Origin of the sequence: Spirosoma arboris, assembly GCF_009754945.1 — a bacterium.
Classification (GTDB): Bacteria; Bacteroidota; Bacteroidia; order Cytophagales; family Spirosomataceae; genus Spirosoma; species Spirosoma arboris.
The window spans coordinates 54,739-217,412 of record NZ_WPIN01000015.1 but is presented as its reverse complement, the minus strand read 5'-3'; the positions used below and the strand labels follow the sequence as shown (position 1 = coordinate 217,412).

General features: G+C 45.7%; 168 protein-coding genes (1 of these 168 running past the window's edge). 91 read left to right on the top strand and 77 right to left on the bottom strand.

The features are described from left to right. From GO755_RS30705 to GO755_RS30690, 4 genes are all read left to right on the top strand, one after another. Positions 1-1,066 (top strand): restriction endonuclease subunit S (locus GO755_RS30705; RefSeq protein ID WP_198174989.1); only part of this gene is annotated, 1,066 nt, incomplete at its 5' end. Then, the gene (locus GO755_RS30700; RefSeq protein ID WP_157589259.1) at positions 1,063-3,030 is read left to right on the top strand and encodes an AAA family ATPase; all 1,968 of its coding nucleotides are present in this window, start codon (positions 1,063-1,065) and stop codon (positions 3,028-3,030) included. The genes GO755_RS30705 and GO755_RS30700, both read left to right, overlap by 4 nt. Next, positions 3,027-4,097, top strand: coding sequence for an HNH endonuclease signature motif containing protein (locus tag GO755_RS30695; RefSeq protein ID WP_157589258.1), 1,071 nt, complete (start codon positions 3,027-3,029; stop codon positions 4,095-4,097). The genes GO755_RS30700 and GO755_RS30695 overlap by 4 nt, the downstream gene beginning before the upstream one ends. A gap of 124 nt (positions 4,098-4,221) precedes the next feature. Beyond that, positions 4,222-5,205, top strand: a complete 984-nt coding sequence (locus GO755_RS30690; protein WP_157589257.1) for an SGNH/GDSL hydrolase family protein — start codon at positions 4,222-4,224, stop codon at positions 5,203-5,205. A gap of 87 nt (positions 5,206-5,292) precedes the next feature. Here GO755_RS30690 and frr read toward each other — a convergent pair whose 3' ends face one another. From frr to dusB, 6 genes are all read right to left on the bottom strand, one after another. Further along, positions 5,293-5,853, bottom strand: coding sequence for a ribosome recycling factor (gene frr, locus GO755_RS30685; RefSeq protein ID WP_157589256.1), 561 nt, complete (start codon positions 5,851-5,853; stop codon positions 5,293-5,295). A 92-nt stretch (positions 5,854-5,945) separates the two neighbouring features. Then, on the bottom strand, positions 5,946-6,677 hold the full coding sequence (gene pyrH, locus GO755_RS30680; RefSeq protein ID WP_157589255.1) for a UMP kinase: 732 nt from the start codon (positions 6,675-6,677) through the stop codon (positions 5,946-5,948). Positions 6,678-6,741: 64 nt separating this feature from the next. Continuing rightward, a complete protein-coding gene (locus GO755_RS30675) occupies positions 6,742-7,695 on the bottom strand; it encodes a TIM barrel protein (protein WP_157589254.1) in 954 nt (317 codons plus the stop codon). Positions 7,696-7,713: 18 nt separating this feature from the next. Further along, positions 7,714-8,220 (bottom strand): acetyl-CoA carboxylase biotin carboxyl carrier protein subunit, encoded by a 507-nt coding sequence (locus tag GO755_RS30670; RefSeq protein WP_157589267.1) that lies wholly within the window; start codon positions 8,218-8,220, stop codon positions 7,714-7,716. Between the two features lie 106 nt (positions 8,221-8,326). Next, positions 8,327-9,235 (bottom strand): DMT family transporter, encoded by a 909-nt coding sequence (locus GO755_RS30665; protein WP_157589253.1) that lies wholly within the window; start codon positions 9,233-9,235, stop codon positions 8,327-8,329. 37 nt (positions 9,236-9,272) lie between these two features. Further along, positions 9,273-10,262, bottom strand: a complete 990-nt coding sequence (gene dusB / locus GO755_RS30660) for a tRNA dihydrouridine synthase DusB (RefSeq protein ID WP_157589252.1) — start codon at positions 10,260-10,262, stop codon at positions 9,273-9,275. A 1,640-nt stretch (positions 10,263-11,902) separates the two neighbouring features. On the opposite strand from dusB, the gene GO755_RS30655 reads away from it, so the two are divergent. Further along, a complete protein-coding gene (locus GO755_RS30655; RefSeq protein ID WP_157589251.1) occupies positions 11,903-12,529 on the top strand; it encodes a glycoside hydrolase family 19 protein in 627 nt (208 codons plus the stop codon). A 1,331-nt stretch (positions 12,530-13,860) separates the two neighbouring features. Here the strand turns inward: GO755_RS30655 and GO755_RS30650 are convergent. From GO755_RS30650 to GO755_RS30640, 3 genes are read right to left on the bottom strand one after another with little or no spacing between them, the layout of a single operon-like run. Next, positions 13,861-14,124 carry a hypothetical protein gene (locus GO755_RS30650; protein ID WP_157589250.1) on the bottom strand — a complete coding sequence of 88 codons (264 nt, stop codon included), beginning with the start codon at positions 14,122-14,124 and terminating at the stop codon, positions 13,861-13,863. Between the two features lie 42 nt (positions 14,125-14,166). Continuing rightward, positions 14,167-14,592 carry a hypothetical protein gene (locus GO755_RS30645; protein ID WP_157589249.1) on the bottom strand — a complete coding sequence of 142 codons (426 nt, stop codon included), beginning with the start codon at positions 14,590-14,592 and terminating at the stop codon, positions 14,167-14,169. A 37-nt stretch (positions 14,593-14,629) separates the two neighbouring features. Beyond that, entirely contained in the window at positions 14,630-15,460 is an 831-nt protein-coding gene (locus tag GO755_RS30640; RefSeq protein ID WP_157589248.1) for an XRE family transcriptional regulator, read from the bottom strand. Between the two features lie 113 nt (positions 15,461-15,573). On the opposite strand from GO755_RS30640, the gene GO755_RS30635 reads away from it, so the two are divergent. The 25 genes from GO755_RS30635 (at position 15,574) to GO755_RS30515 (ending at position 30,286) form a co-directional block, all read left to right on the top strand. After that, the gene (locus GO755_RS30635) at positions 15,574-15,813 is read left to right on the top strand and encodes a hypothetical protein (protein WP_157589247.1); all 240 of its coding nucleotides are present in this window, start codon (positions 15,574-15,576) and stop codon (positions 15,811-15,813) included. Continuing rightward, positions 15,813-16,004, top strand: coding sequence for a hypothetical protein (locus GO755_RS30630; RefSeq protein WP_157589246.1), 192 nt, complete (start codon positions 15,813-15,815; stop codon positions 16,002-16,004). The genes GO755_RS30635 and GO755_RS30630 overlap by 1 nt, the downstream gene beginning before the upstream one ends. Positions 16,005-16,006: 2 nt before the next feature. Further along, entirely contained in the window at positions 16,007-16,306 is a 300-nt protein-coding gene (locus tag GO755_RS30625) for a hypothetical protein (protein WP_157589245.1), read from the top strand. 357 nt (positions 16,307-16,663) lie between these two features. Then, positions 16,664-17,269, top strand: coding sequence for a hypothetical protein (locus GO755_RS30620; protein WP_157589244.1), 606 nt, complete (start codon positions 16,664-16,666; stop codon positions 17,267-17,269). Then, positions 17,257-17,577: a hypothetical protein gene (locus GO755_RS30615; protein ID WP_157589243.1), complete on the top strand. Its 321-nt coding sequence runs from the start codon at positions 17,257-17,259 to the stop codon at positions 17,575-17,577. The genes GO755_RS30620 and GO755_RS30615 overlap by 13 nt, the downstream gene beginning before the upstream one ends. A 39-nt stretch (positions 17,578-17,616) precedes the next feature. Then, the gene (locus tag GO755_RS30610) at positions 17,617-18,096 is read left to right on the top strand and encodes a hypothetical protein (RefSeq protein ID WP_157589242.1); all 480 of its coding nucleotides are present in this window, start codon (positions 17,617-17,619) and stop codon (positions 18,094-18,096) included. Continuing rightward, complete coding sequence (locus GO755_RS30605; RefSeq protein ID WP_157589241.1) at positions 18,096-19,253, top strand: PD-(D/E)XK nuclease-like domain-containing protein; 1,158 nt, start codon at positions 18,096-18,098, stop codon at positions 19,251-19,253. Before GO755_RS30610 ends, GO755_RS30605 begins: the two co-directional genes overlap by 1 nt. Positions 19,254-19,263: 10 nt before the next feature. Next, on the top strand, positions 19,264-20,040 hold the full coding sequence (locus GO755_RS30600; RefSeq protein ID WP_157589240.1) for a 3'-5' exonuclease: 777 nt from the start codon (positions 19,264-19,266) through the stop codon (positions 20,038-20,040). A gap of 30 nt (positions 20,041-20,070) precedes the next feature. Then, the gene (locus GO755_RS30595) at positions 20,071-20,841 is read left to right on the top strand and encodes a hypothetical protein (RefSeq protein WP_157589239.1); all 771 of its coding nucleotides are present in this window, start codon (positions 20,071-20,073) and stop codon (positions 20,839-20,841) included. Beyond that, entirely contained in the window at positions 20,841-21,179 is a 339-nt protein-coding gene (locus GO755_RS30590) for a hypothetical protein (RefSeq protein WP_157589238.1), read from the top strand. Before GO755_RS30595 ends, GO755_RS30590 begins: the two co-directional genes overlap by 1 nt. Before the next feature lie 93 nt (positions 21,180-21,272). Next, positions 21,273-22,298: a MarR family transcriptional regulator gene (locus GO755_RS30585; RefSeq protein WP_157589237.1), complete on the top strand. Its 1,026-nt coding sequence runs from the start codon at positions 21,273-21,275 to the stop codon at positions 22,296-22,298. Beyond that, positions 22,264-22,926 (top strand): hypothetical protein, encoded by a 663-nt coding sequence (locus GO755_RS30580; RefSeq protein ID WP_198174988.1) that lies wholly within the window; start codon positions 22,264-22,266, stop codon positions 22,924-22,926. The genes GO755_RS30585 and GO755_RS30580 overlap by 35 nt, the downstream gene beginning before the upstream one ends. Next, positions 22,901-23,248 (top strand): hypothetical protein, encoded by a 348-nt coding sequence (locus tag GO755_RS30575; protein WP_157589235.1) that lies wholly within the window; start codon positions 22,901-22,903, stop codon positions 23,246-23,248. Before GO755_RS30580 ends, GO755_RS30575 begins: the two co-directional genes overlap by 26 nt. A 1-nt stretch (position 23,249) precedes the next feature. Then, complete coding sequence (locus tag GO755_RS30570) at positions 23,250-23,831, top strand: hypothetical protein (RefSeq protein ID WP_157589234.1); 582 nt, start codon at positions 23,250-23,252, stop codon at positions 23,829-23,831. Between the two features lie 30 nt (positions 23,832-23,861). Continuing rightward, positions 23,862-24,053, top strand: coding sequence for a hypothetical protein (locus GO755_RS30565; protein WP_157589233.1), 192 nt, complete (start codon positions 23,862-23,864; stop codon positions 24,051-24,053). Positions 24,054-24,084: 31 nt separating this feature from the next. Further along, positions 24,085-24,837 (top strand): TIR domain-containing protein, encoded by a 753-nt coding sequence (locus GO755_RS41060; RefSeq protein WP_198174987.1) that lies wholly within the window; start codon positions 24,085-24,087, stop codon positions 24,835-24,837. Then, on the top strand, positions 24,837-25,031 hold the full coding sequence (locus tag GO755_RS30555) for a hypothetical protein (RefSeq protein WP_157589232.1): 195 nt from the start codon (positions 24,837-24,839) through the stop codon (positions 25,029-25,031). The genes GO755_RS41060 and GO755_RS30555 overlap by 1 nt, the downstream gene beginning before the upstream one ends. Beyond that, on the top strand, positions 25,015-25,314 hold the full coding sequence (locus GO755_RS30550) for a hypothetical protein (RefSeq protein ID WP_198174986.1): 300 nt from the start codon (positions 25,015-25,017) through the stop codon (positions 25,312-25,314). The genes GO755_RS30555 and GO755_RS30550 overlap by 17 nt, the downstream gene beginning before the upstream one ends. Before the next feature lie 4 nt (positions 25,315-25,318). Continuing rightward, complete coding sequence (locus tag GO755_RS30545; protein ID WP_157589230.1) at positions 25,319-25,615, top strand: hypothetical protein; 297 nt, start codon at positions 25,319-25,321, stop codon at positions 25,613-25,615. A 7-nt stretch (positions 25,616-25,622) separates the two neighbouring features. Further along, positions 25,623-25,952, top strand: a complete 330-nt coding sequence (locus tag GO755_RS30540) for a LytTR family DNA-binding domain-containing protein (protein WP_157589229.1) — start codon at positions 25,623-25,625, stop codon at positions 25,950-25,952. Positions 25,953-25,999: 47 nt separating this feature from the next. Next, complete coding sequence (locus tag GO755_RS30535; protein WP_157589228.1) at positions 26,000-26,551, top strand: terminase small subunit; 552 nt, start codon at positions 26,000-26,002, stop codon at positions 26,549-26,551. Next, the gene (locus tag GO755_RS30530; protein WP_198174985.1) at positions 26,548-27,891 is read left to right on the top strand and encodes a phage terminase large subunit; all 1,344 of its coding nucleotides are present in this window, start codon (positions 26,548-26,550) and stop codon (positions 27,889-27,891) included. The genes GO755_RS30535 and GO755_RS30530 overlap by 4 nt, the downstream gene beginning before the upstream one ends. A 12-nt stretch (positions 27,892-27,903) precedes the next feature. Further along, positions 27,904-29,313: a phage portal protein gene (locus GO755_RS30525; protein ID WP_157589227.1), complete on the top strand. Its 1,410-nt coding sequence runs from the start codon at positions 27,904-27,906 to the stop codon at positions 29,311-29,313. Further along, positions 29,310-29,501: a hypothetical protein gene (locus GO755_RS30520; protein ID WP_157589226.1), complete on the top strand. Its 192-nt coding sequence runs from the start codon at positions 29,310-29,312 to the stop codon at positions 29,499-29,501. Before GO755_RS30525 ends, GO755_RS30520 begins: the two co-directional genes overlap by 4 nt. Then, complete coding sequence (locus GO755_RS30515) at positions 29,498-30,286, top strand: phage minor head protein (protein WP_157589225.1); 789 nt, start codon at positions 29,498-29,500, stop codon at positions 30,284-30,286. Before GO755_RS30520 ends, GO755_RS30515 begins: the two co-directional genes overlap by 4 nt. Before the next feature lie 131 nt (positions 30,287-30,417). On the opposite strand, the gene GO755_RS30510 is transcribed toward GO755_RS30515, so the two are convergent. Then, a complete protein-coding gene (locus GO755_RS30510) occupies positions 30,418-32,328 on the bottom strand; it encodes an NACHT domain-containing protein (RefSeq protein ID WP_157589224.1) in 1,911 nt (636 codons plus the stop codon). Positions 32,329-32,620: 292 nt separating this feature from the next. Here GO755_RS30510 and GO755_RS30505 point away from each other — a divergent pair, with 292 nt between their 5' ends. Continuing rightward, positions 32,621-32,881: a hypothetical protein gene (locus GO755_RS30505; protein WP_157589223.1), complete on the top strand. Its 261-nt coding sequence runs from the start codon at positions 32,621-32,623 to the stop codon at positions 32,879-32,881. A gap of 2 nt (positions 32,882-32,883) precedes the next feature. Here GO755_RS30505 and GO755_RS30500 read toward each other — a convergent pair whose 3' ends face one another. Next, entirely contained in the window at positions 32,884-33,375 is a 492-nt protein-coding gene (locus GO755_RS30500) for a hypothetical protein (protein WP_157589222.1), read from the bottom strand. A 185-nt stretch (positions 33,376-33,560) separates the two neighbouring features. Between GO755_RS30500 and GO755_RS30495 the strand changes: the two genes are divergently transcribed. From GO755_RS30495 to GO755_RS30445, 11 genes are all read left to right on the top strand, one after another. Continuing rightward, positions 33,561-34,280 carry an HK97 family phage prohead protease gene (locus tag GO755_RS30495; protein WP_157589221.1) on the top strand — a complete coding sequence of 240 codons (720 nt, stop codon included), beginning with the start codon at positions 33,561-33,563 and terminating at the stop codon, positions 34,278-34,280. 17 nt (positions 34,281-34,297) lie between these two features. Then, positions 34,298-35,701 (top strand): phage major capsid protein, encoded by a 1,404-nt coding sequence (locus GO755_RS30490; protein WP_157589220.1) that lies wholly within the window; start codon positions 34,298-34,300, stop codon positions 35,699-35,701. Between the two features lie 93 nt (positions 35,702-35,794). Then, on the top strand, positions 35,795-36,049 hold the full coding sequence (locus GO755_RS30485) for a hypothetical protein (RefSeq protein WP_157589219.1): 255 nt from the start codon (positions 35,795-35,797) through the stop codon (positions 36,047-36,049). After that, a complete protein-coding gene (locus tag GO755_RS30480) occupies positions 36,050-36,538 on the top strand; it encodes a hypothetical protein (RefSeq protein ID WP_157589218.1) in 489 nt (162 codons plus the stop codon). After that, on the top strand, positions 36,538-36,855 hold the full coding sequence (locus GO755_RS30475) for a hypothetical protein (RefSeq protein WP_157589217.1): 318 nt from the start codon (positions 36,538-36,540) through the stop codon (positions 36,853-36,855). Before GO755_RS30480 ends, GO755_RS30475 begins: the two co-directional genes overlap by 1 nt. Beyond that, positions 36,852-37,271, top strand: a complete 420-nt coding sequence (locus GO755_RS30470) for an HK97 gp10 family phage protein (RefSeq protein ID WP_157589216.1) — start codon at positions 36,852-36,854, stop codon at positions 37,269-37,271. Before GO755_RS30475 ends, GO755_RS30470 begins: the two co-directional genes overlap by 4 nt. Next, positions 37,268-37,699 (top strand): hypothetical protein, encoded by a 432-nt coding sequence (locus tag GO755_RS30465; protein ID WP_157589215.1) that lies wholly within the window; start codon positions 37,268-37,270, stop codon positions 37,697-37,699. Before GO755_RS30470 ends, GO755_RS30465 begins: the two co-directional genes overlap by 4 nt. Before the next feature lies 1 nt (position 37,700). After that, positions 37,701-38,147 (top strand): hypothetical protein, encoded by a 447-nt coding sequence (locus GO755_RS30460; RefSeq protein WP_157589214.1) that lies wholly within the window; start codon positions 37,701-37,703, stop codon positions 38,145-38,147. 46 nt (positions 38,148-38,193) lie between these two features. Further along, complete coding sequence (locus GO755_RS30455) at positions 38,194-38,679, top strand: hypothetical protein (RefSeq protein ID WP_157589213.1); 486 nt, start codon at positions 38,194-38,196, stop codon at positions 38,677-38,679. A gap of 122 nt (positions 38,680-38,801) precedes the next feature. Then, positions 38,802-38,957 carry a hypothetical protein gene (locus GO755_RS30450; protein WP_157589212.1) on the top strand — a complete coding sequence of 52 codons (156 nt, stop codon included), beginning with the start codon at positions 38,802-38,804 and terminating at the stop codon, positions 38,955-38,957. Positions 38,958-38,964: 7 nt separating this feature from the next. Beyond that, on the top strand, positions 38,965-39,225 hold the full coding sequence (locus GO755_RS30445; RefSeq protein ID WP_157589211.1) for a hypothetical protein: 261 nt from the start codon (positions 38,965-38,967) through the stop codon (positions 39,223-39,225). Positions 39,226-39,230: 5 nt separating this feature from the next. Here the strand turns inward: GO755_RS30445 and GO755_RS30440 are convergent, their stop codons facing one another. The 5 genes from GO755_RS30440 to GO755_RS30420 form a co-directional block, all read right to left on the bottom strand. Further along, on the bottom strand, positions 39,231-40,295 hold the full coding sequence (locus GO755_RS30440) for a DUF5677 domain-containing protein (protein WP_157589210.1): 1,065 nt from the start codon (positions 40,293-40,295) through the stop codon (positions 39,231-39,233). Between the two features lie 45 nt (positions 40,296-40,340). After that, positions 40,341-41,096, bottom strand: coding sequence for a hypothetical protein (locus GO755_RS30435; RefSeq protein ID WP_157589209.1), 756 nt, complete (start codon positions 41,094-41,096; stop codon positions 40,341-40,343). 105 nt (positions 41,097-41,201) lie between these two features. Further along, entirely contained in the window at positions 41,202-41,687 is a 486-nt protein-coding gene (locus GO755_RS30430; protein WP_157589208.1) for a YbjN domain-containing protein, read from the bottom strand. Next, entirely contained in the window at positions 41,677-42,144 is a 468-nt protein-coding gene (locus GO755_RS30425) for a hypothetical protein (RefSeq protein WP_157589207.1), read from the bottom strand. Before GO755_RS30425 ends, GO755_RS30430 begins: the two co-directional genes overlap by 11 nt. A 9-nt stretch (positions 42,145-42,153) precedes the next feature. Next, on the bottom strand, positions 42,154-42,711 hold the full coding sequence (locus GO755_RS30420; protein ID WP_157589206.1) for a hypothetical protein: 558 nt from the start codon (positions 42,709-42,711) through the stop codon (positions 42,154-42,156). A gap of 275 nt (positions 42,712-42,986) precedes the next feature. Between GO755_RS30420 and GO755_RS30415 the strand changes: the two genes are divergently transcribed. The 5 genes from GO755_RS30415 to GO755_RS30395 all read left to right on the top strand — a co-directional run bounded on the left by GO755_RS30415 (position 42,987) and on the right by GO755_RS30395 (position 46,645). Beyond that, positions 42,987-43,193 (top strand): helix-turn-helix domain-containing protein, encoded by a 207-nt coding sequence (locus GO755_RS30415; protein ID WP_157589205.1) that lies wholly within the window; start codon positions 42,987-42,989, stop codon positions 43,191-43,193. Positions 43,194-43,343: 150 nt separating this feature from the next. Continuing rightward, on the top strand, positions 43,344-43,838 hold the full coding sequence (locus GO755_RS30410; protein ID WP_157589204.1) for a hypothetical protein: 495 nt from the start codon (positions 43,344-43,346) through the stop codon (positions 43,836-43,838). A gap of 4 nt (positions 43,839-43,842) precedes the next feature. Further along, positions 43,843-44,253: a hypothetical protein gene (locus GO755_RS30405; RefSeq protein WP_157589203.1), complete on the top strand. Its 411-nt coding sequence runs from the start codon at positions 43,843-43,845 to the stop codon at positions 44,251-44,253. Positions 44,254-44,661: 408 nt separating this feature from the next. Then, positions 44,662-44,952, top strand: coding sequence for a hypothetical protein (locus tag GO755_RS30400; RefSeq protein WP_157589202.1), 291 nt, complete (start codon positions 44,662-44,664; stop codon positions 44,950-44,952). Between the two features lie 583 nt (positions 44,953-45,535). Continuing rightward, entirely contained in the window at positions 45,536-46,645 is a 1,110-nt protein-coding gene (locus GO755_RS30395; RefSeq protein WP_157589201.1) for a hypothetical protein, read from the top strand. A 121-nt stretch (positions 46,646-46,766) separates the two neighbouring features. Here GO755_RS30395 and GO755_RS30390 read toward each other — a convergent pair whose 3' ends face one another. Continuing rightward, complete coding sequence (locus GO755_RS30390; protein ID WP_157589200.1) at positions 46,767-47,072, bottom strand: hypothetical protein; 306 nt, start codon at positions 47,070-47,072, stop codon at positions 46,767-46,769. A 108-nt stretch (positions 47,073-47,180) separates the two neighbouring features. Between GO755_RS30390 and GO755_RS30385 the strand changes: the two genes are divergently transcribed. From GO755_RS30385 to GO755_RS30345, 9 genes are all read left to right on the top strand, one after another. Next, positions 47,181-50,276 (top strand): tape measure protein, encoded by a 3,096-nt coding sequence (locus GO755_RS30385; protein ID WP_157589199.1) that lies wholly within the window; start codon positions 47,181-47,183, stop codon positions 50,274-50,276. Beyond that, entirely contained in the window at positions 50,273-52,627 is a 2,355-nt protein-coding gene (locus tag GO755_RS30380; protein ID WP_157589198.1) for a hypothetical protein, read from the top strand. The genes GO755_RS30385 and GO755_RS30380 overlap by 4 nt, the downstream gene beginning before the upstream one ends. Next, positions 52,624-54,189, top strand: a complete 1,566-nt coding sequence (locus GO755_RS30375; RefSeq protein WP_157589197.1) for a hypothetical protein — start codon at positions 52,624-52,626, stop codon at positions 54,187-54,189. Before GO755_RS30380 ends, GO755_RS30375 begins: the two co-directional genes overlap by 4 nt. Before the next feature lie 5 nt (positions 54,190-54,194). After that, positions 54,195-54,491 carry a hypothetical protein gene (locus tag GO755_RS30370; RefSeq protein WP_157589196.1) on the top strand — a complete coding sequence of 99 codons (297 nt, stop codon included), beginning with the start codon at positions 54,195-54,197 and terminating at the stop codon, positions 54,489-54,491. 5 nt (positions 54,492-54,496) lie between these two features. Next, positions 54,497-58,447 carry a hypothetical protein gene (locus GO755_RS30365; protein ID WP_157589195.1) on the top strand — a complete coding sequence of 1,317 codons (3,951 nt, stop codon included), beginning with the start codon at positions 54,497-54,499 and terminating at the stop codon, positions 58,445-58,447. Between the two features lie 8 nt (positions 58,448-58,455). Next, positions 58,456-59,094, top strand: a complete 639-nt coding sequence (locus GO755_RS30360) for a hypothetical protein (RefSeq protein ID WP_157589194.1) — start codon at positions 58,456-58,458, stop codon at positions 59,092-59,094. 50 nt (positions 59,095-59,144) lie between these two features. After that, positions 59,145-59,597, top strand: coding sequence for a hypothetical protein (locus tag GO755_RS30355; RefSeq protein WP_157589193.1), 453 nt, complete (start codon positions 59,145-59,147; stop codon positions 59,595-59,597). A 9-nt stretch (positions 59,598-59,606) separates the two neighbouring features. Further along, a complete protein-coding gene (locus GO755_RS30350) occupies positions 59,607-61,655 on the top strand; it encodes a hypothetical protein (RefSeq protein ID WP_157589192.1) in 2,049 nt (682 codons plus the stop codon). A 134-nt stretch (positions 61,656-61,789) separates the two neighbouring features. Then, positions 61,790-62,041: a hypothetical protein gene (locus tag GO755_RS30345; RefSeq protein WP_157589191.1), complete on the top strand. Its 252-nt coding sequence runs from the start codon at positions 61,790-61,792 to the stop codon at positions 62,039-62,041. Positions 62,042-62,157: 116 nt separating this feature from the next. On the opposite strand, the gene GO755_RS30340 is transcribed toward GO755_RS30345, so the two are convergent. Further along, entirely contained in the window at positions 62,158-63,285 is a 1,128-nt protein-coding gene (locus tag GO755_RS30340; protein WP_157589190.1) for an acyltransferase family protein, read from the bottom strand. A 311-nt stretch (positions 63,286-63,596) separates the two neighbouring features. Here GO755_RS30340 and GO755_RS30335 point away from each other — a divergent pair, with 311 nt between their 5' ends. Genes GO755_RS30335 through GO755_RS30320 form a run of 4 tightly spaced genes read left to right on the top strand, consistent with a single transcriptional unit; the run spans position 63,597 to position 65,317 of the window. Beyond that, positions 63,597-63,962: a hypothetical protein gene (locus GO755_RS30335; protein WP_157589189.1), complete on the top strand. Its 366-nt coding sequence runs from the start codon at positions 63,597-63,599 to the stop codon at positions 63,960-63,962. 5 nt (positions 63,963-63,967) lie between these two features. Then, on the top strand, positions 63,968-64,435 hold the full coding sequence (locus GO755_RS30330; protein ID WP_157589188.1) for a hypothetical protein: 468 nt from the start codon (positions 63,968-63,970) through the stop codon (positions 64,433-64,435). Further along, the gene (locus GO755_RS30325) at positions 64,425-64,865 is read left to right on the top strand and encodes a hypothetical protein (protein WP_157589187.1); all 441 of its coding nucleotides are present in this window, start codon (positions 64,425-64,427) and stop codon (positions 64,863-64,865) included. The genes GO755_RS30330 and GO755_RS30325 overlap by 11 nt, the downstream gene beginning before the upstream one ends. Beyond that, a complete protein-coding gene (locus GO755_RS30320; protein WP_157589186.1) occupies positions 64,865-65,317 on the top strand; it encodes a lysozyme in 453 nt (150 codons plus the stop codon). Before GO755_RS30325 ends, GO755_RS30320 begins: the two co-directional genes overlap by 1 nt. A gap of 61 nt (positions 65,318-65,378) precedes the next feature. Here the strand turns inward: GO755_RS30320 and GO755_RS30315 are convergent, their stop codons facing one another. Next, positions 65,379-66,032 (bottom strand): hypothetical protein, encoded by a 654-nt coding sequence (locus GO755_RS30315; RefSeq protein ID WP_157589185.1) that lies wholly within the window; start codon positions 66,030-66,032, stop codon positions 65,379-65,381. Positions 66,033-66,290: 258 nt separating this feature from the next. Beyond that, on the bottom strand, positions 66,291-67,694 hold the full coding sequence (locus GO755_RS30305) for a tyrosine-type recombinase/integrase (RefSeq protein WP_157589183.1): 1,404 nt from the start codon (positions 67,692-67,694) through the stop codon (positions 66,291-66,293). 252 nt (positions 67,695-67,946) lie between these two features. On the opposite strand from GO755_RS30305, the gene GO755_RS30300 reads away from it, so the two are divergent. The 4 genes from GO755_RS30300 (at position 67,947) to GO755_RS30285 (ending at position 70,890) form a co-directional block, all read left to right on the top strand. After that, positions 67,947-68,825 carry a CPBP family intramembrane glutamic endopeptidase gene (locus tag GO755_RS30300; protein ID WP_157589182.1) on the top strand — a complete coding sequence of 293 codons (879 nt, stop codon included), beginning with the start codon at positions 67,947-67,949 and terminating at the stop codon, positions 68,823-68,825. A 33-nt stretch (positions 68,826-68,858) separates the two neighbouring features. After that, complete coding sequence (locus GO755_RS30295) at positions 68,859-69,077, top strand: putative signal transducing protein (protein WP_157589181.1); 219 nt, start codon at positions 68,859-68,861, stop codon at positions 69,075-69,077. After that, positions 69,058-69,891, top strand: coding sequence for a phosphatidate cytidylyltransferase (locus GO755_RS30290; RefSeq protein WP_157589180.1), 834 nt, complete (start codon positions 69,058-69,060; stop codon positions 69,889-69,891). Before GO755_RS30295 ends, GO755_RS30290 begins: the two co-directional genes overlap by 20 nt. A gap of 267 nt (positions 69,892-70,158) precedes the next feature. Next, the gene (locus tag GO755_RS30285) at positions 70,159-70,890 is read left to right on the top strand and encodes a carboxypeptidase-like regulatory domain-containing protein (RefSeq protein WP_157589179.1); all 732 of its coding nucleotides are present in this window, start codon (positions 70,159-70,161) and stop codon (positions 70,888-70,890) included. Positions 70,891-70,905: 15 nt separating this feature from the next. On the opposite strand, the gene GO755_RS30280 is transcribed toward GO755_RS30285, so the two are convergent. Next, the gene (locus GO755_RS30280) at positions 70,906-71,682 is read right to left on the bottom strand and encodes a UDP-2,3-diacylglucosamine diphosphatase (RefSeq protein ID WP_157589178.1); all 777 of its coding nucleotides are present in this window, start codon (positions 71,680-71,682) and stop codon (positions 70,906-70,908) included. 287 nt (positions 71,683-71,969) lie between these two features. On the opposite strand from GO755_RS30280, the gene GO755_RS30275 reads away from it, so the two are divergent. Continuing rightward, positions 71,970-72,734 (top strand): hypothetical protein, encoded by a 765-nt coding sequence (locus GO755_RS30275; RefSeq protein WP_157589177.1) that lies wholly within the window; start codon positions 71,970-71,972, stop codon positions 72,732-72,734. A gap of 121 nt (positions 72,735-72,855) precedes the next feature. On the opposite strand, the gene GO755_RS30270 is transcribed toward GO755_RS30275, so the two are convergent. The 13 genes from GO755_RS30270 to GO755_RS30210 all read right to left on the bottom strand — a co-directional run bounded on the left by GO755_RS30270 (position 72,856) and on the right by GO755_RS30210 (position 87,005). Beyond that, a complete protein-coding gene (locus tag GO755_RS30270) occupies positions 72,856-73,299 on the bottom strand; it encodes a transposase (RefSeq protein WP_227687139.1) in 444 nt (147 codons plus the stop codon). Positions 73,300-73,601: 302 nt separating this feature from the next. Continuing rightward, positions 73,602-74,597: a biotin synthase BioB gene (gene bioB / locus GO755_RS30265; RefSeq protein ID WP_157589176.1), complete on the bottom strand. Its 996-nt coding sequence runs from the start codon at positions 74,595-74,597 to the stop codon at positions 73,602-73,604. A gap of 124 nt (positions 74,598-74,721) precedes the next feature. Further along, complete coding sequence (locus GO755_RS30260) at positions 74,722-76,674, bottom strand: pyrroloquinoline quinone-dependent dehydrogenase (RefSeq protein ID WP_157589175.1); 1,953 nt, start codon at positions 76,672-76,674, stop codon at positions 74,722-74,724. A gap of 119 nt (positions 76,675-76,793) precedes the next feature. Beyond that, positions 76,794-78,020, bottom strand: a complete 1,227-nt coding sequence (locus GO755_RS30255) for an acyltransferase family protein (RefSeq protein WP_157589174.1) — start codon at positions 78,018-78,020, stop codon at positions 76,794-76,796. Positions 78,021-78,129: 109 nt separating this feature from the next. Beyond that, on the bottom strand, positions 78,130-79,338 hold the full coding sequence (locus tag GO755_RS30250; protein ID WP_157589173.1) for a helix-turn-helix domain-containing protein: 1,209 nt from the start codon (positions 79,336-79,338) through the stop codon (positions 78,130-78,132). A gap of 111 nt (positions 79,339-79,449) precedes the next feature. Then, positions 79,450-81,216 (bottom strand): signal peptide peptidase SppA, encoded by a 1,767-nt coding sequence (gene sppA, locus GO755_RS30245; RefSeq protein ID WP_157589172.1) that lies wholly within the window; start codon positions 81,214-81,216, stop codon positions 79,450-79,452. A 116-nt stretch (positions 81,217-81,332) separates the two neighbouring features. After that, a complete protein-coding gene (locus tag GO755_RS30240) occupies positions 81,333-81,935 on the bottom strand; it encodes an inorganic pyrophosphatase (protein ID WP_157589171.1) in 603 nt (200 codons plus the stop codon). 52 nt (positions 81,936-81,987) lie between these two features. Beyond that, positions 81,988-82,983, bottom strand: coding sequence for a glycosyltransferase family 2 protein (locus GO755_RS30235; RefSeq protein ID WP_157589170.1), 996 nt, complete (start codon positions 82,981-82,983; stop codon positions 81,988-81,990). 68 nt (positions 82,984-83,051) lie between these two features. After that, positions 83,052-83,744 (bottom strand): tRNA1(Val) (adenine(37)-N6)-methyltransferase, encoded by a 693-nt coding sequence (locus GO755_RS30230; protein ID WP_394351054.1) that lies wholly within the window; start codon positions 83,742-83,744, stop codon positions 83,052-83,054. Between the two features lie 121 nt (positions 83,745-83,865). Further along, positions 83,866-84,504 (bottom strand): ribonuclease H1 domain-containing protein, encoded by a 639-nt coding sequence (locus tag GO755_RS30225; protein ID WP_157589168.1) that lies wholly within the window; start codon positions 84,502-84,504, stop codon positions 83,866-83,868. A gap of 53 nt (positions 84,505-84,557) precedes the next feature. Continuing rightward, entirely contained in the window at positions 84,558-85,805 is a 1,248-nt protein-coding gene (gene pepT / locus GO755_RS30220; RefSeq protein WP_157589167.1) for a peptidase T, read from the bottom strand. A gap of 93 nt (positions 85,806-85,898) precedes the next feature. Continuing rightward, a complete protein-coding gene (locus tag GO755_RS30215; protein ID WP_157589166.1) occupies positions 85,899-86,363 on the bottom strand; it encodes a pyrophosphohydrolase domain-containing protein in 465 nt (154 codons plus the stop codon). An 81-nt stretch (positions 86,364-86,444) separates the two neighbouring features. Beyond that, entirely contained in the window at positions 86,445-87,005 is a 561-nt protein-coding gene (locus GO755_RS30210; protein WP_157589165.1) for a hypothetical protein, read from the bottom strand. A gap of 304 nt (positions 87,006-87,309) precedes the next feature. Here GO755_RS30210 and GO755_RS30205 point away from each other — a divergent pair, with 304 nt between their 5' ends. Beyond that, positions 87,310-87,993: an SDR family NAD(P)-dependent oxidoreductase gene (locus GO755_RS30205; RefSeq protein ID WP_157589164.1), complete on the top strand. Its 684-nt coding sequence runs from the start codon at positions 87,310-87,312 to the stop codon at positions 87,991-87,993. A 15-nt stretch (positions 87,994-88,008) separates the two neighbouring features. On the opposite strand, the gene GO755_RS30200 is transcribed toward GO755_RS30205, so the two are convergent. The 6 genes from GO755_RS30200 to aroQ all read right to left on the bottom strand — a co-directional run bounded on the left by GO755_RS30200 (position 88,009) and on the right by aroQ (position 95,214). Beyond that, on the bottom strand, positions 88,009-89,181 hold the full coding sequence (locus GO755_RS30200; protein ID WP_317165978.1) for a M28 family metallopeptidase: 1,173 nt from the start codon (positions 89,179-89,181) through the stop codon (positions 88,009-88,011). A gap of 149 nt (positions 89,182-89,330) precedes the next feature. Next, entirely contained in the window at positions 89,331-91,520 is a 2,190-nt protein-coding gene (locus tag GO755_RS30195; protein WP_157589163.1) for a glutamine synthetase III family protein, read from the bottom strand. A gap of 130 nt (positions 91,521-91,650) precedes the next feature. Then, positions 91,651-92,685 carry a glutamine synthetase beta-grasp domain-containing protein gene (locus tag GO755_RS30190; protein ID WP_157589162.1) on the bottom strand — a complete coding sequence of 345 codons (1,035 nt, stop codon included), beginning with the start codon at positions 92,683-92,685 and terminating at the stop codon, positions 91,651-91,653. Positions 92,686-93,069: 384 nt separating this feature from the next. Further along, positions 93,070-93,645 (bottom strand): MarC family protein, encoded by a 576-nt coding sequence (locus GO755_RS30185; protein ID WP_157589161.1) that lies wholly within the window; start codon positions 93,643-93,645, stop codon positions 93,070-93,072. Positions 93,646-93,669: 24 nt separating this feature from the next. Further along, positions 93,670-94,680: an aminotransferase class V-fold PLP-dependent enzyme gene (locus tag GO755_RS30180; RefSeq protein WP_157589160.1), complete on the bottom strand. Its 1,011-nt coding sequence runs from the start codon at positions 94,678-94,680 to the stop codon at positions 93,670-93,672. Positions 94,681-94,785: 105 nt separating this feature from the next. Beyond that, positions 94,786-95,214 (bottom strand): type II 3-dehydroquinate dehydratase, encoded by a 429-nt coding sequence (gene aroQ / locus GO755_RS30175; protein WP_157589159.1) that lies wholly within the window; start codon positions 95,212-95,214, stop codon positions 94,786-94,788. Positions 95,215-95,302: 88 nt separating this feature from the next. Here aroQ and xerD point away from each other — a divergent pair, with 88 nt between their 5' ends. After that, positions 95,303-96,217 carry a site-specific tyrosine recombinase XerD gene (gene xerD, locus GO755_RS30170; RefSeq protein ID WP_157589158.1) on the top strand — a complete coding sequence of 305 codons (915 nt, stop codon included), beginning with the start codon at positions 95,303-95,305 and terminating at the stop codon, positions 96,215-96,217. Positions 96,218-96,414: 197 nt separating this feature from the next. Here the strand turns inward: xerD and GO755_RS30165 are convergent, their stop codons facing one another. Further along, positions 96,415-96,951: a hypothetical protein gene (locus GO755_RS30165; protein ID WP_157589157.1), complete on the bottom strand. Its 537-nt coding sequence runs from the start codon at positions 96,949-96,951 to the stop codon at positions 96,415-96,417. Positions 96,952-97,043: 92 nt separating this feature from the next. On the opposite strand from GO755_RS30165, the gene GO755_RS30160 reads away from it, so the two are divergent. After that, positions 97,044-98,252 (top strand): aminotransferase class V-fold PLP-dependent enzyme, encoded by a 1,209-nt coding sequence (locus GO755_RS30160; protein ID WP_157589156.1) that lies wholly within the window; start codon positions 97,044-97,046, stop codon positions 98,250-98,252. Between the two features lie 72 nt (positions 98,253-98,324). Here GO755_RS30160 and GO755_RS30155 read toward each other — a convergent pair whose 3' ends face one another. The 3 genes from GO755_RS30155 to GO755_RS30145 are packed head-to-tail and all read right to left on the bottom strand — an operon-like array spanning position 98,325 to position 99,450. Next, on the bottom strand, positions 98,325-98,714 hold the full coding sequence (locus GO755_RS30155; RefSeq protein WP_157589155.1) for a VOC family protein: 390 nt from the start codon (positions 98,712-98,714) through the stop codon (positions 98,325-98,327). 5 nt (positions 98,715-98,719) lie between these two features. After that, a complete protein-coding gene (locus GO755_RS30150) occupies positions 98,720-98,911 on the bottom strand; it encodes a hypothetical protein (protein ID WP_157589154.1) in 192 nt (63 codons plus the stop codon). A 32-nt stretch (positions 98,912-98,943) separates the two neighbouring features. Continuing rightward, a complete protein-coding gene (locus GO755_RS30145; protein WP_157589264.1) occupies positions 98,944-99,450 on the bottom strand; it encodes a SixA phosphatase family protein in 507 nt (168 codons plus the stop codon). Positions 99,451-99,620: 170 nt separating this feature from the next. Between GO755_RS30145 and asnS the strand changes: the two genes are divergently transcribed. Next, positions 99,621-101,060, top strand: coding sequence for an asparagine--tRNA ligase (asnS, locus tag GO755_RS30140; protein ID WP_157589153.1), 1,440 nt, complete (start codon positions 99,621-99,623; stop codon positions 101,058-101,060). Positions 101,061-101,132: 72 nt separating this feature from the next. After that, positions 101,133-102,215, top strand: a complete 1,083-nt coding sequence (locus tag GO755_RS30135; protein ID WP_157589152.1) for a complex I subunit 1/NuoH family protein — start codon at positions 101,133-101,135, stop codon at positions 102,213-102,215. Between the two features lie 18 nt (positions 102,216-102,233). On the opposite strand, the gene GO755_RS30130 is transcribed toward GO755_RS30135, so the two are convergent. Beyond that, entirely contained in the window at positions 102,234-103,346 is a 1,113-nt protein-coding gene (locus GO755_RS30130; protein WP_157589151.1) for a BamA/TamA family outer membrane protein, read from the bottom strand. Between the two features lie 232 nt (positions 103,347-103,578). Here GO755_RS30130 and GO755_RS30125 point away from each other — a divergent pair, with 232 nt between their 5' ends. Next, complete coding sequence (locus GO755_RS30125) at positions 103,579-104,235, top strand: phosphatase PAP2-related protein (protein WP_157589150.1); 657 nt, start codon at positions 103,579-103,581, stop codon at positions 104,233-104,235. 72 nt (positions 104,236-104,307) lie between these two features. Here GO755_RS30125 and GO755_RS30120 read toward each other — a convergent pair whose 3' ends face one another. Further along, complete coding sequence (locus GO755_RS30120) at positions 104,308-105,399, bottom strand: BamA/TamA family outer membrane protein (RefSeq protein ID WP_157589149.1); 1,092 nt, start codon at positions 105,397-105,399, stop codon at positions 104,308-104,310. A 230-nt stretch (positions 105,400-105,629) separates the two neighbouring features. Here GO755_RS30120 and GO755_RS30115 point away from each other — a divergent pair, with 230 nt between their 5' ends. From GO755_RS30115 to GO755_RS30105, 3 genes are all read left to right on the top strand, one after another. Next, complete coding sequence (locus GO755_RS30115; protein WP_157589148.1) at positions 105,630-106,445, top strand: phytanoyl-CoA dioxygenase family protein; 816 nt, start codon at positions 105,630-105,632, stop codon at positions 106,443-106,445. A 108-nt stretch (positions 106,446-106,553) separates the two neighbouring features. Further along, positions 106,554-107,327, top strand: coding sequence for an SDR family NAD(P)-dependent oxidoreductase (locus GO755_RS30110; RefSeq protein WP_157589147.1), 774 nt, complete (start codon positions 106,554-106,556; stop codon positions 107,325-107,327). A 196-nt stretch (positions 107,328-107,523) separates the two neighbouring features. After that, the gene (locus tag GO755_RS30105; protein ID WP_157589146.1) at positions 107,524-108,990 is read left to right on the top strand and encodes a DEAD/DEAH box helicase; all 1,467 of its coding nucleotides are present in this window, start codon (positions 107,524-107,526) and stop codon (positions 108,988-108,990) included. Between the two features lie 132 nt (positions 108,991-109,122). Here GO755_RS30105 and GO755_RS30100 read toward each other — a convergent pair whose 3' ends face one another. Next, positions 109,123-109,788, bottom strand: coding sequence for an SGNH/GDSL hydrolase family protein (locus GO755_RS30100; protein ID WP_157589145.1), 666 nt, complete (start codon positions 109,786-109,788; stop codon positions 109,123-109,125). A gap of 178 nt (positions 109,789-109,966) precedes the next feature. On the opposite strand from GO755_RS30100, the gene GO755_RS30095 reads away from it, so the two are divergent. Continuing rightward, positions 109,967-110,320: a single-stranded DNA-binding protein gene (locus GO755_RS30095; protein WP_157589144.1), complete on the top strand. Its 354-nt coding sequence runs from the start codon at positions 109,967-109,969 to the stop codon at positions 110,318-110,320. A 117-nt stretch (positions 110,321-110,437) separates the two neighbouring features. On the opposite strand, the gene GO755_RS30090 is transcribed toward GO755_RS30095, so the two are convergent. Together GO755_RS30090 and GO755_RS30085 are read right to left on the bottom strand one after the other, a co-directional pair. Further along, on the bottom strand, positions 110,438-111,391 hold the full coding sequence (locus tag GO755_RS30090) for an acetyl-CoA carboxylase carboxyltransferase subunit alpha (protein ID WP_157589143.1): 954 nt from the start codon (positions 111,389-111,391) through the stop codon (positions 110,438-110,440). 96 nt (positions 111,392-111,487) lie between these two features. Further along, complete coding sequence (locus tag GO755_RS30085) at positions 111,488-112,918, bottom strand: MBL fold metallo-hydrolase RNA specificity domain-containing protein (RefSeq protein ID WP_157589142.1); 1,431 nt, start codon at positions 112,916-112,918, stop codon at positions 111,488-111,490. 134 nt (positions 112,919-113,052) lie between these two features. Here GO755_RS30085 and dacB point away from each other — a divergent pair, with 134 nt between their 5' ends. Further along, entirely contained in the window at positions 113,053-114,600 is a 1,548-nt protein-coding gene (dacB, locus tag GO755_RS30080) for a D-alanyl-D-alanine carboxypeptidase/D-alanyl-D-alanine endopeptidase (RefSeq protein ID WP_157589141.1), read from the top strand. An 80-nt stretch (positions 114,601-114,680) separates the two neighbouring features. On the opposite strand, the gene GO755_RS30075 is transcribed toward dacB, so the two are convergent. The 4 genes from GO755_RS30075 to GO755_RS30060 form a co-directional block, all read right to left on the bottom strand. After that, entirely contained in the window at positions 114,681-115,145 is a 465-nt protein-coding gene (locus GO755_RS30075) for a response regulator (protein ID WP_157589140.1), read from the bottom strand. Further along, a complete protein-coding gene (locus GO755_RS30070) occupies positions 115,099-116,544 on the bottom strand; it encodes a sensor histidine kinase (RefSeq protein ID WP_157589139.1) in 1,446 nt (481 codons plus the stop codon). Before GO755_RS30070 ends, GO755_RS30075 begins: the two co-directional genes overlap by 47 nt. A 132-nt stretch (positions 116,545-116,676) precedes the next feature. Next, the gene (gene hslV / locus GO755_RS30065; RefSeq protein WP_157589138.1) at positions 116,677-117,216 is read right to left on the bottom strand and encodes an ATP-dependent protease subunit HslV; all 540 of its coding nucleotides are present in this window, start codon (positions 117,214-117,216) and stop codon (positions 116,677-116,679) included. A gap of 106 nt (positions 117,217-117,322) precedes the next feature. Then, positions 117,323-117,796: an Lrp/AsnC ligand binding domain-containing protein gene (locus GO755_RS30060; protein WP_157589137.1), complete on the bottom strand. Its 474-nt coding sequence runs from the start codon at positions 117,794-117,796 to the stop codon at positions 117,323-117,325. A gap of 490 nt (positions 117,797-118,286) precedes the next feature. Here GO755_RS30060 and lepA point away from each other — a divergent pair, with 490 nt between their 5' ends. Further along, positions 118,287-120,074 carry a translation elongation factor 4 gene (gene lepA, locus GO755_RS30055; protein ID WP_317165977.1) on the top strand — a complete coding sequence of 596 codons (1,788 nt, stop codon included), beginning with the start codon at positions 118,287-118,289 and terminating at the stop codon, positions 120,072-120,074. Positions 120,075-120,117: 43 nt separating this feature from the next. Here the strand turns inward: lepA and GO755_RS30050 are convergent, their stop codons facing one another. Continuing rightward, complete coding sequence (locus tag GO755_RS30050) at positions 120,118-120,699, bottom strand: hypothetical protein (protein ID WP_157589136.1); 582 nt, start codon at positions 120,697-120,699, stop codon at positions 120,118-120,120. Positions 120,700-120,916: 217 nt separating this feature from the next. Here GO755_RS30050 and GO755_RS30045 point away from each other — a divergent pair, with 217 nt between their 5' ends. Then, positions 120,917-121,849: a sterol desaturase family protein gene (locus GO755_RS30045; RefSeq protein ID WP_157589135.1), complete on the top strand. Its 933-nt coding sequence runs from the start codon at positions 120,917-120,919 to the stop codon at positions 121,847-121,849. An 8-nt stretch (positions 121,850-121,857) separates the two neighbouring features. Here the strand turns inward: GO755_RS30045 and GO755_RS30040 are convergent, their stop codons facing one another. The 3 genes from GO755_RS30040 to GO755_RS30030 form a co-directional block, all read right to left on the bottom strand. Then, positions 121,858-123,621, bottom strand: a complete 1,764-nt coding sequence (locus GO755_RS30040; protein ID WP_157589134.1) for an ABC transporter ATP-binding protein — start codon at positions 123,619-123,621, stop codon at positions 121,858-121,860. Next, positions 123,605-125,359, bottom strand: a complete 1,755-nt coding sequence (locus GO755_RS30035; RefSeq protein ID WP_157589133.1) for an ABC transporter ATP-binding protein — start codon at positions 125,357-125,359, stop codon at positions 123,605-123,607. The genes GO755_RS30040 and GO755_RS30035 overlap by 17 nt, the downstream gene beginning before the upstream one ends. Positions 125,360-125,617: 258 nt before the next feature. Continuing rightward, a complete protein-coding gene (locus GO755_RS30030) occupies positions 125,618-127,054 on the bottom strand; it encodes a BamA/TamA family outer membrane protein (protein WP_157589132.1) in 1,437 nt (478 codons plus the stop codon). 123 nt (positions 127,055-127,177) lie between these two features. Between GO755_RS30030 and GO755_RS30025 the strand changes: the two genes are divergently transcribed. Together GO755_RS30025 and GO755_RS30020 are read left to right on the top strand one after the other, a co-directional pair. Next, complete coding sequence (locus GO755_RS30025; RefSeq protein ID WP_157589131.1) at positions 127,178-128,707, top strand: MFS transporter; 1,530 nt, start codon at positions 127,178-127,180, stop codon at positions 128,705-128,707. A 98-nt stretch (positions 128,708-128,805) separates the two neighbouring features. Further along, the gene (locus tag GO755_RS30020) at positions 128,806-129,753 is read left to right on the top strand and encodes a carbohydrate kinase family protein (protein WP_157589130.1); all 948 of its coding nucleotides are present in this window, start codon (positions 128,806-128,808) and stop codon (positions 129,751-129,753) included. A 90-nt stretch (positions 129,754-129,843) separates the two neighbouring features. On the opposite strand, the gene GO755_RS30015 is transcribed toward GO755_RS30020, so the two are convergent. From GO755_RS30015 to lgt, 4 genes are all read right to left on the bottom strand, one after another. Further along, entirely contained in the window at positions 129,844-130,476 is a 633-nt protein-coding gene (locus tag GO755_RS30015) for a transposase (protein ID WP_317165979.1), read from the bottom strand. Between the two features lie 93 nt (positions 130,477-130,569). Then, on the bottom strand, positions 130,570-132,204 hold the full coding sequence (locus tag GO755_RS30010; RefSeq protein WP_157589128.1) for a M1 family metallopeptidase: 1,635 nt from the start codon (positions 132,202-132,204) through the stop codon (positions 130,570-130,572). A gap of 4 nt (positions 132,205-132,208) precedes the next feature. Beyond that, positions 132,209-134,311, bottom strand: a complete 2,103-nt coding sequence (locus GO755_RS30005; protein ID WP_157589263.1) for a S9 family peptidase — start codon at positions 134,309-134,311, stop codon at positions 132,209-132,211. Between the two features lie 257 nt (positions 134,312-134,568). Beyond that, positions 134,569-135,414, bottom strand: coding sequence for a prolipoprotein diacylglyceryl transferase (gene lgt / locus GO755_RS30000; protein WP_157589127.1), 846 nt, complete (start codon positions 135,412-135,414; stop codon positions 134,569-134,571). A 166-nt stretch (positions 135,415-135,580) separates the two neighbouring features. Between lgt and yidD the strand changes: the two genes are divergently transcribed. Continuing rightward, the gene (gene yidD / locus GO755_RS29995) at positions 135,581-135,790 is read left to right on the top strand and encodes a membrane protein insertion efficiency factor YidD (RefSeq protein ID WP_157589262.1); all 210 of its coding nucleotides are present in this window, start codon (positions 135,581-135,583) and stop codon (positions 135,788-135,790) included. Positions 135,791-135,916: 126 nt separating this feature from the next. Beyond that, complete coding sequence (locus GO755_RS29990; protein ID WP_157589126.1) at positions 135,917-136,291, top strand: co-chaperone GroES; 375 nt, start codon at positions 135,917-135,919, stop codon at positions 136,289-136,291. 104 nt (positions 136,292-136,395) lie between these two features. Here the strand turns inward: GO755_RS29990 and GO755_RS29985 are convergent, their stop codons facing one another. The 5 genes from GO755_RS29985 to GO755_RS29965 form a co-directional block, all read right to left on the bottom strand. Further along, positions 136,396-137,109, bottom strand: coding sequence for a hypothetical protein (locus GO755_RS29985; protein ID WP_157589125.1), 714 nt, complete (start codon positions 137,107-137,109; stop codon positions 136,396-136,398). 58 nt (positions 137,110-137,167) lie between these two features. After that, positions 137,168-137,896, bottom strand: a complete 729-nt coding sequence (locus GO755_RS29980) for a hypothetical protein (RefSeq protein WP_157589124.1) — start codon at positions 137,894-137,896, stop codon at positions 137,168-137,170. Between the two features lie 9 nt (positions 137,897-137,905). Continuing rightward, positions 137,906-139,861, bottom strand: coding sequence for a sialate O-acetylesterase (locus tag GO755_RS29975; protein WP_157589123.1), 1,956 nt, complete (start codon positions 139,859-139,861; stop codon positions 137,906-137,908). 100 nt (positions 139,862-139,961) lie between these two features. Then, complete coding sequence (locus GO755_RS29970; RefSeq protein ID WP_157589122.1) at positions 139,962-140,834, bottom strand: hypothetical protein; 873 nt, start codon at positions 140,832-140,834, stop codon at positions 139,962-139,964. Between the two features lie 260 nt (positions 140,835-141,094). Next, positions 141,095-141,616, bottom strand: a complete 522-nt coding sequence (locus GO755_RS29965) for a DUF2911 domain-containing protein (RefSeq protein WP_157589121.1) — start codon at positions 141,614-141,616, stop codon at positions 141,095-141,097. 163 nt (positions 141,617-141,779) lie between these two features. Here GO755_RS29965 and GO755_RS29960 point away from each other — a divergent pair, with 163 nt between their 5' ends. Next, the gene (locus tag GO755_RS29960; protein WP_157589120.1) at positions 141,780-143,585 is read left to right on the top strand and encodes an acyl-CoA dehydrogenase; all 1,806 of its coding nucleotides are present in this window, start codon (positions 141,780-141,782) and stop codon (positions 143,583-143,585) included. Positions 143,586-143,592: 7 nt separating this feature from the next. Here GO755_RS29960 and GO755_RS29955 read toward each other — a convergent pair whose 3' ends face one another. From GO755_RS29955 to miaE, 6 genes are all read right to left on the bottom strand, one after another. Then, positions 143,593-143,973: a helix-turn-helix domain-containing protein gene (locus GO755_RS29955; RefSeq protein WP_157589119.1), complete on the bottom strand. Its 381-nt coding sequence runs from the start codon at positions 143,971-143,973 to the stop codon at positions 143,593-143,595. 360 nt (positions 143,974-144,333) lie between these two features. Beyond that, positions 144,334-144,645 (bottom strand): type II toxin-antitoxin system HigB family toxin, encoded by a 312-nt coding sequence (locus GO755_RS29950; RefSeq protein WP_227687138.1) that lies wholly within the window; start codon positions 144,643-144,645, stop codon positions 144,334-144,336. 100 nt (positions 144,646-144,745) lie between these two features. Then, on the bottom strand, positions 144,746-147,895 hold the full coding sequence (locus tag GO755_RS29945; RefSeq protein ID WP_157589118.1) for a PD-(D/E)XK nuclease family protein: 3,150 nt from the start codon (positions 147,893-147,895) through the stop codon (positions 144,746-144,748). Between the two features lie 53 nt (positions 147,896-147,948). After that, positions 147,949-148,788 (bottom strand): zeta toxin family protein, encoded by an 840-nt coding sequence (locus tag GO755_RS29940; RefSeq protein ID WP_157589117.1) that lies wholly within the window; start codon positions 148,786-148,788, stop codon positions 147,949-147,951. 6 nt (positions 148,789-148,794) lie between these two features. Further along, positions 148,795-149,106, bottom strand: coding sequence for a hypothetical protein (locus tag GO755_RS29935; RefSeq protein WP_157589116.1), 312 nt, complete (start codon positions 149,104-149,106; stop codon positions 148,795-148,797). 51 nt (positions 149,107-149,157) lie between these two features. Further along, complete coding sequence (gene miaE / locus GO755_RS29930; RefSeq protein WP_157589115.1) at positions 149,158-149,754, bottom strand: tRNA-(ms[2]io[6]A)-hydroxylase; 597 nt, start codon at positions 149,752-149,754, stop codon at positions 149,158-149,160. Positions 149,755-149,884: 130 nt separating this feature from the next. Here miaE and msrA point away from each other — a divergent pair, with 130 nt between their 5' ends. From msrA to GO755_RS29890, 8 genes are all read left to right on the top strand, one after another. Continuing rightward, the gene (gene msrA, locus GO755_RS29925) at positions 149,885-150,556 is read left to right on the top strand and encodes a peptide-methionine (S)-S-oxide reductase MsrA (protein WP_157589114.1); all 672 of its coding nucleotides are present in this window, start codon (positions 149,885-149,887) and stop codon (positions 150,554-150,556) included. Between the two features lie 216 nt (positions 150,557-150,772). After that, the gene (locus tag GO755_RS29920) at positions 150,773-151,468 is read left to right on the top strand and encodes a hypothetical protein (RefSeq protein WP_157589113.1); all 696 of its coding nucleotides are present in this window, start codon (positions 150,773-150,775) and stop codon (positions 151,466-151,468) included. A 68-nt stretch (positions 151,469-151,536) separates the two neighbouring features. Continuing rightward, positions 151,537-152,550, top strand: coding sequence for a hypothetical protein (locus tag GO755_RS29915; protein WP_157589112.1), 1,014 nt, complete (start codon positions 151,537-151,539; stop codon positions 152,548-152,550). Positions 152,551-152,682: 132 nt separating this feature from the next. Further along, positions 152,683-153,729: a hypothetical protein gene (locus GO755_RS29910; RefSeq protein ID WP_157589111.1), complete on the top strand. Its 1,047-nt coding sequence runs from the start codon at positions 152,683-152,685 to the stop codon at positions 153,727-153,729. A gap of 92 nt (positions 153,730-153,821) precedes the next feature. After that, on the top strand, positions 153,822-154,325 hold the full coding sequence (locus GO755_RS29905; protein WP_157589110.1) for a hypothetical protein: 504 nt from the start codon (positions 153,822-153,824) through the stop codon (positions 154,323-154,325). Between the two features lie 69 nt (positions 154,326-154,394). Then, positions 154,395-155,090 carry a hypothetical protein gene (locus GO755_RS29900; protein WP_157589109.1) on the top strand — a complete coding sequence of 232 codons (696 nt, stop codon included), beginning with the start codon at positions 154,395-154,397 and terminating at the stop codon, positions 155,088-155,090. Further along, on the top strand, positions 155,077-156,726 hold the full coding sequence (locus GO755_RS29895; protein WP_227687137.1) for a S8 family peptidase: 1,650 nt from the start codon (positions 155,077-155,079) through the stop codon (positions 156,724-156,726). Before GO755_RS29900 ends, GO755_RS29895 begins: the two co-directional genes overlap by 14 nt. A 41-nt stretch (positions 156,727-156,767) precedes the next feature. Next, positions 156,768-157,286: an O-acetyl-ADP-ribose deacetylase gene (locus GO755_RS29890; RefSeq protein WP_157589107.1), complete on the top strand. Its 519-nt coding sequence runs from the start codon at positions 156,768-156,770 to the stop codon at positions 157,284-157,286. 34 nt (positions 157,287-157,320) lie between these two features. Here GO755_RS29890 and GO755_RS29885 read toward each other — a convergent pair whose 3' ends face one another. The 5 genes from GO755_RS29885 to GO755_RS29865 all read right to left on the bottom strand — a co-directional run. Further along, positions 157,321-157,653 carry a hypothetical protein gene (locus GO755_RS29885; RefSeq protein ID WP_157589106.1) on the bottom strand — a complete coding sequence of 111 codons (333 nt, stop codon included), beginning with the start codon at positions 157,651-157,653 and terminating at the stop codon, positions 157,321-157,323. A 394-nt stretch (positions 157,654-158,047) separates the two neighbouring features. Then, on the bottom strand, positions 158,048-158,785 hold the full coding sequence (locus tag GO755_RS29880) for a LytR/AlgR family response regulator transcription factor (RefSeq protein ID WP_157589105.1): 738 nt from the start codon (positions 158,783-158,785) through the stop codon (positions 158,048-158,050). Then, positions 158,782-161,904 (bottom strand): sensor histidine kinase, encoded by a 3,123-nt coding sequence (locus GO755_RS29875; protein WP_157589104.1) that lies wholly within the window; start codon positions 161,902-161,904, stop codon positions 158,782-158,784. The genes GO755_RS29880 and GO755_RS29875 overlap by 4 nt, the downstream gene beginning before the upstream one ends. Before the next feature lie 142 nt (positions 161,905-162,046). Beyond that, the gene (locus tag GO755_RS29870; RefSeq protein ID WP_157589103.1) at positions 162,047-162,451 is read right to left on the bottom strand and encodes a hypothetical protein; all 405 of its coding nucleotides are present in this window, start codon (positions 162,449-162,451) and stop codon (positions 162,047-162,049) included. Positions 162,452-162,533: 82 nt separating this feature from the next. Next, a protein-coding gene (locus GO755_RS29865; protein WP_157589102.1) for an NUDIX hydrolase crosses the window boundary here: on the bottom strand, positions 162,534-162,674 show its end. The gene runs 396 nt beyond the window's last position; the window shows 141 of its 537 coding nt (coding positions 397-537); its start codon lies beyond the right edge, outside the window; it ends in the stop codon at positions 162,534-162,536.

Genomic DNA, 162,674 nt, shown 5'->3' with positions numbered 1-162,674 from the left:
TAAAGAACTTTCAAAAGCTACATTTGAAAAGTTTACAATCCCTTTTCCTGAAGACCTCACTACCCAACGTCGAATTGCCCAAATATTGAGTCTAACAGAGAGTCTAATCAGGGCCCGGCAGCGCACTCTTGTAGCATTAGACGATTTACTCAAAAGTACATTTTATGAATTCTTTGGCGACCCGGTTCGGAATGAAAAAGGTTGGAAGGTTAAAAAAATTGGCGAAATCATCATAGATATTGTGGCAGGAAATAGTTATGGTGGCAAGGAAAGGCTTTTAAATGAAAATGAGCTAGGCGTTCTTAAAATAAGCGCTGTAACATCTGGAACTTTTAAACCAACAGAGTTTAAAGCTATTTCTAAAGCTATTATTAAAAATCCCGTTATATTTCCCAAAAAAGGAGATTTACTTTTCAGTCGAGCCAATACTAGGGAATTAGTAGGTGCAACTTGCATTGTAGATAAAGATTACGACAATCTTTTCCTTCCTGATAAGTTGTGGCGTGTAGACATTAATAAGAGCGAATGTAATCCGTATTACCTGAAGTATCTTCTGTCAGATGAGAATTTAAGGACAAAGCTAACAGACACAGCAACCGGCACGAGCGGTTCTATGCTTAATATTTCAATGAAAAAGTTTAGGGACTTCAATGCCCCTATAGCACCTCTCGCCCTTCAAACTCAATTCGCGGCAGTAGTCGAGCGAGTGACTAACCTGAGAGTACAACAACAGACATCATTCGCAAGCTTGCAATTACTGTATCAAAGCTTACTACAAGCGGCCTTCCAGGGGAAACTTGATGTGAGCAAAGTAAACGAAGTCGTTCCACGCCCGACTTCTACAAATAGTCAAGGCACTTCTGAAGAATTAATTTGGCAGAAACTCCGCTCTCAAGTTAATAACCAGTCTATTACTTTAGAAGATTTACAAAATGTATTTCCCAATGCAGATTATCCCAAACTACGCGAATTGGTTTTTAACGCCATTGACTCAGGCCATCTAACTCAAACATACGACACTAAAGAACGGGTGGTAAAGTTAAACGCAGGGACACCTCGTACATGAAGCTACTTCGCCTACACTTGCTCAGCCCATTTCGAGGCCTTCCTATTGGTTTCAATGTAACGTTCTATGCTCCCACTACGGCAAATATACTCGCCAATGAGCTTGAGCCGATTTGTATAGTCGGATTGAACGGTTCGGGCAAATCAAACCTCCTTGAAGTAATAGCCGAATTGTTTTATTACTTAGAAAACTATCAACGAGCGGCTGACAAATTGGCTTCGAATCCAACTACTCAAACATATTATGACCCAAAAGTACGGGCTCAATTCGAGGAGAACATCATACAGGAAAGGGACAGCGATAACGCGCATGAAGCTGGTTTGGAGGAGTATAAAACATCGTTTGGTTTTATCGTAGAATATGCATTTGATCCAGCTACGTGGGCTGTCGTACTTGAAGATGCCCTGCGTCGTTCCGAAGACTGGATTCGTTCCCGATTCGATAGTTCTTATATCCAACTCAGATTTACGGACTCACTGAACGCACAGCAACGTATAAATCCCAAACTTCATATTCGCAAAAATCCAGGTGAGTTACCAAATTGGGATGTATTGGAGCACCACCATGAATCAACTTCTCCAGTATTCCAGACGCCATTTATGCCACTGCCTCGGCATATTGTTGGTTATTCATCGGGACTTAACGAGCTATTATCAAATCCGTTTATTCGGATGAATATGCATTATGTCGATGAAAACCTGCTCGACGATAAAAAGTCAGAATCTGTTTCATCTCTCGTTAACTTGGCCTTAAACAGGTTGCTTTTTGTTGATTATGAATCCAACAAAGCGGTTGTACTGTCCAATTACCTGTTCCCCTTTAAAGAATACAGCATTAGCCAAAACCAACGAGAAGCGTACCCTCGTTTGGAAACGCTTAACCAACTGCTTAACGTTAGTTATCTTGAGAGCTTCCGCATAACGTTGCGTATACCTGCCCGAATTAGTTTGAATAATAATTTAGACAGAGTAGTTCAGAAATTGCGCCGATGCGCAACCCTTTCTAATGAGAAAATATTAGATGATGGGCGTACTGAAATCCGCATGGATTTTAAACTAGACGCACCGCCCCAAACATCAGCTAACTTCTTGGCCAATCATACAGATGCAGTGCGACAAGCGTTTCGGGATCATTTTAGTGAGCCCGGCGAATTATTTCAAGGACTGTATTTGTTGCAGCTGCTCAACGTGCGGCTATATAGTGATGCATTACGTAAACGAGTCAAAAATCCTCAGTCTGGCGATAATTTGTCGGATTTATTACCAAAATATGAAGAGCAACAACTTTTATTTTCAATAGGAGATATTGCGTTTCGTAAAACTGGAGTGACTAAGCCTGTTTACTACCAGCAATTGTCCGACGGAGAACACCAACTGTTGCACGTAATGGGCTCCCTCATGCTACTAAATGCGCCTGGTACATTGTTTCTTTTTGACGAACCAGAAACGCATTTTAACCCTGAATGGCGTAGTCGGTTCGTCAGTCTACTTAATGAAGTAGTTCATGACCCTGAATGGGACTATTACGACTCTGAGGAGGATATTGATCAGTACACTGAATTTGAGCGCGAACATCCTCAACGTGAACAAGAAGTTCTATTGACGACGCATTCACCATTTATTGTTTCAGACTGTAAGCCAGAGAAAGTGTTTGTAGCTGAACGAAACCCAAACGGCGAAACAATATTCCACCGAGCATCTGATGAAGACTTTAGCGTTACTGGCTCATTTAATACGTTAGGAGCATCTGAAAGTTTGATTTTAGAAGAAATATTCAATTGGCGTAACAGCGTATCAGATATGATTAAGAAACGTATCGAAGCTATTAAAGCTAATGCAGAAACACTAGATGCGCTACGAGCGGGACGGAAGGAACTATTGACATTTGGCGAGTCAATTGAAAAGTTTGATGCTCTTAATTACCTCAATAAGCGCGAAAAAATACTGCTCAGCCAGACATCATGATCTACGCATACAAGTATTTAGAACCCCATCCTATCGAGCAGTTCCACGAAAATATCACCTATTTTTTCGAACGTTTGTTTGTGCTCAACCCACCTACTTTTGATACTAATGAGCTACTGAATCCAGATTTTACTACTCTTGTTCGGAACTCTCCAGTAACATTATTTAGGCGACTAGAAGCAATTACTCATTCCTATCATTATGCGCTTGATAACGATGAACGTATTATTGTTCAAAATGCCTTCAGGTCTAATAATGATATTGAAGCTATTTGTCAGTGTATTAGTCTTCCTTATAAGTATTCCGATTTGCCTGCTGGGATTCGGGAAGAAATAAAGGACTTTTTTGATCCGCTATGGACAGGGTATCCACAAAATATGCAGGTGGAAGCCTCATTTGGTACGGTAAAAGCACATTTTGATGCGTTTCTAAACTACACTCATCAACAAGCGCTAGTTTGTCCATTCTGCGGTATAACAACATTACAACCTTCGGGTGGAGCGTATAGGGATGCTTATGATCATTTCATCCCAAAGGGGCTTTATCCATTCAATTCGGTTAATTTTCATAATCTGGTTCCTGCCTGCCACATATGTAATAGCCCTGCCAAACACGATACAGATGTACCATTTGACGCAGCTGGTGGCCGTCGTTATATGACATATCCGTTCACAGGAAAAACACCTCATATAGTTGAAGCACACATTGTTTGTCGAACCGATTATGAACTTTCGTCAGATACATCACTTGGCAAAACAAAGTCAATGTGGAGTATTGTACTAACGGAATCTGGTAATACAACTCCAGAAATGGATGGGTGGGACGCTGTTTATAACATCCGGCAACGCTACAAAGATCATATAGGACAGTATGAAAACGAATGGTGGCGCGATATTTTCAAAAAATATAAACGTCAACGTTGGGTTTCTTTTGAGGATTTCAAAACTGATATGCTCGATGATTGGGATAATTTTACAACTACACCAATGGCTATCTTACGAAAAGCGTATTACAGTCATTTGTTTAGCATTCCTGATGTAGAGATGCTGTTTAACCAAACAGTATAAATTACCCTTCGCTTCTCCAAAACTTAAAATCAACTAGAGTGAAATATCTGCACAAAGGTCTTATGCTCTGAACAGAAATCTCGTAACTCATTCATTTTCTTAAACTTACGAGCACTCTCACTTCATGAAACAGAATTCACACCAACAGAAAACCCACTCAGCGATATCACACCTAAGTCGACGGTCATTTTTACACGATGTTGGTATCTTGACAGCCAGTGGGCTTTTACTAGATGCATGCAAATCACAAAACGAAGCATCTTTAATAGCAACGGGAACTCCTATTGCCTGTTATGGTGATAGTCTCACGGATGGGTTTGGTGGGGCAAAAATTTCGGCTCTTCTGGCTACTGCTTTCCCTGGTCGTGTCGTTGAAAATTACGGAATTAGTGGCCAGACAGCTCAGCAAATTGCCGCCCGTCAAGGTGGCCAGCCTTTATTACTCACACTTGACGGGGATGCCTTCGCCGGAACAGCTTCGGTAAAAGTAATCAACCTTTCGGCCCGTGTTTTATCGACACCCGACTCCAATAATACGTCTACATTGACAGGCACGCTAGGCGGAATAAAGTGCACATTAACCCGCACGGCAACGGGAGTGGTTCCAAATCAGATAGAAACCTACACAATTTCTCCAGCCGTATCGACTACCCAGGCCATAACTGCCAATACCCAGTTTTATCTAGACAGCGCTGAAAAAACGAAGTCGTATATTCAGACGCTGTGGCTCGGCCGAAACAATCTGCCAAATATGACAGGAGTAGATGCCCTGATTGACAGTTGTGTAGCGTACCTAAGTAGTCCGCGACGATTTGCGGTGATTGGAGTTTTGAATGCTGTGGGCGAAAGCACTGTCACCAATAATACTATTCTATCCATGAATGCGCTACTGGCCAAAAATTACCCCGCTAATTTTATACCGTCAACTCCTCCAACAGTGGCTGAAATGGCAGCGCTGAATTATACTGCAACTGCACAGGATATGAACGATATAGCTTCTGGTGCCATTCCGAGAGGTATGCGCTATGATGGCCTCCACCTCAATACAACCGGTTATCAGTTAATTGCTAATCGAATTATAATACTCATTAAAGCCAATAATTGGTAACGAAATTGGTCTGCACAAAAAACAAAACCGATCTTTTCGGGATCGGTTTGAGTACTGCCAGACTCATAAAAGAAGTCTTCCAAAAGTTTACACCACCAGAATATCCTTTTCCTTCGCTACAAATATTTCGTCGATACGCGCAATGAAAGCATCGGTGAGTTTCTGAACACGCTCTTCGCCCATCTTTACGGCGTCTTCCGACACACCATCTTTAGTGAGTTTACGAATGTCGTCGTTGGTGTCTTTACGGATATTCCGAACATTGATTTTGGCGGTTTCGACTTCCTGTTTCACCTTTTTAACCAGGTCCCGCCGACGTTCTTCGGTCAATGGAGGAATGCTTAACCGAATCTGCTCACCATCGTTGTTCGGATTAAGGCCAAGATTCGAATTACGAATCGCCTTTTCCACTTCACCAATCATCTTTTTTTCGAATGGCTTGATCGAAATAGTGCGGGCATCGGGGGTGTTAATCGACGCGACTGTATGCAAAGGCGATAACATTCCGTAGTATTCAACCTGAATGCCATCGAGCATGCTTGCATTAGCCTTCCCGGCACGAATTTTAGTCAGTTCGATAGCTAAGTGCTTGAGCGCCTTTTCCATCGTGTCTTTTGCATCGTCGAGAAATAACTCGATTTCTTCCATGTGTGTATATTTCAGGTTTCAGGGTCAAAGTTTCAGGTTTCAGACCAATACAAAAACTTGAAACCTTGAACCTGAAACATTTTTTAAACAGGTTATGGTAATTTCATTGTAATGAGCGTACCCTGGTTATCGTCTCCTTCAATCAGCTTGAGCAGGCTGCCTTGTTTATTCATATTAAACACGATGATAGGCAGGTTATTTTCCTGGCAAAGTGTAAAGGCTGTCAGGTCCATAACACTCAGTTTCTTTTCGTAAACGTCATCGAAGGTAATGCTCGTATATCGCGTTGCTGTTTTATCCTTCATCGGGTCGGCCGTGTAGACTCCGTCTACTTTCGTCCCTTTCAGCACTACGTCGGCCTCTACTTCAATGGCCCGTAAAGCCGCCGTTGAGTCGGTAGTAAAATAGGGATTGCCCGTTCCGGCTGCGAAGATGACCACACGCCCTTTTTCGAGGTGACGCACTGCCCGCCGACGGACATAAGGTTCGCAAACCTGTTCCATCTTAATGGCCGACATAACGCGCGTATACATTTTATGCTTTTCGAGTGAACTCTGGATGGCCATCGCATTGATAACCGTTGCGAGCATACCCATGTAATCACCTTGCACACGGTCTATTCCGGATCGTTCGCCTGAGACTCCCCGGAAGATGTTGCCCCCGCCGATGACAATAGCCACCTGTACGCCCAAATCAACTACTTGTTTTATTTCCTTGCTATATTGTTCGAGCACTACTGGATCAATATTATAACCATTTGGCCCAGCCAGAGCCTCCCCGCTCAGCTTGAGCAGGATACGCTTATACTTTGTCTGCGATGTCATGTAGGGAAATTTTGCGGGCAAAGATAGGTAAAAAGGGAGGAAGGAAGAAAGCGTAAAAAGCGGCTTATGCCGATTTCCACAATTCTTTGAGCCGGCTGAGGTCCCGTTTCATAGCCGAAAACAACTCATTTTTCGGAATCGACAGTTGAGTAGCACCATGTTCGGCCCCGCCCATCGGATACTCAATATGCAGAGATACAGGCACCTGGAGATTGGCTTTCTTCAGAAGTTGGAAGTAGGTTGTAAAGTCAACCATCCCTTCACCCAGTGGTACGTCCTGCACAACCCATTTGGCTCCTTTTTTCTCCCAGCGAAAATCTTTTATTGGAATGGTTTTGATATGGGGGGCTAACAAACGTACCCCATTGGGCCACGACATTCCCCCTTCAACAGTGGCATGTCGGATATCATACTGAATACCCATATACTTTGGATCGGCAGTTTTTAGGATCTCCCAAAGCTCCCACACCGACGCGCCCACCAATAGGCCCGCGTGATTTTGGTAGCAACCCGTCAGGTTGAGGCTTTTATTTAGTTCGCCCAGCGCCCGAAGTTGTCCCTGGAACTGTTGAATTGAATCCGGGATGGATCGTTTATCGTCGTATGAATACCATTTCATCCGGTAGGCCTGAAACCCGAGTTTAGCCGCTGTTTTTACTAGTCGGCTATCCGTCGTATTTGTCGCATCGCCAACAGCGGTGGTCATCAGTTTAGGTGAAAGGCCGGCTTTTTTTAGAGCTTCGACCGCTTTGGGCAAATCATCTTCTACGCGCTCTGGCAATACATGACCATCTGGGCGAACGGTTAAATCAACGCCATCGAACCCCATCGTAGCCGCAGCATCGGCCATATCGACGTAGTTCAGAAACTGTAGGTGTTTTGAGAAAATATGAATGTCAGGCAAGCCAGTTTCTGTGGAATCAGTTGACTGAACCAGGGCAGTTGGCAGCAAAGGGGCTGCACCGGCAACCAGAGTGGCCTGTTTTAGAAAATCGCGACGAGAAGGCAAAGAGTCCATATTCGTCTAAATACTAATCTAGGCAAATTCTACCAATACCTGTCCTTTTTCGACCCGGTCGCCTTTACCTATGCGGATCGTTTTTATGGTTGCATCACCCGGCGCTTTCAGCATATTTTCCATCTTCATCGCTTCCAGAATCAGCAAACTATCTCCTTTAGCAACCACATCGCCTGGCTGCACGCTAATGCCCACAATCAGACCTGGCATTGGCGCTTTTAGCTCATTAATTTTCGCGCTGGCCAGGGTACTCATGCCCATTTTTTCGAGCAGTAGGTCGAAACGATCTTTAAGCTTCACCTGATGAATATGGCCGTTTATCTTCAGGCTAACCGTTTTCTCGATCGCATTTAGGTCCAGTACTTCGGCTGTATACGAACGGTCCTGGTGAAGAATATGAAACGTTCGATCTGACAGTTTGACTAAATCCCAGGCAAATGCCTCCCCGTTGAGTGTTTGACCTTCGGCAGAAAAGTCGATTGAGAAAGGAGCTGATTTTGAGTCGGTAAGGGTTGCGGTGTACATGCGATTTCTTTTTGTCATGCTGACGAAGGAAGCATCTTCGAACGGTTAGTATGAATTGTCTTATCCGAAGATGCTTCCTTCGTCAGCATGACAAAAAAAGACGAAACTACGATTTATTTACCAACCAAATTCCAGCTAAACATACGCCCATGCCGGCGAACTGTACCATATAGATCGTTTCGCCATCTAAAAACCCCCATAGTAGCGCAACAATAGGAATTAAATACGTGACAGAAGCCGCAAACAAAGGCGATGACAATTGCATAACCCGGTTAAAAAAGATGGACATTAACCCCGAACCAAACACGCCGAGCGTAACAAGGGCTCCCACCGACCAGCTATTTTCCCCATTGATAACACGGCTCAAAAAGTCCGTTGGCATGAGTGTAAGGAGAGCGATGGGCCCAGCAAAGGCAAACAACCAGGCTGTCGATACTAACGCAGGCAGGTGACTTAGGTAACGCCCAATTAGGTTTGTATTCAGGCCATAACAAATGGTAGCCAATACGACTAGCAACGCATATTCATTAATCTGAAAAGAACCTGTTGCACTGAAAAATACCAGCAACAACGAGCCCGCTAAGCCGAGTAAAATGCCAGCAACTTGCCGAATCTTAAGCGATTGGCCGAAAAAAATACCCCCAAGAATCAGCGTAAACAAAGGACTAAGTGAATTCAATGCGCCTGCCAGCGAGCTGTTAAGGTGCGCGCCTGCTTCAGCGAATAGAAAGGCCGGGATGACGAATCCAACCACGCCTGATGCCAACAAGGCGACCCACCGATGTCGAACGGCCACCCGAACATCGGCCTGACGACTTTGCCTCGCCAGAAAAGGTGTGAAGAAGAAAAGTGCAAATACTAATCGTCCGGCAGCTACTTGCTCTGGCGGAAACGCAACCAGGCTACGCTTTATCAGAATGAAAGAACTCCCCCATACCAAAGCAAGAGAGCAAAGCAACGCCCACGCCAAGAGGGGACGTTTTTGAGGAATTACGACGGGTTCTTCAATGGTCATTAGCAGACGTTAAGAGAACTCAGTTGACCCGAATTGGTTAAACTAATTCGACAACATAGCTTTCCTGAATTTCATCCAGAATAGCACTCACTCCGCTATAGGAATCGGTGGTTACTAAGCGCATCCGATAAGGTTTGAAATCAGGTAATCCTTTAAAATAATTGGCGTAATGACGGCGCATCTCGAATAGTCCTACAATTTCCCCTTTCCAGCGAATTGAGAAATCGAGATGCTGACGACAAACTGCTACCCGATCGGCAATTGTTGGTGGTGCCAAGTGTTGACCCGTCTGGACGAAGTGTTTGATTTCATTAAAAATCCACGGGTGTCCAATACTCGCCCGCCCAATCATAACGCCATCAACCCCATAGCGATTCTTGTATTCCAGTGCCTTTTCGGGAGAGTCAATATCACCGTTACCAAAAATTGGAATCTGAATGCGTGAATTTTCCTTAATACGCCCAATGAGCGTCCAGTCTGCCTCGCCCTTGTACATCTGTACACGTGTGCGTCCGTGAACGGTCAGCGCTTTAATACCAATATCCTGCAAACGTTCGGCAACTTCACCTATATTCTTTGTGCTTTCATCCCAACCAAGCCGCGTCTTCACCGTTACAGGCAGATGAGTGGCTTTTACAACGGCCTCGGTCATGCGAACCATTTTTGGAATGTCCTGCAACAAAGCAGCACCTGCACCTCGGCAGGCTACATTTTTGACCGGACAACCATAATTAATATCGATCAGATCAGGGTTGGCACGCGTGGCAATACGAGCACACTCCCCCATTGTTTCCACATCAGAGCCAAAGAGTTGAATACCGATAGGGCGCTCATATTCAAAGATATCCAGCTTTTGAACACTCTTGGCGGCATCACGAATCAGCCCCTCCGATGAAATAAATTCGGTATACATCAGGTCGGCTCCATTGGCTTTGCAAACTGCCCGAAATGGGGGGTCGCTCACGTCCTCCATCGGCGCCAGTAGTAGCGGAAAATCTGGAAGTTGTATCGTACCAATATTGATCATTGTCTATTAATGGGCTCTCAAACCCAACTCTATTTTCTATTATTTATGCAGAACTGTCATCTTAGCCCTTCGCAAAGGATGCATAAATTACGATTTGCCTGCCAGTTTGGTTCCGTTGTTCTATAAGGCAACGTGAGCAGAAATCATTCTTCATAACTCGTTAAGATTTTTTTTAACTTCAGATAATTCGCCAAATGCAATGCCGCAACAAAAATCCCGGTTAATAGCCACCAACCGGGATTACGAACTCGATAATTGCTTATGATCTTATCTAATAAAATTGTTTACGCGCAAAGCCACTTATCCCGACATCATAAGACTGCTTTCCGCAAGCCAGGTATTGACATTTGTGCCTTAACCAGCATAATTGGCACACTGTAGTATTGACTTATAATAAGTGGAAAATTGCTTTCACAACCATCCAGAGCAGATAGCCTGAAATGGAAAATACTACTGTCCAGGGGCCAGGGATAGCCAGCGACTTCTTTTTGATTTCCATGACGTTTAGGCAGCTAGTTTTCGGGATTGTCTTCTTTGCACTGGAATTGTAAAGGTTTCATCAATCCTGAGCCAGGTGCGCAAACGAGAACGTAATGGACGAGATGGGAAAGAGCTACTCACGCAGTTCACTGTAGGCGGAATGAGCTGGCAAGTGGAATTACTGTAGTGGAATTTATGAAGCGCACTGCGCTTACTAATAGAAAATGAACAGGCTCTGTAGTGCCAGCCACCATAACCTGCCCATAACGAGCCTGTGGTACTGACGGGGACTGTGCAGCAGTGGCCGCTAGCGCAGGTAAAGAAGAAAGAGTTATTAAGGTTCATAACGTTATAGATTTTCTTCTAAAACTGACAAAATTGAAAATGGATTTTTTTGGTCCGAATCTTTACTGAGCGGTCTGTAAAGCCCTGGAATCCAAAGACCTGACTCGATAAAATTGTTGCCCACAGGCATCGCAGTGGTACGCTTTAACGGGTATAAGCTTCATCGCCTTATCTCGTCTTATTCGATCCGGTCTCGGATTGCCACATTTCGGACAGCCCTTTTTAGAGAAAAAGTATCGTAGCAGATACAAAACAGGTATGACGCTAATACAGAAGAGGATGAGTTGGAGTGTCATGAGTATAGAGGGAGTTACTGATTGGATTGTAGAAGTCTCGAATGGTCACTGTCCCTAATATGCATTAATGCCATGTGATTAGGCATTATTTATTTCTAGGTAGGGTAAGTACTACTGCTGGCGTCAACCGGAGACAAAAAAAGCCCCACCAGCAAAGCTAGTGGGGCTTAAGCACTCACGTATTTTTTAATAACTAGCTATTAAGTAGCACACCCTCTGGTGTATTGTCAAGGCCACGAACAAAAGGTGCAATTAATACTAATCATTGTCCAATTAATAAGTTGACAGAGAAAGTCATCAGGTCATTTCCGAGTAAGGAATCCTATAATTTTCACCAGCAGATATACTCATTTCTATGTGCCTGTTTCTAGGTGCCATTGCCCGGTTGGCGCGAAACGAGTCCATCAATAGCTGGCAAATGTGGCAACTTTCAGTTGGGCTATACTATGTCCATATAGGTCAAAGTCGGGTAAATTAAGTTCGTATTGAGCTTAGGGTAACATACACACTATCAATCCCATGAAGCTACTAACGACCTCCATCCTGACTAAATGTGGTGTCTCTGCCAGCGTAGCAGAAAGCTATGTTGTGCCCCTGAATGTACAGTTGCCAAAATACCAGATCAATACCCTAAATCGGGCAGCACATTTCTTCTCCCAGATAACTAAAGAATCGGGCGGGTTCACCATTATGGTGGAGAATATGAACTATTCACCGCAGCGATTAATGCAGGTTTGGAAGAATCGATTTCCGACAATGGAAATCGCGCAGCAATTTGCCCATAACCCTGAAAAATTGGGCAATTTTGTGTACGCCAACCGACTGGGGAACGGGCCATCAGCTTCGGGGGATGGCTATCGGTACCGGGGGCGCGGTCTTATTCAATGCACAGGAAAAGATAAATATATTGACTTGACCAAGCTCTTTGGTTTTAACTACATTGCGCACCCCGAGTATATGGAAAGGCCGCAGGATGCTTTATTATCCGCCTTGTGGTTCTGGCAAACAAGAGGACTGAATGCAGTAGCTGATGGCGATGATGTAGAGAAAGTTACCCTTGTTGTCAATGGCGGTACTACTGGACTGAAGGAGCGCAGTGAATTACTAACAAAATGTAAGGCGGCATTAGCTCCAGTGTTTGCCTAAAAATCGATAACCGCACAATCCAAACTGTGCCAGAATCGTATATGTGCTATTAAACAAAACTAAACGACTATGGAGGGAAAGTCCATAGTCGTTTAGTTTGATAAAAAGTTTAAGGTGGTAAGATTAATTATAATGCAGGATCAAGTGCTCCCTAAAGCTGGGTCCAGTTAATTCATAAATCGAACAGACAAAGAAGGGGTATTCATAGGTTGTGTCAAAAATCCAGGTTGTGTAGTGGATTGTCATAGTATAATTCGCTTTGATTCAATGGGGACGATTTTAATCTCATTTATAGTAGTCTCAGTCAGCTTGGTTTTAGGGGGTTTTATTTCGGGCAATGCTTCTATTCCTGTCCAGGGTGATTGTAAAGCTGCCTGCTCCTTTACCTGTTCAAGCACTTCATCAAGTAAGGGAAAGTACTGGTCAATAAGACCTTCCCGGAATCGTTCAGCCAGTAAGGGAGGGGCTAGATAAGGGAATTCTTTTAAGCCACTCGGTTGCCTGTTTTTTTATGCGCTCAAACTCCTGAAGAATCTCCTCATTAAGGGGTTCGCACTGTGGATGCTCCGCCACCCACTTACCCCAGACTACAGCTACAAAACTAATTGCTAATGCTTATATTTACAGGAAATATGTTATAATACAAATTATGGAATATAAATCACTAACAATCAATTACTTATATAAAAATGGTAAAAATATTACTGAAATATAGATGAAAATTAGGAGCAAAATTTGGCAATTGTAAGGATTATTTTGGCCAATCCTTACAATAGATATGTGATTCTGTTGGTTACCCAATCTTATAAAAAAAACGCCGACAATTAAGGCAGCGAAAGGCTCTAAGTGTAAAAAACGGAGAAAAAACTTTTACGAGTTTAGGGCGCCTAATTCGCTCTGGATGTCGATCTCCACAGGCTGGACATATTTCCTTAAATGTTACTTTTCGATATAGGTAAATTACTATAAACAGAGCAGAAGCAATTATACCTATTATTACCCAATTAATCTCCATAAGTTACAAGTTAGATTAAAGGGGCAATTTACATTGGTGTACAGGCTTTAGGTCATTAAAAAACGATGAATTGATTATATGGAGGATTGAGTAACAATACTTATAACATTAATTAGAAATTATTAATATATAATTAGAGAGCGAAAAGGCAACCTGACCTTTGTCTTACATTGATAGAATTTTGTCCGTAACTTATTAATTGATATTTAGGTATATACAAACATGGCAACATACGACGAATCTATTAATAGGTAAATAAAGCGCTTCACTCTCAATCCTTACTTTAAACCTCCTCATCAGTCCAGGGAGGTGGGGGTTATTCTAGTGCTTTCAATTTTACTTCTATTGCTGCCAATTCAGTTTTAAGCAAATTGGCAGCCTCAAATGAAGGATCATCTTGATTTGATAGTTGCACAAAATTTTGCATTATTAGATAGTAGTCCTTTTGTCGCAACAACTCAATTTTCTGCCTTTCGACTGTCGGTAGGTCTTTTGTTAATAGATGATAAATAGCATGTTGGTGAGAGAGCCCGTTGGCTAGGTCGCTTAAAACTGTGGCTAAGGTGTCTTTGTCTAACATGTCATTAGTGGTTAGTTTAATTGTCGGCTGGTTATGGTTTAATTATTTAACGGGTAAAACTTCAATTGCTTCCATTGAATCATTGAAATTCACCAAGGCTTTTTCTACATTAAATCCACCAAAGCTGTTCTTCGCTCGGTAGGTAACCAGGCAGGAAACATAAATTCCCTTCTCACCGACATGCATTGCACGGTGATCTATCTCCTCAAAACTATCTGGATCTTTCAGGCTTTTTTTTATTGCACGCTCTGCCTTAATAAAACTAGTTTCAACATCACTATTAATTTTTCGATTGGCTTCATTAACGGCATTTAGGCTATCAGATTTTGCCTGCTCTTTCGGGTCTAGTTTAGGGGGTGGTTCTTCTAAGTAAGTCCCAATGGCGCCAATAGCCAAGAATATAATAATGGCCGTATACCACCACTTCCATTTCTTTTTAGTAATAGTAGGGGGTAAGTTTTCATCCATGTTTACAAAGGTTTAGGGGGTGATAAAGCATGGTAAACTAACGACGTTTTCTCTTCTGTTGCACTGATACAACATTGTATAATTCATAGACTTCACTTAGTCTATAAAATGAATCTGGATATAGTTCTTTATTGGGATTTAATGATTCACAATATATTATTCCCCTTTTTACATCATGATCAACAATACGTTTTACAACAATTCCTTCGTGATGAACGATTACAAAGTCAGGGTATTCGTGAATGTGAAGTTTACTACGCCAGAAGTCGCGGGGTAGCATTCGCCCGTCAATAATATCTCCTTCACAGATCGCATCACGACTACCGTCATTCATACTATCCCCTCTTACACCAAACGCCTTATAAGCGCCTTGGTGAATGTGATCGACTGTTATAACATGCTTTGGTAGTTCTTCTATATATTCTTTGTCTTTCCATCCCGCTAAATAACCGGCATAGGCGTGCTGTTCAACAAGTGGCACAAACATCCAATATCGGCCATCTTTCAACTTCTGGAACTGCATTCCATTTGCAGTTACTAAAATAGATTCATCATCACTGGGCTCTAATGCCGAGGCTTCACTTGAACTACCATTAGTGGTAGAGTCATTTATTGTAAAACTAGGTGCTTCTAACGGACTTCCCTTGTCACCATATCGCAACCAATCAATCTCTGATTGATCTAATATGCCCTTAAGGCTAAGCAAGTAGTTGCATATAAGATCTATCGTCGTATCATTAGGACTATTCTCACCATCTACAATTCTGCCAATAGTGGACTGATGTAATTTTGTTCCTTTGGCAATGGAATAACGACTAAGGTGCTTATTTTCAAGTAATTGCTTTAATCTATCTCCAAAGGTTTCCATCAACGATATGGGCTGAGTCAATTATATAAAATAATTTTATGCAACTACTTGCTTTTGCAACTAGTTGCACGCTATATTTGTAACACGATAACAACACAATTATAACACAAAAGATGGACGCAAGCACACATATGAACGGATTGGCGGACATAAGCCTACCTGAACGGTTAATGCGGGCCTATAAACGGGTAAGTCCAAACCTGCGGGCATTAGCTCGTAGAGACTTCTGTGAGTATCATGGCATTACAGACGATACCTTTCGAGCAAAGCGAACTGGCAAGGAAGGGTATGTGGCCACGGAACAAGAATGTGAATGGATGGAAGCCTATAAACCTGAAGTCGTACACAGCTAATGGCCACTCAACACACCTCCACTACAGAGCCCTCAGCAGCCAAAGTAGGCGAAACCATCGAAGCCATTCGCACGGCAGCGAAAGCGCTATCCGCTGCCATCAAACAAGCCAATCAGGATGGTATCAACGTGAGTCTGGAAAAGGCTCCCGACGATGCGCCTGGTTTGATACAAATCATTTACTCGGTATAGCCATGTTAGTCGCCATTGATGAAACCTTACTGGCAAACGTTACCAGTGCCCTCGAATCGGCAGCCAAGGAATTAGCCCTTTCAAGAAAGCGCGAAGAAAGCCTGCGTAAGGAATTGGAGCGCAGTCGACTCATGACGGAGGAACAGACGCAGGAATACCTGCAACGGGATGCCCAAACGCTTCGCTACTACCGTCAGCTGGGACTGGACTCGATCAAGATTGGACAATATCGCTGGTACGTGAAAGGCGTTGTTGACGACTGGCTAAAATCGGGGACCATCAATCGCCATAAAAAAACTTAACGATACCGCCCCGTGCATTCGGGGCATGGTGTGGATAGAAGCGATTAGGACCGGGGGTATTGCTCCCGGTTCTTCTAATCCCGCCAAAAACGCAGTAGTAAGATAGGGTTTAGGTAAACGTTGGTAAAGGCCGGGACTACTGGTTCCGGCTCTTCCAAAATCCAGCAAACAGATGAAGGATTTTTTGAGAGCGGGTTTGCGGGTTTTGGTGGTGTTAGGCGTCTTCGCCCTGATGTGTTTAGCTGCCCTCCTGTGGACTTATCTCCTCCTTGGCTAAGGAGCCTATAAAGACAAAACCCGCTCAAAACTTGAGCGGGTCTGTGAGTAATCAATAACAATTTTTTCAAACGTAAAGCTATGGAAAAACTCTTTGTAAAAGACAAGCCCACGCTCGAAGGCTTTCCAAAGCACCTACTACCCCTATCGGTAGCGCAGGTGCTTTTGGATGAAGGCTTTCATGTGCTCACTCGGCTGGATGATCGCCGGGTGTGGCTGGAATGCAGCCTGATTGAGATGGGCGAAGGAACGGCGGAGCGCCCTGATTTAGGCATGGAGCATCATACGCTCACGCTGGAAGTCGGCATATTCGGCATGCACCTGATGAAGCACGTTTTACCCTTCGGTCGACTGCCGCTGTCGGGTGTGGTGTACTCAGGCAAAACGCCCGGTAACGCCCGTTTTATGAAGGAGCTACTAGCGCACTGCGTCTGTACGGGTTCGTATGTTTCGGTCAATGAGGAGGCTGTAGCGGTCACGGTTCAGACCTCCCTGGAAGAGGTGTTTGATTGTCAGGTGGAGGTTATTGCCAACTGGCACCCCGTTAAAAAGCAAATCAGCGTCTTTGTCAAACACCCCCATGCGGAGAGCTTCACGCTGGAATTTCCTGACTCAATCAACGCCGTTGATACCTGCATAGCTACGGCCTCCGCTACGCTTAACCGCTTTGTACCATGCCACGACTAGAAAATCATTTTCGTTCGCAACAACAGGTCGTGGCAAAGATCCAGCAACGAGCGAATCCACGCGGGGCCCTCACGCATGCTACACCTAAACGCGTCATCATGCCCTTTTCGGAACGCATGCGAATCATGCTGCGCAAAGGCTCGATTGGCGTTGGCCTGGTTCTACTGGTTGGCATTTTTGTGGTCGGCAGGCTGCTGGCCGGTGGTCTGGCATCGGGCAGGCTGATGCACACGATTTGGGTAGGCCTGGTTTGCCTGCCTTTGATTTACCTCTCTGGCCGGTGGATGGCCAATGATTCCCGCAAATAAGCTGGCCGGTTCTGGCCATAAACTCCCCTAAAAACAATCATGACTACAGACACAACGTCGCTCCAACTGAGCGACACACAGGAATTACCGGCTCAAAAAAATCAGAACCTAGCGGTAATGACCCTTGATCTGACCATGCCCCTGCCCGATCTGGGTTCGGCGGATGTGATGCCAATTGATTTGATGTCCGACTACTGGACGCCCGAAGTGCCGGGTGAATCCAAGCGAGTCGTGTTTGTCAAACTCGACACCTCACCGGTTCGGGATGTGAATGACCCCGAAATTACGCACCAACTCGCCTGCGCCTATTTTCTGGAAAAGACCGATAAAGGCGAAATCCGGCAGATCCGTAACGGCTCCAAACGCCTGGTAGGTGCCCTGGAGACGGTTTTGGAACAGGGTATGGTCGGCCAGGGTACACCCCTACTGGTTACGTTTCTGGGTAAAAAACAGAATCGTACAAACTCGTTCAAAAGTGACAACTGGTCCATTAAGCCGCTTAAACTCAATATCGGCTAATGGAAACGGCAAACCTATTTGATACCCTGGAAGGGGCTGACATTGGGTCTGAAATCAATCCGCTGGGGTACGATCCAGCGGATTATTCAGATCTGGAAACCGTCATTCGGCACCTGCGCACCCGACGAAAAATTCAAGGGGTGGACCTGCCTAAACTGGCTGTAAACGGGGAGGTCATTCGGGACTCGTTCGAAAAGTATCTGCTTAGTAAGCACCTGGGTAGTTCTGCCCTCAAGGAGATCCACAAAACACCCCTGCACTTTTGGTGTGCCCTGCATGAGCCAAAAATCAAACAGCAGAAGAAAGCGTTTGATTTAGGGAGTTGGTGCCACATGGCCTTTTTAGAGCCAACAAGATTCGAGCGCGTTGTTACCGAACCGCAGGCGAACATGGCCACGCTGGCCGGGGTGGATAAGCTCCTGAAATTCTGGGAGAAAAAGCTGGAGAACGTTCGGCTTGCCTCGGGTGATAAGATGGTTACTTATTGTAAAAGGCTTGCCAAGCGCGCCAAGTGGAATACCGAAAAACTCGACGGCAAAAAGGCGCTCATTCGCTACTACCGGGAACGGTCGGGCTTCTCGATTGTCGACGGGAACACGATGGCCATTATCCGGCTCATCCGACGTCACTACTACGCCTACGGGGGTGGTATCCTGCCCGAACTAATGAAGGGAGCGCCGTCGGAGTGTTCGTTTTACGGCACGGATTCAGAAACCGGCCTGCCCGTTAAGGTTCGCCCGGATGCCTTCCAACTCGCTGAAAACGTGGGAGCAAACATCATCATTTCGTTTAAAACCACTTCCGCTGACAGTATTTCGAAGTTCGCCTATGATGCGGCCAAGTATCGCTACCAGATGGCCGAAGCGATGTATTTGGATGTGGTGAGCCAGGTATCAGGCCGCAAGTTTACCGGCGTGATAACCGTCATGTTGCAAACCGTGGCTCCTTACCTGCCCGCCGTGTTTTGGTGGGATGCTGAACACCTCGCTGCGGGCAAGTACATGTACCGAACGGCCCTGCAATCGGTAAAATCCTGCTACGAGAAGGGATTGTTTCCGGGCTTTGACGCCCATGCGGCACACCCCGATGATATGGGAATTATCCCCTTGAGTTTGCCCGAATGGTCACTTCGTGAACTAACGCCCGTTGGCGCTTAATCAAATTCTCATGCTCCAACTAAAACGACCTATAGTCTTTTTCGACCTGGAATGCACAGGCCTCGACAAAGAGAATGACCGCATCGTTCAGATTGCGCTCTATAAACTCATGCCCGATTTTACCGCTGGTTCGATGTGGTCTTACCTGATCAATCCCCAGATGCCAATTCCGGCCAAGTCGACCGAAATCCACGGCATTACCGATGAGATGGTAAAGGATAAGCCGTTGTTCCGGGACATCGCCGGTGAAGTATTTGACTACTTTGTTGGCTGCGATGTCGGTGGTTACAACTCGAACGCGTTCGATGTACCGTTCCTCTTTAACGAGTTCATGCGGGCGGGTTTTCAGTGGAATGCCTCCAGTTTTAACATGATCGATGTCGGCAACCTGTTCAAGATCAAAGAGACGCGTACGCTGTCAGCTGCTGTACTGTTTTACTGCCATCGGGAAATGCAAAACGCTCATGATGCAGCGGTCGACATCACGGAAACAGTGAACGTGTTTCTAGCGCAGCTGATGCATTATGCGGACCTGCCCGGTACCGTGGAGGAATTAGCGCTGTATACGAATTATGGCCAGAAGCTAGCGGATCTGTCGGGTAAATTCTATTACGATGCCGACAACCAGCTGCGCTACAATTTCGGCAAATGGAAAGGTGAATTGGTAAGCGAACACCTTGATTTTGCCCAGTGGATGTACTACAAGGCCACCTTTCCGACGGATACCAACGAGATTCTAGCGGAGGTACTGAACGTGTTTACAAGCGAATCAGACGAGTGGGATTAAGCAAGTAATCAATAAAAAACCCCTAAAATCATGGTAGGAACAATTCGGGAAATGTGCACCTATACGCACCATTTCACTAAAGCAGAACAGGAAGAAAACAATCAGGCAATGGCGCATGCCCGTATAGCCATTACTGAATTGGAGGATGAGAAAAAAGCGGTCATGAGCCAGTATAAGGCCAAGATTGACGCTAAAACGGGTGACATGAATTTGCTGGCTCGGTACATGATCGACAAGTATACGACCCGCAGTAAGTATGCGCTGAAGCAGAAAAACTTCACGACGATGATGTGGGAATGGGTCGATGAGGATACGGGCGAAATCCTCAAGAAAGAACCGCTCATGGGCAAGGATCGGCAACAGGATATTCCTTTTCCTGAACCTGAAAAGACGAAAGCGGAGCCACCGTTTAACGAATCGACGGGTGAGGTTGCTACGCCCGTTGGCGGAGATGTGCCACTAACTGAAACACCTCCCCTGCCACCGCTGGAAACGATCCTGAATCGGGACCGGCCTGCGCTGCCGTTCGATGTTGTTGTCACGCCTACAGAAGTGGAGGATTTGAATAATGGCGATGATGGCCGCGTGCCTGATAGTGTGCAGGATATTCTTTTATTGAAAGAGGCATTTGGTTTGCCATCGGGCGAAACGTCAACCGATGAAACGACCTCAACTGAAGACGAGGAAGTGGAGAAAAGCGATAACGAGGGCGCTGATTTTGATGCGGATAAATACAACCCGGAAGACGATCAGAAGAAACCAGAACCCCCTAAACGTGGTCCAGGTCGGCCCCGAAAATAATGGAAACGATTCGGGAAAAATTACAAAAGCTCCTAGTGGCAAATGAACAGATCATGGACAATCAGCCCAGCGATGATCTGTATCTGGAGTGGGCTGAATTGGCCAAGGCGGTGAGTGATCTAATGAATGGGTTTGTGAAAGTACTGGATAGTGCCGAAGCCTGCCGGGACTTACAGAAGTCCTATTTCAAGTCCCGAAAGTTAGGCCATACCTATGATGCCAGTAAGCTATTGGATGACTCCAAAAAAGCCGAAAAAGCACTGGATGATCTGATAAAACACTGGAGCAATCAAATCACGCCACCGCTTCAAGGGTCGCAAATCAGTCTATTTGAATAGTGCACCGGGCGTGACGTATAAACACGCCCGGTAGTTACTCTGAGTCCATTAAATAGTACAAAAATGCCTGGTCTGTGGATTGATGATACAATTATGAAACTGAAGCGCACACCAGCTGAGCGTCAGTTGTTGGCGCGTATTTGCTACCGGGCTGGTATTGCTAAGGATGAACTATGTCGTGACAGTAATAAGGAGTTGTCGCTGGCTATTGACATTCATGCGCAGAGCGTTTCGGATCTGGTTCGAAAGTTAGAAAAAGACGGATTGATAAAGACTCAGATTGATGATAAAAAGGCGAACGCTAGGACTATTTCCCCTATAAGTCAAATCCTTATACCCTATAAGGAAAATGCTGATAGGTCTAAGGAAATTCCTGATAGTAAGTCTAAGGATTTTCCTTATAGCCCCCCTAAACCAGAGTCTGACCTATCAGGAAATTCCTTAGACCCTATAAGTCAAATCCTTATACCCTCTAAGGAAATTCCTTATAGCTTATATAAGGATAAAAACCTTTTAAAACCTTCTGAAAACCTTTCTAAAAAAAAGGCGGTGTTTTCGGTCAGCGCTAACGCGCAGACTTTTTATTGGTCAGTTCTTTCGATTCCGTTTTCCGAGTACGACGCCTGGTTGTTGGAGTGGACAACCTTTTGTACCAAACAGCAAAAAAAACAAAAGCCCCCCAAGTTGCGCGAAGCCCCCCCGCCCAAACTTGTCACCCAGATCAAGAACTTAATCGAAAGCCGAGTCGAAGGCTACTACTGGACCGGCAAGGATGGCAAAGCGGCTCAGCAACTGGCCGACAAGCTGCGAAACGCGATTACCAGCAAACGAAAATCTGAAGGGGATATCACCCCATGCACTGATGAGGATATCATCAACTCGCTGATTGTCCTACTTGATCAATCAGCCAAGCTAAAGGAGTATTACCAATTCACGGATGTGCCAACCCTGAACAGCAAATTCAATGAAATACTTACCCAACTCCGAATCCCAAGAACCCAGCAGGCCCCAGGAAAGCCAATCGCTCCAGCTCATGCAACCCCAGAGCAGCGGATTAGCAAAGTGGACGCCCTCTTCAAACGAATTGATCAACGTACTGGCAATGGCGGTGGGGGGTGATCCCGAAGCCAAAGAGTTGATGACCACGCATTGCAATGCCCTGACACCCGTTGTGGCTATGCATCCCGAGAAGCCGCAGCTGTCGGTTATGCGCAAAGAAGATCCGGCCATGTGTCAAAAGGCACTAGGGCTGGCCATTATGCGCATGACGGAGCTGATCAACGTCACCAACACACTGACTCTGGATCAGGCCGATGATCTGATTGCCCGCATCAGTGGCACGTATTACTACCTGCGACTCGATGAGATTTTGTATGTCCTTGAGAAGGGCATCAATGGCAAATACGGGCGAACGTTCAACACCTTAGATGCCAGTGTGGTGATGGAGTGGATCGAAAAGTACGATGTCAATGAGCGGACGCAAAAGGCGATTGAACTGGCCAGATCGACTCAGGAGGAAAAAACAAAATCGCTTTCCAAAGAGGAATTGGCCGAATTCTACAAGAAGGCAGGCATTCCGAATCAGAATCCGTTTGTCGATAACAGCCACATTCGAACGGCTAAAAAAGTAGCTACAGCCGATCAGGATTACCGCAATTTTCGGGCTCAGTATTACCAGAAAATGAAAGAAGCCCAGGCACAACAAACCACTGAACCAATCCATGAAGACAACGCTGACCCTGCCTGAACCCACACTGAGCCTGAATGTCCTGCGCAAACTCAGTAAGCACGAATACAAAGCTTTGCGCGATCGGTATTTCTGGATTTTCAAAGAGCAGCCGCATTGTCTCCACTCTGGACCTGTCAAGCTGACCTTAGTGCGAATGAGTGTCGGTGAACTGGACTATGATAACCTGGTCGGAGGAGCCAAACCAGCCATTGATGCGCTGGTGAATGCGGGTATCATTCGAGGGGATAAAATGAAGGATATCGCCGAACGGGACTATCAGCAGGCGAAGGTTAAAGCAGGTCAGCAAAGCACGATCATTATCATTGAAAACTTATTGTAAAATGGACGCTAGATACTATAAAAACCTCGTGAAGTATGCCAAAATATGTTTACCTCCCAATTCAACTTTAGATCCTCGTGAGTTAGTTGCGGAAGCCTATTTGGCAGTCAATACAACTGATGATAAGGTGTTGAAAAAGGCTATTAGCACCGCTAGTTATAAGTACCGTAGTGAGGCAGGGCTTTACTTCGTTTCGCTTGAAAAAGCCGGACGGAGACATACTGCTGTCCAGGACAATACACAGGTGTGCAAAGTCTGTAGCCATGAGAAAAGCCTAAATGACTTTACCCTATACACTTTTGAAGACAGCCCCCGTAGGTATCACGCTGCAACTTGTAAAGTTTGCCAGTCAAAAAGGTCAAGAGCGGCTATAAAGAAAAGAGAATTGACTGATGCTGATTATCGTGAAAAAAATCGTCAGGCTAAATTCGAAAGGAGTAAAAAACGCAAACGTGACCCCGAAAAACGCCGTGAGGAATGGGCGAAGATCAAAGCAGATCCGGTCAAACTTGAGGATTTTTATCGTAGACAGAAGGAAGGTCGGGAAAGGAAGAAGCAAAGCCGCAATGGGTCTGGAGTCTAATCAATCACTATTGCCTTAATCCATAAAACCATGAACCTCCACCACCATCTGTCAACCGTTCATTGTCAATGTCTCATCGCGTTCTCTGTACTCATTCTGCTCATTCGCAATTACCGTAAACCTGTTCACCGTCGGATTCGACTTCGAGTCGTGGCTGGGTTCTGTGTTGGGGTTGTGCTGGGATTGTGGCAGGTTATCAGGGAGATAAAACTTATCGACTAGCACTATTAACTAACTTTTAACTCACAATTCAATGTCTAAAATTTATGTAGCGTCATCCTGGCGCAATGACATCCAACCATTAGTGGTTGAGGCTCTTCGGGCTGAAGGTCATGAGGTATATGACTTCAAGAATCCCGCACCAGATAATAAAGGATTTTCGTGGTCTGAGGTTGACCCGGCGTGGCAGCAGTGGACTACACCAGCCTACCGTGAGGCACTGGCTCACCCGATTTCACAGGCTGGCTTTGAGTCAGACTTTTTTGCAATGGCTGCTGCTGACGTGTGCGTGTTGGTATTGCCCTGCAATCGGTCGGCACACACTGAGGCCGGTTTTATGAAAGGTGAAGGAAAGCCGACGTATGTGTATCTACCGGAGCCGATGGAACCGGAATTGATGTACAAAATATTTGACTTGGTGACCGATGATCTTGAAGAGATCAAGGTGGCTTTGATTGATGGCTTGTGGCATTACCAAGGTAAAGCGTATGGAGGGTATAAATTCAATAACTACAAACGTGGTGAGTTTTCAATTATTTATGATCATCCTAACCTTACTCCTGCTCTTGCTCGTAGGGTTATGTTTGCCAACTATCCTAGCATTTGGAGGCAACCGTTTGGTTTTACTGAAAACTGGGAGATTTGGAAAGAGGAGTTTATCTGTGCGTTGGTAGCTCATCGTGAGCAACATGATATAAAGAACATTGACTGGACTGACATGCGCTCAATGTTCGAAGATGGCACCCACGCCATTGATGCGTTTGAGGCCTGTTACCTTGAGAGTTAATGAATCGCTACACCTACCACGGCGACCGCATGACTGACCCAACCCTGAAAAGTCAGTTATGTACCGCTGTGATGAATGGAGAGAAGTGCATCAGGGGAACGAACGGCAACATGCTGGTTCAGTTTGACAATGGCCGTGTGGCTAATGTGATTGGGAGATTATTAAGGAAAATCAAAAATGATACATCTAACTGAAGGTCCCGTCATTCAGGAATGGTCTCGACCTAAACGGAAGGTTTGTGATCAGTGCAAGTGGTGTCATGCCAGTAAACTCTATTCAATGCGTTCATCTGATATACTATTCGCTCATTGTACACACGAAGATGGAGGTAGTGATTTGTTCAAACGGATGAAGGAAAAGAATCCTGAGTTTTGGAAACGTGGGGACGATTTAGAGCATGATGATAATAATGTTTTTACACCTGATTGGTGTCCAATTGAAAAGCTTTCTAATCAGCAAAAACAGCCTAATCTTTAAGCTAATGGAATTCACAGGCATCCTTGCCGACATCTACGCGTTCATTTTTCTGGTAACTACCTGGGTCATTATCATTCTGGGTGCCTATGTAGTTTGGAGCTGGTTCATCTTCGAAGTGCTGGGTAGATACGTCTTTAACTTCTTCCGGGTATACCGCTACTTCGTTGCCTACATCTGGTTTCACCGGGAATTCAAAGAGTGGTATGAAGACTTTCGATTAAAGGCACAGGCACAAAAAGAGCAGGAACAAAAGGAGTTCGTTGAACGCGTTAAAACTTGGTTCACAAACGACAATAATTAATAATCAAATGGAACGAATCAAATTACCCGGTTTACCTCCGATTGCTTTAGCGAGTATTCTATACATTGCTGGAGATGGTCCTTATACAAAAATCTATACCATAGATGGACGTATCAAGATTACCTCAATGAACATCAGTCGGGTGCATTTACTGATTCCTAGCTTCATTCGGATTCATAAATGCTATGCAGTTAATCCGACGTATATTCAAAGCATTGAGCCGCCTGTTAAGAAATTTCAGGGGTCATTACGGGTTTACAAAGTCGAAAAGGAGCTAGTGATTTCCAGACGTCGGACAAATGCGATTAAGCTTCTTTTAGAACGGTTCCGTATATAAGGAAGCGTTACGGTATCTTAGCCGCCTACCGTGACTTACCGTGACCCGTGAATGCTTCCCAAAAGAAGTTTGTTGCTGCGTACTGCAACCATCTGAATGGTGCTCAGGCTGCCCGTGATGCGGGTTACTCTAAACGCAGAGCCAAACAAACTGCCTCCGAATTACTTGCCAATAAAGAAGTTAAAGACGCTATCGAAGCAGTCCTGGATAATCAGGCCATGCCTCCAGCTGAAGCCGTTCGTCGTCTTACCGATATGGGTAGGGCGACGATTGCGCATTTTATACGGATTAGTCCCGTGGTAACCGAAGTGCCTTCTAAAAAAGAAGAATCGGAGGAGGACGATGATGATCAGGAAACTGAAACTACCCCACTTTCTTCCATGCGGGCAGTACTCGATCTAACGACTGAAGAAGCTCAGGAATACTACCATTTGATTAAGAAAGTCAAAGAGGGAAGGTATGGCCTTGAAGTTGAGCTTCACGATGCGAAAGACGCTATCGTGAAGCTTTTGGAGGTTCAGGGTAAGATTAAGCCGACTGGGGATACTACTAATGTGACCATCAACATTGTTCGTCCTTCTAAATCTGACAAGGCGTGACTACCAGCGAATTTGTCCTGACAGCCAAGCAGGATATTGCCTTAGACTATTTGCTCGATGACCACACAACCGAAGTGTTGTTTGGCGGTGGTGCAGGTGGTGGCAAATCCGCATTTGGCTGTTTGTGGTTAATTCAGTGTTCAAATGCCTATCCTGGCACCCGCTGGCTGATGGGTCGATCTGAGCTAAAGATTTTAAAGGAAACAACCCTGAATACCTTCTTTGAGATCTGCGGTCGACTTGGTATCCGCTCGGGCCTTCATTACAATTTCAATCAGCAGTCAGGTGTTATCAAGTGGAAGAACGGCTCAGAGATCTTATTGAAAGACCTGAAGCTATATCCATCAGACCCAAACTTTGACAGCCTGGGTTCACTCGAAATAACCGGCGCCTTTATCGACGAGTGCAACCAGATCGTTGAAAAAGCCTGGAACATTGTCAAGTCCCGTATCCGCTACAAACTTGATTTGTTTGGCCTAATCCCTAAGATGCTAGGCAGCTGCAATCCGGCTAAAAACTTCGTCTATTCCCGTTTTTTTAAACCCAATCGGGAAAACAAAATGCCGATTGATCGGGCGTTTGTTCAGTCGCTGGTCACTGATAATCCACACATTAGTGAGCACTACGTCAAGAATCTACAAACGCTTGATCGGGCTAGTAAGGAGCGATTGTTTAACGGAAACTGGGAATACGACGATGATCCATCTGCTCTGATTGCGTTTGATGCCATTGTTGAGCTATGGCGAACAAGTCCTGATAAAAAAGGAAATTTTATCACCTGCGACGTTGCCCGGTATGGTTCAGATCATACCATCATCGCTGTTTGGGCAGACTGGCATATTATAGAATGGTACACCATACCAAAATCATCTATCACCGACGTAGCCGATAAAATTAAGGTATTGATGAAGTTACACAATATCCTTGCCCGAAATGTGGTGGCCGATGAAGATGGTGTTGGCGGTGGTGTAGTGGATATTCTGAAATGCCGGGGCTTTGTCAATAATGCCAAACCGATGGAAGAGCGAGTACCTACCCTGGGTATGCAAACACCGAACTATTCTAACCTAAAAAGTCAATGCTACTTCCGAATAGCTGACCGCATCAATCGGCATGTGGTCAGTATTGATCCTGATTGTATGACCCTGGAACAGCGGGAACGTCTTGTTGAAGATCTGGAGCAGGTCAAACAGAAAGACATGGATAAGGATGGCAAAAAGATGGTTGTCCCCAAAGACCAGGTAAAAGAGATCTTAGGCCGTTCCCCTGACAGTTCGGATACCCTGATGATGCGCGAATACTTCGAACTAAAACCGGCCAAAACCTGGGTTGTGGCCTGACCCACCGTAACGATGCTAGATAAATTTCGCTACAAACTGGCCACGGCGTTGGCCCCTGGTATGGGGCAAGCCCTAACCGCTGGCCGGTTGAATTACCTTATTACGGGTCGAGCGGTCACGGTGCTGCCTGCCGACTCGTTGACCTACATGCGGGCCTACGTTGAGAACGACATCATCTTTGCCGTTCAGAACTGGAAGGCCAAGAAGATCGGCGCGTGTCCACCGGTATTGTTCCAGGTGAAGGACAAAAAGAAGTTTCACCGGTATCTGGAGCTTCGAAAGAAAAAGGATGATCCCAGCGCCCAGCGACAGGCCAAAGAGCTAAAAGAGCAGGCCTTAGATCCAGTGGATAGTCACAGGATTCTTGACATCATCAACAAGCCCAATCCCAAACAGAACCGGGCTCAGTTCCTGTATAGCCTGTCGACCATGTACGACGTATTAGGGACTACGTTTGTGTACGGAAACCGCAGTAGCTCCGCAGTCAACAATGGACAGATTCAGGAGCTTTGGCGTATGCAGGAATACGGCATGCAGGTAGAGGGTTCGGGGCCAATGACGATGCCGACCCAGTTTCGATGCGTGTACGTCAAAGATCCGATACCCGCCGATAAGATGCTGACCTTACAGCGTTTCAATCCACTGGCTGAAGCGAACTCGTTGTTTGACTGGGGTATGTCCTTACTGGAACCATTACGGTTGTCGGTTATCACCAAACACCAGTCGGCCAATGAAGCCGAAAACGAATCCTATCAGAACCGGGGACCACGCAAGCTTATCTTTCCCAAGGAAGGCGCTACCCTGGATGAATTTGATCTGGAGCAAATTCAAAAGGTGCAGGACAACCTGGACAAGAAGCTGGCCAAGGGTAGCTATAATAAAGTGGTAGCCAATTCGGTCGCTTTGGATGGAATTGATATTGGTAGTTCGCTGGTCGATCTGAATGTCAATGAAAGCTATGATACCATGCTCGAAAAGGTCTGTGCTGTTTATGGAGTTCGTAAGGAAACAATGGCATCCGGCAAGCAGTCGACATTCAATAATCTGACCGAAGCTCGCAAGTATTCCCTGACCGATGGAGTGATTCCCGATCTGAACTTGATCTATGATAAGGTCTATAATGGCTTTCTGGTAAGCTCGTTTAACACCGACAAAGAAACCTTTCACGTTGAACCGGATCTGGACTTTTATCATGAATTGCAGGAAGATCAGAAAGCCAAAGCTGAATATCTGTCCATGCTGCCAGTGACGTCCAATCAACTCCTCGAAGCGTTTGGCTATGAGCCTGACGCAAATCCGCTGATGAACATACCTATGATACCCAGTGGCCGTATTCCCATTACTGATTTTGCTGCTGACCCAAATCAGGATGATCCTACCCAGAATGATGGAACGTATCAAGACCCAAAGAAAAAGCCATGATGACCCCACTGTATAATAAACCCACCCGCGAAGTCCTGCATGAAGGACTCATTGACCTGGACTGTTCAGTTCGGGAGTTCACACTTCAGCCTGGTAAGAAGGCGGTAAAAGTGTTGCACCGTCGGATTAATCCTGACCGGGCGGCTAGTCGTGCGCTGATGTGTTGTGGTACAAATCCTAGAAAATGAACTTACAGGAACAACGTCGCTACGCCCTAGCCTTCCTGCGCTGGTACAAACGCCATGAACGGCGGGCGTATCGGCTTGTTCAGGAATGGCTATCAGGCATTAAGGAAAACTTACTGGCCATGCTGGAGCGCATTGGCCTTACTGGGACTATCTTCAACATCAATGACCTGGTTCAGATTGGCTCTGTTCGTGAACTACTAACACGCATCTATCAGCATACACTCCCCGAAGCAGCCAAACGAGAATTTGAACGTTTACGCGAATTAATCCCCCAACGCACTGGTCGCACCATTACCGCCGACGTTGGTTTCTTTTCGCGGGTCTGGCAGAATACCACAACTCGCCTATTATCTCAAGCAGATACGGCCTCACGCATTACCCAGATTGCCGAAACCACGCGCAATCAGATCCGGCGTGTACTAGTCCAGGCCAATGCTGAAAACGTGGATAATCGGGAAGCGGCCAGACGAATCAGTACTGTGTTGGGTGGTAAAGGTGTCCGAACCCGCTCTAGACTCATTGCCCGAACAGAAACAACGCGCGTGGCTTCACTTGGCCATGAGGCAGGCGCTATGTCTACTAGCCTTCAGTTGAACAAAGTCTGGATTGCCACAGCGGATACTCGTACGCGGGAACATCATAGGCAGATGATTGGCAAAAAACCTGTCCCAAAAGATAGTTATTTCGTTGTAGGTGGCGTAAAAATGAAGTTTCCAGGTGATCCAGCAGGAGGAGCAAAAGAATGCTGCAATTGTCGCTGCTGTGTGACATATATCCCCGTGTAAATAGGGATAGATTCAGCATAGGTAAGGACCTTAAATATGGCCCTATTTACACTCCTAAATTATCTTTTATTATCCGTAACTCATAGAACATACGGTATCAGTAAAATAAGGTTAAGTTTCAATTTTCAAGATCAATTATGCGCATTTATATATTTATAAGATACTTCGTTCACTAAAAGTGAGTAGGGTAGATAATTTCTTTCGCCTAATGAAACATTTTTTCCAGCGAATGAATATATAAAAGTATCATAACTCGATCCTACACCAGTATATTTGTATAATTTAGAAAATCTTTTTATGGATTTTTTCACAACAACCTCTTCTAATAAGTTAAAAATCAAGCTATTAATATCTTCTAATTCAAAAGGATTAAATTTTTGCAAATTTTCTGAACTGTTTATTATAAAATGAATATTAGCCAATGCAACAAAAAAAATAGGCTTATCATTATAGTCAGGCTTCTCAATTAATAGTCTTGAAAAAAGAATCTTAAAAAATACGGGAGAATAGGAGGGCTTTTTAATCTTATGTAATAAAAGTACACCTAGATACATATTCGGATCAGATGAAATTGCAACCGCAATTGCAATTTCATTAGCAATATTTTTCAATAAATCAAAATTTGATGGAATTTCAGGCAAACCTACAATATATTTAGCAGCCAAAAATTCTTGGATTGATTTATGAGCAAATTCATATGACTCTATTCCAGATTGTATAAATAATCCATTGTGACTTTCTATCTCATTAATAACTTTTCTCATTTGCGAAACCGGCAAATTAAAGTCTTGGCATATAGCCCTATAAGCACTTTCTAAATCATATCTATTAAAAATAGCGGTATTGAATCTAGTGGTTAAAATATAAGATAACTTGGACAAAAATTCTATTTTCCTATCAACTTCGAATGAAGCATAGCTCGAAATTCTTTCAATATCTCTTTGTGAGTCCCAGTCTTCTAATAATAATTGAACTACCCTATTGTATACGGATTTAGGCTTTGCTGGTATTTTTTTATACCGCTCATAGATAGCACATAAGTGCGCAAGAGTAAGGGGTCGAATAACTGTATCGAAAAATGGGGACCCCATGATTTGACTATATAGATCTTCTGCCTCTTGCTTGTCAATTAGCCAACGTTCTGCAAATAATTTAATCTGATCCTTCGAAAGAGAGCAAACTTCATATGTTGCAGAGTTACTTATATTTATGTCAAAATCGCCAGTTCTAGAAGTAAGTACAAACTTTGAATTATCTAAACTAAGAGACAATTCTTCTAAATCTTTTTTTATAATCTGCTTAACTTTAGGATTGGGAATTTCATCGTATCCATCTAAAATAATTAACAGCTTTGCTTCTTCTATAAAATCAACAATTATTCTTTTCAAAATTTGCCGATATTTACTGTCGAATACACTTTGATTCACACTGAAACTATTTTCACTATTCACAATTATACCCAACTCATTTTTCAGAATAGAATATAAATTATAATCATTTATGTCGGATATTTTTTTAGGTATTCTAAGCTCTCTAAATCTTATAACAACTGGGCATGTAAATATATTTTCATACAGTTTTTCATTCAAAACTCTATAGCACAAAAATTTCATTAATGTAGTTTTTCCCGCGCCTGGACCTCCAAGTACTACAGTATTATATTTAATATTCTCTAAAAGAGAATTAAAAGGCAGCTTCGAGTCTTCTAAATTCTCAATCCTTAATCTTTTTGGAGAAACATAATAATCTAAACCAACATAAACTTGATTTAAAGATTTTGATTCTGGGGCATCTTTAAAAGAAACATTATTACACCAATTATTAGCTTTTTTTACATTGAATACAATCTGTTTTATAATAGTTTCTTCGCTTGACTCTAAACTAAATACAAGGTCTGAACCGCTGCGTCTAAGCAACTCATTTTCATCATCTATAAAATCTTTAACCTTTTTAAATGCTATATCAGCTAAATTATGAAGTACATATTCAGCAATTATACCTTTATAATCTAATGATTTAATAATACTCAATATTGAATCCATAAACAATAATTTTTACTATCGATTAAGTTCATTAAGCCAAACAACTTCACGCCCTTAAATTATGTCCTTTGATAAGATAGATTTATTTACTACCAATGAATGGCGACTAGCAAATACTGTTTTTTTTCGTTCTTCCACAACGGGAAAAACACCTTTTTTTTTGTGATAGTAATTTATATGAAGTATCTGTCTATTAGTCATTTAATGCCCCGTTCTGAAAGATTAGCGATTTCTACCTATTAACACTTGTTGGGATTCTGTAACTTCAAGCCAGTACAACACCCGTAACTTGATGATTTGCATTCCGATTCTTCCCCTGGACACGACTGCCCGTGAGCTGGTCGATTTCTGTCTTTCCTTTCAGACGGTAGCTGGTTTCATTCAAGTATTTGAAGAGAAATGGCAGCAACTCGGCGGTGAAAAGCAATACATGGGTGCTGCCTATGAATCCACGGAGCAACTTTATACTAGCCTGCTAAATCGTGGTCGACGTTTTAAAGATCGGGAAGTGTTTTATTCTGCCCGTTCCCGGCATTATTCCCAGGAGTCGTAGCGCTATTTTACGGCTGTTATAATATACTGGGCCGGGGGATCCCCCGGGGTCGTATAGATATAGATTAAGGTATCCTTAGTATAGGTCCCTGAGGCAAAACTATTAGCAAACGTAATAATGCCATTTTTTGAATTAACCGTGAAAAGATTTTTCTGTGGGTTAAAATGGGCAGTTTGATATAGAAAGTCATTTTCCAGGTCGGAATCAGTAATGGGTGTTGATTTATCGATCTGTTTCAAGAATGAGTCAATCCCGATTTTTTTATCATCTGTTGCCGCCCGTTCAACGAAGATTCGACCCGCTACGTAAGGGGCATAAGTCGTATCGGAATAAGTTTTCCAGTTAAATACCCACTTTTTTACTTTGTAGGTACCCACGAGTGCGCTCACGTAATCAGGCTCAGGATCTGGTTTTGACTGACAACCGATAAACGCCCAGCCAAACAGGTACATCAATACTAAAAGCTTTCGAATTGGCTGGATAGATGTAAACATACAATTAGAATCTGGAATTTCCGCCAGGCGTAAAGTTGGCAAATAGAATTAGAAAATCACTACAAGTCAGCGGCACAGACTGCGAAACAAAAAAAATATTTCTCCATCATTAACACGCGTTTATAGATAACCGTTAGTTCATCTCTGAACTTCACAGCCATCATTTCGTACCCTCCGTAACTGCTGTGAAGTTTAAGAACCTAAACATTAGTGTTAAGGATATTGACACCGTTACTGGTGTCACGACTGGCTACCTGTCACATTGGTACAACAAAGATTCTGATGGGGATTTTACGGTCAAGGGAAAAACCTTCGTCAAGACCGTTTCCGAAGGTGGTCCTAAAGGTTCAGGCCGCATCAAGCACCTGCTTAATCACAGCTTCAAAAGTCCACTTGGTGTCTTTCAGGATCTATACGAAGACAATACAGGTCTGGGTTACAAGTCTCAACTCCTCAAAAACCACGAGGGCGTTTTTATTCCTGATTCTGATTTAGTGATTGCCTGTTTTGTTAACAAATATGGCCTTGAGCATTCCATTGGCTACAAAACGGTAAATGAGCAAAAAACAGCAGACGGCAATATGCTCTCTGAGGTGATGCTGTATGAAGGATCTACGCTAACCGGCTATGGAGCAAATCCGCTCACGCCAATGACCGGACTCAAAGGTCAGTTTGATGACAATGAGTTGGATGAGGAGGATGCCAAAGCGCTTTATAAGCATCTCGAATCGATCCTGCACCGGGATAACTGGCAGGATTCCACCTATGAATTTTTTCAATCCAAGTACGATGAGTTAGGCAAGCTCCTGGAAAAACACAAACGCACCACTCAGCCGCCGAAAGACACTGAGCCGGACTACAAAGGATTTGCCGAGCGAATGAAGTCCCAATTTACTCTCAATTAAAATTCTGTAACACGACCATGAAAACACAACTTGTGTTGTTAGTGCTCACCCTTGTTCTGTTCACGCTGTTCAATCAGAATGGGCAGGCAATGGCGTTTTCCTACGCCACTACCTTAAATCCCAATCGGGGGTGGGCGGCTAATCTGTATGAACGCGCCAAAATCTGGTTTGACAAGTCGCTTGAGGATGTCGAAAAAACCTTCAATGAAGGCATCAAAGACATGAAAGAGCAGGTCAAAGGCTGGAAAGAGGACTTTGAGAAAGCGACTGATAAAAAGGCTACCAAAGAGGAATTGGAGACCTTAAAGAAAGAGTGGGAAGATAGGGCGGAAAAACAGCAAAAGCACTTGGATGAACTGCAAGCTGCCAAAGACCGCATCAAAGATTCCCAGACCGAAAAGAAGTCCTTAATGCAGCAAATTGAGGAAAAGGCTACGGCTAATGATTTCGTCAAAAATGCATGGAACCTACCCGCTGGCCACGAAAAGAAGGGAATTGAAATTGACTTAAAAACGGTCTCGATCAACTCTACCAGCTACTCGCTGACAGGAACTAACTCGTTTTTACTGCGTGGTCTGGAAATGGAACCAGGCGTGGCCAAAGATCCGACGACTCCATTTTTCATCCGTAACTTAATCAGTGTAGGTGCTACGTCCGAAAACACGGTTTCGTGGAACGAACGGGTAATGGTTGAAGGTGGTGCTGGCCAGGTTGCGGAAGGTGCCACGTTCCCCCAATGGTCAGGCAAGTGGGCTAAAAAGTTTGCCAACACCAAGAAAACGGCGGTTTACACCAAAATCACCGAAGAGATGTTGGAAGACGTTGATTTTGTTCTATCTGAAATTCAGGATGAATTAATCGACGGTCCAGCGGGTATGAACAACCAGTTGGAAAACGAAATTTTGTCAGGTGATGGTACAGGCGAACACCACACGGGTATTCTGACTCAATCGACTGCCTTTGCGCTCCCATCTGGCTTTGAAACGCTGGCCGCTCCCAATAACTTCGACCTGATTCAGGCAATGGCCTTGCAGATTGAGTTGGCCAACTACATGCCTACGCACGTCATTTTAGGTTCTTCAGCTTTTGCCAACATGAACCTCTACAAAGACACCCAGGGCCGGTATTTGATCCCTCCTTTTGTATCAGCAACGGGCATGCTCATCGCTGGACTTCAGGTCATCAAAACGAATCGTTTTGGCTCAGATACGGTACTGGTGTGTAACCCACAACTCGTGAAATTCCGTATCAAACGAAATCTGACGCTTCGTTTCTTCGAGCAAAACGAAGACGATGCGCTGACTGACCGGACAACCATCACGGCTTCGCTACGGGGTGTATTGTTCGTGAAGACGCCGGATCTGAAAGGACTGGTTAAGTCTACCTTCTCAGCGGGCAAAAACCTGATTAAAACGGCCTAATACCGGGCAATCCAGATCATACCTAACCAAAGCCCAACGCACGTCACGTTGGGCTTTGGTGGCGAAAATCATTCATTTTTTACCCGATTAGCTATGAAAACGCTCATTGCAAACCAACCCCTCTCCGGTGATTACGGCTATGTAGGAACGGATGAGACCTTCCAGGCTGAAGACGACGTGGCCAAGTCGCTACTGGAGCGAAAGCTGGCTACGTTGTCAGACGAGCAACTCGAAGCAGTAGCTGAGTCTGATGAAGATCCGGACGCTGAGAAGAAAGACGACAAGGGCGCTGCCAGTCGTAAAACCAAAGACGACAAAACCGTTTCGACGGCTAATCTCACTGAATAGATGAAATCAGGCTTAATCATTCGCGTTCAGAGTCGGGAAGTGGCCAACTTTGATCTTATCAATAAGATCAAGGCGTTGCTATTTCTGGATCTGAACCTGAACGATTACAATGATTTACTATTGGATTGTCGTGACCGGGCGATTGATGATGTGGAACGGTTTACGGGTCTTTCCATTGGGCCACAGGTCCGTAAGGTTTCCTACTCGATCCTGACTGAAACGACGGATTTGCCCTATGGCCCTTACTTGTCGACGGTCTCCGTTTCGGCAGGTGGCTCAGTGGATGCCGATGGCCGCTTAACGGCGGATTGGCCTACTGGGGGCAACATCGTCTTTAAGTGTGGCTATGACTTTGATTCCATTCCAGCGGTTTTGCTTGATGCTGTGGCCCGCGCTGCGGCTGAGTATTCAGGCTTGAATTCAAGCCTGAAAGCCGGTGGCTGGAAAGACTCCATTCGACGGTATCGAACCTTTAACTGGGCAAGCTGATGATTCCACGGGATCGGATTCAAATCGTTCGCTCTGTTCGGGCTTCAGATAATGCTGGAGGTTCTACCAAGTCCGGTGAAACGGAACTGCTGAATGGACTGGCCGAAGTGAAGGAGTTAAAATCTCCGTCTCGACCGGATTTGATTCAGCAAAAACTTAGCCTGGTCATTCAGGCTAAATTCTGGAAACGGGCGGGTTTGGTGTTACTGGCTGGGGATACGCTTATCTGGAATAATCGACGCTTCACCCTTCAGGGGCCTGATGTAGCTGAAGATTTCAAGAACGTAGTTCGTGTGGTTACTGCGATTCAGCAATGAGTAAAGTACACGGCCTTGATGAGCTGATTCGGGATCTGAAACGACTACCCAAAGAAGCGGAAACCGGAGCCATTCAGATTACCGAAACCTATGGACGGTTGACGGAATTCCAGGCGGTTGAGAAGGTGGCAGTCGATCACGGAAAATTGAGACAGTCCGGTTTTTACGAATCAACAAACCGGGGCTTTGGCGCAAAGATTACGTTTTCCGTGCCCTATGCCCCATTTGTAGAATTTGGAACGGGTGGCTTAGTCTCAATACCCGAGGGTTGGGAGGAGTTAGCTGGCCAGTTTAAAGGGGCTGGCAAACGGGAAGTCAACCTACCGGCAAGGCCATTTTTGATTCCCACGTTTCTGATAAATGGAGATCTGTATTACAAGGCACTGGATGCCATGTTAGCCCGGTTGGTACAATGAAAGATGCTGGTTTCCCACTTCAAAAAGCCTACTTCTCCCTGCTAACCGGGTTGGTGTATGGGGACATTGAACTGGGTTTTTATAGTGTAAAAGCGCCAGATGATGCTCAGAAACCTTACGTCATAATTGGCCCCTGGATCGGTCGGCCTGACAATTCAAAGTACACGTTTGGTCAGAACGGGGAGATTATACTGGATGTCGTTACGGAGTTTTTCGGTAACGATTGGAGTCGGCAGCCTGCTGCGGAGATAACTGACTTGATCACCGAACGGCTACTGCCTGAACCAACATCAACTATCCTGGACGTGAACGGCTTTGATGTGGTGTTAACGCTGATTGGTCCTGTTCAGGACATTGACCTTACCACTGAACGTGGCACCCTGGTACGAAAACTTATTACCGTAACACATTCCTTAAATCAACTGTAAGATGGCAGGCAAGTTCAATGCTTCAAACATAAAAATTCAAATCGGAGTCGATCCGGTTTCTCCAGCTACAACTATCTCCGTTTGGAAGGGTGTTTCCGAAGAAAATACCGTCACGTTTGATATAGGTGTAGCCAAAATTGATACCACGACCAAATATAATAACCGTTTTGCTAGCTCTTTGCCTGGCCTAATTGAAGGTACTATTTCGGGTGAAGCAGCGGTGAATAATGCCACATCATCAACGATGTACAGCAGCGGTGATGTACTGACTATGATCCTATCAGGTGTTACGAAAACCTTTCGTATTGGCACCGCCAATGATGATGATCCATATGAGGTGTTCCAGGGCTATTTCACCAAGTTCACCAAGAAAGCGGACAAAGAGTCGATGGCTATCTACACCTTCGAGATTGCCATGACGACGGCTCCCGTTCCATTTGCGTCTTAATCGCCAACCTTTCTAATGTCAGGCTAACCACCTGGCCGTTTTTACTATGCAAACATATGCCTCTATCGATCAGCAGAAGCTGACGTTTGGAAATTATGCTACCCGTCGGTTCTGTCGGTTGCAGGGTTGCACCAATGACGCCACGACCATTTTACAGGAGTTTGCCGGTCCTAACCGGGGAGACGCCCTGTTCCATATTGTCAAAGCTGGTCTTGAAGCCCAGTACGCCATTGACAAGCAGCCATTCACATTTGACGATGCGGATGTAAGTGATTTTGTTGATAAGGTCGAAGGCGATACAGCCAAGCAAAATGAAGTCGTCTATGCGTTCATTGGTTCGGTCATCAACAAACCAGCAACAGAGGTGCCTGCCTGGATTGAAGAGGTAAAAGCCGAAGCGGAACGACTGGCCGCTGAAGAACAAAAAAAGGCTTCTCAAGCCCAAACTCCCGACGAACCAAAAAACGTCAAAGCGGGCAAGGTGGATTCAACTACGAAGACATCGAGTCCCGCGCCTACGGCTACGGTTTAACCGCCTTTCAGTTCTGGTTTGAATTCAGTTACGGCCAGACCATTGTTTGGCTCAATCAGCAGTCAAAACGGGAAGCCGATCTATACCTGGCCAACGTCCGACGTGACCGAAAACATGCCTTCATGATTATCAGCTCACTGGCTTCTGAAATGCCAGACATGGGGGAATGGTGGCCAATCGATGAGGAGGAAATCAAGGCCGCTGAACGAAGTAGACAGGGTGAAAGTGTATCTGCATCTGAGTTTGTACGCGCTTTTGGCGCTGCCTTTCGACAATAATAAAAAGATGAAACAAAAAATCTCACCCATTCCCTCGTTCGAAGTAGTGCCTGATCTATTGGAATGGGTGAGGCAAATTATAGACTTAAAGGGAAATGGATTTTTTACCGCTTATCAATATAACCTCATCCTTTACCAAAAGAAAGGTGAGGCATACGAAGCAATAGAAAAAGTTTTTGAACAGTTTTACGGGAAAAGGCGCTTTTCGGACAGGGAGGTGTTTTTCGTCAAGCTCTCTCAGTGGAAGAAAAGACAAAATAAGTTTTGATAAAGTTATTCTTCTTTAACTTCTGAATTATGAAAAGCTAACAAAGTCTTATCATATATTTTTCTAAACACTAGAGTATTTAAAATGTATTCGTGTTTCACAGAGGCAAAATATAGAATATGATTATTTACCTCATGAAAAATCGCCAAAGTAAGTTGAATAGGATCTATAATTCCTTTTAAGTCGGTGGATTGTTGAGTGATGCGTGGCAGGATAATGGTATTATTTTCCACATAATCGGTTAGCGGCAAAAAGCCAGAATGGGCATATTGAGAAGCCCAAATATAAAACACTCGATAGCGCCCCCAACCCAACAAATCCTCAATCCCTCTAAGAGTAGCTTTTTGTTTGCCAGGAAATAAATCATCTGCCCAGCCATAGTCATTATCAATAAACTCCTTCCCATGCAGTTCCTTAAGTTGTTGTTGCTGAGTAGTTATAGTATCAATAATTCGTTGTTCTAATGGCGGAAACTTAAGCTCTTCCACGTGCTTTGAAAAGCTCTCGGCCTTCTTTTTTTGGCTTCGGATGGAATGATTAATAAATTTAGCAGTGAGGTTATTGTCGTTAAGAGAGATTAAAAGAGTTAATGTTGCGGCATGTTCATAAAAAGACCTCCAAAGTATTAAGGCTCCATCATTATAGCCATTTAGTAACATTACACCGATTTGATCTCCCATTCTCATTAGATGAGCATATAGAGCAATTACTATGCTTTCCGTTTCTGTCAATTGAGCTTCTTTAACTTTATCCTGTAGCTTTTTATTTAACAGGTATACTGTATTAAGATATGAGAAAAAACCCTTAAAAGGTTCTCGATTAAGCTCAGAAATTTGGCGTTGATTTTCTACATGAACATCAATAAATTTATCATACTTTATTGTATATATTTTTTGGTAAGCTTCGGCAATTATATCTTCATAGGCTTCGGCTATTTCATTAAATTTACTCTCTAACTTCTTTTCAAACTCATCTTCTGAAAGATCTGAAGTTTCACGGGCGCTTTGAATCGCTTTATCAAACTGTTCTCCTGCATTTTCAACAAGTAAACCTACCAAAGAAAGTCCCATATCTCTCTATTTTTAAAACTTGCAAGAAAAAGATGTAAAGCTTTACTATGTCTTGTCTAACAAGTCATTTGCAAAGTCAATAGGGGCCATAGGATTATCAAGAAGTCCTTTTACGCCCTCTTTTATAATTGCCTTAAATGCCTCCGCCTTGACCTCAACAAATAATTTTATGCCAGCCTTTTTTATGCGTGCCCAAATATTAGCCAGCTTTTTTCGTACTTCTCCTTTCGGGAGCTGCGTTTGGGTGTCTTGTAGCTCCTGAACACTCTCAATGATTGATTCAACTTCCTGCTTCTTTTCCCCATTCAGTGAATTGTCGTTAACAAACGAATGAAGTAGCTTGATTGTATCCGTGCAGAGTTGATCAATCTTTAGTTGAGTAGCTGTAGGATAGCTATGCGTGTTATCGTCACTTTCTATTACGAAGGCTTCTAAAAACTCTTCTTCATAGCCCTGTAAAATAGTATCCTTGTCGAGTGCGAATTGCTCAATATATCCATTTACTAAACGCATCCAATCCTTAAAATACACTTCCAATTGACCTTCAGTCATTGATCCTGTACCTTCTGAAGCGTCAGAATTTGTTTTAGGCATATATACCGCCCTAAAAAATGGTTGTTCACCTTTATTATCAAATTCTCTAACTATAAAAAAATATGGTAAATAGTTATCCACGGGTTTAAAGCTGAAATAAGCATCCTTGACATCTGATTCTTCTATATTTTCATTTAAAATCTGAAGTAACTTTCGTCTGGCTTTGAGCATATCCAAGGGCCAGTGTCTTTTATCCTTGTCGGCCATTACTAAATCGTTTTGAGTAAATATAAGTATCACATTATCAAAGATGATTCATGTAGTCATGAGGATTGAAGCATAAAAAAGGACCTTCGTAATAAAGGTCCTTTTTTATGCTTCTGGTAAACTTTTAGTTGGGGCAGTGAATAAGCTATCTGCCCTTTCTATTGCTCCCTTTACGTCAATTTTCTCGTATATAAGATTGTTGAATGTGTCAAGGGTATCATCCATGAGGTTAATACTCCAATTTATTATCTCAGAGATAACACTTTCCTCAAGTTTGTCTCCTCCTATAATAGTACTTGTTCTGCACCTAATTTCATTCCCCTTGGTAATATCAAAATTACCTAGTATCAAATTTGCATTATAGTGATTGCATAAAGCCAAAATTTGATCACGTTTTGCTTTGCCTTTAGGTACTACTATAGGGTGATAGATGATAATTGTCAGTATATCATTGCTTGGATTGATTGTAGCATAGCAATTATAGTTTGCCTTATCTGTCTTAAAGCCGAAGGAAATAATTTGCAGGTTAGAGCCTAGTATATTATATACCCATTGCCTCTGATCAAAAAAATACAATAATTTATCGAACATGACTTAAATCTTTCAAGCGATTAGTGTATACGTCTCCCTCTGCGCTCAATGCTCCAAAAATTCCCATAGAATCTACGTGAAGGGTATTGTAAGTTTCAATGCCTACGGCAGGTAGGTCTGCCATTGGGGACAATGCTAGCACAGCTTTCTCTTTGCGCTTAGCGCTGCCTCTTTTAAGCCAAGGATGCATTCCGGTAGTGGCCCTGCAAGTGTCCAAGAGAAAAGAGGCAGTGCCTAATATAAAAGCTGTAGGCTCAGGCTCGAATTTTATGTATTCGCTTTGTGCTGGACTAGCCTGAAACTGAGAATGAAAGCTGGCAAAATACTCTTTAGCGCTAGGGCCGCTAAATTGCATTGCATCGATAGCTTTCAATTCTTTGTCGATAACATCCTTAGGCGTCTCAGCAAAGTACTTGTCTACTTGCGCCAATAAACTGATTAAGGTCTCGTCAAACATATCAAGCTATTATTTAGGTAGTGGAAATTCTGTATTAAACTTAAAGGAAGTCAAGATGGTATTATCAAGCTCTAAAAGACAAACAATATAAATCGGACTTAAATTCGTAAAAGCATCATGTTGAGAAGCAAAGTCAAATTTCGTTATCTCCCTAATGCCTATACTGCTATCAAGCGCACGTATTGCCTTGTAAGGGAAAATTCCTTTAGACTTTAAAAATTCAATGAAGGCGCCTACAGGCCAACGCTCACTTGCTTCATAGTTAGCTTTGAATTTCTCCACTAGCTCCATAAATGCAAGCATGTGTATACGATTACCTACTAAATCGAAGAAATTCTCTTCTGTTAATTTAAGCTCCGCTTCAAATATATAATACTTCCTTCTATATGTGGCCTTTCCATACGAATGAGCCATGCCCTTGTTATTATCCCAGAAGTAATAACCACTACCCAAAAACTTATGTTTGGCTGGATCATCTGGCTCATGAGTTGACCAAAAGGGGCCGCTAGCCTCTATTTCCTCTATTTTTCCCTCTTTCTTACAGGTGTGATAGCCTATTATGCGCATGAACTTCTACAGAACGATACTTTTGAGATCAAAAGTGCAATCTAAATATATTTTACCTAATAGGCCATGTCATACTCTACCTTACAATACGGCATAGTTCGTACTAAATGCAATTTTCTTGCCTAAAATTAAAGCTAGAACGAGGCTTTGGAGATGCTACAGCAACGCAGCTAAAACATGTAGATACACGTAATTTTGCCGTTAGGTAAAGTGAGGAAAAGCAAGGGAGGTCTATACAAATGAAAAGTTTATATTTGTACAAACTTTTCAAAGTTATGGCAATAACCACCTTAGCGGAAAAAATTAAGGCCGCTCGAAAGTCCAAAAACCTAACCCAGACAGAGTTGGGGGAGCGATTGGGTGTAACAAAGGGGACGATAGCTTCTTATGAGGCTGGTCGAAATAATTTTACTGTTGAAACATTGCAGAAAATATCTAACGCTCTGGGTGTAACAATTTCAATTGATATAAATCCAGAGTAATAAAAAATTTACCCCTAAAGTTTTGGTATATATATACTTTTGGTTAGATTTGTGTTGTCAATCAGGTGATTGACACGTCATGAAAAACCCCGCGCTGGCAACTTGGCAGGAGACAGCAACGGGGAGACGTTCATCAAACAGTTAGTTAAAATGAACACGGTACAAATGTACGCGGGTAAGGGGAATAATGTACCTCCTACTCCACAAGCGGCCAAAAATGGCCCTCAAGTCCCCATTTTAGTGGACTATCGGCAGTTGCCCGAAAAGCCTATTTGCTTCCAGCCCCTGGCTGGCATAATCGACCCCGATTACCTACGCCAGTTCCAGCTAACACCTCAGGAACGCCAGCGGGCTACCCTGCTGACCGTAGCTACGAGTACGATGGCTCACTTGATACCCTTGCAAACGGTTGTGCTGGCCGTCACACTCAACCCAGTTCAGTACGCCGATGCTGAGGGAAAGGTGGTAGCCATTGCCCTCGAATCAAAACCGCAGGAATTGGTATTTGGTCGCGTCGTGGCCATTGATGTCGCTTGTATCAAACTGGGTTTTGAGTGCCCTGTCAATTCGGGCGTGACCATTGCCCGTGTAAGCATTGGCTTTTTGTGTCTGGTTCGCTACATCGTCACTAAAACTGTCATCTAGGACTATGGAAGCGAACCCAAATCTCATGGTTCCCAAACCCGGCCAATCCTGGGTGGATTATTTTTTGGACAAGCTTGTATACGATGGGGATATGACCCCAAAGGAACGTAAGCTGGCAGGCATAGTCAATGTCCCTGATGACAGCATGTCGCCACCAATCAACTACTCAGAACGGGCTATGCTGGTCGTCATTGGGGTTGAACCCATTGACTTCCCAACCTTACTGGGCAAGGTTGTACTGATTACCACCTTGCAGGAGCCAAAAAGCTACTTCATTGGCCGGGTGGCCGCAGTTGACGAGCAGGTCATTCGGCTCACGCGCGATAATGCTACATGGCCCCAGCGTGAAACGGAGCGTAAGGATATTTTGCTGATGTGTCGGTGTGTATATATGACGGGTGTTCCTGTTCTGTAAGGCCATGAAAAAGCAGATTCAAACCCCACTAATCAGTGATGGCTTTATTAGGGAATTAAACTGGAAGCAATTCATTGTAAGTAGTGATTCATTGGCCCCTTTGATGTGGAGAGGTTATGATTTAACCTGCATTCCTGTGCCGCCTAATAGCCTCCCGGAAGTAGGTGACTTGGTTGTCGTCGAATGCCGAATTGCGGGGCGCAAATATTGCTCATACCGAGTTGGTTTTTTCGAAAGCGCCGATAATCGAGTACTTACACTCATTTATGACGAGCAATTTAAAGAGTCAATTGGCGATTGGGTAATCCCTTTTCGTCAGGTTAAGCGGATTTACGTAGTTGATAGGATTTGTAGAGTCTACGCTAGAATGAATAAGTTCTATCCAGCCATAGCCAAAAGGTACTATCCATGAACACAACCCACACCAATACCCAACCTACGGGCGCCACAACTACCACGTACCGCGCTCTGACCAGTCAACTAGTAACCGATGTAGCCGTTGATTCCGGTGAACCCCAACAGGCGGTTTATGATCGCATTTTTACGCGGTTGTTATTCCTGTACGGCATTGACGTATATATGTATCCGCGAGGGAGAAACGAAAGCCTTTTAGTGGTGGCCGAACGCCATGATGTGATTGACAAAGTGTATGCGCTGGCCTATGCAGAAAAGCTGTATTTTCAGAGTTACGAGGAATGATGAGCAATGAGAACATTGATAAGTCCAGTAGTATTACTGGGCTTATCAAGCTTATTCGCAGGCTCCCAGAATATGAAGCGTGGAAACGGGCGGTCTTTATTCGAGATCGGTTTCAATGCCAACACTGTGGGGCTAGGAATGGCCAAAAGCGAGTAATTGAGGCTGACCATATTATAAGCTTCGCAAAGCTGGTGAGGGAAAATGGAATCTCTACAGTGGAGGAGGCTAAAGATTGCTTTGCGCTTTGGGAGGTGAGTAATGGCCGCTGCTTGTGCCATTCTTGCCATGAGCAGACGGATACGTATCCAATGAATTTTAGGCGAAAAAAGGTGAGATCGCGATAAGCCAAAATAAATTGTCAATAATAATGCCAGCAGCTAGATTTTTTTCACAAGAGGACGCCTCCTTAATAGTTGATACTTACCGAGGCGGAGGGAGTATCAACTCCTTGGCCTCCCTTTTTGAGTGCGATGATCGTGTAATTAAGCGAATACTCAAGAAGAATAATATTTCCATTCGGCCACTAAGTAGGCTTTACGGAAACGAAAAGGAAATTATCTCTCGATATTTAGATGGGGAGTCAATGGAATCTCTTGCAAAGTACTACCAAATAGACCCACGCTACGTAAGAAGGGCTATTCAGGAAGGTGCAGTTGTACAGAGAAATAAATTTGAAAGAACCCGGAAAAAGAAATTAGATGAATCTTTTTTTGACATTATAGACTCAGAGGTTAAAGCCTATTTTTTGGGCTTCATGTATGCTGATGGATATAATAACCAAAGGGAAGGTAGGATTGTATTGTCATTGCAAATGCGAGACCTGCCCATTTTGGAAAGGTTTCGAGAAATCTTGGGTTATGAGGGGGATGTAATCATAAGAGAACGACTTAATCTTGCCACATTAAGAATAGGGAGTAGGAGACTCTCTGAAAGTCTAGCATCTTTGGGTTGTCGGCAAGCAAAGTCACTTACACTTACCTTTCCTGAATGGCTGCCCGAAAAACAACTACCTCACTTTATTCGTGGCTATATTGATGGAGATGGTTGCTATTATGCAGGTGTCCAAGGTGAGGGTAATTTTAAGGGGGCTTATGTAGGTGCCCTAGGCTCTGTATTGTTTATTGAAAAACTTACTGAAATTATATCGAAAAAATGCGGAGTGAATGCTAAAATTAGGCCACACCATACTTCCGTGGGAGTGCGTAATATGATTGTAGGTGGGGCTGGACAATTTGAAAAGGTGGTTAACTACCTATATGAAGGAGCCACAATTTACCTAGAAAGAAAAAAAGTAAAGGCCTTCTCGGTGCATCCTCTTGGTCGCGCAGGAGTCAATAACCCGGCTGCCACACTTAATGAACAACAGGTAATCGAAATCAAGGCTCGCTTACTTAGTAAAGAAAATATAAAGTTGCTAGCTAGTGAATATGGCGTATCCCTAGCAGCCATACACAAGATTAAGCGAGGTAGAGCATGGGCATCGGTGACAGATATTACTTTTGATCCAAATAACAAAGAGCGCCCTACTGGCTCTAGTAATCCAATGTCAAAACTCATTGAGTCCGACATTCCGCAAATTCGCAAATCATTACTAGAGGGAATATCCATGAATCAAATCGCAGCCCAGCACTTAGTTAGTGAAGCTGCAATACGGCTTATTAGGGATGGAAAGACATGGGGCCATATTCCATAGCCTTAAAATGCAAAGAATAAGGGGCTTTATTTTATGGAGTAAAGCCCCTTATTCTTTGCCCACCTATTACATGTAGATACATGATTTGAGTAAGTTGCTGTAACTGTTTTAATTAGTTAACTTAAAGATTGTTTGCTTTACGTAGGCTATCAATGTAGGCTTCTGAGTGAGCTTTGCCAAGTAATTTATACCCTTTATCTATTAACTCCCTGTAAGTAAAGTCCTCATTTTTCACTCCATGAATTGCATTATCGGCGACAGCCTGACCACAAAGTTCATGATTTAGTGAATCGGTTGCCTTGGTTGAGCCTTCACGAACGTCAGCCCACATAGTTTCACTATTATACCTTTTATCCAATGGGCTACTACAGCTAAATAGGATTAGGGTTGAGGTTGATATTGCAACAATCTTAATTACTTCTTTCATAATGCCAATATAACCATTTGGCTGAATACCTTACCGTAGGGTTATATTTTGAGTCTATTGGTAATAGTAGTTTCGTAGGCATTCACCAGCCTAGTGCAACTACCTACCTTGGAGCGTAAATTAACCGTTGAGATGGGTTTTAGCCCCACCGGGCTTGAGTCCGGTGTAGGGAAGGCTATTTCCAAGCTGCAAGAGCTAGGAAGTTTTGCGATCCAATTTGGCGATAAGTTTACTAGTGCTATTGCGGGGGCAACCAGTTCAGCTTCAGCATCAATAAGTCGTTTTGCGACCCAATCCAACGCATCTCTAACTAGTTTTTACGAAAAGCAAGATGCATCCCGCAAAATATTCTCCGCTGGTTGGGGTCGGTTGGCGGATGATGTAGCTAAAGCGGGTAAGCGATTAACCGTTGGACTCACCCTTCCCCTTACACTGCTCGGAGGACAAATACTTCAATCCTATGCGGAGATAGACTCTCTAAATCGAGGGTTGGTATCAGTAATGGGGTCGGCCAGCTTAGCTGGTAACGAATTCAAGGCTTTACGATCTGTTAGTGCCTTACCTGGCTTGGGGTTACAAGAAGCTGTAGCAGGTAGTGTAAGACTCCAAGCCGTTGGATTCTCGGCAGATAATGCACGAAAAGCACTCCTTCAATTCGGAAATGCGATAGCTCTGACTGGGGGCGGTAAATCAGAATTAAATAGTGTTACCGTTCAGCTTGGGCAGCTAGCCGCAAAGGGAAAGGTTCTTAGTCAAGATTTACGGCCAATTATTGAGGCTGCCCCTTCTATTGCTCCTGCCCTTCTAAAGATTTTTAAGTCGGTAGACCCAGAGATTATCTCTGAAAAGCTAAAGATAGCAGGTAAGGATTCGACATATTTTATCAACCTACTGACATCTGAGTTGTCAAAGTTACCTCGCATAATAGGTGGCCCCAAAAATGCGCTAGAAAATCTAAGTGATTCATTAACAATAGCTAAATATAATTTTGGGCAGGCAGCCGATAAGGCAATTGATCTTACGGGGAAAATTAATAGCCTTGGCGATTTTATTACCTCACTGTCGAATGATTTTTCCAACCTAACCCCACAAACACAGGGGGCTATTTTGGTTGTAACTTCTCTTGTTGCTGCCATTGGACCACTCACTTTAGGACTAGGCACTGTTGTTAAATTACTTCCTACGATTGCCACTGGATTTGGCGCACTATTCAGTCCTATAACTGCTGTAGTAGCAGTATTGGCTGCGGTGGGTGTAGCCACTTACAGTATCATTAAATTTAATTTGGCAGTTGTATCTTCCTATAGTTCAGCAAGGCTTCTATCAGAAGCTCACACTTCATTAGCCCAGTCGATAGGTGCAGAAACGGGTCGCCTGAGTGCCTTACTTGCAGTTGCTCGTGACGAAAAACACTCTAAGCTAGATAGAAAAAAGGCTATTGCTGACATAAATGCTATTTCGCCTGAATATCTGGGAAATATCAGTTTAGAGACAATAAATACCAAGAATGCTACGCAAGCTATTCGTGAGTATACGAAATCACTAACTCTAAAATCACAAGCTGACTATTATGCTGCAAAACTTTCCGAATCGGCAGCAAAGCTAACCAAAGAGAAGCAGACGCCCTTAGAGGATCGCACTACCGCGCTTGATGGGTTTGCGGCTCGCGCAAGCAGTATTGGTGCTTATTTCGGCTATTATGAAGAGTCCGAAAAAAAGCTTCGCAAAAAGCAAAGCGAATTAAGTAGTCAAGCTATTTCGGACGCCCAAAAAGAGTACGATTTTAACAAAAGGAATCTTGACGTTGCTATTGAACAGCAGGTAAAGCTAACTAAGGGTAAGACAACACCAACTGCTATTGATTTTGTAAGTATTGGTGGTCAATCATCTATTGCTAAGCTTAAGGATGACGTAAAGGCAGCTAAAGAGGCTGTTGAGAGTTTCAGGTCGGACAATCCAAATAAAGCAGTGCCGACAGAACTGCTGGATAGATATAAGATTCTTTCTAGCAGGCTTGAGGATGCCACCAGTGACACTAAAAAGCATACGGCTGCCGTAAAAGAGTCGTCGTCAGCTTTAGAAATCTTACAGCGAGTAAGCGAAAATACAGCAAAGAAAATTCAAGATCAGCGAGCACTAAAGGGGTTCGTATCAGCGGAAGACGTGCACCTACTTGAAAGGACAGATGCGCAAATTGCCCGTATTACTGGGAGTCTTGAAAAACTGGATAAGGCCCAATCAATAAAACCTAAAGTGGATTTTTTCACTGCCGAAGGGTCCGAAAAGTTTAGGGACATAGCAGGCCTTGTAGTAGCTCCACTTCAGCGCCTACCCGGCTTGGCTGCCCGATTTAATGATGTGCTGAAATACCGCACGATTGACCAGTATACCGAAAGCATTGAAAAACTAAAGTCCAGTATCTCAAAAGACCTCTTTAGTTGGTTAGCAATACCACGAAGTACGATGGATTCGCTGGCTGAGTACATCGCTCTATTGAACAAAAATAGTCGTGCTACAAACGAAAAAACTGGTTTAGCTGAAATTCGCGCCGACAATCTGGCAGGCGGCACTATGCCCAATGTAGTAGCAGTGCAGAGTATGATTGATCAAGTTCGAGCCGGAAAAGATGCAATAAATCTTTCTGTGCAGGAACTAGCTGCTGCTATGAGCACGGGTAAAGCTACACTTGCGCAAGGTGGAGTTGAATTACTTTCCGGTATCGGTAGTGCTATTGGTCAAGGGCAAAATCCACTAAAGGCTGCCTTGAAAACCATTCTGGATATTCTTGGGAATTATATCATTCAACTAGGCACAGCCTTGCTCCTATCAAGTGCCGCATTGCTTGCAGCAGCACCATTGACGTTCGGAATTACACTTGCACCAGGTCTAGGGCAACAGGTTGCAGGCGGGCTTCTTATTGCAGGTGGAGCCGCCGTAAAGGCCATTCCCTTTGCCGATGGTGGCACGGTTGAAAAACCTACTTACTCCCTAACCGGTGAATACGTAGGGGCTAGTCGCAACCCGGAATTTATTGCACCAGCTTCGAAGGCTGGAGGAATCATTGCGCAAAGTTTAGTTAAAATGGGAGCGGTCGGTGGTGGAGGCAATTTCTCTGTTGAAAAAGTCATTTCTGGTTCAGAATTACGGTTAATCATTCGCCGGTCAGAGGCTGCTGACATCGCCCTTGGAGGGGGCCTGTCATGAGTTATTCGACAAATTTCTTCTTTAGCTACTATAAGGTTTTGACCGCGGGTACTATTCCTGCTCAGTTTCGAATCAGCTTCAAACGTCGGGACTATACAGGCGAAGCTATCGAGATCTTACCAGGTGGAGAACCCTTAGTCATCGAGGCCGTCGATTCGCCCGATAATCCGCTCTCGTCGATGTGGCCACTCAAGTTCACATTTGAACTAGTCTGTCAGGAGTACTGGCAAGCGGAAAGTTTTTATACCGAAGATGAGCGGGAGTTGCTGGTTCTAATTGAGATCGATGAAGGGTCTGGTTTTGCCGTTGAACACTTCGGCTGGATTACTGCGGTGGATTTCAAAATGGACCACTCCTCAAAACCATTTAAGGTTTCCGTCGTCGCTTCAGATGGCCTGGCATCGCTAAAAACGCGTTCACTGTTGGATGCGAATGGCAAACGTTTACAGGGATACGTTAGCCTGTCAACCATTCTTCGTTCAGCCTTTTCGAATGCCGGGTTTGATCAACCACTAACGACGGGGGTTAACCTGTTTGAACAGACAGAGGTAGGGCTGGACCGGATTGATAACAAAGCCAATCCGGCTACCGATCCACTGTATCAGGCGCTGGTCAATTCGGAAACCTTAGTGACTGATTCAGGTGACACGCAGTTCGGCTGGGATGCCCTGAAGCGTGTTGTTGATCTGTTTGGTTGTCGGCTTTCCCAGACTAAGGGACAATGGTGGGTCATTCGGGCTGACGAAGCTGCGGGCGGATGGGACCTGTGGAATAATACTTCCACTGAGACCATTCACACACGTACCTATACGAGTAATTTGGTTAGCGATGCCCCCGGTTCACACACCTCCCGAAATTTGATTCTTGATGTTGGAAAAGGACTTCCAGCCCAAATTTTAGCGGGTGGGCCGGTTGACTTGTTGCCAATACCTAAAAAGGCGATCAAGCTGGAGCAGTCGTATGGCCGTTATCAGTCCCGATTGCCTAACGCCGATTTTTCGCAGGTCGATAGCACGTTTCTGCCCGTCGGCTGGCGTCGCAATAACATCAGCGAAGCGGATGGATTTCGGGCGGGATCAGGCACGGAACTAGATCCGTATCGCCTTGTTCTCTACGGAGCCGGTGACGAGAAACTAACGGCTGATTCGCCTTACATCGGCATTCGGGTGGACTATGACCAGAATTCACCGGAGTTCAGTCAGTCGATTACGCGCACCATAACGGGCGAATTCCAGCTCCATAATGCGAAGTCCGCCAAAATCGTGGTGTTTGCCTTCACCCCTGAAGGGGGTTATATCGGGCAGGCGAGTGGTGCCTGGAAGATGAACCCTTCTAAAAAAGAGCAGGTAGGTATTTTGATTGACCACTCGCAGATGGTGGCCAATGTCATGCAGACCAAGCCAGGTTGGGCGGAGATTTCCATTAAAATGGACCCGATTGACCGGGTGTTCTCCTTTCTTTTTTATCTGTGTCAGGCCGAAGCGCTCACTAAGCCCAACGGCTTACCTGAACAGGGGCCACCTAGACCCTACATCGAATACCGAAACATTCGCATGGAGGTCGCCAAGGCAGGTCAGAACATCACCGGTACTAGTCAGGTCGTAGCCTTGCCCAATCAAAAGCCGACGGACACAACCCTATCCCTTACCCTGGGTGATGTCGCTTATTCGACTACGCCTTATGATCGGTTGAATACGTTGTTTCGACGGTCAGCCAATCCACCTGCCCCGCAAACCAACTATTACTACGCTGACGCTGATGTGCTGGTTAGCAATCCGACTGGACATAACGTTGGCAAGTCGGCATTGTCTTGGCTGATTCAGAAATATGCTCGTCAGATGATGCAGTTGGCCCCCACATTTGAGGGCCAAATCATTGGCCGTTTTCCGGCAGGGATACATACGGTTCTACGGCTACTGGATTTTGGGGAAATGATCGACGGGGTGTTTGTGCCGTACCTACTCCAGTTAACGCGCTGGAAATGGCGCACTAAAATGGACATCCATGAAGTGACTGCGGTACGCATCAACTCAACGGATACCGTAGGCCTGCCCATACCGAAAGCCTACTGGCAAACGCCCGATGGTGAAGTGCCGATGAATGTGGATGACAGCGGCAATCCCGTGAATCCAGCCTTGAGCCAGGGGAGTCTTTCCGAGCGGGATCAGTTTCTAAAAAATCTGTCTCTGTCGGGCATTAAACCAAACGTTACGCTTCAACCCAATGTAGCCGGTTTTTCGAATCTAACGGGCAAATCCGTGGTGACCCTTTCGGGCTACATCGGCGACGAATTCAAGGGGAAAGTGCTGGCCCAATTACTCAAAAATCCTAACCTATCGCACTTTGTATGAGCATCGTCTTACCTACCGCTAATTTCCGAATCGGCACGGCTCCCTATCCAGCTGCGGGGTGGACGTTTGCCGTTCTGGGGCCAATTCCTGACGGGGAGACCGAAGCTTTACAGCGGCAACAGATTGGCAATCCCGTATTCGTGGCTGACTATGACAACAATCCGTTCATGAGCGATGTAGTCTATAAATTTTTAGCGTCGCACCCAGACTACCAGTCCGATGCGGTACTGGTTCGCGGGTATTTCGATGAGAACGAAGGGTTTCATGCGTTGTCCGATGAGGAAGCGGATAGCGGCTCGGATGGAAGTCTCTCAAGGATTATTGACGCAGCCTCGTCAACGGAGCTTCGAACGGCTTTAGTTAGTCTTTTTGAAGCAGCCATGGCCAACTCGGTTACGAAACGAATTATTTGTGAGTATATAAGTACCTGCGATACCACAACTCCACCCACGCAGACCTATATTTTCACTAATCCAATCGATTACGAAGCAGTTGCCACGGTGGCGGTAGACTCCATCGACGTGGAAATATTGGATGAAGACTGGGAGGGTACCAGTGGCGATTCCATTGATGTAGAGATTCTTGATTCGGAGTGGGAAGGCGAAGTAGCTAATCCCGTTCCGACCGTAAATAATCATCAGCCTGACCAGTTAATCACCGCTAGCGGGGATCAATACTATGATCTGAATGCAGACTTGTTCGCCGATCCAGATGATACCCAAAGTCTTCTCGTGCGTCGTCAGGATAAGGCCACGAGCGTTGTTTCGGCCCTGCCTGTCGGCATTTCCTTCGGGTTTGATGCCACGACAGGACTACGACGGATCACGGTGCTCAGTACAGTGGTTGACCAAATACTACGCATGTTCGTCACCGACACGGATTCAGTGGAACAAACCATTTGGGACATTCACCAGCTGACTATTAACCGGGCGCAGATCAGAATCATGCCGGATGTTTCGGATCAGACCCACAGCAACGATTTCAGCGTCAACTTCTTTGATGAGGATTCAAATCCAAGTCCAGGTTATGCTTTTATCGGTGGAACGGGTACATGGGGCTGGTCGGCGGGTCAACTCTGCCAGACCGCAACGGCAAGTTCCTCCGATATGCGGATGGTGCAGTTTACCAGCAACGGTTCACAGAACTCACTCGATGCTGACCGCGCCCTGGGTCTTATCAAGCCCACTGCCTTTACCTCCGATTCCCGTCTAGGCATTGGCCTTCGCTTTGGGAGCGGGGCCAGCGACGGCTATGCGCTGGTCATTACGGACAATACCAGCGTTCAATTACTTCACAGTGGAGTCTCCTTTGGTCCCTCGAAGGCCTTTGTTAGCGCCCTGAATGTGTGGTATTTCGTTCGGATGCTCTACGAAGAAACGGGCAGCTCGACCGCTCGAATTTCGGCCAAAATCTGGAATGCGTTGCAGGCCGAACCCGAAAGCTGGCCCATCGTCTGGGAAGATCAGCCCCGCCAATCAGGCTATCCGGTTATGATCGCTGGCTACAACGGCGCTAAAGGCTGCATTGGTCCCTGGTATGATTCAAAAACCTTAGCTCCCTAACGACCATGGACGCCTATAAAAAATTCCCTCAACCTGATGGCACCTTTCGCTACTGGAAATACGATGGATCGGCTCTCAATTGTGACGAATCCCTGGATGTGTTCAATGCGCTGGATTATGATCAAAAGGTAGCTCAGACTACATCCACTGAACCGGCTTTAGCGGATGGATTTGATCATTATCAACTGCGCGACTGCTCGGGTACGGGCACCACGCTCGGCAATTTCTCGCTTGATCCAACGGATGGTGTAATCGAAGGCGGTGACCCAGAACCTGGCCAGACCAATGATTCCTTGAACTAACAACCATGAAAAAGCTACTTCTTCTTTGGCTTACTTTAATTAGCGCAACCAATCTACTTCCTGCGCAAAATTTAGTCTATCAACCCGTCAACACGACAGTTAACGGGGCCATTATCAAAAAAACGGTTCTTCGGGATAAACGAATTTACCCCCTGAATCAAACCGGGGACATAGCCTTTTTGACGGCGGTTAATACGGGCACCTTGCCCATAACTCCCTACCCAAGTTTGGGGGCGATTGTCGGAAAATACACCTACAGTTTTTCCGATAGCCGAACCGACTTTCAAAACCATCCGGTCATCTCCGCGCCTGCGCCGGTCCTCACGGACAGCGTTCGAAATGTCCCTCGTTTGCTCGGCAACTATTACGCCCTGGCCCCGCAAACGGCATTAGGCACGGCGCTGTACAAGCGATTCCCGCCGATTGCTCCCCATACTTCCAAGATTATTATCTATCCGGGAACGCTGTTTTCGGACATGAATGATAATGGCCTGCTCAGCAGGGGATGGACGCGAACATCAGAATCAGCCCACTGGAATGATGGCGATACCTATCCGACACAGTTCAAACGGGCGCTGGAAATGGCAAACTATCAGGCAGCTTACAATGCTGCGCAGAGTTTGCCCAATTCGGACCCCCGTAAGCAAAAACTCCTGGATTGGGCAGGCAATCCGGGCAGTGGGTTTGAAGGGCAACACCTCTTTATTGATGATGAAGAAACCTGTAAACTCTACGCCCAGTTCTGGTATGCCACGTTTCAGCAGCCCGATTGGAAGGGCGGAGGGGTGGATTATTTCAGTGTCAATCATGAAGTTTATACCCCCCGAAATAACGGGATTTCCTATTACCAGCAATGGTATAATCAGGTTGGGTGGATAACCAAGGAGCTGATTCGACTTGACCCTAACATGAAGTCGGGTATGTCCGACTTTGGGAATTTAACCCATTTGGCGCCGTATTTCTTCGATGATTTGGATACGACGGGCTACCCAAAATACATGTCCTATTGGACTATCCATGAGCCGTACCGGGGTAGTTCCCAAAGTACCCCCATGGGTGCACCTTCGGACTTGGGACAGCTTGTTAAAGACGGCAAAGCGTTTGTTGGCGTCGGCTCCTATGTGCAGCATACCTGGGATGAGGAGAGTTTATTTGAGAAGAATTCAAACGGTACCTATAAAAAGAATGGTTCGGGCGGCCTGATCTGGCGAACCGATGTTCGAACCACTACCATCACAGGCCAATCCACCGTCCTCTACAATGAGGATGCGTATAAATCGCAGTTAAAGTTCTATGGAATCTTCGCCCGCTACTGTACCAATCAATACTTCCGGGCAGGTGGGGTACATTTGCCCCGCTCCGATGTACGTCAGGCAGGGTTTGGCGCCGTCAGGTTCCTGCGTCAATTCCGACTCGATACCGAAACCGAATCAGGTCTAACCCCCGCTGGAACAGGCACCACAGAAGCTCAGTTTTCTACGCTCAATTCCCGTCCATTGAATCCCGACTGGACTGAAGCGGATGCGATTGGGATGTATTTGTTTAACGATTATTTGCGGGGCTGGAGTGAAACGCGGCCAAAGGCAGCACTCGGCGCTAACAACGGGGGCAAATCGCTGGCCAGCGTGGAGATGTACACGAAGGGTTTCCACCGGGCTAGTCTTTTGAACTGGATTTTTGACACGCCCTGGACGCTGGTACAACCCAAACTCTGGATCAAACAACAGGGCATCGTTTCGGCTACAAACCCCGATGAGCAGTTTTATCGAAAACCCATTATTGTTGGAGGAATTGCGACTAAGGACGGGCATCCTGCACTATGGCTGTATTGGTGGTGGCCCTGTCAGGATGTGGATCGGTATACCGATGTGACGTTTTGGGTCAATAAAGGGGCAGGGCCAGTTACACCCGGTTATGAATTTAGAATCAAAGGCCGAAAAGCGGGACTGGAGTGGTTTCGGCTTACGGATGCCGCTGCGGGTCTTGCGCCCAATGATCTTTATTTTCAATTCAAGTCGTTACTGGCGGAAACCATCACCTGGCGGGGCGATTACCGGGAGGCCAAAATTACGTCGCCACCAACACCACCCACAGTCGTCAAATCCGAACTGTCGATGGTGGCCAGTACGTCGACCATCTCCTGTAATTATACCCTGGCCGCAACGAGTCTAAGCGTTACCTGTGGTAGTTCGTTTACCCTAGCCTCCACTGTGTCCGGCACAGCCGCCACGGGCCTTGGCTTTAGTTGGGCACGGTCAGGCTTTTCCGCCCTGGGGCAGACTGTAGCCACTGTGGCACCAACTACCAACGGACCCTACGCGTACACGGTCACCGCTACCAAAACGGGCTGTTCCCCCAAAACAGCCATTGCAACTATAACTGTTTCCGGTTGTACAGGGAGCACAACGGCCATTATTGGCAACTCCATTGCGGAAAACCTGGCAGGTGATTTTTCCTATGAACCCATTGCGGCCAGTACCATTCCGGGGAGCTATACCGTGGCTCAGGAGTCGGACACGGTTAAGTTGATTCTGAATCTAAAAGTCGGTAGTTACGGCAACAACGGCCTCGCAGGTGGGATTCAGGGTATTTGGGATAAAACGATTAATCGCAATCAGATTGCCAATCCGCGCTATGCTGATGGGCGCAAATCGGATGAGGGTAGAGAAGAGGGAACCTTAGATTTGGGGTCAGGATTTCAAATCGCACCCTACCGAAATCCAGCACCGTGGGTATACAATGGGTTTGAAATGACCATTGGTGATCAGCCCTTAGAAATTGGCGATATCAACGCCCAATCATCGAACCTATTAACCTACGGCCGGGGTACTGTGAATGGCAAAACCATCGACTATACCAAAGTCGATATGGCTCAGTGGAATGGTCCCAACACCCACGAAACCGATGGACAAAGCCTCAAACTTGGCGATATATTAGAAAAGTGGGTGAATCAAACCGGCAACTGGACCAGGGCTTGGTACCGCATAAAATTGGATCGGAATTCCTCGAATGGCGGCGATAACTTTCAACAATACCCTAGGTATCATGAATTCCCCGCTGGTCATGCCAATGGCAGTTTAGGCACCTGGCATTGGTACGATGGGGACTTTCCGTACACAGGAGCTGCATCGCGATCGGTTGTCTTACCGGAAAATTCGGGCCAAACGCAGGGATCGCACTACATCACTGAAAACTGGGTTGCCTGCATTGGCTCGGATGGGCGTGGCATCGGAATTATCATGCCAACACCCAGTATAAAAATTGGCCAGTATGATGGCCTCTACAACCTGCCCAATGGCGAGGGATTTGGCCGCTCGTACCTGTCATGGCAGCCGCAATTGATCATTGACAAAAACATTGACCTGAAATTTTCCCTAGTCTATGTGACGGGCACCCTCGCTGAAATCCGAAAAGCGGCCTATGACTTAACGAAAAGCCGTCGATCCTTAACGCCTGAATATCGATTCAACCAAGCAGGTAGGCAGCTCTGGAGCTTAAAAAACGCAACTGATGGCGGCTATCAATCAGCGCGTAGTAACTGGGATATTACCTGGCAAAATGGAGGCCAACTCTATTCGCCAGCGGGGGCATGGGATGCGGTTAGTCATAAAAAAGTCTACATGCGTTACCGGTACGTGACCTATTCCCGTAGCAATCCGGGCATGACGTTAAAATGGCGTCGGGCCCGACAAGCGGATTTTTCACAGGACCCACCCAGTACGATCTATTCCTGGATTTATCCAGATGGCCACAACGTATCCTACGATTATTATTATACGATTGCGCTGCAAGCCGATGGGGATTGGCACACTGCCGAATGGGATTTGACCAGCAAAGCCGAGTGGAAAGGCATTATTAACGAGCTCCAGTTTATTACGGATGGCACAGGGGCCATTGGGGAGCGGATTCAAATCGAGTGGATTTCGGGTAGTTCGTCGGGACCAGTTCAAAACTAAATAGCATTATGTCAAACATCGCACCGCAAACCGTTCGCATCAAGAGCCATATTACGGGTAATCTGCTTTATCTCTGTAAAACCAGTCGGGATATTGACGAATACCCCCGAACCCTTGAGGGGCGAACGGCCCTAGCCAATGCCATAAAAAACGGCACCTACCCACATCAACTAACAGTGGACAATGGGGCTATAATTGATACCAATACTGTACCCCCGTTGGTAAAACCCGATGCACCAGCGACTACTTATCCAGCCTTCTCCGTCCACCTTCAGGCAGAGGGGGCCACGGGCGCGGGTACCTGGTCGGGTTCACCGGGTGATGGCGTTACGCGTGGAGCCATTTCGGATACGTCGGGCAATCTCACCTACACCGTGAATAATACGCTGGGTGCTAATCTGTCGGGCTTCAAGCTAACCCACCGCTATCAGACCAATTTGGAAGTAACTGGCGTAGGTGCCTACCGGATAAATGGAGGAGATTGGGTCAATTTTAATATGACAGGTAACACGGGTACCCAAAAGACTCAGATACTGGCCACCAACATCGCATTGATTTCGGGCAATAATACGATTGATTTTAAATGGGTTAGTGGAACGGTCTGGTTTCAGGACTGGATCGAAGTGGTACGGGATGCCACTTCCTGATGACCTTCAAGACTTCTAGTAATACCCTCCTACCGTAACAAAATAATATCATGAGAAAGCTGCTCTTATTTCTGTTAATTCTGCCCGCCCTTAGTCTGGCTCAAGGCGTTTCGGGCCTACCCGACTGGCAAATCTACAAGGGCAATCCGTACGTGTCTCCCAAACTCGTCATTTCACCATTGGACACAGCCACCTATACGGCTGTAGCTTATAAGGATACTCGGAGTAAGCCCCTGGCCGATTCGCTCCAACCGCAGATAATTCGAGGCCTGGGATCAGTACAGGTAAAATGGAACAAAACGTCTGATTTGCCAGAAACGGCTTATGTGGAGATAAATCGGGATGGCATAACGGGCTATAGTGCGAATTTGTATACCGTAAAACGGGCCACTTTCACCACCTCCCCAACGGCTTTAACGGTAGTTTCTACGGCTCCCTATAGCTATCCACCCATTACCATACTGAGTGTTTGGCAAGACTTAATGACTTTACTTTTTAATTAATCCATCGCAATGAAAAAGCTACTCTCTCTTTTTTTAAGTCTGGTAACGCTTTCCAGCTTCGCGCAAACGATAAACGATCCAGCTGCGCAAATCAATTACAAATTAAAGTACCTCAACAGCCAGTATAGTCTTTACCCACGCGCTGATTCACTGAAAGTAGCCTCCGTGAATTCCACGACGACCAACTTACAAAGTCAGCTCAATACGCTCTATACGACTAAATTCAATACTCAGGATCAGATTACGTATGCGGCTGGTGTTGGAGCAATACTGAACACGCACGCCACGAGTATTTCAGCTAACACAACAAAACTGGCCGGAATTGCCGATGGCGCGACCGCTAACAGTCCTGATGCGACGTTGCTAAACAGAAATAACCATCTTGGCACACAACCATTCAACACCATTTCTGGCACTGCTACCCCTGCGCAACTGGCCACAGGTACACCGTTAGCCGGCAAGTATCCTGATGGCACAGGAGCGTGGTTGCCCCTTCCGTCTGGCGCATTAGACACTAAGCGAAATCTGGCAGTTGGTCGAAATGCGAACAATCCACCGATCGAGGATTTCGACCGGGCGGACGGGACAGCAGTAAACAATCTCGTTAGCATTTCAGGGCATACCATCTCGGCTCCGCTTGGTGGGGCAATCGTCACAGGGGGCAAAATGGTTACGTCCAGCAACGTATACGTAGGTATGTCGTGGACGGAAGCGACCGCTCCGATTTTGCGCGTAGCCGGGGTATGCTCATTCGATGGAACCAACACTGGGAGTAATCCCAGACCTGTAATTATGTTCAATGGTGGGCCAAATAATACCTCGTTATTAAAACTTGTTCACTGTGAAGTGAACAATGGCTCCATCACGCTCAAGGTGACTAACAACGGCGTTGCGGGAACGGACTTGACAGCCTATTCAGGTAGTGTTACTGAGCGCTCAGGCCAGTCGACAACGCAGAAGTTCCTGCGGAGTTTCGCAACCAACGAGCGTATTCCGATCAGTCTGGAGTACAAAAAGGGAGTGTCTGTCGATGGAGCTGACGATATAATATCAGTCTTCATGCCGGATGGACGAATCCTGGACTTTACCGGTGATATTCGGGTACGAGATGTGATGAATAGCTGTACACATGGCACCTGGCAGCTTACTGCCAGCGGTTGCGCATGGCATGTGATTCAGTTAGGCGAGACCAGGGCGACAACACTACGTGCTCTGGGAAATGCCGCAAGCTTTCGCCAAACGGCCACACTCAATGGGGAAACCAACTTTTTGTCACCCCCTCAGTATAAATATTTTATGCCCACTGGTACAGGCTATTATACAGTTGTACAGGCATCAAGTAGCTACCAACCCAGTACCAGTACATCTACGCTAATTGGCAACCTGACCATTGTAGCCACGGACAATTTAGGCCGGGTCTTACGATCTGAATTTTTTGTCAACTCTCAATACAATGATCGACCTGTCATTCAAAACTTGACGACCGGAGGAGGCTCCTTCTCTGGCTTGCAGATAAGCAAGGTTATGTTGGTCAAGGACAACTCGGCAACCGGCACCAAACAGCTTGAAGTATACGTCAATACGTATAATAGTACGACTGACAGGATTCTAATTATCTGGCGTGGAAGTGGAGTAGTCGTGCAAAATCCCGTCACGGGCGGAGATGCCACGGCTAACCCTTTGGGGGATTTCAGAGACCGGGTCATAGCAGGTACGACAGCGGGCACCTGGCGTGAACAGAATGTGATTGACCCTAAGTTTAGCGTTACGACCTATTCAGGCGCTACAGCAACCAGCTTTGAATTAGGCACAACAGGCAGAACACTAATCCTGGCGGGCGTTCATGCAGGTAGTGCGACGCTGACCTATACCCTGAATGATGCACGGGCTAACCTTCAGGACGAGATTACCATACTACGCCCAACGGGATCAACGGGGAGTGCTTCGATTGCCAATGCGTCCGATAGCGTCGTACTCACCACTCTCTCGGCGGGTACATCGGGTACTTTTAGGTATTCGGGCGGGAAGTTGATTCTCGTCAGTAAAAATACGCTGTAACCCTTGCAAATGTCACACGAAACGAGTCCTGATTGCCTGGGTATGATAGCCATACTTTGACTAATCCAATAGCAGTCAAAGTATGGCTATACAGGACATATACTAACCGTAACTCAACATCTAAGAGCGTATCAATGGATTACTTACTTGACTTATTCGGACGCGATGCGCTCCTGGTATTTGTCGTTTTTGTTGGCTCTGTTATCCGGGCTGGCAAAGGCGAACGAGTACCAGCCATTCAGGGACTTCTATCGGCCTTTGCTCCCTTCTTTGTGGTCATGTGCCTGCTGTATCTACTGGAATGGGGCGTGAGTTTACTGGGGCTGGAACTACCTGCCAAACCCATGATTGCCTTTGGTGGTCTGTTTGGTTGGATACCTGAGTAACAGCAGGCTATCTACAAGGCTGGTTGGAACGCTAAAAATCCCCAGCCGTGGCCACGGCTGGGGATTTTTAGACTTGTCAAAAAACTATAAAACCGAATCTGGTAGAGTCCTTCGTGTTAAGAGCTTACTTTTTCCAGTTTTAAGGTGCGTTCATTTAGGTAGGTAATGTATTTGCGACCCCATTTGATGGCGTTTTGTTCAATTAATTTATAGCTCAGATAGGCCAGGGGAATAGTAAAGGCAAAACCTAACAAGGTAAGTACAATGAATAACTTAAGGTGATTGGCCGCAAGGCTCGGGAAATGAGCTGATATGAAAATAAAGCACTGGTTAATAACCAGGAAGTGAATCAGATAACTTGAATAGCTGATCTGACCTAGAAAAACAGTTGCCCGGTTCACAAAGATTTTCCAAGGGATAGCTGAGAGTAGCAGGGCTAACACCATAAACAAAAAGCTATAAGCAAGATGCTTTTGAATCACAATCGGTTTGATAACAACCAAGCCCCCCATCGCTATAAGCGTAATGGCTATCCCGGCAACGTTAGTAACTCTGTTTGAAAGAAAGGATAGCGAATGAGTCTTGATGATTCGGAACAGGAGCATGCCAAATGAGAAGGCACCTAACTGGTTGGGTAACCAACGATACCAAAATTGCTGTTGTGTTTTTGGGTCAACATTGGCAAACAGAACAGGATTTAAAATATGACTTAGCACACTGTTCGCAACAGGAAGCAGAAAGACAGTGATGACTACAAATATGGCAAGTCGGATATTGGTGTTGATGTAGTAGTACAATAAAGGGACACAGAGGTAAAATAGAATTTCACAACTAATTGACCATCCTCCCGGCACAACTGAACTAGAAGTTAAGGGATGAAGAACATTAACTAGAAAGATATGAAACGGATAGTGCCACAGTTCTGGTCCTTCACGCCACCCCCTGGACCCCATTCCATAAACCAATGTATAGATGATAATTCCAAACCAATAAACAGGTATGATGCGAAAGAAACGACGAATGAAAAAGTCACGTATTTGATTTTCACGCCCTTCACTTCGGGATAAGGTGTAAAAAATAGTAAAGGCGCTAATAACGAAGAATAATTGTACCCCCAGACCAAAGACATCTGTAACTCTTCGTAAAAGCCCTGAAATTCCTACAATACTAGCTGCGTGTGTAATGATAACACCCGCAATTGCAAAACCTCGTAGGGAGTCGATATACGTAAAGCGTTCCTTCATTTTTTTAGAATTAAAAAAGAGCCTCTAAAATAAGTTCTAAAAATACAAAAAGCTAAATCGACAAAAGAGGCCAAATTTCTATTGATGAGGTCAAAGTTGCCTTCAGAATCATAACTGAAGTGGGTTTCTAGTAGAATAAGCCTTTGAAAAGGTAATCAGCCTGGATGATAATGACTCCAAATGACACATAAGCTGACAAAGAAGCTAACAAAATGAATTTATTAACCGGAGATACAAGTACCCTAAAAATCCCCGCCAGCAGTCGTAAACCGGGACAAAGTATCTTTTAAAACCACTCAACCGTAACTAGAATGAAAGAAGCTTATCGTTTATACCAGTCTGTTCCGGCAGACGTACTAATTGCCATGTGCCTATTTTTAGGTGCTATGGCCCGGTTGGCGCGAAACGAGTCTATTAGTGCATGGGCTGCCGGTCGGGAGTTCTATTACTCATTGATTGTTGGAGCAAGTCTAACCGGCTTCGTTATTTGGCTGGCCGAATGGGATTTAAAGTCAGGCTGGTGGATTGCTCTGGCCGCACCAATGGCCTGCTCAGTTGTGGTGGAAATTTTCCATAAGAAAGCCGAACAGATCCGAGATATGGATCTGAAAGAAACCGTCATTTTCATTTTTGATGAAATCAAAAAACGTCTTACCAAAACAAGTCCAACTCCGTAACTTTTATGAAATTCCTTGTTGATCTCATCTTGCTGGTCACTGCCCTGGGCTCCGTGTTTTACGTGGCAGGACTGGCCGAAGTACCCAAGCGGGTACGCTTCTCTGTGCTGGCCATTGGGCCTTCGTTTATGCTCACGTTTCTACTTCATTTAAGTTGGGAGCGTCATTTGGACTATGGCCTATCCGCTATTGGTTTGTCTATTATTGCCTCAACTGTATTTGGCTTTCACTTTACCAACACAGCCCCACTGACTAAGGAAGTTCGAACCCAGCTTATTAAACGGTTCGCGGTCATTTTTGCCCTTTCGGCCATCTCAGTCGCCATTGTCACTGCCTTGATTGTTCGACTCGATCGACAACCTGCTGAGCCAGCCAAGCAGACCACAAGTACAATCTCGTCCACTGTAACGATTGCTGATTCAACCCAGCAGGCTATTTCTGAATTTAACCGACTCGGCAAACATGAAAAATGAACGGATTGGGTTGCTACTCGTCAACCTGCTGTTAGCACTGGCTAGTGTGTTTTTTTTCTCGCCTGCACCAGCTCAACAACTGCCTACTTTTTTCAATCCAGATCCGGCTTATTGGTATGGGCAATACCTGGTAGAGCAGGCCCGCGCCGATGGACTGGAGCGGTCGGGCAAAACGGCCATTACTGGCCTTCAGGCATCGCTTAAACTGGCCAATCAGCGACTCGCCAAACAGGATACAACGATTGCGATTCTGACTACCGATCGCAACACGGAAACTGAGCGGGCGAACCAGGCCGAAAAACAACTGGCCATTTGTGAAGCCGACAAACCCAAAACGTGGGCGGGTAAACAACTAGCTCACCTCGGTACTGGCCTAAAGTGGGTTGGCGGAGCAACGCTAGTCTATCTGGGACTTAAAACGGCGCTTTAATGAACGATTATAAAATTTCATCGGTCGGTATCGCCTTCATCAAAAACGAAGAGGGTTGCCGGTTGAAATCCTATCAGGATAGTGTAGGTGTGTGGACGATTGGGTATGGCCACACCGGATCTGATGTCAAGCCAAATCAGTTTATCACGGCGGCCAAGGCAGAAGAATTACTGAGAGATGATCTGGTAAAGTGTGAATCATCCATTCAGAACAGAGTCAAAGCGCATCTAACGTCAAATCAGGTTGATGCGCTCTGTAGCTTCATTTTCAATGTTGGCGTAGGTGGATTTGAATCGTCTACGCTGCTTCGGATCATAAACAAAGATCCAAACAACGAGGCTATCACCGGCCAATTTGCCAGATGGAACAAAGGGACTGCCAATAAAAAGAAGGTAGTCTTATCTGTCTTAACGGCCAGACGTAAACGAGAGTCTGAACTGTATTTTAAATAAACGATTAGGTTGGAAGCGTTAAACGCCCGGTCAGTGATGAACCGGGCGTTTTTATTTTTAATCATAGCCTTTCACAGAATTTGACAGCTTCTTTACATTCTAGGTCTATATGCTCATGTGGACCAAAGTCCTCACCGATATGCCATACAAATCTATATTCACTTTGGTATTCATAAGATGAAGGCTTTAAAAAAAATAGAATATCGTTTGCTGTAGCCATATGTAAAGCCAATTTTGGTGATGGTGGCCAAGAGATTCCTTCATTAAGAAGTTCTTCTACTAATCCAGAATTATTGTATTCATACGATTTAGTAGCATCATAAACGCAAGGACCTTGTAACGAGGCTATAAAACCCTGTAGACTGTTTGCTATTTCAATGGCAAAACTAAAAGGATCTTTTATTCTAAATCGCGAATCGGTACCAAACTCCTTTCCAATAGAATCGCTATTTTTTGTACTAGTACTTAATATATAAGCAGAGTCGGGTACCGTAGTTAATAATGAAAAATAATTATTTTGTTCAATTCCTACCAAAGCACCGCTTCCCTCTGAAATATCCCCCCTAACTTCATCAGGATAATCTCTAAATTTTTTAAAAGAACCTAGTCTTAAATATCCATCTTCGAAAAATTTATCAATATATTTTTTATCCATATACCTATACAGATAGGGTGTATAAGCACGGAAATTTTCAGCATAATCAATATTAAACATGAAGCTTTTAATTAGGGGATTATTAAAAGTTGCCGATTAAATAGTGGATAAGCAGACAATCGCTGTATTTACTGGTTTTCAAGTAAACTGCGTCAATGTTATGTCTAATTATAATGCAGGATCAAGTGCATTCTAAATTGAGGGCCAGTTAGGTTAAAAACCGAACACACGAAGAAGGGATGTTCATAAGTCTTATCAAAAATCCAGGTGGTATAGTGGATAGCCATGGTACACTATGGTGGGTTTACTGGAGCACTGTTACTCTTTCTTCCTGAACACTACCTGCATTGGTTGAGAAATGTCCTGTTCCTCCCAATTCTTGGTATAAATTTCTGTCGTCTTTAGGCTTTGGTGGCCCATCATGAGCTGAATGTCATACAGCGTTAAGCTGGCTTCTTCTTTCATAATACGAAGGGCTAAGTCAGCAAACGAGTGCCGGGAACTATGCATGCGGAGCGGCTTGGATAGATTAGCACCTATTTCGATTTCTTTGAGTGCTCCATTAATTGACTTATTCCAGTGATTCAGCGTCGTGCTAAACTTTCGCCGTACTTCAAACGAGGCTTTTTTATACTGCTCATGGGTCAACAGCCTAGCGTATTCTTTTGAATTATTCAGTAAAGGCAGGACATAGTCAGTCGCTTTGGCTTCTGGATTCCACCAACGTTTCAGTAATAATCTCCCCTCTTCGAGTACTGGCGTACTAATCAGGTGGCCAGTCTTCTGCATTTGATAGCGTAAATGGACCGGCTCTCCATCCCGGTTTAATTCGAACTCGCAGTAGCGAAGCTTAATCACATCTGAAATTCTGGCACCGGCCAATACCCTGGCTAACATCCATATTTGAAAGGCGATTTCATACGTGATTACTTTTCGCTTTGACTCAATGGGGGCAATCTTAATTTCATTTATTAATGTTTCTGTCAGTTTGGTTTTTGGCGTCTTTATTTCAACTAACGCTTCTATTTCTGTCCAGGGCGATTGTAAAGCTGCCTGCTTTTGTGAAAGCCCTTTTTTGATAAGAACCAGTTCATGCAGATTATTCAACCTGCCCATGATCTCATTGATGGTTGAAGGCATTCGCTTGTCCCCGCGTTTATTCCAGGCTTTATTCTTTAAATGGTCACGGAACTCTCGGACAACGATGGGAGTAACACTTTGCAGGTAGGTGACCTCTGCTTTATCGCCCAGGAAGTTTTTAAACAGGGTTCGGGCGCTCAGTTTACAGGCATAGGTTGCGTAAGCCTGCTCTTTGACCTGTTCAAGTACTTCATCAAGCAAAGGAAAGTATTGATCAATAACCCCTTCCCGGAATCGTTCGGCCAGGAGCGAGGGCGTCAAATAAGGGAATTCTTTAAGCCACTCACCAACCTGTTTTTTTATGCGCTCATATTCCTGTAGGATCTCATCGTTCAAGGGTTCGCGCTTTGGATGCTTAACCACCCACTTGCCCCAAACCACCTTCCGGTCAGTGTTAGGATTCTTCTCTTTCTCCTTTTTCAGTAGTTCAGCATCCCAGTATCTGGAAGCATTCTCTATCTTTACTGAAGTGAGCACTCGTCCAGGTTTTTGGCCTTTCTGATGAAGACGCACCATAACCTGCGACCGACCGGACCGGTCAGGCTTGCTATTTAGTTCTACGTTATAGGTCAATCGAGCCATTGCCTACAAAGATAACTCTGACTGAAACGTTACTGAAATATTTTTAATGAAATTACCGAAAATGAATAGAAATCAGATACAATTGAAAGGGAGCAATACACAGCGAAAACGGCGATTTTTAGTTAAATTCGTGTGTTTTGCAAATATCACATACAAAACTAATCGCTAGTGCATATATTTACAGGAAATATGCAACCAGTCCACTTCCAAGAAGCGTCCCATTCACGCCCACCTACAATCGGAGGGCTGACCATGCTTGTTGGTTTTATACTTATAGGGGGCGTTGTAAGTACTTATCTTTTACTCGGCATTCTGGGCTTGAGTAAAGGAATGGACTTTACCGAAATCCAGGCATACCTGAAAGAACTGGCCATTAACCCCACTGGCGCGCCTACCAACTGGTATGAGCTTATGCTACTTCAGGCAATTAATCACCTTGGTACATTTTTTCTCCCAGCTCTGGTTTATTGGTATACCATCGAACGTCGAACATGGGGCCAATTCAACCCCCGACCTGTTTCGGCAGTAGCCGGTTTTAGTTTAGTGGCTCTTATCGTCATTGCTTTTATGCCCTTCGATGGTCTGATTATCGAATGGAATCAGAATTTGCACCTTCCCGAAACCTTAGCTCCCATTGAGCAATGGATGCGCGATCAGGAACAAAAACTGGCAGGTCTTACTAAGTATCTAACCTCCTTTCAAACAACGGGTCAACTGCTGGTAGCGGTTGTTGTAATTGCTATTATTCCTGCTATTGGCGAAGAAACCCTGTTCCGGGGAATCCTACAACGCAATTTTAGCTATTGGACAGGTAATGCTCATGTGGGCATTTGGCTGGCGGCTGCCCTATTTAGTGCTATACATGTACAGTTTCTGGGTTTTTTCCCCCGAATGCTACTTGGTGCATTATTCGGTTATCTCTATTTATGGTCCGGCAATCTGTGGGTTTCAATTCTGGCTCACTTCGTTAATAATGGATTTACGGTATTGATGGTCTATTTGCACCAGACAGAAATAACCTCTATGGATATTGAAAGCACTGAGTCAGTGCCAATTCTGGGATCAATGATGGCTTTCGGGATTACAGCGGGGCTATTATATTATTTTAAGCAGATTAATCGACCTACGTAGAACCTGCAAGTCGGTCTCTACACAAAAAACGCAATGACGGAAACCTGGGAATCAATTTATACTTCACCCCTGCCCCATCGGGCCGAACTGGCGAAAGCCCTATTGCAGGAACATGATATTCCGGCCGTAGTTATTAATAAACAAAGTAGCAGTTACCCCAGTATAGGAGGGGGAAAGAGCGAGGTTCATGTGCTGGCCAAAGACGCGGTTCTGGCCAAAGTAATCCTGGAAAATGAAGCAACGTTTAGCTAACTTATCGAACCTGCAGCAGCGAGTCATTGCGGCTGTAGCGGGTGTTCCTTTTATTCTGTTTATGATCTGGTATGATGCCTGGACGTTTGCACTGCTGTTCTGCGTGGTCAGTGCACTCACCCAGCGCGAATTTTACCGTCTACTCGGTCTCGATGGTTTTGAACCACTTACAGCCTATGGCACGGTCGTTGGCTGTATGATCTGTATACTAGCCTATTTTGTTGAAACCGATCAGATCGGCACTGGCAGTTACTTTCTTATTTGCCCAGCCTCATCGATGATTTTCCTGATTAAGCTCTACAAAAAGAAAGACATGAAGCCATTTACCAATATCGGCTTTACGTTTCTGGGAATTATTTATGTGGCTATGCCCTTTGCCTTATTGATCATTTTAGCCTTACAAGGAGGCACTTATCACCCGGCTATTATTACAGGTTGCCTGCTGTTGCTGTGGGCCAGTGATATTGGGGCTTATTTTGCAGGCACTAAATTCGGTCGTCGGAAGCTTTTTGAGCGGGTTTCACCCAAGAAATCGTGGGAAGGCAGTATTGGCGGGGCAGCAGCGGCTGGCCTGATAGCGTTGGGCTTAACATTTTGGGCGCCCGAACTGCGACCCTGGCAATGGTATTGCGTTGGTGGCATCATTGTCGTGACGGGTACCTATGGCGATCTGGTCGAGTCGTTGTTTAAGCGAAGCATCGCGATTAAGGACTCAGGCAGTAGTATTCCGGGGCATGGAGGTTTTCTGGATCGCTTCGACGGTCTATTGTTGGCGGCACCGTTTATTATCACCTTTCTAAAACTGTTTGCGTGATTCTGGGAACAGGTTTATCCTGTTTGAATACTAGCGTTTTACGGCTTTTTAGCAGCCTGTTTCATTCCTACATCATTCCCGATTAGTCTCTCAAAAGTTAGATTATACTGTCTTAAATTACCTTAAATAGAATCTCCACAGGGTTATCTTCCAGTCATAATGCTTAAATTTGACAGGGTATCCGCTCTAATTCTTTCTTAAAATTCGGGTAGTCGAAACCATATACTGCCTTTTACTCGTTTACTTTGTAGTTTAGATTGTAGGTCTATGAAGAAGTCGTTGACGTTATTGATATCTATTCTGGTGTTGTCTGCCTTGGCGGGGCTCTTTACGACCGTACGGGCGCAAGGGCAGGACCGACAGATAACGTTTACAGGTTTTATCACGGGTGGTAAAACGAACGATGCGTTGCCTGGCGCCTACATTTATATTCCGAAAGCGGGAAAAGGGGTTTTAGCTGCTCCCAATGGCTATTTTGCGTTGCCAGTTTTTCCGGGTGACAGTGTCATTTTCAGCTATGTTGGCTTCCGTACGCAATACCACATTATTCCCCGCCGAATAACTGACCTTACGTATTCAGCCGTAGTAGCGTTGCAGGAAGATGTTAAAACGCTGGCCGAAGTGAAGGTTTATCCGTATGCAACGGAAGAATTGTTCAAGGAGGCTTTCGTCAATCTGAAACTCCCCGACGAGAAAGAGCGGGAGAACTTAGCCAAAAATATGGACCCAGTGGCGATTATGCGTCAGGCAGCTACCATGCCAATGGGTGCACTGGCCAATCACCAAAACTTTGTTAACCAACAGTTCTTTGGCCGAGAGTCCATTATTGGCCGTAGCGCAACGCCCACTTTTGCCTTCACCAATCCCTTCGCCTGGGCCAACTTTATCCGCTCAGTTAAGCGTGGAGACCTGAAAAATAAAGAGTGGCGCAGTGAAATCAACAAAGCCCCTCGTGAAAACGTATCCCGAAAGGATATTTTACAGGACGCTAACAATTAATGCTTCGAATAGTTTCTACTTCCATTCCTGAAGCGCCATTGTCGTTCCATCAAAAACACCATACGTTTTTGCGAACACCCATTCGCCGAGGTTAATATATCGGCTGGTAGGTGTTACGGCAAGATCAAGTGGTATGTGGCGATGGCCAAAAATATAATAATCGTGGTGCGTTCCGGCTTCTACCTCCTGGCAGTATTGCCAAAGCCATTCCTTTTTTTCACCCAGAAAGTGCTCTTCTCCTCTTTTTAGGTTGCTAATGCGGCTCCGACGCGACCATGCGTGAGCCATGCCAATACCTAGATCAGGATGTAACCAGCGAAACAATTGCCGGGCTAATCCACTTTCAAAGACCGTTTTCAGGCGTTTGTAAACGAAATCACCGGGACCAAGGCCATCTCCGTGGCCAATAAAAAATCGTTTCTCACCGATGATATAGCGACGTGGTTCCCGATAGACAGGAATTCCCATTTCCTGCGTGAAGTAATCGTTCATCCACATATCATGATTACCCGTGAAGAGTATGATACGGATACCCGCATCGGTAAACTCAGCGAGTTTTCCCTGTAATCGAACGAATCCTTTAGGAATGCTACGCTTGTATTCGAACCAGAAATCGAATACGTCACCGACCAGAAAAATCACCTCGGCATCTGCCCGGATTGTGTCAAGCCAGCTAACAATAATTCGCTCTCGGTCGCGGCTCTCTTTATGCGAGGGAGTCCCTAAATGAAAATCAGAAGCGAAATAAGCTTTTCGACCAGAAGCAAGGGGAATGGATTCGATTTCGGACATAGATACAGTTTATTCAGCCGCAAAACTACATAACGAAAGCTGATCTTTTTAACCTGATTACCTACTCTGAAGCAAACGAAAACCCGCCGGTAGCCTCTCAAGACTATCTGCTCTCTTAAATCTTGTCGTTCACTTGGTCAGCATTAAGATCTGCTTAAATCATTCAAAAATTGTACTGTTGCCTAATTCAAGGATGCTGTAGACCCTTTTCAAATCATGCAAAAACATCGGACGGACTAAAATGGTATTTAAGAAAACGCTAATTTTGGCTTTTCTCCAAATAGACCATGAAAATCAAATCGCTACTACTGGCCTTTCCCGTACTTTGTTTAGCCTGCAGTAACCCCGGTTCTGACACTGCTGATCCAGCCAGCCAAATGGATGCCAGTCCTATTCTGGCCAAAAGACCCGCAGGTGTCACTGCACTCTCTGTCGATTTCGGTTACGACGAACCTTGTAATATTTTGGGCGAAGAGTATGTTCGCAGCACATTTAATTTAGGCGAGAAAACAGAATTAGAAGAAGCCCACGAGCACAACGGTTGTGAATTTGCCTGGGAAGGCAATAAAGTTCTTGTTTCTTTTGGTGGCGCCAAACCTTATCCGTCTGTTTATCAGGCTGAATATCTTTTCAATAAGATGTATCAGAACAAGCCAGCTATGGCCTCAGCGCCAGTGGTTGAAGCTCCTGAATCCGAAACGGTCAATAGCTCAGAAGGAACCAGCCCAGAAGCAATCGTAAGTGATGAAGAGGCTACCGAACATCACTCAACCGACGACAACCAACCAAAGCATGGTGGTATAACGGCGGCAACTCCTCATCTTACAGAACCAGCCGTTAGTTCAGGTCATTACGAGGCTGTTCCAAACGTGGGCGATAAAGCGGTTTGGGATGCCACCACCGGTGCCATGCACGCTCTTTACAACAACCACATTATTAATGTAACGGTTGAAACAAAAGGCAAAGCCGAAGTGAAGAAAGAACAAGCACAAAGCTTAGTCGAAGTGCTGATCGAAAAAATTGCCGAGAAAGAATATATACGGCGATTATAATTGATAATGAATTTTCCTAAAAAAAGGGGAGTCGAAAATAGCTGTGCCACGGTTTAAAACCGTGGCACAGCTATTTTCGACTCCCCTTTTTTTAGGCTCTTGGTGCTTCCCGTCTCAATGATTAATATAACTGAACAGCAATGTCTTCAGGAAGTAATCCACTCGAAAACTGGATAAAATTTATCCAATCAGCATCAATAAGTTGGTAGGCTATATCCTTTGAGCACAATGTGCCATTCCGGAAATTAGCATAGTCAGGAAAAGAAGAATACGGCCAATCCTTTAGTACTTGAACAAGGCTAGCCTGCACAGGATTCTGATGAATGTAATTTAGGCAACTCAAACTATAGTCAATTTTTGTTTCATGGCAACCAACGAGTTTTGCTTTTGTATTCTGTGCAAATAATGATCCTGTACGGTTTTCCTGTTTATTGATCGCCTGTGCGTAACTACTCAATAATTGCCTAAAACCATCACTTAATTCAGTCTGAGTGATGAGTTGGCCCTGCTTCGTCAATACGGAATCTGATGTCGCCTGTAGAAGAAAGTGAAAATGATTAGGCATTAAACAATAGGCAAGTAGGTTGCATTTAGGCCTAACATATTGTCGAACTTTCCTGAGAAAGAAAATATAATTCTCCGGCTTAAAGAAAATATGTTGCTGATTATTCCCCCTGTTATAAACATGATAAAGTTTATCTTCTCTGAATTGCACGCCTACAAATAGTTATGAGTTTAATACAAAGTAGCGATTGATATACCCGTATACCCGTGCCACGGTTTGGAACCGTGGCACGGGTATACGGGTATATCAATCGCTACTTTGACGTACTTCCTAAATAAAAGTCAACTTATTTTAGTTACATCTCAAACCGGTATCTGCTCGAACACAACGGCAGGTTGCGTCGCGTCTTTGAATGCTTTACGCGGCCGGATATTTAGTGTCTGAAATAATTGTTGGTCGGTATCAACGTCGGGGTTGGGCGTTGTCAGTAATTTGTCGCCAGCGAAAATCGAGTTGGCACCTGCCAGGAAGCACAGGGCTTGCTCTTCAGTATTCATTCGAACCCGCCCGGCCGAAAGCCGAACCATTGCCTTCGGCATGATGATACGAGCCGTGGCAATCATCCGAATCATTTCCCAGACCGATACTCGTGGCTGGTCTTCCAATGGCGTTCCTTCTACCGGAACAAGCGCATTTACTGGAACCGACTCTGGGTGTTGTGGTAAGGTCGCCAGCGTGTGCAGCATGCCAATTCGGTCCTGATCGGACTCACCCATGCCGATAATCCCACCCGAACACACTGAGATTCCAGCTTTGCGGGCATGACCAAGGGTGTCTAGACGATCGTCGTAAGTGCGAGTACTGATGATGTCTCCGTAGAATTCTTCACTCGTATCAAGATTATGATTATAGGCATACAAGCCAGCGTCTTTTAGCTTCTGGGCCTGACTTTCGGTAAGCATGCCCAGTGTACAGCAAACTTCGAGGCCCATTTCGTTTACACCCTGTACCATATCAAGTACCTTATCGAAATCACTATTGTCACGCACTTCACGCCAGGCGGCACCCATGCAGAAACGTGTGCTACCAGTATCTTTAGCGCGTTGTGCAGCCGTCAATACTTCGTTGACCTCCATCAGTTTGTGCACTTTGACGGCAGTATGGTAGCGTGCTGCCTGTGGACAATAGGCACAGTCTTCGGGACAACCGCCCGTCTTGACCGAAAGTAGCGTACAAACCTGCACCTCCTGCGGGTCGTGGTGCTGGCGATGTACGGTGGCGGCCCGATACATCAGATCTAAAACGGGTGAATTATAAATTTCGGCGATTTCAGCACGGGTCCAATCGGTACGAAGCATAGCGCTGGGTAAATGGTTAATGTAGTAAGTGGGTCAAAAATAGAACCGGGTGAGCAGAAACAAAAACATCCAGCCTGGAAATTGGCTGGATGCACACCCATGTAAAGCGGGATTCTCGTTAAAATCAAGGTAACCGATATGCTACCATGTAATCGCCCAGTTTCGTGCCCAGTTTACCGTGTCCACCAGCAGCAATCACAACGTATTGTTGCCCATTTACCTGGTATGTCATCGGCGTAGCCTGTCCTCCTGCAGGGAGTGCGACTTCCCATTGAAGACTGCCATCCTGGGTTTTAAAAGCTCGCAAATGGCCATCTAAACTGGCTGCAACAAATACAAGCTCACCGGCAGTAGTAATTGCTCCTCCGAAATTTAACGAACCCCATTGTTTAGCTTGCGGGTATTTTGCAATATCCATCATGTAGCCTAAAGGCACCTCCCATTCCAGCGTTCCTTTTCGGAGATTAATAGCCGCCAGCGTTCCCCAGGGCGGTGGGGTTTGCATCTGAATACCCCGCTCATCTCTCATGAACATATAACTTCGTTTTAGTACGTAGGGCGTTCCTGACTGCATCCCCGTTTCTGCGCGCAGTAAATCCTGATCATTTTTCACCGATTCGGCTAACTTCTCCCGGGCCAACAACCGAATAACAGCTGCCATGCGGTTAACATTGGTGATCAGCAGGCCCGATCCTGGATCATAGCACATACCACCCCAGTGAATCCCCCCCACGTTACCCGGTGTCATGAGACTTCCCTGAAGTGACGGCGGTGTATAAATTCCTTCGTAGAGAAGGCCATCCATCCGCTTTTGGGCAACAGCTTTATCGGCAGGAGTCATGCCCCAGGCTTCTGCTTTTTGCAGGCCAAGTGCTGGTAGTGTTGCCGGAAAGGGTTGCGTAGGGAACGCTTCTTCGCCCGGAACCGTCGATTTAGGTACAGGTCGCTCCTCAACTGGCAACAACGGCACGCCTGTTTCCCGATTCAGAATAAATACAAAGCCCATCTTGGTGCCAACAGCTACTGCAGGCACGGTTTTGCCATTGAGTGTAAACGGAAGCAACAACGGTTGTGAGGCATTGTCATAATCCCACAAATCGTGGTGAACCGTCTGAAAACTCCAGACGACTTTCCCCGTCGAAGCTCGAATGGCGACGATTGAACTGGCGAATAAATTCTTTCCCAGTCGTTCGCCCCCGTAATAATCCGGGCTGGGGCTAGTAGTTGGGATAAACACTAAATCCCGCTCGGGGTCGGCAGAAATAATAGACCAGGCATTAGCAGCTCCTGTTTGATTGGCATTTGGCCCTTTCCAGGTCTCGAAACCAGCATCTCCTTTTACACGGGGAATAGGGTCCCAGCTCCAGCGCAATGCTCCTGTTACCGCATCATAAGCCCGTACCACTCCCCGATCGTAATTGAATCGCTGATTATCGCCCATTGACGAACCGACAACGATGGTATTGCCAATGACGGCCGGTGGAGACGTAACGCTGATATTACCAACTCCCGACCGTAAATCCACACTTCCCGTTTTTCCGAAGGTCGAAATGGGCTTACCGGTAAGCGCATCTAGGGCAATTAGTCGGCCGTCGATAGTAGCCACGAAAATACGTTTGGAAGCTCCCGTTGAAGCGCTTTTATCATTGGGTAAAGGCCAGACCGAAACCCCTCTCGACGTAAGTTCTGATAAATCCTGGCGCAAGTAAACGTCGGGGTTATAATCCCATTTTTTCTGACCGGTAGCTGCATCAATCGCAAAAACCCGTGAAGTGGGTGTGCTAAAAAAAAGCGTTCCATCAACCATAATGGGCGTCGCTTCGAAAGCGGCTTTTTCTTCTGCAGAGGTGCCTTTATATTGTTCTAATTCGCCCGTTCGGAACGTCCAGGCTACAGCTAATTGCTTTACGTTTGTTGGATTAATTTGCGTGAGGGGCGAAAACCGCATACCACCCACATCATTCCCGTAGGCTGGCCATTCGACCGTATTGGCAGGTTGCTTTGAGATTGTCTGCGCACATACCGCAGCAGATAGATTAAACCAGAGTGCTATCAGGCTAATAAGTTGACTTTTCATAAGAATTTCATCTAAAAAATTTCGCGTTCTCGCCTGGCTCCTACAACAGGAGAGTGGCTTTTTCATACTGTGGGGAGCGTTGAAAATCATGAATTTTTCATTGCTAATTAACCCCTTGATCAGGCAGGTACAGAATCTGGTTTCTTCTCTTGCTTTGCTTTGAGGCCAAGGAAAATCCGTGTTAGTTTAAACGGACGGATTAGCAGCAGATAAACGACTACGCAGACGACTAATGAAGAAAGGCTTATCGTCAGAAATCCATCATAAACGCCTAAGCTGGTTTTTGTCAACACGTAGTAGCCAATTAGCAAAATAACAGTCTGATGGATGATGTAAAACGGATATACGGCTTCGTTCAGTTGGGGTAAAATCGGATGGTTCTTATTTAGGTATCGATATCCGTAGGCAATCGTCGCCAGTACCGAAAACCAGGTCAGACCAAGCCCGTTAAAACTGAACAGGGTTATGACCAGTCGGGAATTATCAAATTCCTCCTGATTGACAAAGAAGCGAAAACTGTAAAGAATAACCGTGCAGATAATCGTCGCGACCAGAAAATACCGTCGTTGATCGGCAATGGTTTGCCAGAAACTCCGCCGACTAATAAGCAAATACCCTAGCCAGAAGAGAATTAGGTTCTTCATAAAATAGGCCCAGTCGTTCACCAATGCATGAGTTTCGTTTGGAAATAAGCCCCCCAGAGCCACATCGTTAAGCAATAGAAGGCCAACGAGCCACAATGCCCCGCCTGGACGGGCAATGAGTCGCCCGATTTTATCCGTAAACCGTTGTCCAGCCTCACTTTTAAGCCACTTGAATAGCGGGATGCTCAATAATGAATAGAAGAAAAGATAACAGATAAACCACAGGTGATGCCAGCTAAACGCTCCCCCTGCTCCCCCATCCTGGTATGGCTGAAACTTGAGTACTTCAGGATAAAACTCAGCATAACTCCCTGAAAATCGCCCTCGGAATAACCACTCGACGTAAATCTGAGGAGGTACGATGACGAACATACCAAATACCAGCGGCACAAATAACCTTCGGACTCGTTCGCCAGCATACGTACCATAGGAGCGTTTTTTCAGGGCGAAGAATGTACCAGCACCGGAAATAAAAAACAGGAGCGGCATTCGCCAGCGGTGGAGCCAGCGCATGACGTATTCCATGGGCATGCTATGTTCAGCGCTTTTGATATGAAAACCCCAGGAGACGTAAATCATACCAGTATGGTAAAAAAACAGCGTCAGAATGGCAATGATACGAAGCCAGTCGAGGTCGTATCGACGCTGGCTAAGAGCAGGTAGCACGGGGCTAGAGGTTCGTTGAAGCAATGTCGGCTGCATAAGCTTGCGATTTAGTTTATGCAGCAAAATTGGCCCTGCTACTCTCCAGATGCCCTATGTCCCGGTAATAACGAAGTTCGTGCCGACCGGGAAGAACCTATTTTAGAGCCTATGCCTTCTGCCGGAATGCCGTACCACCCAAATCTTTTGCTCGATATTGTGCCGGGGTTTGATTTGTGATTCTCTTAAAAGCTGTATGAAAAGCAGACGGGGAATTGTAGCCGACACGCTCTGCAATTTCATCAATTTTTAAGTGAGCCATCGTAGTGTCTGTTAGTAGCCGCTGTGCTTCGGCAATTCGGTAAGTCGCCAGCCAATCGAAGAAGTTCTGCCCCAACCGATCATTGAGTAGCTGCGACAAGTGGTGCGGACTGGTATTTAGCCGACTGGCGAGTTTAGGTAATGATACATCACTATCGAGATAAGGTTTTTCTACGTCAAGCAAGCGGGCAAGTTTAGCCAAAACAGCATCTTCAACTTCTTCCGATAGAGCCGATTTTTCGTATTTCTTTTTGGGTTCGACCGATGAATCTGGTTCGATAACGTTCGGTTCAGCAGGGGGTTCATCCCGAAAAAAATCAGATCGGCTCATCACTAAAAAACTGTTCGTGTAAATCGTGATCGCGATGTAGGTAGCCAGCAAATAATCGCCAACATCATTAACGAACTGCGGCTTGACCAGGACAATCAGGAATGGTACGAGGGCAAATAACCAGCTCGGTAAACGAAGGGATTTTAATTTGACAGATGAGCGTAGTGTTGCGTCCTGACGGCTTGCTTTCCGAATAGCCAGCAACGCCAGAATAGCGTAAATAAAACAACTAATAAGTGTCATCTCGCTAATCAAATCACGTAGCCCCGTAAAATCATCCTCCCAATAGACATGTTGCCGTATAAATGGCAATTCGGGATGCTGTGAATTGATATAAGAGTTGTATTTGAACTCAATAGGCTGAAACATCCAGGTCACTGAATTAACCAGCCAGATACCAAATGGCACTAAATGCCAACCCCAGCGATGTGGTAATCGCTGCCAGAGCCGACTGAAAACGAAAAAGTAGAACAACGGCCCCAGCAAAAAATTGAATGGCTCAGAAAAATCTCCTGTCCATAATATCCGGAATGTATAGTTTGTGTAGTTCAGAAATATCTCTCCGCTGATCGCCGATAAGACCAGCATAAACAACCCATGACACCGATTAGAGACATTCTTCCCGCGCTCACCAGTCAGGAAGAAAATACCCAGAAACAGGCCCTGCGCTACACCCAGAAAAATGATGAGAGCGAACAGATCAAGATGAATGGGAAGCGTTTGCATTAAAGGCGGCCGTTGCGTTACGCAAGATAAAAAAAAGACCCATACGCCGGGCCGCGGTAGCGGTTTAAGGATCGTATGGGTCTAACTAACTACTAGTAATCCAACTTTAATCTATCGAATCGTAATCTCAAAAGGCATTCGCATTTGAATCCCTTCCAGGGTTTTAAGCTTTTTCAGATACTTTACATAAGGAGCCAGTTCACCAAGTTGTGCCTGAATCCGGCTTTCTTCATCACCACCAAACGAGCTCATTACCTGTTCGAAGAATGGTTTCTTACGAGGCTGGTATCTTAGTTTATAATCACCTTCTTTCAGTTTAGCCGATTGCGCAGCTAACTCAATAGCATCGTCCAAACCACCCAGTTTATCGACCAGACCAATAGCTTTGCCCTGGCTCCCCGTCCATACACGTCCTCCCGCAATAGCCCGAACACTATCGACAGGCAATTTACGACCTGCCGCAGCCTTACTCGTGAATTGGGCATAAATCCGCTCAGTTGATCGTTGCATGGTCTGCTTCTGAAAAGGCGTCATTTCGTGCGTACCCGTCGGGAAATCGGAATTTTCGTTGGTTTTCACACGGTCGTAGGTAATCCCGAGTTTATCTTTAAAGAAGGTTTCGGTATTAAATAACAGCGAGAATACGCCAATAGAACCCGTAATCGTGTTGGGCTGGGCCACAATCTTGTTGCAACCCATGAGCATATAATAACCACCAGAAGCGGCATAATCGGACATCGAGCCGATAACGGGCTTAGCTTTCTTAGCCAGCTCAACTTCGCGATACATCACATCCGATGCTAGGGCACTACCTCCACCCGAATTAACCCGAAGCACAATCGCTTTCACTTTATCATCTAGTCGGGCTTTCCGTAATTCTTCGACAATCGTTTCGGAGCCAATGCTATTATCTCCGCTTTTGCCCGAGTGAATATCGCCTGAAGCTACAATGACGGCAATGCGATTTTTGCCACTGCTTTCAGCATCGTCAGTCTCTGATTTTTCGTACTTACTCAGTGAAATGTAGTTGATTTTCTTTTTCTCATCAACGCCCAATTGCTTCCGAATCACCCCTTCCAGCTCGTCCTGATACCCAACATTGGTAATAAGTTTGGTACGCAGAGCGTCTTCGGGTGTCTGAATGGTCAGTTTATCGGCATAGCGTTTCAACGAATCTACCCGAAGTCCACGGCTTTGAGCCACTCGCACCAGCATGTGGTCGTTGATCGAGTTCAAAAATGAGGTAACCTGGCGTTTGTTCGGTTCACTCATATTCTCGCGAATGAATGGTTCGACCGCACTTTTAAACTCCCCTACCCGAAAAATTTCCGGCTTGAGTCCTAGCTTATCGAGTGTGCCTTTAAAGAACGACAACTCGGCATTCAAGCCGTTCCATTCCAGTTCACCAACTGGGTTCAGGTAAATCTTATCGGCAACTGATGCGAGGTAGTAGCCTTTTTCGTTCATGCCCTCGGCATAGGCATACACAAATTTCTTCGACTGTTTAAAATCGATCAGGGCATTACGAATCTCTTCTATTGTCGCCCATCCTGCCGCTGGGTCTTCAGACTGGAGGTAGATGCCGCTAATGTTATCGTCCTCTTTAGCATCTTTTAAGGTCTGTTTCAACTCAATCAGACCAAGGGCATCGCCCGTTCCCTGAATCGGCCCAAAACCCTCAAAGGGATTTTCACTACTCCGCTCTTCAATGGGCTTATCTAAATTTATTTTGAGTACAGAATTCGCCTTTACATCTGTTTTCTGATCACTGGACGACGACAACGCTGCTGCGAAACCGATTAGTAACAGAAAGCCAACAAACGAAAACAGTACCAAGCCAACTAAAGTAGCCAGAACATATTTAAGAAACTGTCGCATGTATTAAAATAAATTGGAGAACCTTGTTAACAGGTTATTACAAATATAGCCCGGAAGTAAATTCCCAGGCTATAAAAGTGTTGAATGCGTAAAACAGCGGACAAGTGGTCCCCTTATTACATCAATTTATAATCATTGATGGACGTTTGAATAACCTCCCAGGCTTCGGCTTGCCCATAGATATTTGCCAGTTCCATAACGGCAGGTTCTTCGGGCAGATTTTTATAGGTAAGGAAGTAGTGTCGTAGCCGTTTTACCACTGCTTCGGGCAGTTGGCCGAGTTCAGTATATTGTCCATACATAGCGTCACCTTTCAGAACGGCGATAATTTTATCGTCAGCCTCGCCTTTGTCGATAAGCCGAAAACCACCGATTGGGATAGCCTGTAGAATCAGGTCACCGTGGGTAATCTCGCGCTCCGTCAATACGCATATGTCCAGTGGGTCACCGTCGCCCATTTCCACAACCCGTCCTGACTTATCACTCGCTAATTTGGCAATTTGATCACCACAATACGTCTGAGGGATAAAGCCATACAGCGCAGGAAGCACATTGGAATATTGTTGGGGACGATCTATTTTGAGATAACCCGTTGTTTTATCAATCTCATATTTAACAGTATCGGTCGGTACAATCTCAATAAAGACTGTTACTTGTTTGGGCGCTAATTCGCCTATCGGAATACCATGCCAGGGGTGCGCCTTAAAATTACTCTTCATTGCTTTTTACTAGAGAGGTTGTGATTTTAATTTATTTATAAATGAACATCGATTATGCCACCACTTTTTGCTCTGAAAAACCGACCCGCTCGGCAATCTGTAAATCGCCACTTTTACCCAGTGATTGGCGAACCAGCATTTCTCCCAGAAAACCCGCAAGGAACAACTGAACGCCCAGAATAATAGCTACTAAACCGAAGTAAAACAGTGGATTATCGGTAGCGTTCCGAAATTTAACACCCTGCGCAATATTAATCAGTTTTTCAACGATCAGCCATATGGCCAATACCGTACCTACAAAGAACGACAATGTACCAAACGTACCAAAAAAGTGCATCGGCCGCTTACTGAATTTTTGAACAAACGCGATCACCAGTACATCCAGAAAACCATTGACAAAGCGTTCGAGACCAAATTTAGTCGTGCCGTATTTGCGCGCCCGGTGCTGAACAACCTTCTCCCCGATCCTACTAAATCCATTCCAGTTCGCCACAATAGGCAGATTTCGGTGCATGTCGCCATACAACGTCGGCGCTATAGTTTTCACGACTTTCTGCCGGTATGCTTTTAGGCCGCAGTTGAAATCATGCAAGGGCACGCCCGAAATCCAGCGCGAAACAGAGTTAAAGAGTTTGGTCGGTAATGTCTTCGTAATGGGATCGTAGCGTTTCTGCTTCCAACCTGACACAAGGTCGTATTTTCCCTCCGTAATCATTCGATATAGTTCCGGTATTTCATCGGGACTATCCTGCAAATCGGCATCCATTGTAATGACAACTTGCCCACGAGCGGCCTGAAAGCCCGTTTGTAGAGCCGCTGTTTTGCCATAATTTCGATTAAACCGAATACCACGTACAGTTGAATTCGCAGTCGCCAGTCGTTCGATAACAGCCCACGAATCGTCGGTACTGCCGTCGTCAATGAACAGGATTTCATACGTAAAATGATGTTCTGTAACCACTCGTACAATCCAGTCGTGCAGCTCAGGCAGCGACTCATCTTCATTGTAGAGCGGAATCAGAACGGTCAGTTGAAGCAATTCTGGCATATAGTTGACTAAAACACACCAGCATAACAGCAAAGTGCGTAAAGATTATTACAAAGGTCGCAGAGTTTTCAGAAAATCAGGTAAAAATCGCGAAGCAAAGCCCGAAATTCTGCTGTGTACGTTTCTCTAGATCCATTTCCTCCAGGCGGATTCTGTGGATTAGTTTCGTAAATAGCCAGTGTTTCATCTATAGTTTGACTACCTCCGAACGAAAAACCCGTTATCACCCGAAAAATAGGTTTTTGCCTGTTGTGTTTGAGAAAAAGCCGTTTAACCGGTTTCAAACCCAGATTTTGCGCCAATTCCGTTAGTTTCTCTGTTTCGTAAGGTGGCAATAATACCCACCACTGCCCGTCTGGTTTCATCAACCGGACAACGGCCTCTATCAGTTCCGAGAAAGGTAATTCGTCGGTATGTAGCGCGCGATTGACGGCCGCATCGGGTGAGCGAAGGTTGTTTGTGTAAAAAGGCGGATTAGTCAGGATCCGGTCGTAAAGCCCCTCTTTGGGGATGAGGTAAAACTCCTGAATACGCTGATGAATTACGCTAACCCGCTCCGCAAACGGGCTGGCAATTACATTCTCACTCGCCTGCCCAAAAGCAGCCTCGTCGACTTCAACTGCATCGATCTCAGCCATCGTGTTACGCTGAGCGGCCATGAGTGCCAGCAAACCCGTGCCTGTGCCAATATCCAAAACGCGCCCACCTGTACCTACATCGGCATAAGCACCTAGAACACACGCATCGGTGCAAACCTTCATGGCCGTGCGATCCTGCCGAATGGTGAATTGCTTGAAAGAAAACAAGATATATATAGTGTATGGTGTATGATATAGGGTGTATTATCTTTCATATATCATACACCCTATATCATACATATTTTTACTTTCTGCCAAAATCTGCCGGATTTTCACCCCAGACGGTGGTTTCCCATTTCAGGACCGGGTTAGCGAAACGGTGCGTCTTAAGCCAGGTTTCGGCTCGGTCGAGTAGTTCGAAGAGTTCGGCATTGCGGGATGTCTCTTCGAGTTTGGTATTTGCTTTCTTCTTCTGAACCCAGCCAATGGCTGTTCTTGAATCGGAGTAAACCGGAATATTGCTATTTTTTTGATGTAGCAACGCCAGCGCATGAACAATGGCCAGAAACTCACCTATATTGTTGGTTCCATCGGCGAAAGGGCCTTTCAGAAATAGTTTTTGCTTCGTAGCCAGGTAGATTCCCTGGTATTCCATATCGCCAGTAGCGGTATTCCAGGCGGCATCAACTACCAGACTATCCTGAATGGGCGAACCCACCAGACCATCTAATTTACCCTGTTTCCCAGCGGGTTTCGTCGTCTGGCCAATATGAACATGCGGTTTGTCCTTGAAGGCTTTTAGTGCGGCTGGCTTGCTGTCGAATGACTTGAACAGGGGCTTAGCGAACCCATCAGTCTGTAGCTTGGCTTCATCCCAACTATCATAAACGCCTGGCTTTCGTCCCTGCCAGACAACGTAAAATTTCGGCTTTTTCTCGGGCATATGTCAGTCTCTTTCAGCAAACATATCAATAATCACTAGGAAGTAGCCAACGCTTAGCTCCGCTCTTCCCATACCTGCGCTACGTTCACAATTACATCAACGGCTTTCTGCATATCCTGCACCGATACCCATTCCAGACGAGAATGAAACGCATGCTCACCCGCAAAAATATTGGGGCAGGGCAAACCCATAAACGACAACCGCGATCCATCTGTACCACCCCGAATACTACGTCGTTCGGCTGATAACCCCGCCCGCCGAATGGCTTCGAGAGCATTATCCACTACCGAGGGATGCTGGTCAAGCACATCTTTCATGTTCCGATATTGCTCTTTCACAACCAGTTGCGCCGATGAGCCGGGATAGTTGCCCAACACATCATCGAGTTGGTTTTGCAGGTAGGTTTCTTTTTCCTGTAAACCAATTTCAGTAAAGTCCCGGATGATGAATTCCAGAACTGTCTGATCCTGATTACCTTCCATACGAGTCGGATGCACAAAGCCCTCTTTAGCTTCCGTCGTTTCGGGAGAAAGCGCATTTTTTGGCAAAGCTGCTACTAAATCAGCGGCAATTTTCAGCGCATTTTCGAGCTTGCCCTTCGCAAAGCCCGGATGAGTGCTCACTCCCTGAATGGTGATCTTAACAGCATCTGCAGAGAAGGTTTCATCTTCCAGTGTGCCCAGTGCTTCGCCATCGATGGTATAGCCAAAATCGGCCCCTAATTTCTTAATATCTACTTTTTCTGTACCGCGCCCTACTTCTTCATCAGGGGTGAAAAGCAATCGGATACGACCGTGTTTTATTTCGGGATGGGTTAACAGGTAATTGGCAGCATCCATAATTTCGGCTACTCCAGCTTTGTTGTCGGCCCCAAGCAAGGTAGTTCCGCTAGCGGTTATGATGTCATTACCAATCTGATGAGACAAATCAGGATGGTCGGCAACCCGAATGATCTGCGATGCATCATCAGGCAACACAATATAGGAGCCGTTCCAGTTCTGATGAATCATCGGCTTCACGCCTGCGCCGGTCACATCAGGGGATGTATCGACGTGTGAGCAAAAACAAATAGTGGGCACATTTGTCTTGTCGGTATTGGCTGGAATGGTAGCATAGACATAACCCCATTCATCGAGTTCAGCATCCGAAATACCCATGTCGAGCAGTTCCTGAACCAGTACGCGACTGAGGTCTTTCTGTTTTTCGGTGCTGGGATTCGACGTCGATTGCGGATCTGATTGGGTGTCAATCTGAACATAGCGCAGAAAGCGGTCAACGGCTGAGTAGGTGTAGTTTTCCATTTTTTTAAACGCAAAGGCGCAAAGAAAAACGCAGAGAGCGCAACGATAAAAGCAAATGTTCTTTGCATATATCTTCGCGCTCTCCGCGTTAATTTATCCCAAAATTCCCGCCAGATCAGCCGGGGAGTAATTTACACTTTTGAGTGTCTTGTGATCAGCGTCGCGAAACACCAGAAATTTACCGTCCGATTCAATGAAATGACAGGGAAATCCTTTGGCCTGATATTCGGCTACTGTCGCTTCAGCTTCGGCAATCGTCAGACAGGCTTTACTCATGTTTGAGCGTTGTACTTCGTCAAAAAGAGCTTTGAATTTATCGCCCAATCCAAACTCAAGCACTGCTCCAGATAACACGTACTGTAAGTCGCAGAGTGCATCAGCTACGGCTACAATATCACCTTCTGTAATGGCTTCGCGCAATTCATCGAGTTCTTCAGCCAATAACGACACACGTAGCTGACAACGAGCTGCTGAAGGGATTTGGGGAGTTTCTAAAACAGGAGCATGAAAGGTGCGGTGAAATTCCGCAACCTGATTAAGAGAATCTGGTTGTTGCATGATCAAAAATGATGAATGATGAATGATAGATGATGAATGACAGCCTTGAAAATCATTCATCATTTATCATTCATCATTCGTTTAATTTTCCTCTTCGCTGGTGAACGAATACAACGTGGTATCGAGCGAGAGGGTGTTTGATTTAAAGTGGCTGACGAAATCTTCGATCACTTCGTCGGTGATTTCTTCGACATTCAGGCAGACATCCAGCGCAATTCCGTAATCAGATTGAGTATCGACTTCAACATGCTCCTGTACCTTGACAGTCTCCGTCTCTTCAATTTCCTCAATAATTTCGGTTAGCGCCGTTTCGGCTTCTTCCTCCAACTCAGGAGCGATTTTGTAGCTGGGTTTGCGCTCTTCAGGCGGTACATATTCAGGATAGGTTTTCTGAACCTGCTCGACCGCCATTTCATAGACTAAACTACTATGATGCAACCGAAGCGTGTAAACCAGTGTATCGAAGATAACTTCTTCTCCCTGGTACTGACCTGGAAACTGAATATGCACACATTCTCCTTCATCCAGCGTATCCAAATCGTCGTCTTCAACAATAACGAACGATTTACCTTCCTGCTTACACTCCTCTTTGAGTGCACTGATTTCCTCCGGGTCGAACCCTTCGTTTTTATAGTTAGCCATGCGACAAAAGTAAGAGTTAATAGACAATGAACAATGTAGAATTGATGAACTAGCCTTGGGCAGAAATTTCTATAGCTAGCCAACCGGCTCAAGCTCGATTTGTTAAAAGTTGGCCTGATGAAGTCTATACCCTATCGATAATGTGAGCTTCCCTCAACCAGAAGCTATTGATTCAAAAAAGGAACTAGCATTCTTCAAATTTAGGTTCTATAGGCTCCTTTGAGGTGATAATTAAACCATTTCGCTTAAAGGAATCTAGTTTACTAAAACATTAACTCAGTTCTTAACTCCAACTTTTGACGTCATGAAATCTGTACTTATAACAGGCGCTTCGGGCAATTTAGGCGCTAGCCTTGTCGATGAATTACACAAAAATGGCTATCACATTATTGCCACACTGGGTTCAGAAAAAGATCAGGGGATTTTCAGCCATCTGCCTAATGTGGAAAGTCATGTGGTGAACCTTCTGGAATCGGATAGTATAGCCGACTTTCTGAGCAAGATTGACGGTAAGCCCATTCAGGCAGCGGCCTTACTGGTTGGTGGCTTTACGGCAGGCGGTATCCATGAAACTGATGTAGCTATGCTTGACAAGATGTACCGACTCAACTTCATAACCGCTTTCAATCTTGTTAAACCTCTTTTGACAACATTCGAGGCACAGGGTGGAGGTCAGTTTATATTCATAGGAGCACGCCCAGCGATTGCACCAGAAGCAGGGAAAAATTTAGTTGCCTATGCCCTTAGCAAATCGCTGATTTTTGAGTTGGCTAGTCTGGTCAATGCTCATGGGAAAGATAAACAGATTTCAGCAACTGTTATTGTTCCTAGTACGATTGATACGCCAATCAATCGGGAAGCCATGCCCGATGCTGACCCAACGAAATGGGTTAAGCCAGAGGATATTAGCAAAACGATTGCCTTTGTTTTGTCAGATACCGGCAGAACGATCAACGAACCCGTTTTGAAGTTATACAATCAAGCTTAATAGCACATTGTAATTCTACCTGGCGAGCTGGTTTGCCAACCATTCCTTCACAACGGCCTCACCGAGGTCGACTGCCGTAGCGATGGGTTCCGGGTCGACATTTGCCAATATGTCGTCAGGCTGATGAATATGGGGCATTCGTCCGTCGGCATCTAATGCACACAACGCCAGAACCGGAATGCGATTTCGCACAAACCACACACTATCGAAGTCGGCGGTATGCCAGCGACCAACCTGCGCCCGTTCTCGAAACGACTCTGTTTCAATTAGTTGGCGAGCCAGGCGCGTAGGTTCGTTATTGTACTTAATTAGTTCGGCAGTACCCGTTTGCTCAATAATCGTTAGCTTCCCGGCGCCAAGGGTATCGAAATTAATAACCAAGGTTTGAGATTTCTTCCACTCCCGTTTATGGGCCTCGACGTAAGCATGGGCGCCAATCATACCCACCTCTTCGGCGCTGGTTAGTACTACTTCTAAATCCAGATCAGGTAAATTCGCCTGTCGGAGTCGGTCGGCGGTAGCTAGTGCCGCTGCTACACCTGTTGCATTATCGCTCGCTCCATTTGTATAGCCCTTCAGCCAGTAGCCTATCGTACCGATAATGGCTTGCAGAACGAAATACCCGATCAGTCCATACCGTATATAAGTCAGGTAAGGCAACGCAATTTTGAATACTTCGAGCGTAGCCAGGGAAGCCGCTAATAGCATCAACCACAGCGAAATAAGTAATGAGACCCGAAAATTAGCCTGCTGTTTTGGACTATAGAGTAATGATACTGGAGCCGTATCGTAGTGCGCTATTAGAATCACTTTTCGCCGATTCTCTTTTGCGCCGTTGGACCGCCAATTGCCTATGACATTATGTGCAGTATGCTGGATCGGAAATCGGACAATGAATGAATAACGCCAGTTAAAGTATTTCCAGGCCATCCAGAAAAAATACCAGACAAACCCCACTGCAACACCCGTAACTGGAATTAGAGCCAAGCCAGTAACTAAACCACCAATTAACCAATACACAATGGTCGTATAGGTTTTGGGCGTCTGAAACGGCTCCGCCCGAACAGCAGCCCCCTTATCTGTCAGATACGTTTGGAGTAGCCGAGCCGCTTCAGCCCCCTGCGGAGTAGCAGTTCCTCGATGTGGCAAAGCAGAAAGGTCGCGAAGAATATCTGAACCGGGATTCACAGGATTTTATTGGTTAAACTGAAAAAATTATCCGAACCGGGATTACACTGATTTAGGGATTAATCTGATTTTGTTTATTGCTTCAAAGAAGCACACACATTAAAAGCAAAATCAGATTAATCCCTAAATCAGTGTAATCCCGGTTCGGACTACTTAACAAACAACAACTCGCGGTATTTTACCAGTGGCCAGTCTTCATCGTCCACTACCTCTTCGAGTTTATCGACCTCATAGCGAATCAACTCAAAATGGTCTTTCACTTCGGTTGCGTAGAGTTTAGCCCGTTCGCCTGTATCGGTCACGTTGTTTGCCTTTTTTCTCGATTCGATCATGGCCTCTACTCCTTTCTTGATGACGAGCACCCGCGTCGAAATTTCGCGTAGAATATCTTTGATCGGTTCAGCTTCGGCAGTCATGCCTAACTCAACCAGATTACGAGCAGTTTCGGCCAGTTTGTTCTGGTATTTTAAGGCAGTCGATACAACGTGATTCATGGCTAGATCGCCCATTACGCGCGACTCGATCTGTACATTTTTGATGTACTTCTCCAGTTCGATTTCGTAGCGTGATTCTACTTCGGCATGGTTCATCACTCCCGTCCGCTCAAACAAGGCCAGCGACTCGGGTTTCACAAAAATGCCTAAGGCATCTGGTGATGATTTGATATTTGACAAACCCCGACGAGCAGCTTCCTCCACCCACTCGTCAGAATAGCCGTTACCTTCAAATAGAATCCGTTTCGAGTTCGCGTAGTATTCTTTCAGAATATCAACAATGGCCAGCTCTTTCTTTTCGCCTTTTGCCAGCCGTGCATCAAGGTCCGTTTTGAATCGGTTCAACTGATCCGCCACGATCGCATTCAGGACGGTCATCGTCGAAGCCGAGTTAGCTGAGCTACCTACCGCACGAAATTCAAACTTGTTTCCTGTAAAGGCAAAAGGTGACGTGCGGTTACGATCCGTATTGTCACGCATCAGGCTGGGAATTCGGTTCAGTCCAAGTTTGTAGTACACGTTATCCCCTTTGTTTACTGTCACCTCAGACTTGGTTTCGAGGTCGTTGAGTGCCATGGTTAGTGATTCGCCCAGAAAAACAGAAACGATAGCGGGTGGTGCTTCGTTGGCACCAAGTCGGTGTTCATTGCCTGCCGATGCGATAGTGGCACGTAGTAAATCGGCATTATCGTGAACTGCTTTGACGACGTTCACCAGGAATGTCAGAAACCGCAGGCTCTCTTTTGGCTTGGTACTGGGTGCCAGCAGGTTAACGCCCGTGTTAGTACCCATCGACCAGTTGTTGTGCTTGCCAGAGCCGTTGACCCCCGCAAAGGGCTTTTCGTGAAAGAGTACTTTCAGGTTATGCTTCTCCGATATCTTCTCCATCAAATCCATCAGAAGCGCGTTATGATCGACAGCCAGATTGACTTCTTCGAAGGTTGGGGCCACCTCAAACTGGCCGGGCGCAACTTCATTATGGCGCGTCCGAACTGGCATGCCTAATTTCATCGACTCAAACTCAAAGTCTACCATGAAGGCATTAACGCGTGGCGGAATTGAGCCAAAATAGTGATCTTCCAACTGTTGTCCACGAGCAGGTGCATGCCCAAATACAGTCCGACCTGCCAGCACCAAATCAGGTCGGGCATAGAACAGCGCCCGATCGACTACAAAGTATTCTTGTTCTGGTCCGAGCGTTGGGATTACTTTCGTGATGTTCCGGTCGAAATACTGGCAAACGGCTGTAGCTGCTTTATCTAAGGCATTGAGTGCTTTCAGCAAGGGCGTTTTATAATCTAGTGCTTCGCCCGTGTACGAAATAAAAACCGACGGAATACAGAGTGTTTTTCCACCCGCCCCATTGTCCATCAAAAACGCGGGCGACGATGGGTCCCAGCCGGTATAACCCCGAGCCTCAAAGGTGTTTCGCAGTCCACCGTTCGGAAACGACGATGCATCCGGCTCCTGTTGTACCAATGCACTCCCTTTGAATTTCTCAACCGCTTTGCCATCGAGTGTAATATCGAAAAAGGCATCGTGCTTTTCAGCAGTTTCGCCCGTTAGTGGTTGAAACCAGTGCGTGTAGTGCGTGGCTCCTTTCGATGTTGCCCACGACTTCATGGCACTCGCCACTTCGTCGGCAATGCCCCGATCAATCTGCCCATTGGTGCTGATGGCCTCGGTAACTTTTAAATAGGCTTCGGGCGAGAGTAGTGCCCGCATGACTTCATTATTGAATGTATAACTGCCGAAAAAATCACCAACACGTTCAGTAGGAGCAGCTACCGGCATAGCCTGACGACTTTGGGCAATTTCAAGCGCTTTAAAACGAAAATTAGACATCGAATGACTTTAAGGTTTTAGGTTTAAAAATTTAGCCAAACTTACATGCCTTCAGCACGGATTACAATTGATAGCATAAAAAAGCCCAACTACTTACGTAGTCGGGCTTTGTACAAATAGATATGTTGGCTTATGCCGCTACAACATCAGCCGATTTAACGGTTTTGATGATAATTGCAGCCACTTTATATGGATCGGCAGCCGAGTTTGGACGACGGTCTTCCAACCAGCCTTTCCAGCCGCGTTCTACCGTAGCAATTGGGATACGGATCGAAGCACCACGGTCAGAGATACCGAAAGAGAATTGGTCAATTGACTGAGTTTCGTGCTTACCCGTCAGGCGCATTTCGTTATCGGCACCATACACGTCGATGTGTGCTTTGATAACTTCTGGCGTTTTGCCAAATGCTTGACAGATTTCCGTATAAACATCTTTGCTACCCGATGTACGCAGGGCTGTGTTCGAGAAGTTAGCATGCATACCCGAACCATTCCAGTCGGTATCGCCCAGCGGTTTGCAATGCCAGTTGATCGAAATACCATATTTCTCACCAATACGCTCCAGCAAGTAGCGAGCTACCCAGATCTGATCACCAGCAGCTTTAGCGCCTTTCGCGAAAATCTGGAATTCCCACTGACCAGTTGCCACCTCAGCATTGATACCTTCTACATTCAGGCCAGCGTCAAGGCAAACATCAAGGTGTTCTTCAATGATATAGCGACCATAGGCATTTTGAGCGCCTACCGAGCAATAATAGGGGCCTTGTGGGCGTGTTGGGAAGCCTTCAGCTGGGAAGCCAAGTGGCTTGTCAATTTTCATGTCCCACAGGAAGTACTCCTGTTCAAAGCCAAACCAGAAATCGTTATCGTCGTCTTCAATCGTAGCACGACCGTTGGTTACGTGAGGAGTACCATCGGAATTCAGTACTTCACACATGACGAGGTAACCATTTTTGCGCTGTGGATCAGGGCAGATGAAAACTGGTTTCAGCAGACAGTCTGACTTACCACCTTCAGCCTGTTCGGTTGAAGATCCATCAAACGACCACACCGAGCAGTCTTCAAGGTTGCCTGAGAAATCATCCTCAATTTTAGTTTTGGAACGTAGGCTTTGAGTGGGCTTGTAGCCATCGAGCCAAATGTACTCTAACTTCGCTTTTGCCATGATGTACAGTGGATTGTTTTGAATAGGGGTTTTGTCAATAGACTTCCGGCAAATATAATACGGCTTTACAATAAAATATAAATGTTAATATGCCCTCTGACCATACTTTTTACTGTTTTTCAGGAAATATTATAATTTAAATTCGTCCGATCCAATAAAATACAACATTTTCAGAAAAAATTTATCACTTTATAATTTTAAGCAGCTATAACCAAAAAAAGTGTATAAAAGTGATTACTAGCTTTATAAACGCGGTTTCTTCATGAGAAAGTAGGTATTTCTCATCAAAATACCCTCTTGCCGGAGAATACATTCCGACAAGAGGGTATTTTGAATTTTTGCCTGGAAACTAACTAAAAGTCCTGACTCCAGGTATTGTTTTGGTTAGAAGTCAGCAATCAAATTAGTTTTGAAGAGCTTGATGGCAATGGCGAGCAGAATAATACCAAATATTTTGCGCAGCACATCCAGTCCACCTGATCCAAGGCGGGTTTCCAGCCAGCCCGACGATTTCAGAACGGCATAAATCAGAATCAGGTTTAGTATAATCCCGATAACAATATTCAATGTCTGGTATTCGGCCCGGAGTGAAATGATTGTCGTTAACGTACCCGCTCCCGCAATCAGAGGGAAAGCAATGGGAACAATGTGCGTAGCTCCACCCGAAGCGATTTCTGATTTGAAGATCGTCCGGCCCAGAATCATCTCCAGGCCAATTAGAAAAATAATCAAGGCGCCAGCCACGGCAAACGACGCCACATCGACCCCGAACAATTTCAGGATTTCCTCCCCGACAAACAGAAACGAGATCATCAATACGCCCGACGCAAACGTAGCCCGTTCGGATTCTATTTTCCCGGTCTTTTTTCGCAGGTCAATCAATACCGGCAACGACCCTACGACATCGATAACCGAAAATAATATGAGTGTAACGGAAACAACCTCTTTGATACTGAACATAGTGATAACATAAACAGACTGAATTCAGTATGACCGCAGAAATTCCATTAAGGTTCCAATTTCTTCATCAGAAATGGCCGGGAAGTTGGCAATTCGAAAGGTCGTATTTTTCCAGTCACCATAGCCGTTACCGAGGGTTATACCTGCCTGTTGAGCGGCAGCTTTAATGGATTTTATGGCTGCCTCAGAACCTTCTATCGCAATTACTGTATCAGAACGAGTTACCCTGTCTTCAATTAGTAATCGAAAGTCTGGACCAAGCTCGGGCTTTTCAAAAAAAGCGTACCAGTCAGCGGCTCGTTTTTTAGTCATGGTATTTACAACAGCGATAGCCGACACTTGCTGCAAAACGCGCATGAGCATGTAAATGCTCAGTCCATTAGGCGTATAGGGCGTTTGAAACTTCGAGAAATTCTCGTGAATGAACAGCAGGCTGTTATAATGGTTGTTCTCGCCGATTTCCTCCGCTCGTTTGAGCGCAGCTGGCGAATAAACCAATACCGCCAAACCAGCCGGAAGCCCGAAACATTTCTGGACAGAGGCAAACCAGACATCGGCCAGCGTCCAATCAAAGGCAATCCCCGCCATCGAGGAAACTGCATCAACTGCAATTAGCGACGAAAAGTCTCTTCTGAACTGGGACAGCGTTTCCATATTAACCTGTGTACCGTTGGAGGTTTCGTTTTGAACGATGCACAATACATCCGCTTCACTTAGACTCGTAGGAGGCTTGATTCGGTAGGCGTATTCAGCCCATTTTTTCCCAAAGGCTCCACTATAGGGATGTAAGCTGGCTTCGGCAGTAAGCGATTGCGCTACAATCTCCCAACATTCCGTTGCTGACGAAACTAATGCGATATGGTAATCAGCCGGAATGTCGAGTTTTTCGTGAAGCAACCGAATGGTCTCTTGTACAATATCCATAAAGCCCGCACTTCGATGGTTGAGGCTCACAATGCCTTGTCGTATCGCGTCGGCAGCATAGTCGGCTACCTGCGGATAAACTTTAGACGGACCGGGATAGAAGGTAATCATGTATGATGTATGATGTATGATGTATGATGTATGATGTATGATGTATGATGTATGATGTATGATGTATGATGTATGATGTATGATCTGCAAAAAATATACCTTATATCATGCTTCATACATCATTAAATACCTCACCGCCATTTCATAACCCATTAGCCCCAGACCCACAACAACGCCTTTACATTTCGCTGATAGATAACTATGATGCCGAAACGACTCGCGAGCATGTACATTGGAAATATGCACCTCTACAGCTGGAGCCGTTACCGCAGATAACGCATCGGCAATAGCAATGGATGTGTGGGTATAGGCCCCCGCATTGATCACGATCCCATCGACATCGAAGCCTAATTCATGAATTTTATCAATCAGTTCGCCTTCGTGATTCGACTGAAAATAGCGAAGTTGCACATCCGGAAACTTCGCTTCAAGCGTTTCCAGGTACTCAACGAAGGATCGATTACCATAAATAGTTGGTTCACGCTTGCCTAATAGATTGAGATTGGGGCCGTTGATAATGAGAATTTGTTTCATGATTTACGAGTTACGATTTACGAAGTACGATATCTATGAGGTCGGCATTTTAAATCGTACCTCGTAAATCGTAACTCGTAAATCACTTATGTGGCAAAGTTATATAAACGCCTTTAAGAACTACCTCAAACTCGAACGCTCACTGGCCGAAAATTCAGTGGAGGCATATTTGCACGACGCCGAAAAACTCCATGAGTACATCCTCCTGACTGATCCGGCCCGAACGCCCATGCAGGTGACAGAAAAGGAATTGATGAATTTTCTGAAGTACCTTGGTGAGTTAGGGCTAACTGCTCATAGTCAGGCCCGAATGCTGTCGGGAATAAAGTCGTTTTTCAAATATCTGCTGCTCGAAAATCTAATTGATCGCGATCCAACTCAGTTGCTGGAAGCTCCCAAACTGGGCCGAAAACTCCCTGATACGCTTAGTTTTCCCGAAATCGAAGCTATTCTGGCGGCAATAGACCTATCGACGCCCGGCGGCACGCGCGACCGCGCCATGCTCGAAGTACTCTATAGCTCTGGATTACGTGTAACGGAGTTATTAAACCTTCGCCTGACGAATTGCTATTTTACCGAAGGCTTTGTGCGGGTGCTGGGAAAAGGCGACAAGGTTCGACTGGTTCCAATTGGCGAAGATGCGATGCACTATACCCGAATTTATGTCGATCACATACGCAGTCAACTGGATGTGCAGAAGGGCGACGAAGACACCATTTTTCTGAACCTTCGCGGCAAACAACTTTCCCGGATTACGGTCTTTACGACAATTAAAAAACTGGCCGAAGAGGCAGGGATTCAAAAGACAATCAGTCCGCACACGTTCCGCCACTCCTTTGCTACGCATCTGATCGAAGGCGGTGCCGATTTGCGGGCCGTACAGCAAATGCTTGGTCACGAGTCGATTACCACCACCGAAATCTATACTCACCTCGACCGAGATTATTTGCAGCAAACGCTCAGGGAGTATCATCCGCGAAGTCGGAACCGGGATTTTTCTTGATTCAACTGACTGACTATGATTTTGCTTTCAAAGAAAGTTTAATGCTAAAATCATAGTCAGTCAGTTGAATCAAGAAAAATCCCGGTCAAAAAAAGTCCCCGCTGTCGAAGCCGACGGCGGGGAACCCCCAATCTAACTAACCCAAAACTATATGAAACATGTAAGCTACTAATGTCGTCAGAATGCGTATCTGCGGACTACGCGTCTGCTGTGGTTTTCTCCCCAATAAACTGTTGGTACTGGTTTTTGAACAGTATATTGAACGAAGTCAGGCTACCGTAAATGCGAGTGATATATTGTTGAATATTGACTTTCTCTTCGTCATCGAGTGGGCTGGCGTTGATGCGCTGTTCGAGCACACGCAGGCGGTCGCGAACCATCACAATTTTGTGAAAGAAGGCATCGATCGGCATTTCTTTCTGCGACAAATCAGCCCGGCCCGGTTTCAGGATCAACTTTCCTCCTTTCCACTTATCTCCAAGCGGTACTAGTTCCGTTTGATCGACCCATTTCTGGAGCACTCGCGTTAGTGCCTGCTCAACATCAAACAGACTAACCAAGTCGCCATCGGGTTCAAGGGCTTCGATAATGGTCAGGGGCGCATCGAATTTGATTATCTTCACGCCATGCTGCAGAAACGTAGTGGTGTATCCATTGGCTTTCAGATTAATAATGACACCATCGCCAAACTCGGCGTGACTGACTCGGGAACCAATGCCCAAAAGGGTATTCATAAAAATGGTACTGTTTACGTTGCAGAATAGATTAAACAAACCCCGTGCCAGAATAACTTTTCATCATCTAACTAATTTTTGTCGTATCGCTTATGCCTGCTGTTGAAACACCACTTCTCCCCTGTCAAAAAGATCAATTCAGTTTACCGGAAAGAATTCACTATCTAAATTGTGCCACCCGAGCCCCATTCAGCAAAGCTGTTGAACAGGTTGGTCATGCAGCCCTTTCTCAACAGGTAAACCCTTTCGGATTACGACCCGATGATTTCTTCAGCGGAGCCATACGAGTTCGGGAGTTGTTCTCGACGCTCATCAATAACCGGAATGCCGGAACGCTCGATCCAGATCGGATCGCAATTGTGCCCTCTGTGTCGTATGGAATGGCCGTAGTCGCCCGTAATCTGACGAATAAACCGGGTATTCAGGCTGGGCAGAAAATTGTACTAATTGGTGATGAATTCCCAAGTGATGTATATGCCTGGAGCCGTGTCTGCACTGAACGAGGGCTAACCATCACGACCGTCGGTATGCCCGACGAGTTTCCTAAAGGAAGCATCTGGAACGAACGACTATTGGATGCGATTGACTCCAATACAGCTTTAGTTGTTGTACCACCGGTTCACTGGATGTATGGCATTTGTTTCGACCTGGAAGCAATTGGGCAACGCGCCCGTGAAGTAGGAGCCTGGTTGGTAATTGATGGTACTCAGGCGATTGGTGCCTTTCCATTCGATCTGGCCAGAATTCAACCCGATGCGGTTGTTTGTGCGGGCTACAAATGGCTGATGGGCCCCTATTCACTTGGATTGGCTTATTTTGGTCCAGCTTTCGATGAAGGAATTCCGCTCGAAGAAAGCTGGATGAATCGGCTCGACAGCAATCAGTTTCATCGGTTGATGGACTACCAACCTATTTACCGCCCGAAAGCGTATCGCTATAACGTAGGCGAGCATTCTCATTTCCTCCAAATGCCCATGCTCGAAGCCAGTTTAGCGCAACTCATCGACTGGCAACCATCCCGGATTCAGGCATATACAAGCAAGCTTATGGCAGACGCCTGGCCAGTACTGGAAAAACTCGGTTGCCAACTCGAACCCGAAAACGGTAGCAGAGGACGCAGCCATCATCTGATTGGGTTATGGCTACCCGACCACGCCGACCCGATGGCGATTCAGCAGGCTTTACAGAAAGAAAATGTATCAGTTTCAGCCCGTGCACGCGTTTTACGCATCGCACCCCATCTGTACAACACGCCAGACGACGTGGATGCTTTGGTTAGGGTGTTAACCCAGGTGCTTTAAAGGCGTGGAGCAAGGTGCACGGAGCAGGGACTACTACTGAATACCCAGCACCGCGCACCCTGCTCCACGCCTTTATAACTCATACAATTCCAATGGCAAATCGTCAGGATCAGCGAAGAAGGTGAAGCGTCGGTTGGTGTGTTGATCTACCCGGATAGGTTCGGTTAGTACGCCCTGTTCATTTAAGTGCGCAATCGCAACATCAAGGTCAGTCACGGCAAAGGCTAAATGACGTAGTCCGGCAGATTCAGGTCGCGAAGGGCGTTTGGGTGGATTGGGAAACGAGAAGAGTTCAATCAGATACTGTCCATTCAGGGCCAGGTCTAGTTTGTAGGATTGTCGTTCAGCCCGGTAATATTCACCCAGAACCGAAAACCCCAGGACATCGGTATAAAATCGTTTGGAGACGTCGTAATCTGAACAAATGATAGCAATATGGTGTACAGCCGCGAGTTGAAGCATGTTGTTTAGGGAGCAAGCAAGGTGTCTGTCGCCATTGTATCAACGGCCGTCCCATCTTTAGCAGGCAACGCACGCTCAAGTTCCCGGTGTTTATTCCAGGGTGCTGTTGTGCGCCGGGCCATGTCGATAGCCAGTAAGGCCACGACCGTTGTAAAGACGATAAAAACGACAATGAAAATGCGACGGTTACGATTCATATAGTTTACTGTAGTGCTGCCGGTTTCTCAAATTAGTCATTATGAGGCAATTGTTTCGGCCCAATCTGAAACTCCATACTTCCTGTCCGTCCAGAAACCTCCGCCCAGTTCAGGTTGTCAAACGTGACGGCAATAACTGCACCTTTACTCATTGACCCTATATTTTGATGCGTCAGAAATTCGGCCAGATAAGACACATCCGGATTGTGCCCAACGATCATAGCGCTCTGCGTTGAAGCAGGCAAGGCATTAATAGCTGCCAGATACGCCTTTGGCCCACCATCGAATAACTTTTCATCTAACCGAATCTGCGCCAGATCATAGCCTAGCTGCTCAGCCACAACCTTCGCCGTGTCCTTAGCCCGAGGGGCAGTGCTACTTATAATACTATCGGGTTGAATGCCTTTCTGGTGCAAATAGCGCCCCATTCGGGCAGCCGCAATAATTCCATCTGGCGTTAGCTGGCGATCGTGATCAGCCATAAACATGGCCCTATCTTCAGCCTTAGCATGACGGACAATGTAGAGGGTAATTGGCATAAGGTTTAGCGTATCGTTGGGAAAAGGTGGCGCATTTCGGTGCAAAAATAGGATTGCAATTGGCATGTAACTAACGAACCGAGTTTTTGAGGAATAAAATTGTCTGTGGGCGTTTCAACCGACAATCCGTACTTTTGCGACTACAACCACTATCTGGTCGCCGTTCTAGTATGAGTTATTTACCGATTCAGCAATTATTAAAAACCACCCACGTTGGCACGACCGTGACCATAAAGGGGTGGGTTCGCACCAAGCGCGAAAGTAAAAACGCCGTATTCATAGCCCTTAATGATGGCTCTACCATTAATAATATTCAGGCTGTAGCGGAAGCGGGTCAACTTCCCGAAGAAACGTTGAAACTGATCACGACCGGAGCCTGTCTGGCGGTTACAGGTCAGTTGGTTGAATCGCAGGGAGCAGGACAAGCGGTCGAAGTTAAAATCACCGATGTGCTCGTTTACGGCTCCGCTGATCCTGACAAATATCCGCTACAACCTAAGCGGCACTCGCTCGAATTTCTGCGCGAAATTGCCCACCTGCGCCCCCGCACCAATACCTTCAGTGCAATTTTGCGTATTCGGCATGCTCTGGCATTTGCGGTACATAAATATTTTAACGACAACGGATTCTTTTATCTCAACACCCCAATTATTACAGCTTCTGACGCCGAAGGTGCAGGTGAGATGTTCCGAGTCACAACACTCGACGCCACCAAACCTCCGCTCACCGAAGATGGCAAGGTCGATTATAGCCAGGATTTCTTTGGTCGCGAAACGAATCTAACGGTATCAGGTCAGTTGGAGGGCGAGTTAGGGGCTATGGCCTTGGGTAAGATTTATACCTTCGGTCCAACCTTCCGGGCTGAGAACTCCAACACGACTCGCCACCTTGCCGAGTTCTGGATGATTGAGCCCGAAATGGCTTTTTATGAGTTGGAGGACAATATGAATCTGGCTGAAGACTTCGTTAAAACCGTGATTCGTTATGCGCTACAACACTGCGCTGATGATCTGGCTTTTCTGGATAATCGCCTGAAAGAGGAAGAAAAAACCAAAAAGAAAGAGGAACAAAGTGAATTGGGACTGCTTGAAAAACTTCAGTTTGTCATCAGCAACGAATTCGTACGCCTGACTTACACCGAAGCTATCGATATTCTGGTCAACTCAAAGCCTGCCAAGAAAGGTCAGTTTCAGTACGAAGTAAGCTGGGGAGTCGATTTGCAGTCGGAACACGAACGTTATCTGGTTGAGAAACACTTCAAGAAGCCCGTCATCTTGACCAATTATCCCCGCGAGATCAAGGCGTTCTACATGAAGCAGGATGCTGATGGAAAAACCGTTCGGGCGATGGACGTACTATTCCCCGGCATCGGTGAAATTATTGGCGGTTCGCAACGCGAAGACAATCTGGAGAAACTCGAAGCCCGGATGCACGAAGTAGGTATTGAACCAGAAGTATTGTGGTGGTATCTGGATACACGCCGATTTGGTTCGGCCCCACACGCGGGCTTTGGTCTTGGCTTCGAGCGGTTGGTGCTGTTCGTAACCGGCATGGGTAACATTCGCGATGTCATCCCATTCCCAAGAGCACCCAAAACAGCCGAATTTTAATGTAGTGCCGGGCCTCTGGCCCGGGTGTATAAAAAAGATTTCACGACCGGGCCAGAGGCCCGGCACTACAATATGCTTGCACTCCCCATTTTCCTGGCAATGGCTTCCGGCTTTGTAGTCGTTGGTGTGTATACCGAACGTAAAGTCTCGGCGTTCATGCAGGATCGACTTGGACCAATGGAAACAGGAAAATGGGGTCTGCTACAGCTCTTTGCCGATTTACTAAAGCTGCTTCAGAAAGAAGATATTGTACCCACGGCAGCTGACCGAAGACTATTTTTGCTGGCACCAACGATCATTTTTGCGTCAGTGTTTGCAGGTTTTGCCGTGATGCCGCTCACACCCGATTTACAAGGGTCAGGAGCCTCTGTTGGCGTGTTTTATCTGATGGCGATTGTCTCTTTCGATGTGGTCGGAATACTCATGGCGGGTTGGGGGTCCAATAACAAATACTCGTTGTTTGGAGCAATGCGATCGGTGGCGCAGATTATTTCTTACGAGATTCCACTTGGCCTGACGATTCTGTGTGTTGTGATGATCTGCCAGACGCTGAATTTGCAGGCGCTAAGTTTTCAACAGGGCATTTACACCCACGGAACAAATTATCTCTTTGGCCTGAAAGCCCTGGGTATTGACGTAACAAGTTGGGGGGGCATTTTCTCCTGGAATATCTTGCGAAATCCGTTTCTATTCGTTGCCTACATCATCTTTTTCATCTGCACACTGGCCGAAAGCAATCGCGCCCCTTTCGACCTGCCTGAAGGCGAGTCCGAAATCGTAGGTGGCTTTCATACCGAATATTCGGGAATGCGGTTCGCACTACTCTACCTGTCCGAGTATGCCATGATGTTGCTGGTGTCGTTTTTAGGAGCTGTATTATTTCTGGGTAGCTGGAATACACCCTTACCCAACCTCGGCCCCGTCCGGCTCGCCGACTGGACAAGTGGAGCACCAGGTACCTTCTGGGGTCAACTCACAGGCGGGTTCTGGCTATTATCTAAAGTGTTCTTCGCAGTACTGCTACAGATGTGGGTTCGCTGGACTTTTCCTCGTATTCGGGTCGATCAGATGATGCACCTGTGCTGGAAAGTCCTGACTCCCATCGGGTTGATACTCTTGCTGATTTCAGGAATCTGGCGGTTGCTAATGATTTAACTTATATTGATTGCCAGCTTAAAACGCTTCCGAGATATTGACGTAAAAGCCATGGGTATGATTTCCCACGGCGGCATCGAAGCGAACATTCAGATGTTCTTTCCGACTAATGAGGTACCGAAGACCTAATCCGCCTGTTGGTTTCAGATCTCTTATCTCAAATTCGCTGGGTTTGTGTGCTACGTCGCCCACGCCTGCAAATATGACTCCACCTACTCGACCGATAAGTCGTTGCCGCAATTCAGCCTGCATAATGACTGCGTTATTATCCCGGTAACGACCGTTGTAATAGCCCCGAAGTAAAGACGATCCGCCCAGAGTAGCCGCTTGTTTAAAGGGCACCTCGCCAATGTTCAGGTTTAGATAAAATTGTCCAGCCAGCACAGTATTGGGCGTCAGGGATCGGTAATGGCGAATGTCGAACAGATAATTTGTGAATCCGAATTCACTACCAAGCAACTGACCGTACTCCATAAATGACACATCCGCATACCAACCTCTAACTGGCGAATAAATATTATCTCGGGTATCGACTAAACTGGCAATACCTATTCCGTTCACGACACTACCCAGATCACCGATCAATGTCTGTGCAGGTACCTGCCTGTCTGACGAACGAGTGATATCAAATGTTTTAAAATACTGCTGCTGAATACCCACAAACCAGCCTGGTTTCACCTTTCGCAGAAATCGATTGTAGGCGCGTAAGCTTTTGTACGAAATAAGCTCTTCCTCATCATCGGTCGTTCCTGGGCCAATGCCATAGTACAACTCAGGGAATTTCGTAAAGAGAAGCATACCACGAATCAGGTATTTTTCCTCCTTCGTAAAAATCGTATAGGTTGGTTCAACGACCGTTTGGGCATTCTGCGTGTGAATAATGGCAAAATCTACGTTTGAAGTGCGCGCTGTGCTATCTGTCCGAAACAAACACACACCCAAAACGCCATAAGCAATCTTGGTTTCGGGCGTATAGAAAACAACTGGTAACGGAATAATCTGAAACCGGTGGTGAGATTCTTTCGCTGTATCGGCAACCGATATAGCCTGATCTGAGTGAAACGAAATTGAATGCCCTACCCCTAAAAATGGTAGAAAAAGGAACCCAATCCAACCCAAGCAATAGCGCATTAGAAAGGCACGTCCAAAGTAATAGATATCGTTTACAGATTATGTTTTTCCAACCTTTACAAATACGATGTGGAGTGCTGAATCAGATTCGTTATAAACGATAATATTACGAATATATCGCTCAATAATATCATTTAACCAACTAACTATTTATGAATAGTAAGGTTCATTTAAGATAAGACAATCAGAATATCCGTCTACTTCGTAAATTTGCGCCCTTTTACAGTAATACATGTCACTTCTTACACCTGATCCAACTGGCAATTTAGTTTGGCAAGCCGCCTGGCAATCACCCATATTCCGCCGAAAATTTACTATCGGTATGGTTGGCATTATCACCTTGCTGGCAACATTTCCTTACTTTTTCCACACGATAGAACAGCACACGGGTCCCGTTCTAAACGATTGGGTCGTTGCTCAACTTCCTCCTTACGACGTATCGTTGATTATTTTTGGCGTAATCTGGGCGGCTGGCTTATTAATACTCATTCGCGCCCGACGCAGTCCGGCGGTCTTTATGATGTTCATCTACAGCTATGTCATCATCACTCTGACGCGCATGCTCAGTATTAGCCTGTTCCCGCTCAATCCACCCGTTGGTCTGATACCGATGATTGATCCAATCACCAATGCATTCTACGGCAAGGTTTATATTACTAAAGACCTATTTTATTCAGGGCATACGTCAACCATTTTCCTGATATTTCTTTGCCTGCGTGGTTGGTGGGATCGACTTTGGGTCTTTTTAGGATCGCTGCTGGTTGGGAGTTTATTACTCGTGCAACACGTGCATTATACGATCGATGTGCTGGGCGCTTTTGCCTTCACCTATCCACTTTACCGGCTTGGAAAATGGCTGGCGCTCAGTGGCTGGAATGAAGAAAAGTAATGTTTGATTGTTTCAAGTTCCTGGTTCGGAGTCAAGTAACCTGGAACTTGAAACATTGAACCTGAAACAAAGTTAAAACGCTTCGCCTAATTGAAAATACAATCCGTTCGATAGGCTCTGTCCCAGTCCCCAACCATAGTCTACGCGGAGATTTAATCGTTCTTTCTTGTTCAGTGCCACGCGCACTCCCCCACCCGCCGAGTATTTGATTTCCTGGAAATTCAGATCACTCATCCTGTCGCCTACATTTCCAACACCAAAGAAACCGACTGCACCCAATCGCCAGAACAACGGGATTCGGTACTCAATTTGAGCAACGACCTGATTTTTACTTCTAAATCGACCATCGTAGAAACCTCTCATGCTATTCGACCCACCAAAACTGGCCAGGCTCCGTAGCGGCACATCGCCTGAGTTAAAAAATCCATAAGCTTGTATGGCCATCACCTGCTGCCGGTAAATCCGAATAAATCGCCGAAAGTCAATTACATAGTTTGTATAACGAAAATTGGAACCAAACAAGGGAGCAAAGTGGTTGAAATATATCTGCAAAAACCCACCTTGGTCGGGAGCAAACGCATTGTTACGTGAATCATAGGTAAGACTTAATCCTGCTCCCGAAATATGGTATGGATAACGTCCCGGCACGGCTAACTGATCGAAAAGTTTACCTGGTTGATAGTCGATACTCAGCAACCGCTGGTATTCATAAACTAATCCGGCAAAAACACGCTCTTTTAGCTTTCGCTGAAAATGCAGATAAACATAATATTGCTTGAAGGTATAGGATTCTTCATTTTTATTGGGAGCATCTTTACCTAAACCCCAAAATTTATCGGGGAAATAACTGTACGAAAGTTGATGATTCAGAATAATTCGTTCGCCGGGGAAATATGTGGTTCCGTTTACGGCCGCAATAAATTGTTTCCGAAGTGAGTAGAGCGCTAATGCCTGCGTATTTGATGTTCGTGTCGTGAGTGTATCCGTATGACTAAACCGAAATGTAAATGAACCAGCTAAACCAATCGACCAATCTGTTTCAATAGAGCGGGCGACTAATGGTAAAATTAGCGTATTTCGCGTTCGCAGAAGTTGATTGGGTATAGGTTCGCGAGGCACGGGAATACTATCCGATTGAGCCAATAGAGTATCACAAATACCCATTAATAAGCTGATTAACAGCAAAACCAACCTTTTATCAAGTAAAACAGACACAGTAACTTGAATAACCGTTAATTAAAGTCGTATTAATTAAATTGCGGCAAAGTAATCCTAAAATTGTAAATTTCGTAGATTTGGGCTTTTAATAAACCGATTAAGACTGCGCCTATTTAATCAAAGTGCGGTCGCCGGTTGGCATCAACTACGGAACTTCCGATTTGTAAACCACCGATATGAGCAAATTAAACTTGCCGCCCTTTAAACTGGGCGAAACAATTACCCCGGAGCAACGCCAGTTTTTCAATAAAAACGGTGTTATTGTCTTCCGTAACTTTATTGAACCCGAAACAGTTAAGCTTTTTATCAGCGAAGTTGAACGAATTGAAAAAGAGTGGCTGGCCGAAGGGCGCGACAAAGTAAATGGTGTTCCCTTGAAATTCGGTCAGGATGAGGATGGTAATCCTATGATTCAGCGGATGTGCTTCCTATCGCAGTACAGTAAAGCACTCCACGAATTTTTGCAAGACCCGCGCCTTCAGGCTGTCGTTGATCTGCTTCAACCATATGAAGGGCGTATCGCCGAGATCGAGAAAGACGGGCTTATTCTGAATCACTACGTTCGCACACCAAACAGTAAATTCTCGCAGATGGGCTGGCATACCGATAGCCCCCGCGATATTTTCCTTGGTCAGCGCATTATGCCAATGCTCAACGTTGGCATTCATCTCAACCCTACTCCCTACGAAAACGGTGGGCTACGCGTAATTCCGGGAACGCATAAGCAGGGTATCTTTAAAATGTTGTTCCGCAAAAAGTATTTTGTGGATAACGATCCCGACAAGCACGAAATTGGATTCGATATCAACGCAGGCGATCTGTCAGTGCATGATGGTCGGCTTTGGCACCGGGCACAGCAGTCACCCTTTGTTGGTGAGGCAAGCCGTCGGCGTGTGATGTACGTACCAGTCGTTACGGGTAAGTACATGCCCAAAAACGAGAACAGCAAAACGCCGTTTTACCACCGCTTCATCTCGAAAGTTAACATCTAACAGGTGTAAGTAATAAGTTTCTAAATGGTAAGTGGCTGACGCAAGACTATTACTTTCGCGTCAGCCACTTATCACTTATTACCTTCCCGACTTACAACTTACAGTTTTATGGCTTACGCCCTCATTACCGGAGCCAGCCGGGGTATTGGTTTGGCTATTGCCACCGAATTAGCCCGCCAAAAGTTCGATTTGCTGCTAGTGGCCCGATCAGTTTCGTCGCTCCAACAAGCCGCTCAGCAGCTAGCTAAAGACTATGGTATTAAAACCGACTTTCTGGCCATTGACTTAGCCGAAACAGGAGCTGCTCAGCAAGTGTATGACTGGTGTAGCCAAAAAAAGTATTCACTTCAGATACTGGTAAATAACGCTGGGTACGGTTTGAGTGGCCCTTTTGAGAAGCATGCCCTCGCTGAACATATTGATATGATGCAGGTAAATATGACGGCCCTGGTCGAATTGAGTTACCTGTTTCTTCCCCAGCTTCGTCAACAATCGAAAGCCTATATTCTCAACATTGGTAGTTCGGCAGCTTACCAGGCGGTACCTGGGCTTAGCTTATATTCGGCTTCTAAAGCGTTTGTGCTTCAGTTTAGCCGGGGGCTCCATCAGGAGATCAGAAAATCGTCTGTATCAGTCACCTGTGTGTGCCCCGGCTCCACCGACACTAACTTTGTGGATCGGGCACAGATTGGCGAAAAAGGACGGAAGGCTGCAGAAAAAGTAAATATGACACCTCAGGATGTGGCCAAGCAAGCCGTTGACGCCATGTTTGCCAGAAAAGCCGAAGTGGTAACTGGGCTACTAAATAAAGCGGGGAAATTCATGGCCTGGTTGTTACCCAAAGGGTTAGTGGAAAAAACTGCCGGCAGTATTTACGATTAGGGTATCTATTTTAGTTAACGATAAAGGCTGGCATACTTCTCTAGGATGCCAGCCTTTTGTTTATAAATTGTACTTCCCTAATAAATGGCACTTTATTTGCCACACCGCCGTTATAGCCATATAACTTTACAAAGACGTTGGATGCTGGACCAAACTATATATCCTATTCCACTGCCTGCCGACGTCCAACCAACACATGCAATTTTCCGAATTATCATTAATTGATCCTATCCTCAAAGCACTTGCCGAAGAAGGATACTCCACTCCGACCCCCATTCAGGAACAAGCCATACCAATTTTATTGAGCCGCCGGGATTTATTGGGTTGCGCCCAGACCGGAACAGGTAAAACTGCTGCTTTTGCTATTCCGATTCTACAACTGCTGAACGAAGAACGTAGTAAAACACCTAACGGTCCTCGGCGAATCAAAACGCTGGTTATGACTCCAACACGTGAGTTAGCCATCCAGATCGCCGAAAGCTTCGCGGCATATGGTCGTCACCTAAACTTACGCCATACGGTTATTTTTGGTGGTGTTTCACAACATGCACAAGTAAACTCCCTTAAAGCGGGTGTTGATATCCTGATTGCAACCCCTGGTCGCCTACTTGACTTAATGAATCAAGGCTTTGTATCGCTTCGCGATGTGCAGTTTTTTGTCCTTGACGAGGCCGATCGAATGCTCGATATGGGGTTCATCCATGACGTTAAGAAAGTCATCACTAAATTGCCCGAACGTCGGCAGTCGCTGTTTTTCTCTGCGACCATGCCTCCTGATGTAGCTAAACTGGCCGATACAATTTTGCGTAATCCGGCCAAGGTTGAAGTGACGCCGGTCTCCTCAACAGCTGATACAATTCAACAGGCGATGTATTTCGTTGGACGCGAAGACAAGCGCAAATTGCTTGTGCACATCCTGAATGATCAGAAAATAAAATCAGCGCTGGTTTTTGCCCGAACCAAGCATGGTGCTGATAAAGTTGTTAAAGATCTTCTGAAGGCCGGTATTGGGGCAGAGGCCATTCACGGCAATAAGTCACAAAATGCCCGCCAACGAGCGCTCTCGAATTTCAAAAGCCGGGAGACACGGGTGCTTGTGGCAACAGATATTGCAGCACGTGGTATTGATGTCGATGAGCTCTCGCACGTGATCAACTATGAGTTGCCCAATATTCCTGAAACCTACGTTCACCGTATTGGTCGGACTGGGCGAGCCGGGCATGATGGTATTGCACTATCGTTCTGTGATGCAGAAGAAACCGATTTTTTGCGTGACATTCATAAGTTGATTGGCAAACGCGTTCCAGTTATTGACAATCATCCTTACGTGTTAGACATAGCCACGGCAGCCGTTACGCCTGTGCCAGCGCAACGCCAGGGGCAAAATCGTAATGGAAATCGCCATGGGGGCGGTGGTCGTCCAAATGGCTCATCCAATCAGGGATCTTTCCGACGTGATGGTGGTAGTCGCCAAGCCGATTCATCCAATGGAGGTCAGTCACAAAGCAATCAAAGCCGACCTGCGAATCAGGATCGAAACGGGTCTTTCCGACGTGATGGTGGTAGTCCCAAACCAAATCGTCCTGGTACTAATACGGAACGCCCTAGCCGAGGCACTAGTAACAGTCGCTTCAGCAACTCTAATCCCGATAAAAATTATTAATAGTGCAGCCTCGAATTTTATTCGGGGCTTTTTTATGCCTATGGATGCGCCAAACAGAAATCAGCATCTACGAAAAATGTCCTGAAGAATCGTTATTCTTCAGGACATTGACAAGTTTAATCTTAACCTCTACTATTTCCCAGCCGTTAGCACTTTCTGCATCTGCTCGGCTACAAACTGATTACCCGCTTCGTTGAGGTGAACGCGGTCGGTAGTTAGGATACCCCGGTCTTTATTCTCAGGATTGCTCTTCAGGTCGTACTCCAAAAATGCTTTGCGTAAATCCACCAACGGTAAATCCTGGCGTTTGGCAATATCCCGAATAAACTGGCTGTATTGATTCAAGTCACCATCCTGCTGGTTGGTCATATCCGTTTTTTCACCAATAGCCGCTGGTGTACAAAGTACTACCCGAATATTAGCAGCCTTTAGTTTCTTTATAACAGCATCGTAGAACCTTGTAAACTTGTCGGGGTCCGTACCCGTACCAGAAGTGGCTTTATGCCAGACATCATTAACACCTACCCAAATCACTACGACATCAGGCTGTTTGGCCAGCACATCGTCGTCCATTCTCAGGAACAAATCATAAATTTTATTCCCACCAATTCCCGCACCAATTAGTTCAAACTGATCGGCCGGCATCATCTTTTTCAGGCGGTCGATATAACCACCAGGATTAACTCCAGCCTGGGTAATGGAGTCCCCAAAGAAGATAACTCGGGTAGGCTTAGCTGCGCTCATAGCGAGCAATCCAGCTGTTAGTAGGAAAAGCAGAGATCGATAAATTGTAGTCATACTTCTTAAAGTAGCAAGCGAATGGGCATTACTCATTTTAGCATTCATTTTCGCAATAAGTAAACTATTGTTACTATTAGGAGACTATTTCATCTGAGAATGGTTAACATTTTCCAACCCTAAACAATCATCTGAAGTCGAGCAAATAAGTCTCGCCAGGCGAATAAACCCTAAACGAATGAAAGGACTAAACAAAGTAACATTAATTGGCAACCTGGGTAAAGACCCGGAAATTCAGCAACTGGAAGGTACTATTAGTGTCACAAAATTCTCGCTGGCTACCACAGAATCCTTTAAAGATGACAAAGGACAAACTCAGTCAACTACCGAATGGCACAACATCGTATTGTGGCGAGGCCTAGCCGAAGTAGCTTATAAATACCTACAAAAAGGCAGTTTAGTGTATTTGGAGGGAAAATTAAAAACCCGTCAGTTTGAGGACAAAGAAGGCAAAAATCGCTACATAACCGAAATCGTAGCCGACCAGCTCATCATGTTGGACAGACGAACTGATGCTACTGTTGACGAATGAAATGGCTAATAATCGAAATGCCAGCGAAGGAGATTAGCGTTAAAAAAGCCACTAGAAATAATTTCTAGTGGCTTTTTTAACGCTAATACGGCCCAAGCCGAAACCTGAACTTGAAGATTATTCTATCACAACACCCATATCACAGAACTTTTCAATCCGTTGATTGATTCGCTCTTGTGGATCAATCGCATTTAGTTCCGCTAAAGCGTTGAGAATTACATCTTTCAGATGGTTCGCCATTTCCTGATGATCGTTATGTGCACCACCGAGCGGTTCCTCTACGATCTCATCAACCAGTTTATTCAATTTCATATCACGGGCCGTTAGCTTCATCGCTTCGGCAGCCTGTTCCTTGAAATTCCAGCTCCGCCAGAGAATAGTCGAGCAGTTTTCGGGCGAGATAACCGAATACCAGGTGTTTTCAAGCATAAATACCTTATCACCAATGGCAATCCCCAATGCTCCGCCCGACGCCCCTTCACCAATGACGATGCAGATAACTGGAACCGTCAGCATAAACATCTCTTTCAGGTTTCGGGCAATAGCTTCGCCCTGGCCCCGTTCTTCGGCTTCTAAACCTGGATAAGCACCTGGCGTATCAATCAGCGTAATTATAGGTTTGTTAAATTTTTCGGCCAGTTTCATCAAACGCAGAGCTTTGCGATAACCTTCAGGATTCGGCATCCCGAAGTTTCTATATTGCCGTTGTTTTGTGTTACGTCCTTTTTGCTGCCCAATAATCATCACCGTTTGATCGCCTAGCTCACAAAATCCGCCCACCATCGCCGGATCATCGCGAACGGTACGGTCACCGTGCAGTTCGATGAACTGATCACACATCAGAGAAATATAATCGAGGGTATAAGGTCGATCAGGATGGCGCGACAACTGAACACGCTGCCAACGGGTGAGGTTTTGAAAAATCTCATGCCGAAGCTTATCAATGCTCTGTTCAAGAATGGCAACCGCTTCGCTCACGTCAACATTACTGGTCTGAGCCAATTTTTTCGTCTCTTCCAGCCGCGCTTCGAGGTCAGCAATGGGTTTTTCAAAATCGAGGTATGTTCTCATGTATAATGATGAATGATGAATAATGAATGATGAATTGTTCCAACTGGTAATAATTCATCATTCATTATTCATCATTCATAATTTAGATTTCATCATTTATAAGTCAAAGCTCTCGCCTTTTTTCGGAATAATCACCTGTGGGAAGCCTTCTTCTGCCAGTGTATTTTTGAAAGATTCCATACTCTCGTATTCTCCATGAACCAGGAAAATGGACTTGAGTGTTTCAGGCGTCTGCATTCCCACAAAATTAATCAGGTCATTTCGATCTCCGTGTCCACTAAACACATCAATTTTCTCAATGTTAGCCAGCACCTGATGATCCGTACCTTTTATACTAAGTGTTTGTTGGCCATTCAATAGCCGCCAGCCGAGTGTTCCTTCGGCACAATAGCCAATAATCAGAATTGTGGCGTAAGGATTGCTAATATTCTCAGCAATGTGATACTCAACCCGTCCACCCTGTACCATTCCCGACGATGAAATGATTATGCACGGCTCGCCATAGTTTGATACCGCTTTACTGGCTTTTGATGATTCCAGAAACTGAAAATTTTCGAAGTCAAATAAGGTTTCATTTTCCTTATAGAACTCTTTGGCTTCTCCATTCAGCATTTTCACATACTGCATGTAAATCTTGGTACTCTCATACCCCATCGGACTGTCAGAGAAAACCCGGATTGGCGGAAAGTTCCGTTCTGTATAAAGTCGGTTGAGCGTATAGAGAAGTGCCTGTGTTCGGCCAACGCTGAAGGACGGAATAATGAGTCGCCCAGGAATATCAATGCAGGTCCGCTGAATAATATCGGCCAATGCGTCTTCCGGCGACATCGTATTCTCATGAAGCCGGTTGCCGTAGGTACTTTCGCAGACCAGATAATCGACCGCAGGTACCGGTGCTGGATCGACTAAAAGCGGGTAGTTTTTGCGACCAATGTCGCCCGAGAAACAGATGCTTTTACGTTCGCCATTTTCAATCACATTGATCACAATATGAGCGGCACCCAGCAAATGTCCTGCCGGAATAAAGGTCACGTCTATACCATCAGCTACTCTAAACTTTCGGTTGAAACTAATAGGAACAACATTTTCCATCGTTTCGCGGACCTGCAGACCCAGAAATAGATCTTTCTGCATCTGTACCTGGCGATCCTTTACCCGTTGTTTCTTACTGGCGTTCAGTTCGTTAATGCGCTTTTGATTGAGCGAAGCCGCATCATTGAGGAGCACATTGGTCAATGCAAAGGTAGGTTCTGTACACAGAATCTGCCCTTCATAACCTTCCCGAAATAAGTTAGGCAGATTACCCGAGTGGTCTACATGGGCATGTGTCAGCAGAACCAGGTTAATACTTGAAGCCTCAAATGGGAAAAATCCCGGATGAGTAACGGCGGGGGCCGTTTGACCGTTCGAACTGGATCGCTCCATGTCCGAGCCACAGTCAATCAGGATGCGGTAATCATCCTCCAGTTCCAGCAGGTACATACTACCTGTTACTTGCCGGGCTGCCCCCAGAAATGATAATTTCATGCGTACAACTTTAACTAATCAATATCGTAAGTTCGATGACTTGTGAAGGGTGGCTTAAGGCAAGTTAGGTGGCGTGAATTCCGTAAGTTTGCAAAAGTACGAAAATTCCCATCGAATCGCCTAACTGTTCCCAAATGCGCAGTATTCCCCGTTTTACGGCTTATTTGTCATCCACTCTACTTGCTTGTTTCCTTATACATTTCACGCCTACACCTGCCCTGTCGCAGGCAGCGCACTCTGCTGATTCACTGGCGACTCAGCACCTAATGAGTCTGGTCGAGTCTTTTCAGTCTGGCCCGGCTACACGTTTTGGAACCGTTGCGCTATCCGTTCGTCGTGTGCGCGATGGCGAAGAACTAATCGGTTACAATGCCCGGATGAGCTTACCTTCGGCCTCAACACTGAAACTCATTACAACCGCTACAGCTCTAGCAGTATTAGGTAGTAATTACACTTATACCACCTATCTCGAATACGATGGTACTATTAAAGACAGTGTTCTAACCGGCAACCTGTATATTCGCGGTACTGGCGATCCGTCTTTGGGAAGCTGGCGATTTACTAATTACTATGATTTGCAGGCTCTACTCAAAAGCTGGTCAGAAGCCGTCAAATCAGCAGGGATTCGTAAAATTCAGGGTATGGTTGTGGGTGATGCCAGTCTATACGATGATCTTACAACCCCCGATACCTGGCCTTTTGGCGATTTAGGCAACTATTATGGAGCCAGCCTTAGTGCTCTTAATATTAACGAAAACCTGTTTCGTGTGTTTTTCAGACCGGGCAAAACAGTGGGTGCACCGACCACTGTGTTACGCACCGACCCGGCAGTTCCCTATCTTACATTCCGCAATACCGTCACAACTGATGCCGCTAATACCGGCGATCAGGTAAATATTTACGGCGTTCCCTTTATGAACCAGCAATGGCTAACCGGCAAGGCCCCACTTGGCGAACCTGCCAATGAGTTTAGTGTGAAAGGTTCGTTACCCGATCCCGCTTATTTTGCTGCTTATGCCCTCCAGAACCAATTGGTTCAGGAAAATATAACTATTAGTAGTCCACCCGTCTCAATAGGCGGTGGTTTACCAACCAACATTCCAATAACAAGTAAACGGATCGTTCTTAATCAGCATAAATCTCCAATACTAAGTGAATTAGTTCAACAGACTAACTTTCAGAGTATCAACCTCTACGCTGAAGCTTTTTTACGCACAGCAGCGCTGGCTCTCAACAAAAACGTGAAATCGACAAGCGCCAGTCTGGAGGCATTGATTGCATTCTGGAAAAGTAAAGGTGTTAATGTAGATGGATTCCGGATTCGGGATGGAAGTGGATTATCGACCGTAGGTGCCCTTACCGCCGATAATATGACCGGTATTTTGAGTGCTATGGGCCGGGAAAAAACCTTCCCTCAATTCTACGAAACGATTCCAATAGTGGGGCAAACGGGTACTGTACGAAGTCTGGCCCGAGGTACAGCGGCAGCCGGCAATATCCGGGCGAAAAGCGGCTCGATTGAAGGCGTCAGGGCTTATGCGGGGTATTTCACCGCCATAGACGGCGAACAAATGAGTTTCTGTGTATTAGTCAACAAATTCACACCTGGTCAAAGCCGTACCGTTACCAACGAATTAGAGAAGATTTTTGTAGGATTGGTTGGGCTAAAGGGAAGTAATTAGTGGAGTAGGTGAAGTGGGTGGAGTAAGGATAGAACGTAACAAGTTAGTTAAACTTACTCCACCCACTTCACCTACTCCACTCACTTCTCTTCCTCGTGCTCGCATATTGTCACCACGTTAAACCAGTATTGGCCAATAGCTTTAGTTACTTCGCTGAGCCGCTGAAAGGTTGGTGGTTTGGTAATGAAGCTATTAGCACCATTGAAATACGATGTTTCAACGTCGTCTTTAGCATCCGAAGTGGTTAACACCACAATGGGAATGTGTCGAAATTGCTCGTCGGCTTTAATTTCACGAAGAGCCTCTCGGCCGTCTTTACGAGGCATATTCAGGTCCAGCAGAATTAGCTCAGGCAACGTATGATCGGCCCCGGCATATCGCCCTCTATAGGAGAGAAAATCCATCAAGTCCTCTCCGTCTTCAGCAAACGAAATACGGCTAGACGGGTAATGCTGGTGAAATGCCTCCCGCGTTAGATAACGATCATCTTCGTCGTCGTCAACGAGCAGGATATGAATAAATTTCGGCTGAAGTTGGTCTGTCATAATGTTGTAGCGATTGGCTTTCCGGCAAAACGACCACGAAAGTAGCACCCTCATTAGGCCTACTTCGGGCCGTAATATACCCATGATGATACATAACAACCCGCTTACAAATGGCCAGTCCAATACCAGTTCCTTCGAAAGCAGTTTTGCCGTGTAATCGTTGAAAAACCTTAAAGATGTGGTCTAAATATTTCTCCTCAAATCCAATTCCATTATCTTCAATAGTAATCTCAAAATAAGAGCGATCCAGCGTCAATCCAGCATACTCTTCTCCATTGATTAATCTTGCCCGAATGCGCAACAAAGGTCGAACGCCTGGCTTAGCGAATTTAAGTGCATTTGAAATAAGATTATTAAACAAATGATCCATTTGGCTGGCAACGGCCTGAATAACAGGTAATTCTCCGATATCAACCTGTACATCCAGTCCCTTGATCCGAAGTTCCTGATCATCTAGAATGCGTTGAATTATGTCACTCAGTGGAACAGATTTGAAATCTTCCTGGTGGTTAGAAATCCTCGAGAAGTTTAATAAATCTTTAATGAGCTTGGACATTCGCTCGGCAGAGTGCGAAATTTTGCCCATAAATAATAGGCTATCGGCATCGAAAAGGTTACTGTAGCGGTCTGTAATCAAATTGGAAAACGACTGAATTTTCCGCAGTGGTTCCTGTAAATCATGACTTGCCACAAATGCAAAGCGTTCCAGTTCTTCATTAGAAGTTTCCAGTTGTCGAATCTGGCCTTTAAGCTGAGCTTCGTACTCTCGAAGCTGATCTTCAGTTGCCTGACGATGAATAAGTTCCTGTTCCAGCAAACGATAAGAGATGGCCAAGACCATAAACGTCAGCAACGAAAGTCCAAAAATAATAACGAGTGTATTTCGGAATGACCGCCCAGCCTGACGGTTTCTCGTTTCCATGAGTATCCGTTCGGTATCAACCATCAACGCTACATGCCGTCGGAGGGCATCCATGGTCCGTTTGCTTTCTACATTAACTGCCTGATTTCTTTTATCTGAAATAGGGACTCCAAGCCGAATTTTTGTGATCGCTAGCTTATCCTTAATCAATTGTTCAAGTATAACCCGACGCTGAATCTGAACCCGGTTGTCATTTCCGAGAATACGCAACTGATTTATTTGTTCCGGCAGTAGACTCAGAGCCAGTTTATAAGGTGCCAGGTAAGCCGTATCGTTACTGATAATATATCCTCTGGACCCTGTTTCTGCATCCTTAACTGAGGACAGAATTCTCTCAAGGGTACCTGTCACTTCGTATGTATGACGAACGCGCTTCGTGTCATCACTATACTGATTATAGCTATAAAACGATATGATAAAACCCGATGCAATGAGCACCACAGCTACAATGAACCCCAACGCAATGCGACGGTTCATAAGCCTTGGAGCAAATTGTGGGGCGATTTTCATAACGTAAAGTGATGTATCTACAACAAATGTAAAAAAGAACCGCTACCTGAGTGAATTTTCTTGTCCCACCAATCGGCGATACTAACCAGTTCTATACATCTATAACGTCTCAACCACTAAATTATGGTTTGTATAAATACATACATCGGCGGCAATATGCAGGCTCTCGCGAACCATTTCTTCCGCAGACAAAGCCGTTGCATGTTTCTTCAGCGCAATGGCCGCCGATTGGGCATACATACCGCCGGAGCCGATGGCCGCAACGTCATGATCAGGTTCAATGACATCACCCGTCCCCGATATAAGAAGTAGATCATCTTTCGATGCTACGATAAGCATTGCTTCTAATTTACGAAGATAACGATCTGTCCGCCAATCCTTTGCCAGTTCGATAGCTGCCCGTTTTAGGTTGCCACCGTAGGCATTTAGTTTTTCTTCAAAGCGTTCGATGAGCGTAAATGCATCGGCAGTAGAACCGGCGAAACCAGCGAGTACCTTGCCGCCCATCAACACGCGTACTTTCTTAACATTACTTTTGGCAACGGTATTGCCCATAGTAGCCTGTCCATCGGCACCAAGGGCCACTTGCCCATTGTGTCGAATACCAACCACTGTTGTTGCATGAATTTTGGGTAGCATGAATTTGTGTTTATTGATGAGTATAACACATGGTTTCAAGTTTCAAGTTCAACGTTTCAAGTTGCCTGCTGTTAAAATCACTCTTACCCCATTGAAAACCTGAAATTCAACTCTCTGCAAAGGGGATTGGCCGATTAACACTTTCTTCGAGAGAAATAAACGTTTCCGTTCGCTGAATACCAGCTACTTTCTGAATCTTATCGTGCAGCACTTCGCGTAAATGTTGCGTATCCCGGCAAACGATTTTGGCAAAAATGCTATATATACCAGTTGTATAATGAACATTAACGACCTCGGGGATTTTTTCCAGTTGTTTGGAAACTTCTTCGTAAAGTGAACTTTTGTCCAAATAAATACCCAAAAACGCACTAATATCCCAACCGAGCTTGGCATGGTCGATGACTAATTGTGACCCCCGAACAATGCCCATTTGCTTCAGTTTATTCATACGAACATGAACCGTACCACCCGATACGAATATCCGCTTGCCAATTTCGGTATAAGCCATATTAGCGTCCTGCATCAATAAACTTAGTATTTTAAGATCAGTATTATCAATTTCTAAATTTTTTTCGGTCATATCGGCTTTATTTTTGATGAGTCACAACAAAAGTATTTATTTTTTGAACCTATTATAATTTTTAAGAAATTTTTATGTAAAATTTGCAATACAGCTCATAGATAAGCTATCTTTGTATTGTCAAGTTGATCGAGCGGGGTCACACGCCGGTCTTCTTGGCTTTTTTTCCTCACACTGTAGGATGTCGAAATTGGCAGACGTGCCCTCCTGTCTCGGGGGTGGTGATAAAGGATAAACACAGCATAATGCCGCCCTCGTGGCGACTGGGGTTGACCACCAGAGTTGTACTGTGGCTAACTGCACCGTGGGCGGTTCGAGTCCCCCTCCTACAGCATTTGGTTTTTAGTTTGTTGATGAAGTGTAATTGAACACGCCGGCTCCCCGATGAGTCCGGCGTTTGTTTTTTTTTGCCGGATTTGTTTCTAGCCTTAACCCCGACTTTTTTGCGTATTTTTGCAGTTTATTTAGTAGAATCCTCCGTTATTCCAACGTGAAACATATCCGTAATTTTTGCATTATTGCTCACATCGACCACGGTAAAAGCACCCTGGCCGACCGATTATTAGAGTTCACCAAGACCGTAGGCGCCCGCGATATGCAGGCTCAATTGCTCGACGATATGGATCTGGAACGTGAACGTGGTATTACGATCAAGAGCCACGCGATTCAGATGGAATATATGCACAAGGGCGAGCTATATACCCTAAACCTTATTGACACACCAGGACACGTTGACTTTTCTTATGAGGTTTCGCGATCAATCGCAGCTTGTGAAGGGGCGTTACTTTTGGTAGATGCATCGCAGGGAACTGAGGCACAGACGATCTCAAATTTGTATCTGGCCCTGAACAATGACTTGGTTATCATCCCCGTCCTGAACAAGATTGACCTGCCGGGTGCTATGCCCGAAGAGATTAAGGACGAGATGGTGGACCTGCTCGGCTGCGACCGTGATGATATTATTCCAGCATCAGGTAAAGAAGGGATCGGTGTCCCTGAAATTCTGGCCGCCATTGTGGAACGGATTCCAGCCCCTCAAGGCGATCCGTCTGGTCCCTTGCAGGCATTAATCTTCGATTCGCACTTCAATTCATATCGGGGTATCGAAGTTATTTTCCGAGTTAAAAACGGCCGTATTCGTAAGGGTGACCGGGTTAAGTTTATGAATACCGGAAAAGAATACTTTGCAGATGAGGTAGGAACACTCGGCTTAGTGCAGGTTCCAAAAGATGTGATCGAGTGTGGCGACGTAGGATATCTGATTTCGGGCATTAAAGTGGCCAAAGAAGTAAAAGTTGGCGATACTGTTACAACGGTCGACAATCCCGCCAGTTTGGCTATTCAGGGTTTCTCCGAAGTGAAACCAATGGTGTTTGCCGGTATTTATCCGGTAGAAACCAGCGAATTCGAAGACCTCCGCGATGCGATGGAAAAGCTCCAGCTTAATGATGCAGCCCTCGTATGGGAACCCGAAACATCAGCAGCTTTGGGCTTTGGCTTCCGGTGCGGTTTCCTCGGTATGCTCCATATGGAAATTGTGCAGGAACGCCTGGAGCGCGAATTCGACATGACCGTGATTACCACGGTGCCATCGGTACGTTTCGAGGTGGTGACCACTAAAGGCGAAGAAATTCAGGTATCGGCCCCCGCTGAAATGCCCGAACCGAACCTGATCGACTATATTGAAGAACCGTTTATCCGGGCACAGATTATCACAAAGGCTGAATATGTCGGTGGTATTATGAGCCTCTGTATGGATAAACGGAGTTTACTTAAAAACCAGGTATATCTAACCGCTGAACGTGTTGAGCTTCAGTTCGAGATGCCCTTGGCCGAAGTCGTGTTCGACTTTTTCGATAAACTCAAGACGATTTCGCGCGGCTATGCATCTCTCGACTACGAGTTTATGGACAACCGCGAATCGGACATGGTGAAGCTCGACGTGATGCTCAACGGCGATAAAGTCGATGCGCTCTCAGCCATTGTTCACCGCTCGAAGTCGTACGAATGGGGTAAAAAACTGTGTGAAAAGCTCCGCGAGTTAATCCCCCGTCAACAGTTTGAAATCGCGATTCAGGCAGCCATTGGCCAGAAGATCATTGCCCGCGAAACCCTGAGCGCTCTACGCAAAGACGTATTAGCGAAGTGTTATGGTGGTGATATTTCCCGTAAGCGTAAACTGCTCGACAAGCAGAAAAAAGGAAAGAAACGAATGCGACAAGTCGGCAATGTCGAAATCCCGCAGGAAGCCTTTATGGCAGTACTGAAAATAAATTAAAAATAAGGCCAGCTCGAAACGGGCTGGCCTTATTTATTCGACATTATTTTTTCGATGCTGTAGGCGATCCATTCACTAAGCCAATCTTGATTTTTAGCCCAAAATCTTTGCCTTTCGAAACATCTTTCAGACTAATCTTGTAGCCTTTCTGCTCTGTCCAAACAGTGCCACCATCACCGGGTTTAGGGGCTCCATAACGGCCCGTAAAGTAAGATTCCAAATCTTTCTGATAGTCAGTCACAGACTGTCGGCTATTCAGAAACAAATCCACATCAATAGCCGACACTTTTTTATCGGTTTGGTAATAAAGCATATCCGCCGACTCAAGATTTTTTAACTCAATCGTATAGCCAATATGCTCGGCATCGCTTTCGAATGACTCCCCTTTTTCGAGGCCTTTAACTTTTGCAAACTCATCCCCGAGATTAATTCCCCGCCAGTCAGTGGCTTCGGTCAGACCCAGATCAACCATATGTCCGGTGATTTCCACTTCTGTATCTGGTCTGGAAGCAGCTGCAATCGTTGTTGAGTCTGTAGCTTGTGTATCTGTCGGCTGGTGGCTGCTACACGCATTAAAAATGAGTGTTAAAAAACAAATGGTTATTGCAGGAAAATGGGCGTTCATACTTGTGAGGTTAGCTTCGCAAAAGTAATGTATCAGTCTGATTTGCCATTGGGCTGCATTACGATCAACGCGTACAAAAAAGCTATAGGCTTGATGCCAACATAGAACTTTATGAATTTAATTTTATACTAATCCACCAATAATCTGTATTGGAAAACTGAACCAAAAAAAATGTAGTTAAACGATCATATAACACGCATTGCGAATCGCTGCTATCATGCCTTTTTCTCTATTCGGTGCCAGCAAAATTCCCTTTAACGACGTACATGTTATTGAAAAAAACATCCCCAATATAATTCTGTGGGCTGTTCCCGTCATGTTATTTTTCACGGCTATCGAAATGGCCGTTACCTATTATCAGGAGAAAGAGTTCTACGAGAAAAAGGAAACAATTGGGTCTATTTTGGTCGGTCTGGGGAATTTGGTAGTTACAGCGGCTCTCAAACTAGGTTTGCTTTACCTATGCATCTGGATTTATAATCTAATTCCCTGGCGCATGGAATTGCAATGGTGGACGTTAATTCCGTGTTACATCATTTATGACTTTTTCAGCTACTGGGCTCATCGGGTCTCGCACGAACAACGTTTTTGGTGGGCTACACACATTGTACACCACTCGGGCGAATTTTACAACCTAACGGTTTCCTACCGATTAAGTTGGATACAACACCTCAAAATTGTGTTCTTTCTACCCGTGGCATTCATGGGCTTTCACCCCATTATTTTCTTCGTAACCAATCAGATCGCCGTGTTATTCCAGTTCTGGGTACATACAGAATACATTCGCCGGATGCCTGCCTGGGTTGAATACATCTTTGCCACACCCTCTAATCATCGAGTACACCACGGTTCGCAGGAGCACTACATCGACAAAAACTTTGGCGCAACCTTTATTGTCTGGGATCGTTTATTTGGCACATTTGAGCCTGAGGGTGAGCCTGTTATCTACGGCATCACGACAAATATCCCGAACAAAGCGAATCCAATTTTCATCAACTTCCATGAACTCACTGATATGGTTAATGACGTTAGACGAGCGAAGGGAATTCGAAAGAAGCTGTTTTATATTTTCGGTAGCCCCATAAAAATTGCTGAAGAGAAAAAACAGCAGAAAGCCTCCGACAAGATAGAAGTCCAGGTAACTGCCTGATTCAACGGCTAACTCGTTCGTTTGTCATGCAGGAGCATATCAACTGCATCATTGAGTGAACCTGCTCTCGTCACCTGCCCTGAGTTAATGAAGAATATCTCGTCGGCGCTTTCGATTGTGTTCAATCGGTGCGCAATGATAATTCGGGTGGTCGTTTCGGGCAAATTTTGCAGAATTTCTTCCAGTAATTGCTCCGTAACAGTGTCGATATTGGCGGTGGCTTCGTCCAGAATCAATAATTCCGGGTTGCGCAAAACGGCCCGCATAAAAGCAATAAGTTGTTTCTGACCCAAGCTGATAGCATCGCCACTTGCCTGAACTTTCGTATCTAACCCATCGTCGAATCGTTCCAGCAACCCTTCCAGGTTTGCCTTATGAATTACTTCGGCCAATTGTTCGTTGGAATGGCCTTGGTACTGCTCATTGCCATACAAAATATTCTCGCGTACTGTACCTGTAAATAGAAACGGCTCTTGTAAAATAAAGCCAATTTTACGAGTACGCTCTTCGGGTTTATACGAGCGAATGTCTTTCCCATCCAGCAACACTGTTCCGCTGGTAGGGTCGTATAATCGGGCAATTAGTGAAGCTGTAGTCGTTTTCCCTCCCCCAGTTGGCCCAACCAGCGCATACGTTTTACCCCGTTCTAAATCAAAATTAATATTGTGCAGCACTTCCTGCCCATTTGGGTAGCTGAACGACACATGTTGAAACGATAGCAGTGCAGTCGTCGGTAGCGTTAAGGGATTCTCGACAGTTGTCAGGTTCGTTTGCAACGCCAGCATGTGCGAGATGCGATCCCAACCGGCCAGTGCCACCTGAAAATTTGTCCACAAAGCAGCCAGCTGCCGCAATGGGTTGTAAAAATTATTTACATACGACAGAAAGCTAATCAGCAGTCCAATAGTAAAGTGGCCAGTTGAGATCAGGTAAATACCGAACGTCAGCACAATCAATTGGCCGAAATTGGCCACCATGCCGATAACAGGCGCCATAACATTGTTTGCCAACCCAGCTCCGATGGCCGTTTTGTAGCTTTGCTGATTCGCTTCATCAAAGCGCTTTCTGAAATAATCTCGTCGGTTAAAGGCGATAACGACCTTGAAATTGTTCAGGCTTTCCTGAATTTCGGCACTTAGGTTACCAACACTTTTGAGGTTACTGGCATTCTTTTGTTTCACCCAGGCCGAAGTCAGTGTTGTAAAAATCCACATCAGGATAGCTGGCGACAGTGATGCGGCTCCCAGTGGCAAATCGATGAACAACAGAAACAGACCCGCTCCGAGCATAATAAAAATGCTACCTACGAACTGCATCAGTGACTGCGAAAAAAACTGATTTAGTTTGTCGGTGTCATTGTTGATTCGAGAGATCAGGTCACCCGCTTTGTTCTGATTAAAGAACGCGACCGGCAATTCCTGTAATTTATTAAACACGGCATTACGAAGCCGAAACAGCGTGCGCTGCCCTACCTCACCCATCATACGGGTTTGCAGATAATTGGTCCCGAACGCAACGACATAAATACAGATCAGAAAGCCTGCATTTCGTAAAACGCCGTCATACTGCTTTGTCTGAATGTACTTGTCGATGGTATGACCAATCAGCATTGGCCCAACCAGAGTCAAGCCAGAATTGACCAGAATGGCAACAAACGCCAGAATCAAGGTTGGGCGTTCATCTTCGATAAGGGTCAGTAGTTTCCGGAGGGCTTTGTAGGTGGCGTTTTTTTCCTCTTTCTGACCGGTCGCCTGATTAAGATCGTAGTTCATACTGGCTGGTGCTGCGTTGCGACTGATAAATCTGAACGTATTCGGGACTAGTAGTCATCAGTTCGGGATGGGTACCTTTGGCAATAATTTCACCTTCCATAAGCAGGATAATCTGCTCATAATCTTCTACAGGCGCAATCTTCTGCGTTACCGATAACAGCGTTAGGCCGGGATAATTTTGTTGAACACCAGCCAGAATTTTCTGCTCGGTATTGGAATCAACCCGTGCCGTAAAATCATCCAATAGCAAAACTTTAGGGTTAAGTGCCAATGCACGAGCCAGCATAATTCGCTGCTTTTGGCCTCCCGATAAACTGGCTCCCCGTTCTGAAACAAGCGTTTGAAGTTTGTTGGGAAGTGACTCAACAAAGTCATGTAACTCGGCCGTATCGATGGCTTTTTTTAGCGACTCATCCGTCACAGTTTCGCTGAACGCAATGTTTTCGCGAAGGCTCAGGTTGAACATAATACTATCCTGAAAGACAAAACCAACCTGCTGATGGAAGGCCTCTTCGTCGTACATATCAATAGGTCTACCATCGTACTCGATTGTCCCCGAGGTTGGCTTTAGTAAGCTGGTCAACAAAAACAGTAGCTGGCTTTTTCCGGCTGCGGTTGGGCCTACAATAGCCGTTCGAGTGCCTGCTTTTACGAAAAACGAAACGTCTTTAAGAGCGGGTTTATCGCCGTAATACATCGATACGTTTTTGAGCTCAACGTCGCCCTTAAGCGTAGCTTCTACAGTACCGGTTTGGGTTGTTTCGGGCGCTTGTAATACGGCATTGATTCGCTCGAATGAGGCAGATGACTGGGCAATAACGTTACTCATAAACCCAATGACAATGATCGGAAAAATCAGCAAAGCGAGATAGCTGTTAAAGGCGGCAAAATCGCCCAGCGACATGCTACCTGTAATGACAAAATGCCCACCCAACACCAGAATAGTTAAACCCGCCATGTTAGCCGTGAAACTGATAACCGGAATCAGAGCCGCGAACAAACGTAAAATACTTATACCCAAATCTTTCGCGTTGGTATTGGCGGCCAGAAATTTGTCGTATTCCAGTTGTTGCGAATTAATGACCCGAATCAACGCTGAGCCGAGAATGCTTTCGTTGATGACTTTATTAAGCCAGTCAATTACTTCGCGGCTACGCATGAACAATACGCGCACTTTTTTGAGTAACAGGTAAAACGTAACACCAATAATGGGAACAATAGTCAGAACGGCCAGTGCCAGTTTCCAGTTGATGCTAATGAGCAGAATACTGGCTCCTATAATGATGCAGAGTGATGAAACAATGGAGACAATAGCCTGCGAGACAAACATCTTGATCGAATCAATATCCGAAGTCAGGTTTGTCAGTAATTTCGACGGGTTTGTCTGCTGAATGTAGGTGAAACTCTGTCTTGAAATTTTGGCGGCTAATTGTGTACGTAAATCTCGGGCTACACGCTCAGAAGCGTAGGTTTGAACAACACTTTGCAGGTAAGTGAAGACGAAAATGAATAGTGTTGCCACCAAAAATTCGATGACAATGGTTCGTAGCACAAATTTACCAACTGAATAATCATCAATACCGTGCGAGATAAGCATCGGTAGAAGCAGGTTAATTCCATTACTGATCAAGGCAAATAGAATCAGCAGCAGAATCATTCTGGAATACGGCTTTAGCAGGCTCAACAAAGACGGTGAAGTCTTTTTAGGGGCTTCTTTTTGCGGCATAGCTTTATCCATAATAATGCCCAAGGCGACGCTTTGGGCTCAGGTGAAGGTTAGAACAAAGGTAAGGAAATTATGAGTAGCGCGGCTGGAAAGCCGCGCTACTCACAGCACTTATTTCTTGTCTACGGGTCATTGCCCGAGCTTGCAATTCATACGTTTCAGCAGTAGAACGATCAATGCATAGGGTAGTCTACGACCAGTACCGACAAGCACATATTTTTCGGTTATAAGACCGATAAGTTGTGCAAAGAATTTGATGAGTGGATTGCCTTACAACTCCTGCGCCAGATTGAAGAAAAATCCTGTCTTGCCCTGTGCGTTGATTGTTCCGCTGAAGCGGAAAACCAGATTGTAAAAACTCACAACATCAAGGCTTAATCCTGTACCGGCCAGAAGCTTGTTAGCTAATAAGCTTTGGTATTGTTCAGCCACTGTACTATGCACATAGCCTGCATCGGCAAAAACTGTCAGGTAGGCAGCAACTGGTACTGTATTGAATTGCCGAACGTGCAACCAGTTAAGTTGTTTACGAACATTAAATAACTGATAGCGAAGGCTATTCCGCCAAATAGCGGTTCGTTGGCCATCCACTACATACAGTTCATAACCCCGTACCATATCAGTCGCACTTCCCAATCCACGCAAGCTAAAATACGGCTGGCGCGTAGGCCAGGTCGATCGTCCACGTAAACTTCCAGCATAATAGAAATGCCCACCTAATGCCCAATAGCGGGTAGCCGATGCGGAGATATCCAGAAAATGGAAATTATCACTTGGCAAGATACCAGAGACGCCTACCCCTCCCGAAATCAACGTTCCCTGAAGCGGGTAAACTACATTATCACGCCGGTCGTACCGATAGCTGTAGGTCAGCGCCATAAATTGCAAATTCGTGCGACTGTCCAAAAAATAGTCAGGATTAAGTCGGGCAATCGTATCGGCAATGGAGTAGCGGGTGTAGCGCGTGTCGAAGGTGTGGTAGTGATAGAGTCCGCGTCGATGCGTCAGGGTAAGGGCGGCATACGCTCGTTCACGGAGTGTCTCCTCCGATTTTATGTATACCCACTTATCAAACTGTGTACGGTATGGGATTTCTTTGTTGGTCATATAGCCCACATCGACCCGCAAGCCAATTTTTTGCGCCCGATCAATGTATGGTTTGGAATACGACAAAACTGTACGTTGGAGAAAGCCCCTCTCAAACGCTATCTGAAGCTTATCATTATTGCCCGTTACATTGCGATAGCTCAGATGCCCTCCGTAAATGACCCGACTAAAGTCGTGGCCCCTGTCATACCACCATTCATTAAAATTTCGGTCGGCCAGATCAAAAACCGGATAGGCGACGAAATACCATCGCTCCTTCATGGTCACGGTAAGATCGAGTTGAGCCAGTTGGGTTGAGTCAGACGATGGTATAAGTTGCGTACCAATATCAACCGTCACGAACAACGTCGTGTTATTAATATTACGTTGATCCCAGGCAATGCGACCGGGTAAATCGGACAGTCGAACCGAGTCTCCGGCACGGAGTGTCATTTCGCGAAGAATAATCCGGTCACGCGTACGGTAGTTCCCTCTGAGGGTTACAGAACGTATAAGAATTTTCTGAGTCGAGTCAATCGGGAAAATTGCAAAGGCTTGTTGAGAAGACAACAGAAACACCGTTAGCACCAGGATGACGGTCGGCCACGTTTTCGGAATCATTCTCAAAAGTACGTCTTTTCAAAAAAATAAGACAAGAATATCTCCATATCCTGCAAATCAGTACGTATTATTGTTGACTACTCAGTAGGAACCTATGATGACTGTTTAAATATACAACAATCCATGCAAACGGGAAGTGTTCAGAAAACCTCCACCACAGCCAAGCCTAGTTTAAGCTTCTGGCAAATCTGGAATATGAGTTTCGGCTTTTTGGGGATTCAATATGGCTTTGGTCTACAACAGGCCAACATGAGTCCAATTTATCGCTACTTGGGTGCCGATGAAGCCTCCATTCCAGGTCTTTGGCTCGCTGGCCCGCTGACAGGGTTATTGCTCCAGCCAATTATTGGAGCCGTCTCAGATCGAAGCTGGTCTCCTACTTGGGGCCGCCGAAAGCCCTTCATCCTCGCGGGGGCGCTGTTCGGTAGTATAGCCATGATCATGATGCCCAATTCATCGTATGTCTGGATGGCTGCGGGACTAATGTGGATGCTCGATGCAGGCTTAAACTCCGCGATGGAACCCTTCCGAGCCTTCGTGGGCGATATGCTTAACGATAAGCAGCGGCCAACAGGCTTTGCCGTCCAATCCTTTATGGTGGGGTTCGGACAAACCTTAGCCAACTTAATGCCGTACCTGTTACCGCTTCTGGGAATTTCTATGGTGATGTCAGAAGGTCAACTGGCCAATGGGATTCCTAATTCGGTTCGTTACCCGTTCTACATTGGCGCAGCTGCTATCCTGATTTCTGTTCTGTGGACAGTACGAACAACGAAAGAGTATCCGCCTGTCGACGAAAGTCATGAAGAACAGCACGAGTTTAGTGCCGAGGAAAAGAAATCGATTTCATTCTGGCACCTGGCGTTAGCCTTGGGTGGTGCCATTCTGGCCTTCTTTTTTGCCGCACGGATAGGTGGTTTAGTAACAGGTTTATTGTGGGGAGTAGGCGTATTGGCAGGCGGTTACCTGGTACTGATGCTTCCTATTTTCAAAGAGATTCTGGCATCACTTTCGGCTATGCCGACCGTTATGCGACAGCTTTGGTGGGTGAAATTCTTTACTTGGTATGGCCTGCCGCTGATGTGGCAATACCTATCGCTCGCAACAGCTAAATACGCATTTAATGCGCCCGATACCGTGTCGAATAGAGCCGGATTTGAAGAAGGTACCAAGTGGGGTGGCCTTTGCTTTGCTATGTTCAGCATCTCTTGTGCCGTGATCTCGATTTTTATACCTCGAATTGCCAAAGCCATCGGCAGTGCGCGTGCTACTCACGCAGTGTTCCTGACTATTGGAGCTATGGGCTTTTTCCTGACCCTTACGTCTAACGATAAATTTATTTATCTGGCTGGTATGACCATTATTGGTTTAGCCTGGGGGTCTATAATGTCGATGCCTTACTTAATGCTGGCGAGCGCGGTCCCCAAAAATCGCATGGGTGTTTACATGGGTATTTTCAACGGCTTTATCTGTGTGCCTCAGTTTATTGGCATGCTCACCGTACCACTTTATTATGAACCTATCCTCGGCAATGACCCGCGCAACGCCCTTGTGCTAGCAGGTATCTGTTTGTTACTAGCCGCAGCTTCCTGCTTCCTGGTAAAAGAGACCAGAAAGACCAACGAGGAAACCATACCCGTTGAACTTGGTTGAAATTAACATCTGTTCTATTTGCTCTTTTTGTTCTTGTGATTAGTTTTCCGGCGAAATAGCTATTCCTGCGAGCTAATCATAAGAATCATTTTTTATACATGACAAATTCACCCCGTCCATACGCTCTCCTTTCTGTTGGCGAATTACTTGCCGATTTGATTGGCCACCACGTGTCGAGCAGTTTGCTCGATGCACAGGATTTTCGACGCTACCAAGGTGGGAGTCCGGCCAATATGGCAACCAACATGGCTCGTTTAGGGGGTAAAATTGCCTTAGTTTCCTGCGTTGGTAATGATAATATTGGGAAGTATCTGGTCCGGCAGATTGAAGAATCTGGCGTTGATACCCAATACATTACAGCTGACCCATTTGAACCTACAACAATTGTTCTTGTTTCCAGAACGGCTGGTACGCCCGATTTTGTTGCCTATCGTCATGCCGACTGTCAACTCAAACCAGAACAATTACCGGATTCCTTGCTGGCGCAAACTCAGCTATTTCATACGACCTGCTTTGCCTTGAGTCAACAACCCGCTCAGGACACAATTATCGATGCAGCTCGTCGGGCGCAGGCTGCTGGTTGTCAGGTTACGATTGATGCCAATTATGCACCTACCATCTGGCCGGACCGCGACCAGGCCTGGCGTGTACTGACCGATTATTTTGCAGCTGGCGCGTTAGTAAAAGTAAGTGAAGATGACGCCGAACGGCTCTATGGCTCCCCGCAAACACCCGAGCGGATTTTAAGCGATTTTCATAAAATGGGAGCAACAACTATTTGCTTAACACTTGGCCCCAACGGAAGCCTGGTTTCGTATGATGGTGGCGCTAAGCAAGCACGGATACCCGGCAAAAAGATTGATGTTGTGGACGTTACTGGAGCAGGCGATGCCTATTGGGCAGGCTTCCTAACCGCGTACTTAGATGGTTATGCTCCTGGCAATTGTGCGCATGCGGGAGCGGCCTTAGCCAAAATGAAACTAACTAGACAGGGGCCACTACCTGACAAGGTAGATCGGAAACTGATTTACTCGGACTTCGAATAAATTTCTTTAAACGCAAAGGGTGGCACAAAGAACGCTAAGAGAATATTCATTGCGTTCTTTGTGCCACCCTTTGCGTTTAAAATACCTTCCTTACTTTAGGTCTGCCAATTTATCCAGGTCGACATCTTCGAGGGCTGCTTTTATTTTGTCCATGCTGACACCCCGTCCCTTGGCTGACACAATGAATCGCTTGTTGACCAGTACGGCAATTTCACCATCTTTATTGGCGTTGTCGTATTTCTCATACGCTTTATTATCGCCCATTTTAGTGGTTTTTTCGTAACCATTTTCGGTTTCCTTATCCACTTCAATCATCGACCAGGCCGCCAGTCCCATCATCATGGCAGACCCGCCCCCATCAATGAGAGATAGTTCGATGGTTTCGCTACCGTCGTCGTTTCCATATTTTCCAGTTGCGGTCGAAACGGTAAAGCCAGCGGCTCCGTTTTTTTCGCCGGTCGCTTCTTTCCGAGCCAGACCGTCTGCATCGGCGGGTAGTAGTTCTTTGAGTGAGCGAAAATCGACCGTTGCAACGGGTCCTTTTTTACTCAGCTCTTCAGCCTGATTCGCCATTTCTTTTAAGGCTCCTACTGCTCCAAGTGCCGATACTGACTCTTCGTCTTTTTTCTCTTTTTCTTCCTCTTCTTCTTTACTTCCGCCACAGCCAACTAATAACATAACCGGGAGCAAGCCGGCCCAAAGCCAGTTTCGATTTGTTCGTATCATCGCGTTTATCAGATAAGAATGGGGTAAAGGTTAATTGGAAGCAAGCTACTGTTTCTTCCAATATGATCACTATTCTTTTGAGCAAACGTTCTATTCTTTAATCTGCTTGCACAGAACATAGTAGTTCGCATCGACCGTTAACGTTGTGGCGCCCTTGGCTGGTATCGTTTTCCATTGAGCTGTGGGTTGTACTAATTGATACGGTCCTGATTCACCAAAACAGATTCGAACGGGCATGGCAAATCCGGCGACACAATTGGCCCATCGATATTGAATTCCACTTCCTACCGAACGATATTCGAGTACTGGAATTCGGACATCGCGCAAATATTGATCGAAAACAGGTTTTAGGGTAAGCCCCGTTTGCTGGCTCATAAACTGCTCGATCTGAGTTGAAGTAACGGTCTGATGATAGAACGTCTTATTCATCCCACGCAGTAGTTGTCGCCACTTATCATCATTATCCACAAGCTGCCTGATCGTATGTAGCATATTGCCACCCTTGTAATACATATCACTCGAGCCTTCGTGGTTTACGTTATAGGTGCCAATAATTGGGCGATCATTTCGGATGTTCGCTCGACACCCGATTACGTAGGTCGCTCCTGCATCTTTACCATAGTAATATTCTGTAAACAGGCATTCCGAGTAATTCGTGAAGCTCTCATGAATCCACATATCGGCCACATCTTTATACGTAATGTTGTTGGCAAACCACTCATGGCCAGACTCATGAACGATAATGAAATCCCAGAGCAGTCCCCAGCCCGTGCGGGAGAGATCGCGGCCCAGGTAGCCATTCCGAAAACGATTGCCGTAGGTTACTGAACTCTGATGCTCCATGCCCAAATAAGGCGTCTCGACCAATTTGTAGCCATCTTCATAAAACGGATATGGCCCAAACCAGTACTCAAATGCCTTCAACATTTTAGGAACCTGATTAAACTGCGCCTTGGCTGAATCAGCATGTTCCGGTAGTGCATAATAGTTAAGCGATAGTTGTCCTTTCTCGCCGGAATAGGTTTCGTCCCAATGCACATAACGGGCAATATTCAGATTGACACCATAGTTATTGATCGGGTTTTTAACGTACCAGTCGAAGGTTCGGGTATGATCGGGGTTCGTGGTTGTTTTTAGCAGACGCCCATTCGATACATCCATCAAATCTTCGGGAACCGTCACGCTAATCGCCATTGAATCGGGCTCGTCGTACATATGGTCTTTGCAGGGCCACCAGACACTAGCCCCCAAGCCCTGACAGGCTGTAGCAATAAACCAGTTGCCTTCTTTATCGTGCGACCATACCATACCTCCATCCCAGGGCGGACGCTTAGCCACTTTAGGCTTTCCAGCATAATAAACCGTTACCGACTCGTTCTTGCCGGGCTGTTGTTTTTTCGACAGTGTTACAAAAAACGCGTTACCGTCCCGCCGAAAATCGAGTGACTTCCCATCCTGTTCTACGCGTTCTATGCGCAAAGGACGTTGCAAGTCAACCTGCATTATCTGACTAGACTTTAGCACCCGATACCGAATTTCGGTAGAACCGCTTAAGGTACTATCAGTGGGTTGAACGCGAACTTTAAGGTGATAAAATGTCAAATCCCACCAGGACCGTTCGGGTGTAATCGAACCCCGCAACGTATCGTCGTGGGTGAATTGATCGTGTTGCGCTATAGTTAGACTGGGCAACAGCAACAGACAAAACGTTATGAATCGAGTCATGATCTTAGCGTGGACCAGGTGGGCAGTGTGTACGTAAATAAGTCGTGTAGAGTGTTCTCAGATGCTGTTGTGTTCCTTCACCCTCCGAAATTCCATGCGATCGGTTCGGATAGGGCATCACCTGAAATTGCTTGTTGTATTTCACCAACTCATTGATCAGCAGTTCGGCGTTGTCGTAATGCACGTTATCGTCGCCAGTACCATGAATATAAAGCAAGTTACCCCGTAGATTTTTTGCGTACGTAACGGGCGATCCTGCTACAAAATCTTCCCGGTTTTCCTGAGGCAGTCCCATATAGCGTTCCTGATAAATGTTGTCGTAAAACAACTGATTGCCAACGGCCGCTACCGAAATGCCGGTTTTGTAGATCTCCGGGTACTGAAATAGAAGATGCAAGGTTGTCGATCCTCCCCCACTCCACCCCCAAACGGCGACTCGGCTGGTGTCGATAAAAGCATGCTGGGTAAACAGTTTCTTAGCGGCCATGGCTTGGTCACGAATATTTATCCGGCCAATCTGTCGATAGATTGACTTACGCCAGGCTGCTCCTTTCAGGTTGGGCGTACCTCGGTTATCAAGCGCTACATACAGATAGCCTGCGTTGGCCATATCGCCCTGAAAGAGCCGATTCTGGCCAATGGAGAACACATCATTGACCGTACTGGAAGCCGGTTCTCCATACACATAGAAAACGATCGGGTATTTTTTCGTGCTATCGAAGTTGGTTGGTTTTGCCATCCATCCATCTACTGTAACTCCGTCCTCAGTTGTCACATTAAAGAAACTAACGTTAGATTTTGTAACGGGTTTCATTCGGGAAGCAATACTTTCCGATGCGTTGACTGGCTTATGATCGGGCAAGCTTATCCACTCCTGCACGGATGGAGTCTGGTAATTTGTGAATGTGTGCTGAGCCAACTTCCCATTGGGAGAAATCACATAACTGTGGGACCCGTCCAGTCCAGCAGGTGTTAGCCGCTCTGCTTTGCCTTTACCATCTAATCGGGTGCGATAGAGATACCGCTGGTTCGTATTCTGAGGGGATGCAATAAAGTAAATCTGATTGGTGGCTTCGTCTATATGACTAACCGATTCAATATCATACGAACCGGGGGTCAATAGTGTCTCGCCTTTCCCGTCTATACCCACTCGATAGATATGCCGCCAGCCATCTTTTTCGGAAACCCACACGAAGGCTTTCCCTCCATTGAGCCATTCTCCATCCGGATCATTGCTATTTCGTACCCGAACATCTACCCAAGCCTTGTCGGTTTCGGTATAAATTGGTGTAATCGACTGGGTTCCGGTGTTACAGACAAACAGTTTGCTTTCGTTCTGTTTGCGATTCAATTGCTGCACAAATAGATTTCCGCTGCTGGGTATCCAGTCCATACGGTTCAGGTAATACTGTTGCGGATCACCAGGAATAGCTAACCAGACTGTAGGTCCACCTGTTGCCGAGACAACGCCAATACGGGTTGGCGATGGAGCTTCGCCCACTTTCGGGTACTCGACTGGTATGACGTGTGAATAAACGGAGTCGGTTGTATTCAACATCAGGTAATCACGAATTTTGGTCGCATCTACCTGCCAGTAGGCAATCTGTTTACTATCGGGGCTCCACCGGAATCCATCCCGACAGCCGAACTCTTCTTCATATACCCAGTCGAACGTACCATTGATACGTTTGCGGGTTCCGTCGGTTGTGAGTTGAGTCACCTGACCTGTTGCGACATCTTCGACAAAGAGGTTATGTTCACTGACATAGGCAACGGCGCGTCCGTTAGGCGACAGTTTAGCAAACATCAATGATTGTGCGGGACGTTCTTTCCCAACCTGGCGAACCAGACCCGATGCGCGATTAATCAGGTAATAGTCTCCTCGTGTGTTGTATCGCCAGACACGGGCGGTATTGGTAAAAATCAGGACATTCGCACTATCGGGCGTGAACACAAAGTCTGAAATAGACAGGCGTTGATTATTTCCTGGCGCTCGTAATTTGTCTTGCGGAATTAATACGGTTTTAGTTCCTGTCCGAATATCAGTCAGGGCAAGGTCCCCCTGAGTACCGGTAACGTAGGCATTTCCATCGGCAGTCCAGTGCATTTGCCGACCGGGAACCTGAGCTTCAGCAATGCGAGCGCTCAGAATTACAAAAAGAATAAGCAGGTTTCTGGGCGAAACAAAAAAGGGCGAGTTCACAAATGAAGTGTATTTTAACGGAAGTTATCGTCAAAAATACGGCATTTTCCGGGTTCTCATAATACGCTGGGGCTTCTCGCGATTTCTCTTAACTGGAAAAGCCGATTTCCACAGAAATTCTGCAGGAATCGGCTTTTTCAGGTACGCAAACGAGTCAATTTCTAGGATTCTATCTCCTTCGGTTCGTCTCGTACTGGTATCACCACTGGACTTCGATAACTCCGCACGATGAAGTAAACACCCATTAATACAGCTGGAATACTCAAAAGTTGGCCTACGTTCAGTGGTAGACTATCTTCAAAAGGCACCTGATTTTCTTTCAGGTATTCGTAAAAGAACCGGAGTCCAAATACCCAGATCAGAAAAATACCCAGCATACTGCCACGAGGAGTGAGTTCTTTCCTGCGATTCCAGAACCAAAGCAGAATAAAAAATAGCACTAAGCACGACAGCGATTCATATAATTGAGCTGGGTGACGTGGGATTTTTGCGTATTCGTTATTCTGCATAAATACAAATGCCCAAGGTACATCTGTAGGACGACCAACAATCTCAGAGTTCATCAGATTACCGAACCGAATGCAGGCTCCCGCCAATGCAACCACGATAACAATGCGGTCTGTCACCCACAGGAACGTCTGGTTCGTAAGCCGACTTTCTTTTCGGCGCGAATAAAGCCACAACCCTGTTAGAATGCCAATTGTAGCGCCGTGACTTGCCAATCCTGCAAATGGGGGAGTAATAACGGTTAAAGGATGGTGTAACAGGACATCGGGTTCATAAAAGAGGAAATGACCGATCCGAGCTCCCAGAATTGTTGCGACAACCATGTAAATAAGTAGTGTGTCGGTGTCGGCAACGGGCTTGTCTTCTTTTTTGAAAATGTAGCTCATAATCTGCATTCCAATCAGAAAACCCAGCGCAAACAGCAATCCATACCAACGCACTGAGAACGAGCCAATGTGAAAAATTTCGGGATTAACTTCCCAAATAATGTATTGAAGCATAAAACGAGTTAATACGTTTGAGGTTTCTGGGTCAACTACTCATCTGCAACTTGAAACAGTAAACCGCACCGGCGGCCCGGATGAAATATTGAACTAGATAACGATGATTGGCAAAGATACGTATTGCGGGAAAGTTTTTGGCAGTTTTGCTGTTTATGCGTGTATGATGAAATCAATTCTAATTAGGCTGGTTAAAATTTATCAGGCCATTGTGTCACCTTACTTTCCAAATGCCTGCCGCTATACGCCAACTTGTTCGCAATATACGATTGAAGCAATTGGCAAACATGGTGCTATTCGGGGTGGTTGGATGGGGCTGAAACGAATTAGTCGATGCCATCCCTGGGGTGGTCATGGCTATGATCCCGTACCGTAGCCTGGCCGTTACTCTTTAGCCGATAACGTTTAATCATTCGTGCTTAACGATAATGACATTTTGGCTTAAAAAATAAACTCGCCCGATTTTTGACTGACGACTTCCGACGAATGACTAACAACTACTATGATTGGGATTACTGCCGATAATAAACTCAAACGCCTGATTGTTGTAGGCGACCGAGTATTAATAAAACCTAAAGATCCGACCGACCGTACGTCTAGCGGGCTGTATTTACCACCAACGGTTCAGGAAAAAGAACAGGTTCAGGCTGGTTATGTCATTAAAGTTGGACCAGGCTACCCCATTCCCTCGCCAACGGAAGACGAACCCTGGAAAGAAACCGAAGAGAAAGTAAAATACATGCCACTTCAGGCACAGGAAGGCGATGTTGCACTTTACTTACAGCGCAATGCCATCGACGTTCAATATGAAGGTGAACAATATGTCATTGTTCCACAAGGTTCGATTTTAATGCTGGAACGTCTGGAGGATCTGTAGTCTGAACCGGGATTTTAACAAGATTTAAAAGATTTTCAGAATTATGAGTGCTATTGTATTAATTCTGAAAATCTTTTAAATCTTGTTAAAATCCCGGTTCAGACTTACTGCGTATCCAAAAACCGTAACACACTGGCAAATTCAGCCCAGGATTTGAGTTTGAGCTTTTGATCGGCTACATACTGGTCGATAAGCGTTGCATATTGCGGAAATAAACTGATCAGGGTCTTTTTGCCAGGCGTAACCGACTTCATTTCGCCATCCGATAATTTCACGAAATAGTTCTCAACAGGTGGCTGTACTTTCGGAAGCCAGACATAATATTCTTCCCGTTTTATATATTTCTTCTGCCCATAATCGACGGACATTGCGTCGTTGTTGCTTTTGACATTGGCAAAAATGTATCTCACAAATTTAGTCTTTCGTCCTTCGAAAAGAATCTGATAAAAATCAATAGCAGACCTTGATCCGATAGCGGGGAAACCTTTCTGGAAATGCATGGTATCGGCTGCCAGAATCACGAAGTCAACGACTTGATTAACCGGTGCCACAATTCGATCACCCTGTTTATATTCTATCTCACCAGTCTGCGTATTGTAGCGCAGTTTAGCCGGTACACGTTTGTTACCAACCACCATCCAGCCATTATTCAGCGAATCATTCGGTATATAAGGCGACCCTTCAACACCATGAAAATTGGTAAACGTAGGCGCTGAAATACGAACATTCTGGGCATTGCCATACTCAACCTGAGCCGGGGCATAGGTTGTTGTAAGCACTGTTAACGTAATGAGTGCAGAGTAAAATCGACTATCCATAGTATTTACAGGTATTTTCAAGGGATGGTCTGAACCGCACGGGCCGCCCGTGCGGTTCTTACTGCGTATCCAAAAATCGCAGCACACTGGCAAACTCAGCCCAGGATTTAAGTTTTAGTTTCTGCTCTGACAGATACCGGTCGATCTGACTGGCATATTGTGGAAACAGGCTCGCCAATGACTTTTTACTAGCTACTACCGACTTCATTTCGCCATCCGATAATTTCTCAAAGTAATTCTCTGTGGGCGGTTTTACCGTAGCGATCCAGACATAATGTTCTTCCAGCTTTCGGAATCGTTCCTTACCATAATCATTCTGCATCTGGTCGGTATTCGCTTTAATATCCGAACGAATATGCTTCACCAATTTGGCTTTACGACCGTTATACAGGATCTGATAGAATTCATTGGCTGTCCACGTGCCCGCTGCCGGAAAACCTTTCCGAAAAAGGATCGTATCAGTCGTCATGATAGCAAATTCGGTAACCGGATTGATCGGGGTTACTACTTTATTATCCTGCATATATTCTACTTCACCCGTCTGACTATTGTACCGAAGTTTGGTTGGCGTTCGCTTGTTATTGATCACGAGCCACCCCTGCTGTACTGTATCTGATGGCACATAAGGCGATCCTTCTATATTGGAATAACGTGTTCGCAAAGGGTCATACAGCCGAATAGCCTGGTTTGTATTCGCCCCCGAGGAGGTTATACTTAATTGTGCCTGTGCATAGCCCATTGTCAAAACCAATAGACTAGTCAGGTTGAAGTAGAATCGTTTTTGCATGGTTCCAGGTTACTGTTCACCAAATTTAACAGCTTCAGTGATTCCTTTCCATGTATCGGTACGAAAAGGTACAGCCGGGAAACCCTCCTGATTATATAAATTTACTTCGCCATTATCATCGGCCCATCCATAATGCACCGCTACTGGGCTGCTCACCGAATCGGCGTGAACGATCACGGTATTACCCTGAATATCAGCCTTGGCGTAGTAAAATTTATGGTCTGCACCAGCCACTTCAAATCCTTTCAGATAACCATATTTATCCTTTACCCATAAGCCGCTACCTGTGCTACTAAACGTGAGTATAGCTCGATTACCATCAATGGTCATCTTGTCGAACTGTGGCCCGGCACTAACTCCCGCTTTCTGATAGGCAATTCGCATGGCTTCAGCGGCTAAGCGTTTGCCCACATCCTGCTTGTTTTTCGGGTGAATATCCGATCGCTCACCAATATCAGACGTGACAGCCATACCTGTATTGGGTAATTGCAATGTCATGGTCTGCGCTTCCCGTAGTTCTCCCCACGTACTTCCATGCCGACTATCGCCATTGGACGCATTGAAACTGGCCAATTGAACAAATAGAAACGGGAAATCGTAACCCCAGTGCTTCCGCCAATCCTGAATCATTAGGGGAAACGTTTTCCGATATTGATACGCTCTCCCCGCATTCGACTCACCCTGATACCAGATAGCGCCTTCAATCGCATATGGAATGAGTGGGTTCAGCATGGCATTGAACAATTGCGTAGCATAGGTATTTGGACCTGGTTTATAGGACGAAGCAAAGACATTGGCTACCCGATATTTCCATTGAGCCGACAGCGGAATGTCGATGTTATCGCCTGAAATATGAAATTCAGGCAGTGTTCCCATTAATCCCCCTGCCCCACCTGTATCGACCACACGAATAGCAATAACATTACGGCCTGGTTTCAGCAAGCCTTCAGGCAGCAGATAGTCGCGAGGACCTCCCCCTTTTTTATGCCCCACGAACTGGCCATTTACGAACGTCGAATCCTGATCATCTACAGAGCCAAGGTGGAGGATCATTTTCTGCAACATTTTTCCTTCAGGAATGACCACCTCCTGCCGAAGCCAGACAACTCCATCTAGCGTGGGTAAGCCCCGCCACTCCCAATCACTAGGCATAGTCATTGATTTCCACTGACTATCATTTGCATCAGCTGCCGACCAGGTCCATTCTTCGGTACTTGTGGGCAAACCACCCTGCTGATTCTTCACTAACAGTTGGGTTCGCTCCTGACCGCTTTTGAGTACCTCTTCGTAGGAGCCGGGTAATTTATTGGCAACTACCTTCAGCTCATCATTCTGGTTCATGGCTTCGCGACTTGTCCATGTTTCAGAATGGGTTCCGCCCCACGACGTGTTAATGAGCCCAATCGGTACATTTAATTCCTGCTGGAGCTGCTTGGCAAAGAAATAGCCAACGGCGGTAAAACTGGGGGCTGTTTCGGGCGTGCATACCGCCCAATCGCCTTCGATATCGTCTTTGGGCGTTAGGCTAATGTCTTTTTTGACCAACAATTGTCGGATGTTCGGGTAGTTAGCTATTGGAATTTCAGTTTTAGCATTGGCTGCTGCACGTAGCGGCCATTCCATGTTTGATTGCCCGGAACATATCCAGACTTCGCCCGCCAATACATCATCGAACGTAACTGCGTTTTTCTTGCCTTTCACCAACAGTTGATATGGCCCACCCGCTTCCATTGGATCAAGCGTAACACTCCATTTCCCGCCTTTGTCCGCTTTCGCCGTTTTCATCTGGGCATTCAGCGTTACGGTTACTTTCTCACCAGGATCTGCCCAACCCCAGACGGGTACCGGCTTACGGCGTTGTAACACCATATGCGAGCCAAAAACCTTCGGTACACGTACATCACCAAAAGCTGTTTGAACAGTACTAACACTAAAGAAAAAGAAATACCATATCAATCGATTCATGTGTATTCAGGGGTTTAATGAACAGAAATGCCGTATCCGACACGCACAAAAAAGGCGGCTATCTCAGCCGCCTACTCCCTTAAAATTCTGTCGTGATTTATTAGTTTTTTCCTAGCCGACTTTTACCCTGTAGTTCCAGCACATTCGATTGATGTCGTCGAGTAGCATAGGTGTATCGAAGTGTTAGCCCGTAACTCATTCCAGTACCAGCTCCCTGAAGTTGAGCTTGCTCGGAAGGCATCCGATTGGCCGTATACGTCACATTGGTAGTTACAGCATTGGAAAGTCCCCAGAGTTTACGGGCAGAAATACCCAGATCAATGGCGTTGCTTAATCGAACGTTATACTCCACACCTAATTCGGCCAAAGCAGTCATTTGTGAACTATTGTGTGACTCGCTGGTCAAGTGAAAGTATTCGGGTGTTTCCCATCGGCCCTGATACCGGTAGCCAGCGACAGAAACCCTGTTTTCTTCCTGACTGCTATTGGGTACAGCCCACATGCCACCACTCACCCAAAAGCCTGATCGCAGCCAGGGTTTGCTGGTTGACAACAAAAGTCGCTTGCCCCGTAGGATAAACGCACTTCGGTCATTGGTAGCTCGAAGCGATAAAGGCGGGCTGGTGTTGCTGATCGCCAGTTGGGTATGAATAGGCATTCGGGCGTATCCGCCCTCTACTACCCAGCGCTCACGATATGTCCAGCCGAGCAAAACACCCCAGCCTGGTTTACCAACAAGATCACTTTCAACTAGGCCATTAATAGAGTTATCGAGTTGGGCGCGATCCGTTCTTACGAAACCATCGAGGGCAACATACCAGCGATCGCGAATTTGAGGTCCACCGTAACGGGTCAGCAGTCGATTATATTGCTGGCTCTTTTCAGGCACCCGATAATAGTCCGTAACGCCCTGACCAAAGGCGGGCAATACGGCTAAGCCGAGCAGTACATACAGCAAGTAGCGTTTCATCATCGATTATCGGCTAGGTGTTTCGCAAATAACGCTATAAACGTTTGTTTGTTAACCACTTATAGTGCTTTTTTTCATTAACGGTCGATTAAATTATCACACAGTCAGTTAGCCCACTATTTTTGCTCGAGTTCGCAAACAAAATCGATTATTTTCAAGCAGAAAAAGGCGATTATAAAACAGAAACGCCCAACCAAAAGGCCAGGCGTTTTTGTTTTATTGACTCAGCAAATTTAATACCTATCTATACTGAGAACCTCTTATCAACCGTGTTTCATCACGGGCACCGAAATGGTCATATTATCCCAGGAAATGGCAATGCTGCTATTGGCAGGCGTAATTGTCAACTTTTCGATGGGCGTTTTATTCATCGAAACCGGCACTTTGATTGTAGCCACATCAGTACCTTTAATTTTCTCGTAGTCATAAGCACCCCATTGGCCCAGCGTGCTGTTCAGAATAACACTCCACTCTTTTTCGCCCGGAATTGTAAACAAGGTATATGTTCCGGCTTTCACCATTTTATCGCCGAACATAACGTCGCTTTTGAAGGTCACTTCAGTGGCTTCATTAGCGCCTGTACGCCAGACTTTTCCATATTTCTCCAGGCTACTTGAGCCATCTGCACCAAATATAACCCGACCTTTTTTGGAAGGCTGCCCATAAACGACTTTGATATTTTTATCCGGACTTTCAGCCGTTATTTTCGGGCTCGCTGGTGGTTGCGCCTGTACTAGCGATACCATCGTTAGGCAGAGAACGAATACTGCAATAAGGTTTTTCATGTTTGACAATTAATTTGTTTGATCACCGTATACTAAACGGCGTAAAGTAAACGATAGTTTTTTGATAGCGGTGCAAATAGTGGGCCAAAGGTGGTATTTTTAGGCCTGTATCTATCCCACTAAGTTACGTAAACATACCTTTTCTCTAACCCGAACGCCCAACATGGCAACGACCTATTTCAGCAAACGAAATCTGCACTTTCTACTTCACGAAGTTTTCAAGGCCGAAGAGCTAACAAAATATGAGTACTTCAGTGCCCACGACCGCGAGACATTTAACCTTGTGCTCGACTCGGCGACTTACATTGCCGATACCCTCATGCACCCGCACTTAAAGGAAGTCGATAGGAATCAACCTGAACTCAAGAACGGTCAGGTTACTGTCCATCCGAAGATAAAAGAATATCTGAAAGCAATGGGCGAAGCAGGCCTGATTGGAGCGGGCTTTTCTTTTGACAATGGAGGCCAGCAACTACCCAAAATGATCAATTCGTGCGTTAGCTTTATTCTTATGGCAGCCAACAATGGTATGATGTACACGGGACTTACATCGGGGGCAGCTCACCTGATTACGTCTTTCGGTACACCCGAATTGAGCGAAGCCTACGTACCCAATCTGTTGACCGGCATCTGGCAGGGAACGATGGCCCTGACAGAGCCTCAGGCAGGTTCGTCACTCTCAGATGTTACGACGTCGGCTACCCCTCAGCCCGACGGTAGTTATAAAATTAAAGGGCAGAAAGTATTTATCTCGGCGGGTGACCACGATGCAGCAGAGAACATTATTCACCTGATGCTAGCCCGAATTGATGGCGCTCCGAAGGGTACGAAGGGTATTTCGTTATTTGTAGTACCCAAATATCGTCCGGATGGTCAGGATAACTTTGTCGATAATGACGTTACCTCAACGGGTGTGTACCATAAGATGGGGCAAAAAGGGGTTCCGACTATGCACTTAACTATGGGTTCTAATGACAACACCATTGGGTACCTCGTTGGGCAACCGCATCAGGGTTTACCCTATATGTTCCAGATGATGAACGAGGCCCGAATTGGGGTTGGTATGACAGCCACTGCTATTGCTACAGCAGCTTATTACGCAGCGCTGGAATATGCCAGGGAGCGTCCACAAAGCCGACGATTAAATCAGAAAAATCTACTGGACTCTCCCCAGACACCGATTATCAATCACCCCGACGTCCGGCGTATGCTATTGTTTCAGAAAGCGGTCACTGAGGGCTCTTTATCGTTACTCCTCGAAGCGGCTCGTCTCTACGATATCAGTGAGGTAGCCGAAGGGGAGGAAAAAGAAAACGCGTTCCTGTTGCTCGATTTACTAATGCCCGTGGCCAAATCGTACCCCTCCGAAATGGGCGTTCAATCGGTAAGTCAGAGCGTTCAGACATTTGGGGGTTATGGGTTCACGGAAGATTTTCCAGTCGAGCAGTTGTATCGCGACATACGTATCACCCCGATTTACGAAGGTACAACGGGTATTCAGGCACAGGACTTATTGGGCCGCAAGATGACCATGAAAGGAGGTAAGGCTCCAAAATTGCTGTTTGCCGAAATTGGAAAAACCATTGCAGACGCCAGCACACACGATGATCTGAAACCCTATGCCGATCAGCTCACCGCCGAGCTTAAACGTATACAGGAGGTGATGTCCAGCCTGATGCCCTACGTACAACAAGGAGACATTGAACGGTACTTATCTGACGCTACGCTTTTCCTGGAACTATTTGGTGTTGTCATCATAGCCTGGCAGTGGCTCAAGCAGGCTGTTGTAGCTAAGCAAGCCTTGCTGACCCAAAATCCAGAAGGTGATGAACTAGCTTTCTATGAAGGCAAAATTCACACGATGAAGTTTTTCTTCCACTACGAAGTTCCGAAAACGCTGGGTCTGGCAGTACGTCTAAAAGATACCGAAGTGCTTACAATTGTGACGGAGAAGGAATTGGCGTTGTAAAAAGAGATTAGGCGATTGCGAGTAAAATATCAGCAGGTATATCTAAACGAGCAGATATGGCTTTAACCTGCCGGATAGAAAGTGGTCGTTTTTGATGAAGCAGCTCTGATAGGCGGCTTTTGCCGCCTACCAGTTCCGCCATTTCTACTGTCGTTACACCCAGTTCTTCCATCTGGTATTTAATGGCTTCAATTGGGTCTAAATTCTCTATAGGAAATTCCCGGTGTTCGTAATCATGAACTAAAATGCTGATCAATTCTAGTAAGTCCATTTCAGGAGTACCTGATTCAGCATCAATCAATGTTTCGATCAACGCAATTGCTTCGTTGTATTGCTGCTCCGTTTTGATAGGGCGAGCAATATAGTTCATTGGTGCTATAGCTTCCATGTGTCTGTTATACTCAGTTCAAACAATCGGCATTTCCAATATTCATTTCAATTCCTCACAGGTACGATTGGAAGACCCACAATTACTTCAACACGACTATTCAGCGGTGAATTCCAATTCCTCATTGATACGATTATAAGCTGTGCCAATGCAAAGGATTTACGTTTATATCCTCAATTCCTCACTGGTATGGTTAGGTCGACTTAAATTTCGGCGACAAAATGGGCCGTTTATAATGTAAATCTCTCACAGATAGCATTGTTTAAAGTTTCCTATCTGGTACAGAATCTACTTTGTGCGCTTTCAATTCCTCACAGGTACGATTAGAACTGATTTAATTCATCAACTACTTATACAGTCCTAAATAGCGCTCGCATCGTTGATTTTGTCATACTCTTTATGCGTATCGATAAAACGAATATAACATGTCTGAATTTCGTATTGAAACTTAACGATAAGCCTATAATCGTTACGACGAATATTAAAAACAATCCGGTTATTACCTACCGTATCAGCACCAGGGAAGCTCCCGATAACCTCATTCGAATTTGACCAACGTCGACTTGTTATCTTTTTGTACCATAACTGTAATCCTACTTTTGCATTGGGCTCCCGTTCCCAATATTCCCTCAATGTTTTTATTTTAATCACTCGCATAAAACTCTTCTTCATGTGCAATGATTTTACATTGATGGCTATAAGGAACTTAATCGGTTACCGATTTGGTAACCGGAGATTAACATTACAAGGTTCCCAATTTGGTAAAATTAATTTACCGCCCGCAAATCCCTTTAAAATCGCAGTATTGGCAGGTTTCTAGTTTATCCGTCTTCTTAAACGGTTCAGCTACGTCAAGTAGTTGGCGAATTAGTTGCCGCAACAACTCTTCTGAGTCTTTAATGTATTGATCTGGATCATCGTTGGTATCAAACCGAACGGGGTTTGTTTTGAATCCGCCATTGATATCACGAAATGAGTAGAAACCCGCTTCGACAGGCAAGCCTTTAGCCGGAAAAATATCTCGTTTACCTTTATCACGAGGTAGACCACCATATTCACTAATATTCTTGAGAGCCAAGTAGCGATAAAGCCACAACTGTCTCATTTTTTCTTCTGCACCGTCTTTCAGCAATTTTTCGGTCAAATCAGCAGGTGTTTTTTCGGGTAGTTTAACACTGCCCGTTTTGTAGTCCACAATCCGAATTTGATCTCCGAACTTTTCGATGCGGTCCACTTTACCAGCAATACGTACATTTATTTCCTGACCGCCATCCAGAGCCACCTTCAAATAGGTTTCGAGGGTTTGCTCCGTACCAATAACTGTCAATCCAGCCAATTTGCCTTGTTCCCGCTGAAAATCGAGCATGAGTTTCTGGGCAAGTTCGTATAGCAGCAGGTTCATACCTGACTCAATTACCCGCCCTTTCATTGACTTTGCGAACTCTTCCTCCAAGAGGTTCTTGATAATCAACTCATCAATTGGTCGTTCCAGCAAGCGATACTCTTTATCCAATCGTTCCAGAACCATGTGGAGCCAACTCCCGAATTCGGCAGCGCCCATTTTCTCTTCAATGTCTTCCTCTTCACTGATATTCACGATTCGGCTGAAATAGAAGCGCATGGAACAACTCACGAACTGATTAAGATAGGATGGATATAACCCTCGTGTCGTTAATGTTTTGATCAATTCGGTGCGAATGGCATCGGTTTTGGGTACTCGCAAATCTGTCAGATCCGCTACAGTATTGGCACCCTTTCGGCCAAAGCGAACAGTCGGGTGACTAATTCGGATGAGTCCTTTCGAACGGGGAACCAGTTCATGCTCAATCTGCCGAATGAATCGACTTTGTTCACCTTTACTATTTCCATACGCATCGGTCGAAGTGGTGTGTAGGAGCACAATCTCGTTTGCCCGTTGCAGTAGTCGGTAAAAGTGATAGGCCATCACAGCTTCCTGCTCCCGATAAGTGGGCAAGTGTAATTCGGCCGCAATATCGAAGGGAATCAACGAGTTCAATTTCCTCGATTGCGGCAAAATCCCTTCGTTAACCGATAGAATAATAACTCGATCGAAGTCCAAAGCCCGCGTTTCGAGCATCCCCATTATTTGCAACTGGCTCTTTCCTTCACTCGTAAACGGGATGCTCGTTTGCCGAATTAATTCATACAAAAACTGCCGAAAACTTCGCACCGTAACGGCTACGGGTTCGGAGCTTAGAGGTGGAGGAATGAAGTTAAAGTTTATACTTAGCTGCTCCTTGTTCCCAGTTCTGCGCCCCCTGCTCCGTATAGTCTGTTCCGCGCTCCTTGTTCCCTGCTGAGTACTCTCTTCCTGCCGTTCCAGCGTCGCTTCGAGTTGTTTGAGGAGCGTAAAAAAAAGATAGAGGTATTCTATTTCGATTGCGTCCTGGCTAACCCGGTATACATCGCGCAATAACTCAATTAATTCGTAGAAAACGCGAATGGCTTTCATTGGGGCATCATTGGGCCAACGGGCAAACAAAACCCGAACAAGCGGATCATCCTGCCCCAACTCCCGCATTTCTTTTTCGGTCAGATAAACGCGTTGATCTTTTACAATGACCTTTGCAATCCATTGAAACAAAGGTTCTGGTGGCAAAACGTCGCCCGATTCCAGCGCTTCACCCGGCCACATAAGGCCCCGAATTCGCTCGTATTGTTTTACAAACGGATGATTCAGGACCTTTACCACATGCCGGTGATGGTATTTAGGAATCCGCAGGTCACGGCCATCCTTCGTCCGAAATTCGTGTACCGTTCGCTGCATCTCAAACAACGTATCGACCAGCGTAAACAACAGCGACGACCGTAGTGACAAGCCCATCGTAACGTTCAGATCGGTCACGTTTTCGTCGAGAGCGTACAAGACCGGTATGAGCAAGGTTTCGTCGGCCAGAACGATAGCGGTCTTAGGCATAGAGCGAGGGGCATGGGGCGCGGAGTTCGAAGTCTGATCATCCATAACTCCTGCTCCCCGCTCCGTGCTCCCTGCCCTCTGCCAATCACTATAAATTTTCCCAGCCACTTTGGCCTGCATACTGGCATTCGGTACGCCTACGACGCGAATATTTTTCTCCGTACCAAGCAGATTATTCGACAGTTGAGCAAGGTCTTCCTGATTCTGTTTCGAGAAAAACCAGCCATTGTCGCGGTATCTGCGCAGAAATTCACCGGCTTCCTGTCCCCAATCGCGGATGTAATATTGGTCTGCATCCCAGATAAGTTCCGCTTTCTGAGCATCGACCAACACTCGAATAATATGCTCTTCGGCCCGGCTGAGGGCGTTGAAACCTACAAAATACACGCGCTCATAAGCCAGATTATCCCGAATCAAGGTTTCGACATTCTGGGCCAGTAACCGGTAGGCCATACCTCGATACGCTAATCGCTCTTCGGTTAGGCGTTTGTGCAGGGCATTGTAAGCCGTATGTAAGTTTTCGAAAAGTTTGAAATAGCGACTCGTTCCAGGTGTTTCGACAATTGGCTGCGCCGATGAAGGTCTGTCGACCTGCCAGCGTTCGAGCGCTTTGGCCGCCGTTAGATAGCTAAAGAGTTCGGTTGGGCTAACGAGGTATTGGTCAATGCGGTCGAAGTCGGCTAGTAGCACCGACGCCCAGCCAATAAACTGCTCAAACTCGACTTGGGGATCAATTTCCTTGAAAACATCGTAGAGTTCGAATAGTAAACTGACAGAATCAATCAGCTGTACACCAGCGGCCTGCGTAATAAAATCATCAACGGCCAGTGCATGGGGGGCTAAAAAAGGGCGATCAGAAAGCGCGGCCAGCTCGTCCAGAAACACTGACACCGCCCGACGTGTAGGCAGAATCACCCAAACATCGCTCAGACTAGGGCCGTGCTGGTCAAAAATTCGTTGAGCCGTTTGTTGAAGAAAAGTCATTAGCCGGTGAGTATAGAATCGAACAGTAAAGATAACCCAACCGTCGGCGACAGTTATCTGAACAGACGGATAAATTCCTTAATGTGGTTAAGGTACACCCTATCGGTTTCGCCACGATTTTGCGCTAATTCACTGAGGGCAAGCCATTGATTCTGATAAAATATCGTATCGAAAATAGGCTGGCGGAGATAGTCAAATTCAGAAGAGAAATCAATTGATTTACTATTGGTGTTTGTTCGCTCTAGGCCAATTTCCAACTGCCCACCTGCCTTACGTGTGTAGATAACGATGCGATTAAACAACTTGTCCTGGTCCGCTTTAGCAAGGTTAAGTGGAATTTGCCGGTACGCTTCGTCGTGTATATCAATGGGCGAAAAGCGACCGACACCGGTACGTTGCTTATCGCTTTCAAACCGCTGGAATACACCCAGCAAACTATCCTGACGATGCACGGCCAACGCATGGGCTTCGCACAGGAAACCAGCCTGTTTAATTTCCCTAGCTGTCCGTTCAATGACGGCATAAGTGCGCATCGTACCTTCGATAATAAAATTACAGCGTAATCGAAGGCATTCGGCTTTAACATATTCGACTAATGCGTTGGAGAAAGGTTGCGTGTATTTGGGAGCATTCTGCCCGTATTCTTCATCTATTTCCTGCGCACGAGGATGATATTGACGATACTCGTCACCATTGATTTCGATGAACTTATGCTCAGAATTAGCTTTCTGTACGTAGTCAAATAGTCTTGTTTTGCCCGATGCTGGCTGACCGCCAAGGAGTATGCCAATAGGCTGTTGATTAATGTAGGTAAGCTTACGTAGGAAGTACTTTTGATTTAGTCGCCTTTTAGCTCTTTCTAATTCTTTGTCAGAAAACTCGTGCAATTCCATGCTGGGTTATATAAACGACTTAAGGGTTTTCAACCGACCCTTAATATAAGGAGCATATTGCGTGTTCACTTTTTCTAGTAACTCGGGCGTATTTTCTCTCCTATAGATTTGGCTGATTTCGTCTTGCAATAACATTATACGCTGATTATGATATTGATAGTCTGCATTAGCTTGAACTTCTGGGCTATCTTCATCAAAACCAACGCTTTCAAAAGCATCCAACACATTGATAAGCAATCTATTCTGATCCGCAATCATCTTGCCGATAATCTCAATCGCAACATCATCTTTAATCCAGGGCAATACGTGCATCTCCATAATGCTGTTCGGTTTCTTTACTAACCAAATGTAACGAAAAAAGTAGACAACTTAATGCATCCGGTCACTCCGAACCTCCAGATTGGCCATGATGTCGGCTTCAATAACCAGAAAATCTTTCCAACGCTCCCGAACCTGTTTGGCAGGCAAGTATGTTTCGGCCAGTTCGATGAACGTTCGGTAGTGACCTGCTTCCGAAATCATCAGCTCGCGGTAGAATTTCCGTAAGCTTTCGTCGGCGATATGTTCGGAAAGGAGCTTGAATCGCTCGCAACTTCGGGCTTCGACAAGCGCGTTGATGAGTAGATTATCTAACATCTGCCCATGCTGATCGCCACTTGTCCGGCGAATTCGGGAGCGGAGTTGATTGACATACTCATCCTTTCTCTGCCGACCGAGCGGGATATTGCGCTTAGCCAGTTCTTTGAGTACTCGTTGAAAATGTCCCCATTCTTCGGTTACGATTGGCGTTAATACCTCCACCAGTCTTACTTTTTCGGTGTACATAACAATGAGCGAGATGCATGACGAAGCAGCTTTCTGTTCGCACCAGGCATGGTCGATCAGGATTTCACCGATATTCATTTCGGCAATATTGACCCAGCGTGGGTCGGTCGGCAATTCAAGTCCTAAAGTTGTGAGCGACATATAAATAGTGCCTTATTCCCTCGCGATTGAGCAGGTAATACGACTAAATACAAAGTTAACTATTGGCTGCATATTGCGCTACGTAACATCCTGCGCCCGTTTTGTGTTGTTCGACTATAGTTGTTCTTCTATGAAATCGTTTGTCCCCGCCTTTTTTCTGTTTCTTTCTATTTGGCTGTTTTTTGGCTGCAACCAACAACCAGATGAAAAAACGAACACGGTCATCGACATCAATCCGGCGAAGCTACCAACCCTACGTCCCGGCGAAGCGGTGGCTACCGTAGCGGGAGGTTGTTTCTGGGCTGTGCAGGAAGAAATGAAATCGTTGAAAGGGGTTCGGGAAGCCGTTTCGGGTTACGCTGGTGGTGATTTGGAATACCCAACTTATGAACAGGTCGGGACAGACCAGACGGGACATGCCGAAACCGTACAGGTTTACTACAACCCCAAGGTGATTTCCTATGATGTTTTGCTCGATGCTTTCTTTGCTGGACATGATGCAACCCAACTGAACCGACAAGGGCCTGATATCGGTAAACACTACCGCTCAGCGATATTCTATCGAACGCCCGACGAGAAAGCTCGCATTGAAACGGCCATTCGTCGCGAAAATGCATCAGGCCATCACAAAGTCCCGGTTGTAACCCAGGTGGAGTCATTCAAGGTATTCTATCCCGCCGAAGTTTATCATCAAGATTACTACCGACACAATTTGCATACTAACTTATATCTTCAGCTCGTCTCAAAAGCCAAAGTGGAAAAATTTCGAGAAGAGATGGAAGGGAGGTTGAAGGAGGATTGATTGTTCCTGGTTTCAGGTTTCAGGTTTCAAGTTCAGTAGCGCCACTAACCTGAAACATTGAACCTGAAACAATCAGTTTTACATTCGGCCCGCCCTGCAACAATTTGTCAAGTCCCGCAACCGTTCGGCCAAATCTGATATTGTTGGATTGACTCGAACCTCGTAACATTGTTCAGTATTTCACGCACGGGTATCGCCCGCAACTGACAGACAACTATGCCAGAACCTGATAAGTCAATTGGTCGTAAAATCCTGAGTTTCTTTGTCAAAGAGGAAGAACCAGGAGTCGCTACCGGTACGCAGCCAGCTCAAAAATCGGCAGCTCCGCGTCCGGTTGCCAACACACCGAATCCGGGTCCAGCGCCCGCAATACCTACCGCAACTTCGGGGTCAATTGATTCAAAATTTGCGGAGCATTTTGCAACTGTGCTGGCCCAGAACAACCCGCCGGGCCCCGATTATTTTGAATTCCGCGAAACGTTGCGGAGTCTGACCAATCTCGGCCTGCCCGAAGACAAACAGTATCAGGCGGCTTGGGCGAGCTTTAAAGCACTCGGCGGCAGTGCGGACATGGCAGCTTTGACCAACACTGCGAATCAGTATATTGCAGCGCTGAACAAAGACCGGGATGCCTTTGGTAAAAGTGTCGAAGCCGCATTGGCCGAGCGGGTTGGGGGTTTACAGAACGAGCAAAAACGGCTGCAAACCGAAAACGAAGCACTCACAAAACAATTGGCGGAAATTCAGAAGCAGATCGACGCCAATACGAATCGGTTGTCGGCCATTGGCGGTGAAGTCAATGAGCAAAGTGCCAAAATCACGCAGAATAAACAGAACTACGATACCACGTTCGTGCACTTTACTGACCAGATCAAAGGCGATATCGCCAAAATAGGTCAGTACTTGAAATAAGTTCAAGGTTACAAGTTCTAATCGCATTAGCTAACCTGAAACATTGAACCAAACTTTAAACTAAACCAATGGCAACACCTGATTTTTCTCAACTTGGCGGCAATACGGACGTAGAGAAGCGTTCGTTCTGGAGCCGCCCCGAAGGTATTCTGGGCATGATTACGCTGGCTGGCGTAGCTGGTTTTGGCCTGGTCTATTTCAACCGAATTATCGAATTCCTGATTCGGGCCACCTCGAACATCCTCGAACTGGCTCTGCTGCTGGGAGCGCTGGGTGTACTGATTTTTCTGTTCACCAGCAAAGATGTTCGTACTGCTGTTTTCTTTCTGTTCAAGACGTTGATGCGGAGCATTACGGGAACGGTGATCCAACTGAATCCCATCGCTATCATGAAAATCTATATTCAGGATTTGCGGGAGAAGCGCGAAAAAATGCAGGGGCAAATCAATATCCTGGCTGGGCAGTTAGTGAAGCTGAACAAGAAAATAACGGAGAATAATGAGTCTATCAAACAGAAGTTTGCTGAAGCTAACAAGGCAAACGCGATGAGCGATAAGCCCGGCATGCGCGAAGCCGCTCAGTTGGCCACTATCGAAGGCGCTGGCTTGCAGGAAATGAACGAGAAGCTCTTACCACTCCAGCGGAATATGAAAAACGTACTGGCCTTCATGGAAAAAGTGAACCAGAGCGCCGATTATATTATCAAGGAAACCGAAATTAAAGTCCGGCTCAAAGAGACTGAATACCAGATCGTTAAAGACAGCTCAAATGCGCTCAAGACAGCGGTGAGCATCTTTAAGGGTGATCCCGACAAGAAGTTCTACTTCGATCAGTCGATGGAATACATTCAGGACGATATGAGTATGAAACTCGGTGAGATGAAGCGGGCCATGGACCTGTCGATGGACTTTATTAACGGAGTAGATATCCAGAACGGCATCCTGTCTGACAAAGGCGAGGCTCTACTCGAAGCCTACAACAAAGGCGAGTTCAAGATCGTCCAGTTGGATGCACCCATACAGCCGCTTAACCTCGGGCCCGCTCCACAGAAAGATGCAGGCTATAAGAATTTGCTAGACTAATTTTTAAAGAGCGAAAGCGTGAATGAGCGAAAGAGTAGGCCGCCAAAACGGTACCCGACTAAAGCAAAACCATTTTCACTCTTTCGCTTTCATTCACTCTTTCGCTCATTCACGCTTTCACCTTTTTAACTTATGCAACGCTTAACCGTAGCTGGCCGGCTACTTATCACGGCCCTTATTTTAGCTGGTATTTTCTTCGCATTCCGCTACTTCGGTGGCAACGAAGCGCTGCGCAAACTGGCGCCTAAAGACAAGGAATATACGGAATCGCAAACATTGCCTCGTGCCGATGATAAAACGGCTGAAGCCGAAGTTGAAGAATCAACCGCATCATCATCAGGATCATCGGATGAAGCCAGCAGTAGCCAACCAAGTCCTTCGTTTACATACACCGCGCCAGAACCGCAGAATGGTATTCTTAAAGGCGTGGTTGAGATGGGGGCCAGTGGCTTTAACTCATTCATTGTCCGAATTGATGATCAGAAGCGCTGGAAACTCGAAAAAGCAGAGTTTGGTAACAGCCTCGTTCAGGAAAATATGGCTACCGACGACGACATCAGAGCAGGTCTGAAATCCTACATCGGCAAGATGCTTGACTTTGGTGTGAGTGGCCGTAATATTCAGTTTGTGGTTAGCTCGGGGGCTGTTAAAATTGAAAGCACTCAGAAAATAATCAAAGCCCTAAAGTCACTGAACTACGTGGTGAATACCGTTACGCCCGAGCAGGAAGGTTCACTGGGGCTTCGGGCCGTATTGCCTACTGAATTCTATGATAATTCATTCGTAACAGACATTGGCTCAGGTAATACCAAAATTTCCTGGAAGGAAGGCAGTTTTACAAAGGCACTGGAAACTTACGGAGCGAAATACTTTGAAAATGGTACCAGCGATGACGCCGTTGCCAGTGATGTAAAAGCCAAGGCGAAACAAGTGCCGAGCGATCATCGGAAAACCTGTTTCATTATTGGGGGCGTCCCGTTTGAACTGGCCAAGAGTGTTCGGAAGGGCAAGGAACGTTATACAGTTCTCGATGCACCATCGGCCTATAAACTCGAAAGTGCCAAATCGAAAGCGGGTCTGAACATTTACAAATCGATCGCCGATGCCACTGGCTGCAACCAGTTCGTATTCGATTGGGATGCCAACTTTACGATCGGTTATTTATTGACGCTTAAATAAAATTTGCCGGGAGCAAGGAGCGTGGAGCAGGGAATATGAAGCCCAAAGCTTACTTATCCCTGCTCCACGCTCCTTGCTCCCGGCCATCTCTCATGACCCTCCGCGACGTATTTGCAGCCATTTCAGGGCAGCCTGCTTTATTGTTTCTTCTTCTGGCTTCTGTACCAACAGTAGCTTTTTTAGTAAACCTGTGGTCGGGCGACACAGCGGAAGAGATCATAAAGTGGAAATACGTATATGCCGTTCTGGTTTATCTGGCCTGTATTCCGGGCATTTTTGCAGTTACGCTCAATATTTATCTATTTCTCTTCGAACGGCAGAGTATTTGGGATATGAACCTGGCCTTGCAGGTACTGCCCATTCTAACAATGGTTGGCACCTTGTTCCTGATTCGCCGTAAAATTCCATTTAATTACATTCCTGGTTTCGGAAAACTATCGAGTTTTCTGACACTGATTGCCGCCGTCATGGGTATTTTGTGGTTCATTGACCGAACCCGCATTTATGCCATTACCTACGTTCCCTTCACGTATATTGTTGTCGGATTCATTGCTCTCCTACTGATTATCCGCTTCGCCTGGAGTCGGATTTTTTGAGTCTACCATAGCTCTGTTGTCTTCTACGGCCCAACTCATTATCTTCGGAAATTCGTTTTTCGTTGACTTATGAATTTCTGCCGATCATTTCTTTTTGTGCTAGTTGGCTTATTTCAACTGATAGGTTGCCAATGGAAAACAACTGAACCGGAGACTACAGACCTCAACTATTTCCCTCTCGAAACCGGCCGTTACGTTGTTTATGATGTACAAGAGCGTCAATACACGCTAAATGCAGCACCTCTTCTGCAAACCTACCAACTCAAAGAAGTCGTAGGACAGCCTTATACCGACGTTACAGGCCAAACCGCCTATCGACTAATGCGCTTTCGACGTGTTTCAGATAGTCAACCCTGGCAGACCGACTCCGTCTGGTCGGCCCGTATAGTCAATAACGAAGCCATTCGTACCGAAAACGGTAGGGATTTTGTTCAACTAGTATTTCCGATCAGTAATCAACTAAGCTGGGATGGTAATCGGCGCAATGCATTAGGTTTAGATACCTATACAGCACGCAACGCAGGTCAGTTTTATCGCGTACAGGATAAACAATTCGACCAGATAGTTACCGTTTTGGGAAAGAATGATTCAACACTCATTGCGCAGACTAAACATGTAGCGGTATATGCCCAGCAAGTGGGGTTGATTTATAAGGAGCAGATAAACGTACAGTTTTGCTCATCCTCTCCGGCCTGCATTGGACATAACCAGATAGATTATGGTACTCAACAAGTATATCGCATCCAAGCCTATGGCAATCAATAAAACTGGCTGGTTAGTACTTCTGCTCCTGCTTAGTCAACTTAACGGTTTTAGTCAGGTTACGCGCAAGTATCTGGTACTTCTCCGTGATAAAGCCAATACACCATACAGTGTTAGCAAGCCGGAGCAATTTTTATCCCAACGATCTATTCTGCGTCGACAGAAACAAAACATTGCCGTTCTGGAACGTGACTTGCCCGTTAACCCAACGTATATCACTCAGCTTCAGCAGGCAGGAGCGAAAATATGGTTTCCGTCACGCTGGATGAATGCGGTATTGGTCGAAGCCGACGATGCGACTATTGCTGCTATACAAAAACTAGCCTTTGTCAAGGGACTCGAATTTGGTAGGTCGCTGGCAAACGCCCGCGTGAGTGCTACGGAAGCACCACCAGCAGTATCGTATACGGCTGATAGCTTCGGCAAGTTTGGGACAGTTGATGCACCCCTTAATTATGGAACTTCGCAGGATCAGGTTACGCAACTTGGTGCCGACAAAATGCACCAACAGGGCTATCATGGCGAAGGTATGTTAATTGGGCTTCTGGATGCGGGCTTTCTGAATGCAAACAAAGTCCCTTACCTGAAACCTGTGTTCGATGAAAACAGGGTGCTGGCCACCTATGATTTTGTCAAGAAAGAAACCAGCGTTTACGAAGACGATTCGCACGGTTTATCCTGCCTGTCAACCATTGCGGCCACCGCCGATAATCAACTTTACGGCACTGCTTACAAAGCCTCCTTCATTCTGCTCCGCACCGAAGACGCGAATAGCGAAAAACAAATAGAAGAAGCCAACTGGCTTTTGGGGGCTGAATATGCCGATAGTGCGGGGGTAGATGTCATCAGTTCGTCTTTAGGATATACCCAGTTCGATGATGCATCTACTAACTATACCTACCAAAATATGGATGGTAAAACGGCCCTTTGCAGCCGTGCGGCACAAATTGCCACCGAAACTGGAATGGTGGTTGTAGTAGCTGCGGGCAATGAGGGAAGCAGTTCCTGGCACTACATTTCGGCTCCATCTGATGCCGCATCAGTTCTGGCAGTTGCTGCCGTTACGCAAGCGGGCATACGGGCTTCGTTTAGTTCATTTGGGCCTTCGGCCGATGGACGTGTCAAACCAGATTTAGCAGCGCGAGGTCAGGGTACTGTAATTGGTATACCGAATGGCCTAATTGCAACAGGTAATGGGACGTCGTTTGCGACACCTTTGCTAGCCGGTCTGGCAACGGGATTCTGGCAGTCGCACCCTCGCCTGACAGCAGCCCAGGTAACGGAAGCCCTACGCCGGTCGGGAAGCCAGTTTGGCGCTCCCGATGATCAGTTAGGGTATGGGATTCCGAATTTCGAGCGGGCCTCCACTCTGGCAGATTCGTTTGGACAATTACTCGTTTACCCTAACCCGTTCAGCGATGCCCAATCTTTGGATGTGCAGTGGGGAGAAATAGAGGCTAATGTCCCACTAGATGCAACGCTAATTAACACTGCCGGACGGATTATCTGGCAGAATCGCTATACCTCGCCCGGTTTGGCCGCGTTTGTATTACCCAATCTGAATTTATCGGCTGGCGTGTATTTTATGACCTTAGTCGCCGGCGATAAAAAGCGTACCCTAAAGGTGGTGAAACAGTGAGGAGCGATTAATGGTTTGGGGTATATCGAAAACCGAAACCTATGGCAACAATTCAGGTTATTCAGGGCGATATCACGAAACAGGCTGTCGATGCCATCGTGAATGCGGCTAACACGAGTTTACTTGGTGGCGGGGGTGTCGATGGGGCTATTCATCGAGCTGCCGGGCCGGAGTTGGTTTTTGAGTGCCGCCTATTACACGGCTGTAAAACAGGTGATGCTAAAATCACAAATGGCTACCGATTGCCTGCCAAACACGTCATTCACGCAGTTGGTCCGGTATGGCGGGGTGGGCGTCAGGGCGAAGCGGAGTTATTGGCAAGTTGCTATCGCCGGGCGATGGAAATTGCCTCTGAGAACCAGCTGACGAGCCTTGCCTTTCCAAACATTAGTACAGGAATTTATGGATACCCCAAAGACAAAGCGGCTGATGTGGCAATCACCACAATTCGCCAATGTCTGGAACAGCCAACGTCGGTTGAGACAATCCTTTTTGTGTGCTTCGAGGCCGATAATTTCGCGTTATATGAGCAGAGACTCCACGCGAATGGAATAAGCTAAATCACTAGACAAATGCCTATCAGACGGTGTGTTCTCAGACGTCAAGTTCATTGATGATTCGTTCAACCGTATTTTTGATTCGATATATATCAACCACTATATCGGCATCTACGCCCGTCGTTGTAATTTTTTTTGGCCCCCGTCCCGTAAGCACATATCGCTCAGAAAGAGTTGGCAGAGCCTGACATAGTGCAGCCAGTACAGCGGTTGAAATAGAGGTTTTACCTGCTTTATGTGCGTAGAAATAGCGACTGTCCACGTTTATTAGTTTGGCGGCTGAGTGTAGTGTTTCGCCCTGTGCTTCAATCGCTTCGACCAACCATTGGCCGTTAATCTTCTCTCTTTTGAACGTCCCTTTATTGATCATCGCACTGTGTCATTCGCAATAACCTACACTCACTTCAATTCTACCTGACAACATTCCGCATAAGCGATCATTACAAAAAAGCAGTCTCTCAATATGGAGGCTGCTTTCCTTAACAATTAACTATTACTTAAATCCAGTAGCATTCAGACTTCGCTAGTTTCTTTCGACGAGTCCGTTTTATTGGTATTGCGTGTCGAATTAAATTTCAGAGACTAAATGAGTAATAAAAGGTGCAAGGATTATTCATTATCACTTATGAGCGATTTGATCACTCTCCCCTTTCTCATGGCATAAACTACCGTTCAGGGGAGCGTAAATCCTACTCAGAATGAGTATTGAGCCTAGTTGAGTGAGCAACTAACCATTTATAAGTGGTATCGGTAAAGCGATAAGTTTACCGGAACATTTTCAGAAGTTCATCTTTCCGGCTACGGGACACATGTACGGTTGAGTTATCACTCATGACCACATACCCCCCTTCGCCCCGAACGTAGCGGATTATTTCGTTTAGATTAATCAGGTGAGACTGATGAACGCGCAGAAACGAGCTCTCCTCCAATAGTTCTTCGATCTCTTTCAACGTCCGGGATACAAGTAACGATTGGCGCGATTTTAGGAAAACATGCGTGTAATTGTTATCGGCTTCGCATCGGATAATCGTATCGATCAGCACCAGTTCAAAACCCTGTAGGCTTGGTAGCGCAATTTTCTGCAAGGCAGGTTTATGTCCCAGCTTTTGTAGCAAAAGCTCAATTTGCTGAGCCATGTGTGGTTCCGGTTGCGGATTAACTTTAGCAACGGCTTTTAGCAGGTCATCCTTATCAATGGGTTTCAGCAGGTAATCCAGCGCACTGAATCGAATGGCTTTTATAGCGTAGGTATCATAGCCCGTTGTGAAGATAATATCGAAGGGAATACTGGAGAGTTGTTCCAGCATTTCAAAGCCATTCATAAGCGGCATTTCGACATCCAGAAAGAGCAAGTCGGGTGCATGTTCTGCAATCGCCTTTAGCCCTTCAGATGCCGACCGGCACTCCGCCAGTATGTTTACCTGTGAACAATACTTAGCCAGTTGCATAGACAACGTTTCCCGGCAATGGGCTTCGTCGTCAATAATAATTGCTTTTATCATATTGGAATTCGTACCGTTACACTGGTTCCGGCAGGTTCACCATCGGGATCAACCAGATCCTGAATGTGTACAGTCGGCTGCCTGCCATCTAACAACTGACTAAGTTTGAGTCGGTTCGAGGTAATTTGCATGCCCAGCGATTTAGTCCGTGTCGCAGATTTACTCTTCAATTCGGCAGACTTTTTCCGCCCAATACCATTATCCTCAATCGTGCAGATCAGGGCACCTTTCTCTACCTGCCAATCAATCGTTATGCGTCCCCCACCCTCTTTGTGCATGAGCCCATGCCAAATGGCATTTTCTACATACGGTTGAATAATCATAGGCGGCAATTCGGTATAGGCAGGCTCAACCTCTTCCCCAACATGAATCGAAAATGTAAACTGATCATCAAACCGAAGCGATTCCAGAGTAAGATAAAGCTGAAGTGATTCCAGCTCGCTTTCCAGCGTGACTACGGGCATGCTCGAATGGTGCAGAATCAACCGAATCAACTTCGAGAACTTTGCCAGATAATCCGACGCTTTCTCCGATTCATTTTTCATAATGAATCGGTTAATTGAATTAAGGCTGTTAAAAATGAAGTGCGGGTTCATCTGCGCCCTGAGCGCCTGCATTTCCATAGCCGCTAACTGTTTGTTGAAGGCCGTTTTCTGCGATTCCTGCCGCTTAACCTGCCGAATTCGGTACTGTAGTCCCATATAAATAATACCCGAAATGAGTACTAGCAAAAGTCCTCTAAACCACCAGGTTTGCCAGAAAGGCGACTGAATAATGATACGGAGTTGTGTTCCTTTTTCATTCCAGACGCCATCGTTATTGGAGGCTTTGACCCGAAATACATACTCCCCCGACTCCAGATTAGTATAGCTCACAAAACGCCGGTTGCCACAATAAACCCAACCTTTATCGACACTTGTCAATTGGTAGGCATACTGATTCTTTTCGGGCATAATAAAATTAAGAGCCACAAAGTCGAACGAAAGATCATTCTCCTGGTAGGGAAGTTCGAGTGTTTCGGTAGGTAGCTGTTCGGCATCATTCTGAATCTGAACACGCGTAATTCGTACGGGAGGAATCAGGGGATTGTCATGAATTTTTGACGGATCGAAGATATTAAAGCCATTGGGACCACCAAAAACCAACTGGCCATTCACTCCAGTTGCACAGGCGTCAAAAAACTCATTAGCCTGTAAGCCATCACTTTCGTCGTAATTACGGTAAGTTTTGGTTTTGGGGTTGAAGCGACAAATACCCTGATTGGTCGAAAGCCATAGGTTTTCATCCTTATCCTCCACGATACCAACAATATGATTATTTGGAAGGCCATCATTGGTGGTAAAGGTCGAAAATGAATCTGTCCGGGCATCATACCGATTTAAACCGCCCTGATTCGTGCCTACCCACAACTGGCCTCGATGATCTTCATACAAGCTACGAATATCTTTATCAGTTAAGTAGCCAGACGCATGCTGGTAATGAGGCTGGTAATGCATGAATTGACCCGTCGATGGCTGAAGTCGACTAAGTCCTTTTCGTGTAGAGGCTGCCCATACGGTTCCATCGCGGGTTGGCAATGCAACCACCAGCGACTCATCGCCGAGGCTATTTGGATTTTTTGGGTCATGGTGATAATACGTAAACTGCTGGGTTTTCGGATCAAAACAGGCGAGTCCCCGGCCCGCCAACCATAGTTTACCCGTTGCATCCTCCCGAATACACCGCACCCGAATCTGACATCGGTATTGGGCAAATGAGCCCGTTTTCCGATCCAGTCGATGCAGGTAAAGACCAGCACTAACCCATAGTTGCCTGGCCCGGTCCTCATAGATCGCCGTTACTCCATCATTAAATACATGACTAGACGAGGCTGGCTCAAGAAAATAACGTTGATAGCGACCCGTCTGGCGATGAAACGAATATAACTCACCCAGATCATTACTGAACCAGATGACGCCCGAATGATCCTGGCATATGGTTCGAATGCTGTTTTCCGGCAATCGAACAATGGTGTTGTTGGCAACCAGTTGAAATGTACGGAATTTTTTAGGCTGCGCTACGTGCTTATCCAGTCCGTTGTCGGTACCGACCCATAAGATTCCTTCCCGATCGAAGTAGAGCGAAAGAATCGTATTACTGCTGAGGCCACCTGCTTGTGTAGGATTAGCCAGCACACGGGCCAGCTGGCCTGTAGCTGCATTTACATGAATCAATCCATCGAGACCGGAAAGAGTGCCCCAAAGATTTCCTGCTTTATCCATCTGGAGAGCACCAAACGGATAGAATCGATTGATTTCCCGCCCTTTAGGCTGATAGTCATAAATTTTCTGTAGTTCGCCTGCAGCGGTTAATCGGTAAAATTGTCCCGACACTGTACCAATCCACACGGCACCAGATGGATCAGGAAAAACGAGTGAAACGCCAGTTGTTGTATCTGCCTGATTCTGACTTAGCCTGAACCGACTATAAGCGCCTGTCTGACGGTTCAATTGGTATAGGCCATCTCCGGCGCCTACCCATAATCGCCCCTGTCGATCTTCCTGAACCGTGTAAACATCGGGTTTTTCCTGATTAGGCGAGGGGAATAATGTAAATTTCCGAGTCTCAGGATCGAATCGGTTTAGCCCTTCCCGAGAGGCAATCCAGAGGATACCCTGCTTATCTTCGATAATCGAAAGCATCGCATTTCGCAGCGAAATTCGAACAGGATCAATCCGATAAGCGGTGGTTTTTCCCGTCTGTCGATCAAACAAATGAAGCCCACCACCCAGGGTCGTTACCCACATGCGACCTTTTCGGTCCCGACAAATTCCTGATATCCAGTTGTGTCCTAAGGTGTTGGCAGGATCGGCGGGGTCCGGTTTGTAGACTGTGAACGCATAGCCATCATATTTATTCAGCCCATCTTTGGTCCCAAGCCATAAAAAGCCGTCGGTATCCTGCCAGATGCAAAGTATAGAATTATGAGAAAGCCCGTTCTTCGCCGACAACCGATCGACTTGCAATTCTCCAGAACGAACCTGCCCCCAGCTCCTGACCGACAAAATGATCACGAACATGAGTCCGCAGTATTTCAAAAACACGCGAACAGAATGATGGAGCTTTTGGCGAAAAAGCATGGAGATTAGCGAAAGAAGGATGCACTAATTTTTGTACTAAAATAGGCATATTCCGGTCATCTACTTTAGCCTCCTTTATAACAAAAGCAGCGAGACTACCCTTCGGACTGGTAGCTCGCTGCATTTATGCCCAAACGGGCAATTATTGACCAATGGTTGTACTGTCGTTTTTCCGTCGTTTTGACACGTAGTACTCGTTTGCACCATAGGTTGGCTGGGGTTCACTGATCCGCTGAATTTTATAGTTTCGATCGGCCAGATTAGTCGATGGTGTATGTCCTACGGTTATTCCACCAATCGGTTGGGCCACGGGTACCTGGTGTTTGTAATTGGCCAGTTGAGCGTCGGCGGGTGTAGTTGTTTTAACCGCCACACCCGTTTTACTCTCCCATCGGCGAGCTGCAGTAGCCATGCCTGGATGTTTGTAATTACTGGTCGAGTACATAGGGTTATTCAGCGGTTTACGCTGACCATCATCTTGGGAAAAGGCTTGCTCCGACACGGCCAAAAGACCAATGCCGATGAGCAAAAAGGGTATTGATTTCATGACATTTCTATGGTTTTGTTGTACGACAAAGTTAGTACTCTGCCTGACTATAAAACAACAAAAATGCCTACTACACTTTTAGTTAAGATATATTTTTTCGAATTAACCGCAAAATTGACTCCGAATCAGTTATAGTTTTCGCTTTTTCTAGTGAAAACCATTGAATATTCTTAATTTCATCAGATAACCCAAAAGGTTCATTCAGGTCTGCTTCCAGTAAAAA

Excerpts from the sequence above, each read along its gene's own strand:
- GO755_RS30700 (WP_157589259.1), top strand. The coding sequence starts at position 1,063 with ATGAAGCTACTTCGCCTACACTTGCTCAGCCCATTTCGAGGCCTTCCT.
- GO755_RS30695 (WP_157589258.1), top strand. The coding sequence starts at position 3,027 with ATGATCTACGCATACAAGTATTTAGAACCCCATCCTATCGAGCAGTTC.
- GO755_RS30690 (WP_157589257.1), top strand. The coding sequence starts at position 4,222 with ATGAAACAGAATTCACACCAACAGAAAACCCACTCAGCGATATCACAC.
- frr (WP_157589256.1), bottom strand. The coding sequence starts at position 5,853 with ATGGAAGAAATCGAGTTATTTCTCGACGATGCAAAAGACACGATGGAA.
- pyrH (WP_157589255.1), bottom strand. The coding sequence starts at position 6,677 with ATGACATCGCAGACAAAGTATAAGCGTATCCTGCTCAAGCTGAGCGGG.
- GO755_RS30675 (WP_157589254.1), bottom strand. The coding sequence starts at position 7,695 with ATGGACTCTTTGCCTTCTCGTCGCGATTTTCTAAAACAGGCCACTCTG.
- GO755_RS30670 (WP_157589267.1), bottom strand. The coding sequence starts at position 8,220 with ATGTACACCGCAACCCTTACCGACTCAAAATCAGCTCCTTTCTCAATC.
- GO755_RS30665 (WP_157589253.1), bottom strand. The coding sequence starts at position 9,235 with ATGACCATTGAAGAACCCGTCGTAATTCCTCAAAAACGTCCCCTCTTG.
- dusB (WP_157589252.1), bottom strand. The coding sequence starts at position 10,262 with ATGATCAATATTGGTACGATACAACTTCCAGATTTTCCGCTACTACTG.
- GO755_RS30655 (WP_157589251.1), top strand. The coding sequence starts at position 11,903 with ATGAAGCTACTAACGACCTCCATCCTGACTAAATGTGGTGTCTCTGCC.
- GO755_RS30650 (WP_157589250.1), bottom strand. The coding sequence starts at position 14,124 with ATGTTAGACAAAGACACCTTAGCCACAGTTTTAAGCGACCTAGCCAAC.
- GO755_RS30645 (WP_157589249.1), bottom strand. The coding sequence starts at position 14,592 with ATGGATGAAAACTTACCCCCTACTATTACTAAAAAGAAATGGAAGTGG.
- GO755_RS30640 (WP_157589248.1), bottom strand. The coding sequence starts at position 15,460 with ATGGAAACCTTTGGAGATAGATTAAAGCAATTACTTGAAAATAAGCAC.
- GO755_RS30635 (WP_157589247.1), top strand. The coding sequence starts at position 15,574 with ATGGACGCAAGCACACATATGAACGGATTGGCGGACATAAGCCTACCT.
- GO755_RS30630 (WP_157589246.1), top strand. The coding sequence starts at position 15,813 with ATGGCCACTCAACACACCTCCACTACAGAGCCCTCAGCAGCCAAAGTA.
- GO755_RS30625 (WP_157589245.1), top strand. The coding sequence starts at position 16,007 with ATGTTAGTCGCCATTGATGAAACCTTACTGGCAAACGTTACCAGTGCC.
- GO755_RS30620 (WP_157589244.1), top strand. The coding sequence starts at position 16,664 with ATGGAAAAACTCTTTGTAAAAGACAAGCCCACGCTCGAAGGCTTTCCA.
- GO755_RS30615 (WP_157589243.1), top strand. The coding sequence starts at position 17,257 with ATGCCACGACTAGAAAATCATTTTCGTTCGCAACAACAGGTCGTGGCA.
- GO755_RS30610 (WP_157589242.1), top strand. The coding sequence starts at position 17,617 with ATGACTACAGACACAACGTCGCTCCAACTGAGCGACACACAGGAATTA.
- GO755_RS30605 (WP_157589241.1), top strand. The coding sequence starts at position 18,096 with ATGGAAACGGCAAACCTATTTGATACCCTGGAAGGGGCTGACATTGGG.
- GO755_RS30600 (WP_157589240.1), top strand. The coding sequence starts at position 19,264 with ATGCTCCAACTAAAACGACCTATAGTCTTTTTCGACCTGGAATGCACA.
- GO755_RS30595 (WP_157589239.1), top strand. The coding sequence starts at position 20,071 with ATGGTAGGAACAATTCGGGAAATGTGCACCTATACGCACCATTTCACT.
- GO755_RS30590 (WP_157589238.1), top strand. The coding sequence starts at position 20,841 with ATGGAAACGATTCGGGAAAAATTACAAAAGCTCCTAGTGGCAAATGAA.
- GO755_RS30585 (WP_157589237.1), top strand. The coding sequence starts at position 21,273 with ATGAAACTGAAGCGCACACCAGCTGAGCGTCAGTTGTTGGCGCGTATT.
- GO755_RS30575 (WP_157589235.1), top strand. The coding sequence starts at position 22,901 with ATGAAGACAACGCTGACCCTGCCTGAACCCACACTGAGCCTGAATGTC.
- GO755_RS30570 (WP_157589234.1), top strand. The coding sequence starts at position 23,250 with ATGGACGCTAGATACTATAAAAACCTCGTGAAGTATGCCAAAATATGT.
- GO755_RS30565 (WP_157589233.1), top strand. The coding sequence starts at position 23,862 with ATGAACCTCCACCACCATCTGTCAACCGTTCATTGTCAATGTCTCATC.
- GO755_RS41060 (WP_198174987.1), top strand. The coding sequence starts at position 24,085 with ATGTCTAAAATTTATGTAGCGTCATCCTGGCGCAATGACATCCAACCA.
- GO755_RS30555 (WP_157589232.1), top strand. The coding sequence starts at position 24,837 with ATGAATCGCTACACCTACCACGGCGACCGCATGACTGACCCAACCCTG.
- GO755_RS30550 (WP_198174986.1), top strand. The coding sequence starts at position 25,015 with ATGATACATCTAACTGAAGGTCCCGTCATTCAGGAATGGTCTCGACCT.
- GO755_RS30545 (WP_157589230.1), top strand. The coding sequence starts at position 25,319 with ATGGAATTCACAGGCATCCTTGCCGACATCTACGCGTTCATTTTTCTG.
- GO755_RS30540 (WP_157589229.1), top strand. The coding sequence starts at position 25,623 with ATGGAACGAATCAAATTACCCGGTTTACCTCCGATTGCTTTAGCGAGT.
- GO755_RS30525 (WP_157589227.1), top strand. The coding sequence starts at position 27,904 with ATGCTAGATAAATTTCGCTACAAACTGGCCACGGCGTTGGCCCCTGGT.
- GO755_RS30520 (WP_157589226.1), top strand. The coding sequence starts at position 29,310 with ATGATGACCCCACTGTATAATAAACCCACCCGCGAAGTCCTGCATGAA.
- GO755_RS30515 (WP_157589225.1), top strand. The coding sequence starts at position 29,498 with ATGAACTTACAGGAACAACGTCGCTACGCCCTAGCCTTCCTGCGCTGG.
- GO755_RS30510 (WP_157589224.1), bottom strand. The coding sequence starts at position 32,328 with ATGGATTCAATATTGAGTATTATTAAATCATTAGATTATAAAGGTATA.
- GO755_RS30505 (WP_157589223.1), top strand. The coding sequence starts at position 32,621 with ATGATTTGCATTCCGATTCTTCCCCTGGACACGACTGCCCGTGAGCTG.
- GO755_RS30500 (WP_157589222.1), bottom strand. The coding sequence starts at position 33,375 with ATGTTTACATCTATCCAGCCAATTCGAAAGCTTTTAGTATTGATGTAC.
- GO755_RS30490 (WP_157589220.1), top strand. The coding sequence starts at position 34,298 with ATGAAAACACAACTTGTGTTGTTAGTGCTCACCCTTGTTCTGTTCACG.
- GO755_RS30485 (WP_157589219.1), top strand. The coding sequence starts at position 35,795 with ATGAAAACGCTCATTGCAAACCAACCCCTCTCCGGTGATTACGGCTAT.
- GO755_RS30480 (WP_157589218.1), top strand. The coding sequence starts at position 36,050 with ATGAAATCAGGCTTAATCATTCGCGTTCAGAGTCGGGAAGTGGCCAAC.
- GO755_RS30475 (WP_157589217.1), top strand. The coding sequence starts at position 36,538 with ATGATTCCACGGGATCGGATTCAAATCGTTCGCTCTGTTCGGGCTTCA.
- GO755_RS30470 (WP_157589216.1), top strand. The coding sequence starts at position 36,852 with ATGAGTAAAGTACACGGCCTTGATGAGCTGATTCGGGATCTGAAACGA.
- GO755_RS30465 (WP_157589215.1), top strand. The coding sequence starts at position 37,268 with ATGAAAGATGCTGGTTTCCCACTTCAAAAAGCCTACTTCTCCCTGCTA.
- GO755_RS30460 (WP_157589214.1), top strand. The coding sequence starts at position 37,701 with ATGGCAGGCAAGTTCAATGCTTCAAACATAAAAATTCAAATCGGAGTC.
- GO755_RS30455 (WP_157589213.1), top strand. The coding sequence starts at position 38,194 with ATGCAAACATATGCCTCTATCGATCAGCAGAAGCTGACGTTTGGAAAT.
- GO755_RS30450 (WP_157589212.1), top strand. The coding sequence starts at position 38,802 with ATGATTATCAGCTCACTGGCTTCTGAAATGCCAGACATGGGGGAATGG.
- GO755_RS30445 (WP_157589211.1), top strand. The coding sequence starts at position 38,965 with ATGAAACAAAAAATCTCACCCATTCCCTCGTTCGAAGTAGTGCCTGAT.
- GO755_RS30440 (WP_157589210.1), bottom strand. The coding sequence starts at position 40,295 with ATGGGACTTTCTTTGGTAGGTTTACTTGTTGAAAATGCAGGAGAACAG.
- GO755_RS30435 (WP_157589209.1), bottom strand. The coding sequence starts at position 41,096 with ATGGCCGACAAGGATAAAAGACACTGGCCCTTGGATATGCTCAAAGCC.
- GO755_RS30430 (WP_157589208.1), bottom strand. The coding sequence starts at position 41,687 with ATGTTCGATAAATTATTGTATTTTTTTGATCAGAGGCAATGGGTATAT.
- GO755_RS30425 (WP_157589207.1), bottom strand. The coding sequence starts at position 42,144 with ATGTTTGACGAGACCTTAATCAGTTTATTGGCGCAAGTAGACAAGTAC.
- GO755_RS30420 (WP_157589206.1), bottom strand. The coding sequence starts at position 42,711 with ATGCGCATAATAGGCTATCACACCTGTAAGAAAGAGGGAAAAATAGAG.
- GO755_RS30415 (WP_157589205.1), top strand. The coding sequence starts at position 42,987 with ATGGCAATAACCACCTTAGCGGAAAAAATTAAGGCCGCTCGAAAGTCC.
- GO755_RS30410 (WP_157589204.1), top strand. The coding sequence starts at position 43,344 with ATGAACACGGTACAAATGTACGCGGGTAAGGGGAATAATGTACCTCCT.
- GO755_RS30405 (WP_157589203.1), top strand. The coding sequence starts at position 43,843 with ATGGAAGCGAACCCAAATCTCATGGTTCCCAAACCCGGCCAATCCTGG.
- GO755_RS30400 (WP_157589202.1), top strand. The coding sequence starts at position 44,662 with ATGAACACAACCCACACCAATACCCAACCTACGGGCGCCACAACTACC.
- GO755_RS30395 (WP_157589201.1), top strand. The coding sequence starts at position 45,536 with ATGGAATCTCTTGCAAAGTACTACCAAATAGACCCACGCTACGTAAGA.
- GO755_RS30390 (WP_157589200.1), bottom strand. The coding sequence starts at position 47,072 with ATGAAAGAAGTAATTAAGATTGTTGCAATATCAACCTCAACCCTAATC.
- GO755_RS30380 (WP_157589198.1), top strand. The coding sequence starts at position 50,273 with ATGAGTTATTCGACAAATTTCTTCTTTAGCTACTATAAGGTTTTGACC.
- GO755_RS30375 (WP_157589197.1), top strand. The coding sequence starts at position 52,624 with ATGAGCATCGTCTTACCTACCGCTAATTTCCGAATCGGCACGGCTCCC.
- GO755_RS30370 (WP_157589196.1), top strand. The coding sequence starts at position 54,195 with ATGGACGCCTATAAAAAATTCCCTCAACCTGATGGCACCTTTCGCTAC.
- GO755_RS30365 (WP_157589195.1), top strand. The coding sequence starts at position 54,497 with ATGAAAAAGCTACTTCTTCTTTGGCTTACTTTAATTAGCGCAACCAAT.
- GO755_RS30360 (WP_157589194.1), top strand. The coding sequence starts at position 58,456 with ATGTCAAACATCGCACCGCAAACCGTTCGCATCAAGAGCCATATTACG.
- GO755_RS30355 (WP_157589193.1), top strand. The coding sequence starts at position 59,145 with ATGAGAAAGCTGCTCTTATTTCTGTTAATTCTGCCCGCCCTTAGTCTG.
- GO755_RS30350 (WP_157589192.1), top strand. The coding sequence starts at position 59,607 with ATGAAAAAGCTACTCTCTCTTTTTTTAAGTCTGGTAACGCTTTCCAGC.
- GO755_RS30345 (WP_157589191.1), top strand. The coding sequence starts at position 61,790 with ATGGATTACTTACTTGACTTATTCGGACGCGATGCGCTCCTGGTATTT.
- GO755_RS30340 (WP_157589190.1), bottom strand. The coding sequence starts at position 63,285 with ATGAAGGAACGCTTTACGTATATCGACTCCCTACGAGGTTTTGCAATT.
- GO755_RS30335 (WP_157589189.1), top strand. The coding sequence starts at position 63,597 with ATGAAAGAAGCTTATCGTTTATACCAGTCTGTTCCGGCAGACGTACTA.
- GO755_RS30330 (WP_157589188.1), top strand. The coding sequence starts at position 63,968 with ATGAAATTCCTTGTTGATCTCATCTTGCTGGTCACTGCCCTGGGCTCC.
- GO755_RS30325 (WP_157589187.1), top strand. The coding sequence starts at position 64,425 with ATGAAAAATGAACGGATTGGGTTGCTACTCGTCAACCTGCTGTTAGCA.
- GO755_RS30320 (WP_157589186.1), top strand. The coding sequence starts at position 64,865 with ATGAACGATTATAAAATTTCATCGGTCGGTATCGCCTTCATCAAAAAC.
- GO755_RS30315 (WP_157589185.1), bottom strand. The coding sequence starts at position 66,032 with ATGTTTAATATTGATTATGCTGAAAATTTCCGTGCTTATACACCCTAT.
- GO755_RS30305 (WP_157589183.1), bottom strand. The coding sequence starts at position 67,694 with ATGGCTCGATTGACCTATAACGTAGAACTAAATAGCAAGCCTGACCGG.
- GO755_RS30300 (WP_157589182.1), top strand. The coding sequence starts at position 67,947 with ATGCTTGTTGGTTTTATACTTATAGGGGGCGTTGTAAGTACTTATCTT.
- GO755_RS30295 (WP_157589181.1), top strand. The coding sequence starts at position 68,859 with ATGACGGAAACCTGGGAATCAATTTATACTTCACCCCTGCCCCATCGG.
- GO755_RS30290 (WP_157589180.1), top strand. The coding sequence starts at position 69,058 with ATGAAGCAACGTTTAGCTAACTTATCGAACCTGCAGCAGCGAGTCATT.
- GO755_RS30285 (WP_157589179.1), top strand. The coding sequence starts at position 70,159 with ATGAAGAAGTCGTTGACGTTATTGATATCTATTCTGGTGTTGTCTGCC.
- GO755_RS30280 (WP_157589178.1), bottom strand. The coding sequence starts at position 71,682 with ATGTCCGAAATCGAATCCATTCCCCTTGCTTCTGGTCGAAAAGCTTAT.
- GO755_RS30275 (WP_157589177.1), top strand. The coding sequence starts at position 71,970 with ATGAAAATCAAATCGCTACTACTGGCCTTTCCCGTACTTTGTTTAGCC.
- GO755_RS30270 (WP_227687139.1), bottom strand. The coding sequence starts at position 73,299 with ATGCCTAATCATTTTCACTTTCTTCTACAGGCGACATCAGATTCCGTA.
- bioB (WP_157589176.1), bottom strand. The coding sequence starts at position 74,597 with ATGCTTCGTACCGATTGGACCCGTGCTGAAATCGCCGAAATTTATAAT.
- GO755_RS30260 (WP_157589175.1), bottom strand. The coding sequence starts at position 76,674 with ATGAAAAGTCAACTTATTAGCCTGATAGCACTCTGGTTTAATCTATCT.
- GO755_RS30255 (WP_157589174.1), bottom strand. The coding sequence starts at position 78,020 with ATGCAGCCGACATTGCTTCAACGAACCTCTAGCCCCGTGCTACCTGCT.
- GO755_RS30250 (WP_157589173.1), bottom strand. The coding sequence starts at position 79,338 with ATGCAAACGCTTCCCATTCATCTTGATCTGTTCGCTCTCATCATTTTT.
- sppA (WP_157589172.1), bottom strand. The coding sequence starts at position 81,216 with ATGCGACAGTTTCTTAAATATGTTCTGGCTACTTTAGTTGGCTTGGTA.
- GO755_RS30240 (WP_157589171.1), bottom strand. The coding sequence starts at position 81,935 with ATGAAGAGTAATTTTAAGGCGCACCCCTGGCATGGTATTCCGATAGGC.
- GO755_RS30235 (WP_157589170.1), bottom strand. The coding sequence starts at position 82,983 with ATGCCAGAATTGCTTCAACTGACCGTTCTGATTCCGCTCTACAATGAA.
- GO755_RS30230 (WP_394351054.1), bottom strand. The coding sequence starts at position 83,744 with ATGAAGGTTTGCACCGATGCGTGTGTTCTAGGTGCTTATGCCGATGTA.
- GO755_RS30225 (WP_157589168.1), bottom strand. The coding sequence starts at position 84,504 with ATGCCCGAGAAAAAGCCGAAATTTTACGTTGTCTGGCAGGGACGAAAG.
- pepT (WP_157589167.1), bottom strand. The coding sequence starts at position 85,805 with ATGGAAAACTACACCTACTCAGCCGTTGACCGCTTTCTGCGCTATGTT.
- GO755_RS30215 (WP_157589166.1), bottom strand. The coding sequence starts at position 86,363 with ATGCAACAACCAGATTCTCTTAATCAGGTTGCGGAATTTCACCGCACC.
- GO755_RS30210 (WP_157589165.1), bottom strand. The coding sequence starts at position 87,005 with ATGGCTAACTATAAAAACGAAGGGTTCGACCCGGAGGAAATCAGTGCA.
- GO755_RS30205 (WP_157589164.1), top strand. The coding sequence starts at position 87,310 with ATGAAATCTGTACTTATAACAGGCGCTTCGGGCAATTTAGGCGCTAGC.
- GO755_RS30195 (WP_157589163.1), bottom strand. The coding sequence starts at position 91,520 with ATGTCTAATTTTCGTTTTAAAGCGCTTGAAATTGCCCAAAGTCGTCAG.
- GO755_RS30190 (WP_157589162.1), bottom strand. The coding sequence starts at position 92,685 with ATGGCAAAAGCGAAGTTAGAGTACATTTGGCTCGATGGCTACAAGCCC.
- GO755_RS30185 (WP_157589161.1), bottom strand. The coding sequence starts at position 93,645 with ATGTTCAGTATCAAAGAGGTTGTTTCCGTTACACTCATATTATTTTCG.
- GO755_RS30180 (WP_157589160.1), bottom strand. The coding sequence starts at position 94,680 with ATGATTACCTTCTATCCCGGTCCGTCTAAAGTTTATCCGCAGGTAGCC.
- aroQ (WP_157589159.1), bottom strand. The coding sequence starts at position 95,214 with ATGAAACAAATTCTCATTATCAACGGCCCCAATCTCAATCTATTAGGC.
- xerD (WP_157589158.1), top strand. The coding sequence starts at position 95,303 with ATGTGGCAAAGTTATATAAACGCCTTTAAGAACTACCTCAAACTCGAA.
- GO755_RS30165 (WP_157589157.1), bottom strand. The coding sequence starts at position 96,951 with ATGAATACCCTTTTGGGCATTGGTTCCCGAGTCAGTCACGCCGAGTTT.
- GO755_RS30160 (WP_157589156.1), top strand. The coding sequence starts at position 97,044 with ATGCCTGCTGTTGAAACACCACTTCTCCCCTGTCAAAAAGATCAATTC.
- GO755_RS30155 (WP_157589155.1), bottom strand. The coding sequence starts at position 98,714 with ATGCTTCAACTCGCGGCTGTACACCATATTGCTATCATTTGTTCAGAT.
- GO755_RS30150 (WP_157589154.1), bottom strand. The coding sequence starts at position 98,911 with ATGAATCGTAACCGTCGCATTTTCATTGTCGTTTTTATCGTCTTTACA.
- GO755_RS30145 (WP_157589264.1), bottom strand. The coding sequence starts at position 99,450 with ATGCCAATTACCCTCTACATTGTCCGTCATGCTAAGGCTGAAGATAGG.
- asnS (WP_157589153.1), top strand. The coding sequence starts at position 99,621 with ATGAGTTATTTACCGATTCAGCAATTATTAAAAACCACCCACGTTGGC.
- GO755_RS30135 (WP_157589152.1), top strand. The coding sequence starts at position 101,133 with ATGCTTGCACTCCCCATTTTCCTGGCAATGGCTTCCGGCTTTGTAGTC.
- GO755_RS30130 (WP_157589151.1), bottom strand. The coding sequence starts at position 103,346 with ATGCGCTATTGCTTGGGTTGGATTGGGTTCCTTTTTCTACCATTTTTA.
- GO755_RS30125 (WP_157589150.1), top strand. The coding sequence starts at position 103,579 with ATGTCACTTCTTACACCTGATCCAACTGGCAATTTAGTTTGGCAAGCC.
- GO755_RS30120 (WP_157589149.1), bottom strand. The coding sequence starts at position 105,399 with ATGGGTATTTGTGATACTCTATTGGCTCAATCGGATAGTATTCCCGTG.
- GO755_RS30115 (WP_157589148.1), top strand. The coding sequence starts at position 105,630 with ATGAGCAAATTAAACTTGCCGCCCTTTAAACTGGGCGAAACAATTACC.
- GO755_RS30110 (WP_157589147.1), top strand. The coding sequence starts at position 106,554 with ATGGCTTACGCCCTCATTACCGGAGCCAGCCGGGGTATTGGTTTGGCT.
- GO755_RS30105 (WP_157589146.1), top strand. The coding sequence starts at position 107,524 with ATGCAATTTTCCGAATTATCATTAATTGATCCTATCCTCAAAGCACTT.
- GO755_RS30100 (WP_157589145.1), bottom strand. The coding sequence starts at position 109,788 with ATGACTACAATTTATCGATCTCTGCTTTTCCTACTAACAGCTGGATTG.
- GO755_RS30095 (WP_157589144.1), top strand. The coding sequence starts at position 109,967 with ATGAAAGGACTAAACAAAGTAACATTAATTGGCAACCTGGGTAAAGAC.
- GO755_RS30090 (WP_157589143.1), bottom strand. The coding sequence starts at position 111,391 with ATGAGAACATACCTCGATTTTGAAAAACCCATTGCTGACCTCGAAGCG.
- GO755_RS30085 (WP_157589142.1), bottom strand. The coding sequence starts at position 112,918 with ATGAAATTATCATTTCTGGGGGCAGCCCGGCAAGTAACAGGTAGTATG.
- dacB (WP_157589141.1), top strand. The coding sequence starts at position 113,053 with ATGCGCAGTATTCCCCGTTTTACGGCTTATTTGTCATCCACTCTACTT.
- GO755_RS30075 (WP_157589140.1), bottom strand. The coding sequence starts at position 115,145 with ATGACAGACCAACTTCAGCCGAAATTTATTCATATCCTGCTCGTTGAC.
- GO755_RS30070 (WP_157589139.1), bottom strand. The coding sequence starts at position 116,544 with ATGAACCGTCGCATTGCGTTGGGGTTCATTGTAGCTGTGGTGCTCATT.
- hslV (WP_157589138.1), bottom strand. The coding sequence starts at position 117,216 with ATGCTACCCAAAATTCATGCAACAACAGTGGTTGGTATTCGACACAAT.
- GO755_RS30060 (WP_157589137.1), bottom strand. The coding sequence starts at position 117,796 with ATGACCGAAAAAAATTTAGAAATTGATAATACTGATCTTAAAATACTA.
- GO755_RS30050 (WP_157589136.1), bottom strand. The coding sequence starts at position 120,699 with ATGAACGCCCATTTTCCTGCAATAACCATTTGTTTTTTAACACTCATT.
- GO755_RS30045 (WP_157589135.1), top strand. The coding sequence starts at position 120,917 with ATGCCTTTTTCTCTATTCGGTGCCAGCAAAATTCCCTTTAACGACGTA.
- GO755_RS30040 (WP_157589134.1), bottom strand. The coding sequence starts at position 123,621 with ATGAACTACGATCTTAATCAGGCGACCGGTCAGAAAGAGGAAAAAAAC.
- GO755_RS30035 (WP_157589133.1), bottom strand. The coding sequence starts at position 125,359 with ATGGATAAAGCTATGCCGCAAAAAGAAGCCCCTAAAAAGACTTCACCG.
- GO755_RS30030 (WP_157589132.1), bottom strand. The coding sequence starts at position 127,054 with ATGATTCCGAAAACGTGGCCGACCGTCATCCTGGTGCTAACGGTGTTT.
- GO755_RS30025 (WP_157589131.1), top strand. The coding sequence starts at position 127,178 with ATGCAAACGGGAAGTGTTCAGAAAACCTCCACCACAGCCAAGCCTAGT.
- GO755_RS30020 (WP_157589130.1), top strand. The coding sequence starts at position 128,806 with ATGACAAATTCACCCCGTCCATACGCTCTCCTTTCTGTTGGCGAATTA.
- GO755_RS30010 (WP_157589128.1), bottom strand. The coding sequence starts at position 132,204 with ATGACTCGATTCATAACGTTTTGTCTGTTGCTGTTGCCCAGTCTAACT.
- GO755_RS30005 (WP_157589263.1), bottom strand. The coding sequence starts at position 134,311 with ATGCACTGGACTGCCGATGGAAATGCCTACGTTACCGGTACTCAGGGG.
- lgt (WP_157589127.1), bottom strand. The coding sequence starts at position 135,414 with ATGCTTCAATACATTATTTGGGAAGTTAATCCCGAAATTTTTCACATT.
- yidD (WP_157589262.1), top strand. The coding sequence starts at position 135,581 with ATGAAATCAATTCTAATTAGGCTGGTTAAAATTTATCAGGCCATTGTG.
- GO755_RS29990 (WP_157589126.1), top strand. The coding sequence starts at position 135,917 with ATGATTGGGATTACTGCCGATAATAAACTCAAACGCCTGATTGTTGTA.
- GO755_RS29985 (WP_157589125.1), bottom strand. The coding sequence starts at position 137,109 with ATGGATAGTCGATTTTACTCTGCACTCATTACGTTAACAGTGCTTACA.
- GO755_RS29980 (WP_157589124.1), bottom strand. The coding sequence starts at position 137,896 with ATGCAAAAACGATTCTACTTCAACCTGACTAGTCTATTGGTTTTGACA.
- GO755_RS29975 (WP_157589123.1), bottom strand. The coding sequence starts at position 139,861 with ATGAATCGATTGATATGGTATTTCTTTTTCTTTAGTGTTAGTACTGTT.
- GO755_RS29970 (WP_157589122.1), bottom strand. The coding sequence starts at position 140,834 with ATGATGAAACGCTACTTGCTGTATGTACTGCTCGGCTTAGCCGTATTG.
- GO755_RS29965 (WP_157589121.1), bottom strand. The coding sequence starts at position 141,616 with ATGAAAAACCTTATTGCAGTATTCGTTCTCTGCCTAACGATGGTATCG.
- GO755_RS29960 (WP_157589120.1), top strand. The coding sequence starts at position 141,780 with ATGGCAACGACCTATTTCAGCAAACGAAATCTGCACTTTCTACTTCAC.
- GO755_RS29955 (WP_157589119.1), bottom strand. The coding sequence starts at position 143,973 with ATGGAAGCTATAGCACCAATGAACTATATTGCTCGCCCTATCAAAACG.
- GO755_RS29950 (WP_227687138.1), bottom strand. The coding sequence starts at position 144,645 with ATGAAGAAGAGTTTTATGCGAGTGATTAAAATAAAAACATTGAGGGAA.
- GO755_RS29945 (WP_157589118.1), bottom strand. The coding sequence starts at position 147,895 with ATGACTTTTCTTCAACAAACGGCTCAACGAATTTTTGACCAGCACGGC.
- GO755_RS29940 (WP_157589117.1), bottom strand. The coding sequence starts at position 148,788 with ATGGAATTGCACGAGTTTTCTGACAAAGAATTAGAAAGAGCTAAAAGG.
- GO755_RS29935 (WP_157589116.1), bottom strand. The coding sequence starts at position 149,106 with ATGGAGATGCACGTATTGCCCTGGATTAAAGATGATGTTGCGATTGAG.
- miaE (WP_157589115.1), bottom strand. The coding sequence starts at position 149,754 with ATGTCGCTCACAACTTTAGGACTTGAATTGCCGACCGACCCACGCTGG.
- msrA (WP_157589114.1), top strand. The coding sequence starts at position 149,885 with ATGAAATCGTTTGTCCCCGCCTTTTTTCTGTTTCTTTCTATTTGGCTG.
- GO755_RS29920 (WP_157589113.1), top strand. The coding sequence starts at position 150,773 with ATGCCAGAACCTGATAAGTCAATTGGTCGTAAAATCCTGAGTTTCTTT.
- GO755_RS29915 (WP_157589112.1), top strand. The coding sequence starts at position 151,537 with ATGGCAACACCTGATTTTTCTCAACTTGGCGGCAATACGGACGTAGAG.
- GO755_RS29910 (WP_157589111.1), top strand. The coding sequence starts at position 152,683 with ATGCAACGCTTAACCGTAGCTGGCCGGCTACTTATCACGGCCCTTATT.
- GO755_RS29905 (WP_157589110.1), top strand. The coding sequence starts at position 153,822 with ATGACCCTCCGCGACGTATTTGCAGCCATTTCAGGGCAGCCTGCTTTA.
- GO755_RS29900 (WP_157589109.1), top strand. The coding sequence starts at position 154,395 with ATGAATTTCTGCCGATCATTTCTTTTTGTGCTAGTTGGCTTATTTCAA.
- GO755_RS29895 (WP_227687137.1), top strand. The coding sequence starts at position 155,077 with ATGGCAATCAATAAAACTGGCTGGTTAGTACTTCTGCTCCTGCTTAGT.
- GO755_RS29890 (WP_157589107.1), top strand. The coding sequence starts at position 156,768 with ATGGCAACAATTCAGGTTATTCAGGGCGATATCACGAAACAGGCTGTC.
- GO755_RS29885 (WP_157589106.1), bottom strand. The coding sequence starts at position 157,653 with ATGATCAATAAAGGGACGTTCAAAAGAGAGAAGATTAACGGCCAATGG.
- GO755_RS29880 (WP_157589105.1), bottom strand. The coding sequence starts at position 158,785 with ATGATAAAAGCAATTATTATTGACGACGAAGCCCATTGCCGGGAAACG.
- GO755_RS29875 (WP_157589104.1), bottom strand. The coding sequence starts at position 161,904 with ATGCTTTTTCGCCAAAAGCTCCATCATTCTGTTCGCGTGTTTTTGAAA.
- GO755_RS29870 (WP_157589103.1), bottom strand. The coding sequence starts at position 162,451 with ATGAAATCAATACCCTTTTTGCTCATCGGCATTGGTCTTTTGGCCGTG.